Here is a 227,115-nt window from a genome sequence, read left to right as displayed (position 1 = left end):
GCAAGCAGCACGCCCGCGCCGCAGGTTTGCATGGCGCGCCCGCCATGTAGCAGACCAGCACCCCATGCCGGAATGCACTCCCAGCAAAGCTTTGCTGGAAAAGGTGGTCGGCAAACCCCGTCTAGAATCCGCCTATTTTTTAAGCGACCGAAAACCGCGTTACGCTAGAGTATACGCCGTTGGTTCTAGACACTTTTCCGCCATTGAGAGCACTCCTGCGCCACTACAGCGGGCGTGCTGGCTGGGCGCTTAAATAAGGGCTCTCGCGATTTGGCACTGGCTACGGCGGTTGGTCACTCAGTTCATAAGCCGCAGCAAACGTGTACCGATTCTGAAATTGCTAGAAACCCGCGCCGGTAGAATAACCAACGGTATTTCCGATAAACACCTGAACGGTTTCGTCCTCGTGTTCCCTGATATGGAGGGCCGTACCGTCCTCGTGCTCGATGCGGGTATACCTCTTCCACTAGCCACGTGATGCATATTGGCTAACACCAACTGACCTCCCGCAGCCTTCGTTGACAGTTGTCCACGATGTTGCAACGTATCGCAACCCCCAGTGCGGGTGATCCTGTGAGCTTGCAATCATCCACGTCGGCTTGCAATCCATCGACACCGGCTCACATTATTTGCGACCAGCCGATTGCAAGCCCCGCAGATAGATGTGGACGATCATGCGCCCTCCTACATAACATGATTATTCAGATTTTCCGCTGAATAGTCGATTCGGAGAGCCCATGCTTCAATGCACCTTTAGATTGAGCGGTAAGCCAATGAGTAAGTTCGAGATTGGCGCCCTGAAATTTGATGCTTTTTCGGGCCAAGGCAGTCATATCAATGAAGCATCCCTGTCATGCACACCGAACTATGGCGCAATTCCCGTCGGCAGATACTATATTTTTGATAGAAAGTCAGGCGGGACAGTAGGCCCTCTGATGGACTGGTTAAACCTGAATGGCAATAACAAGAGTGAGTGGTTTTCCCTTTATGCGATCGATGGGAGTATTGATGATGACCACGTTATTTGCGACGGTATCCTGCGTGGTAATTTCAGACTGCACCCCAAAGGCCGAGTAGGAAAAAGCGAAGGTTGCGTGACGATTGAGAATCTTGGTGACTGGCATCGGATCCGTGCAATTCTCACTGATACACCCAAGCTGGCTGTTCCTGGGTCGCAGCTCAAAGCGTACGGGGAGCTGACCGTGAAATGAAAAGGGTTCTGGTTTGCATAGCGATTGCTGCATGTCTGGTGGTTGCCATTTTCGCCAACGCATACTGGTGGGCCACACATCCAGACACCCCCTTGAATTTTTCAAATCCGGTCTGGAACTTCCTGCTTCTGAAATTCAAGTGCAAAACCGCATCTGACGAAGTTGATCTGGCATTCTTCATTTCATCAGCTGGCACCGTGTTTGCGTTCGTGGCAGCTATCCTGATCTACCGCCGGTGCATCGCCCGATACCGACAAAGGCTTGACGACTAACTGCAGGAGCTTGCAATCGGCTGGTTGCGCCGGTGTCGGTGGATTGCAAGCTCAGTCGCAGTTAATCTGAGCCGGGAGCTGCATCAGGACAGTTCGCGACGAAGGCTTGATCGTGGGCGATGATCTGCCGTTTCGTCGCCTCCGTATCGTCAGCACTTGCCGTGATGAACTTCACCCACTCGCAACCTTTGTCGACGATTTTCGTTGGAACGATCGGCGCCGACGGTAGCTGAACAGGCTGCTGGATAGCGCACCCTGACAGAACCGCCGCGAGAAGCACCCGTACGATTTTCATGATTGCTGGTCCTTTCTGAGCGCGCCGAGCTTGTCGAGCTCGGCCGAGCTCACCGGGCGCGAGCGCGGCCGCCTCCTTGTCAGCCTTCGCGCGATTAGCCATCGCCTGTTCCCCTGCCTGCGCCGCCGCAGCGTTGGCACGCCGTACACCAGGAGCGGATTGAATTCGATGTGGCGCCGCGCGAAGGCGCAGGCCGAAGTGACGCTCGACGTGCAGTTCAAGGACATCCGGGCCATCGGCGCGACCGACGCGGCGAAACGCGGCGAGCACCGCGAAGCGATCCAGACGCGCCTCGCGCACACGAGCGCGCAGACGACGGAGATCTACATCAAGGAGGCGATTCCAGAGACGTCAAGCATCGATCTGGATCTTCCGTGGGGGAGCAAAGTTCTAGACATTGTCTAGAATAGCGTCTAGAACGTGCTCAAAACTTGAGCGGCGAGCGCAAATGAAAAAACCCGCACAGCGCCCCGCCGCCGCGAATTGCGGCTGCCGAATTGCGGCTGCCGAATTGCGGCTGCCGAATTGCAGCTACCGAATTGCAGCTACTCTACGCCGCTTCGAGCGCCCACTCCACGTGCTCGCGCACGATGTCGGAAGGATCGCCGGCACGCGCCCGCAATGCCGCGACGATCTCCGCGCGCGCCTTTTCGCCGAGACTCTGCGGCGCCGCGCGCAACGCGTTGCCCATCCCCACCGCGAGATTGCGCAGCCAGCTCTCGTAGCCGATGCGGCGAATCGCACTGCCCTGCATGCGCGTATCGAATTCGTCCGCGCTCCATGCGAACAGCTCGGTGAGCGACGCGCGATCGAGCCCGTGCCGCACGTCGAAATCGGCGACCGGCGCGGCCTGCGCGAACTTGTTCCACGGACACACGAGCTGGCAATCGTCGCAGCCATAGACACGATTGCCGATCAGCGGACGCAGGTCGAGGGGAATCCGGCCCTTCAGTTCGATCGTCAGATACGAGATGCAGCGGCGCGCATCGACCTTGTAAGGTGCGACGATCGCGCCGGTCGGGCACGCATCGAGGCAACGCGAGCAACTGCCGCAATGCGAGCCCGGCGTTTCGGGCGCGACCTCGGGCGAGGTTTCGGCATCGGTCGGCAGCGCGACGTCGACGTAGATTTCGCCGAGAAAAAACAGCGAGCCCGCGTCACGTTGTAACAGCAACGTATGCTTGCCGCGCCAGCCGATGCCCGCCTTCTGCGCCAGCTCGACTTCGAGCACCGGCGCCGAATCGGTGAACACGCGATAGCCGAACGGCCCGATTGCCGCTTCGATTCTATCGGCCAATTGTTGCAGGCGTTGACGCATCACCTTGTGATAGTCGCGGCCGCGCGCATAGACCGACACCACCGCCGCCGACGGGTCCGCGAGCCGCGCATGCTCGGCCGCGCGCCAGTTGCCCGGGCGCACGGCGTCTTGCGGCGAGCTTTCGGAAGCGTGTTCATGCGCACCCCCACGCGCACCTTCCGACACACCTTCCAGCGCACGTTCAGAGGCCTCGCCACTGAGCGTCGAGGCGGGCAGATAAGCGATGCGCGCGGTAATCACACGTCGCGTTCCGGCCACAAGCTCGGCCGGCCTCGCGCGTTTCATGCCGTGTTTCGCCATATAATCCATCTCGCCGTGGCACCCTGCTTCCAGCCACGCTGCAAGCGGCGCTTCAGCGGCGGAAAGATCGGTGTCGCTGATGCCGATCGCCCCGAAACCGAGCTCGCGGCCCCACGTCTTGATGTCGAACGCGAGCGCATGCAGCGCCGCCGCATCGAGCGCATGCGCGACCGGCCCGGCATCGACCGATGCGGGCTCGCATGAAACAGGGGACGTCGAACTTCGGTTCATCACGCCATTTTACGAGAATGCCTGCCAATCCCGATCACGCGCACCTGCCATCCGCTCCCGTCCTGCTCGAACGCGCCTTCGCGCTCGCGGACGAAGCCGCCACGCACGCGTTCGGCGAGCGTTTCGCGCGGGCCATCGAAGGCGTGCGTGAAGCAGCGCAACGGCGGGTGCAGCAGGCACCGCTGTCGGCACGGGAGCCCGAAGCGGCAAACAACGCGGCAAGCAGCCAGGCATTCCACGGTCTGCAGGTGCAGCTCATCGGCGACCTCGGCGCAGGCAAAACCACGCTCGTGCGCGCGACCTTGCGCGGCCTCGGCCACACCGGCCGCGTGCGCAGTCCCACCTATACGCTCGTCGAACCCTATGTGCTCGAACGAACTCATGGGGAACTCGCGCTCTATCACTTCGATCTGTACAGATTCAGCGATCCGGCCGAATGGGCCGATGCAGGCTTTCGCGAATATTTCGACAGCGGCGCGGTCTGCCTCGTCGAATGGCCGCAACGCGCGGGCCCGCTGCTCGGCATCCCGGATCTCGTCTTCTCGCTTGCGCTCGACGGTGACGGAGACGCACGCGTACTCGTCGCACGGGCATATAGCGAATCAGGAAAGGCATGTCTCGAAAGATGTTGATCAAACCGTTCCACTCGATCGAATCCGCCGCGGGCGCCACGCATAACTGGCGACGCCGGCAGATTCTGCGGGCAGGCGCGTCCACGCTGGTGCTCGGCCTCGTCGCGCCGCGTCTCGCCTTCGCGAGCTCGGTGCTCGGCGTGCGCGTATGGCCCGCGCGCGACTACACGCGCGTGACGATCGAATCCGATCAGCCGCTGCAGAACACGCAGCAACTGCTGCAGGGACCGGACCGGCTCGTCGTCGATCTAAGCGGTCTCGATCTCGATCAGGCGCTCAAGGACCTCGTCTCCAAGATCACACCGAACGATCCGCAAATTTCGTCGGTGCGGGTCGGGCAATATCAGCCGCACGTCGTGCGTATGGTGTTCGATCTGAAGGGTTCGGTGAAGCCGCAGGTGTTCACCCTGCAACCGGTCGGCGCGTACAAGTACCGGCTCGTGTTCGATCTGTATCCGGCCGTCGCGCCCGATCCGCTGATGGACCTGCTCGCGCAGACCGAGCGCAAGCAGCAGGCCCTCAACGAGGAAAACAGCGCACCGCCCGCAGCGCTCGCCGGGCCCGGCACCACGCCGCCCGCCGACAACAGCGAGGCGTTCTTCGAGCGCTATGCGCAGAACGGCGGCGCGGGCACAAGCGCCGGCAATGGCGCCGCTGGCGTGCCGCATCCGCCCGCGCATGGCGCGACGCCGCCGTCCGCGCCGGTTATCGCCGGCCGGCAGGCAACGCCGGCCGCGCCTTCCGCACCGCCCACCGCGATCGCCCGCAACAAGGGGGGCAACACCAACGGCAGCAGCGCCGCCCACGGTCTCGGCAACGACAACGACACCCTTGGCGGCAGCGACGACACCTACGCGTTCAGCACGCCGAAATCGGGCCGCAGCAACACCGTGCGCCTGCTCACGGTTGCGATCGATCCGGGTCACGGCGGCGAGGACCCTGGCGCGATCGGCGGCGCGGGCACGTACGAGAAGCACATCGCGCTCGACATCGCGAAGAAGCTGCGCGCAAAGATCGACGCGCAGCCGAACATGCGCTCGATGATGACGCGCGACGCCGACTTCTTCGTGCCGCTCAACGTACGTGTGCAGAAGGCGCGCCGCGTCGGCGCGGACCTGTTCGTGTCGATCCACGCCGATGCGTTCACGACGCCCGAGGCGAAGGGCTCGTCGGTATTCGCGCTATCGGAGCATGGCGCGTCGAGCGCGGCCGCGCGCTGGATGGCGAACAAGGAAAACTCGTCGGACTCGATCGGCGGCATCAACGTCAAATCGGCCGATGCGACCGTGAACCGCGCGCTGTTCGATATGTCGACCACCGCGCAGATTCGCGACTCGATGCGCTACGGCAATTTCGTGCTGAAGGAAATCGGCGACATCAACAAGCTGCACAAGGGCTCGGTCGAGCAGGCCGGCTTCGCGGTGCTGAAGGCGCCGGACATTCCGTCGATCCTCGTCGAGACCGCGTTCATCAGCAACCCGGACGAAGAGCGGCGCCTGAACGACGACGCCTATCGCGACAGGATGGCCAACGCGATCCTGAGCGGCATCAAGCGCTATTTCGCGGCGAATCCGCCGCTCGCCAAGAGTCGCATGACGTAACGATGCGCGCGAGGGCGTGCTATCCGGTGTCACGCACGATGCAATAAAAAACGGCCATAAGGCCGTTTTTTATTGCTCGCCCGAAAACCGCGGTGCGCCGCCTGCGCCACGCCATACCGCTCGCACCGACACTCACCGCGCCGGCATCAGGCGCTGCGCGACCCAGCCGCCGAACACGTTCACCGCGAGCCCCGCCATCACGAGCAGCGCGCCGGCCACCTGGATCGCCGAGAGTTGCTCGCCAAGCAGCAACGACGCCGAGGCCAGCCCGACGATCGGCACCAGCAGCGAAAAAGGCGCGACCTGGCTCGCGGGATAGCGCGACAGCAGGCGGCTCCACAACCCGTAGCCGATCAACGTCGCGATAAACGCGAGATAGACGATCGCGAAGATCGACAACGCGCTGATGCCGCTCAGCGCGGCGGCGATTTCGCGCGGCCCCTCGAACACGAACGAGGCCGCGAAAAACGGCAGCGGCGGAATCAGGCTGCCCCACACGACGAGCCCGACCAGATCGACCTTGCCGACCTTCTTCGTGACGATGTTGCCGAGCGCCCACATGCCCGCCGCGCACAGCGTCAGCACGAAACCGGCGAGCGACATCGCGTGCCCGCCTTGCAGGCCGATGACCGCGAGACCCGCAGCCGCGATCAGCAGGCCCGCGACGTTCGGCAGACGCAGGCGTTCGTGCAGAAACAGCGCCGCGAAGATCAGCGTGAAGAACGCCTGCGCCTGCAGCACCAGCGAGGCGAGCCCGGCCGGCATGCCGACATACATCGCCGAGAACAGGAACGCAAACTGCCCGAACGAGATCGTCGCGCCGTAGGCGAACAGCCAGCGCCACGGCATCTGCGGCCGCCTGACGAAAAACACCGCCGGCACCGCCGCAAGCGTGAAGCGCAGCGCGCCGAGCAGCATCGGCGGCACGCCATGCAGGCCCACCTTGATGACGACGAAATTGACGCCCCATGCGATCACGACGATCAGCGCAAGCAGCAAGTCCCTAGGCGACATCCGCGTCTCCAATATGATGGTTCGATCCGGCAGTTTAGCGGAGCCGCACCGCACCGCGCGGCGGGATCGCGCGCCTCGCCCGCATGCGTGACGGCGCGCCGCGCGTCGTCATGTCGGCCATGCGCGGCGCGCAGTAGAATCGTCGGTTCAACCCCTTCTTCCACTCCTGCGCCGAGACCGCTCATGACTTCCTCGATCAAAGCCATCCTCAAACCGCATTTGCGCGACATCGGCAATCTGGCCGTGCGGCGCGTGCTGCCGGCGATGGCGGCGCGCCTCGTCGGCCCGTTCATCTTCTTCGATCACATGGGTCCCGCGACCCTCGAACCCGGCAGCGGTCTCGACATACGCCCGCATCCGCATATCGGTCTCGCGACCGTCACCTATCTGTTCGACGGCGCGATCATGCATCGCGACAGCCTCGGCTCCGAGCAGAAGATCGTGCCCGGCGACGTCAACTGGATGACGGCGGGCCGCGGCATCGTCCACTCGGAGCGCACGCCGGCCGAAGACCGCGCGCGCGGCCAGACGATGCACGGCATCCAGACCTGGGTCGCGCTGCCGCTCGCGGACGAAGAGATCGAGCCGTCGTTCGCGCACCACGCGGCCGCGACGCTGCCGGTCGTCGAGCGCAACGGCGTGACGCTGCGCGTGATCGCGGGCAACGCGTTCGGCGCGGTCTCGCCGGTCGCGACGTTCTCGGGCACGCTGTACGTGGCCGCCGACTTCACGCCGGGCAGCGCGTTCGCGCTCGAACCCGAGCACGAGGAGCGCGGCGTGTATCTGGTCGAAGGCGACCTCGAAATCGACGGCACGCCGCTCGAAGTGGGCCAGATGGCGGTGCTCGCGCTCGATGAAACGGTCACGCTCGCGAGCACGCACGGCGCGCGCGTAATGCTGCTCGGCGGCGAGAAGCTCGAAGGCGAACGCTTTATCGAGTGGAATTTCGTCGCGAGTTCGCGAGAGAAGATCGAGGCCGCCAAGCTCGCGTGGACGAATCAGGAAATGGGCCAAGTGCCCGGCGAAACCGAATGGATTCCGCTGCCGGCGCATAAGTGAAACAAGGCGGGGCGCCGATACACCGATAGGCCGATGCGCCAATGCACCCATGCGCGCGGGCCACAGCGCGGCACCGGCAGGCGCCCTGCACACACCACCAACCCGCGCAAGCCTGCACGGTCTCGCGTGGCGCGTCGTCGCCATGCAGGCCCGCATTGAATTCGCCCACATCGGCCCCACCTAGCCACAAACCGTTTTTATCGACGAGGACGCAATGGACACCACTCTCGCCACTTTCGAACAGGACGTTCTCGCAGCGTCGACTCTGGCCCCCGTGCTGGTCGATTTCTGGGCGCCGTGGTGCGGCCCCTGCAAGAGTCTCGGCCCGCTGCTGGAAAAGCTCGAAGCCGAGGCAGCCGGCAAATGGAAGCTCGTGAAGGTCAACGTGGACGAGAACCACGAACTGGCCGCGCACTTCCAGGTGCGCAGCATTCCGCACGTGATCGCATTCGCCGACGGCCAGCCGGTCGATCAGTTCGTCGGCGTGCTGCCGGAAGGACAGTTGCGCGAGTTCATCGAGCGGCTCGTGCCGCAAGGCGCGCCGGCCGCGCGCATCGAAGCGCAGACCGCGCTCGCCGAAGACCGCCGCGAAGACGCCTACGATCTGCTGCAAGCGGCGCTCGCGTACGACCCCGGTTTCGACGATGCGCGCATGGACCGCATCGAGCTGCTGCTCGAAGACAACCGCATCGACGAAGCGCGCAACGAAGTCGATCTGCTGTCGCCGAAAACGACCCAGGGCATCGACGCGCGCTTCAACGCGATCAAGACGCGGCTCGACGCGGTCGATGCCGCCGCGGACCTGCCGCCCACCGATGCGCTCGAAGCGCGCGTCGCCGGCAATCCCGACGATCTCGAAGCGCGCTTCGATCTCGCGAATGCGTTTATCGCGCACCGCAAATACGCGCAGGCGCTCGAACATCTGCTCGCGATCGTGCAGCGCGACCGCACGTTCCGCGACGACGTCGGCCGCAAGACGATGCTGTCGGTATTCGATCTGGCCGCGCATCAGCCGGAGCTGGTGTCGCAATGGCGGCGCAAGCTCAGCGCGTCGTTGTACTGATTAGCGCGCGACTGACGAGTGCCCGATGACCGGCGCGGTTGCGGTGAACGCCGCAACCGCGCCGGTCCGTACTGCATCGGCCTTCATCGCTTTCCATCAAACCGCAGCGCTCAAATAGCCGCCCGCGCCCTCGCCTGCTTCGCCAACTCGCGCAGCACATGCGCCGCCGCCGCAAACCCGAAGCTCGCGGTCACGCACACGCTCGACCCAAACCCCGCGCAATTCAGACCGACCGGCCCCGTGTGACCCGGCGACGTGCTCACGTGCTCGGCTTCCTCGTCGATATCGCAAACGGCCGCTTCCGGATAGATCAGCGGCTCGTCCGAATACACCGCGCTCACCTTGAACTTCGCCTTCGGCCCGCGCGGAAAGCCATGCTGTTTGCGCAACTGGCCGCGCACCTTCGACAGCAACGGGTCCTGGATCGTCAGCGCGAGATCGTCGATGCGGATACGCGTCGGATCGAGCTGGCCGCCCGCGCCGCCGACCGTGATCAACGCCTGCTGGCGCTCGACGCACCACGCGATCAGCGCGGTCTTCGTGCGCACGCTGTCGATCGCGTCGATCACGTAGTCGAAGCCGCCGCCGAGCGTCGCCGCGAAGTTGTCTGGCTCGACGAAGTCTTCGACGAGCCGCACGTCGCAATACGGATTGATCGCCGCGATGCGCTCGGCCATCGCCTCGACCTTCGGTTTGCCGTAGTTGCCGTCGAGCGCATGGATCTGCCGGTTCGTGTTGCTCTCGGCGACGTTGTCGAGATCGATCAGCGTCAGCGTGCCGAGCGCGCTGCGCGCCAGCGCCTCGGCAACCCACGAACCCACGCCGCCGATGCCGATCACCGCGACGTGGGCGCCCTCGAACGCGGCGAGCGCGTCGGCGCCGTACAGACGCGCGATGCCGCCGAAGCGGCGCGCGCGGTCGGCGGTTTCATTCGCATCGAGGCTGGTAGTAAGATCGGATTGCGCGGTGGTGCTGAACATGATGACGGGGCTCGAATACAAGGCATACACAGGCGGAACGGAAAGCGGCTTCGCGTTCGTGAAGCCGACGCGCGCGCAGCCCGTATTTTGCCTCAACGCCTTGCCCGAAGTTTCGCGTGACGTCCCGCTCCCCGAACGGGTCATGCGAAGGGGTTATACGAAAGGGTCATACGAAGAGGTCACGCGAGCAACGAAACACGGCCGGCCCGCGCCTCGCGCGACCGCTCGCGCAGGCAGGGCATGTGGCGTCTGACACGCTCGTCCGCTCGCGCGCAAAAAATTGGCGCCTTAGCTATACTTGCCTGACTGTAAGCGTTCGCATAAGAACATGATCTCACTCGCCGAGCTTCGAAAAAATTATTCGCTGGGCTCTCTGGACGTCGCCGACGTCGACCACGATCCGTTCCGTCAATTCGACGCGTGGTTCCAGCAGGCGATCGACGCCCAACTGCCCGAGCCGAATGCCATGACGCTGGCAACGGTCGACCCGCACGGCCGGCCATCGGCACGCATCGTGCTGATCAAGGGTGTCGACGAGCGAGGCTTCGTGTTCTTCACCAATTATGAGAGCCGCAAGGGCCGCGAGCTGAGCGCGAACCCTAACGCGAGCCTGCTGTTTCACTGGATCGAACTCGAGCGCCAGGTGCGCATCGAGGGCCGCGTCGTCAAAACGGACGCGGCAGACAGCGACGCCTATTTCGCGTCGCGTCCGCTCGGCTCGCGCATCGGCGCGTGGGCCTCAAATCAGAGTCAGGTGATTGAAAGCCGTTCGCAGCTCGAAGTACGTGAACGCGAAATCAGCCTGCAATATGGCGACAATCCTCCGCGGCCGCCGCACTGGGGCGGGTACCGTCTGGTGCCCGAGGCAATCGAATTCTGGCAGGGGCGGCCTTCGCGTCTGCACGATCGTCTGCTCTATACGCGCGCGGACGCAAGCGGTAGCTGGCAGATCGCCCGCCTGTCGCCCTGATCCGACGAATGATGCCGGCGGCGCCGCTTGCGTGGCGACGCGCGCCGGCCGGATTGCGTTGCGCGGCCCGCGGAATGCGCCGTGCCCTATCGCGATCCACACAAGCTTTGCTTTAAATCAACGAACACGGAGAGATCACATGTTCTGGGAGAAAAAGCTGGCGCAGTGGGTTGAAGACGTCAAAACCAAAGCGAATCTGCCTGCACGCCTCGTGCTGTGGGACGGTCAGCAGCATGACTTCGGGCGGTTCGCCGCGCCCCAGGTCACGCTGCACGTCAAGAGCGCGACCGCGCTGCCCTATCTGCTCGAACCGAGCCTCGACAATCTCGGCGAGGCGTACGTGAAGGGCAAGATCGACATCGAGGGCAAGCTGTCGGACATCATCAATATCGGCTATGAACTCGCGCGCAGCACCGTCACCAACGCGAGCAAGCTCGCGCGCGTGCGGCGCTACTTCAATCACTCGAAGGCGTCGGACAGGAAAGCGATCCAGTATCACTACGACGTCTCGAACGAGTTCTACAAGCTGTGGCTCGACGAGAACATGGTCTACTCGTGCGCGTACTTCGAGACCGGCACCGAAGACCTCGCGACCGCGCAGCTGAAGAAAATAGATCACATTCTGACCAAAATCCAGTTGCAGCCCGGCCAGCGTCTGCTCGATATCGGCTGCGGCTGGGGCGCGCTCGTGCTGCGCGCGGCGCAGAAGTTCGGCGCGAAATGCGTGGGCGTGACGCTCTCGCAAAACCAGTTCGACCTCGCCACCGCACGCGTGAAAGCGGCCGGCCTCGAAAACCAGATCGAGATTCGCCTGCAGGACTATCGCGATGTCCAGGGGCAGTTCGATCGCATCACGAGCGTCGGCATGTTCGAGCACGTCGGCCACAAGAATCTGCCGGGCTACTTCGAGAAGATGCGCGACCTGCTGGCCGACGACGGCATCGCGATGAACCACGGCATCACGTCGAGCGACGCCGACAGCGGCGAGACCTCGCTGGGCGGCGGCGAGTTCATCGACCGCTACGTGTTCCCGAACGGCGAACTGCCGCACATCAGCCTCGCGCTCGAATCGATGCAGCGCGGCGGCCTCGAACCGGTTGACGTCGAAAGCCTGCGCCGTCACTATGCGCACACGCTCGATCTGTGGGCGGAGAATTTCGAAGCGCATGCGGACGAAGCCCGCAAGCTCGTCGACGACGAGAAATTCCGCATCTGGCGCGTGTATCTGGCCGGCTGCGCGTATGCATTCGAAAACGACGACGTGTCGATCTTCCAGGTGGTGTGCCGTAAAGCCGGCCGCAGCGCGAAAAACCTGCCGTGGTCGCGCCGCTACATGTACGAAAAACCGCTGTGACCCGGCCATGACCGGTGGGCGCCGCGGCGGGCATGAAGCGTGAAGTGAGACGCCGCGGCGCAACCTGAACAGCAGGCCGGACATTGATGGACCAGAGCGGGACGAACGAAGTTGAAAAGCCGTTGAGCGGCAACGACGGCAAGCCGGACGATGCGGCTCGCGAAGCCGCGCAGTTCGATCTGTTCGGGATGCCGGTGGATGAACCGCAGGCTGCAGTATTGCCGGTGCAGAAAGGCGGCGTGCGTGGCGCCAGGCTGACGCGTACCGCCGCGGCTGAAGATGCCGCGCCCGCAGCCTCGCTCGACAACACCGGCATCGATGCCGATGCCGCCTCACTCGTCGCCGGCTCGTCCATAGCCATAGCGGCACCCGCCAGCCCAGCAGTGTCCGCCGCCCAACCCCGGCGCGCCCAGCGTGCGCAAGCTAGCGCCGCCTCGCTGTGGGAAGACGACACGCCCGACAACCCCGCCGCCGCGGCTGGTACGGCAGACGCACACACCTCAAACACCCCGCCCGCTCCCGCCGACACCCCGAAAAAACGCCGCAGCCGCGACGTGCTCGCCGCACCGCCCTCACCCGAACTGCTCGCGCTCGCGGCGCAATTGCCGCCGCAAGTCCGCCTCGGCACGTCGACGTGGTCGTTTCCGGGCTGGAGCGGCATCGTCTACGGCGACGACTACAGCAACAGCAAGCTCTCGCGCGAAGGCTTGAGCGCCTACGGCGCGCATCCGCTGCTGAAGACGGTCAGCATCGACCGCTCGTTCTACCAGGCGCTCACGGTCACCGAATACCTGCGCTATGCGCAGCAGGTACCCGAGCATTTCCGCTTCATCGTCAAGGCGCCGATGACGATCACCGACGCCACCGTGCGTGCCGAGCGCGGCGAGCCGGTGTCGCTGAACCCGTGCTTCCTGAACGCACAGATGGCGATCGACGACTTCGTCACGCCCTGTCTCGCGGGACTCGGCGCCAAGGCCGGCGCGCTCGTGTTCCAGTTCTCGCCGCTGCCGGACTCGATGCTCGCGCAGCCGGCGGTATTTATCGAGCGCCTCGCGGAATTTTTCAACGCGCTGCCGGGACTGCCCGACGGCAGTTGCTACGCGGTCGAAATTCGCGACGCGAGTCTGCTCACGCCGCGCTTCATCCGCATGCTGAAGGCGGCAGGCGTGCGCTATTGCGTCGGCATTCATGCGCGCATGCCCGACCCGCTGCGCCAGGCCGCCGCGCTCGCGCTGCTCGACGGCGAGCCGGCCGGTCCGCTGATCGTACGCTGGAGTCTGCATGGCGGCTTCAAATACGAGCAGGCGAAGGCGAAGTACGAGCCGTTCAACCGGCTCGTCGACGAAGACCCGGCGACGCGCGCGTCGCTCGCCGAGCTGGCCGCGCGTTATGCGCTGGCCGGCCAGCCGGTCGTGATTGCGGTCAATAACAAGGCGGAAGGATCGGCGCCGCTCAGTTGCGTGAAGCTGGCGGCGGAGATCGTCGAGGCCTGCGCGCGTCTCGCGCAGGCGCGTGAGGTGGATGGAGACGAAGCGCCGGCGCAACCCGCACGGGGCGCAAGCGAAGGCGAAGCCGGCGACGCGCGGAGTTGAACGATTTCACGCGGGCCACCGCCGTGGCTCCGTGTGAACGAACTCCGTTCATTCGCGCTGCAGACGGAAGAACTGAAGCTCCGTGCGGCTCCGTAACGCCCACCACGGCCCCAGACTCCGCGCCCCCAATCACCCCGCCTTGATCCGATGCGCGAACTTCTGCCGGAATTTCGCGACCTTCGGCGCCACCACAAACGAGCAATAGCCCTGATTCGGATGCTGCGCGAAATAGTTCTGGTGATACGCCTCGGCGGGCCAGTAGTTGCCGTCGAGCGGCACCACCTGGGTGACGATCTTGCCGTCGTAAATGCGCTCCTCGCCGATCTCGCGAATCGCCTGCAGCGCGGTTTCGCGCTGCGCATCGGAATGGGTGAAGATCGCCGAGCGGTACTGCGTGCCGACGTCGTTGCCCTGCCGGTTCAACTGCGTCGGATCGTGGATCGCGAAGAAGATGTCGAGAATCTCGCGATAGCTGATCTTCGCGGGATCGAAGTCGACCTTGACCACTTCCGCGTGGCCGGTCTCGCCGTCGCACACCTGCTCGTAGCTCGGCTGGCGCGTGTGACCGCCCGCATAGCCCGACTCGACCGCGTTGACGCCTTCGACGCCCAGATACACCGCTTCGAGGCACCAGAAACACCCGCCACCGAGCGTTGCCGTCTCGTTCATAACGTTCACCCCAGATCAGATACGGAAAAATGGACCGGTGGCCGGCGTTTTCGCCGCCGCCGAGTCCGGTATATAGGGCCGAAAACGCCGCGTAAAAGCCAGCCGAAGCGCGACGCCGCTCGCACGCCTGATTTGCGCACCCGGTCCGCGCCGGCCGCCATGCAATCGTGCCATTTATCGAGTATAGGAACGCCGGCGCTCGTCAGGGGGACAAGTCTGCGCCACGTTCACAGCAATCCTTGACGAACGACAAGCTTTTCGACGGCTCCGACGATCGTCCCGCCAGGATGCCCGGCAACGAACCCCGGTGCGCATTTTTACGCGAGTACACGCCGGTTTGACGACCCGCCGGCATCCGCGGCACGGCGCACGCGGCGATTGCAGTTAAAATTGGCGCAAATCGACGATTTTCACCATGACTTTCGAATCATTCGCTTCCAGCCGCACCGGCCTGCGCGTCAGTCAGGCTTTCACACGGCGCGTGCCGGGGGTTCTGCCCGAATGAAGCGCGCCAGCCCACCCAACTTCAACCAGGCCGCGTTCAAGCAGGCGCTCGGCCAGTTTGCGACCGGCGTCACCGTCATCACGACGCGCGCCGCGTCGGGCCAGTTGATCGGCATCACGGCCAGTTCGTTCAATTCGGTTTCGCTCGATCCGCCGCTCGTGCTATGGAGTCTCGCGACGCGTTCGGCCTCGATGCCGGTGTTTCGCGCCAATAGCCACTACGTGGTCAACGTGCTGGCCGCGTCGCAGCTCGATCTGTGCAAGCGCTTCGCGACCGTGAAGGGCGACCGCTTCGAAGGCGTGTCGCACGCGGCGGGCGACAGCGGCATGCCGGTGCTCGACGGCGCGCTCGCCTGGTTCGAATGCCATAACCGCAGCCGCTACGAGGAAGGCGACCACGTGATTTTCGTGGGCGAAGTGGAGCGCTGCGGCGTGCACGAAAACGCCGCCGAAATCCTGCCGCTCGTGTTCCAGAGCGGTCAGTTCCACGGCCTCAAATTGCTTTGAAACGTCCCGCCGCGCGCACCGCGCGGCGCCCCTGCCCGCTCAGCGCTCGTTGTGCGCAGCGCTATGCCCGCTGTTCTTTTTCACGAGCGAAACCGGCACGCCCGAATCTTCCTTGAGCGTCTCCAGCACGATGTTCGAGCGGATGTCCATCACGCCCGGCGCCTTGTACAGACGCTGCAGCACGAAATCCGAATAGTGCTTGAGGTTGTGCGCGAGCACCCGCAGCAGGTAATGGGTCTCGCCCGTCACGACGAACGCGCCGACCACTTCGGGCCAGTCGCGCACGGCCTCGGCGAAACGCTCGTGCCAGTTTTCCTGGTCGTTGCGCATCGACACCTGCACGAACGCCTCCAGTTCGAAACCGAGCACCTCGCGATTCAGGCACGCCCGGTAATGTTCGATGACGCCCTGCTCCTCGAGCAGACGCAGGCGCCGCAGACACGCCGACGGCGAGAGCGAGATGCGCTCCGCGAGGTCGAGATTGCTGATCCGTCCTTCCTGCTGAAGCACCGTCAAGATACGGCAATCGGTGGCGTCGAGCGAGATCGCGTTCATATTCGGTCTCCCTTTCCCGTTTGACTCAAATTATGTTCCAAGACACGGCTAAGAAGGAGATTTTTTCGCAATCACATTTCGCGGCTTGACCACTATCATTTAAAGATCGTCACCCGCCACAGAAACGGTCATGCCAACACTCTGGGACATCAGCCCCGCCGTCGATACCGCCACGCCCGTCTGGCCGGGCGACACGCCGGTCGGCATCGAGCGTGTGTGGCGCATGGAAGCGGGCTCGCCCGTCAACGTCGCGCGGCTCACGCTGTCGCCGCACACCGGCGCCCACACCGACGCGCCGCTGCACTACGACGCCGAGGGCGCCGCGATCGGCAACGTGCCGCTCGACGCGTATCTCGGTTTATGCAGAGTGATGGATTGCATCGGCGCATCGCCTGTTGTGACGCCACAACACCTGACCGGCTCGCTCGACGATCTGCCGCAGCGAGTCTTACTGCGCACTTACAGAAGCGCGCCGACCGCCGCCTGGGACAGCGCGTTCTGCGCGGTCGCGCCCGATACCGTCGATCTGCTTGCCGCACGCGGCGTCAAGCTGATCGGCATCGACACGCCGTCGCTCGATCCGCAGGAATCGAAGACGATGGACGCGCACCAGCGGATTCGCGCGCATCGCATGGCGATTCTCGAAGGCATCGTGCTCGACGCGGTCGAACCCGGCGACTACGAGCTGATCGCGCTGCCGCTCAAACTGACCACGCTCGACGCGAGCCCGGTGCGTGCGGTGCTGCGCGCGCTGCCCGGCTCGCGCTGAGGCACGCCGAACCCGCGACACGACCGGCTACACGGCCAGCTACACGACCTATCAACCGACGAACCCTCCCGCCCGGAACCAACGGACCACCATGAACCATCGTGACGAAGCCGTGGCGCTCGATAGCGCCGATCCCCTCGCCATGCTGCGCGACCAGTTCGCGCTGTCGCCGGCCACCATCTATCTCGACGGCAACTCGCTCGGCGTGCCGCCGGCCGCGGCCGCGCAACACGCGCAGACCGTGATCGGCGCGCAATGGACCGAGGGGCTGATCCGCAGCTGGAACAACGCCGGCTGGTTCGCGCTGCCGCGCCGGCTCGGCAACAAGCTCGCGCCGCTGATCGGCGCGGCGAGCGACGAGGTGGTCGTTACCGACACGATTTCGATCAACCTGTTCAAGCTGCTGTCGGCCGCGCTGCGGGTCGCCGATGCGCGCGATCCGCGGCGCCGCGTGATCGTCTCCGAGCGCTCGAATTTCCCGAGCGACCTGTACATCGCGCAGGGGCTCATCGAGCAGCTCGATCGCGGCTATGAGCTGCGCCTCGTCGACGATCCGTCCGAGCTGCCCGCCACGATCGGCGACGACACCGCGATCGCGATGATTACTCACGTGAACTACCGCACCGGCTACATGCACGACATGGCCGCGCTGACGAGACTGATTCACGACCGGGGCGCCCTCGCGCTGTGGGACCTCGCGCATTCGGCGGGTGCGGTGCCGGTCGATCTGAACGGCGTCGGCGCCGACTACGCGGTCGGCTGCACCTACAAGTACCTGAACGGCGGCCCCGGTTCGCCTGCCTTCGTGTGGGTGCCGCAGCGCCACCAGAACGCATTCGCGCAGCCGCTCTCGGGCTGGTGGGGGCATCGCGCGCCGTTCGAGATGAGCCCCACATATCGGCCGGATGACGGCGTGGGCCGCTATCTGTGCGGCACGCAGCCGATCGTCTCGATGGCGCTCGTCGAATGCGGACTCGACGTGTTCCTGCAAACCGACATGCAGGCGATCCGCAAGAAGTCGCTCGCGCTGACCGATCTGTTCATCGAACTGGTGGAGACCCGTTGCGGCGAGTTTCCGCTCGAACTCGTCACGCCGCGCGAACACGCGCGGCGCGGCTCGCATGCGAGCTTCGAACATCCGCACGGCTATGAGGTGATGCAGGCGCTGATCGCGCGCGGCGTGATCGGCGACTATCGCGAGCCGTATGTGCTGCGCTTCGGCTTCACGCCGCTGTACACGCGCTTCGTCGACGTCTGGGACGCCGTCGAGACGCTGCGCGACATACTCGTGCATGAAACCTGGCGGGCGCCGGAATTCGCCGCGCGCGGCGCCGTTACCTGAGGATCATGGAATGACCGATCACATGCACACGCCGGGCTTGCCCGAAGAGTCGCCCGCGCAAGGCTGTCCGTTCGGCCATGGGAAGACGGGCGCAACCGGCACGCCCGCCGCGAGTTCGGCGGGCTCCGCTGCGGCGGGGGCGGGTTCCACATCCACCACCGCCACCACATCCACCGCCTCTGCCACGCATTCCGCCAACCCTGGCTGGCACGACGCGCAGCTCGATTTCTCGGAATCGATGAGCTACGGCGACTATCTGTCGCTCGGCAAGGTGCTCGACGCGCAGCATCCGTTGTCGCCGGATCACAACGAGATGCTGTTCATCATCCAGCACCAGACCAGCGAACTGTGGATGAAGCTCGCGCTCTACGAACTGCACGCGGCATTGAAGGCCGTGCATCGCGACGAATTGCCGCCCGCCTTCAAGATGCTCGCGCGCGTGTCGCGGATCATGGAGCAGCTCGTGCAGGCCTGGAACGTTCTCGCGACGATGACGCCGTCCGAGTACACGGCCATGCGCCCTTATCTCGGCAGCTCGTCGGGCTTCCAGTCGTACCAGTACCGGCAGATCGAATTCCTGCTCGGCAACAAGAACGAGCAGATGCTGAAGCCGCACGCGCATCGCCCCGACATCCACGCCGAGGTGAAGGCCGCGCTCGAAACGCCGTCGTTCTACGACGAAGTCGTGCGGCTGCTCGCGCGCCGCGGCTTCGCGATCTCGCCCGCGCGGCTCGAACGCGACTGGACCCAGCCCACCGTGCACGATGCCTCGGTCGAGGCCGCATGGTTCGAGGTCTATCGCAATCCGTCCGAGCATTGGGATCTGTACGAGATGGCCGAAGAACTCGTCGATCTCGAAGACGCGTTCCGTCAGTGGCGCTTCCGGCACGTCACGACGGTCGAGCGCATCATCGGCTTCAAGCAGGGCACGGGCGGCACGAGCGGCGCGTCGTATCTGCGCAAGATGCTCGACGTCGTGCTGTTCCCCGAACTGTGGCACGTGCGCACGATGCTCTAACCCGACCGCTCGCTCCGGCGGCTCCGGCAAGCCCTGCGCGCAGCCTTCACCGCGCCGTATAGCCGCCGTCGATCGGCAGGCATACGCCGCTAATCATCGACGCCGCCTCGCTCAACAGAAACAGGATCGGCGCGGCGACTTCGGCGGATTCGGCAAAGCGCCGCAGCGGGATCGCCTGCAAGGCCGGATCGCGTTTGGCGGGATCGCTCCAGGCCAGCACCGCCATCGGCGTCAGCGTGACCGTGGGGTTCACGCTGTTCACGCGAATCCCGCTCGGCCCCAGCTCGACGCACAGCGCGCGCGTGGCCGCATCGAGCGCGGCCTTCGAGGCCGAATAGCTTAGATGATCCTCAAGCGCGACGAGCGCAGCCTGGCTCGATACGTTCACGATGCTGCCCGCGCGCTGCGCCGCGAGCATCGCGCGCGCGACGTGCTTCGCGACCAGCACCGCACCGCGCGTATTAACGGCCATCACGCGATCGAAGCTCGCGGCCGTGGTCTCCACCGCGCGTTCGAGCAACGCGATGCCCGCGCAATTCACAAGACCGTCGAACGGTTCGAGCGAGGCGAAGGCGTCCTCGATCGCGGCTTCGTCGCCGACGTCGAGCGCGAGAGGCTCGCAACCGGTTTCCTCGGCAAGCCGCGCGAGTTCGTCGACGTTGCGCGCCGCCGCGACAACCGACGCGCCGCTCGCGCACAAGGCTTCGACCGTGGCGCGGCCGATGCCGCTCGATGCGCCCGTCACGAGAATCGAGCGGCCGGAAAAATCGAAAGTAGCGTTCATGATGATTGCAAGCGATGCATGACCGGCTTCAAGGCCGGATAGAGGTCTACGTACACGCCGAAGCGCTGCTGATATAGCGCCATGCGCTGCGCGTCGGGCTGCGCGCGCTCGATCAGCGTGACCCAGCCGCCCTGCGCCGCTTCGCGCGACACGAGGCCCACGCCGACCGCCGCGAGCCGCGCGGCGCCCATCGCGGCTTCGACGTCCTGCTCGATCGTGTAGACCGGATAGCCGGTGATGTCGGCGATGATCTGCATCCACAGGTCCGAATGCGCGGCGCCGCCGACCACGATCAGTTTGTCGTCGAGCGATTGCGCGCCTTTGCGTCCCGCCTCGATGTTGTGCTTCAGCGCGAACGACACGCCTTCGAGCACCGCGCGATACAGATGCGCGCGCGTATGAAAGAGCGACAGTCCGACGAACGCGCCGCTCGCTTTCGCGTCCCACACCGGGCTGCGCTCGCCCATCAGATACGGCAGGAACAGCACGCCGTCGGCGCCGGCCGGCACCTGCGCGGCGGCTTCTTCGAGCAGCCGGTGCGGATCGCCATGCGGCGTCGCGCGCGCGGCCTCGATCTCCGCATGACAGAACTGCTCGCGATACCACGCGACCGACGCACCCGCCGTGATCGCGCCGCCGAATACATAGAGGTCCTGCTGGCCGTTGAAAACATGCGGCATGCTGACCAATCCGTGCCGCGCGTCGACCTGCTGGTTGATATAGCCCCAGCACATGCTCGTGCCGATCATCGCGACGTGCTGCCCCGCGCGCGTGACGCCGGCGGCGAACGTCGCCATGGCCGCATCCACGCCGCCCGCGACGATCGGCGTGCCCGCTTCGAGCCCGAGCTGCGCGGTCCATTGCGACAGCAGTCCGCCCACCACGTCCGACGATTCGACGAGGCGATCCGGCATCATCGTCGCGGGAATGCCGAGCATGTCGAGCGCTTCGTCCGACCAGTCGCGCCGCGCCATGTCGTAGACGCCGCCGATATTGCCGGCCGAACTGTGATCGACCGCGACCTCGCCGGTCAGCAGATAAATCACGTAAGCATTCGGCGGCAGGAAATAGCGCGTATGCGCCCATACGTCCGGCTCGTTTTCGCGCAGCCACAGCATCTTCGTGTAGCCGTAGTAGCTATCCACGCCATTGCCGGTGATCGTATAAAGCCGTTCGAGATCGACGTTCCCGCGCACCCAGTCGACCTGCGTGGTCGCGCGCCGGTCCATCCAGATCAGGCAGGGCGCGAGCGGCCGCATGTCGCTGTCGACCGGAATGCCCGAGCCGCCGTACAGGCTGCTCACGCACAGCGCCTTGATCGAACTCGCGGCGACGCCGGCCGCCTTCGCCTCGCTCACGCAAGCGGCCACGCATGCGACCACCGCCTTCAGCCACACCGCGGGCCACTGCTCGGCCCACAACGGTTTCGGCGTGTCGGGCTGATAGCCCGACGCATGCTGCGCGACGATCGCGCCGTGCTCGTCGACGAGCAGCGCCTTCGTGCTCTGCGTGCCGATATCGACGCCGATGACGTAGTTCATAAAGTCTCCGTTGATGGGCCGCGCGCCACGCTCAGGCGCGCGGCTTCAGCAGCACCTTGATCGAATCGAGCGAGTTCGCGATCTTGATCGCCTCGTCCCATTCTTCGAGCGAGAAGCCATGCGTGACGATGCCCTTCGACGTCACGAGCCCGCGCGCGAGCAGATCGATCGCGATCGGATAGCAGTACGGCCCGAGATGCGCGCCGCGCACGTCGAGCTCCTTGCGATCGCCGATCACCGACCAGTCGAGTGTCGTATCGGCACCGAACACCGAAAATTCGACGAAACGCCCAAGCTTGCGGATCAGGTCCATGCCCTGATTCACGCCGATCGGCGCGCCGGTCGTTTCAATATAGACGTCGCAGCCGTATCCGTCAGTGAGCGAATGGATGATCGCGAGCGCGTCGTCTTTCTTCGGATTGATCGTCACGTCCGCGCCGTATTCGCGCGCCAACGCCAGCCGCTCTTCGACGAGATCGATCACGACGAGCTTCTTCGGCGTCTTCAGATGCGCGACCTGGGTCATCATCAAACCGAGCGGCCCCGCGCCCGCGATCACGACCACGTCGTCGAGCTGCACGTCGCCGCGATTCACCGTGTGAATCGCGCAGGCCAGCGGCTCGATGATCGCGGCATCTTCGAGCGAGATGCCGTCAGGAATCTTGTGGACGATCGCGGTCGGCGGAATGCGCATGTACTCGGCCATGCCGCCGTCCGCGACCTCGCGCTGAAAGCCGAAGATGTTGTGCACTTCGCACATCCAGTACTGGCCGGATTTGCAATAGCGGCATTTGCCGCACGGCACGATCTGCTCGGCGATCACGCGCTCGCCCTTTTGCACACCAAAATGCTCGGCCGCGCCTTCGCCGAGTTCTTCGACATAGCCGAAGAATTCGTGACCCGGAATCACCGGCGCCTTGACCCACGGGCTCGGGCCGCCCCAGAACATCTTCGCGCCCGAGTGGCACTTGCAGTCGCTCGCGCAGATGCCGCACGCGGCGATGCGAATCACGAGTTCGTGCGCGCCGGCACGCGGCTTCCGTACCTGTTCGACGCGATAGTCTTTCGGTGCATGACAGACGATGGCGGTCATGTTCGGCTTGTCGGATTGAGTCGTCATTGCATGGTCCTGCGAAAAAGTGGGGAAAAGGAAGCGTTACTTTCTGCGGTCGCGGCTGATATAGATCGCGAGCAGAATGATTCCGCCCTTGATCACGTTCTGTACGTACGGATTCACGCCGACCATGTTCAGGCCGTTGTTCAGGACGCCGAGTAAAAGCGCGCCGATCAGCGTGCCGATAATCGAGCCGCGTCCGCCCGAGATCGACGTGCCGCCCATCACGACGGCGGCGATCGCGTCGAGTTCGAAGCCGACGCCCGCGTTCGGCTGGCCGCTCATCAAACGCGCGGTCAGCACGATCGAGGCGAACGCCGAGGTCAGGCCGGCGATCGTGTAGACGAGCAGCTTGACGCGCGCGACGCGCACGCCCGAGAGCCGCGTCGCCTGCTCGTTGCCGCCGATCGCATAGACGTAGCGGCCGAACGGCATGCGTTCGAGCAGCACCCAGGCGATCACGTAGATCACCGCCATGATGACGACCGGCGCCTGGATGCCGAGAATCTTGCCGCTGCCGAAGAAGCTGACCCAGTCGGGCAGGCCGTCGATCGGATAGCCGCCCGTGTAGATCAATGCGAGGCCGCGCGCGATACCCATCGTCGCGAGCGTGACGATGATCGGCGGCATGCCTGCGAACGCGACGAAGAAGCCGTTGGCCGCGCCGAAGCCGAGACCGACGGCGAGACCCACCACGAGCGCGGCCACCGCGTTCATGCCGGCCACCATAAGACCGGCCGCGAGCGTGCCGGAGAGCGCCATTACCGAACCGACCGACAGATCGATGCCGCCCGTCAGGATCACGCAGGTCATGCCGACCGCGATGATCGCGTTGATCGACACCTGGCGCAGCACGTTCTCGATGTTCGCGGCGGAGAGGAAGCTGTCGCTCGCGAACACCATGACGATGCAGACCACCAGCAGGCCGACGAACGGATAGAACAGCGTCGAGCGTTTCAGCGCGGCCCAGCTGAAGCGCGCGGGCGCGCCCGGCGTATTGCCCGCAACGGTCGAGGTCTCGGGCGAAGAGGAAGGATTAGGCGTGTTCATGAGCAGCTCCAAGCGAACCGGCGGTCGCATAGGTCATCACGGCATTCGAGTCGATCGCGTCGCCTTCGAGCATGGCTTCGATGCGCCCCTGCCGGAACACGGCGACGCGGTCGCACATGCCGACGATCTCCGGCAGTTCGGACGAGATCATGATGATCGAGTAGCCGCGCGCGGTCAGCTCGCGCATCAGCAGATAGATTTCGGCCTTTGCGCCGACGTCGATGCCGCGCGTCGGCTCGTCGAAGATCAGGATGTTGGTGTGGTGATTGAGCCAGCGCGCGATCACGACCTTCTGCTGATTGCCGCCCGAGAGCGTCGCGACTTCGGTATGCATGGTCGGCGCCTTCACGCCGACGCGCTTCATGATGTCGGCGGTCGCGCGCGCCTCGCTGCGCTGGTCGATAAAGAAACGCAGCGAGCGGTACTTGCCGAGGTTGTTGATCGAGATGTTCTGCCTGATCGAGAAGTCGGTGATGAGCCCTTCGGTCTTGCGGCTTTCGGGCAGGATGCCGACGCCCGCGCGCAACGCATCGGCCGGATCGGCGAGCTTCGCGGCCGCGCCGTTCACGCGAATCTCCTTCACGTAGGCCGGGTCCGCGCCGATCACCGCGAGCGCGGTCTCGGTGCGCCCCGAGCCGACCAGTCCCGCGAAGCCGAGTATCTCGCCCTCGCGCAGCGAGAAACTCAGCACCGGGCTGTCTTTCAGCAACTGCAAGCGCACGACGTCGAGCACGATCTTCGCATCGGCGCGCGGCGGCGGCTTCGGCGGAAAGCTGCTCTCGATGCGGCGCCCCACCATCATCTGCACGAGACGGCTCACGTCCGATTGCGCGACCTCGGTCATGCCGACGTACTGGCCGTCGCGCAGCACCGTGATGCGGTCGCACACTTCGAAAATCTCTTCGAGGTGGTGCGAGATGAAGATCATCGCCACGCCCTGCTGCTTCAGTTCGCGCATGATCGTGAACAGATGCGCGGCTTCGGCGGGTGTCAGCGTCGCGGTCGGTTCGTCGAGAATCAGGATGCGCGCCTCGAGCGACAGGGCCTTGCCGATTTCGACGAACTGCTGCTGCGCGACCGACAGTTCGCGAATCGGCACCGACAGATCGATCGCGACGCCGAGCCGCGCGAAAATCTGCGCGGCCGCGCGGCGCATCCTGCCGCGTTCGAGCATGCCGAAGCGGGTCCGCATTTCGCGGCCGAGAAAGATGTTCTCGACTGCATTCAGATACGGAATCAGGCTGAACTCCTGAAACACGATGCCGACACCGGCGGCCACCGCGTCGTGATAGTTCGCGAAGTGGCGCGCCGTGCCGTCGATCGTGATCGTGCCTTCGTCGGGCTGATAGATGCCACAGAGAATTTTCATCAGCGTCGATTTGCCCGCGCCGTTCTCGCCGAGCAGCGCATGAATCTCGCCGCGCGCGATCTCGAGGTGAATGCCTTGCAGCGCCTTCACGCCAGGAAAGCTTTTGCTGATGTTGTCGAGCTTGAGAATCGTGTCCATCGCGTGTTCCTCTGCCGCGCGCCGCCGCGCATGATGCTCGCGCGCGGCGGCTGCGGCCTGCATTACCAGCTGAAACCCTTCGCGTTGCTCTTGTCGATCAGCTTCACGTCGACCGGAATCGTCTTCGGCACATTGGCGCCCCACTTTCTCGCGAGCGCGATGCCGAGCGCGATGCGCACCTGATCGGCCGGGAATTGCGCGGACGTCGCGACGAATTTCGAATTCGGCTTCTGGATCGCGGCAATCGCTTCGGGCGCGCCATCGACGCTGGTCAGCTTGATGTCCTTGCCCGACGATTCGATCGCCGAGAGCGAGCCCATCGCGCCGCCGTCGTTGACGCTGAACACGCCCTTCAGATTCGGATGCGCCTGAATCATGTTCTCGGTCACGGTCAACGCGGTCGCGCGCTCCTGCTTGCCGTTCTGCGTATCGACGAGCTTCACGCCGGGCGACTTCGCGAGTGCCGCCTTGCAGCCGCGCACGCGTTCGAGAATCGGCACGACGGGAATGCCGTCGAGAATCGCCACTTCGCCGCTGCCGCCGATCGACTTCGCGAGGTAATCGCACGCCATCAGGCCCGCGTCGTAGTTCTTCGAGCCGACGAACGAATCGACCGGACCGTTCGCATTGGCATCGACCGCGACAACCACGACGCCCGCTTTCTTCGCCGAGGTCACGGCCGACTGGATGCCGGTCGAGTCGGTCGGATTGACGAGCAGGATGTCGATCTTCTTCTGCAGCATGTCTTCGACGTCGCTGACCTGCTTGCTCACGTCGTGATGCGCGTCGGTCACGACCACGGTCGCGCCGATCGACGCCGCCGCATCGTTCAGTGCCTTCTGCATCGTCACGAAGTACGGGTTATTCAGTTCCTGGAACGTCATGCCGATCTTGAGCGGCGCAGCCTGCGCGGTCTGCGCGGCCGACATCGCAACGAGCGAGAGGCCGGCTGCGAGCGCCGCGACGCGGCGTGCAAAAGTCATCGACGACGGCAACGATTTCGACTGGGATTTCGACTGAAAAGCAGCTTGCTTCATGGTTGTCTCCATTTTTTTGAAGTGAGCACGTCCTGCGCGCTGTGGGTTCGCACAGCGCGACGCGTGTTGAAAAACAGGTGGACTAAAACAGCGGACTACATAAGTAGGCTACATAAGCGGACTAAATGAACCAACTAGGTGAGCGGATACGCGGTGCCGTTTTTCGGCAGGCCCGGCGCGAGCACGATCGCCGGCGCGTTGTCGATACCCCGGCCGCACGCGGCCGCTTCCTCGGAGGCATCGCGGCTCGCGTCGTTCAGTTGCTGATAGCGGCGAAACGTCGACGGCGCCATGCCCTTCACCGCGAGAAACTGCCGGTTGAAATTCGACAGATTATTGAAGCCCGCCTTGAAGCAGATGTCGGTCACGCTCAGTTCGTCGTCGGTCAATAACTGGCACGCGAGATTGATGCGCATGCGGTTCACGTACTGCACGAACGGCAGCCCGGTATGGCGGCGGAAATAGCGCGAAAACGCGCTGACGCTCTGGCCCGCGAGCTGCGCGAGTTCCGATTCGCGTAACTCGTTCGCGAGGTTCTTGCCGATATACGCGAGCACGTGGTTGATGCGGGTCGCCGCGAAGCTGGTCGGATCGGCCTGATAGGCGGGGCTCGCGAGCGTCTCGCGGTCCTGCGCGTTCATCAGGATCTCGAGCATCGACATGAACAGCACGAGCCGGCGCAGGCCGCGCGCGGCGAGCAGTTCGAGAAAGAGCGGCTTGATCTGCGCCGAGGTCTGCGGGCCGTACGACAGGCCGCGGCGCGCCTCGGCAAGCAACGCCTCGACCTGGCGCCACTCCGGAAAGCTTTCGAGACAGTTCGACACGAATTCCTGGCCGAACTGCACGACCAGATTGCGCTGCGCGACGCTCTCGCCCTCGGGCACGTCGCTGACCCAGTTGTGCGGCAGGTTCGGGCCCATCAGCACGAGATTACCCGGCGCGAAGCTGCTGATGTGATCGCCGACGAACATCTTGCCGGTCGTCTCGACGATCAGATGAATCTCGTATTCGGGGTGAAAGTGCCAGCGCACCGTGCGATACGGATAGCCATGCGACCACGCCTTGAACGATTCGTCGCGACGGACGGCCACGACCTCTAGATCAGGTTGCACTGTCTGCCTCCATGAGAGCGGCCCATTCGAGGCACCGCCGATCTTGATCTTGTATAGCGAAAAGTACCCGCCAAACGCACGGGCGACCACTTGAAAAGAAACCGCAGACCGATACTTTTTTGCATTCGGGTTAGCCCCGAGGCCCAAAAAGTCAAATTTGATGCAATGCAATAGCGATGGCGCAGCGGTTTTTTCCAGCCGGCGATGCGGTCATGAACGAACGCACGGCATACCATGCCGCGCTGCGCCACGAAAACCCGTCGCCCTCGCCTTGACTTTCGTTTCGCCCGGTACGATCATTCGCTCACACACAGAGCAAATGCTCCCTATGCACGAAACGCGCGCACCGAGCGCCGCGGACAAGGCGTCGAGCATCCATCTTGCATGGAACCGGAGACATACATGAACAGCGGGCAAGGCAGCGGCGCGGCCGCACACGTGATCCTGCACATCGGCGCGGGATCGTTTCATCGCGCGCATCAGGCGTGGTATCTGCATCGGCTCAACGAAGCCAGGTTGCCGGACGAGCCGCGCTGGTCGCTCGCGGTCGGCAATATTCGCGGCGACATGAACGCGGTGCTCGACGCGCTCGCCGCGCAGAACGGCGTCTATACGCTCGAAACCGTCACGCCGCACGGCGAGCGCGCCTACGAGACGATCCGCTCGATCGAGCGCGTGCTGCCGTGGAGCGAAAGCCTCGGCGGGCTCATCGAAGCCGGTGCCGATCCGGCCTGCAAGATCATCGCGTTCACGGTGACCGAAGGCGGCTATTACCTCGACGAACACGACCGGCTCGACATCGCGAACCCCGATCTCGCCGCCGACCTCGCGGGCGGCCACACGACGATCTACGGCGCGCTCGCGGCGATTCTCGACGCGCGCATGAAGCGCGGCGCGGGCCCCGTCACGCTGCAAACCTGCGACAACCTGCGCAGCAACGGCGAGCGCTTTCATGCAGGCATGAGCGAGTTTCTCGCACGGCGCGGCGCGACCGAACTCGCGCAATGGTTCGACGGCCACACCTCGTGCCCGTGCTCGATGGTCGATCGCATCACGCCGCGCCCGACACCCGACGTGCGCGAACGCGTGCTGGCCGCGACCGGCGTCGACGACGCAAGCCCCGTGATGGGCGAGGCGTTTATCCAGTGGGTGATCGAGGACCGCTTCATCGCGGGGCGGCCCGCCTGGGAGAAGGTCGGCGCGGAACTCGTCGATTCGGTGCTGCCGTACGAGGAAGCGAAGATCCGCATTCTCAACGCGCCGCATAGCTGCATTGCGTGGGCGGGCACGCTGGTCGGCCTGAACTACATCCACGAAGGCACGCTCGACGCCGACATTCACCAGTTCGCCTACGACTACGTGACCGAGGACGTGATTCCGTGTCTCACGCCGAGTCCGCTCGATCTCGCGCGTTATCGCGACGTCGTGCTCGAACGCTTCAGCAATCCGCACATTCTCGACACCAACCAGCGCGTCGCCGCCGACGGTTTCTCGAAGCTGCCCGGCTTCATCGCGCCGACGCTCGCCGGGTGCTTCGCGCGCGGCGTCACGCCGGCCGCGACCGCGGTGCTGCCCGCGCTGTTCTTCCGCTTTCTCGAACGCTGGCACACGGGCAAGCTGCCCTACGCGTATCAGGACGGCGTGATGGACGAGAGCGTCGCGCACGGCTTCTTCACGGCCGCCGATCCGCTACGCGCATTCGCCGCCGACCGGCTGCTGTGGGGCCGCATGGCGCAGACGCCCGAACTCGAAGCGGCGCTCGCGGGCGCGCTCGTGCGCGTCGACGCATGGCTCGCGAAACGCGGCGCGGCATGAAGGTGGCCTGAACGCTGCATGAGCGCAGCGCGGCCCGCACGAGGCCGCGCGCACGCTTCCGCGCCGACCCCGACGCACGCGCTGCCAGGCTTAATGCCCATGACAGCGCGCGCGATGTGCGGCTAAAGTAGCGCATCCCCAACGACTCAGGTTTCGCGCCCATGTACCTCGGCATCGATCTCGGCACGTCCGAAGTGAAAGTTCTGCTGCTTGCGTCCGATGGACGCGTGATCGGCACCGCAGGCTCCCCGTTTACGGTTTCGCGTCCGCATCAGCGCTGGGCCGAGCAGAATCCCGCGGACTGGTGGGCCGGCACGCGCGCGGCGCTCGGGGCATTGCGCGCGCGCCATCCCGACGAATTCGCGCAGATTCGCGGCATCGGCCTGTCGGGCCAGATGCACGGCGCGGTGCTGCTCGATGCGCAGGACAACGTGCTGCGTCCCGCGATTCTCTGGAACGACATGCGCAGCGACAAGGAATGCGCGGAACTGACCGAGCGCGCGCCCGAGTTGCACAGCGTCGCGGGCAATCTCGCGATGCCCGGTTTCACCGCGCCGAAGCTGCTGTGGGTCGCGCGCCACGAGCCCGAAATCTTCGCTAAAACCGCCTGCGTGCTGCTGCCGAAGGATTACCTGCGTCTGCAACTGACGGGTGGCAAGGTGTCCGATCCGTCGGATGCGGCCGGCACCTTGTGGCTCGATGTCGCGAAGCGCGACTGGTCCGACTCGCTGCTCGCGGCCTGCAACATGACGCGCGCGCAGATGCCGGGCCTCGCCGAAGGCAGCGCGCCGTCGGGCACGCTGCGGCCCGAAGTGGCACGCGAATTCGGCCTGAGCGACGACCCCAACGAGGGCGTGATCGTCGCGGCCGGCGGCGGCGACAACGCGACGAGCGCGATCGGCATCGGCGCGACGCAACCGGGCGACGGCTTCGTCTCGCTCGGCACCTCGGGCGTGCTGTGCGTGGTCGGCGACAGCTTCCGGCCGAATCCGGCGTCCGCCGTGCATGCGTTCTGCCACGCGATTCCGGACCGCTGGCATCAGATGAGCGTGGTGCTGTCGGCGGCGAGCTGTCTGCGCTGGGTCTGCAAGCTCACCTCGACCGACGAACCGACGCTGCTCGCCGAAATCGAGGCGCTGCCCGCCGAGGCGCTCGCCACCGCGCCGCTGTTCCTGCCGTATCTGTCGGGCGAGCGCACGCCGCATAACGACCCCTACGCGCAAGGCGTGTTCTTCGGCATGAACCACGCGACCGACCGCGCGCTGCTCGGCTATGCGGTGCTCGAAGGCGTGACGCTCGCGCTGACCGACGGCCTCGACGCGCTGCGCGCGGCCGGCACCGAAGCGAAGGTGCTGTCGCTGCTCGGCGGCGGCGCGCGCAGCGACTACTGGGCCCAGCTGCTCGCCGACGCGCTCGACACCGCCACGGTCAAGCACGGCGGCGGCGAGACCGGCGCGGCGCTCGGCGCGGCCCGTCTCGGCTGGCTCGCCGCCGGCGGCGACCCGGCCACGGTGCTGACCAAGCCGCCCGTCGAAAAGCAGTTCACGCCGAATCCGCAGCGTCACGCGCAATTGCGCACGCGGCTCGACGCGTATCGCGCGCTCTACCGCCACGTGCGGCCGCTGTTCGATCCCGCGCGCGCGCCGCTCGCCTGAAGCGCTCCAGCCGGCCGGCATCCGCGCAGCAGCGGAGCCGGCCGCTTTCATCGGCACACTTCCAGCGAAACCCATCGTGCCCAAGTCCACCGAAAAACTCGATCTCGCCACACGCGCCGCCTGGCTTTACTACGTCGCCGGCAATACGCAGAACGAAATTGCCGAGAAGCTGCAGGTCTCGCGGCCGGTCGCGCAGCGGCTCGTCGCGTTCGCGGTCGAAAAGAACCTGATCCGCGTGCGCGTCGATCATCAACTGGCCGATTGCCTGTCGCTCGCCGATCAGTTGTCGAAGCGCTACGGGCTCGATCTCTGCGAGGTCGTACCGATCGACGGCGACACCTCCGAGGAAGTCGACCGCAAGCTCGCCGTGGCCGGTGCGCAGGTCATGGAGCGCTATCTGAACGCGGAAAAGCCGATGGTCGTCGCGGTCGGCAGCGGCCGCACGCTGAAGGCCGCGGTCGATCAGATCGCGCAGCTGGACCGTCCGCAGCACCGGCTCGTGTCGATGGTCGGGGCGATCGCCCAGGACGGCTCCTCGAACCGCTACGACGTCGCGCTGCGCATTTCCGAGAAGACCGGCGGCAAGCATTTCCTGCTGCCCGCGCCGCTGCTCGCCGACAGCGAGGCCGAGCGCGCGCAGTGGTGCAATCACCGGCTGTATCGGGTCGTCGAATCACTGTCCGCGCAAGCCGACGTCGCGTTCGTCGGCATCGGCAATATCGGCCTCAACTGCCCGTTGCACGAGGACGGCTTCATCACGTCGGCGGAAGTGAAGGAGTTGATGCAGAACCACGCGATCGCCGAAATGCTCGGCTTGCCGATCGATGCAGCCGGCGCGCACGTCGAATCGCCGACCGGCCGGCGCGTGACGAGCGTCGTGCTCGACGCGCCGCCGCGCCGCCCGACCATCGGCTTCGCGGGCGGCGAGCGCAAGCGCGAGGCGTTGATCGCGGTGCTCAAGGGGGGCTGGTTGTCGGGACTCGTCACCGACGAGTTGTGCGCGAGGGCCGCGCTGGAAGCGTCGAAGGCTTGAGGAAACGCCGGCGCGCGAGGCCGTTGCCTCGCGCGCCGGCTTGATCGACGCTTATTCGGTACTCGTTCGGCGCTCATTCGGCACCCACGCCTCGCGAGCACGCTTCGTCAGATGGCTGAGCGCGGCCACGCCCGGGCAGGTTCACCGCCCGTCACGCTCGAACCACGCGGCCTGATCGAGGCAGGCGGCGCGCATGCCGCCCGCCCCTGCCTTCACCCAATCGCGCAATCACGCGCTCACGCCGCCAGCACCTCGACGATCTTGCGCTGGAACGCCTTGCCTTCGCTGTCGAACAGGTGGCAATGCTCGGGCGTCGCGCCGAGCTTCAGCACGTTGCCCTTCGCATGCCGTTCGAGCGGCGGAATCCGCGCGATCAGGCCATCGGGCGCGACGTTCGACTCCGCGTACAGATACGCCGCGTCGCCGAGCGATTCGACCGTCATCGTGCGCGCGTCGATGCCGTCTTCGGTGCCGACATGCAGATGCTCGGGCCGGATGCCGACCGTCACCTTGTCGCCCTGCTTCGCCGTGCCCGGATCGACCGCGACGCGCTGCGTCTCGCCGGTTTCGTAGCGCACGGTCACGCCGTCGCTCGACACCGACTGCACGACGCCTTCCATGAAGTTCATTTTCGGCGAGCCGATAAAGCCCGCGACGAAGCGGTTCGCGGGCGCGTGATAGAGCATCGTCGGCGTGCCGACCTGTTCGAGATTGCCCGCCGACAGCACGACGATCTTGTCGGCCAGCGTCATCGCCTCGACCTGGTCGTGCGTCACGTAGATCATCGTCGTCTTCAGCTCGTCGTGCAGACGCGCGAATTCGAGGCGCATCTTCACGCGCAGCGCCGCGTCGAGATTCGACAGCGGTTCGTCGAACAGGAACACCTTGGGCTTGCGCGTGATCGCGCGGCCGATCGCGACGCGCTGGCGCTGGCCGCCCGACAACTGCTTCGGCTTGCGATCGAGCAGATGGTCGATATGCAGGATCTTCGCGGCATTGCGCACGGCCGCGTCGATCTCGGGCTTCTTCGCGCCCGCGAGCTTGAGGCCGAAGGCCATGTTGTCGTAGAGCGTCATGTGCGGATACAGCGCGTACGACTGGAACACCATCGCGATGCCGCGCTTGGCCGGCGGCACCTCGTTCATGCGCACGTTGTCGATATTCAGGTCGCCGCTCGTGATGTCTTCGAGGCCCGCGATCATCCGCATCAGGGTCGATTTGCCGCAACCGCTCGGCCCGACGAACACGACGAACTCGCCATCCGCGATGTCGAGGTTGATGTCGCGCATCACTTCGTTGTCGTCGTAGGCCTTTCTGATGTTGCGCAAAGTTAGGCTTGCCATGATGTGTCTCCGTGTAATGCTGTCCGTACTGCGTAACGCGTACCGCTGCCAGTCGTTAAATCAGGAAGTCCTGTCGTTGCTCAGGGCGCCGCCGCCGTCGCGCTCAAGGTCCATTGCGCGACGAGCTCGGGCAATTGCCGCATGTCGTCGAAGACGTGACGCGCGCCGGCCGCATGCAGGCGATCGATCTGCGCATCGCTCGCATGACCGCCGCCGACGAAGCCGAGCACCGTCATGCCCGCCGCCGTCGCCGCCGTCGCGCCGGTCACGCTGTCCTCGACGACGAGGCACGCACCCGGCGCGAGACCGACGCCGCGCGCCGCCGCGAGATAGACGTCGGGTGCGGGTTTCGGATTCGGCACCGAATCGGCGCAGAACAGGCGGTCGCCGAAGAAGCGCGCGAGACCCGTGCGCGCCAGCACCGTCTCGACATAGGGCCGGTAGCTGTTGCTCGCGCAGCCTTTGACGAGCGGCACCTGGGCGAGCGCCGCCTCGATGCCGTCGACAGCCGGCGCCTGCACGGCCGCCGCTTCGACCGGGCGGCGGATCGCGTCGATGTCGGCGGCGTCGAGCGTCCTGCCGAGCCGCGCCGCCGCGTCCCGCAGCACGCGCTCGATGCGCAGGCCGAGCAGCGGCAGCACGACCGCTTCGACATCGGCGCCGGGCCAGCGCGCTTCGAGTTCGCGCACGAGCATGCGCGCGGCCACGGCTTCGCTGTCGATCAGCACGCCGTCGCAATCGCAGATCAACGCGAATTGACGCATGCCGGCCGCCGCCGTGTCCACAGACGCGCCCGCGTCTTGTTGCGCACCTGCCGTCATTTGACCGCCCCGAACGTGAGACCGCGCACCAGCTGCTTCTGCGACAGCCAGCCGACGATCAGGATCGGCGCGACCGCGAGCAGCGATGCAGCGGAGAGCTTGGCCCAGAACAGGCCCTCGGGGCTCGAATACGAGGCGATGAACACGGTCAGCGGCGCCGCGTTCGAACTCGACAGATTGATGCTCCAGAACGCCTCGTTCCACGACAGGATCACGAGCAGCAGCGCGGTCGAGGCGAGCCCCGGCAGCGACATCGGCATCAGCAGATAGACGATCTCCTGCCACGTCGCCGCGCCGTCGATGCGTCCGGCTTCGAGAATGTCGCGCGGAATCTCGGCGAAGTACGTGAACGACATCCACACCGCGATCGGCAGATTGATCAGCGTGTAGACGATCACGAGACCCGACACCGTATCGAGCAGGCCGCTGTTTTTCCACAGCAGATAGATCGGCACCAGCACGCCGACCGACGGCATCATCTTGGTCGAGAGCATCCACAGCAGCACTTTCTGCGTGCGGCGCGTCGGGAAGAAGGCCATCGCATAAGCGGCCGGCACCGCGAGAATCAGGCACAGCAGCGTGACGCCGACCGAGATCAGCACCGAGTTCCACGCGAACGAGAAGTAGTTGCTGCGCGCGAACACCTCGCGGAAGCTGTCGAGCGTCGGCGTGAAAAACAGCGACGACGAATAGGCCTGCTGCTCGGTCTTGAACGCGGTGATCGTCATCCAGAAGATCGGGAAGAACAGCAGCAGCGCGACGAGCCAGGCGATCACGCCGGGAATGGCGCGGGTCACCGTCTCGAACGGCGATTTGGTCGGCACCGCGACCGGCTGCGTCGTCGAGGCAGACGTAGAGGCGGACGTAGAAGCAGCGTGGCTCATTTTTCGTACTCCCCTTTGAGGTTCTTCGCGAGCATCCGCACGAGGAAGAACGACACGATATTGGCCAGCACGACCGCGAGAATGCCGCCCGCCGAGGCGAGACCGACGTCGAACTGCTGCAGGCCCAGCGAGAAGATCAGGTACGACAGGTTGGTGGTCGCATTGCCCGGACCGCCGCCCGTGGTCGTATAGATTTCGGCGAAGATCGACAGCAGGAAGATCGTCTCCATCATCACCACGACCGCGATTGCGCGTCTCAGATGCGGCAGCGTGATGTAGAAGAACATCGAGAACGGACCCGCGCCGTCGATCTTCGCGGCTTCCTTCTGCTCCTGGTCGAGCGACTGGATCGCCGTGAACAGGATCAGGAACGCGAACGGCAGCCACTGCCACGCGACGATCATGATGACCGCGGTCAGCGGATAGTCGGCGAACCAGTCGACCGGCTGCATGCCGAGCGAGCGCATCGCTTGCGCGACGAGGCCGTACACCGGGTGCAGGATCATGTTCTTCCAGATCAGCGCGGAGACGGTCGGCATCACGAAGAACGGCGCGATCGCGAGCAGCCGCGCGACGCCCTGGCCGTAGAACTTGCGGTCGAACAGCACCGCCATCAGCACGCCGCCGCCCACCGTGATGACGAGCACCGAGACGATCAGCTCGATCGTGTGCACGATCGACGGGATGAACGACGGATCGGTCGCGAGATAGCGGTAATTGTCGAGGCCGGCGAAACCGCGCAGGTCCGGATTCAGCAGGTTGTAGCGCGAGAACGAGAACCAGATCGTCATCGCGAGCGGAATCGCCATCCACAGCACGAGTACGCCGACCGACGGCATCACGAGCCAGCGGGCCGAATTCGCCTTGCGGGCTTCGCGTTCTTTTTCGGACTGAGGAGGAGCTTGCATGAGGGGCAGGCGCAAAGGACGCATGATGGATCACCTGTTCGGTAATGCGCGGGGCGTTCGCCTGAACCGCGCGGACGTCATCGGCATCATGTGCGATGGCGTGCCACGTGAGCCTCGTAAGCCGCACGAAACGCGGCGCAGGCGAACGGCCCGCTGTACTGCGGGAGCCGGCCGACGTGGATCGGCCGGCGTGTGACGCAGCGATCGACGTGGGAGTGGGCCGCCGGACCGGTTGCCCGCGGCCACGCCCGCGCGAGTCGATGCGTTGCTTCGCGCGTTACTTCTGGTATCCGGCCTGCTTCACCGCGCGATCGGCGGCGGCATTGCCGGCCGCGAGCGCCTGATCGACCGTCATCTGACCGGCAATCGCGCCCGACACGCTCTGGCCGACCACCGTGCCGAACGACTGGAACTCGGGAATCCCGACGAACTGCACGCCGGTGTACGGCACGGGTTTGAGCGTCGGATGATCGGGGTCGGCCGTCTGGATCGCCTTCAGCACGAAGTCGCCGAACGGCGCGGCCTGCCGGTACTCGGGGCGCGCATAGGTGGACTGGCGCGTGCCCGGCGGCACCGAGGCCCAGCCTTCATCCTTCGCGACCAGCCCGATGTAGTCCTTCGAGGTCGCCCACGTAATGAACTTCTTCGCCGCGTCGGCCTGCTTCGACGACTTCGGAATCGCCAGCGCCCAGGCCCACAGCCAGTGCGAACCCTTCGGCGTGACCTCGACCGGCGCCGCGGCGAAGCCGACCTTGTCGGCGATCTGCGACTGCTGCTTGTTGTAGAGCATGCCGGCCGCGACGGTCGCGTCGATCCACATCGCGCACTTGCCCGAGGACATCAGCGTGAGGTTCTCGTTGAAGCCGTTCGAACTCGCTCCCGGCGGGCCGTCCTTCCTCAGCAGATCGACGTAGAACGTCATCGCCTTCTTCCATTCCGGCGAGGTCAGTTGCGCGTTCCACTTCTCGTCGAACCAGCGGCCACCGAACGTGTTCACGAGCGTGGTCGCATACGCCATGTTCTCGCCCCAGCCCGCCTTGCCGCGCAGGCAGATGCCGTACTGTTCCTTCGATTTGTCGGTGAGCTTGTCGGCGAATTGCGCGATCTGGTCGTAGGTCGGCTGATCGGGCATCTTCAGGCCGGCCTTGTCGAACAGGTCCTTGCGGTAATAGGTCATCGAGCTTTCGACGTAGAACGGCAGCGCATACAGCTGGCCGTTGGCGGAGAGACCGTCGCGCGCCGTCTTCACGACGTCGTCGAGGTCATAGCTCGCGGGCAGGTTCGTGAGCGGCGCGAGCCAGCCGCGCTTGCCCCACTGCGGCGTTTCGTATGCGCCGATCGTCATCACGTCGAACTGGCCGCTGCCGGTCGTGATGTCGGTCGTCGCGCGCTGGCGCAGCACGTTTTCCTCGAGGATCACCCAGTTCAGCTTGATGTCCGGATTCGCCTTTTCGAATGCGGGCGAGAGCTTCTTCAGCTCGATCATGTCCGGATTGTTCAGCGTGGCGATCGTGATGGTCGCCGCCGACGCGCTCAGCGCGAAGCAGGTCGCCGCGCCGGCACTCAGCGCCTTCAGCGCGGTTTTGAGAGCGGGTTTCATTGCTGTCTCCTTTTTGGGTACGTTCTGGGTACGTTATGTCGTGCTGCTTTGGTTTCGCGCGTTCGCTTTGCACGTTCGCTTTGCGCGTTCATTTCGCGCATTCGCTTCGCCAAGTGACGCGCCGCCGCGAGCGGGCAAGGTGCCCGCTCCCGGTCCGTTCCTCAACTCATCCAGTTGCCGCCGTCGACGTTCAGCGTTTGCGCGGTGATGTAGTCCGCATCGGCCGAGGCGAGAAACAGCGCGGCGCCGGTCAGGTCGTCGGGCAGGCCCATGCGGCCGAGCGGCACCGCCTCGCCGACGAGGCGCTTCTTCTCGCCGAGCGGCCGGTTTTCGTAGCGCGCGAACAGCGCGTCGACCTCGCTCCACATCGGCGTATCGACAACGCCGGGTGCGATGCCGTTCACATTGATCTGATGCGGCGCGAGCGCGAGCGCCGCCGACTGCGTATAGCTCAGCACCGCCGCCTTGGTCGCGCAGTAATGCGAGACGAGCGCCTCGCCGCGCCGGCCGGCCTGCGAGGACATATTGATGATCTTGCCGCCGTGGCCCTGCTCGACCATCCGGCTCGCCACCGCCTGCATCAGGAAGAACATGCCCTTCACGTTGACCGAAAAGAGCCGGTCGAACACGTCCCAGGATTCGTCGAGCAGCGGGCGCATGTCGAACAGCGCCGCGTTGTTGAAGAGAATGTCGATCTGGCCGAAGCGTTCGAGCGCGGCCGCCACGATGCGGGCGATGTCGTCGCGGCGCGTAACGTCGGCGCTTACGCAGAAGACGCGCTCGCCGTGCGCGGCGCGCAGCGCGGCGCCGAAACTGTCGGCGGGCTTCAGGTCGACGAGCACGCAGCGCGCGCCCTCGTCGAGATAGCGCCGGGCCACGGCCTCGCCGATGCCGCTTGCCGCGCCCGTCAGAATCGCCACTTTGTCCTGCAATCGTGCCGCCACGGCCTGTCTCCGGTTCGTTTTGCATTCCGCTGCGCAGTGAGCGAACGCTCATTGATCGAGCAATTGCTCCACTGGTGATCGAATGATCGGATACGGACCGGGTCATGTCAAGGCGCCTCGCCAGATTTCGATGGTGCAGCGCGGCAGGAGCGGCGGCGCGGCCGCCCACACGGCCTGACGACAAAAATCGCGATACGTTATATCATTTCGGCCTCATCGCACTCTTGCGCGGCGATCCGCAAGCGGTTGCCGCCCGAAGGCGTCGCCGCGTCTTCCCGCGTCTTCGTCACCGCCACGCCAGGTGGCTCATTCAACTCTCACGCAACAGGACACCACGATGAAACGAATCGGCTCGATGTTGACCGGGGCGCAGCGCGCGCTGAAGCTGTCGAAGTATCTGCTGGCGTCCGGGCTCGCCGCCGTCGCCGTCGGCCACGGCGCGTTCGCCGCCGAAGCTCGGGCCGGCGCGAAAATCCCGGTGGTCGCGGCGGAAAATTTCTACGGCGACGTGGTGCGGCAACTCGGCGGCGAGCGCGTCGACGTGACGAGCATCCTCAGCAATCCGGACCAGGACCCGCATCTGTTCGAAGCGAGCCCGGCCACCGCGCGCGCGTTGCAGCATGCGAGCCTTGTCGTCTACAACGGCGCCGATTACGATCCGTGGATGGCAAAATTGCTGGCCGCTTCGAAAGGCGCGCAGCGCACCGTGATCGTCGCGGCCGACCTCACTGGCAGGAAAGGCGGCGACAATCCGCACCTGTGGTACGACCCGGCGACGATGCCGAAAGTCGCGCGCGCGATCCACGACGCGCTCGGCGCGGCTGACCCGGCGCACAAGTCGGCGTACGATGCGAACCTCGCGAAGTTTCTCGATTCGCTGAAGCCGATCGACGCGAAGGTCGCCGAACTGCACGGCCGCTATGCGGGCCTGCCGGTCACGGCGACCGAGCCGGTGTTCGGCTACATGTCGGACGCGATCGGCCTCGGTATGCGCAACCAGCGCTTCCAGCTCGCCACGATGAACGACACCGAAGCAAGCGCGGCCGATATCGCCGCATTCGAACGCGACCTGCGCGACCAGCGCGTGCGCGTACTGATCTACAACAGCCAGGCCACCGAGGCGCTGACCCAACGCATGCTGAAGCTCGCGCAACAATCGAAGGTCCCGACGCTGAGCGTCACCGAAACGCTGCCGGCCGGCAAGACCTATCAGACGTGGATGCTCACGCAGCTCGACGCGCTCGGCAAGGCGCTCGCCGCGGGCGACACGAACGCGGCACAAGGCGCAAGCGCCAAAGGAACCACTCCATGACTTCGACTGGCCGCCATGCGCCAGCGGGTACGTCAACGGGCCCGTCGCCCGGAACACCCACCACCGCCGCCGGCGCCGTCCGGCGCGACACGCCCGTGCTCGAACTCGAGCGCGTGACGCTCGAACTCGGCGAACGCACGATCCTGCGCGACACCAGCTTCGTCGTAAACCAGGGCGAGTTCATCGGCGTGCTCGGGCCGAACGGCGCGGGCAAGACGACGCTGATGCGCGCGGTGCTCGGCCTCGTGCCGGCCGCGGTCGGCACGATTCGCGTGCTCGGGCAGGTGGTCGAGCGCGGCAATGCCTCGATCGGCTATATGCCGCAGACGCGCAGCGCCCTCGCGGGCCGCCGCGTGCGCGGGCGCGATTTCGTCGCGATGGCCGCCGACGGTCATCGCTGGGGCCTGCCGCATGCGGATGCGAAAACGCGCGCGGACGTCGATCGCGTGCTCGAACTGGTCGGCGCAACCGGCCTCGCCAAACGGCCGCTGTCGGAGCTGTCGGGCGGCGAGCGGCAGCGGCTGCTGCTCGCGCAGTGCCTGCTCGGCAACCCGAAGCTGCTGCTGCTCGACGAACCGTTGATCAGCCTCGATCCGCATCATCAGAAGAGCGTCGTCGAACTCGTGCGGCGCGTGCAGCAGGAGCTCGGCATCGCGGTGCTGTTCTCCGCGCACGAACTGAATCCGCTCCTGAACTCGATCGATCGCGTGCTGTATCTCGGCAGCGGCGTCGCGGCGCTCGGCACCGTCGACGAGGTCATTACGCGGCCGGTACTGTCGCGCCTCTATGGCTCGCCGATTGACGTGATGCGCGTTAATGGCCGCATCTTCGTGATGTCGGGCGGCGTCGAAGTCGAGAAGCACGATCACGAGCATGAACACGACGAGGACGGCGGACATTCGCACGCTCATTCTCACTCGCACGACCACGGCCACGGTCATGCGCACAAACCCTCGCACGGCCATTCGAACCCGCACGACTCACGCGACGGACACAAGCACGATGTTTGAATACGATTTCATGGTGAACGCATTCGCGGCGTCGGGGATCGTCGCGGTGCTGGCCGGCGTGGTCGGCTATTTCCTCGTGATGCGCGGACAGACCTTCGCCGGCCACGCGCTCTCGCACGTCGGCTTCACCGGCGCGACCGGCGCGGTGCTGATCGGCATCTCGCCGATCTGGGGGATGATCGGCTTCACGCTCGCGGCCGGTGTCGGCATGGGCGCGCTCGGCGAGCGGCTGGCGGGGCGCGACGTCGCGATCGGCGTGATTCTTTCGCTGTCGCTCGGTTTCGGCTTGCTGTTTCTGCACTTCTTCACCGCCTACGCGACCCAGGTCACGGCGCTGCTGTTCGGCAACGTGCTCGGCGTGAATGCGTCGACGCTCGGCGTGCTCGCGGCGCTCGGCGTGGTGAGCCTCGCGGCGCTCGCGGCCATCATGCGGCCGCTGCTGTTCGCCTCGCTGCAACCGGAACTGGCCGAAGCGAAGGGTGTGTCGCTGCGCCGCGTGTCGGTGCTGTTTCTCGCGATCGCCGCGCTGGCCGTGGCGGCCTGCACGCAGATCGTCGGCGTGCTGCTCGTGTTCACGCTGATGGTCGGCCCGGCCGCCGCCGCGCAGAATCTGAGCACGCGGCTCTCCACCGGGCTCGTGCTTGCTGCCGTGTTCGCGCTCGCGCAGGCATGGCTCGGCTTGACGCTCGCGTTCTATACCGACTGGCCGACGAGCTTCTGGATCACGGTGCTATCGGCGCTCGTGTATGGCGGGAGTTTGCTGAAGCGGCATTGAGCGGCGCTTACTCCGGTCACATAAGAAAACGGCGGCACGTGCATTTTCTGCACGTGCCGCCGCTCTTCATTTCACACCGTGTTTTATGGCATTTTCAGCCGAGCAACACCTTCGCGTGATGCTCAAGGTGATCTTCGATGAAGGTCGAGATGAAGTAGTAGCCGTGGTCATAACCCGCATGACGGCGCAACGTCAGCGGCTGACCCGCGGCCTTGCACGCGGCTTCGAACACGTCGGGATTCAGCTGCGTCGGCAGGAACTGATCCGCGAGGCCCTGATCGACGAGAATCCCTTGCGCGAACTTGTGCGATGCCTGCGCAACCAGTTCGCTCGCGTCGTACTGACGCCACGCTTCGCGGTCGTTGCCGAGATAGCCGCCGAACGCCTTTTCGCCCCATGGGCAACGCACCGGCGCCGCAATCGGCGCGAACGCCGACACCGACCGATAGAGGTCCGGATTGCGCAGCGCGAGCATCAACGCGCCGTGCCCGCCCATCGAGTGACCGAAGATGCCGAGGCGCGCGCCATCGACCAGCAACTCGCTCACGACCGTCTCGCGCAGTTCGTCGCGCACATACGAGTACATCCGGTAGTGCTTCGACCACGGCTCTGCAGTCGCGTCGACGTAAAAACCCGCGCCGACGCCGAAGTCCCATGCATCGCTCTCGCCCGGCACGTTCGCGCCGCGCGGGCTCGTGTCCGGCGCGATCAATGCGATGCCGTGCTGGGCCGCGAAGCGCTGCGCGCCGGCCTTGATCGGAAACGTTTCTTCCGTGCAGGTCAGTCCGGCCAGATAGAACAACGCCGGGACACGTCCCGCGTTCTCATGCAAGGCCTGCGGCGGCAGATAGACCGAGAAGCGCATCGGCAGACCGATCGTGCGCGACTCGTGCCGGTAGAAGCGCTGCTCGCCGCCATGAATGGCGTGCGACGAGAGTAGTTCGAGCATCGCGGCGCTCCTCGCTTAGTACAGCACGACCGAACGGATCGACTCGCCCTTCTTCATCAGGTCGAAGCCCTCGTTGATGCGTTCGAGCGGCAGACGGTGCGTGATGAGGTCGTCGATATTGATCTTGCCTTCCATGTACCAGTCGACGATTTTCGGCACGTCGGTGCGGCCACGCGCGCCGCCGAACGCCGAGCCCTTCCACTCGCGGCCCGTCACGAGCTGGAACGGCCGCGTGCTGATCTCCTCGCCGGCCGCCGCGACGCCGATGATGAACGACTGGCCCCAGCCCTTGTGCGTGCATTCGAGCGCCTGGCGCATCACCTTGGTATTGCCGATGCATTCGAACGAGTAGTCGGCGCCGCCGTCGGTCAGCTGCACGATGTGATCGACGACGTTCTCGACTTCGTTCGGGTTGATGAAGTGCGTCATGCCGAACTTCTTCGCCAGCTCGACGCGTCCCGGGTTCAGATCGACGCCGATGATCTTGTCCGCGCCGACCATCTTCGCGCCCTGGATCACATTGAGGCCGATGCCGCCGAGCCCGAACACGACCACGTTCGCGCCCGCCTCGACCTTCGCCGAATACACGACCGCGCCGACGCCGGTCGTCACGCCGCAGCCGATGTAGCAGATCTTGTCGAACGGCGCGTCCTCGCGCACCTTCGCGACCGCGATCTCCGGCACGACGATGTAGTTCGAGAACGTCGACGTCCCCATGTAGTGGAACAAAGGCTTGCCGTCGAGCGAGAAGCGCGAGGTCGCGTCGGGCATCAGGCCCTTGCCCTGCGTCGAGCGGATCGCCTGACACAGGTTGGTCTTGCGCGACAGACAGAACTTGCACTGGCGGCATTCGGGCGTGTAAAGCGGAATCACGTGATCGCCCTTCTTCAGCGTGCCGACGCCGGGGCCGACATCGACGATCACGCCCGCGCCTTCGTGGCCGAGAATCGCCGGGAAGATGCCTTCGGGGTCGGCGCCCGACAGCGTGTAGTAGTCGGTGTGGCAGATGCCCGTCGCCTTCACTTCGATCAGGACTTCACCGGCGCGCGGACCTTCGAGATCGACTTCCTCGATCGTCAACGGGGCGCCGGCTTTCCATGCGATTGCTGCTTTGGTCTTCATCGTCAATGCTCCTGTGGGTCCGTGAGTCGGTTTGATTGTGCGGAGCGCGTCGCGGATCGGGATGCCGCGGCGCGCGCGTGTTCTGGTTCGTGCGCTGCTTCGTGTTCGACTGCGTGTCCTGGTTCGTGAGCCGGGACCATGCTTGCGCTGCGGCCGGGCTCGTGCGAGCCGTTGCTTGCTGCTGTTTGCTTGCTGTTGCTTGCTGTTGCTTGCTGTTGCTTGCTGTTGCTTGCTGTTGCTTGCTGTTGCTTGCTGTTGCTTGCTGTTGCTTGCTGTTGCTTGCTGCCTGCACGGCTCGCGATTGGCGATGTCGCGTCCTGCGGCATCGCGTACCGGGCGGCGGCTTGGCGCGCGAAAAGCGTAATGGTATTGCAAAGTGTGGGGCGAGAGCATGCTCGGTGACTGCGCTTCGTGCGTTGCTTGTTGTCCGCGGTCGTTGCCAAGTGTGTTGCCGTAGTCGTTGCCGCGGTCGCTACCAGGTGTGTTGCCGTGCGTTTTGCAATATTCATTGCCGTGCTTGTTGCCTCGCCGTCCAGGATTCGTTGCAACGCCGTTGCAGCACCCATCGCCGTACTTTGCCATGCCAGTACACGTTGCCGCAGCATGGCCTCGTGCTCGCCGGGACGGCCGCCGCGTTCATCGCCGCTACCGCTACCGGGCTTCGCGCTGCGTCGTACCACCGAACCACGGCTCGACGCGGCCATACAGATCGACGAAGCGTGCATAGCGCTCCGCCAGCGCCGCATCGCCTCGCGGACCCGCCACGCGCGTCGCGCCGGGCGCGAGCGCGGCAAGATCGCGCGCATGCCAATGACCGCTCGCGAGGCCGCCGAGTATCGCGGCACCGCGCGGTGCCGCGTTCGGACAGTCGACCGCATGCAGCTCGACGCCGAGCGCATCGGCGAGCAGCTGACGCCAGCGTGGATCGACCGAGCCACCGCCCGCGAGCTTGAGCGCCGTGACCGTGGCCCCGCTCGAGCGAACCGCATCGAGCCCGGCGCGCAGCGAGAACGCAACGCCTTCGAACGCGGCGCGCATCATCGCGCCGCGCGTGTGTTCGAGCGAGAGGCCGAGCCAGCCGCCGCGCGCCTGCGGGTTGAGCCACGGCGTGCGCTCACCGGTCAGGTACGGAAGGAAGGTCAGGCCCGAAGATGCGCGGGATTCGCCGTGGGTTGCCGGGCGAGTTGTCCGGGTGGGGGCAGCGCTGAGGGCGGCGTTGCTGTCAGCGCCGAGGTCAGCGCCGGTGGGCGTGTCGGCACTCGCGCCGAAACTCGCGCTCGATACCGCGCTCATCGGCTCGCCGGGCGCCCCGCTGACGGACCCGGCGGATTTGCCGTTCGCGGCACCACCAGATACAGCGCCGGACACATCGGCAACGGCATCACCGAACGCCTCGCGATACGCATCCACCCACTCATACGACAGCCAGCCGCGCACACGCTCCAGCGCAATGCCGACGTTCTGCATCGCCGCCATCCGATACCAGTGATCGCTGGCCGCGCGATAGCGATGCAGCCCCTTCACCGCCACGGGCTCGCCGCTCGCGAGGACGGCGATCTGTCCGCCCGTGCCAGTGGTCAGCAGCGCATCGCCGTCCTGCGCGAGTCCGCTGCCGAGCGCCGCGCACGGCGTATCGGCGGCGCCGGTCGCGAGCACGATGCCGGCGCGCAAGCCGAGTGCCTGCGCGGCCCTCTGCGACAGCACACCGGCCGCCGCATACGACGGCGCGAGCGGCGCGAACCAGTCGCGCGGAATCCCGAGCCGCTCGAGCAGCGCCGCATCCCACACGCCGGCCGGACTGGCGAGCGCGGTCGCGCAAGCATCGGACGGATCGGTCGCGAACGCGCCGCCGAGCGCGACGCGCAGCCAGTCTTTCGGCTGCAACGCCCAACGCGTGCGGCGCGCGGTCTGCGGCTCATGCAGCACGATCCAGCGCAGCAGCGGACCGGCCATGCCAGGCGCGACCGGATTCGGCTGCGGCTCGGGCCACGCGTCGAGCAGATCGAGCGCGCGCGAGTCGGGCCATAGCAGCGCGGGACGCACGGGCTCGCCGTGCGCATCGAGCAGCACGACGCCGTGCATCTGGCCGGACAGGCCGATCGCCCGCACATCGTCGCGCAGATGCCGCGGCAGACGCGCCAGCGCCTCGACGAGCGCGCTCCACCACGTCTCTACCGCGATCTCGGCCCAGCCCGCGCGCGGCGTATCGAACGCATAAGCGACGCTCGACACCGCCTGCTCGCGGCCGTGTTCGTCGACGACTGCCGCTTTGAGGGAACCGGTGCCGAGGTCGATGCCGAGAAAACTCATGGGTGCGAGGACGTCGAAATAAGGATGAAGGAGGGACTGGAAGCGAAGCAGGAAACGCGGCTGGAAACATGACCAGAAGCGCGGCCGGAGGCGCGGCTGGAAGCGCAACTGGAAACAGCACCCCAAGCGCCGCAAAACACGCGGCCAGAAGCAACGTCCGGCGCACGGCCCGCAAGCACCGCAAACCCGCCAAACGCGGGTTAACCCCGCCATGCCGCGAACCATCTCAAAACAGGACTATGCTGCGAGCGAGATACACGTTATTGATTCTCACACATATCCCCGCGCGCGACGCATCCGTGCCGCGCGCCGGCGCACCCTGCCCGCACTCGCCGCCACACAGGGCCCGCCGCCGATCCGCCGGGGATGCAGCCACGATAAACCGCGTGCCGGCCTTCGATCCGGCTTTCAAACGAGGCCCGCGCATATCGTCACCGGGAATGCCGGAATAGCCGCGCGCGGTCTTGTAGCGGATTTTCGTCCCCGATACCTTGGAGTCATTCCAAAACAGATGGTGGAGACAGACGATATGCAAGCGAACACGGTTCACCCGTGCGACGAACACCTGCCCGCGGGCCAGTTGCTCACCCTCGGCATCCAGCACGTGCTGGTCATGTACGCCGGCGCAGTCGCGGTACCGCTCATCATCGGCGCGGCGCTCAAGCTGCCGAAAGACCAGATCGCGTTCCTGATCAGCGCCGACCTGTTCTCGTGCGGCATCGCCACGCTGATCCAGACGCTCGGGCTGTGGATCTTCGGCATCCGTCTGCCCGTCATCATGGGCTGCACGTTCGCGGCCGTCGGGCCGATGGTCGCAATCGGCACCAATCCCTCGCTCGGCATTCTCGACATCTTCGGCTCGACGATCGCGGCCGGCGTGATCGGCATTCTGGCCGCGCCGATGGTCGGCAAGCTGCTGCGCTTCTTCCCGCCGGTCGTGATCGGCGTCGTGATTTCGGTGATCGGCCTCTCGCTGATGGAAGTCGGCATCAACTGGGCGGCGGGCGGCGTCGGCAATCCCGACTACGGCAATCCGGTCTACCTTGGCCTGTCGCTGCTCGTGCTGACGCTGATCCTGCTCATCAACAAGTTTGCCCGGGGGTTCGTCGCCAATATCTCGGTGCTGCTCGGCATCGTCGCCGGCTTCGTGATCGCGCTGCTGCTCGGCCGCGTCAACATGGACGGCGTCACGCACGCACCGTGGGTCGGCTTCGTGATGCCGTTCCACTTCGGTCTGCCGCACTTCGACCCGCTCTCGATCGCGACGATGGTCACGGTCATGTTCGTCACGTTCATCGAATCGACGGGCATGTTCCTCGCGGTCGGCGACATGGTCAATCGTCCGGTCGATCAGAAGACGCTGGTGCGCGGCCTGCGCGTCGACGGGCTCGGCACGCTGATCGGCGGCATCTTCAACTCGTTCCCGCATACGTCGTTTTCGCAGAACGTCGGACTGATCGGCGTGACCGGCGTGAAGAGCCGCTTCGTCTGCGCGGTGGGCGGCGTGATCCTCGTGCTGCTCGGCCTGTTCCCGAAGATGGCGCAGGTGGTCGCCTCGGTGCCGGCGTTCGTGCTCGGCGGCGCGGGCATCGTGATGTTCGGCATGGTCGCGGCGAACGGCATCAAGGTGCTCTCGCGCGTCGACTTCGTGAAGAATCACCACAACCTGTTCATCGTCGCGGTCAGCATCGGCCTCGGGCTCGTGCCGGTCGTGTCGCCGCACTTCTTCTCGCAACTGCCGCCGGCGCTGTCGCCGCTGCTGCATAGCGGGATTCTGCTGGCGTCAGTGTCGGCGGTCGTGCTGAACCTGATCTTCAACGGCGTGAAGAGCGAGAAGAAGGCGCGCTGCGAGATCCGCCGCGCCGGACACGATCTCGACACGAGCGCGGGCAGCGAGCCGCCGCATAACGAGATGCTGCGGGCGGCGGATTTGCATTGAGCTTTGGTGGGTGCCGGCGGCGGGTTCGGGTTTGGATTTCGGTTTGGGTTCGCCGTGTCGTGGGTGAAGTCTTCGACGCAAGCGCAGGCGCAGGCGATGAATCGCGCCATGGCAGGACGCTGGGCACCGTGGATTGTGCTTTGAGCGTCGCCGAGCAAGTACCGGCCCCGCTCATCTACTGCCACCTGATTTGCCATCGCCTCGCTTGAAGCCCATTCGGCTTCTCGGCGCGACGGATACCGCACACAAACAGAAAAGCCACGGCACGCCGTGGCTTTTCTGTTTGCTGCGCCGCTTGCTTGCGCGAGCGGTGGGCGGTTCCCTCTACTTCGCCGGGCGCCGCCGCGCCAGCACGTTACCGACTGCCGACGCTCACCCCGCCGTCGCCGCCGAAGCTGCGACCGGCGCGCTCGCCGCACCGTAGTCGACCGGCGCGTCCGCGGGACGCGGCTGGTCGCCGGTGTGCTCGATCCAGCCGCCGCCGAGCGCCTGGTACAGCGTGACCAGGTTTTCGAGGCGCTGCATGCGCGCGGTAATCAGCGACTGCTGCGACGAATACAGATCGGTCTGCGCGGTCAGCACCGACAGATAGCTGTCGACGCCGTTCTTGTAGCGCAGGTTCGACAGATCGAGGCGACGCTGCTCGGCCGACGTATTGCGCTCGAGCGCCTGAATCTGCTGATCGTAGGTGCCGCGCGCCGCAAGCCCGTCCGCCACTTCGCGGAAGGCCGTCTGGATCGCCTTTTCATACGTGGCGATCTGCACGTTCTTCTCGATGTTGGCGAGATTGAGGTTGGCGATGTTCTGGCCACCCTCGAAGATCGGCAGCGTGATCGACGGCGCGAAGCTCCACGCCGCCGAGCCCGGCTTGAACAGCCCGCCGAGCGTCGGGCTCAGCGTGCCGAAGCTGCCGGTCAGCGAGACCTTCGGGAAGAACGCCGCGCGCGCCGCGCCGATATTCGCGTTGGCCGCGAGCAGGTTCTCCTCGGCCTCCATGATGTCGGGACGGCGCGTGAGCAGGTCGGACGGCAAGCCCGCCGGAATGTCCGTGAGCAGATTCTGGTCGTTCAGCTGCAAGCCCGGCGGCAGATCGGCCGGCAACGGCTCGCCGACCAGCAGCACGAGCGCGTTTTCAGCCTGCGCCCGCAAACGCGCCTGCGCCTGCAGATTGGCGCTCGCGGTCTCGACGACCGTTTGCGCCTGGCGCAGATCGAGTTCCGAACCCGTGCCGTTGTCGAACTGCAGCTTCGTGATGCGGTACGACTCCTGCGCGTTCGTCAGCGTGTCCTGCGTGACCTTCAGCAGATCGTCGAGTTCGAGCAGCGTCAGGTACTGGTTCGCGACCTGCGAGACCAGCGAAATTTCCGCGGCCTTGCGCGCCTGCGCCGTACCGAGATACGTCGCCAGCGCCTGGTCCTTGAGGCTCTGCACGCGCCCGAAGAAGTCGATTTCCCACGACGCATTCAGCCCCACCGAATACGTGTTGGAAATGGTCGGGCCGTTGGGCGAGATCAGCAGGTCGCGCGGCGTGCGCTGCCGGCTTTGCGACCCCGCGGCATTGAGCGTCGGGAACAGACCTGCGCGCACGATCCGGTACTGCGCGGCCGACGCCTGCATGTTCAGCACCGACACACGCAGATCACGGTTGTTCTTCAGCGCGATTTCGATGAGCCGCTGCAAGCGCTGATCGACGAAAAACTCGCGCCAGCCGATGTCGGCGGCGGCCTGGCCGTTCGCGCTGCGCGCGCCCGGAGCGCCGGGCTGCGTGTCGTACACGCCGCCCGTCGGGAAGGTCGCCGTGACGGGCGCGGCGGGGCGCTCGTAGTGCGGCGCCATCGTGCAACCCGCGGCGAGCAGCGCGACCGCCACTGCAATCAAAGAATGTTTTTGCATCTCAATGTCCATCCTTGCCCGAGTCATGGTCAGCCGACCCGCCTGCCGAACCGCCACCCTGCGGTTCATGCGGATGGTGCTGTTCGTAGTGGCGCAGCGCCTCGTCCGGGTCTTCCTTCTCGCCGCCGAACTTCGCGCGGATCACGACGAAGAACATCGGGATCATGAAGATCGCGAGGAAGGTCGCCGTCAACATACCGCCGATCACGCCGGTGCCGATCGCGTGCTGGCTGGCCGAGCCCGCGCCGTTACTGATCGCGAGCGGCAGCACGCCGAGAATGAACGCGAGCGAGGTCATCAGGATCGGGCGCAGCCGCAGACGCGCCGCTTCGAGCGCGGCCTCGATCGGCCCCATGCCTTCGCCCTGCTGCAGTTCGCGCGCGAATTCCACGATCAGAATCGCGTTCTTCGCCGACAGGCCGACCGTGGTCAACAGACCCACCTGGAAGAACACGTCGTTCTCGAGCCCGCGCAAGGTCGCGGCCAGCAGTGCGCCGATCACGCCGAGCGGCACCACCATGATCACCGAGAACGGGATCGACCAGCTTTCATACAGCGCCGCGAGACACAGGAACACGACGAGGATCGAGATGCCGTACAGGATCGGCGCCTGCGAACCGGACTGGCGTTCCTGCAGCGACAGCCCCGTCCACTCGTAGCCGACGCCGGGCGGCAGCTTCGTGACGAGCGCTTCCATCGCCGCCATGGCTTGACCGGTCGACTTGCCCGGTGCGGCCGCGCCCTGGATTTCCACCGACGAGATACCGTTGTAGCGCTCGAGCTTCGGCGAACCGAACGTCCACTCGGTGCTCGCGAAGGCCGAGAACGGCACCATCGTGCCGGCGTTGTTGCGCACGAACCAGGCATTCACGTCTTCCGGTTTCATGCGGAACGGCGCGTCGCCCTGCAGGTACACCTTCTTGATCCGGCCGTCGGTATCGAGGAAGTTGTTGACGTACTGCGACGCCCACGCGATCGAGAACGTCTGGTCGATCGCGGCGAGCGACACGCCAAGCGCGGCGGCCTTCTCGTGGTCGATGTTCACCTTGAACTGCGGCGTGTCGTTCAGGCCGTTCGGACGCACCTGCGCGAGCGTCGGGTCCTTCGCGGCGAGACCGAGCAGCATGTTGCGCGCTTCCATCAGCTTCGCGTGACCGATACCGGCGCGGTCCTGCAGCTGGAAGTCGAAGCCCGCTGCCGTGCCGAGTTCAGGAATCGACGGCGGATTGACCGGATACACGAGCGCGTTCTTGTAGCTGCTGAAGTGCATGAAGAGACGGCCCACGAGCGCCTGCACCTTCTGGTCCGCATGCTGGCGCTCGCCGTAGTCCCGCATCCGCACGAACACGAGACCCGCGTTCTGGCCGCGGCCGGCGAAGCTGAAGCCGTTCACCGTGAAGGTCGACTCGACGATTGCCTTCTCGTCGTTGAGCAGGTAGTCGGACACGTCCTTCAGCGCGCGCGCCGTGGTTTCCTGAGTCGAGCCGGTCGGCGTCTGCACGAGCACGAACATCGTGCCCTGGTCTTCATCAGGCAGGAACGACTTCGGCAGACGCACGAACAGCAGGCCGACCGCGAAGATCACCACCATGTAGATGATGAGCCAGCGGCCCGAGCGCTTGATCACGTGGTGCACGCCCGAGTGGTACTTGTCGCGGCTCGCGTTGAAGGTGCGGTTGAACCAGCCGAAGAAACCGGTGGCCTTTTCGTGATGCCCCTTCGGAATCGGCTTGAGGATCGTCGCGCACAGCGCCGGCGTCAGAATCAGCGCGACGAGCACGGACAGCACCATCGCCGCGACGATCGTCAGCGAGAACTGCCGGTAGATCGCGCCGACCGAGCCGCCCGAGAACGCCACCGGCACGAACACCGCCGACAGCACGAGCGCCACGCCGACGAGCGCGCCGGTGATCTGGTCCATCGCCTTGCGGGTTGCCTCGCGAGGCGATAAGCCCTCTTCCTGCATGACCCGCTCGACGTTTTCCACCACCACGATCGCGTCGTCCACCAGCAGGCCGATTGCGAGCACGAGGCCGAACATCGACAGCACGTTGATCGAGAAGCCGACCACGCTCATGATCGCGAACGTGCCGAGCAGCACCACCGGCACCGCGATCGTCGGGATCAGCGTGGCGCGCAGGTTCTGCAGGAACAGGTACATGACGAGGAACACCAGCACGATACCTTCGAGCAGCGTCTTGACCACTTCCTCGATCGACAGGCGCACGAACGGCGTCGTGTCGTACGGGTACTGGACGACGAGACCGTGCGGGAAGTACTTCGACAGTTCGGCGACCTTTGCCCGCACCGCTTTCGCAGTGGCGAGCGCGTTCGCGCCCGTAGCGAGCTGGATACCGAAGCCTGCCGTCGGCTGGCCGTTGTACTTGGTGTCGAAGTTGTAGTTTTCGCCGCCGAGCTCGATGTGCGACACGTCGCGCAGACGCACCTGCGAACCGTCCGGATTGACCTTCAGCAGGATGTTGCCGAACTGCTCGGGCGTATTGAGCAGCGTCGCCTCGGTGATCGTGGCCTGCAGCACCTGGCCCGGCACCGACGGCGTGCCGCCGAGCGCGCCGCCCGCGACCTGCACGTTCTGCGCCTGCAGCGCGGCCTGCACATCGACCGGCGTGAGCGAGAAGTTGTTCAGCTTGTTCGCGTCGAGCCAGATCCGCATCGCGTACTGCGAGCCGAACAGCGTCACCGTGCCGACCCCGTCGATACGGCTGACCGGGTCTTCGATGTTCGACGCCACGTAGTTCGCGAGGTCGTACTTGGACATGCTGCCGTCGGTCGAGACGAACGCCATCACCAGCAGGAAGCTGCTGCTCGACTTCGTGACCTTGGTGCCGAGCTGCTGCACCGCCTGCGGAAGCAGCGGCGTGGCGAGCTGCAGCTTGTTCTGCACCTGCACCTGCGCGATGTCAGGGTTGGTGCCGGCCGCGAACGTCAGCGTGATGGTTGCCGTGCCCGAGTCGTCCGAGGTCGACGCGAGGTACAGCAGGTGGTCGAGACCGCTCATCTGCTGCTCGATCACCTGCGTGACGGTGTTTTCCACCGTCTTTGCCGAGGCGCCCGGATACGTTGCGCTGATCTGGATGGACGGCGGCGCGATGGTCGGGTATTGCGCGATCGGCAGCGTGAACACCGACGCGATACCCGCGAGCATCAGGATGATGGCGATCACCCAGGCAAAAATCGGGCGATCGATAAAGAACTTTGCCATGAAGCGGGCTCCCTGTTATTACGCGCCCGATGCAGCGGAAGCGGGTTGAGCCGCGGGTTGCGCCGGTTGCGCGCCGCTGGCGGCCGGCGCGCCTTGCGCGGCCGCGCCGGAAGCCGCATCGCCGGGCAGTTGCGCCGGCACGGGCTTGACCTGCTGGCCGGGGCGCGCCTTGTCGGTGCCCTGGACGATCACGCGGTCGCCGGCCTTCAGGCCGTCTGCGATCACCCAGTACGCGCCGAACGTGCCCGAGGTGACGAGCGGACGCAGCTCGACCTTGTTGTCGGTATCGACGACGAGCGCGGTAGGCTGACCCTTCTGGTCGTGCGTGACGCCTATTTGCGGAACGATGAGCGCGTTCTGGTTCACGCCTTCCTCGATCTTCGCGCGCACGAACATGCCCGGCAGCAGCACGTGGTCCGCGTTCTTGAAGATGGCGCGCACCGTGACCGAGCCGGTGCTCTGGTCGACGGTGACGTCGGTGAACTGCAGCTTGCCCTTCTCCGGATAGACCCGGCCGTCTTCGAGCACGAGCGACACCTGGGCCGCGTCCGGGCCACTCGTCTTCAGACGCCCTTCCTGCACTTCGCGGCGCAGCTTCAGGCCGTCGAGGCTCGATTGCGTGAGGTCGACGTAGACAGGATCGAGCTGCTGGACCGTCGCCATCAGCGTGGCCTGGCTCGCCTGCACGTACGCGCCCGGCGTGACCTGCGACACGCCGATCTGGCCGGTCACGGGCGAGGTTACGTCGGTATAGCCGAGGTTGATCTGCGCGGTGTCGACCGCGGCCTTGCCGGCGGCGACATCGGCGGCGGCCTGGCCTTCGGCGGCAACCGCGTTGTCGTAGTCCTGCTTGCTGACCGCATTGGCGGCGACCAGCACCTTGTAGCGGTTGGCCTGCGCGGTGGTCGACACGAGGTTCGCCTGCGCCTTCGCGAGCGACGCCTTCGCGTTATTCAGCGAGGCGATGTACGGTGCCGGATCGATCTTGTAGAGGCGTTGACCCGCCTTGACCTGACTGCCTTCCGTGAACTCGCGGTGCAACACGATGCCGTCCACCCGTGCGCGGACTTGCGCGACGAGGAACGCACTGGTGCGGCCGGGGAGTTCGGTGACGACCGGCACGGTCGTCGGCTGGAGGGTGACGACGCCGACTTCGGGCGTCTGGGGCGGCGGGGCAGATTGTTTTGGTCCGCATGCCGCCAGCAAGATGGCAGCCGTCGCGGCACTGATTAAGCGGAATGGAACCCGTTCGACGCGCATGGAGCAACCTCTGTCAAAGACTGAGAAGAAAAAGTGCGCGCATCCCTACCCCGGGGACGACTGCGCACACATGCGTCTTGCGACGCTTGACCGGTAGCCCGTGAATGCGAACCGCGCCTGCAGGGGCACCTGTGTGAAATGTGCGAACCCGGGAATGCCGCACGGCGCCACGCTTTCCGGCACGGCGCAACAGCGTTCTGAAAGGCAACAGTGACGGATATTAACCGTTGATCCCGGCTTGGGCTATCCAATCGTGGGATGCTATTATATATACATTCACGAATGCATGTAAAAGTGCGTTTACTTCTCTTGCGGGCCGGGGACTTGCAAGTTCGCTTCGCTATTCGCTTAATAGTAGTCAGATTGTCATCGGGCTGACTTAAAACAGCCCGGGGAAACCCCGCAATCAGGGCAAGTCATTCCTAATATGGCCAGAAAAACCAAAGAAGAGGCATTGGAGACGCGCAACCGGATTCTCGACGCGGCCGAACTGGTCTTTTTCGAGAAAGGCGTATCGCGCACCTCGCTGGCTGATATCGCACAGGCCGCGGGCGTCACGCGCGGGGCGATCTACTGGCACTTCGCGCACAAGAGCGAGCTGTTCAACGAGATGTTCGACCGCGTGCTGCTGCCGCTCGACGAACTGAAGGCCGCCTCGCTCGACCCGAACGAAACCGATCCGCTCGGGCGTCTCGTGGAAGTCTGCATGGTCTGTCTGCGCGACACCGCCAACGACCCGCGCCGCCGCCGCGTGTTCGACATCCTGTTTCTGAAATGCGAGCTGGTCGAGGACATGGGGCCGATGATGGAGCGCTATCAGACCAATATGCGCGAAGGGCTGACGAAAATCGAAGGCGGTCTGCGCAACGCGATCTCCAAGGGACAGTTGCCCGAGGATCTCGACACGAAGCTCGCCGCGGCGATGGTCCATTCGTTCGTCGGCGGCGCGCTGCGCGACATGCTGTTCCTGCCCGACGCCACCGATTTCGGCACGCACGCGCAGCAGATGGTGGAAGGCATCTTCGACGCGCTGCGCCTGAGCCCCGCGTTGCGCAGAAAGGTGGCCTGAGCGGCCCGAGCCACCCGGTTTATGCGGCACGCAGATTCATGCGTACCGCCACCGCCGTCCGCGGGATTCAGGCAAGCGCCTTGCGCGCCCGCGCCGCCTGATTCGACACATAGATGTTGCTGCGCTCGAGCGGCACGCCGCCCTGTACCGCCGCGATCCACGCATCCGTGCTCGCCACCGCCGCGAAGCGCGACTGCAGCACCACGCTGAACACGCGATGAATCTCCTCCGCGCTCGCAAAACCCGCGCTGTTCTCGTACGGCACCGAGCCCGTCGCGTCGTGCAGGAATTCGACCGCGAGCCCGGCATGCACCGCGTGGTTGATCGTCGATGCGTCGCAATTGTGCGTCATGTAGCCGGTGACGGTTAGCGTGTCGATCTGACGGGAGACGAGCCAGTCGGCCAGATCGGTGCCGGCAAAGGCGCTCGGCAGCGACTTCTCGACATGGTGGTCGTGCGCGCGCGAGGTCACCACCGTGTGCAACTCCGCTCCCGCGCTGCCGCGCGCGAACAACGGCGAGGTCGCCGGCGCGATGTTCTGCACGACCACGACCGGCACGCCGGCGGCCCGCGCCGCGTCGATCGCCCGGCCGATATTGGCGAGCGACGTCTGCACATCCGGAAATTCGATCGGCAGCTCGCCGGTTACGTATTCGTTCTGCACGTCGATGACGATCAACGCGCGGCGCGGCGTGGTCATGGAAAAGCTCCTTGTTGAAAATGGGAAATCCGGAAACAGAAGTGGGCGCCGCGCGCTGCGACGTGGTTGGCTCGGCGCGGGGCGACGAAGCCCGCATTATCGGCCCACGATCGACACCTAGCGCCACGCCGGGGTTTCGTCGCAGCACCCGCGCGGGAGCCATCCGTACATTGAGCCCCCGGGCACGGCCCGAGGTATCAGTGCTCGCTGATCCAGCGCACGAGGTACAGCAGCAGCGCGACGAAGAAAATCATCCCGGCCCACGCCCAGTTCGGCACGGCGTGCTGTCCGGGCTCGTGCTGCGCGCCGCCATGCGGCCAGCTATGCGATGCGCTCGCCGCGCGGCCGGTCAGCGCACTGCCGTGATCGACGCGCGTGCGCCGCGCGATGCCGCCCAGCGCGATCGGGCGCAGAAACACGTGCTGCCGGCGCGCCGCCGCGCCGCGCGCGCGGTTCGGCCCCTTGCCGTGCTTGGCGCGCACGACGGCATCGAATTCGGTGAAAAAATCGTCGGCCAGCTGATGCAGCGCGTTTTCGAGCTGACGCGCAGGCAGCTCGGCGAGAGGACCCGACGACGTCGCCCAGATCGTGTAGTCGATCCGTGTGCCGCGCTCCCGGCCGCTGCCATGCGCACTCTCGTCCGCCCGCAAACGCACTTCGATCTGGCCGCGCAAGGCGCCGATGCCCTGGGCACGCGCCTTGAAGTTGATGGTGCGGCGTTGTGCCTCCGCCGGACCGGAATCCTGGCCGGCGACATGGGCGCGCGCGTCGTAATGCGCGCGCAACGGGCCGAGCGGCACCGTCATGGTCAGCGCGTACTCGCCGTGAGCGAGGCGCGTGAACGACTCGCAGTTGTCGAGGCTGGCACGCAACAGCGCGAGGTCCTGCAGCGCGTCCCAGACATCGGCCGGCGCAAGCGGAATCCGTAACGCATCGTTCAGTTCCATGACCACCTCCCCCGATAAACACGCGCCCGCCGGATCATGACGTCTGATCGATACGGTCGACGCGCGATGCGTAAAACGCCAGATACCCCTTGATTTGCTTCGCCTGCTCGAACGGCTCCTCGTAGCTCCATACCGCGTTTTCGACCAAGCCGTTTTCGGTGCGCAGATGGAAGTACGACGCGTCGCCCTTGAACGGACAGTGCGACGTATGCGTCGAGCGTTCGAGCCGCGCCATGTTCACATGCGCGCGCGGGAAATAGAACACGTCCGGCAAGCCGGTTTCGCAGAGCGTCAACGCGGCCTGCGTATCGGCCATCGTCACGCCACCGTGAATCACGCGCACCCGGTGGGGGTTGTCGCGAATCACGATGGTGTGGCCGCCGGAATTTCCTGCAGATGTCGACGCATCGCTCATGTCCATGCTCCGTGATGGTGTGGGCCGGTTGGGCGGAATGCTGCAAGGCGCTGCCGCATGAACGACAAAGCCACGGGACGTGCCCGTGGCTTCATTATCGGCCAAACTCCAGTCGCTTGCGCGGCCGTCCCCTGCCGCAAGGAACCGGCACCGCGCATCCGGTCGCGCCAACCCGCAGGCCGCGGCGCCGAGCGGACCGCTTACTTCGCGTTCACTTCACGCTCCAGACGAACGCCGCCTTGACGTTGCCCCGCGCCTGTACCGTCACCGCGCGTGTCTGCTCGCTGCCGCTGTACTTCGCGTGCACGGTATAGCGTCCGGGGTGCAGCCTGACCAGCATGAACGGGCCGCGCGACGTCGCACTCAGGACCTCGCCGCCATGCGCATCGACGATGCGAACGTGGACGTCGGCGAGAAATTCGCCGTTCGGGCCGGTAAAGCGCAGCGCCAGCGGCCACTGGCTTTGCGCCCGTTGCAGCGCCCGCGACTCGTCGAGACCGACACCGCCCGACACGTACGACACGTTGCCCTGCTGCTGGGTTTGCGGCATGCCGCCACCGTTGACGTTGCCGGCGCTCGTGTTGTCGGTAGTCGAGCCGCCGGTCACACCGCCTGCCTGCTGCGCGTACGCTCCGCCAGCCAGTCCGAGCGTGAGCGCCGCGCAGAGTGCAGCGGCTACGATCCTTCGCTGATTGCGTTGGGTTTTCATCGGTTCGCTCCTTGTTAAAGCCCTTGTCCGGTGTCCCTCGGTGGACCCGATCAAGGATCATGCAACCTGCGTGCCAACCGTCCGGTTGCGTCGACGGAAAAACGTCGCCCTTCGAGCGTTGGCGCGCGATACAAGCGCGTGCGGTTCGCCAAAGGGACGGGCGAAAAAAATGCCGGTTCGTTGCAGCAAATGCAAAGAACCGGCAATCGCTACCAAAACTCGGCACGGATCGGGCGGGACATGATCGAACCGCCCGGCTCGACGATCAGCCGAGATCGACGGGCACGAAGATCTGCGCGTTGTCGCGCTGAATCAGCAGCGCGATGCTGTTGCCCGCGCCCGAAATCATCTGCTTGAGCTGATCGACGTTCGTGACGGGCCGGCCGTTGACGGCGAGAATCACGTCGCCCGGCTGGATGCCCGCGCTCGCGGCCGCCCCACCCGCCTGCTGCACGAGCAGACCATGCGACACCGACGCGCTGCTCTTTTCTTCCGGCGTCAGCGCGCGTACCGCCACGCCGAGGCGACCTTGCAGCTGGGTCTGCTGATCGGCCTTGCCCGCGGACGCAAGCTTCGCATCCGAGAACGAACCGATCGTCACCTTCACGTCCTTGGTGGATTTGTCGCGCCACACCTTCAGGGTTGCCGAAGTGCCCGGGGCAATGCCCGCGATCTGTGCCGGCAGATCCGACGAGTCGTTGACGTCGTCGCCGTTCACCGAGAGGATCACGTCGCCCGGCTGCAAACCGGCCTTGGCCGCCGGACCGCCCGGATCGACCGAGCTGACGAGCGCGCCTTGCGGCTTCTGCATGCCGAACGAATTAGCGAGCGTCTGGTTCATGCCCTGCACCGCGACACCGAGACGACCGCGGCTCACATGGCCGGTCTTTACGAGATCGTCCTTGACCTTGATCGCCTCGTTGATCGGAATCGCAAACGACAGGCCCTGGAAGCCGCCGGTCTGCGAATAGATCATCGAGTTGATGCCGATCACTTCGCCCTGCAGGTTAAAGAGCGGGCCACCCGAATTGCCCGGGTTCACTGGCACGTCGGTCTGGATGAACGGCGTGTAGTTCTCGTTCGGCAGCGAGCGCGACTTCGCGCTGATGATGCCCGAGGTCACGGTATTGTCGAAACCGTACGGCGAGCCGATCGCGACCACCCACTGACCGACCTTGCTCTGACGCGGATCACCGATCTTCACGGTCGGCAGGTTGCTCGCGTCGATCTTCAGCACGGCGACGTCGGACTGCTTGTCGGCGCCGACCACCTTCGCCTTGAACTCGCGCTTGTCGGTGAGCTTCACGGTAACGACATTCGCGCCGTCGACCACGTGCGCATTGGTCAGGATGTAGCCGTCATTGCTGATGATGAAGCCGGAGCCGAGGCTCGCGCTCGGCTGGTCGGGTGCGTCGCCGCCATCGCCGCCTTGCATGCCCGGCATCCCGCCGAAGAAACGCTTGTAGAACTGATAGAACGGATCGTTCGGATCGATCGGCAACTGGTTGCCGCCGAAATTGCCACCGTTGTTGCCGCGCATCGCGGTCTGCTTGACCACGTGCTTCGCGCTGATGTTGACGACGGCCGGGCCGTAGGTTTCGACGAGGCCGGAGAAATCGGGGATGCCGGTCTTGGCGGCGGCTTCGGCGGGCATCATCGCAGCGGCCTGCGCGGGGGAGATGATCTGCGGTGCGGGCACATCGCGATGGCCCGCCACATAACCGGCTGACAGCGCGGCGGCGACAGCGACCGCAACGGCGCCGCGGGACAAGGTTTTCGCGTTCATCATGAGCTCCTGGCTGGAGAAAGTGACTTTGGATGTCGAGGAGCGTAAGGGGGATCGCTTAAAAGAGTCTTAAGCAGCGACAGATCGCGGGAACCTTATCGGCCGGGCTTGTCAGGCCATCGTGGCGGCCACGTTCCAGTGGCAAAAACGCGCTCGTCAGAAGCGCACGGTGACCTGCAAACCGCCGGCCGGCGCTTCGTCGAGCGACACTTGCGCATGCTGTTGCACGGCGATGCGGCGCACGATCGCAAGACCGAGGCCGCTGCCCGCCACATCGGTGCGCACGCGGTCCGCGCCGGCACCCGCGCGATAGAAGCGGTCGAACACGCGCTCGCGATCCGCGGGAGCGATGCCCGGTCCGCTATCGGCGATCCGCACGACCGGCCGCCCCCCCTCGACACGCAAGCTCACGTCGACCCGGCCGCCATGCGGCGTGTACTTGGTCGCGTTGTCGAGCAGATTGTTGAACATCACACGCAGCGCCTCGGCCTCGCCGGTCACGGTGGCGGCCTCGCTCGCCTCGATGCCGAGATCGACGCCGCGGTTCATCGCCAGCGGCGCATAGGTTGCGACGCAGTCCTGCAACAGTGCGCGCAGATCGAACGCTTCGACCACCGCCACGCCGTCGGGCTCGGCACGCGCAAGCGCGAGCAACTGCTCGGCGAGGCGAGTGGCACGCGTCACGCCAGCCTGCAGATCGGCGAGCGCCTCGCCGCGCGCGGTTTCGTCCCGCGCGCGCGCCACCAGTTGCGACTGAATCTGCACGGCGGCAAGCGGCGTGCGCAATTCGTGCGCGGCATCGGCGACGAACGCCTTCTGGATGTCGAGCGCGGTCGCCAGCCGTTCGAGCAGCCCGTTCAACGCGCGCACGAGCGGCTGCACCTCGAGCGGCAGACGCTGGTCCGGCAACGGCTCCAGTGCTTCCGGATGACGCGCGTCGAGCGCGCTCGTCACGCGCCGCAACGGCTTCAGCCCGCGTCCGACGATCACCCACACCGCGAGCCCGAGCAGCGGCAGCAGCACGATCAGCGGCCACAGCGTGCGCAGCGCCACGTTCGCGGCGAGCCGGTTGCGCACCGACAGCGGCTGCGCGAGCTGCACGACGTTGTCGCCGACGATCGCGCCATACACGCGCCATTCGCCGCGATCCGTGCTCTCGGTCGAAAAGCCGAGTTCGGCGCGCGGCGCGAGCGGCGCACGCGGGCGCGAGTAGTACATCAGCATGCCGTTGCGATTCCAGATTTGCAGCACGATGCCCTCGTCGCCGGTATCGCGCCCGAGCACCTGCGAAAACGGCTCGGCCGGCAGCGCGGCGGCAATCTGTTCGAGCTGGTAGTCGAACAGCTCGTTCGCCTCGGCAAGCGCCTGGCGGTAAATCAGCCATCCCGCGATGCCGACGCCGAGCAGCACGATCGCGATCAGCCAGATCAGCAGTTGACGGCGGATCGAGCGCATCGGCTCAGGCTTCCTTCGCGATCATGTAGCCGAGTCCGCGCACGTTGCGGATCAGTTCGGCACCGAGCTTCTTGCGCAACGCGTGGATGTAGACCTCGACGGTATTGCTGCCGATCTCCTCGCCCCAGCCGTACATCTTTTCTTCGAGCTGGCTTTTCGACAGCACCGCGCCCGGCCGCGCGAGCAACGCCTCGAGCAGGGCGAATTCGCGCGCCGACAAGGCGACCGGCGCGCCGTCGAGCGTGACCTGGTGCGCGGCCGGATCGAGGGTCAGCGTACCGTGGCGAATCGTCGAATCGCTGCGGCCGGAATGACGGCGGATCAGCGCGCGCATGCGTGCGCCGAGTTCGTCGAGATCGAAAGGTTTGACAAGGTAATCGTCGGCGCCGGCGTCGAGGCCCTTGACGCGGTCGGCGACCGCATCGCGCGCGGTGACGATCAGCACCGGCAGCGCATGGCCGCGCGTGCGCAGCGTACGCAGCACTTCGAGTCCATCGCGCTTGGGCAGGCCGAGGTCGAGCAGCGCCAGATCGTAAGGCTGGCTGGCTACCGCATGCAGCGCCGCTTCGCCGTCCTCGACCCAATCGACGGCAAAGCCTTCGCCGCGCAGCGCCTTGCGCACGCCCTCGGCGATCATCCGGTCATCTTCGACAAGCAGGATGCGCATGATTGTCCGTTCCGAAACGTTTGATGATGCCGCATTCTAGCGCCCGCCTCCAGGCTGCGCGCCGCCCCGCGCTTTTTTCACCGCAGCGGCATGGCATGTCACTACAATGGGCGCTTTGCGCCGCGCGGCGGCCGCACGGTTTCGAGCGGTCGCGCGCGACGTCTCGCGCAGGCCGGACGTATCGACCGGCTCCGGCGTTTGCACGGACCGCAAGGCCGCGCTGCTCCGCCCGCCCGTCATGCGACGGCCGGCGGGACACGCGGCGCGACACCGTCAGACAGGCCGGTCGCCGCAGCCGTGCTCCACCCGTGCGCGTGCCCTGAAATTTTGCCCGTTTTTGCCCGTTCGTTTGCTTCCTCGCCCGTTCATGACGCCTGCCTTTCTGTCTTCCGTCGCACGCCGTGTCGCGTCGCGGCCGCACCGCTCCCCCGCTTTCGCCACGCTCATGCCGAGCCGCCTCGTGGCGCGCCCGGCTGCCTGGCTTCTTGTCGCCGCGCTCGGCGCGGCCGCGCTGCCGCCGCACACGGCCGAGGCGCGCGTCAAGACCACGCATCCCGGCGTGAACGTCACCACGGTGCTGCCGCCGCAGGTGATGGCCGGCCTGCATCGCGCGCACGTGCCGCTGTCGTCGATCAGCGTAGTCGTCGAGAAAGTCGGCGACCGCACGCCGATCCTCGCGCTGAACGCCGGCAAGCCGATGCTGCCCGCCTCGACGATGAAGCTCGTCACCACTTACTCCGGCCTGTCGATTCTCGGCCCCGACTACCGCTGGCGCACGAGCGCGTACTCGGACGGCACGCTCGACGCGAGCGGCGTGCTGCACGGCAATCTGTACATCCAGGGCACTGGCGACCCGAAGCTCGTGCCCGAGGAACTGATCGATCTCGTGCAGAAGATCCACAAGGCGGGCATCACCGGCATCGACGGCGCGCTCGTGCTCGACAAGCGCTACTTCGATCCGTCGACGCGCGACCTGCCGCCGTTCGACGACGACACCACCGCGCCGTACAACGTCGGCCCCGATCCGCTGCTCTACGCGTTCAAGTCGCTGTCGTTCACACTGACGCCATCGGCGGACGGCACGGTGGCGATCGACGTGCTTCCCGCGCTCGCGCAGTTGCGCATCGACAACCAGCTGCACGCGACGAACGGCCCGTGCCGCGGCGAAGCGCCAACGCCGAGCGTCACGCCGCAGCCCGACGGCACGCTCGTCGCGTCGTTCACCGGCGACCTCTCGATGCGCTGCGACGCGCGCACGGTCAACGTTGCCGTGCTCGATCACTCGGCGTTCTTCGCGGGCGGCTTCCTCGCGCTGTGGCAGCAAACCGGCGGCACCCTCCACGGCGCGACGCGCGAAGGCGCGGTGCCGCTCGGCGCGAAGCTCGTCGCGACGCACGAAGGGCCGGTGCTGTCCGACATCGTTCGCGATATCAACAAGTTCAGCAACAACACGATGGCGCGCAACCTGTTCCTGACGATCGGCGCCGTCGAGGAGCACGCTCCCGCGACCCCGGCGAAATCCGTGCGCGCCGTCGAGGACTTCCTGCGCCGCGACAGCCTGAACACGGAGTACCTGACGCTCGAAAACGGCTCGGGCCTCTCGCGCGACGAGCACGTCACCGCGCTCATGCTCGCCGATCTGCTGCAGCGCGCCAACGCGAGTCCGGTCGCGCAGGTGTTCGTCGAATCGCTGCCGATCGCCGGCGTCGACGGCACGATGCGCAACCGCCTGACCAACCAGGGCGCGGGCGGCAACGCGCACATCAAGACCGGCACGCTGCGCGACGTGCGCGCGATCGCCGGCTACGTGGCATCGGCCGACGGCAACAGCTACATCGTGGTGAGCCTGATCAACGATCCGCATTCGGAAGCCGCGCGCGCCGCGCACGACGCGCTGCTCGAATGGGTCTACGACGGCCCCTCGCAAGGCTTCACGAAAGTCTCCGCGCCGCTCGAAGAACCGCGTGCAACACCCAGCAAAAAACCGCGCAAGCGCGCCGGCCACTGAGTATTCCTTCTAGCGACGCCGCACGCGGCGAGCGCCCTAACCGTGTACGCTGTCGGGCAGCATGCGGCGCGCGACAGCGCGCGCCTGCCGCACAGGCCGCGTGATCCACCTCAGGATCACGCGGCCCACACCAACGATAACGACACCACCCGTCGCGCACCGCGCGGCGCTCGGGGACCAGGAACGGAGACACGATGCAATTCGACGCCGAATTGCTGCTGCTCGCGATGGCGCCCGTCTTTCTCGCCTGCATCGGCTGGGAGGCGTGGCACGCGAGCCGTACGCGCCCGGCCGAGCGGCTCTACAGCTGGCGCGACACGCTGTGCAACGCCGCGCTCGCGATCATGCAACAGGCCGCCGACAAGCTCGCGTGGCTCGCGATCATCCCTGTCTACGCGTTTTTCTACGAGCATGACCGCCTTCATACCTGGCCGGCGAGCTGGATGTCGTTCGTCGTCCTGTTCGTCGCGCAGGACCTGCTCTATTACGTGTTTCACCGCTGCAGCCATCGCGTGCGCTGGCTGTGGGCCGCGCACGTCGTGCATCACTCGTCGGAGCGGATGAATTTTTCGACCGCGTTCCGCCAGAGCCTGATGTACCCGGTCGCCGGCATGTGGGTGTTCTGGATTCCGCTCGCGGTCCTCGGCTTCCCGCCGAAGCAGATCGTCGCGATCGTGCTCATCAATCTCGGCTTCCAGTTTTTCGTGCATACGCAGATGATCGGCAAGCTCGGCTGGCTCGAATACGTGTTCAATACGCCGTCGATCCACCGTGTGCATCACGCGCGCAACGCACGCTACATCGATCGCAACTACGCAGGCGTGCTGGTGATCTGGGACCGTCTGTTCGGCAGCTACGTCGACGAAGATCCGCACGAGGCTCCGCAGTACGGCATCGTCGAGCCGCTGCACACGCATAACCCGCTGAAGGCGGCGTTTCACGAATGGGCCTCGATGGCCGCCGATTTCGCGAGCGTGCGCGGCTGGCGCGACAAGTGGCGCGCACTGTTCGCGCCGCCCGCGTGGGCCGCCGCCTATCACGTGCGGCGGCAGGCGGCCGGCCCTACGGAGCCGGCCACGCCGAACGCCTATGCACAGACACGCGCTCACGCGCATCCGGGCACGGAATCGGGCAAGACGATGGGAACACGATAAATCGGGCAAGCGCCGATCGGTCCGGCTCGAACACGATTCAAATTCATACGGCCATGTTCCGGAAACCGTAGAAGATTCTGTAAGCTGTCGTCACGCCGCCGACGCGACGGACGCCGCCTGCAACACATGGCATAAGGGCCACACATACGAGGAGATGTCGTCAACATGAACCAAGCAGCTTCGAAGAAACAGCAATGGGTCCGCGTCACGCAGATCGCCGTGGCGAGCGCGGCATTCGCCGCCCTGGCGGCGTGCGGCGGCGGTGGCGACGACAACAGCAACGCGAGCAGCACGCCGCCGGGTGGCGTCAAGCTGCAGATCGTCTCGTTCGGCGACAGCCTCTCGGACGTCGGCACCTACGGGCCGTCCGTCCAGGCGAGCGTCGGCACGGGCGGCGGCCGCTTCACGACGAACCCGGGCGAAGTCTGGACGCAGAAGGTCGCCGAGTACTACGGCGACACGCTGAGCGCCGCCTACGTCGGCGGCTTCGGCCAGCCGCTCACCGCGAACGGCGGCCTCGGCTACGCGCAAGGCGGCTCGCGGGTCGATCTGCAGCCGGGCGAAGGCTACGCGCCGAACAACCTCGCCGCGACGACGGTGCCGATCACGGCCCAGGTCACCGAGTACCTGAGCGCGCACGGCAGCTTCAACGCGAACCAGCTCGTGCTGATGAACGGCGGCGCGAACGACATCTTCATCCAGGCGCAAGCGGTCTCGGATGCCGGCACGGCGGCGGCAACCCAGGTGCTCGAAAGCGGCGGCACCGCGGCCGACGCGCAGACGGCCGCCGCGACGGCCTCGCAGGCGGCAACGGTGAACGCGCTGCAGGCGATCGGCGTCGCGGCGGCCACGTTCGTCGGCACGGTGCAGAAGGTGATCGCATCCGGCGCGACGCATGTGGTGGTGTCGGACATCCCCGATATCGCGCAGACGCCGCAAGGTCTCCAGGCCGGCGCGCAAGGCCAGGCGCTCTTCAGCGCGCTGGTCCAGACCTATAACGGCGTGCTGCAGCAGCAGCTTGCGTCGAACAAGCAGGTCATCTACGTGAGCGCCTACGCGTGGCAGGACCAGACGATGGCGAACTATCAGTCGCTAGGCTTCACGGTTTCGAATACGGGTACCGCGTGTAACCTGACGTCGATGGCCACCAACGCAACCAATTACGCGACGAAGAATCCCGCTGTGCTCCTGCCGGGACAGACGGCCGCGGCGTTCGGCAGCGCATTCGCGTCGTCGCTGTTCTGCTCGCCGCAAACCTACACGGTGGCCGGCGCGGACCAGACCTATATGTTCGCGGACCTCGTGCACCCGACCACGCATCTGCATTTGCTGTTTGCGCAGCAGGTCGAGAAGCAGGTCGCGGCGAGCGGGCTTGGGAAGTAAAGGGGGATTCGGGCGCGGGGCTGGCGTGTTTGCCGCGCCATGAAGTCGAGCGTAGCGAACGATACGCTCAGCCCTGCGCCTCGAAAGCCGCCGCCGCGCGCCCGAGCCGGTCGTTGACCGCGATCCATTCGATCGTGTCGGGCAGCTTCTCGATCAGAATCCGCGTGACGTTCGCGCGATCGAGCGCCCGCAGCAGACCATACAGCTCGCGAGCGTAAGCATGCGGGTCTTCCGGCGCGGCGACGAAATGCACGCCTTCGGCGTCGGCCCAACGCCCGGCACGCGACGCCCGCGCGACCAGGGCCACGCGCTCGCCGGTCTCGCGCACCGCGAGCAGCGGCTCCAGCTCGCCGAACGGCAGCAGCGCGAGCGGCGTGCGCGGCGCGTAATGCGCCTTCAGCGTGCCGGACGCGCGCGGTGCCGTCGCATCGGAGCCATCGGGCAGACGCGGCGCTTCGCCAAGCACGTCGGCGATATCCTGCGGCGTGACGCGGCCCGGCCTCAGCAGCGCCGGAAAACCGCGCGACAGGTCGAGAATCGTCGACTCGATCCCGACATCCGACGCGCCGCCGTCGAGCACATGAATCGCGCTGCCGAATTCGTCGCGCACATGCTGCGCGGTGGTCGGGCTCACATGACCGAAGCGGTTCGCCGACGGCGCGGCCACTCCGCCATGCCCGCCGCGCAATGCGCTAAATGCCTCGAGTAAAGCCTGCGCCACCGGATGCGACGGACAGCGCAGCCCCACCGAATCCTGCCCGCCGCTGACCGCCGCGGGAATATGCGCGGCACGCTTGAGGATCAGCGTGAGCGGCCCCGGCCAGAACGCGTCGATCAGGCGCTGCGCCTCGCCCGGCAAATGCTCGACCCAGTAGTTCGGATCGCCCTGCGGCGCCAGATGCACGATGACCGGATGATTGGCGGGCCGCCCCTTCGCCGCGTAAATGCGCGCAACCGCGTCGGGGCTCTCGGCGTCGCCGCCGAGGCCGTACACGGTTTCGGTCGGGAACGCGACGAGCCCGCCCGCGTCGAGCAGCGCGGCCGCGTGCCCGATCTGCGCGGCGCTGACCGGCAACGCGCCGGCGGCGCTCGCGGAATCTTCGGCGGGTTTCTGTTGATCCGGCATGGCGCGCGCGTCAGTTCGTGATGATGCGCAGCAGCCGCGCGCAATCGCGCGCCGCCGTGCGGGCTTCTTCGAGCGTCGGCGCCGTAAAGTTCACGTGACCCATCTTGCGGCCGCAACGCGCCTCTTCCTTGCCGTACAGATGCAGGCGCGCGGCCGGCAGCGCGGCGACTTCCTGCCACGGCGGCGTGACCGCCGCGCGCTTCGGACCATCCGGGAACCACACGTCGCCGAGGATGTTCAGCATGACCGCCGGCGAATGCTGGCGCGTGTCGCCGAGCGGCATGCCGGTCATCGCGCGCACCTGCTGCTCGAACTGGCTCGTCGCGCAGGCGTCGACCGTGTAGTGGCCGGAGTTGTGCGGGCGCGGCGCCATTTCGTTGGCAACGAGCGAGCCGTCTTCGAGAATGAAGAACTCGACGCACAGCACGCCGACATAGCCGAGCTTCTCGGCGATCTGCAGCGCGGCCTGTTGCGCCTGCTGCACGAGTGCGGGCGAGGCGTCCGGCGCGGGCACGATGGTGTGCGACAGCACGCCGTCACGATGCGTGTTCTGAGCGAGCGGATAAACGACCGACGCCCCGCTCGCCGCGCGCGCGATCAGCGCCGATACCTCGAACTTCAGCGGCAGAAGCTTTTCGAGCACGCACGGCACGCCGCCGAGCGATGCATGTGCCTCGCGCACTTCCTCGGCGTTGCGCACGCGGACCTGGCCTTTGCCGTCGTAACCCAAGCGCGCCGTTTTCAGAATGCCGGGCAGCACGGCTTCGAGCTGCGCGTTGTCGAGCGCGGCAAGCGCATCCGACGATTCGATCACGACGTGCGGCGCCACCGTCACGCCCGACGACGCGATGAAGCGCTTCTCGGCGATCCGGTCCTGCGCGACGGCGACGCACCGCCCCGCCGGGCTCACGAAGGTGGTCTTCGCGAGAAAATCGAGGCTCGCGGCCGGCACGTTCTCGAATTCGGTCGACACCGCCGCGCACAGCCGCGCGAGTTCGGTCAGCGCCACTTCATCGTCGTAGGCCGCGCGCAGGTGGCGATCGGCGACCGCGCCGGCCGGACTGGTTTCGTCCGGATCGAGCACGGCGACGCGATAGCCCATCGCCTGGGCGGCAAAGCAGAACATGCGGCCGAGCTGGCCGCCACCGACCATGCCAAGCCATGCGCCGGGCAGAATCGGTGAAACCGGTGTGTTGTCTGGGTTCATCTTGGTGGTCGGTCGCGGCCGGATACGCCTTGCGCTCATGCGGCGAGCGGCGGGCATCCCGGCCGGGGGTCGGACAGGAGACGTCCTGGTCTTTAAAAACAACCGGCGCGCTTACAGCGCCGGCAATACCATCGCATGAGCCGCTTCGTTCTGGCGCACGCGGAATGCAGCGAGCTTGTCCGCATATTCGGCGCTGGTGCCGGACAAGAGCGACACCGCGAACAGCGCTGCGTTCGCGGCTCCCGCCTCGCCGATCGCAAACGTCGCGACCGGCACGCCCTTGGGCATCTGCACGATCGAATGCAGCGAATCGACGCCCTTCAGATACTTGCTCGCGACCGGCACGCCGAGCACCGGCACCGTGGTCTTGGCGGCCAGCATACCCGGCAGATGCGCCGCGCCGCCCGCGCCCGCGATGATCGCGCGGATGCCGCGCCCGCGCGCGCTTTCGGCATAGGCAAACATTTCGTCAGGCATGCGATGCGCGGACACGACCTTCGCTTCGTACGGCACGCCGAATTCCTGCAGGATCGCGACAGCGTTCTTCATGACTTCCCAGTCGGAACTGGAGCCCATCAGCACGCCGACGACCGGCGCGTCATGCGTATGGGCGGTTTGTGCTTCACTCATCTCTACGGCTTCCTTGCTTCCTTGTTTCCGGGCAATGCGCGCCTGACGCGGCGCGCGCAATCCGATCAGTCGAGCGTGTGCCCGGTCAGGCGCTCGAGCGCTTCCTGGTATTTCTCGCCCGTTTTCGCGACCACGTCGTCCGGCAGCTTCGGTGCCGGCGGCTCTTTCTTCCACGGCTGGGTTTCGAGCCAGTCGCGCACGAACTGCTTGTCGAACGACGGCGGGTTGGTGCCGACCTGGTACTCGTCCGCCGGCCAGAAGCGCGACGAATCGGCGGTCAGCGCCTCGTCCATCAGATACAGCTTGCCGTGGTTGTCCAGACCGAATTCGAACTTCGTGTCCGCGATGATGATGCCGCGCGTCGCGGCGTAATCGGCGGCTTCCTTGTACAGGCGGATCGAGATGTCGCGGATCGTAGCCGACAGTTCGGTGCCGATGCGGCGCTCCATCTCGTCGTAGGTGATGTTTTCGTCGTGGTGGCCCATCTCGGCCTTGGCGGCCGGCGTGAAGATCGGCTCGGGCAGCTTCTGCGCGTTCTGCAGGCCCGGCGGCAGTTGCACGCCGCACACCGAGCCGGTGGCCTGGTAATCCTTCCAGCCGCTGCCGGCCAGATAGCCGCGCACCACCGCTTCGACGAGAATCGGCTCCAGACGCTTGACGACCACCGCGCGGCCCTTCACCTGCTCGACTTCGTCCGGCGCGACCACCGACTCGGGCGCGACGCCCGTCAGGTGATTCGGCACCACGTGCTTGAGCTTCTCGAACCAGAAGTTCGCCATCGCGTTGAGCACGCGGCCCTTGTTCGGAATCGGCTCGCCCATGATGACGTCGAACGCCGACAGACGGTCGGTCGTGACGATCAGCAACTGGTCGTTGCCCACCGCATAGTTGTCGCGGACTTTACCGCGGCCGAGCAGCGGCAGCGAGCGGAGCGTGGATTCGTAGAGGGTAGACATCGTCGTGGTTCGCTAAAAGTGGGGCAAAAAGTGTGACCGGAACAAAAGGGAAACGCCGTTCCCCCGATGATGCGGGAACGGCGATCTAACGACAACCTGGCCAAACGGCCAGCAGGCCGGGCGAAAAGCCGGCCGGAACGACAGCTTAGCGGACGACTTGCGCGAGCTCGCCCGACTTGTACTTCTCCGCGATTTTATCAAGCGAGACCGGCTTGATCTTGCCGGCCTGGCCTTCGCAGCCGAATTGCGTGTAGCGGTCGATACAGACCTTCATCGCCGCTTCGCGCGCCGGCTTCAGGTAGTCGCGCGGATCGAACTTGCCCGGGTTGGTCGCCATGTAGCGGCGGATCGCGCCCGTGATCGCGAGACGCAGGTCGGTGTCGATGTTGACCTTGCGCACGCCGTGGCGAATGCCTTCCTGGATTTCCTCGACCGGCACGCCGTAGGTTTCCTTCATGTCGCCGCCGAATTCGCGAATCTCGGCCAGCAGTTCCTGCGGCACCGACGACGAGCCGTGCATCACGAGGTGCGTGTTCGGAATGCGCGCGTGAATTTCCTTGATGCGTGCGATCGAGAGAATGTCGCCCGTCGGCTTCTTGCTGAACTTGTAGGCGCCGTGCGAGGTGCCGATCGCGATCGCCAGCGCGTCGCACTGGGTCAGCTTGACGAAGTCGGCGGCCTGCTCCGGATCGGTCAGCAGCTGCTCGCGCGTCATCGTGCCTTCGGCGCCGTGGCCGTCTTCCTTGTCGCCCTTCATCGTTTCGAGCGAACCGAGCACGCCCAGCTCCGCTTCCACGGTAACGCCGATCGAGTGCGCCGCCTCGACGACCTTGCGCGACACCTCGACGTTGTACTCGTACGAGGCGACCGACTTGCCGTCGGCTTCGAGCGAGCCGTCCATCATCACGCTCGTGAAGCCGCTGCGAATCGCCGCCATGCACACCGCCGGCGACTGGCCGTGATCCTGGTGCATCACGACCGGGATGTGCGGATACGATTCGACCGCCGCTTCGATCAGGTGACGCAGGAACGGCTCGCCCGCGTACTTACGCGCGCCGGCCGATGCCTGCATGATGACCGGGGCGTTGACCTTGTCGGCCGCGGCCATGATCGCCTGCACCTGCTCCAGGTTGTTCACGTTGAACGCCGGCAGGCCGTAGCCGTTTTCGGCAGCATGGTCCAGCAGTTGACGCATTGATACGAGAGGCATGCTGTAACTCCTTAGATTGAAACGAATTCTTTTGTCGTCGGCATCTTTTGCGGCGATTCTATCGCGAAGCAGGCGGCGTTCCCGGGCTCGCAACGGCGTTTTGGTGCGCCGTCGCACACGAGCCATACGGATGCCGGGGTGCCGGCCTGCTTCGCTCAATCGGGCCTGTGCCGATCGAGCGGGTCCTACCCGATCAGTACGGTTCGCCAACCCGCACGATCTTCAACGTGTTGGTGCCGCCGGCCTGGCCCATCGGCTCGCCGACCGTCAGCACGACCATGTCGCCATGCGACGCATAGCCCTTGCGGACCACGGTTTCGAGCGCCTGCTGCAAGGCGGTGTCGCGGTCGGTGTTGGTGTCCAGATGCAGCGAGGTCACGTTGCGGTACAGCGCCATCGCCCGCTCGCTGCCGACGCGCGGCGTCAGCGCGAAAATCGGCACATGGGTCCAGTGGCGCGACATCCACAGCGCGGTCGAGCCCGACTCGGTCAGCGCGACGATCGCCTTCGCGCCGAGGTGATAGGCCGTAAATAACGCGCCCATCGCGATCGACTGGTCGATGCGCGTGAACGTGCGGTCGAGGAAGTCCTTGTCGAGTTCCGACTGCTCCGACTTCTCGGCTTCGAGACAGATCGCGGCCATCGTCTCGATGGTCTGCACCGGGTACTTGCCCGCCGCCGATTCCGCCGACAGCATCACCGCGTCGGTGCCGTCGAGCACCGCGTTCGCGACGTCCGACACTTCCGCGCGGGTCGGCACGGGTGCGTGGATCATCGACTCCATCATCTGCGTCGCGGTAATCACGAACTTGTTCGACTCGCGCGCCATGCGGATCATGCGCTTTTGCAGCGCCGGCACCGCGGCATTGCCGACTTCGACGGCCAGATCGCCGCGCGCGACCATGATGCCGTCCGACGCGTCGAGAATGCCCTGCAGCGCCGGAATCGCTTCGGCGCGCTCGATCTTCGCGATCATCTTCGGCTTGATGCCGTACGGCGCGCCAGCGATGCTCGAGAGCTGGCGGGCCATTTCCATGTCGGTGGCGTTCTTCGGAAACGACACCGCGATGAAATCGACGCCGAGCGACATCGCCGTGCGGATGTCTTCCATGTCTTTCGCGGTCAGCGCGGGCGCCGACAGCCCGCCGCCCTGGCGGTTGATGCCCTTGTTGTTCGACAGCTCGCCGCCGACCTTCACGATCGTGTGGATCTCGTTGCCGATCAGGCGCTGCACGTCCAGCACGATCAGGCCGTCGTTGAGCAGCAGCACGTCGCCCGGCTTCAGGTCGCGCGGCAGGTCCTTGTAGTCGAGGCCGACGCGCTCGTCGTTGCCGAGCTCGCAGTCGGCGTCGAGGATGAACGGATTGCCGACGACGAGCGTCGTGCGGCCGCTCTCGAACTTGCCGACGCGGATCTTCGGCCCCTGCAGGTCGGCCATGATGGCGACTTCACGGCCGGCCTGGCGGGCCGCCTCGCGCACGAATTCGGCGCGCTGGCGGTGGTCGTCGGCGGTGCCGTGCGAGAAATTGAGCCGCACGACATCCAGCCCCGCACGAATCATTTGCAGCAGGATTTCCGGTGTGCTGGAAGCCGGACCGATAGTAGCGACAATCTTGGTGGCGCGATGCATGAGTCTCCTCGTCTGGATGGGATCGCTGGAAAGAGCACTGGGGGGCTGCTGCGGAGTCGGCGCATCGAAAGATGCTGCGTGGGGTCGCGCGCCGGCTGTGACCGGGGTCGCTTTGTGGGGTAATACGGGTGATGCGGTATGCGTGACCGGCGCCTCGCGCGCCGGGGTGTGGCCGTGCTGCTTGCCGGAAGGCTGTGCCGGCGGGGTCGAATCTGTTTGAGTGGAGTCGGTGCGGGGCGTTGGCGGCTGCTCCGCGCCGGCGGCGAGGGCATGCTCCGCAACCGGCTCCGCGGCCGCTCCGGCAACTGGCTCCGGTTCAGTGGTCACTGGCGCTGCCGGCACCTCGCCAGCCACCTCCTGTTCCGCCGTTGCCCGCACAGCGGTCGCGCGTGCCACGCGCTCCCCTGCCGTCGCTGCCGCGTTACCGCGCGGCGCTTGCGCGCCTCGCGCCTTGGTCGACTTCGCCGATGGGGAGCGCGCCGCCACGTTAAGCCCGCGATTCCAGAACTTCGACCGCTGGCAGCTTCTTGCCCTCGAGGAATTCGAGGAACGCGCCGCCACCCGTCGAAATGTAGCTGACCTGGTCGTGGATGCCGTACTTGGCGATCGCCGCGAGCGTGTCGCCGCCGCCGGCGATCGAGAACGCCGCCGAACGCGCGATCGCGTCCGCGAGCGTCTTCGTGCCGTTGCCGAACTGGTCGAACTCGAACACGCCGACCGGGCCGTTCCACACGACCGTGCCGGCCTTTTCGAGCTGCGCGGCAAGCGCCTGCGCGGTCTGCGGACCGATGTCGAGGATCATGTCGTCGTCCTCTACGTCGGCGACGGCCTTCACTTCGGCCTTCGCGGTCGGCGAGAACGCCTTGGCCGTGACCACGTCGGTCGGGATCGGCACCGAGGCGCCGCGCGCCTTGGCCGCGTCGATGATCGCCTTCGCTTCGGCGACGAGATCGGCCTCGGCGAGCGACTTGCCGATCTTCAGGCCGGCCGCGAGCATGAACGTATTGGCGATGCCGCCGCCGACGATCAGCTGATCGACCTTCTCGGCGAGCGACTTCAGGATGGTCAGCTTGGTCGACACCTTCGAGCCCGCGACGATCGCGACGAGCGGACGCTTCGGTGCGCCGAGCGCCTTGCCGAGCGCTTCGAGTTCGGCGGCGAGCAGCGGACCCGCGCAGGCCACCGGCGCGTACTTCGCGATGCCGTGGGTGGTCGCTTCGGCGCGGTGCGCGGTGCCGAATGCGTCGTTCACGTAGATATCGCAGAGCTTCGCCATTTTCTGCGCGAGCTCGTCGGAATCCTTCTTTTCGCCCTTGTTGACGCGGCAGTTTTCGAGCAGCACGACCGAGCCCGGCGCCACGTCGACGCCGTTTTCGACCCAGTTGGCGACGAGCGGCACGTCGCGGCCGAGCAGTTCGGCGAGGCGCTTCGCGACCGGCGCGAGCGAGTCTTCGGGCTTGGAATCGCCTTCGGTCGGGCGGCCGAGGTGCGAGGTGACCATCACGGCGGCGCCGGCGGCGAGCGCGGCCTCGATGGCCGGCACGGAAGCGCGGATGCGGGTGTCTTCGGTGATGTTGCCTTGATCGTCCTGCGGCACGTTCAGATCGGCGCGGATGAACACACGTTGGCCGGACAGCTTGCCTTCGGCGATCAGGTCGGAGAGACGCAATACCTTGTTCATGGGCTTGAGTATGCGAGTGGATGAGAAGGCGGTGGCGGACTGCGCGCGGGGCGCTGCGCGGCGAACTCCAGCGCCGCGGCCCGGCGGCTCCGCGGGATTGGGCGCCGGCGGGATCGCCGCGGCACGGGCGCCTTGCTGCGGCGCGCTCAACCCGGAAAGCGGCATTTTAACTGATCCAAACGGCCTTCTGACCCGCGATGGCGCGAATCTCCCGTATTTGGCCGCGCCAGCGCCGATACCGCGCCGCAGCATCGGCGCCGCACCCCGTCACACGAGCAGCATGAGGACGCGCAGCAACGTGAACACGACCATCCCGGTGACGATCGTGCCGAGCATGGTGCGGCGCCACAGGAACCAGCCGAGACCGGCGAGCGTCGCGTAGAACTCGTGATTCGACGGCGCGAACGACAAACCCCCGGGGGTCGCCAGCACGTCGGGCAGCACCACGGCCGCGAGCGCCGCGGCGGGTGCGTAGCGCATCATGCGCTGCACGCGCGCCGGCAGCACCGTGCGCTCGCCGCCGATCAGGAACAGCGCGCGCGTGAGCGCGGTGACGAAGGTCATGCCGGCAATCGCGAGCCAGATCTGCGTCGAGGTCATGGGGCGTCTCCAGCGCGGTCGCGGATGCGGCGCAGGTCCGCCCGCTCGATCATGAGGTCGGCCGCGCTGCCGGCGACGATCGCCGCGATCACCGCGAGCGGCAGCGCGAGCCGGTACGGCAGGTCGAAAGCGAGCAGCGAGACGATGCCGGCGACCGCCACGGCGACCATCGTCGAGCGCGTCGCGATCGCCGACACCATGATCGGCAGCAGCGCGAGCGTGCCCGCGAGCGCGAGCCCCCAGTTATCGGGAATCAGGCTCGCGAGCAGGATGCCGACGATCGACGAGACCTGCCACGACAGCCAGCTCGACACGGCCATGCCCCAGAAATACGCCTCCTTGCCGGGCACGTAGCCGGTGGGAAAGCTCTTCTTCTGGAACAGCAGATAGATCACGTCGCCGTTGAAATAGCCGAGCAGGATGCGCCGCCACATCGGCAGATAGGAGAAGTGCGGCGCGAGGCCGGCGCTGAAGATCACGAAGCGGGTATTGACCATTGCCGCGGTCAGCAGCGCGGTCCAGACCGGCAGCTTCGCGGCGAGAAGCGGCAGCACCGCCAGTTGCGACGAACCGGCGTAGCACAGCAGCGACATCGTGAGCGCCTGCGGCAGCGTGAGCACGGACTTGCTCATCGCGATACCGGTGACGAGGCCCCACGAGAAAATCGCCATCAGCGTGGGGGTATAGTCGCGCGCGCCCTCACGGAAAGCGCGGCGATCGGTATCGGACAGTCGAGCGAGCATGAGGCGAAGGGCGCCGGCGCGAGGGACGCCGCCAGGAAGAACAGGTCGGCGCCAGGTTGCGAGCCCACCCGCTGGCGCATCCGGATTCGATTTATGCGTGCGCAGGATTATAGCGTCCGGGATACGCTCAAATGCCCGTTGTGTGTGCAAATGACGCTAAAATAGCGCTCCTGGCCATGCCTTGGCGCTCGCCGCCACACGCCGCCACACCTCATAACGCACCCGCTGGAGAATCGTATGTCAATGGCCGACCGCGACGGCAAGATCTGGATGGATGGCAAGCTCATCGACTGGCGCGATGCCAAGATCCACGTGCTCACCCACACGCTGCACTACGGCATGGGCGTATTCGAGGGCGTGCGCGCTTACAAGACGGCCGACGGCGCCACCGCGATCTTCCGCCTGCAGGAGCACACCAAGCGCCTGCTGAACTCGGCCAAGATTTTCCAGATGGACGTGCCGTTCGACCATGAAACGCTCGCCGCCGCGCAACGCGAAGTGGTCCGCGAGAACAAGCTCGAGTCGTGCTATCTGCGCCCGATCATCTGGGTCGGCTCGGAAAAGCTCGGCGTGTCGGCCAAGGGCAATACGATTCACGTCGCGATCGCCGCCTGGCCGTGGGGCGCGTACCTCGGCGAAGACGGCATGACCAAGGGCATCCGCGTGAAGACCTCGTCGTTCACGCGCCACCACGTGAACGTGTCGATGGTGCGCGCGAAGGCGTCGGGCTGGTATGTGAACTCGATTCTCGCGAACCAGGAAGCGATCGCCGACGGCTACGACGAAGCGCTGCTGCTCGACGTCGACGGCTACGTGTCGGAAGGCTCGGGCGAGAACTTCTTCCTCGTCAACAACGGCAAGCTGTACACGCCCGATCTGTCGTCGTGCCTCGACGGCATCACGCGCGACACCGTCATCACGCTCGCGCGCGACATGGGCCTGCAGGTCATCGAAAAGCGCATCACGCGCGACGAGGTCTATACCTGCGACGAAGCGTTCTTCACCGGCACCGCCGCCGAAGTCACGCCGATCCGCGAGCTCGACAACCGCACGATCGGCGCCGGCGCGCGCGGCCCGATCACCGAGAAGCTGCAAGCGGCCTTCTTCGACGTCGTGAACGGCAAGAATCCGAAGTACGCGCACTGGCTGACCCGAATCTGAGCGAAGTTCCAGGATGCGCTGCGCCGCTCGCCGGCGGCGCTCTGACCGCCCCCCGCATACAACGAGAATCTCATGAGCGAAATCAAGGAAATGCCGCTGGTCGAACTGTCGGCAAAGGACCTGCCGGCGTATTGTCCGAACCCGGCCATGCCGCGCTGGAGCGCGCATCCGCGCGTCTTCATCGACGTCACGCACGGCGAAGCGCGCTGCCCGTACTGCAGCACGCGCTACAAGCTGCGCGACGGCGAAGTAATCAGGGGCCACTAGGCACGGCTTATCGAGCGGCTTCGGCCGGCTTCAGCAGCGCGACGGTTTCACGACGACACCCGCGCCGCCGAAACCGGCACGAGCCCTTCATACGAGCCGATTACCCGCGCAGCCGCGCCGCGAGCCCGAACCGCCACCCCGGCGTGTCAGGGCAAACGGCTACATGCCGCGCGGTTTTCGGCTTTCCCCTTTTGACCCATCCGAACGCCACGCGCATTGCGCGCGCGGCGCTTCTTATCGATACCGGACACTCACTCTGATGCGTCGCGCGTTGGTTATCGCACCGAACTGGATCGGTGACGCATTGATGGCGCAGCCGCTGTTTGCGCGCCTCGTGAAATTGCATCCGCGCATCGTCATCGACGCGGTCGCGCCCACCTGGGTCGCGCCCGTGCTCGAACGCATGCCGGAAATCCGCGACGTTTACGCCACCGACCTCGCGCACGGCAAGCTGCAGATGCTGCGCCGCTGGCAGTTGTCGAGCGACTTGCGCGATGTCGGCTACGACGCGGCCTACGTGCTGCCGAACTCGTTCAAGTCGGCGCTGATTCCGTGGCTGGCGGGCATCCCGCTGCGCATCGGCTATAGCGGCGAGAGCCGCTACGGCGTGCTCAACGTGCGCCACGCGAATCCGCGCAAGGACGAGCGCCCGCCAATGGTCGGCCATTACGCGGCCCTCGCCTACGCGCCCGGCGCCAAGGTTCCCGAGGACCTGCCGATGCCGCGCCTCGACGCGGACCTGAACGAGGCGTCGCGCGTCTCGGCGCGCTTCAATCTCGATACGCGCGTGCCGCTGCTCGTGTTCTGCCCGGGTGCCGAATACGGTGCCGCGAAGCGCTGGCCGACCGAGCACTTCGCCGCGCTCGCGCAAATGGTCGGCCAGTCGTTCCCGTACACGCAGATCGTCGCGCTCGGTTCGCCAAAAGATGCGCCGCTCGCCCAGGCGATCGCCGAGAAAGCCCCGAACGTGCGCAACCTGTGCGGCCAGACCGCGCTCGGCGAAGCTTGCGCGCTGATCTCGCGAGCCAACGCGGTCGTCACCAACGACTCCGGTCTCATGCACGTGGCCGCCGCGCTGCGCCGCCCGCTCGTGGCCGTGTACGGCTCGACCGATCCGCGCCACACGCCGCCCTTGTCCGAGCTCGCGAAGGTACAATGGCTCCATCTCGAATGCAGCCCCTGTTTTGAGCGCGAGTGTCCGCTCGGCCATCTGAACTGCCTGAAACAGTTGAGCGCCGAGCAGGTGTTCGGCGATTTGCGCGGCATGCTGCTCGCGCAGCGCTGAGCCGACTGATACTTGCACGCAACACCGCACGCCCCCGAGTGCGTCGCGTCATGTTCGCGCCTTGCGGCGCGGGCAAGCTGGCGCCGGGGAGCGATGGTCCGGCGCGCCGGACCATCCCGCTGACCGCCGATCCTCAACCGCGCGCCGCGCACAAGAGACTGACGAGCCATGCCACGTTTTGCCCATATCTTCGAAGCCGCCGCCGATACCCTGAACGCCTACTATCAGGCCGTCGCCGAGGTCAATATCGACAGCTTGATGGGCTTGTGGATCGACGAGGAGTTCGTGAGCTGCATCTGCGCGGACGGCTCGCACCTGCATGGGCTCGACAGTATCCGCGCCGGCTTGCAGACCCAGCTCGAAGCGGCGCCGGTGTTGATCGAGCCGCTCGACATCCGCGTCTACGACAGCCTCGGCACCGTGGTCTATGCGATTGCCGAGGCGCATCGCCCGGCTGGCCCGACCGCCACGCCCGCGATGGTTTTCACCACTTACGTGATGGTTCACGAGCGCGGCGAATGGCGCATCGCGCACATTCACGCGAGCCCGATGCCGAACGAAACCGCGAGCCAGTTCGCCACGAAGATGCGGCACGGGCAAGGTCCGCTGCATTGAGCGCGCGGCGCCACTTCGGATCGACGCTTTCCGTTTTCATGCAGGCATGAGTTCGACGCACGACAAATCCGCTTCCCCCGTCCCGGCTTCCACGAAGGTCGCGGCGGCCGTCGAGGCGAGCGTCGAACTGCTGTACCGCGCGCCGCTCTGGCTGCCGAACCGGCATGCGCAAACCATCGTCCCTTCGCTGTTCGCGCGCCGCCCCGCGGTGTCGTTTCGCCGCGAGCGCTGGGACACGCCCGACGGCGATTTCATCGATCTCGACTGGGTCGCGCACGACAGCCCGCCCGCCGATACCGCGCCGCTCTTCGTGCTGTTTCACGGCCTCGAAGGCAGTTCGGGCTCGCATTACGCGGCCACGCTGATGGCGGCCGCGCGCGAATATGGCTGGCACGGCGTGGTGCCGCACTTTCGCAGCTGTAGCGGCCCGCTGAATCGTCTGCCGCGCTTCTACCATCTCGCCGACAGCGCCGAGGTCGACTGGGTCCTGCGCCGACTGCGCGCCGCGCATCGCGGGCCGGTCGTCGCGGCGGGCGTGTCGCTCGGCGGCAACGTGCTGCTGCGCTGGCTCGGCGAGCAGCGCGAGGACGCGGCGAGAGTGGTATCGGCGGCCGCCGCGATTTCGACGCCGATCGACGTGCATGCGGGCGGCCGCGCCTTGTCGCAGGGCTTCGGCCTCGTCTACACGCGCAGCTTCCTGAAAACGCTCAAGCAGAAGGCCAGCCAGAAGCTCGAACAGTTTCCGGGGCTGTTCGATCGCGACGCGATGCTCGCAAGCCGCACGATGTACGAATTCGACAACGTCGTGACCGCGCCGCTGCACGGCTTTCGCGATACTGACGACTACTGGAGCCGCGCAACCACGCGCCCGCTGCTGCCGCACATCGAGGTGCCGACGCTCGTGCTCAACGCGCGCAACGATCCGTTCCTGCCGGCCGAGGCGCTGCCGTCGCGGCACGAGGTGTCGGCGGCGGTCGAACTCTATCAACCCGAACACGGCGGCCACGCGGGTTTCATGACCGGGCCGTTCCCGGGCCGCATCGACTGGCTCTCGCGGCGCGTGTTCGGCTATCTGGAGCGTCACGTCGATCATGGATGACATCGTCAAACAGGCTCTCGCCAAATGGCCGAACGTGCCGAGCTGCACCGGCTGGCTCATGCTCGACCGGCGCGGCAACTGGCGCATGCGCGACGAAGCGGCCCAGGCAAGCGGCTCGCCGGGCGTGGCGATCCGTCATGAAGCGCTGCTCGGCTTCATCAACCGCAACTACGAGGCCGACGAGCGCGGCCAGTGGTTTTTCCAGAACGGGCCGCAGCGTGTGTACGTCGAGCTTGCGTATACGCCGTGGGTGGTGAGGTTGTCCGCGGCAGCCGATGGCTCACTCGCGTTGCACGACCAGGGCGGCGGTGCGTTCGAACCAGCGGCGGTATTCGTCGATGAAGACGGCGGCGTTCTGTTCGCCGATCGCTCGGAGCCGGCACGGATCGCGACGCTGCACGATCACGACCTGGAACTCTTCTCCGATCACGCGACGCTCGCCGGCGACGATACGCTGAGCGGCGAATTCCATTGGAACGATCAGGTCGCGTTGCCGCTGCAAAGCGTGCGGCGCGATGAAGTGGCGGCGCGGTTCGGGTTCGTCGCGAGTCCAGCGGCGGGGGTTTGAGGTGCGGGTTTGAGGCACTGATCTGAGGCACGCGCCGAGGCAGGCTTCTGTCGGCCGAGCCCGGCATCGGAGCCTGACTGACCAGACTGACGCTTCCCCACGAACCACCGTCAGTCACCGTTCTTCGTCTCGCAGAAGGCGCTTCGCTTCATGCGCGCCGACGGCAAGCTCACACCCCTTCCCCCTTCTCGTCGAGCCGTTCTTCCTTGTAGCGGTTCTCCATCTCGTGCAGACGCGCGTCGACGGTCGCGAGATCGTAATAGCCGATCGTCTTCAGATCGCGCGCGTCCTTCAATTGCCGGATCGCCGACGGCCATGCCCCCTCCAGCGCAAACTTCTCCGCCATCGCGCGATGCTGGGTCAACACGTCGCCACTGCCCGCGCCGGCCTGCGCGAGATAGAGCCACCACGCGGGCTGATCGGGATGCGCCGCCGTCTCCCGCTTCGCGAGCGCCTGCGCCTCGGCGAAACGCCGCAAGGTCAGCAGCGTGCGGATATGCATGTCGATCGCGGCATTCGACTGCGGCCAGCGCTTCTGCGCGAAATCGGCGAGCCGTACGGCTTCGTCGTCGTGACCGGCGCGCCGCGCGATGTCGGCCGCGAGCACGTCGAGGCTCGGCGAGCTGCGCTCGGGTTCGCCCTCGGCGCGCTCGCTCGCCGTGAACGTCGCGCGCGCGTTGGCGAGCGCCGCCGTGGCGTCGTCGTCACGCTCCAGCAGCATCTGCCCATACGCGATGCCGTACCAGTTCGCGGCGACGTTGAGCGCCGTGCGCTCGTCGATTTCCGAGTGCAGCCGCGAGATTTCATCGGCGTAATCGCTGCGCGAGTGGCCTTGCAGGAGACGCGCGCGCGCCCGCACAAAGCCGTATTCGGGGTCCTGATGCGGCTGCCGGTACGGCGCGCGGCGCGCGCGATCTTCCATGTCGGCGATCCGCTCGCCCGTCAGCGGATGCGTACGCGCATAGGCCGGCATGCCGTTGTCGTTCATCGCCGCGCGCTCGAGCCGGTGGAAGAACGTCGGCATCGCATACGGGTCGTAGCCGGAGCCCGCGAGCAGCAGAAAGCCGACGCGGTCCGCTTCCTGCTCGGCCGAACGCGAGAAGCGCAACTGGCTGTCGACCGCGTACGCCTCGCCGCCGAGCGCGATCGCGCTGCCGAGATCGCCGCTGTGCGCGAGCACGCCCGCCAGCACGCCGAACAGCATGCCGGCGAGCGCCGCGTAGGTACTGCGCTCGCCGTTCGAGATCATCCGCGAGATATGGCGTTGCAGGACGTGCCCCATCTCGTGACCGAGCACCGAGGCGAGTTCGGATTCGGTCTGCGTCGCCACGATCAGCCCCGTGTTCACGCCGATGAAGCCGCCCGGCAGCGAAAACGCGTTGATCTGCGCGTCGCGCACCGCGAACAGATCGAAGTCCGGACGATAGCCGCCGATGTACAGCGCGTTGGCCGCCGCCGCGAGCTTGCCCGAGACCGAGTTGAGGTAGTCGCGCACGAGCCAGTCTTCGAGATAGTCGGGATCGCGTCGCAGCTCGCGCATCACGCGCTCGCCGAGCTTGCGCTCGGCCTGCGGCGTCAGCGAACCGGCGCCGCCGCTGCCGAGATCGGGCAACTGCTGCGCGGCGATCGGCGCGCGCCAGCCGTTGCTGCCGGCGCGGCCCGTGTTGGCGCTGTTGCGGTTGTTGCCGCTATTGCCGCTGTTGCCGTTCGAGAAGCGGCTTTGCGCGCCGCCATATGTGCCGAACACGCCTGGCGCGATGTCCTGCGGCAGGATCGGATCGGCGTAGCTATCGGCCGGACCGCTGACGAGCGGCGCTTCGCTGGATTGCGGGTTGAGCGCGATACCGGACGCGGTATTCGACGTGATGCTCGACGGGATGGCCGGGGGAGTGTTTGATGGGCTGCTCGCTGTGTTGCTTGATGGGCCACCTGAAGCACTTCTCGATGCACTGTTCGATGCGATGCCCGAGGTGCTACCCAATGCGCCGGCTGAAGCGCTGCTCGCCTGCGCGAACGCGCCCGGCGGCACGGCCAGCGCGATCGACAGCAACGCAGCGAGAAACCGTTTTGGACGCATCGAGGAGCCGGTCTGACGAAGTCGAAAAGCGACGCGCGCGGCCCAGACTAAGATAGCGGACATGAGGACGGCGCGGGGCAGCACTCAGCGCAATTGTAATCAGTCGTGGCGGCGCTTCAGGGGCGATCCGGTCGCCGCGCCGCGCAACGGGCGCACTGCTATGATAGGCGCCCTCTGAAGGAGCCAACCATGCCTGAACTCACTCATTTCAATGCGGCCGGCGAGGCGCATATGGTGGACGTCGGCGGCAAGCAGGAAACGAAGCGCATCGCGATCGCGCGGGGTTCGATCCGCATGCTGCCGGAAACGTTCGCGCTGATCCGCGACGGCAACGCCAGGAAGGGCGATGTAATCGGCATTGCGCGCATCGCGGCGATCCAGGGCTCGAAGCGCACCGCCGATCTGATTCCGCTATGCCATCCGCTCGCGCTGACTCGCGTGAAAGCCGACTTCGAACTCGACGAAACGCTGCCTGGCGTGCATTGCACGGTTCAGGCGGAAACGCTCGGACGAACGGGCGTCGAGATGGAAGCGCTGACGGCCGTGCAGGTCGGGCTTCTGACCGTGTACGACATGTGCAAGGCCGTCGATCGCGGCATGACCATCACGGATGTGAGGGTGATGGAAAAGCATGGCGGCAAATCGGGGGATTGGGTCGCGCAGGATTGAGCGCGTATTTCATCGGGCTCGATCCGACACCGCGCCCGGCGACCACCAGGATAAGGACATGACCATCGACAAACTGCGCGAGCAATTACTGGCCTTCCGCGACGCTCGCGACTGGCAGCAGTTTCACACGCTGCGCAACCTGATCGTCTCCACGAGCATCGAGGCCGGCGAGTTGCTGGAAACGATCCAGTGGAAGACCGATGCGGACATCGAAGCATTGCTCCGCGATCCGACGCAAATGAAGAACCTGCGGCACGAATGCGCCGACGTGCTCATGTACCTGCTGCTGGTTGCCGATGCCGCCGGCTTCGATCTCGTCGAAGCGGCGGCGGAAAAGCTCGAACTGAACGAAGAGCGCTATCCCGCCGACAAGGCGAAAGGCAGGTCCACGAAATATTCGGAGCTCTGACGGGCGGAAGCTTTCGCGCATGAAGCGAATCGCGCAAGCTTCCATGAACGCCCTTAACCCTAACCTTAACCGAACGAGCGATGCGAGGAGCCCTCTGCAAAAAAGGCCGATACAGACCGTGCGCCGCCGTCAATCGTCGCTATCGTCGTCATCCTGCGCCGCGTCGGCCGACGGCTTGCCGTAGCGCTTGACCAGTTCTTCCCGGAAACCGGCGAGCGACTTCTGCTCGTCGACCAGTTCGTACAGATAGCCCAACTGCGCCGGCCAGTCCTTCAGCTCCTCGGCAAAAATTCTCAGGCGTTCGACCGTGTCGAGCGCCGCCGCGGTATCGCCGCTCAAGGCCTGCAATACCGCGTAACGACGCAGCACCGTTTCGCCCGGCAGCAGCGCGATCGCCCGCCGGTGCATCTCGAGCTTGTGTTGCAGGTTCGCGGAATTCATCGGCTGCAATGTCGCGAGGCCGTATTCGCCCCACGAGCCGAACAGGAACGACGGATCGGCGCCGTACTGCTCGGCCGGACGCGCGCCGTAATACAGCACCTCGGCGCGCGCATAGTCGCGATAGACCGGATACAGCGAAGCCAGCCCGCCGAACACGACCACCGCAAACACGCCCAGCGACACGCGCTCGGGAACGATGCGTAGCGGCCGCGTTTCGAGCAGGCCGAATACGAACATGGCGGGCAGCAGGAAGAACATGTATTGCTGCGGATATTCGACGAGCGCGTGCATCGTCAGCACGCCGATCAGCGCAACGCCGAACACGCGCGCCGCGCTCTGCGGCGCGCGCACGACGCGCGCGAGCCACGCGACGAGACCGAGCAGCACGATCGCGAGACCGATCAAGCCGGTCTTCGCGAGCAGATCGATAAAGATGTCGTGCGAGTTGTTGGCGATTTCGACGCCGCCCAACGTCTTCACGAGTTCGAACTGGTAGTTCGGGAATTCGCCCCAGCCGACGCCGAGCAGCGGATGCGCCTTGAACATCGTCCAGCCGTATTTCCATAGCGCGAGGCGCGGCGCGATCTGGCCGGCGTCCTGGAAGCGCTCGGCCGCCGACTGCCCGAGTTCGAGGTGATAGCGCACGTTGGCCCAGCGGATCAGCGCATTGACCACGAAGAACAGCACCGCGAGCACGATCGGAATCAGCCACTCGCGGTTGCCGCGGCGCAGGCGCGGCTCGTTGCGCATCTGCGCGAACGCCATCCAGAAACCGGCAACGACGATCACGCCCATTTGCAGCCACGGACCGCGCGAGACGGTCAGCGCGAGTCCGGCCGAGAAAATCGTCGACACGAGCAACCAGACCGGCACGGCGATGCGCCGCGTCTGCACGAGATACAGCGCGCCCGCCATCGCGAACGAGATATAGGTGGCGAGGTGGTTCGCCTGCGCCATGTTGCCGAACGGCCGGCGCTCGACGGTCACGTTATAGGCGACCACGAGCGGCGCCACGCGCGTCTCGAGATGGAACAGCTGGATCACCTGGCTGAACACCGCAAACAGGCCGCCCGCGATCAACGCCCCGGCCGCCCAGCGCAACGCGGTTTCATCGAGCTTCGCGCGCGCGAAGCCGTAGCCCGCATGCACGGCCATGAACGCGGCGAGCAGGAAGCCGGCGCCGAGCCAGTTCATCGACGGCTGTGCGACCGGCAGCACGAACGTCTGCACGACCAGCACGAGACCGAACAGCAGCGGCACCAGCGCGACCGCCGGCGACGCGAACGTCACGCGCGGCCTTGCGCTCGCGACGAGCAGCACGACCGCGGCGCCCATCAGCAGATACAGCGCGAACGCGGTGAATTCGGCGTAGAAGGTCGGGATCGGATACGTATGGTTGGAAACCGCATAAGGCAGCACCAACGCGAGAGCCAATAGGACGAGAGACAGGTAACGCGCGAAAGGGGTGGGCATCGAATCAACGGTGGGCGTCGGCAACCGGCGCACTATACAAAAAATTCCTTGCGCTGTGCGCCGGCCCGGCCGAAATAGCCCAAAAATCAGCGTTTTACGTGGCGTCCCTGTTGCGGCGCGGAGTCAGCCGACCGCTCAGGAGCGGCATTCCGGCGGCGCCAGATTCGCCGCGAGCGTCGGCGCGTCGACCGGCGCGGGTCCCGCGCCCGGTGCCGGCAACGACGACGCCGCCTTGCCGCCCGCAAAACACTCCCATGTGAGCGCACCGCTCTGCACCGCGTCCTTGTTCAAGGCGACGCGCGCGGTCGGTGCGTCAGCGTGTTCGAACCGGCCGGCGCGACGCGCGTCGTGAACGCGATCGTGATCTGGCCGGTGTCGTCGTCGATCTGAATGGACTCGACATTGCGCGTGGCGGGCGGCGACGCATAACCGCCGCTGAACGCATTGCCGCTCGCGGCGTTTTCGGCCACCGCGAGCCGCGCCGAGGACGCGAGCGACAAGCCCTCGCCGACCCGGCTGCGCGCCAGATAGTCCTGATACGCGGGAATCGCATAGGCCGCGATCACGCCGACGATCGCGAGCACGATCATCAGCTCGATCAGCGTGAAGCCGACGCCCCAGCGATCGCGGATGCGCGCGAGCCGCGCGGGCCAGTTCGGGCGCCAGCGCACGCAGCGGGAGAGGCACGAGGAACGCGCGGCCTGGGCTTGGGAATAAGGGGGATACGGCAAGGTAAAGATCATTGGCAGACCTCCTGATACGAAAAACGCCTGCCCGCGAATCGGGAACAGGCGTTTCAATCGTAGCGAGCCAGGCGCGCGGTTCACAGTCAGCCAGATGGCTAATGTTGCGCCGACGTGCCGACGTGTTAGCCGCCCGGCACACTCGAACCCGCCCGGCGCATCTCCTCGCCCGGCGCCCCCGTCAAAGCGCGGCGCGCCTCGCGTTGCGGCGCTTCAGCAGAGACCCGACGATCACGACGAACAGCGCCCCCGCGACGCTCGTCCCGTATTCGGCGGCGGGCGTGTCGAGGATCGGCCAGCGGTCGCCGGCCGGGTCGTTGACCATCAGGCCGCCCGCGATCCAGCCGAGCAATGCCGCGCCGAACAGCACGATGAACGGAAAGCGGTCGAGCAGCTTGAGAATCAGCTGACTGCCCCACACGATCAGCGGAATGCTCACCACGAGGCCGAAAATCACGAGCGCAAGACGATGCTCGTGCGCGGCCGACTCGGCCGCACCCGCGATGGCGATCACGTTGTCGAGGCTCATCACCGCGTCCGCGACGACGATGGTTTTGATCGCCGAGATTAGCTTGTCGGCAGGCTTGACGTTCTCATGCACATCGTGCGCGGGCACGAGCAGACGCACGCCGATCCACAGCAGCAGCAGACCGCCCGCGAACTTCAGCAGCGGCACGTCGAGCAGCACGACCGCGAACGCGATCAGCACGACGCGCAGCACGATCGCGCCGGCGGTCCCCCACAGCACGCCGCGCACGCGCTGCGACGGCGGCAGATTGCGGCAGGCCAGCGCGATCACGACCGCGTTGTCGCCGCCGAGCAGAATGTCGATGACGATGATCTGGAAAACCGCGCCCCAGTTGAGCGTCGAGAAGAATTCGAGCATGAGAGACCGGATAGGAAAAAACCGCCTAGCGGACGGAAACTCGGCATGCGCGCGGACAAAAAAAAGCGGAGGAGTCTGCACTCCCCCGCTTTTCGGGACCGCCCGCTCACGAAAGGACCTCGTAAGCGTATCAAAGGCGTGCCGCGACGGCACGCACATTTCTTCGATTTACAGCATCGCCTTCAGAAGACGCGCCATTTCCGACGGGTTCTTCGTGACCTTGATACCGCAAGCGTCCATGATTTCCAGCTTCGCTTCGGCGGTGTCCGCACCGCCCGAGATCAGCGCGCCGGCGTGGCCCATGCGCTTGCCCGGAGGCGCCGTGACGCCGGCGATGAAGCCGACCACCGGCTTCTTCATGTTGTCCTTGATCCAGTGCGCGGCGTTCGCCTCGTCCGGACCGCCGATTTCGCCGATCATGATGACGGCGTCCGTATCCGGATCGTCGTTGAACATCTTCATGACGTCGATGTGCTTCAGACCGTTGATCGGGTCGCCGCCGATACCGACTGCCGACGACTGGCCGAGGCCGATCGCGGTCAGCTGGCCGACTGCTTCGTACGTCAGCGTGCCCGAACGCGACACGACGCCGATGCGGCCCTTGCGGTGGATGTGACCCGGCATGATGCCGATCTTCAGTTCGTCCGGCGTGATCGTGCCCGGGCAGTTCGGTCCGAGCAGCAGCGTCTTGCGGTTTTCCGCGCGCATGCGGGCCTTGAGCTCGATCATGTCACGGACAGGAATGCCTTCCGTAATGCAGATTGCGAGGTCGAGGTCGGCTTCGACCGCTTCCCAGATCGCCGCGGCAGCACCTGCCGGCGGCACGTAGATCACCGACACGGTCGCGCCCGTTTCGGCCTTGGCTTCGGCGACGCTCGCGTAGATGGGAATGCCTTCGAAGTCTTCGCCGGCGCGCTTCGGGTTCACGCCCGCGACATACGCTTCGCGGCCGTTTGCATACTCACGGCAAGCACGCGTGTGGAACTGACCGGTCTTGCCGGTGATGCCCTGCGTGATGACCTTGGTGTCTTTGTTGATCAGAATCGACATGTATTAACCTCTGTTCGTTTGGCGTCGCGCCGTGGCGCCGCAAGGCGTCGTGAAGCCCGCCCGCGTCGCTCGCGCGCCGCCATTCGTAGTCTGGTATGCGCTGTGGCCGGCTTACGCCTTGCCCGCAGCAGCCGCGACGACCTTCTGAGCCGCCTCTTCCATGCTGTCGGCCGAGATGATCGGCAGACCGGATTCGGCGAGCATCTTCTTGCCCAGGTCTTCGTTCGTGCCCTTCATGCGGACCACGAGCGGCACCTTCAGCGACACGGCCTTCGACGCCGCGATCACGCCTTCCGCGATCACGTCGCAGCGCATGATGCCGCCGAAGATGTTGACCAGAATCGCGGTCAGGTTCGGGTTCTTCAGCATGATCTTGAACGCTTCGGTGACCTTCTCGGTCGTCGCGCCACCGCCGACGTCGAGGAAGTTCGCCGGTTCGCCGCCGAACAGCTTGATGGTGTCCATCGTTGCCATGGCGAGGCCAGCGCCGTTCACGAGGCAGCCGATGTTGCCGTCGAGCGAGATGTATGCGAGGTCGAACTTCGACGCTTCGATTTCAGCCGGATCTTCTTCGTCCAGATCGCGGTAAGCGACGATTTCCGGGTGACGGAACAGCGCGTTCGAGTCGAAGTTGAACTTCGCGTCGAGTGCGATGACCTTGCCGTCGCCGGTCAGGATCAGCGGGTTGATTTCGGCGAGCGATGCATCGGTTTCCCAGAATGCCTTGTACAGGCCTTGCAGGATCGCGCGAGCTTGCGGGATCGAAGCGTCGGGCACGCCGATCTTCTTCGCGAGGTCGTCGGCTTCCGCATCCTTCAGGCCGGTCGACGGATCGACGGCAACCTTGTGGATCAGCTCGGGCGTCTTTTCCGCGACTTCTTCGACGTCCATGCCGCCTTCGCTCGATGCCATCACGACGATCTTCTGCGAAACGCGATCGATCACGAGACCGACATACAGTTCCTTCTTGATGTCAGCGCCTTCTTCGATCAGCAGGCGGTTCACCTTCTGGCCTTCCGGGCCGGTCTGGTGCGTGACGAGCTGCATGCCGAGGATCTGTTCCGAATACTCGCGAACCTGTTCCAGCGACTTGGCGACCTTCACGCCGCCGCCCTTGCCACGGCCACCCGCGTGGATCTGAGCCTTGACGACCCACACCGGGCCGCCCAGCTCCTGCGCGGCCTTGACCGCATCATCCACCGAGAAGACCGGCTTGCCGCGCGGTACCGCGACGCCGAATTTCCGCAGGATTTCCTTACCCTGGTACTCGTGAATCTTCATGCGTGATTCCCTTCAGTCTGAGAGTTGGATTGAACTTCGTTTCCGCTGCCGCCGTTCATGCCGGACGCGCTGCCGCGTTGTGCCTCGCGGCCCGCCGCATCGCCTGACGAGGCCGCGCGCTGCTCCGGGCGCGGCGCGTGGCCATACCAGCGCGGATAAAACCGTTGCACCGCTTCGCCGTCGAAACGCAGCGCGTGGCAGCGTCCCAGCTGGAATGGCGGTTTGTCGTTGGAATGCTCGCCCGTGCTATCAGGCGATTCGTCTCCTGAACCCGTGTTCGCGCCCGATGCGCTGTCAGCGGTGTTCCACACGTCGCCGGCAAACGCCTGAATCGCGGCGGTCGGCAAGACCGCGCACAACTCGGTGAGATGCGTGCAGCCAGCCGTGCCGGCCAGCAAACGGGCAGCATCGCGACGGAAGTTGTGGAGCAGATTGAGCCCGATGAGGGCGCGATAGGCGGAATTGCTGGCCTGGCACGAGCTCGGATAGGGCACCCAGTCGGACGACGCTTCGGCGTCGACGACGTTGAGCTTGCGATCGATCGTGATGCGAAGCCAGAGCTCATGGATCGGCTGACCATTGGGCCGGACACCCGACGCAAGCTGCACATCGCGCGGCTTTTTGTCGGTCAGGCACGCTTCCACGTCCCACAGGCCATCTGCTCGCTCGTAAGCTTCCGCTCTGATTGCGCGACGATGACGCAACTGACGGGACACTGGCGGGGAGAGCGACATGCGGGAAGGAAAGGCCGGATTGGAAAACCTACGGATTTTAGCATAACGGGTATTTGGGACAGTCCCGATTGCGTCCCCGCCCGCTGGGCTGTAGCGCGGAAAACGCTGCCCCGCCTGTCTTTTTGGCGTGCCGCCCGCGTGGCGCTTCCTGGTTTTCCGCTCGCTGTGCGGCTAGTCGCCGTCCCACATCTCGTCGATGCCTTTGAGGATCTTGCCGATCGTCGCGCCGGAAAAGCCGCGCGAGGCGAGAAAGCGCGCCTGCTTCGCGCGCTCGGCCGGTGTACCCGGCAGTTCGCCGAATTTCTTGCTCCAGACGGCCCGTGCACGGGCGAGTTCGGTGTCGCGCAGTTGCGCGGTCGCCTCTTCGACAAGCGCGGGATTGAGCGCATGCTGCTTCAGTTCGCCGAGGATGCGGCTCGTGCCCAGTCGGGACGAGCGCCGGTGAATCAGGCTTTCCGCGAAACGCGAGTCGGATAGCCAATTCTCGGCTTCGAGCGAGTCGAGCACCGTGTCGAGCGAATCGGTTTCCTCGACGTAGGGTTTCAGCTTGCGCGCAAGTTCGGCGCGGCTATATTCGCGGCGCGACAGATAGCCGAGCGCACGCGCTTTCAGCGAACGGGCCGGGCGTTGGGATTTTCTGCTGCCGTCTTCGTCGGACTGCCCCGGCTTCGCTTCACCGGGTTGGCGGCGTGAGCGGGTGTAGGTGTCTTCGGAGAGGGGTTGGGAATCCGGCCCGGAGAAATCGGGGCTGGACGCCGCAGAGGAAACTCGAGACCGAGTACGCTGCGGGCCGCGACCCGCAGCGTGATCGTGGGCGTCGAAGGATTCGAACGGATCGGAGGGATCGCCCTGCTCGGGCGATCCCTCCGCTGCATCGCGCGGGCCGTCCGGGTAACGCCCGGAGTCGGAGCTGGAACCTGAACCGGACAGCGGCCGGCCTTTGCGTATCACCTGATGCTTACTCTTCTTCGTCCGCGGCTTACTCTTCTTCGTCCGCGACTTCAGCGTCCGCGCCGGTCACGGCATCTGCCATCGCGGTGACGCCCAGCGATTCGCGGATACGGTTTTCGATTTCGCGCGCGATGTCCGGATTTTCGCGCAGGAATTCACGCGCGTTGTCCTTGCCCTGGCCGATCCGTTCGCCGTTGTAGCTGTACCATGCGCCAGCCTTATCGACGATCTTGGCCTGCACGCCGAGGTCGATGATTTCGCCCTGACGCGAGATGCCCTCGCCGTACAGAATGTCGAAAATCGCTTCGCGGAACGGCGGCGACACCTTGTTCTTGACGACCTTCACGCGCGTTTCGTTGCCGATCACTTCGTCGTTCTTCTTGATCGAACCGATACGGCGAATGTCCAGACGCACCGACGCGTAGAACTTCAGCGCGTTGCCGCCCGTGGTGGTTTCCGGGTTGCCGAACATCACGCCGATCTTCATGCGGATCTGGTTGATGAAGATCACGAGGCAGTTCGTGCGCTTGATCGTGCCGGTCAGCTTGCGCAGCGCCTGCGACATCAGACGCGCTTGCAGACCCGGCAGCGAGTCGCCCATTTCGCCTTCGATTTCCGCCTTCGGCACCAGTGCCGCGACCGAGTCGATCACGATCATGTCGATCGAGCCCGAGCGCACGAGCGCGTCGGCGATTTCGAGCGCCTGTTCGCCGGTGTCCGGCTGCGAGACCAGCAGATCGGCCACGTTCACGCCGAGCTTGCCCGCGTACTGGATGTCGAGCGCGTGTTCCGCGTCGATGAACGCCGCGGTGCCGCCAAGCTTCTGCATTTCGGCGATGACCTGCAGCGTCAGCGTGGTTTTACCGGACGACTCCGGACCGTAGATTTCGACCACGCGGCCACGCGGCAAACCGCCGACGCCCAGTGCGATGTCGAGGCCGAGCGACCCGGTGGAGACCACCTGGATGTCTTCGACTGCCTCACCTGCGCCGAGCCGCATGACCGACCCTTTGCCGAACTGCTTTTCGATCTGCGCGAGCGCGGCGGCAAGTGCCTTGCTCTTTTCAGCAGTCAGTCCAGCCGAGCCTTTCTTGCTTTCTTCCATGAATCGTCCTTTGCTATGATGAACGGCGTCTGAGGCAGGTGTGCGCCCAGGTTCCAGCCGGATTCGATACAAATTCGGCACGGTCCTGAGAACGGCACACGAAACGCAGCCACTGTATAAAAAAACAGTAGTTTTGGCAAGCGCGATTGTCATGCGAACGCGCATTTTTACTGTCGCACTACCTCAACTACCCACAATGATGTTCGGAGACCGCTGCGCGCCGGGGCGTCCCCCACGGTGCCGGCAAAGCCAGGCTGGCGCATCATGCGAATTCTGATAGCCGAAGACGACAGCATACTCGCGGACGGTCTGCTTCGATCACTCCGCCAATCGGCCTATGCCGTCGATCACGTCAAAAGCGGCGTGGAAGCCGATACGGCGTTGTCAATGCAGTCGTTCGACCTATTGATCCTCGATCTGGGCCTGCCGCGCATGTCCGGCCTCGAGGTGCTGCGCCGCCTGCGCGCGCGCAATTCGAACCTGCCCGTGCTGATCCTGACCGCCGCCGACAGCGTCGACGAACGCGTCAAGGGGCTCGATCTCGGCGCCGACGACTACATGGCCAAACCCTTCGCGCTCAACGAACTCGAAGCACGCGTGCGGGCGCTCACGCGGCGCGGCGCGGGCGGCGGCCCGACGGTCGTGCGGCATGGCTCGCTGTCGTTCGACCAGGTCGGCCGGAGCGCCTATGTGAACGAGCAGGTCATCGATCTGTCGGCGCGCGAACTCGGCCTGCTCGAAGTGCTGCTGCAACGAATCGGCCGGCTCGTCTCGAAGGAACAGCTCGTCGACCATCTGTGCGAATGGGGCGAGGAAGTCAGCAACAACGCGATCGAGGTCTACGTGCACCGGCTGCGCAAGAAGATCGAGCCGAGCGGCGTGCGCATCATCACCGTGCGCGGGCTCGGCTACTGCCTGGAAAAAGCGGCGCCGCCCGCGAACGCGAGTCCGGAAAGCGCGGGCGCCGGCGCAAGCCCGCCCCCCGGCACAGCCGCGGCGTCCACGGGCGCCCCCCTCGCCGGACCCGGCCCGTCCAGTTCGCCGGCATCGGCGGGATCGGCCGCGATGCCGGCGAGCCACCACTACAAATAGAGGCCCGCGATGTCCGCACGCGCTGACCGTGCCCCGGCGCACGCGGCGGACCTCGACGAGGCGCGCGACGCGCGCTACGCCAACCCGTTCGCCCCGCCCGACGAAACCGAAGCCGCCGCCGAGGCGCGCCCGCGCTCGCTGTTCGGCGAAATTCTCGACTGGATGCTCGCGCCGCTGCTGCTGCTCTGGCCGATGAGCCTCGCGGTCACCTATCTGGTCGCCAAGTCGATCGCGAACGGCCCGTTCGACCGCGCGCTCGAAACCGACGCCTACGTGCTCGCGCGCCAGATCCATCCGGTCAACGGCGTCGCGGAGCTGTCGCTGCCCGACTCGACGCGCGATTTCCTGCGCGCGGACAACGTCGACAGCGTGTTCTACCAGGTGCTCGGCACGCGCGGCGAACTGGTCGCGGGCGAGCGCGACATGCCGCTGCCGCACGAAGAAGACCGGCCGCAACCGGGCATCGTCGAATTCCGCGACGACGTGCTGCGCGGCAACGACATCCGCGTCGCCTACACGACCGTCGAGTTTCCGCAGACGCGCGACGCGCAGCCCGTGCTCGTGCAGGTCGCCGAAACGCTCGACAAGCGCAGCCAGCTCGCCAACGACATCATCAAGGGCGTGATCCTGCCGCAATTCGTGATCCTGCCGCTCGCGATCCTGCTCGTGTGGTTCGGCCTGTCGCGCGGGCTCGCGCCACTGCATGCGCTGCAGGCGCACATCCGCGCGCGGCGCCCGGACGACCTGTCGCCACTCGAAGCGCAGCGCGCGCCGCCCGAAATCGAGCCGCTCGTCACCTCGTTCAACGATCTGCTCACGCGCCTCGAACAGAACATGGAGTTGCAGAAGCGCTTCATCGCCGACGCTGCGCATCAGATGAAAACGCCGCTCGCCGGCCTGCGCACCCAGGCCGAGCTGGCGCTGCGGCAGAACGCGTCGGCCGAGGTGCATCGCTCGCTCGAACAGATCGCGACCAGTTCCGAGCACGCCGCGCGGCTCGTCACGCAATTGCTCGCGCTCGCACGCGCGGAAAACCGCCGCTCGGGACAGATCTTCACGCCGGTCGAACTCGGCGAACTCGCGCGCAGCGCGGTGCGCGAATGGGTGCAGCCCGCGCTCGCCAAGGAGATGGACCTTGGCTACGAGGCGCCCGACGAGCCGGTCGAAGTGGCCGGCAATCCGGTGATGCTGCGCGAACTGCTGTCGAACCTGATCGACAACGCGATCCGCTATACGCCGGCGGGCGGGCGCATTACCGTGCGCGTGCGCAACGACGCGGCCGCGCGGCTCGTGCATCTCGAAGTCGAGGACACCGGCCTCGGCATTCCGGCCGCCGAACGCTCGCGCGTGGTCGAGCGCTTCTACCGGATTCTCGGCCGCGAGGGCGACGGCAGCGGCCTCGGGCTCGCGATCGTGCGCGAGATCGCGGCGATGCACGGCGGCGAGATGACCATCGACGACAACGTCTACCAGGAGTCGCCGCGACTCGCGGGAACGCTCGTGCGCATCAGCTTGCAGGTGCCCGAACGGGGGCGGGACTTACCCTAACGCGGCCTGACGTCAGGTATCGCACATCCGCAATTTTGAGATACACGCTCGACAATTAGGCACAATTAAGCGTGTCTTGTGCGACATTGAACGCATGTTGACGGTTCGTTCGCCGATTTATCAGGGACATCCCCTGCCCGGCCGCCGCGTCAGTAGGCCGTAAGTTTCCACTCCAATAATCGGTTGCACGGGAACGCCTGAGCCGGCGATCCGTGTGCATATCAATATGGGAGACGACCTATGGCTACCGTTGGCGGGCAAATCTCGCACGTGCCGATGACGCGCGATGAGAAGCGGGTGATCTTCGCATCGTCGCTGGGCACGGTTTTCGAGTGGTACGATTTTTATCTGGCCGGCTCGCTCGCGGCCTTCATCAGCAAGAGCTTTTTCTCCGGCGTCAATCCGACCGCGGGGTTCATCTTCACGCTGCTGAGCTTCGCGGCAGGCTTCGCGGTGCGGCCGTTCGGCGCGATCGTGTTCGGGCGTCTCGGCGACATGGTCGGGCGCAAGTACACGTTCCTCGTCACGATCATCATCATGGGCCTGTCGACGTTCCTCGTCGGCTTCCTGCCCGGCTATGCGTCGATCGGCATCGCTTCGCCGGTGATCTTCATCGCGATGCGGCTGCTACAGGGCCTCGCGCTCGGCGGCGAATACGGCGGCGCCGCGACCTACGTCGCCGAACATGCACCGGCGAACCGGCGCGGCTTCTACACGGCGTGGATCCAGACCACCGCCACGCTCGGCCTGTTCCTGTCGCTGCTCGTGATTCTCGGCGTGCGCACGTTCATGGGCGAAGACGCGTTCGGCACATGGGGCTGGCGTATTCCGTTCATCGTGTCGATCCTGCTGCTCGCGGTGTCGGTGTGGATTCGCCTGCAACTGCACGAGTCGCCGGTGTTCGAGCGCATCAAGGCCGAGGGCAAGACCTCGAAGGCGCCGCTCTCCGAGGCGTTCGGCCAGTGGAAGAACCTGAAGGTCGTGATTCTCGCGCTGCTCGGCTTGACGGCCGGCCAGGCTGTGGTCTGGTACACGGGCCAGTTCTACACGCTGTTCTTCCTCACTCAGACGCTGAAGGTCGACGGCACCAGCGCCAACATCATGATCGCGCTCGCGCTCCTGATCGGCACGCCGTTCTTCCTGTTCTTCGGCTCGCTGTCGGACAGGATCGGCCGCAAGCCGATCATCATGGCCGGCCTGCTGATCGCCGCGCTGACGTACTTCCCGCTCTTCAAGGCGCTCACGCACTACACGAACCCGGCGCTCGAAGCGGCGACGGCGAAGTCGCCGATCGTCGTGATCGCCGATCCGGCCGAGTGCTCGTTCCAGTTCAACCCGGTGGGCACGGCGAAGTTCGTGACCTCGTGCGACATCGCGAAGGGCGCGCTCTCGCGGGCCGGCCTGAACTATGACAACGTCGCGGCGCCGGCCGGCACGATCGCGCAGATCCGCGTGGGCGACACCGTCGTCAACACGTTCGACGGCCACGCGCCCGACGCGAAGGAGCAAACCAAGCTGTTCGAGACGACGCTCGCCGCGACGCTGAAGGCCGCCGGCTATCCGCCGAAGGCCAACCCCGCGCAGATCAACTGGCCGATGAGCATCGTGATCCTGACGATCCTCGTGATCTACGTGACGATGGTGTACGGGCCGATCGCGGCGATGCTGGTGGAGATGTTCCCGACGCGCATCCGCTATACGTCGATGTCGCTGCCGTATCACATCGGCAACGGCTGGTTCGGCGGCTTCCTGCCGGCGACCGCGTTCGCGATCGTGGCGGCGAAGGGCAACATCTACTCGGGGCTCTGGTATCCGATCGTGATCGCGGTGGTCACCTTCGTGATCGGCATGCTGTTCGTGCGCGAGACCAAGGACTCGGATATTTATGCGAAGGATTGAGGGGGTGTCTGGGGACTGTGCTCAGGTAGTAGTCCGGGCTGTCTGAAAAAGTTGTGGGCCGGGGGTTGACAGCTTCCGGCTGCGTCAGCATAATCTCGCTTCTTTCGGCGAATTAGCTCAGTCGGTTAGAGCGACGGAATCATAATCCGCAGGTCCGGGGTTCGAGTCCCTGATTCGCCACCAGTATCAAAAAAGCCCTGATTTTTCAGGGCTTTTTTCTTTTCAGCGATACGCTGGGGGGTCCAAAGCGGTGGTCCACTCTTACTGAGTGAACCCATGCGCCTAGCGTCGCACCTTCGCCGTTCTCGACACGGCGTTTATTCGTTTCGCCTCGTCCTGCCCTCCCCGCTTCAAGCCGCCCTCGGCCAGGGGGAAATCAAACGCTCCCTGGCCACGAAGAACCCGGCCACCGCCCGCCTCTTAGCCTACGCGCTGTCGGCTAAACTCATCCCCATCATTGATCAAGCGAGGCGGCTGGTGGCATTCGATCCCGACAACATCGACGCGCAGGCGATTCGCCGTCTCATCGTCGAGGGCCTGCGCATCGAGCCAAATGGCGTCGTTTCGGCGGATCGGCTCGAAACCACGCCAGGCCGCGAGGCCGAAGAGCTGCGCGAGTTCGCGGCCATGGCCGAGCGGATGCACGCGAGGAACCGGCAACGCATGGCGGGCGAGCCGAGCGCGGCGCAGCTCGCAGAGCGCGACGAGCTGGCGGCGGCGATCGGGCTCGCGCCACGAGCGCCCGTGGCTGTGGATGTGCCGCAGAAGCTCGACGAAGCGATCGCCGCATGGCTCTCGCACCTCGGGGCGTTAGCGGGCTCGACGAGAAAGGCTTACGCGACCGCACTCGCCGGGCTCGCCCGCGCGATCGGCGGCCCGGACACGATGGTCCACGCGATTTCTCGCGGCCAGTGCATCCGCTACGCGGAGGGGCTGCTCGCACCAGGGGCCAACGGCAAGCCTCTGAACCCGAAGACCGTCCGCTCGCAGATCAACGCGTCCGAGCTGTTTCTCAGGTGGGCGGTCGGCAATGGCCGGCATCCCGGCCCGAATCCGCTTGAAGGGGTTGCCCGGCCCTCGCCGACGCGAAGCGACGAGGGCGGCGCAGAGGCGTTCACGCTTGACGAGCTGCGGCTGATCTTCGAACCAGAGCGATACAACCGGGCCAAGAGGCCGCATCAGTTTTGGGCGCCCCTGATCGCCCTGTTCACCGGGGCGCGAGCAAACGAGATCGCGCAGCTTCGCTTGTCGGACCTTGAAGAGGTCGACGGCCTGCCGTGCATTCGGATCGACCACGATCCGCGCGGCGACAATCCGACGCGCACCAAGAACGCGGACTCTGTGCGAACGATCCCGATGCACCCGGAGCTGATTCGCCTGGGACTGCTTGCTTATGCGAAGGACGTCAAGGACTCGGGCGGCGCGCGCCTATTCCCGCACTTGCCCATGGATTCGCTCGGCAAGCGGGAGAAATACATCAGTCGCGACTTCAACGAGAAGCATCTTCCGGATGTCGGCGTCCATCAGCCGCGCCGCAAAGTGTTCCACAGCTTCCGCGACACGGCCGAGACGGCGTTGCACGCCAGCGGCGCGAACCCGGTGCAGATTGACGAATGGATCGGCCACAAGGCCGAGGGGATGGGCGCCTCGCGCTACAAAGCGAAGTTCACGCCCGCGCAGCTCGCCGAGCTGGTGTTGCCAAGGCTCCAATATCCCGGGCTCGACCTGGACGGTTTGCGCTACTCGCCGGGACGATGGAACGATTGGCTGGCGAAGAATTTGCGGCCATGAAAGGCGGCACGGTTTGCGCGTCGACGAGTTAAGCAAACTCGAACTTTCACACTGACGCCACTCGCAATCGCTTTCGCGCCCGGGCCGTCTCCGCCCCGGGCCGCGACCTGTCAATGGTCCACGGTTCGCGGCAGACGCGAGGCTCTGCTTATCGGAAATCGCACAACGTTCGTGGCTGGCGTCTCAATCGCTTCCGCCTGGCTCGAAAGAAGCTCACGAAGAAGCGCAGGCTCGACACGCATCTGACGCGCGATGTCTTCCTGTGAAATGCCAAAGGACTCGCGCAACACCTCAACGCTGTCCACAACCAGCTCCGGTTGCTCTGGCTGCATCTTCACGTCCTCCACCTCGACTCTCGCTTCGCCGTGCCGTGTCAAACCGATAACGCCGCTCCTGTATTGCTCATCAGAAAAGACACCCAGTTGTCTTCCTCGGTAAAGTGCCGCCGCTTTCGAAACGCCCCATCTCATCTTGATCTCGGACAACGCTGCCCAGTTCAACCGGCTACCGCGCAGCGCAGCGCGGCACTCGGGGGCGAAATACCGACCGGGCATGAGAAACGAACTGGCAAAACGATTTGCCTGGGACTCCGTCATTTTGTCGCCCGTCTGCACACCAACGTGCAAAAAGAAGTGCCCCACTTCGTGCGCGATACCGAAGCGCGTTCGGCAAGCCGACCTCCCCTCCGGATTCACGCCGATAACCGGCCTGCGGGTGGCGAACGAGATCGCGTCGATCTCCGAGGCCAACCCGTTCAGCGGAACCACGACAGCTCCCGCGTTCTCCGCAACGCGGGTCATGTTCTGGATTGGGCCGAGCCCGAGGTCCCAATGAGCGCGAGCGCGCTCGGCCGCGCGCTCAATCGAATCCGCCGACGAGCCATCGCCCTCGTCGAAGTTGTATTGCGGCAGATCAAGATGCTCTTCGAGCGCGTTAACCATTCGCTTCAACAGCTCGCCCTTCGCTCGCGCCACTTGCCGCAGCGCGACCTTTGTCGTGAGTTGCTTGCGAAAATGACACTGCTCGTCGGCAATCGGCATGGGGTCCGGCTCCATGAAGAACTCGGGCAGGACTTTCAGCTCGGAGCAGAAGGCGTCGACGAGCGCGGTTGTCGGCGCGTCGACGCCCGCCTCGATGCGGCTAAGAAACTGCTTTGAGCGTTCAATCCGCTCGCCCAGCTCTTGCAGGGACAACCCGTGAAATAGACGCGCCGTGCGCAGGTTGGACCCGATGAACATCATGACGTGACAGCGGCGTCTTCGTCGCCTGCGTCGGAGCGCTTCGGAGCGACACGCGGCTTGCCCATCTCCTTGGGCGGCGGCGTCTCGGCGGCGACAGCATGCAGCGCGCGAGCAGTGTCGGACACCCACTTGCACTTCACCACGCCCGCAGAGTCTTCGCCCAAGAAGACGACGCGCGGGTCATCCGCCTCGGCGTAGCCGCCGTCAAGCACAAAGCAGAACTTGCAGGGAACGCCGCTTTCAACTTCACCAAAGAAGCCCTGCTGAATCGGCGTGGCGTCGAGAACCGCCGGCTTCGTCGGGTTGGTCGGATCGTCAGCGGCGAAACGGCAAGGAATGCCGCCGATTGTGAAGACCAGATCATTGCCGCCATGGCGCAGATCCAACCAGTCGTGTTCGCCCGACAGCGCCGTCGATTTGAGCCGGTTGCGTTGGCGGCCAAAACGAGTGCAGCCCCGCGTGTAGCCGTCGTCGTAATCACTTTGCAGCGCCGTGGCGGTCGAGAAGTGCTCAGCGATGAGAATGGACGCAATGACAGACAAACGATCGGCGCTCAGCGCCGGGTGAAACGCTTCGGGAAGAGGAAGGGACATTTAGGCGCCGTTTCTTGAATGTGCATATCGGGAAGAACGTCAACCGGATTTTTGTGCAAATTCTCGAAAACGTCAACGGAAATTTTGAAGGCGCCCGAACCGTCGTCGTGTCGAGACCGCCAACACGCGCTCGGATTCGCTTTGTTGCTGCTGGCCAACCTTCATCGATTCCCGGGTCAAGGGCGAGCGCGAGCGCTCGGCGCAGCACACCCTTGACGCGTGACCGCTGCGGAGAATGGCGAATGGTTGTGGGCGACGCTTCTGCGCCCGCAATCATGGAAAGCCGCTTTTGACTCCGGGGAGCGCTCCCGCGTCAAAGCTTCGAGCGTTGCCGCGTCTTGGCCGGCGCTGACGGCAGAGATTCGGACAAAACGCGATGTTCAAGCTCCGCGCGCAGCCTTTCCACCTGTTCGCGCAAATCTTCGCGCTCGCGGGCAATCGCCGCGAACTCCGACAGCATCCTGAGCGCCGACCGGCGCGCCTCCGGCGACAAATCGGCGATCAGCTCGGCGATTTCCGCGCCGTCTTCGCCTGATTTTCCCCGGTATTCCCCGAAGAGCGCGGAAATGGGGCAATGAAACAGCTCGGCGAATTGCCCGAGCCTGAACAACGTCGGGGCGATGCTGCCCGTCTCTATGCGCGAGACCGTCTCTTTTTCGAGACCCAGCAGGTCGCCGACGCGCGCCTGGGTGTATCCCGCAGCCTTTCTTTGGGCGGCAATGGCCGCCCCCACTCTTTTGGCGAGTTCTTCGCCGACGCCCTCGCCTTTCATGGCTTCCTCCCCGCTTGCTGCAAAAAAACGACGTTTCGCGTCATTCTCGCTACGCGGGACGTTCATAAATTGACGTCTGGAGTTACGATATAGACGCCTTGGATCAATTTAAGGCTGGCGGACGCTCGCGTCGGCCGTTTTGAGCAACGATTAGCGAGAACAACATGAAGAGAACAATCATCGCGGCCCTGGCCGCGGGGGGTCTTGCCGCCTGCGGCGGCGGGGGTGGCTCGCCGGGCGGCAACGCGTCGACGGGGGCCGGCTCAGGCAGCTCCACGAACGCGTCGACTGTCGCGCTCCTTTCGGCTCCGGGCGCTTCGGCCTCTGGCGTTTTCTCCGCCACCGGCGACACCGCGACCGACGCGCTCGGCTACATCAACAACATGCGCGCACAGGTCGGCCTTGCCGCGCTGACGTCGCAATCGGGCGTCGCGCAAGCGGCGGCCAACCACTCGCTCTGGGAGCAAGACAACAACACGGTGGGACACGTCGAGACTTCTGGTCAGACTGGCTACACGGGCGCGACGCCCAGCGACCGCGTGAACTTGTATTACTCGACCAGCTCGGTCGGCGAAGTCACCGCTGGCTTCTCCGGCCCCTTCGCAAGCTCGACGGAAGCGATCGAAGCACTTTTCGACGCGCCCTTCCATCGCGCTGTGATGTTGTTCGACTCGGTCCATGCGGGAGCGGGTGTCGCGAACGCGACGAGCTCGGCCCAGCTCTCGACCCTCACGGTCGACTTCGCCGACTATAAGCAGGTCATCGCGGATAACCAACTGGTCGCCTGGCCGTATAGCGGCATGACGGGCGTGAACACGGGGTGGTTCGCGAACGAAAGCCCGAACCCGGTCGCGGCGCAGCCGGCGTTGGAAAGCACGGTGGTCGGCTACCCGGTGACGCTCACGGGCGGCGACAACGCGGCGTTCTCGAACGTGTCGTTCACGATCACGGATGCCTCGGGCGCGAACGTGCCGTGCATTGAGACAGACAGCTCGAACAACTCCGACGCGACGCGCGAGGCCATGTGCGTGCCGACCGCGAGGCTTGCCAAGAGCACGACCTACACGGCCAAAGTCTCGGGCACGCTGACGAACACCTCGCTTGCCGCGACCTCGTTCTCCGTGAGCTGGCAATTCACGACCGCAGCGACAGACAACACGCCTATCGGCGCGCCGACATCCGCCAGCACGCAGAGCGCTAGCGGCGCTCGCGCGTTCGAGCAAATCACGCCCCCCCGCGTCATCCTCAATTGAGAGCTTCCATGAACCAAAGAATTCAACGAAACAAAATTGCCGTCGTCCTCGCGCTCGCCACGTCGGCGCTTTTGTCCGCTTGCAGCGGCTCGCCGAGCGAAGACGACGTTCGCGCCGCACTGGAAAAACAGGTCGACGTGGGGCGTCAACAAGCGGAGCAAATCGCGGGCAAGAACTCGTTCGTCGACCAACAAGTGGCCGAGCAGAAGAAAGCCGTCGCCGACGTGAAGTTGATCGGCTGCAAGGCCGATGGCGACAAGGCCTATGTGTGCGACATCCAGGGGAAAGTCGGCGCGGCTCGTATCCGAATGCTCAAAGGTTCGGACGGCTGGCTCGCCGCCGACGCGGACAAGGGCTAACGCGATCGCCCTCCAACCTGTTGATCTATCCGTCGAAGCGCGCGGTTGCCACCGCGCCGACCTTCGCGACCAACCAACGCTAAAACGATCATGGACCTTTCATCAATCGCGGCCTCCGCAGCGATCGCCGCGTCAGCCGCGAGCTTACCCGCGCCTGTCACGCAGCCCGCCCTGCCGGCGCAAGCTGATGCACCCGTCTACATCGTCGGCGAGCAATGGACCTTCCGCTACACCAACGATCTTGAATCGACAAAAAACTCAACGTTCGCGCAAACCGTCTCGCGCGTGGAGGGCGGACGCACAGAGATCAATGGCGGATCGATCGTTCTCGACGCGGGCGGCAACAACGTCAAAACAGCCACCGGCACGTTCGAACCGAGCGACGGAAAACTTCAATTTCCGATGTCGGTCGGCAAGACTTGGTCGTCTTCGAGCGTCTATCGATCCGGCTCTTGGGCGTCTGACGTCGAGCGCCAAGCCAAGGTCGTCGGCGTCGAACAAGTCGAAACGCCAGCCGGCGTGTTCGCCGCGTTCAAGATCGAAATGACCGCAAGTTGGTCAGGCACAGAAGGCAATCGCGGCGAGGGCACGGCCCGCGAGACAGACTGGTATGCGCCATCGGTTGGGCGAGTGATCAAGATGGACTACTTTGACCGACCCTCGCACGGCGCGCCGACACCAACGCACGTCGAATTGCTCAAATTCTCCAAGCCTCAATAGATTCCTTCAAAGATAGTCCCCTTTCGCTGGTGTGTCTGAAAATCGCGCGCGCCAGCGCTTTTTTATCGGAGCAAATATGCAAAACCAAAAACTCGTCAGCGAGCAAGTTCAAGAAAAGCGCGGCTTGGCCTTCGCAAAATTTTTCGGAGTGCTTGGATTTTCGATGTTCATGCTGATTCCGCTTATCAACGCGATCATTGGCTTGTTCATCGTCATTTTTTTTGTGATGAAAATCATCGCCGCAAGCGCGCAACGCACAAAAGATCTTTTTTGGGTGTTCGTCGGGGCGGCTGTGTGCATGTTCGGCTTCTTCCTTCCCGCACTTTGCGATGGGCCGACGTCAGCGGGCATGAAAATGGGCTTCTTCTTAGAGTTCGTGCTGAACATTTGCGTCGCGATCTTTATTGTCAGTGGCAAGCTCTCGCATTTGATCAAACCCGCCGGACAGGCCTGAGTCAGCAAAACCAGCCACGATTGCCTCGGACGGGCTCATGCCCGATTGGCCGCGAAAGCGGCCTTTTTTAATCTCGAATCGACCTGTTGTTCCGCGCTCGTGGCGCGAGCGCTTCAAGCAAGCCACTCTGCGTCCAGGCTCACAAAGTTCGCGGACGCAGCGACCCGCACGCCGCCGAGCCGCTCTCGCCCAACGCCTCGCCGATCGCGCCGCCCTCCTTCTCGGCCAACGCGCAGCGCAACACCTGGCGAATCGGCTCTGCGTTTTCGTCGCTGCGCTCCAACGCCAAGTCGAAGGCCGACTTCCCCTCCTTGTCGACGGCCAGCGGATCAGACAATGGAGCGAGAAGCTCCACGGCCTCGGGCCAACCACCGCTCGCGGCCAAGTGCAATGCCGTTTTCCCACGCCTATCCTTCTTCCCGGCATCGGAGGCCGGCAGGAGCGCTTTGAGGCACTCGACCGCCCCGGCGTTCGCTTCTTTGGCGGCCCACATCAAAGCCGTCCGGCCATCACTGTCCATCGCGTTCGGCTCGGACGTGGGCAACAACAGTCGCACGCACTCGACGCTTCCCGTTTGCGCGGCCAAGATCAGCGGCGTTCGCCCCCAATCGTCTCGCAATGTCGGGGCCAACCGGCGCTGGCGGCTGCCGCCCGGCCTGGATTCAATGGCCGCCAACAGCAGCTCGACTCCCTCTGCCCAGCCCATGCCCGACGCGATCATCAACGCGGTTGCTCTGTCTCGGCTCCGGCGGGTTGGGTCCACGCCGGGCAGCAGCAGCTTCACGCACTCGACCTTCCGCGACGCGGTCGCCAACATCAACGTCGTCCAGCCGTGCGCGTCGACCGACGCGACGCCAGCCCCGCGCGCGAGCAGATCGCGCATGGATTTCGCGCTCCCTTTGCGAGCGGCTTCACGCAGCTCGTCGTCGAGCCGCTCCAAGTGTTCGATCGCCGGCCCCTTCACTGCGCAGCCTCCCCAAGCTGTGTTTTCCCCGCACACCCTCGCTTTCCGATTTGCTCCCCGCCTCGCCGAACGTCGACAACCTCTCGACCCGCCGGCTGCGCGCGAGCGCCTTGCTCGACGGGCACGCCGCCACGCGACCGCGCCTTTTCTGGCGAGAGCAGGCATCCTTGATCGGGCCAAACGCGTCGCGGGTCAAGCCTTGCGAGCCAAGCTCCGACGAGCGGCCGCAAGCCGCGCCGCGACGCGAAGGAGCGCGCGCCGCGCGCGAAGAAACGCGTCGACAACCGCGCGGGGCAGCCGTGCCAACTTGCGCCTCCACCAAGCCTCTCGGACTTCCTCGATCCACGCGAGGCCGCGCGGATCGTCTTCGCCCCGCGCCTCCCTCAGGCTCGCTTGAAGCCATTCGCCATCGGGGTCCGCCGCTTCGCGAACATCCCCTGATTTGCTCGCGCCAAGCGCGAGCGCCTTCTGCTCGTTCAATTTCCGTTTGCTTTTTCGTCGCTTCGTGGCTCTCATGTCGTCCCCTTGTGATGATTTCTCTTGGACCGCTTGCGGCGCTGGGCCGCCCCCCGTCAGCGCGACGGCTGCGCCTTGGCATTCGCCGAGCCGCCATCGTCGCCGTCGCCCTCGTCTCCGCTTTTGTCGCCGCCTCCGTTTTCGCCAAGCTCAGGAAAATCGGTCGCAAGCAGGTTGGCGATCGTTGGATCCATCGCGGCTTGTCCGCCGGTCGCGGAAGAGGCGCCAAGTTCTGCCGGCGCGCTCATGGCGCGGGCGGCGCTTGGCGGCGCGGCGCGAGGCGCATTTGCCTCGGTATCAGACGCTTTCGCCATGTCCGGCTCGCTCGGCGCGCTCGCCGGCTTCGCGGGCGCGACGCCGATCCCGAGCGTCCAAGGCGCAGGGGCATGAGCCCGCCGCGCGCGGCGAAGTCGGACGATCGGATAGAAAAGCTCGTGCGCGTCGCCGTCAGCGACAACAAGGAGCTTGACGCCTTTGCCATCCCGCGTCGGACCGAGCCGCGACGCAAGCTCCGAGGGCGAGTAAAGCGGAACACTTTCGCGAGAGAACGAAACCGTCTCGGAGCGCTTTGCGCTGTCGATCGAGACCGACACATTCCTTCGCTCGTGTTCGCGCGAGCCGAGGTTTTTGCAGAGTTGCTCGGCTGTCTCGCCAGGGGACATCTGCCCGACGACCAGAGTCCCGCACATCGACGTCAACGCGCGCACGAGCAGCAGACCGTGGACCTCTTCCAACTGAGCAAAATCTTGGCAAGCGACAACGCAGCGCACTCCGCGCGAGCGGCCGACCTCGAACAGCGCGCGAATCGGAATCTTCCCGGCTTGTGGCAGCTCATCCGCGATGAACCAGAGCTTGCGCGACGGGTCGTCGCGCATCTCCACGCTGTTCACTCGCGCCGCGACGGTTCCCACGACAGCCTCAACGTAGCTTTTCGTGAGGTCGGCATAGCTGCCGTGCCCCTGGACAATGATTTGCCGCCAGCGCGACTTGCCATCGGCCCATCGCCGAAAGCTGATCCGGCGCTCCGGAGGCGTCGCGCCCCAAGCGCTCGCGAGGTCGACAATCGGCGCGCAAAACGACGCCAAGTTAATGAGAATCCCTTGCGTCGTGATCGACGCCTTCTCGACCGCGCGCACGGCTTCGGGATGCCAGCGCCTCATGATCGCCAGAAGCTCAGGCTGCGAGAGGAAAAGCAGCCGGGCGAGATGCGCCCATCCCCATTCGCGCCCTCGCGTCGCCCGCAGATAAACCAGCAAGCCGACAAGCAGTTGGCGAGCAGCGTTCGCCCACATCGGGTCTGAGCTTTCGCGGATCATCGCGGCGGCGAAACGGCGCATGTCCTGCAGGTTGCGCAGGTCGCGCGCGAGGTCCCACGCCAGCGAGCGAGCGTCCCAAGGAGCCAGGATGGCGGGCCGGACGAAAGCCTCCGTGAACTCCCCCTTCGGGTCGAAGATCAGCGCTTGGTCGCCCGACTCGACGACGCGCCTGAGCAATGGCCGAAGAAACGTCGACTTGCCCGAGCCGACGCCGCCAACGATCAGCGTGTGGCGCGTCCACCTGTCCGCCGGCCACGGCACGCCGGGCGCGATCGGATGGTCTGGCTGGCGTTTGGCCTGCGCCGCGACCTTCGCCCGCAGTTTGCTCGCCGCTGCCCGGCGCTCATGCCGGGACGGGCCGCGAAGGAACGCAAGGCCGTCGCGCGGGGCCAAGCCGCGGCGAGCCGTCAGCGCGGCGGGCGCGCACGCCGCGAGCGCGGCGACAACGACACGCCACTCGACCGCGAGGCGCCCCGTCGGCGCGAGTCCGCTCCAACGCGCGGCGCAAGCCCTCGCGCCGTCCGCGAACAAGCCAGGGGGAAGCTGGTTGGCCGCCAGCTTGGCCCAACAGAGCGCGTGCGCGCCCAGCGAGCCCGAGGGCGCCGGCAGCCCTGGCAAGTCCCTCCACAACGCCGCCAGCGCGAGCGCCCCGACCGCGGCCCCCTCCACCGCGGCCAACCTCAACCAAGCCGCCCAATCCGTTCGTTTGACGCTTGGCGCGTTCGCGCCCGCCCCGTGTCTAGGCCCTTGTCCCATGCGCGGCTCCCATGCCTCGAAAGCCTCCAAATCCTCCAATCGCGCCGCAATCCGGGGCGTCGGCGACGAATGTCGACGGACGGCAACCATGCCGTTCGTCTGGACAAACCTGGGAAAACCCCAATCGGCGGATTTAGGGTCAGCTTTCCGCGTCGCGGAAGGCACTCACCCAAGTCGACCCAGGAGGCGTATGACTACTCACGCGACAACACAACAAATCATCGATGCATTCAAACAACTCACCCCGAGACAGCGCAAAGGCCTCCGCTTCGCGGGAGACAGGCTCTCGGAAGCCATGGGGTCCGACGGCGGCTGCGATCTCCTGCAAGAGGCGCTCTTGCGCATGCTCGACGGCAGGCGCAAATGGCCGCTCCGCATCCGGTTCGACTTCTATGTCTATCGGGTGATGGACAGCATCGCGCACAGCGAGCGCAAGCTGCACAGGCACGAACTGGGGCTCTCGTCCTCGTTCGACCATTGCGACACGGCTGGCGGCTGGCGATGCCCCGGCCCGACGCCGGAGCAAGCGGCAATCGCCGCGGAGGAGCTCCGGCTCGCGGCGCGCGCGGCGCTTCGCGCTCGCCTCTCCCTCGGGAGCGATCTCGACCGCGCGGTGCTCGACGCCTTGCTCGACGGCGAAACGCCGGCCGAAATTCGCGCGGCTTTGCGGCTTGCGCCACGCGATTACGAGCTCGCCAGGCAGCGCGTGATGGCTCGCCTTCGCGCCGTTGGGTTGGCGGAAGGCATCGCCCCTGCCGCTCCTGCGAAGCCCAAGCCGAAAGCGAAGGGCGATGACGACGAAGCCGGCTCGCCGCCTCCGGCCAAGCCCTCGCCGCGACGGCGCAGATAGCGCCGCGCGCAACGCCCCGCCAGAATTCGGCGGGGCGTTTTCGTTTGTCTCCGACTTACGACCGTCGCCGACCCGACCACACGGGACCGTTGGGAAAGACGCCCGCGCGCAAAAATGGCGACGGCCTCGCAGCCATCGCCATTCGCGGTTCGCTTGCGCGTCAATCGACGAGATCAAGCAAGTCTTCGCGTCCGAAATTGACGTATCCGTTGAACGTCGACATGTCCGAGTGGCCGACCGCGCGCATCACCTTGTATGGTTTGTCTGGGTTAAGAAGCAACAATCGCGTCGCGCCTTCGTGGCGCAGGTCATGGAAGCGGAAGTCGACAAGTCCCGCCCGCCTGGAATGGACAGCAAAGCGTTGGGAGACGTGGTTCGGGTTCCCTAGCGCGACGAACATCGGCTGAGCGCCATCTGGCTGCAATCTCCGGAGCACGCGCAAAATTCGTCGCGCTTTTTCGCTCAGCGGCACCTCGCGACTCTTTTTGGTCTTGGTGTGTCCAGCGGGCATCAGCCAAACCCCCTTGTCTTTCCCTTCCTTGTCCTTGAAGAAATGGAACTCGTCCCATTTGGCGAACATCAACTCTTGCAGGCGCGCAGCCGTCTCGATCGCCAGCAACACAAGCAGGCACAAAAAGCGCCCTTCTTCGTTTCTCTGGCGGCAGAGATGCTGGATGAGCGCGCGCTCCTCCTTCGGAGCCAGCCGGCGATGGCGGGGAATGTCGTAGCCTTCGGGAAAGAGTTGCGAGAAGTGAGGAAACACCGGAGGCTGGACGTCAAGCTGCGCGGCGCGCCAACTGATCGCCAGCGACATCAAGCACAAGTGGGAAAAGATGCTGTTGTGGGAAAACGGGGCGCCGCGTTTCGACGGCAATTCCCGCATTTTGTTGATGTATTCGTCGATCCAGCGCAGCCGAACGTCCCCGACTTTGTGGCCGGACACATGCTTGGCGACAGTGGGCGCGAACCCCGGGTGGCGCTTGCTCGCCCACTTGCTTTTCGCGAACTCGGCGACGATATCGCCGAGGTCCTCGGCCAGCAAATCCGGGGGCAGGGCAGGCTCGGCCGCCTTCGCGACGAGCGCTCGCAGTTCGTGGTCGACGCCCTCGCCGAAATCACGAGCCGCCTGCCACGTTCCGAAGGTTTTGCTGACGGTCTTTTGGCCTGGAACACGAATGGTCGCCTGCCATTGGCATTGACCGTTTTTTTTGACTCTCTTTGAAAGGCTAAGCATGGTTTGGTCTCCCTTTGTGGATGAAATGCCCCCTCGACAATCCTCTAAAAAAAGGGGGATTCAGGACGCCTCACGCGATGCTGCAAATCTTTGTGAATTGAAAATTGCAGCAGCGTTTGGCGCCGACCGTTTACTCTCGAAAAAAGTCTTTGTGCGCAATAGCTTGGAATTGCTAAATCAACATCGAACCGTATGGCGCGTTGCTGAACGCCAGTGGGTTTTTTGGTATCTAATACTTAAACCCGCCTCTTTATAGTCGAATTTGAATTGGAATCGAAAGGCTACAAACCTTTAGTCTGAAAAAGACCCCAAAAATTGGCCTCAAAAGCCTTTGCTGCGACTTGCCATTGCAGCAAAAACAGTTATTAGCTGCCGACGAACGGTTCAATAAATGATGAGAAAAGGGGCCTTGGGCTTCGAGGCGAGTCTCGATCCGCGCGCGCTCGAAACTGCCGGCGGTCGGCGAACGGGGAAGCAAACCATCGAACGCCGCTCCGGCGGAGGATATGGGGGTTTAGCGTGTCCTCGGAGGGCAAATGGAGCGAAAGGTCGAAGCAGACGAGCAAGCCGCAGCGCCCATGGAGCGGATGAAAAGAAGGATGACGGCCGATGAGGCCAAGAAGTCCCTCGCGCAACAATACCGAATCGAGTCGGCGTTTGTCCGCGTGGCGCAGTTGTCAAAGATCCTTGGCATCGCCGCGCCGACGATTTACACGGCGATGCGCGAAGGCCGCTTCTTTCTTCCGCATCGCATGCTTTGCTCGATGCCCGCCGTGCGCCTGGACGACCTCGCCGAGTGGTATAGCTCACAAGAGCAACCGTCGCCGAAGGTCCGACGCCAAGCGGACGAGGAGTCCCCTGAATCCATCGAGCAGGCTCGGCAGAACAGCGAAGCGCGCGATGAGATCATCGCGCGGGTTTTGGCGAGGGTGACAGCCAAACACGCCGCCAGCGGCCACGGCGCCAAGGCGAGCCAAACCGCGGCCTCCGGGGCGCGGGAAACAAAACGGCGCCCTCGCCCTCGTTGACGTTCGATCAGAGGCTCGATCGACCGAATGCTTTCCCTCACGAAAATCAACTCGGCGAAGAATCAGAAGCGCAGCGCAAAGAGCGGCGACGGCTACCTTTTCTATATCCGGAGCCCCTCAACGCGCGAGCGCAGCGACTTCGTCGAGTATCTCCGCAGCTCGCTCGGCCAGCCCGCCCCGTTCTGGGCGGGCGACGGCGCGCGGCTGCTCGGCCTCGGCGACACTCCCGAGCCGGAGCACGTCGAGCGCCTGGCCCACGGCTTCCACCCGCTCACGGGCGAGCCCCTGGTCCAAGGCGCGGGCGACCGTCATGTCATGGGCTTGGACATGACTCTCTCTGCCCCGAAGGACGTGTCGGCCGCGTTCGCCGCGGCTGACGCGAAGACGCAGCGAGAAATCATCGCGTGCTTGCAAGAGGCCGCCCGCGCCGCTCTGCGCTACGCCGAATCGGGGGCGCTCACTCGACACGAGAAAGGCGGACGCGTGCAGCGCGAGGCGGACGCGACGCTAGCCGCGTGCCACACCCACTTTGCCAGCCGATCGCTCGATCCGCAGCTCCACTGCTGAACGTAGGAAAACGTCAGAATTCGAAAGAATGGAGCGCGCTCGAACTGCGCCCGCAATTTGAGCGCAAGCTCGCCACGGGCGCGATGTTTCGCGCGGAGCTGGCGTGGCGCATGCGCGAGCTTGGCTTCGCCGTGGTGGCTGACGGGCCGTATTTCAATCTTGCCGGCATTTCCGACGCGCAGCGCGAGGCGCTCTCGACGCGCAGCCGGCAAATTCGCGAACACCTCGACAAGCATGCCGCGGGAAACCATGGCGCGGCGGCGAAAAGCGTCGCGGCGCTCAACACGCGCGCTGGGAAAGCCGAGCCTCCCTTGCCCGAGCTGCTCGCGCTCTTCAAAGAGCAAGCCGCGAGCGTGGGCCTCGACGCGTCAGCCGTGGCAAGAATGCGGGCGTCCCCGCGGATCGATCCAACCGCGGAGCTTTCCGCCGACTCGCTTTCGTCGCAGCAACCGTTCATGCTCGATCACGGCGAGCTTCTCGACGAGCTGACGTCCAGCCAATCTTGCTTCACGCCACAAGAGGCCCTTGCCCACATTTGCGCGATGGCGATGGGGCGATGGTCGTCGGCCGAATGTCTTGCGGAGCTTGGCAGTTTTCTTCAAACGGACCAGGTTGTCGCGCTCGGCGCGACCGAGCAAAACACTCCGGTCTTCACTTCCCGCGCAACCCAGGAGCTCGAAACGCTCGCGACCGATCGCGTTCGTCGCGGCGCGGACAACACGCGGCATCAAATCGACGAGCGTCTTGTCGAGGCTCGCTTTGACGCTTTGGAACGTGAGCTTAGCGCGAGGCTCAACGCTCCTGTCTCGCTCGCTCAGCAGCGCGCCGCCGCTCTTCACGTCGCCTCTCGAACGGGCGACCACGCCTTTGTCGAAGGGTGGGCAGGCGCTGGAAAAACCACGCTTCTAAAAGCCCTCGGCGAAGCCTACGTCGAGGCGGGATTCAAGCTGGTCGGATGCGCGCAATCGGCAGCCGCAGCGCAAAACCTGGCCCGCGAAACGGGCATCGAGTCGCGCACGATCGCGAGTTTGCTCCTCGCTCTGCGCAACGGCCGAGCAAAGCTCAGCGAGCGCTCCGTTTTGTTGCTCGATGAAGCGGGAATGGTCGGCTCTCGCGAATTCGCGATGCTTCAAGACGCCGCCATCGCGGCCGGGGCTAAATTCGTCAGTGTCGGCGACTCGAAGCAGTTGCAGCCAATCGCCGCGGGCGGAATTTTCCGCGCTCTGGTCAACATTCACGGCGCGGCGGAAATCTCCGCCATTCAGCGACAACGCACGGACTTCGGCCCCCTTCTTGACTGGCTCGACAGGCAAGCCGAGCGAGGCGCGGGGATAACGCCACAGCAAGCCACAGCCGTTCGCGAACTGCCCGAGAGCGAACGTCTTGCCGCCGCCGAGGCGATCTGTCAGGGCAGCAAGAAATTGCGCGCGGCGTTCGAACGGTGGCGCGCGAAGTATGACCACGAGTGGCTGCGCTTGGCTGTCGAGCAGCTCGCCATGGGCGAGGCGCTGCCCGCGCTTAGGCTAATCGACTCTCGCGGGCGCCTCATGCTCTTGGAGGGCCAGGAGTCCGCCTGGGCCGCGATGGTCGACGCATGGAGCGCGGACAAAACTCCGCTAGCGTCGAAAGCAATGATCGCCGGCACTCGCGCCGAAGTCGCGGAGCTCAATCGACGAGCGCGCGAGCGTTTGGTCGACGCCAGCGCGGTGCTCGATCACGCCGGGGCGGAAATCATGATTCGCCATCGAGACGGCGCGACGGAAACCAAGCGCTTCGCCGCGGGCGACCGAATCGTTTTCACGCAAAATGACCGGGAGATCGGCGTCGCGAACGGCGTTGCCGGCACAGTCAAGAAGATCGACAAGGTTCGCGGAGATTTCTCGCTTGTCGTCGAGCTCGACGCTCCAAATCTGCATGGCGATCGTCGGGTCGTCGTCCCGGCGTCTTTTGCGTGCTTCGATCTTGGCTACTGCCTGACCAATCACAAAATCCAGAGCAAGACCTATGACGCGGCGTATGCGCTGGCGAGCCCGATGGCGGATCGCGAATGGATCTACGTCGCCGCGAGCCGCTCTCGCTTCGCGACGACAATCTTCGTCGATGCCTCGATGATCGGCGCGGCCGATCCGGAGTCTCACCTCGCCAACCGCGAGCAGTTGACGCGCGAGCAGCAAATCGAGGCGCTCGCGCGCGGCATGAGCCGCAGCCACGCCAAAGGCACAACTCTCGACTATCGAGACGCGAACGGCCGCGAGCCGGCAAATCACGCCACAAACCCGACGCGCGCCGAACAGGCAAAAGCCTCCGCAGGCGCTAGCCGCGACGCGCGTCCTTCGGCTTCAAAAAGCAGGCGGGGCCAGCGCGGCGCCCAACGAGAGAAAGTCAGCGAAAGCGATCGGCGCGCCGCCACGGCCTTTTGCGAGGCTCTCTCGATTGGCAAGCAAACCATCGCAATGCGACAAGAGCCGCGCCGATAAACGCGATGCCGCCCCTCTGGCGATCTCGCCTTCGCGGCCAAGCCGGACCAATCGCAGCGTCAGCGCAAGCGCAGACAGCCAAATTTTTGATCGGGCAACTCTCGGAAACAGAGGAGAAAAAGAATATGGCCTTCGCCGCGTTTGACGGACCGGAATGGAAACGAAGCCACGTTGGCGTTCGCCTGACTCAGCGCAGGAAGGCGCGATTGATCGCCCTCGCGCGCGAGTTGCCTCCGGAGGCGACACCGACCGACGCCATCGACAGAGCGCTCGACATCGCCCATGCCTGGCTGATTTCTCGCGGACGTGAGGAAGAAGAAGCGTTCGGCGCTTCGGACATCGCCGCCTCGCTTAACCGACTTGACGCCGGCCTCGCCGCGGCGACGGCGTTGCTCGACAACAAACTGACGCTGGTGGCCGACAGGCTCGCGGCGACGCGCCCCCTCCTCGAAGAAGCGGCGGCCGGAGCCAGACGACTGCATCGGCTTGCCGACGCCGCGCAAGCCAATGACGAATCCGATCTTGATGTTGACGACGGCGAGGATCGTGCCGAGCCGCTTTCGATCGGAGATTGGCTCAGCGCCGAAGCACGACGCGCCGGCCGCCAAATCCTGAAGTCGGCGTTGGTTCGCGCCGAATGGTCGGCCGCAAGGAAAGTTTCTCGCGGGCGGTTGTCCGTCGATTTCTCGTGCCGGCTGCTGGCAATCGACGGCGAGCACGTCCGAAATCTGGCCTCGCCGATCTCTCTCGCGCGAATGGATTTGGTCGACTCGCGCAGCGCGTTGGCGAGCGTCAGCGCGATCAACCCGGTTTGCTTTTTGTGCGAACCGCGCCCCGTGGAAGCATGGCTTGTTCGCGTTCATTCAGTCCAGGCCGAGGGAAAAATTGGCGAAATGATCGCCTCGTTTGAAGCGTGAAGCTGGGCGCCCTGAGCGCTTTTTTGCGCGCTTGAAAAGCGTGCAACGAATGTGGCACCGAAGGGTGCGTCAGGTGTATAAGAAAAAATTGAGATCAAAAACGGCGACGAGTCAACAAAACAGCCCTCGCCCCGCGTTCCGCTCTTGCGCTCATCAGGCCAAGGCGCGCCAAAGACTCGCGCCAACAAGCTCAATCACCCGAGGCGTTGTCGAAACCGATGTCCGTCGTGTCAACGATGAATTCTCGCGACTCCCACTCTTCGCCGCGAAATTTTGTCCGCACATTCACCTGGATCTCGGAGGGCGCATACACCACGCCATCTTCAACCGTGATCTTTCCACTGCCCATGAGGTCCGTGGCCCGCGCAAGCCCTCTCTTAATCCCGCGCTCATACCATTCGAGCGCCTTCGCCTTCATCGCATCGGGAATCTCGTCGAGCAGCAACTCGAAGTCTTGGCTTGGCCGGCGAGTGTGCACAGGCTCACGATCCAGCGCCCTGGACAGTCCGTTCACAACTTTTCTGTATGTGGCTGGCGCCGCCCCTGACGAGTCCCCTTGGATCGGCTGACCTTTAAGCGCTTCCCTGAACACTTTCGACATGCGATCCCCCGTGAAAGGATTTTGATGTTTATGGACAAATGCTAGCAGGGAAACCGAGCGAGCGCGCCCAAAGGGAGTCGCCCTGGTTGTGTTTGATACCGCGTGAACGCTACGCCGCGCGCTCCTGCTCGGGAGGCTCAACGCGATACCCGGCGTGAATCAGAACCCGTGCGCACAAAGCGATGAAGCCATCGACGGACAGATCGTTTTTTGCGTCGTTCGTGCGCCACGCGCATACCTTGAACGCCGCCGCGCTTGCCGACGCCTCGACGTGGTCCACCGTGGGCAACAACGCGAAGCCCGCTTTGTAATGATGCCGGCCCTCTTGGGATTCGGCGTTCGCGTATTTGCTGATGAGCGTCCAGTCGAGCTCTTCGCCTGTGTAGTCGTCGCGCCCGCCACTCGCGACAACCGCTTCGTGAATCGCCTGGCGATAAGCGGCTCCCGTTGCCTCATTCGCAAAACGCTTGCGGTCCCGGCGCACATGAGCAACGGCCTTGCGAGCAAGCCAGCGGAAATAGACTTGTTCCGACACTACGCCATCCAGAAAATGAGGCAACTGATGCTTGCGCTGCGACATGGCTCTTCCCCGTTCAATATCCGCCCCGATCAACACGATGGCCCCCTGCTACGTGCCAGCCAGCCGCCTGGTCCCATCGCCGACGAAACGCTCAAAGAGCGTATTTGTCGCTGCGGTTCTTAAACGCCGGCTTCGTCCCTTCGAGGATGTGAATCACCTTTTCGAGCATCCTCGGGTTCTCGATGCCCCCGGCCTCATAAGTGAAGCTGTGCTCGGTCTTGTTGCACTCCGCGTAAATGATCTGCTCGGCGTCGCACACCACGGCCAAGTTGGGATTGTGGGTGACGATGATGACTTGGCGCCGTTCCTTGGCTGCTTTGATGCATTTGACCAGGATCTTGTAGATCGTCTGGTTGTCGAGATTCTCCTCCGGCTGGTCGATGACGATGGGGATGTCGTCCTTGTCCACGAGCAGGTAAAAGACGAGCAGCAAGAGACCGCGCTCCCCCGGCGACAATTGCCCGATTTCCTGCTGCGCGTAAGTCAGCGAATATCGCGGCGACAGGTAGTCGAGTCCATAGAGGTAATCGAGCACCTCTCTTGGCCCGGCCGTGCGTCGAACTTGGTCGGCCAGCCTCGTCGACCGCCCTGCGTCGTCTCTGCGATCGTGGCGAAGCAAATCGTCGAGCCTTTCTGCAAAAGCGATCGTGCCGTCCGCCGTTGAGAAGTCTGCTTCGCTCAGAAGCTCCCGCATCCGTTGGTCGCTGTCCTCGATCCCGTAAAACGATCCTCGCGCCTGGCGATTGATGCTCGCGAAGAAGCGCTCCTGAAAACCCGACTCGTCGATCCGAACTTGGAAGTCGAGAGGAAGGGGCATGTCCATCTGCTGCGCCGATTGAACAAAGGACTGAACCGGTTCGTATAGCCGACGGTATTCATTGACGGCCTCCACGATCAACGCATGAACCTGCTTGGCCTTCTCGACCCGGCTCGCGCGCAAATCAGAAAGCCGCCCCGGCAATGCGGCGAGCCTCTCGATCTCCGCTTCCAGCCAGCCAATGCTATTTGCCTTGTCCTTCCCGCCGATCAGTTCGGTTTTCGCCTTTTCCCACGCTGCGAGCGCTTCCTTGTATTGGATGAACAGGCGCTGCCTCTCGCCGAGCTTCGTCTTCGTCGCCTCGATGGACGCCTTGACGGTCTCGCGTCGCTTGATGAGGCCGCCCGCCTCTTCGCTCAGAAGCGCCCCGTCAACGCTGAGAATCTCCGTGGCCGCCGCCGCGCCAACTTCATTGACGGGAGCAAGGTTGATTTGCAATGAAACAAGCTGATCGGGGCGAATTTCCGCGCCCAATTCGCCCAGCAAAGGGGCCAACTCTTGGAGAAACTGGTCGTGAGCTTTCTTGTGATTGTCGACCGCTTGCGAGATTCGCTTCGCCAGCGCCTGCCGCTTGACAGCCGCCCCCTTGCGATCGCGAAGCTCCGCCTCCTCCTTGTCTACGGCCGCCGCTTGCGCTTCGAGCTGCTGGATCAACTCGGCCGCTTGCTCCGATTCGCGCTGCGCTTCCGGTGAGGCGCCCGGGTCTGCGACCTCGACGGGTTTGCCTGCGTCAAGCGCCGCCAGTTCAGAGCGCTTCGCCTCAAGCTGCTTCTCCAGCCCCGTCCGGAACTCAGCCGTCATCCGATCCTCGGTGGCCAGAATATCGGCATTGATCCTCGAAATCTCTTTGATGATGGCTTGCCTCGCGGCATTGATTTCCGCGACCTTGAAGTCGATCAACGCATCCATTGATGGTTGGTCAAGCCGGTCCTCTTCGGGGACATGGGAGAAGATGATTTTTCGAAGCTCGCTGTCGAACGTGGATGAGCCGCCCTCGCCGAGCTCGTTGCACAGCGTTTCGAGATACAGTTGCGGCAAATATTTGACTCGCTCGACGCTTGTCGGCGAAGGGTCCTCGTCAAGCTGTCGCGGCGACTCCGTGCCGTCCCGCCAGACAATCGTGGCCGTGAAGTGCTGCGCCAGCTTCCCTTTGGGATTCCGAAAGCGCAGCTCGTTCAAGAACGAAAAACCCGCCCTGTTTCTCGCGTCGACCATGTTTTTCGTGTCGCCCGCCAGCGCAATGATGTCGGACAGAGCGCTTTTGCCGCTTCCCTTGTTGCCGATGATCGCCACCAAGTCACCGTTGAGAGGCATGTCCACGTCGAACCATGGTTCTCGCAACGCAGAGCCAGGCTTCTTCTTCACGCGAATGGACGAAATGTATTTCGTCCTGTTTCGTTCGACCAGTTGCCGCTTCGGCGGATTGTCGCCGATATAGACGCGGTTCGAAAACTCGCGTATCGCTTGGACCAGGCCCGCGAATGTGGCGTCCGCCTTGATCCACGTGAAGCAGTTGCCGATGCGGTCCTTGTCCTTCTCCGTGCTCAACCAATGGGCGTCCGAACAGTCCAAAAGCAAGGCATTCACGTTCGCGTCAGCCAAGCTTTTGCGCGCCTTTTCATAAGCCGCCGGGCTCTCCGCCGCAGTGAAGACGAGATCCGCCTCGTTAATGACGGTTCTCTTGTCTGCGATCGTGTGGTCGCTCCAACGCAGGCTGTCCCATTCGGTTTTGCCGATGGCAAGCAAATGGCTACGCTCGAAGTATGGTGTGTTGAGCGCCTCCTTGACCTTCTCCATGCTGACGTTCAACGAATTGAAGCCCTCCGTCAGCGGGTCGTCATAACCAGACTTTTGGCCGTCGGGTGCCGCGGCAATGATGGCTTCGCCGAGCGCGCGCAGATTTTCGCGCGTGATCACACCGCCCCATCTCGCCCCCTGGCTGCTCGCTTCCGGCGTCAGCGTGTAGTGCCGCGTGATCGCGCTGAGGAACTGATCCCGAATAAGCGCGGGCTCGACTTCGTCGAAAATAACGTGCAGGTTTATTCGGCTCCAATTCGACTCGGAGAATCCGTCTTTCGTCCGTTGAACGATGCCGCCGAACTTGTCGAGCCGGAGTTCAACGACCGGCAGAATCAGGTCAAGGTTCTTGAGCCGACCGTGTTCCCGCTTCGCCCGCAAGACCCTTTCGTAGCCATCGACAAACACGTAGTCGTTGATGCCCACCACCTTGAACTCGGGCGGCAAGGCCTCGAGATCAGAGATGAACGCCTCCCACGCAGCGTCGGCACCGCCGCCAGGGTAGTGGTGAACGATGGACGCCGGTGTGTGGACGTGCAAATCCCACTTCTTCCACGTCGATCCATTTTTTTCGTTGGACATGCGGTCTCCGCGCTGTTGGCTTGTTGTCGCGCTCTCTCATTTCCGCGGCACAAACGCCGCGCCTCGGAACGCAAACTATATCGCCGGAACCGCTCGGAAGGTAGGCCCAAATCGGTCGCGCGGGAGAGCGCAAAGCGCCAAGCCATGCGGCGTGGCAAGACTTCTGCGGTTGCACGCAAAACGGAACTCGATCGCCAGCCACTCGCGTCGGCGCGCCGCTGTCGCGAGTCAACTCGGCGAGCGTCAGGGGTCTCAAGTGGTGCGCGCCTTGGCCTTGATCCAACGCCCGAGGCACAGATCGGCGGCTTTCCGCACATCGCCAACGATTGCCGACCTCTCCTCCGAGTCGCGGATCGAGTGCGCTTTATGACTGAGCTCTGCGATCCGCTGGTGCGCGGCATTTGTCGCTTCGTAGCGTGGCAGCGTCATGTGCTTAAAGATGTCGCCGACCTGAATGTCAACGTTGTGAGCCTCCACATATTGGCCCACGATGGTTGAGTTCAGCATGCCGCACAGATAGTGGGCCTCCATCTCGTCGTCCAGCGCCACAAAAAACACCTTGTGGTCCGGGACGAAAGGCCTCGTTCCCACGAGCGGAACTCGCCCGCTTCCGGCCACCGCTGCACAGAAGTTGCCGGGCATCTCCGCCCAAATCACTTTCCAAGGCGCGAACGTATAGTCGCCAACGTTGTAAATGGTGAAATTGGGCGCTTTAGCCGGCCGCATCCGCGATTTCCACGTTGACCGCTGCTCCAATACGTCTTTGAACGAATTGAGGTATCGGCGTGTCGCGGGCAATTCAAGAACGCGCTCCCCCGCCGCATCGAAGTCGGACTTCTTGATGCCGACGTTCGGGACCAGCGTGTAGAGGTGAAGGTCGGGCTTCAGATAGCACGGCTCGAAATCCGAGGCGCCCTTTACTAGCGGAAACAGCCAATCTGGCTCTATCCACGCCCGCTTGGCGACACCAATGTCCTTGCGGCCAGAGCTCGGCTGCGTTTCGATCTGAACAAGATGATCCGCCTTGTTTTGATCGATGACAGGAACGAAGTAGACACCGTTGAGATCGGTGGTGATCCCCTTGTGCCCCTCCACCCATTCGCAAGGACGGGCAATCTGGCTGATTTCCAAAAACCTGCCGATCGGCAGCACTGCCCACGGCGAGCCCACGCCCCCAACCGGCGTCGCCTCCCAGGTGTCACGCTCGACCCGCTCCAACACCTCGTCCAGAGCAAGCTCCGGCGGTATCCGCCGCGTATAGCCCTCGGCAGCGTCCCATACCTTGTATGGCACCGGATAGGAAGGGCCGGTCTTTCCTTTTTGAAACAAAGCAATCGCCGTTTTGTTGGCGGCGTTGGGAAACGGCTTCAGCGCCTTAAGATCTTCGACCTCGATCGGCGAGAGATGGGAGCCGCGGTCAATGCGGAAATTCCGGAAGCCGGCGGACGACGGATTCTGAAAAAGAATCTGAGTGATAACGAACGCCATGCGGCCACCCATCTTTAGCCATTTGTCGCCGGTCGTGTAAGTGATCATCGCCGAGATGTCGAGCTCGTTGCCGCCATGGTGCCCTGTCTCGGAAAAGATGTCGTATCGCTCGCACGTGGGCTTAACGCGCTCCCGATAGGTTTCTGGAAGCCGAGACCATCGCACCCAAGGCGGGTTTCCGACGATGGCGTCAAAGTGGCCCGCCGTTGCCGACCAAAAGAAGTTTCGGACAATGCGAAACCAAATGCCGTTCCACTTCTGCTTATGCAGGTTCAAAACCTGTTCGTATGTTGTGCGCAAAGGCTCTGACCAAGCTTGCGCTTCGGCCCTGCTCAGCAACTTGGCGCGCACCAAGGCGGCGGACATGATCGAATATTCATGGCTCAGCTCGACGTGCTCGCCCATGAGGTCAAACACAGAATCGAGCCTGGGCCGGTTGAATGCAAGCGTCGCGGGCAGGTGAATGTCCAGGCTAGCTCTGCGGCTGCCAATTCGATATTGCACCACGTCTGCATCGCCCTCTGGATCCGCCGCGGGCGAGTAAATCGCATCCGCCAACAGAATGGGCAGCTCCACCCGCCGGCCGCGAGCGGAAGACAACAGATCCGCGATTTCCATCAGGAAATTCACGCGAGCGGTTTGAACCGCCAACGGGTTGAGGTCGAAACCCCAAACCTCGTCGAGCACGGCGTCGACCGTCGCCCTGTCGTCCAACCCCTTCCGGGCGGCCTCGGCGCGCTTGCGCCGGATCACCTCGACGAGGAAAGAGCCGGATCCGCATGTCGGATCGAGAAATCTCGGCCCGATCCACGCCGAGGGGGCAATCTTCGCGACGGTCAGCTCAACCAGCCAATCAGGCGTGTAGAACTCGCCCAGGCTCTTGCGCAGCGTCTCGGGCACAAGCCCCTGATAGAAATCACGCAACGCGTCTCGCTGTCGCCCGAGACGATCGGTCCGATAAAGCGCGAGCTTGCCGATCAGGGCGCGAAGCGCGGGAATCAAATCTCGCGCGTCTTCCGGCGTTCCGGCCGCATCGATATACCAACTGAAAATCGCTTCCTCGACGAAACCAGCGAGCCCCGCCGTCTCGAACAACTGACCCCGCTCGATTTGCAGCCGAAGCTGGTCGATCAGTTGCGCGTCATCCATTAACGCAGAAAATGCTTCCGCCGGACCGGCGATCGTCGTGAGCCCGTGCGCGGATACGATTTCCGCCGCGAGCAGCTTGATGATAAGAGAGTTGTAGGTGTGGATGACAAACAAGCGCGCAGACATCGAATGACGCTCGGCGCCCCGCCATGTGAAGCGCAACACCTTCTCGATCGTCTCAATCTGGAAGCCCGAAAGATCCGCCACCTGTCCGTAGAGCGCCCGCCATTCCTCAAACAACATCGAAATCTTGCTTACTTCGGGCGCGTCTATGGCGCCCTGAAGCGCATGGGAGAGGGCTTGCATGACGGCGCACGCGGCCTCTGACGCATGCCCGAAGTCATCAAGCAAGCTTTCCGCCACAACAGGGCGACGAAAATTATTTCGACATGCCTCGATTACCATCCCCACGGAAACAACGGAGAACGGCAAAAGATAGTTGTGTCGAATCGCTCCCCCCACAACCTGGGCAAAGCACAAATGCTCCCCGTCGATGGCGATGCCGATGAAGTCCTCCGGCGGAACTCCGGTTTCCTCGGCCGCCTTCAGGATGTAAGGAAGCAGGCGCTTATCCATCGCATTTTGGAAACTCGCGCTCTTGTCGCTGCCGTTGAAGAGGCCAGGCGCTTTGAACTCAATGACCACGTTATTGAGGCTGAGGTCTCGCCGAGCGCGCTCGGCGTCGAAGATTACGTCGAGCGCGGACTCGAGCGCGGATATCCACGCTGCGCGAACCTCCTCCTCTCCATGCCACCTCCTGCGACGGCGATCAATATGGTTGTAGGCTTTTATGGCGATGGCGTCTGCGGTCATCTCATGCGGAATGGGTAGTTGCGGAGGCGTCCGGCGCGCCCCGGCCCTCCCGTGCACCTCAATGGCGCGGGGACAGCGCGCTCGGCGCATGATCGTCGGGTCCGGCAGCGCCTGAACGCGAGCGATTATAGAGGCATCGGCCGTTGCGGACGAGGCTGGAGAAGCCTCGCAGGGGAAGCGCCGACTCGCTTCGGACCGTGCATGAAAGGCAACAGGCCTCATCAGACACCCTGAGGGCGGGAAACGGCAGGCGCTGCATTTGGGTTGAGTTTCCCCAATCAAAATCTATTTTCAATAGAATACATATATTGAGAGATGGTTGAGAGAATAGCCAAGAGATGAGGGGCAGGTGGGATCGCCGGCCATCTCCGCGCCAGACGATCGGTCAACCTCTTGGGGGCACGTGCCCTTGGCAACCTCCATCAGTCGTGGGAGAATGGCTAAGTCATTGAGATCCCGCAGTTTTTTGATTTCCCATCTGTTTGTGCACCGAGAGCCCGACATGAGCGCCCCAACTGTGGACATCCACGCCGTTGTCGACTACATCATCGTCAAGCTCGACGAGGGAGAGGTGTCGCTCAATGTTTTGAAGCTGCAAAAGCTGCTTTTCTACGTGCAAGCGTGGCATCTCGCATTCAACGACGCGCCGTTTTTCCGGGGCAAGTTCCAAGCATGGATCCACGGGCCAGTGAATCGCCAGATATATGATCGCTTCAAGGACACGCACAGCCTGTATGCCACCGTTCGGCGCAGCGACGTGCCGGATGCGAATGCTGCAGAACTGCTTTCCGAGCGGGCCTGTGCGCATATTGACGAAGTCCTAGAGGCGTATGGGGATTTGTCCGGCACGCAGCTTGAGGCGATGACTCACTCCGAACAGCCGTGGCTGGCGGCGCGCGCCGGCCTCCGTTGGTCGGAGCGAGGTGAAAGGGTCATCGACGAAAATCTAATGGCCGACTTTTACCGGAAACAGCTCGACGAAGTCGAATAATCGAGGCGCACGCAAATGGCTCGCCTCGGCAAGGTGGTCGAGAAACGCTCTGCTCAGATTGAGGTCGACTCAACGCAGGCCGAGCAACTCAAAAAGAAACTAAAGCGCGCGCCCACCGCTGGAACTCGATGGAGTTTTTCGTTCACATTCTTCCGGGAAATCGAAAAATTCGGGCTTAGCGCGGGCGACGTTCCGCAGACGTGGCTTCTCTCCGTTCTCGAGCGCTTCAAGGAACTCGGTAGCCAAGAAGTTGACGAGATTCTGAGCGATCACGTAAAACGAGATTACTACCGATTCCACCCGATCGATTGGAACGCGAGAAACATTCCGGTCAAGCGCAAAGAATTGGACTGGATTGCAGAAGACTATCGGGACAACGAGGAGGAGTTCCCGCTCGCGCAGTTTATGGTCTCAATGGGCCGAGGGCGGATCATCGGTTTTTTTGATGAGAAAAACGTGTTCCAGGTTGTGCTGCTGGATCCGCTTCACAACATGCAGCCGTCCTCTCGCTTCCATTACTTAGTCGATCCGTGCTCCCCGCTTGGGTGTGAGTTCACGAGACTGCACAACAGCATCTCCGATGTTGTAAGGAAGGCGGACCACTCATGCGGTTGTGGGGTCGCGAGCGCCGTGGGAACCTTGTTAAAAGACAACGGCTCGCTTGAGAAATATTCCGTTTTGCCGATTCGTATTGACGACCCGTCGATAATTGATGAAGCCGAGGAAATGGTCTCCTCGGGAGCGGCGGAGAGCTATGCGGATATCTTCCTCGAGGGGCTTTGCTCGGTGGTGAGTCGCGCCCCCAATGCGCCGCCCCAACCGCCCGCGGATGCCCCTTCTCCGGCAGACGTGCAGCCATAAGGCCGGCATGCCCAGACAGCCTTTGCGCTAGACCAGCGACCGCTGGCTCACTTTTATGCGGCAGGTCATCCCTAGCTAGTAGCATTTGCGTTTGAGGGCGCTTGGAGCGTCGTGGCAGGCGGGGGCGTCCCAACGACTTTCTTGGCGTGCGATTGCGGGAAGCTCGGGAACGAAAATATATTACATTTTACTTTCGTTGCAACGATTTTTCGGGCCGACAGATGGTCCTCAATGCGCAGAAGGTCGGTGTATAGTGACTTTCTGTGGGCAAACCCAACAAAGGGGAACAAAGTGACGGTTATTCGATTTCTGGCGGAAACTCCGAGCACTCTTCGTGACGTTCGACATCGGGAGCAGGGCGAGCCGTCAGGAGGTGTCGCCACCAAGCAGGCAGCAGCGAACACGGCGGATCAAGAGCCATTTGAATGCTCATCCACCGATCGGGAGCTTTCGGACCACCAATTGCAGGCTCTATGGGGCGCCTATCCGGAATGGGATTCGCTCGAAATCGTCGACCCATCCTGAACCTGAAGGATGACGCAGACTGATGAGTGAGCAAAGAATAACGATTTGGTCCCCGCAAGCGGGGATAATAGTCCGCTGCCCCTTCCCTCTAGAAGAAGACCCAACAGTTCCAGGGCCTGAAAAAAGGTTGGTTTATATCTCTTCAGTCCGAAAGGCACGGCCGAATAAATTGGAAGAATATGTGGTGCTGGCATGCTATGGATCAGCGAACCAAACCACCGGGCTTACTACGCAAAAGCGAATTACCCCTTACCAATTCGAAGTAAGCAATCAGTTGGAATTTGGCGCCGCTAGACTCAAAGAACCCACGCGATTTAACTTGGCTAGGAGCGCGCCGCTGCCTTGGACCACCAAATGGTTTTCGGCTACCCCGGATTTTGGAACCCTTTCATCAGCCACAAAGGCCGCAGCGGACAAGGCAATGATTGAGGCTGAAACTTACCTCAAAAAAAATCCACTAAAGAAATTTGGCTACAAACCAGAATACGAAAAAACCAAACGCGGTGGCAGAACGATAATGACGCTGATCGATCCCCCTGATGAATGGGGAGACTAGGTCAGCATTTTTTCGCCCAGATGAAAGTCCGCGCGCAATATCGGGCGCGGACGGAGAGGTCAAAGCGCTGTTTTGAGTCGAGTGAAACCAAGCGCCTGAAGTCCAACCTCCGTCGGTTCCCACATGTCTCACTGCGTTTGCGATGTCCCATCAGGGAAACAACGGCGCTAGAATTGGGGGTCCAAACCAGTGGACCACCGATTTCAGGCCCAGAAGCCCCGCAGAGCCAGGCGGGGCGGGCGTTTCAGGAAGTTGACCTTTTCTCCCTGATTCGCCACCAGTTGCAAGAAAAAGCCGCTGCTTCTCACGAAGCAGCGGCTTTTTTGTTCTGGAACGCCGGGAATGCGCCCGAACAGGGGCATTACGCATCTAAAGCCCAAACGTTTTAGATGCGAGCGATTTTCCGGGAGCGGATGCTATCGCGCGCCGGCGGCTACCGTGTAGTACCGAGTCGTTCCCGCCACGCTGCAATGTGTCATAGCAACAGGAGGTCAGACCGAACGGGAGCAAACCCCGGCTATCCTGCTGGCCAGCCCCATTCCGCGGCGGTTGATCCTCGCCGCGCAGGCTGCGTCTCTGATGGAATTGGGAGCGCTCGTGCGGCTTCGATATGGTGGCCCGCGCCAGCAGTTTCGGCGTGACAAGGCCGGTTACAGGGATGCAGTCTGCTACCTCTACGGCTAAGCGCACACGCAGCATCTACCGCCTCACGGCAAAGGAATCGCAAATCACGCGACCGGTAAAGATCAAGTCGTACTCCATACCAAGCAAACATCGTGCGCAGAGGTTCACTCCTTCGCGCAAATCCTGTGCGCACCTGTGAAGGCTGTAGGTAGCAGCTCGCGCAAATAAAATAAGCATCGAAAGCGAACGATGCCAGTGAGCGGCGCAGAACAACGTGTTACGCGCGCAGCAGCCCTGCGTATCCGGGGAGTTGAAAACGCAAATAGATTGCGTAACCCATGTGCATCAAAACGCAAACGGAGACGGTCATCCACAGCCCATAAACCGTAGTTGACATACAGCGAAAGTCCTTACAGCAGGATAGGCTTGCGCCGGTTTTGGGCGCCGACGCAACATGGAAGCGCCGGCCGGCTGTCAGCGGATTCTCACGACTGATTCGGTTCAAGTGGTAAAAGGCGCGCTCCGAGAATAGCTTCTGCAGACCTTCCCGCAGCAACGGTGCTGGTAGCATCCTTGATGGCATCGACGTCTCTGCTCGGAGGTAGGCCGAACATTCGCCGGTATTCCCGCGTGAATTGCTGGACGCTTTCATAGCCCACGGAAAACGCCGCGCCGCTGGCCGACACACCTTCCGACGCCATCAGCCTGCGAGCTTCGATCAGGCGCAATTGCTTCTGGAATTGCAACGGGGACAACGAGGTCGCCGCCCGGAAATGCTGGTAGAACGACGATGGACTCATGCGGGCCTCGGACGCCAGCCGCTCGATCGGCAGCGGCTGCGCGAACTCGCTGCGCAGCAGGGCGACAGCACGTGCCACGCGCTGGGTGTGGCTCTCCGGCCAGCCCAAGTGACGGATCGCGGCGCCGTGTTTTCCGACCAGCAGCCAGTAGTGCATTTCCCGCACGAGCTGGGCCTGCAGAACGGGCAGCGCCGCGGGGCGTTCGATCAGCCGCATCAGGCGCAGCGCTGCATCGGCCACCTCTGAGTCGGATGGCTCAACCCGCACGGGCGACCCTTGGGCCGCGGGCCCCAGTTTCATCTCCACGGCAAGTTCGGCGATAGCCGTCAGATCCAGATCCAGCACCAGCGAGAAGTACGGCTCGGCGGCGCTGGCGCGCGTGACCTGGCTTACCGTCGGCACGTCGGCCGTAATCAGCAGCGAATCGCCGGCGCTGAAGTCGAACGTTTTCGTACCCATCGTGACCCGCTTGCCTCCATGCAACACCAGGCAGGCCAGCGGCCGGGAAATCGCATAGTCGATCCCGCTCGGCTGGGTCGCCCGGATGGTGGTCAGGGCCGGGATGGGAGTTTGGGCCACGCCTGTCGGGCCAGTATAGGCACTCGCGTAGCGGCGCACCGCGTCGAGCAGGGTGTCGTTCATATCGTCGTGCTACGAGCGTTTTTTACCTCGGCATCCTAGCGCGTTTCAGGCGGCGCGAAATCCACCTTCGGAGGAAAAGGCCAAGAACTCGGCGATTCAGGCAAAGGTAATCCACGTTCCGCGCGACAAAATGAACGCCTTCTTACACGTTACCAAGGAGTCGTTCATGAGCAGGATTTCTGTCGTCACGGGTTCCAGCCGCGGCCTCGGCCGCAATACCGCCCTGGCCATCGCCAGTCGGGGCGGCGACGTCATCATTACCTATCACAGTCGCGAAGCAGAAGCCAAGGCCGTGGTCGCCGAGATCGAGAAGCTCGGTCGCAAGGCGGTAGCCCTTCAACTGGACGCCGACGACGCCACCACTTTCGCGGCCTTCGCAGAACGGCTGAGGACCGCGTTGCACCAGACCTGGCAGCGCGACAGCTTCGACCATCTCGTCAACAACGCCGGACATGGCGACGTGGCGCCGATTGCCGAGATGAGCGAGGACGCGTTCGACAAACTGGTCAATGTGCACTTCAAGGGCGTGTTCTTCCTCACGCAGAAGCTGCTGCCCCTGCTCGCTGACGGGGGGCGCATTGTGAACCTGTCCACTGGTCTGACCCGAGTGTCTGCCGAAGGCTGGTCGGCTTATGCCTCGGTCAAGGGTGCAATTGAGGTACTGACCGTATATATGGCCAAGGAACTGGGTCGCCGCAAAATCTCGGTCAATGCGGTGGCGCCGGGCGCGATCGAGACTGATTTCTTCAACGGCGCCGTGCGTGATACCCCGGAATTCAACAAGTTCTTCGCGGACATGACGGCTTTGGGTCGCGTCGGTGTGCCTGACGACATCGGGCCGATGATCGCCAGCCTCTTGTCCGAGGACAACCGCTGGGTCAACGCACAGCGCATCGAAGTGTCGGGCGGTCAAGGCATCTGAGCCAGAATGCCGGACACCTACGAGTTTCATCAACAGCGAGCTTTATAAATTGGCGGATGCGCCGCATCTGGCCGACGTCTTTGTCCCAAGGCCGGCTTACACGCTTATGTTGTTACGACCTGTTTCTATCGAAGGAGCGGACCGCCGTGCCTCTGATCCATGTTCATTACCCGACCGGTACGCTGGCTACCGAGGCGCGCAACGCGCTGGCCGAAGAATTGACGCATGTCTCCGCTTCAATCTCTTCGTTTTCAGCCGACCGCTTCGATATCATCATACGAAGCGGTTAAAGTGAAGCCCTACCGAAACTTCGTCAGCTTGCAATGAGCGCTTTTATTCGCGAAGGCGATACGACAGATCACGGTGGCAGAGTGTTCGCCTAACAGCCAGGTCGAAAGCAAATCCGTCGCCCGTTTGGGAGACATGGTCTCGTGCCCCAAGTGCGGGGGCGTCTACCCGATCGTCCAAATCCTGCCGCGCGGGATGACCATGCATGGAAAGCCGCCGGCCTTTGAAGGCGACAAAACGGCTTGCGGCGCCACGCTGATCGCGTCCCAATCGGTCGCGACGGCTCAGCCCACCAGCGGGGCGAGCGGCCAAGCGGGAGCAATCGCCAACCACGAGGCAACAGGCGACGGAGCCGGGCCGTATCGAGGCCGGTTCCAGGTGCTGGACGAAACGACCGGCAAGCCAATCGCCAACCACCCCTACACACTTCACACCACCGACGGCCAAACTCTTTCCGGACAGACCGACGCAAGCGGATACACGCAATGGCACGAAGCCGACGCCCCCGCGTCGCTACGGTTCTCGTCGGAGTCGACGCAGTCAGCAGGCGTTGAGGATGGTGCATGAGCGGCCCCGGCTACGGGACCGGCTCTGGAGCTGGAGGCTTGACGAGCGGCGGCCAAACGACGCCGGTTCAACTGCGGCCGGCGTTTCCCGACCCGATCGACAAAAAGGTCATCTGCAAAGCCATTTGCGTGTGCAGTCGCGAGCCGGACACCGGGTCCACCGGGCAAAGCCTCAGGCAGCAGTGCGTGTCGCGGAACCTGCGCGACGTTGACCGATCGATGGACTGGCAGAGCCCCTACAAATCCGAGGTGAACTACGACATGACGCAGACGCCACCCGCGCCAATCATGCGCTCAGCGTCACCGACCGAGGCACACCCCTACCTGCCGGGCTGGATCGCCAAATACTGGCCGGGGGGCCTGGACGCGTATCCCACTGGCTCCAACACCGTGCGCCGACCAGACATCGTTATCGTCAAGGACGGCTCGCTCCCGCCGACCCAAGACAACATTAAGGGCGTGATAGAGATCAAGTTTCCGCCGCAAACCAAAGATCCCGAACAGGACGACGACTACGCGCGGATCGCCGGCTCCCCCAGCAAGGTCGCGACGATGGGGCCGGGAGACTGCGACTGCTCGGGGGACGACAACGGCGAAAGTCCCGTTCGTGCGCTCTCCGAAGCGCTTTCCGGGCTCGGCCGTTCGTTGCGCCAGATGATGGGGCAAGGCCCCTCGTCGCTACCGGGCATGGGCGGATTGCCAATGCCGCCCACACCAATTCCCGTTCCATAATTCAGATTTGCCGGCATCGAACGACCATGGACAAGAACTTTCTCGATTGGGCCAAAGCCAACCAGGGCAAGGCGCTGGTGCAAAACGCGCTGTTGGAGCCTCGCTACGCCCACGAGGGCATTGGCGCCGCAGTCGTCGTCCGCGCTTCGCTTTACTTCGAGCGAGCGTTCGACACTGCCGTCCGCGAGGCGCTCGTCGATTGCTTCGAAGACTATTGCGCGTCACCGGGCTGCAAGCTGACGTTCCTGTGGCATAACGGGAAGACCGCGCAAACGTTCGCCAAGGCCAAGCCCATGAGAGCTATCGCCGCGAGTCTCGGCCCGGAAGATCGCTTCGACTTCTGCTACGTCGGCGGAGAGCGCGCGTCGGACGCGAGCCTGTTCGAGTTCGAGATCACCGGCCTGCGCCAATGGCAAGAGAAGATGGGCACACGAGGGCTCAACTCCCTGGCGTTCTCCTGGCCAATCGTCGCGGTTCAGGAGAACCCGGACGCCTTCGCCAAGCTGTTCTTCGACGCGGCCACGCGCGTGAGCGCGGTCCATGGCCAGGCAGGATGCGCGGTCAATCTGTCGCCCACCGAAGCCGAGCCGAACGAGCCAACAGAATATTGGATTTCGCAACTCATGCCAGGCCTCGACGTGGGCAGGCCGGAGTTCAACTCCGTCCGCGACCTGAAAGGGAAAATCAAAACCGTCAACTGGCTGACCGCAATCAGCAAGCCGATGCTCGCGGAGACCGGCGGAGTCGCGGCGTTGCGCTCCGAGTTACCGCCGAGCTGGTTCTCGATCGGTGATTACGGTGCAGGAATCGCCATTCGCGCTGGTGTTCTGCCCGAATCAGGCATCTCGGACAGCGAGGACAAACCTCCAGTTCCGCCCCCCGCCTACGTGGTCCTCGACCATGCGCTGCGCGCAATACGAGCTCAGGAGATGGATGTTCTTCAACGCGGCACCGTCAACGCGGGGGCACCGGTCTACAACACGCGCCAATCCACCGCCGCCTGGCTGCGCCGTTTCGAAACAGACGAAAACGGCCTGCTCGCCGCGAAAGCCGCGCTGCTCGACACGCCGCCCCTCGCGCCTTCCAACACACTGCCGAATCCGCTTTGACGCGGCTCGCCGCTCTCTTCGCCTTCCGCCGGGTCAAAGGCAAGCGCCCACGCCCGGCGTAGCGCACCCTTGAGACACGACGACCGCGAAAAATGGCACAGGCTTCACGAAGCCGCAACGCATAGCGCGACCGCACGCTCAAACTCAAATCACCGCTATCTCGTTGTTCACCGACGCCCTTGAACGGGCGCCGGTGACGTGCCGTTTCGCTTGAGAATCATGCAGTGGACGGCGCAAAGCCGAGTCATCACCCCGGCGACTTGCCACTCCCCCACCGCCCGAATCAAGTGCACGCGCTGACGCACATCAGTGCACGCCGTCCCCGCCCCAGGGCAAAAGCGCCGCCTTCGCCGCACCAGGTCCTCGACTCAGCCGCGACATCGCCCCTGGCACGCTTCCCGCTTTAAAGAGCGCGCAAGGAGCCGGCGCAACCTCCGGTTCGACAAACAATCTGGCAATGGACGGCTAGGGTTCCGGCCTGCTTCGCGCAGGTGCTGGTCCGAGAGCTGTCGACCTCAGGCGAGGTTACACGGCGGGACAAAAGCCCGGGAGAGAACGCGATGTTTGCGCTGCTCCCTGCCGTCGCTAACCGTCCCATCCGAGGTCAACCCATGTTCAAGCTCGTGCGCTGTCTTGGCATTGCCGCCGTCTCCCTCGCCACACTCGCCTCCGGTTCCGCGTTCGCCGCGGGCCGCAACGACTTCAAGGTCTGCTGGACCATCTACGCCGGCTGGATGCCGTGGGGCCAGGCGAAAACCCAGGGCATCGTGTCCAGATGGGCCAAAAAATACGGCATCAATGTCGACGTCGTGCAGCTGAACGACTACGTCGAATCCATCAATCAGTACACGGCCGGCAAGTTCGACGGCTGCGCGATGACCAACATGGACGCGCTGACGATTCCCGCGGCCGGCGGCGTGGATTCGACGGCCCTGATCGTCAGCGACTATTCGAACGGCAACGACGGCGTGCTGATGAAGGGCAAGGGCAAACAGATCGCCGACCTGAAGGGACAGCAGGTCAACCTCGTGCAGTTCTCCGTTTCTCATTACCTGCTCGCGCGCGCGCTCGAAAGCGCGCATATGAGCGAGCGCGACCTCAAGGTCGTGAACACGTCGGACGCCGATATCTCCGGCGCCTTCGCAACCCCTTCGGTTCGCAACACGGTCACCTGGAACCCGATGCTCGCCGATCTGAAGGCACAGCCGAACGTCAGCGAAGTCTTCGACTCCAGCAAGGTTCCCGGCGAAATAATGGACATGATGGTCGTCAACACGAAGACGCTGCAGGAGAACCCCGCGCTCGGCAAGGCGCTGACCGGCGCCTGGTTCGAAATGGTCGCGCTGATGCACACCGACTCCGCGGCCAGCACCTCGGCGCTGACCTCGATGGCCAAGGCCTCGGGCACCGATCTCGCCAACTTCAAGGGCCAGTTGTCGACGACCGCCCTCTTCTATTCGCCGCAAGCCGCGCTCGCCTTCGTCACGAACCCCGACATGCCGAAGATCATGACGCGCGTCGCGCAGTTCTCGTTCGATCATGGCCTGCTCGGACAGGACGCGAAGAGCGCGGATGCGGTCGGCATGGCGTTCGACAAGGGCGTCGTCGTCGGCAACCGGAACAACGTCAAGCTGCGCTTCGATCCGACCTACGTTGCGATGGCGGCGGCGGGCAAGCTCTGAGAGGGGCGTTCAGGGTTCCTTATCAGAGCTCCCGCTTCAGGTTCCTATCCGAGGTTCCTATCCGAGGTTCCTATCCGAGGTTCCTATCCGAGGTTCCTATCCGAGGTTCCTATCCGAGGTTCCTATCCGAGGCACCTATCCCAGGCTCCCACTCCAGTCACTCCACCAGGCGTTCACCATGCGACTCATCAATCGACATCCGAGCCGGATCGGCGGCTTGATGCTGCTCCTGCTGCCGTTCGCCGTGCTGTTCGCGGTCTACTTCACCGGCTCCTCGATGCGGCTCTCGCTCAATCCCGATGACAAGCTGCTGCCAAGCGCGACGCAAATGAGCGATGCGGTGAAATCGGCCGCCTTCACCGAGGACAAACGCACCGGCGAATACCTGCTGTGGGCCGACACGCTGTCGAGCCTGCGGCGGCTCGGCATCGGCCTCGCCGTGAGTGCCGTGATCGCGCTCGTCGCCGCCATCGCGACCGGCTCGTTTCCGCTCGTCGGCGCGACGCTCTCGCCATTCATCACCGTCGTCTCGATGGTGCCGCCGCTCGCGGTGCTGCCGATCCTGTTCATCGTGTTCGGACTCGACGAGTTGTCGAAGGTCGTGCTGATCGTGGTCGGCATCACGCCGGTCATCATTCGCGACCTGCATGCCCGCGCCCGCGAGATTCCGGTCGAGCTGTGGGTCAAGGCTCAAACGCTGGGAGCCACGAGCTGGACCGTGATTCTGCGTCTGGTGCTGCCGCAATTGCTGCCGCGCCTGCTGGTGGCGACGCGTCTGTCGCTCGGCGCGGCGTGGCTCTTTCTGATCGCCGCCGAAGCGATCGCGTCGACCGACGGCCTCGGCTACCGCATCTTCCTCGTGCGCCGCTATCTGGCGATGGACCTGATCCTGCCGTACGTCGCGTGGATCACGCTGCTCGCCTGGCTCACCGACGAACTGCTGCGCCGGCTCACGCAATGGTGCTTCCCGTGGTACGGAGGCGCGCGATGATCGAAGTCCGCAACGTCTGGAAAGAGTACGGCGACCAGGTCGTGCTGGAGCGTCTGAATCTGACCGTCAAGGAAGGCGAGTTCTGTTCGATGGTCGGCGCGTCCGGCTGCGGCAAGTCGACGTTTCTGCGGCTGCTGCTCGGTCAGGAACGCGCGACGCGCGGCACGATCCTGCTCGACGGCAAGCCGCTGCCGGCCGAGCCCGACCGGCATCGCGGCGTCGTGTTTCAACGCTACTCGGTGTTCGACCACCTGAGCGTGCTGCGCAACGTGATGCTGGCGCTCGAACTTCCGCACGCGCAGCTCACCGGCCGGCTGTTCGGCTCCCGCCGGCGCGCGGCGCGCGACGAGGCGGCGGCGATGCTCGAACGCGTGGGCCTCGGCGCGGCGCTCGACAAGTTTCCGCAGCAACTCTCGGGCGGCATGCAGCAACGTCTCGCCATCGCGCAGGCGCTGATCACGAAGCCGCGCGTGCTGCTGCTCGACGAACCGTTCGGCGCGCTCGACCCCGGCATCCGCAAGGACATGCACGTACTGCTCTCCGACCTGTGGCGCGAATCGAAGCCCACGATCTTCATGGTCACACACGACCTCAAGGAAGGCTTCACGCTGGGCAGCCGCGTGCTGGTTTTCGACAAGGTGCGCGTCGATCCGCAGGCGCCCGGCGCCTACGGCGCGCGCATCACCTACAACATTCCGCTCGACCGCAGCCGCGCCAGCGCGTCGGCCGTGCATCTCGCCGAGGCGGCCGTGCGAGGCGCCTCCGGCATCGAGCTGGTCTCCGACTGAAGGACACTCCGTTATGAATCCAGGTACGACATTGCTGCTCGAAGAAACCGTCCCCGGCGGCGCTCACACGTCGCTCGTCGTGAAGCGCGGGCAGTCGCTGCGCGTGACCGATCTGCGCGGCGGCGCAAACGTCAGCGTGATGATGGTCAACGCGACGGAAAAGAGCGAACGGCTCAATCTGCCCGATTCGCTGAAGTGCCAGCACACGGCGAAGCTCACGGCCGGGCACTGCCTCTACTCCGACATGGGCCGCGTGCTCGCGGCGATCGTCGCGGATACCTGCGGCTGGCACGACAGCATCGGCGGCGTATCGAACGCCGCCGAGGTTCTCGAACGATACGGCGCAGGCCGCTACGAGGAACTGCGCAACGCGTTCTATCGCAACGGCACCGACAACCTGCTCGTCGAAATGGGCAAGTGGGGCCTCGGCATCGAGGACCTGCTGATGACGCTCAACCTCTTCAGCCGCGTCGATGTCGCTGACGACGGCGCACTCGAATTCGTGCCCGGCAACTCGAAGGCCGGCGACTACGTCGAGCTGTACGCGCCGATGCATACGCTCGTCGTGCTCACCGCGATCCAGCATCCGCTCGACCCGAACCGCGAGTACGCGCCCAGGCCCGTGAAGCTCGCATTGCGCGACGCGTCCCCCGAGGTCGCCGAAATCTGCCGCAGCGCCTGCGAGGAAAACGTACGCGGCTTTATCAACACCGAACGCTTCTTTCTTTGAGCGGAGACCCGGCACATGACTCATACGCTTACGAACGGCGCGCTGACCGTCAGCGACAAACATCCCGACCACGCGGCCTACCGAGCGACACTCGCGGCGGGCGAGCCGTGGCTGCACGAGCTGAAGGCGGGGCAAACGCTGCGCATCGTCGATCTCGAAGGCAACCAGGCGGTCGACACGCTGTTCTACCGCCTCGCCGATCCGCGCGAGCGCTTCGACCCGCAACGCACGTTGCGCCGGCAAAAGCGCCTCTATCTGACGGCGGGCTCGGTGCTGTATTCGAACCTCGGCAATCCGATGCTGACGATCGTCGCCGACACGTGCGGCCGTCATGACACGCTCGGCGGCGCCTGCGCGCAGGAGAGCAACACGGTGCGCTACGCGCTGGAGAAGCGCTACATGCACAGCTGCCGCGACAACTTCCTGCGCGCTTGCGCTCACGACGGGCGGCTCGCGAAGCGGGACCTCGGCGCGAACGTCAACTTCTTCATGAACGTGCCGGTGACGGCCACGGGCGGGCTCACGTTCGAAGACGGCATTTCCGCGCCGGGCAAGTACGTCGAGTTGCGCGTGGAGATGGACGTCATCGTGCTGATCTCCAACTGCCCACAGCTGAACAATCCGTGCAACGCCTACAACCCGACGCCCGCGGAGCTGCTGATATGGAACTGAAACGCATCCGCGAGTGGCTTTTTCTCATCATGCTGGTTCGCTCGGGGCGCTATTTCACTCACACCCACCCCCTCACGCGCGCCGAACCGGCCCGGACAGATCGCTGACGCGACTTCGGCCGTGGACGACCACGGCCGGCTATTCCCACGGCGGGACGGCCCGCCTCCGAATCAAGACACCTGCCATGTTCGAGAAGATTCTGATCGCCAATCGCGGCGCTATTGCGTGCCGCATTCTCAGGACGTTGCGCGAACTCGACGTCACCGGCGTCGCCATCTATGCGGAAGCCGACCGGGCGAGCCGCCACGTCAGCGAAGCGCCCATCGCGCACGCGCTGGGCGAAGGCCCCGCCGCGACGACCTATCTCGACGTGGAGAAAATCCTCGGGATCGCGCGTCGCGAAGGCGTGCAGGCGATCCATCCCGGCTACGGGTTTCTGTCGGAAAACGCGGCGTTCGGCGAAGCCTGCGAAGCGGCCGGCATCGCCTTCATCGGACCGACGCCCGCTCAGCTGCGCGCCTTCGGCCTCAAGCATACGGCTCGCGAAATCGCAGCCACGCAAGGCGTGCCGATGCTCGAAGGCACCGGGCTCCTCGCCGACCTGCCGGCGGCGCTCGCCGCCGCGCAAACCATCGGCTATCCGGTGATGCTGAAAAGCACCGCGGGCGGCGGCGGCATCGGCATGCGCGTGTGCTGGAGCGCCGCTGAACTCGGCGCCCATTTCGAGGCGGTCAAGCGCCTCGGCGAAAACAACTTCAGCGATGCCGGCGTGTTTCTGGAGAAGTACATCGAGCGGGCGCGGCATCTCGAAGTGCAGGTATTCGGCGACGGCCAGGGCGAGGCGCTTGCGCTCGGCGTGCGCGATTGCTCGGTGCAGCGGCGCAACCAGAAGGTGCTCGAAGAGACCCCCGCGCCCTGCCTGCCCGACGGCATTCCGGCTGCCTTGTGCGAGGCCGCGGTCAAGCTCGCGAAAGCGGTCGGCTATCGTTCCGCCGGCACGGTCGAGTTCGTCTACGACAGCGCCGCCGAACAGTTCTACTTCCTCGAAGTCAACACGCGCCTGCAGGTCGAGCACGGCGTGACCGAGCAGGTCTGGGGCGTCGATCTCGTGCGCTGGATGATCGAACTCGCGGCCGGCACGCTCGCGCCGCTACGGCAACTCGCGGCGGGCCTGACGCCGCGCGGGCATGCGATCCAGGCCCGGCTCTATGCGGAAGATCCGGGCCGCGATTTCAAGCCGAGTCCGGGCCTGCTGACCGACGTCGCGTTTCCGCACGCGGACGGCCGCGCGCTGCGCATCGACACGTGGATCGAAGCTGGTTGCGACGTGCCGCCGTATTTCGACCCGATGCTCGCGAAGGTGATCGCCTGGGCGCCGACGCGCGACGAGGCGCGCCACGCGCTCGACGGCGCGCTGCGCGACACGCGCCTCTACGGTGTCGAGACGAATCGCGACTATCTGCGCCAGATTCTGTGCGCGAGGCCGTTTGCGTCCGGCGAGCCGTGGACCCGCTGTCTCGAAGGACTCAGATACCAGGCGAGCACGGTCGAAGTCGTCAGCGGCGGCACGCAGACGACCGTGCAGGACTATCCTGGCCGCCAGGGCTACTGGGCCGTCGGCATCCCGCCTTCGGGACCGATGGACGACCGAGCGATGCGGCTCGGCAATCGCCTGCTCGGCAACGCGGCCGATGCCGCCGCGCTCGAAATCACCATGAGCGGGCCGACCCTGCGCTTTAACACCGACGCCGTGATCGCCATCACGGGCGCGCCGATTCCGGTGCTGGTCGACGACGTCGCGCAGCCGCTCAACACGAGCCTCCACGTGCGGGCCGGCGCGACGCTCGCGCTCGGCACGATCCGCGGCGCGGGCGCGCGCGCTTATCTATGCGTGCGCGGCGGCTTCGATGTCGCGCTCTACCTCGGCAGCCGCAGCACGTTCACGCTCGGCCAGTTCGGCGGACATGGCGGGCGCGCGATCCGCGCGGGCGACGTGCTGCACCTCTATCCGCTCGACGACGCGCGGGCCGGCGCCGCGCTCGCCGACGTGCCGACGCTCGACAGCGTGCGCACGCTGCGCGTGATTTACGGTCCGCATGGCGCGCCCGAATACTTCAGCGCCCGGTATATCGAGCAGTTGCTCGAGACCGAGTGGGAGATTCACTTCAACTCCAGCCGCACCGGCGTGCGCCTGATCGGACCGAAACCCGAGTGGGCGCGCGAAGACGGCGGCGAGGCCGGACTGCATCCGTCGAACATTCACGACAATCCGTACGCGATCGGCGCCGTCGACTTCACCGGCGACATGCCCGTGATTCTCGGCCCCGACGGCCCGAGCCTCGGCGGCTTCGTGTGCCCGGTGACGATCATCGAGGCGGACCTGTGGCAGATCGGCCAGCTCAAGGCCGGCGACAGGATTCGCTTCGTGCCCGTCGAAGTCGAGGCGGCGCGTGACGCGGCGCGCGAGCGGCTGCGCGAACTGGAGACGCTCGACATTCAGCGAGGTGCGCCGGGCGGGAGAAAAGCAGCGCTGACCTCGCCCATCGTTCTCGATACCGGCGCGGATCGCGAACGGCTCGTCGCGCGCGTTTCCGGTGACACGCATCTGCTGCTCGAAATCGGCCCGGCGGAACTCGACCTCGTGGCGCGCTTCCGCGGACATGCGCTGATGCAGTCCCTCGAAGCCAAGGCGCTCGCCGGCGTCATCGACCTCACGCCGGGCATCCGTTCGCTGCAGATTCACTACCGTCCGGAACAATTGCCGCTCGCCCGGCTGCTGCAGATCGTCGCGCAGGCATGGGGCGAGGTGCTGTTGCACAAGGACCTGCGCGTGCCGTCGCGCATCGTGCACCTGCCGCTCTCGTGGGACGACCCCGCCTGCCGGCTCGCGATCGAAAAATATATGACCACGGTGCGCAAGGATGCGCCGTGGTGTCCGAGCAACCTCGAATTCATTCGCCGCATCAACGATCTCGACTCGATCGACGCGGTCCGGCGGATCGTCTTCGAGGCGAGCTATCTCGTGATGGGACTCGGCGACGTGTACCTCGGCGCGCCGGTCGCGACGCCGCTCGATCCGCGCCACCGGCTCGTGACGACGAAATACAACCCAGCGCGCACGTGGACCGCGGAGAATTCGGTCGGCATCGGCGGCGCGTATCTGTGCGTGTATGGCATGGAAGGGCCGGGCGGCTATCAATTCGTCGGCCGCACGTTGCAGATGTGGAACCGCTATCGCAACGATGCGGACTTCGCCGGCCAGCATTACCTGCTGCGCTTCTTCGACCAGATCCGCTTCTACGAAGTCCCGGCCGACGAACTGCTGCGCATCCGCGCGGATTTTCCGCTCGGACGTTATCCGCTGCGGATCGAGGAGTCCGAACTTTCCCTGCCGGACTACCAGGCGTTTCTCGCCGACGAATCCGCCAGCATCGCGCAGTTCCGCGCGCGGCAACAGGCGGCCTTCCAGGCCGAGCGCGAGCGCTGGCGCGCAGCGGGCGCCAGCGAAGACACGCTCGAAACGCCGCCCGCCGAAGACGCTCAACTGGCGCCGCTCAAGGACGGCGAAATCGCGGTGGACAGCGAGATTGCCGGCAGCCTCTGGCAAGTCAAGGTGAAACCCGGCGATGCGGTCGATGCGGGCGACGTGCTGCTCGTCATCGAGTCGATGAAGATGGAAATCTCGGTGTGCGCGCCGTGCGCCGGAACCGTCGGCGAAATCTACGTGGCGCCGGGCTCGCCCGTGCGCGCGGGGCAACGCGTGGCCGTCGTCGAACGTCACTAGATTCCAGGACAGAAAACCATGCCACCACTCCCGTCACGCTCCTCGTTCGATCTGCGCATCCCGGCACTTCGCGCCGCCTACCGCGCGGGCACGCTCACGCCGCGCCAGCTCGTCGCGGAACTGCTCGGCAAGGCCGCGGCGCTGAATCCCGAGTTCCGTCTTTTCATCCATCTTCTGACCGACGAGGAAGTCGCGCCCTATCTCGATCGGCTCGACGCTCAGGACGCCGCGAGCCTGCCGCTCTACGGCATTCCGTTCGCGATCAAGGACAACATCGACCTCGCCGCCGTTCCGACGACAGCCGCGTGCCCGGCCTTCGCGTACACGCCGGCGGAATCGGCGAGCGTGGTCGCCCGCTTGATCGAGCTGGGCGCGATACCGCTCGGCAAGACCAATCTCGATCAGTTCGCGACCGGCCTCAACGGTACGCGCTCGCCGTACGGCACGTGCCGCAATAGCGTGCATCCCGACTATCCGTCGGGCGGTTCGAGCGCGGGCTCGGCGCTGGCGGTCGCGCTCGGCGTCGCCAGTTTCGCGCTCGGCACCGACACGGCCGGTTCGGGCCGCGTGCCCGCCGCGCTGAACAATCTCGTCGGACTCAAACCGACGAGAGGCATCCTGTCCACCGCGGGTGTGGTGCCCGCGTGCCGCACGCTCGATTGCGTCACGTTCTTCACCGCCACGGCCGGGGAAGCGAGCGAGCTGCTGGCACTGACCTCGCACACCGATGCCCACGACGCGTACAGCCGCAGCAATCCGCAATGGAACACGGCACGCGCGTTCGGCACGCCCGCGGCGTTCCGCTTCGGCGTGCCGGCGCAACTCGAATTCGCGGACTGCACTGAAAGCCCCGAACTGTTCGCGACGGCGCGCGCGTTGCTCGAAGCGGCGGGCGGCGAGGCCGTCGAAATCGACTCCGCGCCGTTCGTCGAAGCCGCCAATCTGCTCTATCAAGGTCCGTGGGTCGCCGAGCGCTACAGCGTCGCGGGCGAGCTGATGACGACGACGCCCGACGCCGTGCTGCCGGTGATTCGCGACGTGCTGGCGAAAGCGCCGAGGGCCAGCGCGGTCGAGCTATTTCGTGCGCAATACCGGCTGCAGGCATTGAAGGCGGTCTGCGATGCCTCGCTCGAGTCGCTCGACTTCGTGCTGACGCCGACGTATCCACGGCCCGTGACGCTCGACGAACTGGCGCGCGACCCGATCGGCCCGAACTCGCTGCTCGGCTACTACACGAACTTCATGAATCTGCTCGACTACGCCGCCGTCGCGACGCCGACCGGTTTCATGAAGAACGGTCTGCCGTGGGGCGTGACCGTTTTTGGCCGCCCATTCACCGATCAGTATCTGTTGAGCGTGACCGATCTGTTGCAGCGAAGGAGCGGCACGCCATGCATCGGAGGCCGAACGATCGCGCCGCGCGAGCCCGGCGAACGGCGCACGGCGACGCACGACCGGATGCGGATCGCGGTCTGCGGTGCGCATATGCAAGGCTTGCCGCTCAATCGCGATCTGCTGGCCCGGGGCGCACGGCTCGTGCAAGCCACCGATACCGCCGGGCACTACCGGCTGGCGGCGCTGCCCGCGTCGGCGGACGGCACGCGCCGCCCGGGCATGTGGCGTGTCACGGAGGGCGGCGCAAGCATCGCGGTCGAGGTGTGGGAGATGCCTGCCGCGGAGTTCGGCTCGTTCATCGCGACCATTGCGTCGCCCCTCGTTCTGGGCAAGGTCGAACTCGTCGACGGATCGTGGGTGAGCGGCTTTCTGTGCGAGCCCTATGGCGTGCAGTCGGGCACCGATATCTCCGGGTTCGGCGGATGGCGAGCCTGGCTGGCGAGAAAGGACGGCGTCAGCGCCTGATCGAGGGAGAACGCAAAGGCAGAGGCGTCGCGAAGAGCGAGCGATGAACGGGCCGGTGACGAGGCGCTGAAACGCCCCCGGGTTTGTTGCGCACGCCCACTCTTGAGAGAATGGCAGCTCGCGCAAGCCTGACAAGTTTTCCCCGGCGATGCCAAAGCACCGCGCGTCCGGGTTCCAGGAGCTTGCAGGCTTCCTTGCAGAATCGCAACTTCGAGGAGGTTCCCTGATGACGTTTCGCACCGCCGCGCTCGCCGCTACCGCGGCTTCCCTCGCGCTCGTCTGCGCCGGCGCAACGCTCGCTGCCCGGGCGCAGACGCCGGCCGACAGCCAGTGGCGCGCGAGCCCCATGACGCTCGCGACGCTGCTGCAGGACGGCTACAGGATCGCCGCGGTCGTCAACGACACGCGCGGCAACGGCGGCCCGGCCGACACGATCTTCGTGCAGCGCGATCAGAGCGCGTTCAAATGCATCGACCCGCAGCAGTCCGATGCAAAAACCAGGCAGGCCGAGACGCCGGCCTGTTACGAACTGGTGCCGCCGGGCGGCGCCGCACCGGCTTCCGAGTCGAAATAACGCCGGTGATGCAATGGCGGGGTGAGCTCAGCGATCGACGATCCGGCTCAGATTGCCGCGCACCCGCTGCAACAGCGCAATCAGTTGTGCCGCCTCGGCATCGCTGAAACCGTTGAGCGCTTCGAGCGCGACCTCGTCGCCGACCTTGCGCGCCTTGCCGAGCGTGCCCTCGGCCTTCGGCGTCATGCGCACCTGGCGCTCGCGGCGATCCTGCGGATTCGCGCTCCGCTCGATCCAGCCGCCCTCTTCCATCCGGTCGAGCAGACGGCCGGCCGAGATCGGCGCGACTTCGAGCAGGTCCGCGAGCCGCGCCTGGTTGATGTCGCCGTAGTGGCCGAGATAGGCCAGCACACGACACTGCGCGCGCGTGAGATCGACCGACGATTTCGCGAGGTCGTCGAAACGCTTGCCCGCGAGGCGGCCGACGTCGGAAATCAGAAAGCCGAAGCGCTCTTCGAGTTGGGTTTTCATGCGCGGATTATACGGAAGCCCCCCGGTTTGCCGCACGCCGGCACGCACGCGAGCGCGCCAGGCTCAGCACAACTCCCGATAGCGCAAACCCGTTCCGCCGATATAATAAGCATGCTTATTATATTGACCTGCCCCCTCTTTCATGTCCTCAGCTTCCACGCCGGCGAGCGCCACCGCGCCGCTCAACCGGCCGATGATCACGATCTCGATCATGCTCGCGACGCTGATCCAGACGCTCGACAGCACGATCGCCAACGTGGCGCTGCCGCATATGCAAGGCACGCTGTCCGCGTCGCAGGACGAGATCACGTGGGTGCTGACGTCCTACATCGTCGCCGCCGCGATCGCCACGCCGCTGACCGGCTGGCTCTCGGACCGGCTCAGCGTGAAGCGCCTGCTGCTGATCGCGATCGCCGGCTTCACCGTCAGTTCGGCGCTATGCGGGCTGTCGGAAACGCTGCCGCAAATCGTGCTGTCGCGTCTGCTGCAAGGCGTTTTCGGCGCCTCGCTCGTGCCGCTCTCGCAATCGATCCTGCTCGACATCAACCCGCGCGAAAAGCAGGGCCAAGCGATGGCCGTGTGGGGCATGGGCGTGATGGTCGGGCCGATTCTCGGTCCGACGCTCGGCGGCTGGCTCACCGACAGCTACAACTGGCGCTGGGTGTTCTTCATCAACGTGCCGATCGGCGCGTTCGCACTGTTCGGCGTCGCGACCTTCCTGCCGACGCGCGAGCCGAAGCACGACGTGAAGTTCGACGCGTTCGGCTTCATCACGCTCGGTCTCGCGATCGGTGCCTTGCAGGCCATGCTCGATCGCGGCGAACAGCTCGACTGGTTTTCGTCGACCGAGATCGTGATCGAGGCGCTCGTCGCGGCAATCAGCTTCGCGTTCTTTCTCGTGCACACGGCGACGGTCGGCAAGCATTCGTTCTTCAAGTACCAGTTGCTGAAGGACCCGAACTTCGCGACCGGCACGTTCTTCATCTTCGTGATCGGCGCGGTCATGTATGCGACGCGCGCGCTGCTGCCGCCGATGCTGCAAAACCTGATGGGCTATCCGGTCGCGACCACGGGCCTCGTCACGGCGCCGAGCGGCGCCGGCACGATGGTCGCGATGCTGATCGCGGGGCGCCTGCTCAAGCGCGTCGATGCGCGGCTTCTGCTGCTCTCGGGCTTCCTGATCTCGGCGTTCGCGCTCTGGCAGATGATGCAGTACACGATCGTGCTGTCGGCATCGGACATCGTGTGGCCCGGCGTGATCCAGGGCTTCGGGCTCGGCCTCGTGTTCGTGCCGCTCTCCGCGCTGACGTTCTCGACGCTATCGCCGGAACTGCGCGCCGACGGCACCGCGACCTACAGCCTGATGCGCAACATCGGCAGCAGTATCGGCATCTCGATCGTGCAGACGCTGATGACGCGCAACACGCAGATCTCGCACGCGGACCTCGCGGCGAACATCACCGCGTTCAATCCGGCGATCCAGCCGATGCTCGGCAGCGGCTCGAACTACGACATCGCGGCGCTCAACGCGTCGATCACGCAGCAGGCGTCGATGGTCGCGTATCTGAACGACTTCAAGCTGATGTTCATGGCAACGCTGCTGGTGATTCCGCTCTTGCTGCTGATCCGGCCGTCGCACAAGGCGCCCGATGCATCGGTGGCGCATGCGGCGATGGATTGACCACTCACCCGGCTCACCCAACTCACCCGCCTCACCCTTCGATCCGCCCGCGCGTCACGCCGAGCAACGACGCCATCGCCGCGCGCGCGCATTGCGCATTGCGTGCGCGGATCGCCTCGAACACCGCTGTATGCTCGGCGAGCGACGCATTGAACACGTCAGCGCGTTTCGCATTGAGCCGCAGCTGCGCCTCGAGCGTGCGCTCGATCAGCGCGCCGAGCGGAATCAGCAATTCGTTGCTGCATGCGCTTAGCACGCATAGATGAAACTGCAGGTCCGCGCGCACCCATGCGTCGACGTTGCGCGCCGCCACCATCGCTGCATGCGCGGCCTCGAGCGCGGGCAGCGTGTCGTCCGTATGCGAGGCGGCCGCGAGGCTCGCCGCATACGGTTCGATCATCTCGCGCATTTCCTGTAGCTTGAGCGCGAATGCCATCGGCTCGGCGACGCGCGAGTACCAGTCGAGCAGATCGGCATCGAGCAGATTCCACGCCGACTTCGGCCGCACCCGCGTGCCGACGCGCGGCCGCGATTCGATCAGCCCTTTCGACGTCAGCGTGCGCAGCGCCTCGCGCAGCACCGTGCGGCTCACGCCGAAGCGCTCCATCAACTCGGCCTCGCGCGGCAGGATCGAATCGGGCGCGTAATCGCCGCGCAGAATCGCGGTCGCGAGCAGTTGGGCGACTCGCCCGTGCAGGTCGTGCTGAATGGTTTTCTCCTCGCGCGGGTCGGTCTGTCGCTGGTGAGTCGCTGATCGGTCGCTGGTCTCGTGCCGCCACGCGGCGACGGCCATGGTTCCAGTCTGACCACTATGTGACAAATAATACTATTAATAGTACTTTAAAGTGCTTTTGTTGTAGCATCGGGTTTCCGAAATTTTTCCGCCAGCGCAGGCCGCGAGGAGACACGCACCATGAAAATCACCAAACTCGAAACCTTCATCGTCCCGCCGCGCTGGTGCTTCCTGAAGATCGAGACCGACGAGGGCATCGTCGGCTGGGGCGAGCCGGTGGTCGAGGGCCGCGCGCATACGGTGGCCGCCGCGGTCGAGGAACTGTCCGACTATCTGATCGGCAAGGACCCGCTGCTGATCGAGGACCACTGGCAGGTGATGTACCGCGCGGGCTTCTATCGCGGCGGCCCGATCACGATGAGCGCGATCGCGGGCGTCGACCAGGCGTTGTGGGACATCAAGGGCAAGCATCATGGCGTGCCGGTGCATGCGCTGCTCGGCGGCCAGGTGCGCGAGCGCATCAAGGTGTACTCGTGGATCGGCGGCGACCGCCCGAGCGACGTCGCCAACAACGCGCGCGCGGTGGTCGAGCGCGGCTTCAAGGCCGTCAAGATGAACGGCTCGGAAGAGCTGCAGATCATCGACACCTTCGACAACGTGCAAGGCGTGATCAACAACGTCGCGGCGGTGCGCGAGGCGGTCGGACCGAACGTCGGCATCGGCGTGGACTTCCACGGCCGCGTCCATAAGCCGATGGCGAAGGTGCTCGCGAAGGAGCTCGATCCGTACAAGCTGCTCTTCATCGAGGAGCCGGTGCTCTCGGAGAACGCCGAGGCGCTGCGCGACATCGTCAATCAGACCAACACGCCGATCGCGCTCGGCGAGCGTCTGTATTCGCGCTGGGACTTCAAGCACATCCTCTCGGGCGGCTACGTCGACATCATCCAGCCGGACGCGTCGCACGCGGGCGGCATCACCGAATGCCGCAAGATCGCCGCGATGGCCGAGGCCTACGACGTCGCGCTCGCGCTGCATTGCCCGCTCGGCCCGATCGCGCTCGCCACCTGCCTGCAGATCGACGCGGTCAGCTACAACGCGTTCATCCAGGAACAGAGCCTCGGCATTCACTACAACCAGGGCAACGACCTGCTCGACTACATCAAAAACCCGGAGGTCTTCAGGTACGAAGACGGTTTCGTGTCGATTCCGCAGGGCCCGGGACTCGGCATCGAGGTCAACGAGGAGAAGGTGCGCGAGATGGCGAAGGTCGGTCATCGCTGGCGCAATCCGGTGTGGCGTCACGCGGACGGCAGCGTCGCCGAATGGTGATTCCGCGCCCCTGAGCGGATGAAGCGGCACGCCGCCGGCGGGCAGCGTGCCGGCATCGGTGTGCCTTGGGGTGCACCTGGGGTAAGCGCCAGGCTACGCATCCCATGCGGCCCGGCGGCGGCTGTTGCGCGCCGTCCGATAGACGCGACCGCGCCCTGCCGGTTCGTCGCCCCCGCCCGCCGCCGATAACAAAATCATCAAGAGGCTGACCCTCGTGGAGACAACCCACACCCAAATGCAAGCGACCGGCAAGCGCCATCGCCTGCTCGCGATGCTGTTCGTCACCGTCGTCATCACCTATCTCGACCGCAGCAATCTGTCGATCGCCGCGACCGCGATCGGCCAGGACCTGCAACTCGATCCCGCCCAGATGGGCCTCGTGTTCTCGGCCTTCGGCTGGTCGTATGCGCTGCTGCAGATTCCCGGCGGCATCCTCGTGGACCGCACGCGGCCTCGCCTGCTGCTCGCGCTGATCATCGGACTATGGTCGCTCGCGACGCTGCTGCAGGGCTTCGCCAGCGCGTTCGCGGTGCTGCTGTCGCTGCGCGTATTGCTGGGCGCGCTCGAAGCGCCCGCCTATCCGACGCTCAATCGCGTCGTCACCACATGGTTTCCCGATAACGAACGGGCCCGCGCCATCGCGAGCTACACGTCCGGCCAGTACGTCGGGCTCGCGTTCCTGACGCCGGTGCTCGTGCTCACGCAGCAGCACTTCGGCTGGCAGGGCGTGTTCTTTCTGACGGGCGCGCTCGGCATCGGCTGGGCGCTGGTCTGGTACGCGCTGTATCGCGAGCCGTCCGAGGCCAGCGGCATCAACGCGGCCGAACTCGACGTCATCCGCGCGGGCGGCGGCCTCGTCGAACTCGGCAGCGCGCCGCGCGCCCGCGCCCGCTATACCGCCGCCGACTGGCGCGCCGTGCTCGGCAACCGCAAGCTGTGGGGCGTGTACATCGGCCAGATCGCGGTGACCTCGACGCTGTGGTTCTTCCTCACCTGGTTTCCGACCTACCTCGTCAAGTACCGGCACATGGACTTCCTGAAGGCCGGCTTCATGGCGGCCGTGCCGTTTCTCGCGGCGTTCGTCGGCATTCTCGCCTCGGGCCTGCTGTCGGACTGGATGATGCGGCGCGGCGTGTCGGCCACGGTCGCGCGCAAGGTGCCGATCGTCACGGGCCTCCTGCTGTCGACGGCAATCGTCGGCGCGAACTACGTCGACACGCCCGCGATGGTGATCCTCTTCATGGCGATCGCGTTCTTCGGCAGCGGCTTTTCGTCGATCACGTGGGTGCTGGTGTCGTCGATGGCGAAGAAGGAGCTGCTCGGCCTGACCGGCGGCATGTTCAACCTGATGGGCAATCTGTCGTCGATCTGCGTGCCGGTGGTGATCGGCTTCATCGTCAAAAACAGCGACTTCAAGCCCGCGCTGATGTTCATGAGCGCGGTCGGCGTGGTCGGCGCGCTGTCGTATCTGTTCCTCGTCGGCAAGATCGAGCGCATCCGCTGAACGCTTCGCCGACGCCCCGCCCGCGTGTTACGGCCACGTGACGCGCGGGCCGTCGCAGTAACGTAACATCCCGGACCGAAACGCCTCGAACCGGCGTTTCACGACCGCTCCCGGATTTCGCCCTCTCCCCGCAAAGCCTTACCCGGCAAGGCTTGCGCGTCATTGGTTCGGTATCGGACATACGCATGGCCCGCTCCTTGCTCAAATGCATGCAAACGACACATGCTACGGGGAACAACGTGGGCGAATTCCTTCCTGACTATCTGATCCGCGAACAGGCGGCGGTCGGCGCGCTGGTCGCGTTCGGCGTGCTGCGGGTCATCGGCGCGATGTTCGCGTACGAGCGCGGCTGGAGCATCGCGGTGGTCGCGAAGTGCTTTATCGGCGCGGCGGTGCTGTACTGCCTGCCGCAGATATTCGATCTGCTCACGCAGATGGTCGGCTCGCGCGCGGCCGGCGCCGAACTCGAAGGCAAGGCCGCGGGCTGTGCGATCGCGCTGTTCTGCGCGCCGATCCTCGCCCATCGGCTCGGCTTCGAGTAAGCGAGGCTCGCGATGCGGCTCATCAAGAGAAACGCCAAACCGGTGTACAGCCCGGGCGACGTGCTGAAACTGAAGTCCGGCGGCCGTCCGATGACGGCAACCTGGAGCGGCCCGGTCGTGTTCGCGCCGGGCAACTGGCTGATCTGCCAGTGGTTCAGCGACGCGGGCGAGCTTCAGCAGGAGATGTTTCCGGAGGAGACCCTGGAGCGGGCGCACGACGCAGTGCACGACGAAGCGCTCGTGGCCTGAAGAGAGCAGGAGCGGATCGGCTGGTCGATGCCAGCCGATCGTGTGTATTGCGCCGCACGCGCCCTACTGCCGTGCGGCGCTTTTTTTTGCTTTTTTTAATTTCCCGGCGACTCCGGCCCGCTGCCCTGGACCGCTATCGGGTGGAGTCCTTCCAGGCAGGGCGGAAACCTACTTCGGCCCCATTGCTTCGAAAGAAGCCGGATATCGGCTGCCCGAGATGTTCTCGGGAGAGAACGTCGCTTCGAGCCGTGCGCACTCCGCTTCGGTCAACGCAAGGCTCGCGGCATCGACATTCTGTTCCAGATTCGCGATGCGCTTTGCGCCGGGAATCGGCACGATGTCGCGCCCTTGAGCCAGTACCCAGGCGAGGGCGACTTGCGCAGCGCTTGCGCCTTTCGCCGCGGCGATGTCCTCGATCACCGTCACCAACTGGCGATTGGCCTCGATATGGCCGGGCTGGAAGCGCGGCAAGCTGTGGCGGAAGTCACCCGATTCCAGCGTGGTGGTGGCCGGCATTTTTCCGGTCAGGAAGCCGCGGCCCAGCGGGCTGAACGGCACGAAGGCAATGCCCAGTTCGCGGCAGGTGTCGAGCACGCCGTTTGTTTCGACATCGCGAGTCCAGAGCGAGTATTCGCTCTGCAAAGCCGTGATCGGGTGAATGGCATGCGCCCGCCGCAGCGTCTCGGCGGAGACCTCGGAAAGACCGATGGCGCGCACCTTGCCTTCGGCCACCAGCTCGGCCATGGCGCCGACACTCTCCTCGACCGGCACGGCCGGATCGACGCGATGCAGATAATAAAGGTCGATGACATCGGTATCGAGGCGCTTCAGCGAGGCTTCCGCGACCGCGCGGGCGTTTTCGGGACGTCCGTCCGTTCCGGTGATTTCGCCGAAATCGCTGCGCTCCCGGTTGTAGACGAAGCCGAATTTCGTCGCGATGACCACGCGCTCACGGTAAGGCCTGAGCGCCTTGCCCAGCAGAATCTCGTTGCGATGAGGTCCATAAACCTCGGCGGTATCGAAGAAGCTCACGCCCAGCTCGACGGCGCGCTGCAGCGTCCGGATCGAGCTGGCTTCGTCCTGCGCGCCATAAGACTGGCTCAGCCCCATGCAGCCCAAACCGATGGGCGAAACTTCGATTTTTCCTAACTTGCGATGTTCCATAGCGCACTCCTTTGTGAATTAACGCGGAATGGAAGCATGGTAGTTGGAGCGAATGATGCTGATAACCCGTGTAAAGCAGTTTGTGTTGATCTAAAATTTCGAACAATGGATCGAACACAGCTTTCCCAACTCGTCGTTTTCGTGACCGTTGCCAGGACTGGCAGTTTTCGGGCAGCGGCGGATCAGCTCGGCATCGCGCCTTCAGCGGTCAGCCACGCGGTCTCCACGCTGGAGGACACGCTCGGCCTGAGGTTGCTGGCGCGCACCACGCGCTCGACACGCCCGACCGAGGAAGGGGAACGTCTCCTTGCCCGGGTCGCCGGCCCCCTTGCCGAAATCGAAACGGGATTCACCGAGGTCACGGAAGGGGCCGTTGCGCCCGCCGGCCCATTGCGGATCACGATGCCGTTTCTCGCGGTCCAGGAAGTCATCATGCGACGCCTGCCGGCGTTTACGGCGCGCTATCCCGCGATCGAACTCGACATTCGCGTTTCGGATATTTTTGAAGACATCGTCGAAAAGGGTTGCGACGCGGGGATCAGGCTCGGGGAGAGCCTCGCGGCCGACATGATCGCGGTACGCGCGGACGGGCCACGGCGCGGCATGATTGTCGCTTCCCCCGCCTACTTCGAGCGACATCCCAGGCCCCGGCATCCACGCGATCTGAGCGCACACAACTGCATCCGCCGCCGGTTCGAAAGCGGACGCCTATACCGTTGGGAACTGGAGCATGACGGGCATGCGGTTAGTGTCGAGGTCAAGGGCAGCGTGATCCTGCCGCAGCAGGAATTGATGAGGCAGGCCGCCCTCGACGGAGTGGGACTGGCGTTTCTGTTTGAGGAAGCCGTCGCGGCCGACGTACGCGAAGGGCGGCTGATCTCCGTCATGGAAGAATGGTGTCCGCCTTTCGATGGCTTTTATATTTATTACCCTTCCCGGCGACAGATGCGCCCGGCATTGCGCGCCTTCGTCGAATTCTTCCGCTATTCCGCGTAAGGCCTGGCTATTTCCAGCCTGAGCATGTGCCGGCCACGATCAACGTGCGTTGTCCGACACGCTCCGCAAGCGGCCCGGCACAGCGGAACCCGAACGCGCAGGCGAGACCGAAGACCGTCGCGGAGTCGGCCCTCGCCGGCGAGCTTGTCCCGAAAGCAATGCCGATCTGCCCGAGCATCGGCAGAACGGCATCCATCTGACCCACGCTCAGCCGAGCGCCGCAAACGCCGGCACGCTATGCGACAGCGCCGCCGCCACGACGAACACGCCGATCATCACGAGCGCTTCGAGATACAGCACGTTGACGAACGTGTGCGCGTCCATCGTCGACGCGGTGCGGCGCAGGCGCGGCAGCGCCGACAGCCGGTTCAGCCCGCCCAACACGAGCGCGAGCGCGACCAGCACGAGCTTGAGCGTCAGCACATGGCCCCACGTGCTCGACAGGATCGCGTCGAGCGAGCCCCCCGAACCGCGCACCGCGTTGAAAACGCCCGACAGCAGCACGAGCGCCACCGCGACGATCGACACGTTCGACACCTGCGCCGCCGTGCGGATCAGCATGCCGCGCGCGGTCGACGCGCCGAGCGCCGGCAGCACCGCAAGTCCCGAGGCCATCGCGAGGCCGCCCCAGACGCTCGTCGCCAGCACGTGCAGCGTCTGCATGCCGATCGCCGCCGACAGCACGCCGGCATCGGCCGCATGACCGAGCGACGCCTTGCCCGCCGCGACCGCCAGCACCGCGAGCCACAGCAGCGTATTGCGCAGCGGGCCCGTGCCGTGGCTCAGCGCGGTGCCGAGCAGCACCAGCGCGCCACAGAACGCGACGCTCCAGCCACGGCCGACGTGCGTCTGCGCGAGCACGGTCGGCACCACGCCAAACGCCGCGGGCAGCGCGACGCCGCTCATCGACGCCGTCTGGTACAGCAGCCAGCCGAGGTCGGCGAGCACCAGCACGATGGCGGCCGCGCGCATCGAACGCTGCGCGCGCAGCCAGCCGGGGCGCGCCGGGGACGTGCCCTGCCGCGCGTCGCGTGCGAGCCACGCCGCCAGCAGCGCCGAACCGACGGCGAACGCAAACGACACATTCATGAGCGCGGCCATTGCGACCTGCCCGATCCACAGTCCGTCGAAGCTCATTTGACGTTGAACGCGAAGTCGCCTTGGGTACGATGGCCGTCCGTCGCCACCGCGATCCAGTGCACCGCGTAGCGGCCCGCGCCCAGCGGCGGGAGCGCCAGACGCATGACCCGCGCATCCTGTCCGTCGACCGCGGAAGCCGTTGTGGCGGCGGGCTTGCCGCTCGCATCGGCGAGCGTGATCCTGCTGAAGGCCGGCTCGAGCGGCTCGGTGAAATGGATCGTGACGTCGCCGGGCGCGGCGACCTCGGCGTTCGCCGCCGGCACGCTCGAGACCAGATGGGCGTGCGCGAACGCCGTGGACGACACCGCCAGCGCGAGCGCGCCGGACATCAACGCACGCAGCGCCGGAACGGAAAAATCGAATAGCTTCATGTAAGACCGATAGCTGAGGGGAACAAACGATGATTGGGTGGAATGGCGGGCGCGAGAGCGCGCGTCGCCTGGACGGCGCGGCCGGCGGACCCGCAAGTGTACGCTTCGATGGCGCGCGCGGGCATCGGTTCAACCGGCTTCGCCAAATGCCATGTGGCCGGAGCACGAGCCGACCCGCGCCACGCGACATACTGTCGCATGGCAGTCACACCAACGAAGGCCTTGAGTGCGTCAAATAGTCACCATCACCCTTCGATGATAGAATGCTGCGTCGCCGCAGCGACGGCTGTCCTTCACACCGAGCCGCCCGAAGTTCGGTCAGGTCCCCGATTCTGATGGAGTTACGCGTGTCTTCAAGACGCCTCTTCCGCCCGTTGCTTGCCCTTCTGCTGATCGGCTCCGCGGGTGTCTATAGCGCTGCGAAAGCGCAGACTCAACCGAAGGCCCCCGACACGATGGAAGCGCGCGTGCAAGGTTGCACGGCCTGCCACGGCTCGCACGGTCAAGGTACCGACAACGACTACTTCCCGCGCCTCGCGGGCAAGCCGGCGAACTATCTGTTCAACCAGCTACAGAATTTCCGTGAAGGGCGCCGCAAGTATCCGCCCATGAACTACCTCGTCACGTATCTCTCCGACGACTATCTCCACCAGATCGCCACGTTCTTCTCGCAGCAGCGTCCGCCCTATCCGCCACCGGCCAAGCCGACCGTGTCGGCGACGACGCTCCAGCGCGGCGAGCAGATCGTGCTGCACGGCGACGCATCGAAGCAGGTGCCCGCCTGCGCGGCCTGCCACGGCAAGGCGCTCACCGGCATGGAACCGGCGATCCCGGGTCTCGTCGGCCTGCACGCCGACTACATCAGCGCGCAGCTCGGCGCCTGGCGTTCGGGCTCGCGCCACGCCATCGCGCCCGACTGCATGCACACGGTCGCCACGCGTCTGTCCGACGACGACGTGAACGCCGTCGCGGCCTGGCTGTCGATGCAAAAGGCTCCGCAAAACCCCGTGCCGGCTCCGGCCCGCTCCTTGAAGACTCCGCTTGCCTGCGGCAGCGAACCGCAATAAGGCGCCGGGAGAGACACTCAAATGAAACGCAAGTCTTTGTTCGCCCTCTCGGCAGTCGTCGTGGCTGCGGCTGCCGCACTCGTTCCCGTCCTCTGGTCGGGTGGCGACAACCTGCATAACGGCTCGGCCGTGGCGGCCACGCCCACCGACCAGGCCGAACTGATCAAGAAGGGCGAGTACCTCGCCCGCGCCGGCGACTGTATCGCCTGCCACACGGTGCGCGGCGGCAAGCCGTTCGCCGGCGGCCTGCCGATGGCGACGCCGTTCGGCACGATGTTCACGCCGAACATCACGCCGGACGACCAGTACGGCATCGGCAAGTGGACCCAGGACGACTTCTATCGCGCGATGCACACGGGCCGCTCGAAGGACGGCAGCCTGCTCTATCCGGGCTTCCCGTTCACGAGCTACACGAAGGTCACGCGCGCCGACGCGGACGCGATCTACGCGTACCTGCGCTCGGTCGCGCCGGTCAACGTGCCGAGCCGTCCGCACGAACTGAAATTCCCGTTCAACCAGCGCAACATGCTGATCGGCTGGCGCACGCTGTTCTTCCGTGAAGGCGAGTTCAAGCCGGACCCGACCAAGTCGGTCGAGTGGAACCGCGGCGCGTATCTGGTCGAAGGCCTCGGCCACTGCGGCATGTGCCACACCTCGATCAACGCGATGGGCGGCCCGGTCAATTCGGCGGCGTTCGCGGGCGGTCTGATTCCGCTGCAGAACTGGTATGCGCCGTCGCTGACGTCGAACAAGGAAGCCGGCCTCGGCGACTGGGACCTGCAGGACATCGCCAGCCTGCTGAAGACCGGTGTGTCGAACCGCGGCGCGGTGTTCGGTCCGATGGCCGAAGTGGTGCACAACAGCCTGCAGTATCTGTCGACCGAAGATATCAACGCGATGGCGACGTACCTGAAGACGATTCCGCAGAAGAGCGACGCACCGGAACCGCTGCAGCTCGAAACCTCGGAAAAGTTCGGTGGCGAACTGTTGAAGCAAGGCCAGAAGATCTACGTTGACAACTGCGCGAAGTGCCACGCGGAAAATGGTCTCGGCCAGCCGCCGGCGTTCCCGCCGCTCGCGAACAACCCGTCGATCCAGATGCCATCGGCAGTCAACCCGATCCGCATGGTGCTGAACGGCGGTTATCCGCCGAGCACGGAAGCGAACCCGCATCCGTATGGCATGCCGCCGTTTGCGCAGGCGCTGTCGAATCAGGAAGTCGCGGCCGTCGTGACGTACATCCGTATGTCCTGGGGCAACCACGGCACCGCCGTGTCGCCGCAGCAGGTGGCCGATCTGCGTTCGGCGCCGCTCGACTAAGCAGCGTTCGTCGCACCCCGGGCGCGGCCTGCGAAACTCGCGGCCGCGCCCTTCGTTTTTCAGGACCGGTATCATGTGGGCGCATTTGCGGTTGTGTCTGCCCTCGTGAAACCGCATGGGAGAAAAGAGTCGTGCCTGTCGGTGAGCGTTTCAACAGCATTACCCATCTCGTCGGCGCCGTGCTGTCGGTGGTGGGGCTGGCGGCGCTCGTCACGATGGGCGTGCTCGCCGACGACGCGTACAAGGTGGTCAGCTTCAGCGTGTACGGTGCGATGCTGTTCGTGCTGTATGCGATCTCGACGCTCTATCACAGCGTAAGCCATCCGCGTCTGAAGGCGATTCTGCAGAAATGCGATCATTCGGCGATCTACCTGCTGATCGCCGGCAGCTACACCCCTTTCACGCTCGTCACGTTGCGCGGGCCGTGGGGCTGGTCGCTATTCGGGGTAAGCTGGGGGCTTGCCGCTCTCGGCATCGTGCAGGAACTGACGCTCGGGCGCCGTACCCGCAGCGTGTCGATGGTGTTGTACGTGTTGATGGGATGGCTCGCGCTCGTAGCCGTCCGCCCGCTGGTGCAGGCGTTGCCGGCCGCGGGGACCGCATGGCTCGTGGCCGGCGGCGTCATCTATAGCGCCGGTATCTATTTCTTCATCAACGACGAGCGCATCCGCCACGGACATGGTATCTGGCACCTGTTCGTACTGGCGGGCAGTCTGTGTCAATTCGTCAGTGTCGCGCGCTATGTCGCATGACACTCCACGGCGACGAATTGCAACTTAAGGCCAGTCGACGTGTCTGCATAGCGCGTCGAAACATTCGGCACATCTTTGAACGTGCCGCCGATTTCTCCGCGAACGGAACCGGGCTTCGGCCTCGCACACGCCTTGCCGGCGGGTTCATGCCGCATGGGTTCCCATTGGCGCCGTTCGCGAAACTGCATTGCAAAGAGCTTTTATGTCTTTTGATTCCCTCGGCTTGTCCGAACCGCTGGTCCGCGCTGTCAACGAACTCGGCTATACCAGCCCGACCCCGATCCAGACCCAGGCGATCCCCGCCGTGCTCAACGGCGGCGATCTGCTCGCCGGCGCGCAAACCGGCACCGGCAAGACCGCCGGCTTCACGCTGCCGATCCTGCAGCGTCTGCAATCGATGCCGCCGGCCGCCGGCGGCAAGCGCGTGATCCGCGCGCTGATCCTCACGCCGACGCGCGAACTCGCCGCTCAGGTCGAAGAAAGCGTGCGCGCGTACGGCAAATACCTGAAGCTGAAGTCGACCGTGATGTTCGGCGGCGTCGGCATCAATCCGCAGATCGATGCGTTGAAGCGCGGCGTCGATATCGTCGTCGCGACGCCGGGCCGTCTGCTCGATCACATGCAGCAGAAGACCATCGACCTGTCGCATCTCGAGATTCTCGTGCTCGACGAAGCGGACCGCATGCTCGACATGGGCTTCATCCACGACATCAAGCGCGTGCTCGCGAAGCTGCCGCCGAAGCGCCAGAACCTGCTGTTCTCGGCCACCTTCTCCGACGAGATCAAGGCACTCGCCGACAGCCTGCTCGACTCGCCGGCGCTGATCGAAGTCGCGCGCCGCAATACGACGGCCGAAACGGTCGCGCAGAAGATTCACCCGGTCGATCGCGACCGCAAGCGCGACCTGCTCACGCATCTGATCCGTCAGCACAACTGGTTCCAGGTGCTCGTGTTCACGCGCACCAAGCACGGCGCGAACCGCCTTGCCGAGCAGTTGACGAAGGACGGCATCAGCGCGCTCGCGATTCACGGCAACAAGAGCCAGTCGGCGCGCACGCGCGCGCTCGCCGAGTTCAAGGACGGCACGCTGCAGGTGCTGGTCGCGACCGACATCGCCGCACGCGGCATCGATATCGATCAGCTGCCGCACGTGGTCAACTTCGATCTGCCGAACGTGCCGGAAGATTACGTGCACCGCATCGGCCGCACGGGCCGCGCGGGCGCGACGGGCGAGGCGGTGTCGCTCGTATGCGTCGATGAATTGCAGTTGCTGAAGGACATCGAGAAGCTCATCAAGCGTCCGGTGCCGCAGGAAGTGATCGCCGGATTCGAGCCGGACCCGAACGCGAAGCCCGAGCCGATTCAGCGTCGTAGCCAGGGCGGTGGCGGCCGCTCACCGCGTCAGGGGCAAGGCGCCGGACGGCGCGAAGGTGGCAACGCGAATGCGGCTGCAGGCGCCAATGCGCGCTCGGCATCCGCTGCGGCTTCGGCAAAACCGGGGCAAGGTTCGGGGCAACGCTCGGGACAGCGCGCGTCGAATGGTCAGCCGTCGCCGCGCCCGCAAGGCGCGAAGCCAGCCGGCAACGGCGGCCAGCCGCGACGCGACGCGCAACGTCACGACGACCGGCCGCGCGCGGCTGCGCATGACGGTGCGGCCGCACATCACGCGCCGCGCAAACCGCAAGGCAATCGCTCGCACAACAGCAACCCGGGCGCGTTGCTCGGCGGCGGCGCGAAGCCGCGCAACGATGCACCGCGTGGCGCCCAGCCGCCGCGCAATGGTGAGCGCGGCCGCTGAGCCTCCGGGCCGTTGAGCCTCTGTCGAAGCTCGTGGGATTCCGCGGCCTTTGAAGCCGTCGTTTCGCCAGCCGTCAGCGCCTCGGTGAGCGACTAACGGCGAGGACTAACAGCGCGGACCAACGGCTTGAACTAACAGCTTGAACTAACGGCGGGTCGCGGCAGCGGCCCGTTTCAAATGCTCGACCTGCTTCTCCCACCGGTCGAGCACTTCCCTTCCGCCCCCTTCCAGTTCGAACGTGATGCCGCCCGTGAGGCGCGCATAACGCACGCTCTGCGCTTCCCCTGTGTCGATCGAACCGAGCAGATAGACGAGGCCGCTGTCGTCGCCGACCGCGCTCGCCAGCGGTGCGACACGCAACTGCACCTGATAGAACGCCGCGTCGCAGACAAAGCTGAGCGTCGCGCGGCCGCTTTGCGCGATTGCGCGCGTCGCTCGCGCCTGCGGCCATAACGCGATGCACAGCGTGCGCGCATCGGGCGCATAGAGTTCGCCGACGCTCAGCAAGGACGTGCGCACGTGGCCGTTCGCATCGACGGTGAGCAGCGAAGCGGTAAAGCCGCTCTTGCCGCCGATCGACGAACCATCGAACAACGCGCGCACGGCGTCGGGCCATTCATCGAACACATTCTGTTCGAGCGGACGCGCGGGCGCCGGGGTAGATGCGGAAGAATCGCTCATGCGGTCGGTCAGGTTGAAATGGACAAGGCTCCATCATGCCGCGAATGCTGCGAATACCGCGAAAAGAACGAGGCCCGCGTGAGCGAGCCTCGCCTCGTCGCCGCGCCGAGTTCGTCGCCAGATCATCGCGAGGTCAGCGCACGGTTATTAACGCAACGTCAGCGCAAAAACCGGCGCGCCGCCGGATCAGCGGAAGAACACGTGCTGCGTGATCTTCGCGAGCGGATAATGCACGCCCGGCTGAATGCGTGCCGGCAGATCGAGCGGCTTGAGCAGCATCTTCACGCACATGTCGGCCGACAGATTGCGCCGCACCAGGGTGTTGATGCGCGCCGCACGCTCGCGGTTATACGCGGAATCGTGCACGCGCTCAGGATAGCGGATCGCAAACACATGCCGCAGCGCGATCTCCGAATCCTCGTTCTTGATCTCCATCACGCGGCGCATCAGCGCACCGAGCACCGCGAGACGACCATTGCCTTCGATCCTGTTGTACTTCTTGAAATACTTGAAAAAGTGCTTGTAATGCCGGACTTCGTCGGTGCGGATGTTGTCGGTGATCTGCTTGAGCACCGGCTCGTCCGAGCATTCGTTGATCGCGCGATACAGCGTCGCCGTGCCGGTTTCGACCACGCAACGCGCGACCATTTCGAGCGCGCGGGTCTTTTCGAAATCCTCGACCGAGCAGGTCAGCGAGTATTCGGCCATGAAGTTGCGAAACGCGGTGTCCCAGTCGAATTCGGGCCACACGTAGCCGATATAGGTCTTCAGCGAGCGGCCATGCTGCATTTCCTCGGGCTCCCACTCGTTGTTGAGCCAGGCCGAGACTTCGGGATCGTCGTTGAAGAAGGTACTGAGATTACTGGTGTAGAGGTCGGTGCCGCTTTCGATAAACGAAGCCGCGCACAGCAGCAACAGCAGGTCTTCGTTCGCGGAGGCCTTCTGCCGGTCGATGCGGGTAAGGTCGATGTCCTCGATCCGCCAGGGCATGACATGGTTCAGCTCTGTGTGCATCGTGTCTTGCTCCGAATGCCGTACCGACTCGTGGAGCCTGCTCGCAACCGCCCCGCGCTCGCCGTGATGCCGTGTCGGATACAACGCCGTGAATTAGAGTTGGGCTCTTGTACTCTGCATGTTAGCCGGTGTTAAGCGACTATGCAGCGCCCCATGAAGAGTACTCTGCACAGACCATGCCGCACCGCCGCAGTTCCGCTTCGCAGATAGGCGAAATATTCCAGCAGGTTAAAGCGGCGGGCGGGGAGCGAAAAAAAACCGGCTCGACGAGCCGGCTTCGAGGAGTTGGCTTTCGGCACATTTCAGTCCGCATACGAAAGCCGAAGGATCGGTCCAACCGGCAAAGGCTGGCGCGCCGCGGCATCGATGGCGGCCGCGCGCCTGCCGGTTGCGGCGTGTTGCGGCGTGTTGCGGCGCACTCAGGCGGGCAGCACGCCGGCCTGAGCCGGACGCATGCGGCGCATGCGCAGCGCCACGATGATGAGCGACACCCCCGACAACACCGCCGCGAGCAGCACGTAGTAGCTCGGCGCGAGCTTGTCGCCGGTCAGATGAATGAAGGTCTCGACGATGGTCGGCGCAAAGCCGCCGAAGATCGTCACGCCGATGCTGTAACCGATCGAAAGCCCCGTCGAACGAACCTGGGTCGGGAAAATCTCCGACATCAACGCGGGCATCGGCCCCGAATAGGCGGCCTTGAAAATACCGGCGACGCCTTGCAGCAACAGCAGCCAGCCGATCGTCGGATGAAACTGCAGCCACGCGAACATCGGATAGATCAGCAGCCCCATCAGGATCGACGTGGTCAGCATGATGCGAATCCGGCCGATGCGATCGGACAGCGCGCCCATGACCGGCGAAAAGATGAACTGCATGCCGCCGTTCAGCACGACCACGCCGAACGACGCGGCCGCCGCCATATGCAACTGCTTGACCGCATAAAGCGGCATATAAAGCTGCAACACGTACACGCCGACCGTCGATTGAGCAACGATGCCGATCGCGAGCAACAGGTTGACCCACTGATTCGCGAACGACGCATCCTTGCTCGTATCGACGGCCTTGCGTTCGCCGGCCGCCTCGCGAGCTTCACGTTCCGCTTCTCGCTCTTCACGCAGCGCGAGAAATTCGGGCGTCTCGTCGAGATGCGAGCGGATGTAATAGCCCACCGGACCGACCAGCAAGCCGAACACGAACGGCACGCGCCAGCCCCAGCTATTGAGGTGTTCGGCCGGCAGCCAGGCGGTCAGCAGCGAGCCGAAGGTGGCCGCGGCAATCGCCGCGAGGCCTTGGCTCGCGAACTGCCAGCTCGCGTAATAGCCGCGCCGCGACGCGCTGTGCTCGACCATGAAGGCCGTCGCGCTGCCGAATTCGCCGCCCACCGCGAAGCCCTGCACGAGCCGCGCGAGCAGCACCAGCAACGGCGCCGCGAGTCCGATCGACGAAAACGGCGGCATCACCGCCATCGTGAAGGTGCCGACCATCATCAAGGCGATGGCGAGCGTGAGCGCCGCCTTGCGGCCCTTGCGATCGCCGTACAGGCCGAGCACGACCGCGCCGAGCGGGCGCATCAGGAACGAGATGCCGAACGTGGCGATGGCCAGCAGCGTCGAGAGCCACTCGTCGTGCAACGGGAAGAACTGTTTCGCGATGATCGTCGCGAAGTAGCCGTAGACGAGGAAGTCGAACCACTCGAGCGCGTTGCCGATCGACGACGAAAATACGATACGCCGCACCATGGCCTTCGAAAGCGGCGCGGGCGATACATGAGGGGATGCGCTCGCGGAACGCGATGCGGGATGGTTCATGGGGGTCTCCTGCCGGTCTGATACGTGATACGTGATTCCGGGGTGCGTGCGGCGCCGCTTGCACGAGCATACCCACGCCTGCGCGAGCGGCACAGCGCTCACACGGCCCATGCCGTTCAGCGGCGACGCGCCCGGCATGGACGGGCGCGGCGTACGAAGCGCCGCGCATCCTGTCGAAGCGGTTCCCGAATCCGGCTTCGAGCCACGGCGCCGCAGCTCGAAGCCCTTGCTTCAGAAACCTGCGGCGAGCCCGTCGCGCCGGCTGTCGCTGGCCGCGACATAGCCGCGCTCCGGCTCGTTGCGATCGAGCTTCCAGATGAACTGGCCGGAGCCGAAGTCCATATACGGATCGTCGACCGACTTGAGCGTGTGGCCGAGCTTCTGCAAACCCTCGGTCGTCTTCGGATCGAGCGTCGACTCGATGTCGACCGTGAAGTCACGGTTGACCTTCCAGCGCGGCGCATCGCACGCGGCCTGCGGCTGCTGGCCGTAGTCGAGCATGCGCACCACCGTTTGCAGATGGCCCTGCGGCTGCATGTCGCCGCCCATCACGCCGAAACTCATCACCGCTTCCTGCTGGCCGTTCACCTGCTGCGTGAGGAACGCCGGGATGATCGTATGGAACGGCCGCTTGCCGCCCTCGACGACGTTCGGCGATTTCGGGTCCATCGAGAAGCCGCAGCCGCGGTTCTGCAGCGCGATGCCGGTGTCCGGCACGACGATGCCCGAGCCGAAACCCATGTAGTTCGACTGGATGAAGCTGACCATCATGCCGTTCTCGTCCGCGGCCGACATGTAGATCGTGCCGCCCGCCTTCGGCATGCCGAAGTCGAAATGCGTCGCGCGCTTCGGATCGATCAGCTTCGCGCGCGAAGTCAGGTAGGCGTCGTCGAGCATCTGCTCCGGCGTGACGTCCATCGAACGCGGGTCGGCCACGTAGCGATACAGGTCGGCGAACGCGAGCTTCATCGCTTCGATCTGCAGATGCTGCGACTCGACGCTGTCTACCTTCAGCGATTTCACGTCGAACTTTTCGAGGATGCCGAGTGCCACCAGCGCGGCGATGCCCTGCCCGTTCGGCGGAATCTCGTGCACGGTGTAGCCGCGATAGTCCTTGCCGATCGGCTCGACCCAGTCCGCGCGGTAGTTGCGCAGATCGTCGGCGGTCAGCGCGGCACCGCCCTCGCGCGCGAACGCGGCGATGCGCTCGGCGATCTCGCCTTCGTAGTACGCGCGCGGGCCCTGCTCGGCGAGCAGGCGCAGCGTCTTCGCGTGACCGGGCAGGCGCACCAGTTCGCTGACTTCAGGCGCGCGGCCGTGCGGCATGAAGGTCTGCGCGAAGCCGGGCAGGTCCTTCAGCTCCGGCACGGCGGCCGCCCACTTGTAGGCGACGATGCTCGCCACCGCGTGACCGCGCTCGGCGATCTCGATGGCCGGCTCCATCAGGTCTGCGAACGGCAGCTTGCCGAACTTCTGGTGCAGCGCTTCCCAGCCGGCGATCACGCCCGGCACCGTGACCGCGTCCCAGCCGCGCTTGGGCTGCTTCGCGAGGCAGTTCACCTCGCCGTATTTGCGCTTGAAGTAATCGACGTTCCACGCGGCCGGCGACACGCCCGAGGCGTTCAGGCCGTGCAGCTTCTTGCCGTCCCACACGAGCGCGAACGCATCGCCGCCGAGGCCGCACGACACCGGCTCGACCACCGTGATCGCGGCGGCGGCGGCAATCGCCGCGTCGACGGCATTGCCCCCCTTCCACAGCATGCGCAGCCCGGCCTGCGCGGCGAGCGGATGAGAGGTCGACACGATGTTGCGTGCGAATACGGGCAAACGTTGCGTCGGATAGGGGTTGTGCCAGTTACTGAAGCCAGTCATGTCGAACACTCTCGAAAGCGCGGCCCGGCGCGAAAAGTCGCTGGGCCTCATGGGAAAGGTTGTAAAGCAGGTAAAACGGGGAACTCCGGATTGCAGCGCGAACGGGCCCAAAAAACAAATTCATTTATCAAATGAATAAATGCGTAATTCGCCTGAATGGGTGCTCGAAGCCGGTGCCGAGCTTCAGCAGCGCGCCCATGCGGATTGCGCGGGTTGGCGGACAACAGGCCCGATGGTCTTACAATAGCCGCACCCCGCCCACGGGCGGCCGGCCTCGACCACGCGCCGGCCACGCCGCCACCCCATCCACGATACGCGACACATGACACGAGACCCCCGCCTGACTCTCAACGCCCGGCAACAGGAATTGCTGGAGTGGGTGCAACGCGACGGCTTCGTCACCGTGGACGACCTCGCGAGTCATTTCAACGTGACACCGCAGACGATCCGCCGCGACGTGAACTGGCTCGCCGACATGAACCTGCTGCGCCGCTATCACGGCGGAGCGAGCCTGCCGACCAGCTCCGAGAACGTCTCGTACACGGCGCGCCAGCGCATGTTCCACGAGGAGAAACGGCGCATCGCGACGCTAGTGGCCACTCACATTCCCGATCAGGCATCGCTCTTCATCAATCTCGGCACGACCACCGAAGAAATCGCGCGCGCGCTCAACCGGCATCGCGGCTTGCGCGTGATTACGAACAATCTGAACGTCGCTAGCATGATGAGCGGCTATCCCGATTGCGAGGTGCTCGTGACGGGCGGCATCGTGCGGCCGTGGGACAAGGGCATCGTCGGCGAGCTGGCGATCGACTTCATCCGCCAGTTCAAGGTCGATTTCGCGATCATCGGTACGTCGAGCATCGAAACCGACGGCACGCTGCGCGACTTCGACACGCGCGAAGTGCGCGTCGCCGAGGCGATCATCGAGCACGCGCGCACCGTGTTCCTCGCCGCCGACCACTCCAAATTCGGCCGCCCGGCGCTGGTTCGCCAGGGACATCTCGACCAGATCGACGCGCTGTTCACCGACGCCGCCCCGCCCGCGGACATGGCCGAGACGCTCACCGCCGCCAACTGCCAGGTCTATATCGCCGGGTAAGGTCCGCTCGCGCTAGGCGTTCTCCGCCATGCTGCGGCGCACGCAAAACTTCGAGTGAAATCAAGAATCTGGCGGCTCTCGCCGACCGCCTCCCGGTGGCCCAATTGTCAAAGGGAAAATTTACGGGGGCCGGGTTGGTGTTTCACAGGTGGTTGACTACACTCCAGTTCCCCGGCCTTCGTTGCGCGCTTCGCGCGGCGTCGGCTATTGAATCTGTCGTATAAGCCGTACTTCCCGCCCTGATCCTTTTAGCGGACTCGACCGGCCGTGCCGGTTGCCTGCAAGGCTGTCCGCGATTGCCTGACATGGAGAGAACGATGCTGAGTCCGCATGAATTCGCCACGTTGTTGCTCGTCAAGGACGCCCCCAACCAGGTCGATATGGACCGTGAAGAACTCGATGCATTGCTCGAACGCCAACTGGTGCAACTCGAACGCCTCGCATCGGGCAACGAACGGTGGCGCGTGACGGAAACCGGCAACAACGCATTGCGGGCCATCAAGCGGTCTTCCTGAGACATTTTCCGCCAGCGCTTTTCCGCCCATTTTTTGCACGACGGCCACGGAGCGCGCCGCCTTCGGGTTCGTTCGCACCGGCATTGCACTGGCGCGTCGTTCGATGAGCATGACAGCGGGCCGCTTCGCGGCCCTTTCTTGTGTGCGAATCCTTTACACAGTAAATTGACGCGACGGACTTCCGACCCTCGCGCATGCCCAAGACGCTCTCCCCCGAAGACATCCAGCAGTTTCGCGAAGCGATGCGACGTGTTGCCGAAAGCGCGTTCGCGACACGCGGCGCGCAGGGCGTGACGATGCGCGAGCTGGCAAAGGAGCTCGGCTGCAGCGCCATGACCCCCTACCGCTACTTCCGCGACAAGAACGAAATTCTCGCGATGGTCCGCGCCGCCGCGTTCAATCGCTTCGCGGCGCGTCTCGAAGCGGCGGCGCAAAGCATCCCCGCAGACGCCCCCGCCGCCGATCACTCGGCGGTCAGCGAAGCCTACGTCGCGTTCGCGCTCGACGAGCCGCACGCGTATCGCCTGATGTTCGACCAGGTGCCGCAGCAAGGCGCTTACCCCGAACTGACCGCCGCGTCGCAGCGCGCATGGCGGCTGCTCGGCGCGCATTTCGAGCAGCTCGTCGCGGCGGGAATTCTGGAAGGCGATCCGCAACTGATCGGCTACGCGTACTGGACAAGCCTGCACGGCTTCACGATGCTCGCGCTCGCCGGTCAGCTACCGTTGCCGGCGGCACGGCAAGCCGATTCGGCCGCCGCGACAAGTCAACCAGCGGACGAACCTTCGCGCGAAGCGGTATTCGCACAGATTCTGCGCATGCTATGGCGCGGCGCCCTGCCTCAACACACGTGAGCAGGTAAGCACGTGAGCTCGCGAGCAGTTGGCCCGCGCCTCAACCGTTGCGCAGTGTCGGATCGACCGCCGCGCGCCAGCTGATCGCCTTCGCGCGCTGCTCCGCAAAGAACTGGACCCACTGATTGCGCACCTTCGGGTCGCCGCTCATCTCCTCGCTCGCGTGGCGCTGCGCGATGGACGCCTGGAACGCGCAGAAATCGTCCTTCGAGAGCCGGCCGCGCCGGTTCGCGACGTACGCATCGAAAAACGTCGTATAGACGGACTGGGCGTCGCTGCCGTAATCGACCGTTTGCGGCGAGCACATCTGCTGCAACGCCTCGAACGAGGGCGCGCCCCTCGTTCCCTCCAGGCTCGGCGAACTCACGCACCCCGCCAGAAGCGCCGCGGCGCCGATCATGAAAAGTCCACGCATTCAAATCACCTCAAAGTGGCTGCTGTCGAGAGTATCTTCCGTGGCCGAGCGTTGCGCCACTCCTCCGGCCATCCGGCCAGGTCTCGATCGGATAAACGAACTTTACTTTTTCGAATATGTTCATTAAAGTTCGAAAACGAACATCATTGGTTCGATTAGTTTTCCAACCTCCTTTCAAGATTCGACCTAGAGGACTCAGCGGTGGCGCAAGGCTCGAAATACGATTTGCTCGTCGTGGGCGGCGGGATCAACGGTGCCGGCATCGCGCGCGACGCGGCCGGGCGCGGCCTGTCGGTGCTGCTGTGCGAACAGGACGATCTGGCCGCGCATACGTCGTCGGCGAGTACGAAGCTGATTCACGGCGGCCTGCGCTACCTCGAATACCGCGAGTTCGGGCTCGTGCGCAAGGCGTTGCAGGAGCGCGAAACGCTGCTGCGCGCGGCGCCGCACATCATGTGGCCGCTGCGCTTCGTGATGCCGCACATGCCCGATCTGCGCCCAGCGTGGCTGATCCGCGCGGGCCTGTTCCTCTACGACCATCTGGCGAAGCGCGAACTGCTGCCCGGCTCGCGCGGCATCGCGATGCACAAACACCCGGCCGGCGCGCCGCTCGTCGATTCGATCAAGCGCGGTTTCGTGTATTCGGACGGCTGGGTCAACGACGCGCGCCTCGTCGTGCTGAACGCGCTCGATGCGCACGAGCGCGGCGCGACCATCCTCACGCGCACGAAGCTCGTCAGCGCGGTGCGCGCGGGCGGCGAATGGCACGCGCAGCTACAGCGCGCGGACGGCACGACGCTCGACGTGCGCGCGGCGGCCGTCGCCAACGCGGCGGGCCCGTGGGTCGGCGAACTGCTGAAGGGCGCGCTCGGCCGCCCCGCGTCGCATAGCGTGAGGCTCGTCAAGGGCAGCCACATCGTCACGCGGCGGCTGTTCGAGCACGATCACGCGTACATCTTCCAGAACCCGGACAAGCGGATCATCTTCGCGATCCCGTACGAACACGACTACACGCTGATCGGCACGACCGACCTCGAATATCGCGGCGACCCGTCGCAGGTCGCGATCGACGCCCACGAAACGCAGTACCTTTGCGATTCGATCAACCGCTATTTCAAGCAGAAAATCTCGCCGGCCGACGTGCGCTGGACCTACTCGGGCGTGCGCCCGCTGCTTGAGGACGAAAACGCGGACAACCCCTCGGCGGTCACGCGCGACTACTCGCTCGAACTCGACGCACCGGCGGACGAAGCGCCGCTGCTGTCGGTGTTCGGCGGCAAGATCACGACGTTTCGCAAGCTCGCCGAGCAGGCCGTCGATACGCTCGCGCAAGCCCTGCAGCACGAGGTGCCCGCGTGGACCGTCGGCGCGTCGCTGCCCGGCGGCGATATCGCACAGGCGAACTTCAACCGCTTCCTCGGCGAGTTCAGCCGCACCCATGCGTGGCTGCCGGCGGCGCTCGCGCATCGCCTCGCGCGCGCATACGGCACGCGCGCGAATCGCGTGCTCGGCGACGCCCGCGCGCTCGCCGATCTCGGCCGCGAATTCGCGCCGGGTCTTTACGAAGCCGAGCTGAGCTATCTGCGCGATGTCGAATGGGCGCGCAGCGCGCAGGACGTGCTGTGGCGACGCTCGAAACTCGGGCTGCACGTCGCGCCGGGCACGCTCGACCAGGTCACGCGCGACATCGACGCGTGGTTCGCGAGCGAACCCGTGCAGCAAAGCGCGTAAGACAACAGGCATGTGAGACACAGGCGGCACGCACGGCGAGAACCCAGGCCAGCTGGACGAGACCGTCACGCGCCATCACACTACTGCAACACACGATTGCAGCGCGCTCGCGACGACACGCCGCAACCTGGCCGCTCCGATCGCCGGCCGGCAACCCGGCGATCCGCCATACCCATGGAGAAGAGACAATGCAGGATCAGTACGTCCTCGCGCTTGACCAAGGCACCACCAGCTCGCGCGCGATGCTGTTCGACCGGCGCGGCAATGTCGTGTCGATCGCGCAGAAAGAATTCCGGCAGATCTATCCGCATCCGGGCTGGGTCGAGCACGATCCGCAGGAAATCTGGTCGACCCAAGCCGGCGTCGCAGCCGAGGCCGTCACGCGCGCGGGCCTGAACGGCGCGTCGATCGCGGCGATCGGCATCACCAACCAGCGCGAAACCACCATCGTGTGGGATCGCCAGACCGGCCAGCCGATCTACAACGCGATCGTCTGGCAGGACCACCGCGCCGCCGACTTCTGCGACGCACTGAAGGCCCAGGGGCTCGAACCGAGCGTGCGCGCGAAAACCGGTCTGCCGATCGACTCGTACTTCTCGGCGACGAAAATCCGCTGGATTCTCGACAACGTCGAAGGCGCGCGCGAAAAAGCACGCCAGGGCCGGCTCGCGTTCGGCACCGTCGACAGCTGGCTCGTGTGGAATTTCACGAAGGGCGCGCTGCACATCACCGACGTGACCAACGCGTCGCGCACGATGCTCTTCAACATCCACACGCTGCAGTGGGACGACGAACTGCTCGCCGCGCTCGACATTCCGCGCAGCATGCTGCCCGAGGTGCGGCCGTCGTCACAGGTGTACGGGCCGACCGTGACCACGGTGTTCGCCTCGAATATTCCGCTCGCGGGCATCGCCGGCGACCAGCAGGCCGCGCTGTTCGGGCAGATGTGCACCGAGTCGGGCATGGTCAAGAACACCTACGGCACCGGCTGCTTTCTGATGATGAACACCGGCGGCAAGCCGATCGAATCGCAGAACAATCTCGTCACGACGCTCGCCTGGCAGATCGGCGAGCGGATCGACTACGCGCTCGAAGGCAGCATCTTCATCGGCGGCGCGGTCGTGCAGTGGCTGCGCGACGGCCTCGGCATCATCAGGAACGCGGCGGAGATCGAAACGCTCGCGCGCGGCGTGCCGCATTGCGACGGCGTGTACCTCGTGCCCGCCTTCGCCGGCCTCGGCGCGCCGCACTGGAACGCGCATGCGCGCGGCACGCTGTTCGGCGTGACGCGCGGCACGACGTCCGCGCATATCGCACGCGCGGCGCTCGATTCGATCGCCTATCAATCGCTCGACGTGCTGAAGGCGATGGAAGCCGACGCGGGCATCCGCATCGGCGAACTGCGCGTGGACGGCGGCGCCTGCGCGAACAATCTGCTGATGCAATTTCAGGCCGACATTCTCGGCGTCGACGCGGTGCGCCCGAAGGTGCCGGAAACGACCGCGCTCGGCGCGGCCTATCTGGCCGGTCTCGCGGTCGGCTACTGGAAAGATGTCGACGAACTGCAAAGCCAGTGGAAGCTCGAACACCGCTTCACGCCCGCGCTGCCGCATGCCGAGGTCAAGGCGTGCCTCGACGGCTGGCAGCGCGCGATCCGCGCGGCGAAGGCATGGGCCGATACGCCATAAGCCATGAGCCACGAACCGCGCCGGAAAGCACGTATCATGGCGCTGTCCATCCCGACGCGCAGGCAGGCGAGAACGCCGGCCGCGCGCTTTCCGCTTATCGTTCTTCAGGCATGATCGACCACCTCATCTGTGACTGCGACGGCGTGCTCGTCGACAGCGAAGTCATCGCCGATCGCGTGATGTTCGAAACGCTGACGGCCTCGTTTCCCGGCATCGACTTCGAGCCCGTCGTCAAAACGGCGTTCGGGCAGCAAACCTCGCGCTTTCTCGAAGGCATCGAGCAATCGTTCGACGTCAGACTGCCCGCGAACTTCCTCGACACGATCGAGCACAACATCGAGCTTGCGCTGGCCGCGTCGCTGGGTCCGATCCACGGCGTGCGCGACGCGCTGCAACGCGTGACGCTGCCGGCCGCGGTCGTGTCGAACAGCCGCATGACGCGCGTGAGCGCCTCGGTGCGGCGCGCGGGTCTGCAGCAGATTTTCGGCGAACGGGTTTTCAGCGCCGAGCAGGTCGAGCGGCCCAAGCCCTATCCCGACGTGTATCTGTTCGCGGCAAAAACGCTCGGTGTCGAGCCGGCGCGCTGCCTCGTCGTCGAAGACAGCGTCGCGGGTCTGAATGCGGCACGCGCGGCAGGCATGAAAACGATCGCGTTCGTCGGCGCGAGCCATATTCCCGACGGCTACGCGGACGCGCTGCGCTCGATGGGCATGACGCGCATCATGAAGCACATGGACGAACTGCCTGGGCTGGTCGCGGCGGGCATGCGCGGCGAGTTTGGCGACGTGCAGTCGTAGTATCGATCGACAACGCGCCGCCCCCTTCAGGCCTCGAGCACCGCCCCCTCACGCACCTGCGCGAGCGCCTCGCGAAACTCGACGAGTTCGGCGATCGTCAGCATCGGCAAATCGTGTTGCGCGGCAAAGCGCTCGACGTCCGCGCCGCGCGTCATCGTGCCGTCGGCGTTCATCAACTCGCACAGCACGCCGGCCGGCTTCAGGCCCGCGAGAATCGCGAGATCGACCGTGCCCTCGGTATGGCCGCGCCGCGCGAGCACGCCGCCGGGCATCGCCCGCAGCGGGAACACGTGGCCCGGACGCACGATGTCGGCGGGCTTCGCCGTATCGGCAATCGCGGCGCGGATCGTCGTCACGCGATCCTGCGCCGACACGCCCGTGCTCACACCCTCGCGCGCCTCGATCGACACCGTGAACGCGGTGCCGTGACGGCTTTCGTTGTTGACGGCCATCGGCGGCAATTCGAGCGCGCGGATTGTGTCGTCGGGCAGGCACAGGCAGACGATGCCGCTGCATTCGCGGATCAGGAGCGCCATCGTTTGGACCGACAGACGCTCGGCCGCGACGATCAGATCGGCTTCGTTCTCGCGGTCGTGGTCGTCCTGCAGAACGACGGCGCGGCCCTCGCGCAGCGCCTGCAAGGCGGCGGCGATACGCGGCGGAACGGTTTCGGTGGCGAGCAGCGGGAGATCGGCGAAAGCATCTTCGGCAATCGTCGACGGAGCGGGAAAAGTAGCAAAGGACATGGTTGAAACGCTCATCGCAAAAGTTGGGCGAAAAACGTTTCAGGGCATTGCAAACAGACTCGAACGCGCCGCCGGGCGCCGCACGAAGGCGGCGCTCGTCCACCGGCGCCACCAGAACGACCAGCGGCAGCGCGGAGCGCACATGACTCTATCTGCACATCTTCTTCCATCCGGACTGTGACCGTCGGCTCTGGCTTCTCACCAGATCTGCTGACCCCGCCGCGGCCTTCGATACGCTGAAGACCGCTCGATGCGGGCGCTCGCGGGCTCGCCGACTCGCGCTTTCGCGCTGACGGCTTACCGCCGGTGGGGAATTGCACCCCGCCCTGAAGACGCACTGATTGCCGGTTCGACCGGCCGGCGAAGCATACAACAGGCGCACCGGAACTGCAGCTCGCCCCACAAAGACCCTACTGGCGGCGTTGGACCTGCAGCGACGCGCTGACTGCGCGCCGATCTGCGCCCGAACCTCGCGCGCCGTCGATCCTCAACCCGGCACGCCTTCGCGCGCGGCCTCCTCACGCGCCGCGCCCACGGCCGGCACGTCCCAGCGCGGCGGCGTCTCCGCCCGCAGCGTCACGCGAAACGCGCGCGCCTCGGTGTCGCCGGGATTGCGCAGGCTGTGCGGCTGATCGGCATCGAAGACGATCGCATCGCCGGTCGCGAGCAGTTGGCGTTGATCGTGCACGCTGACTTCGAGCGTGCCGTCGCTGACGACGAGGTTGACGGTCGTGCCCGGCGCGCGCGGCGTGCCCGTCTCGGTGTGCAGCGGCGCGATGCGCAGCTCGTGAAATTCGGCGGCGCCCGGCTCGGTATCGGGATACAGCGGCCGCGCCGAGTAGCGCCCGTTCGCGCTGACGACTCGCGCCGAGCGCTCGGCCGGCAGATGCTCGAAGCCGTTCGTCGCGTGGCGCCGCAGAAACGCCGCGACCGAGACCTTCAGCGCCGCCGCCACCTTGCACAGCACCTTGATCGACGGCACGCTGCGCGCCGATTCGATCTGCGCGAGCATGGCGCGCGACACGCCGGACGCGCGCGCTAGCGCATCGAGCGAAAGCTGGCGCTCGGCGCGCAGGCGGGCCAGATTCACGCCGACCAGTTGCTCGAGCGCATCGAACGGTTCGGCTGCGCGCGGCACCGCGTCGGCATCGGCCGGGCGATCGCGAACCAGTGCAAGCGGAGAATGCATAGTGGCCTCCAGAGCGCCGCCGGGCGGCGCAAAAGCATTGAGTGGAAGCAAGATAGCATCGCGCTGTGCCGCGCCCAACGAAGTTATCTTCACACTGTTATCAGCATTGCAGAGGCAAGCCGTTCACGCACGCTGCGCGACCGCGCGCACCGGCGCATCCATGCGCGCGGCGAACCACGTGAGCAGCAGCGCCGCCACGCTGACCGCCGCCGCGACCCACGGCAAGGTATCGAGGGCATGGCCGTGAGCGATCACGAGGCCGCCGAGCCACGCGCCTGCCGCATTGCCGACGTTGAACGCGCCGATGTTCAGCGTCGAGGCGAGATTCGGCGCGGCGGCCGCCTTCTCGACCACGCGCATCTGCAACGGCGGCACCGTCGCGAACGCGGCAATGCCCCACACGAACACCGTGACCGCCGCGGCGACCTGCGAATGGCTGGTGCGCGCGAAGACCGCCATGACCACCGCGAGCGCGGCGAGAATGCCCATCAGCGAGGGCATCAGCGCGCGGTCCGCGAGCTTGCCGCCGACCACGTTGCCGACCGTCAGGCCCGCGCCGAACAGCACGAGAATCAGCGTCACGGCGCGCGGCGAGAAGCCGCTCACCTGTTCGAGGATCGGCGCGATATAGGTGAACACGACGAACACGCCGCCGAAGCCGAGCACCGTCATCGCGAGCGCGGTCCAGACCTGCGGGTCCCTCAGCACGCGCACTTCGTGGCCGAGGCCGGCCGGGCCGCTGTCGTGCCGGTTCGGCACGAGCGCCGCGATGCCCGCGAGCGACAGCACGCCGAGTCCGCTAACGATCCAGAACGTCGCGCGCCAGCCGAACTGCTGGCCGACGAAGGTGCCGAACGGCACGCCGAGCACGTTCGCGAGCGTGAGGCCCGTGAACATCAGCGCGATCGCGCTGGCGCGCTTCTCGGCCGGCACAAGCGAGGCCGCGACCACCGCGCCGATGCCGAAGAACGAGCCGTGCGCGAACGAGGTCACGACGCGCGCGACCATCAGCACCGAATAATCGGGCGCGACCGCGCACAGCACGTTGCCGACGATGAACACGCCCATCAGCAGTTGCAGCGCCAGCTTGCGCGACATCTTGCTCGTGACCACCGCGAGCAGCGGCGCGCCGACCGCGACGCCGAGCGCGTAGCCGCTCACGAGCAGCCCCGCCGACGGAATCGACACGGCGAGATCGCGCGCCACCTCGGGCAACAGGCCCATGATGACGAATTCGGTCGTGCCGATCGCGAATGCGCTGATCGCCAGCGCGAGTAAGGGAATGGGCATGGAGGTGCTCCGGATAAGAGGGAAATTCAGTCAAGGCCGCATTGTCCGGGCAGGGAGCCGATTTGATAATTGGCGTAGCATTTGAAACATTTTCAAATCGTGCTTGAAAATCAGCAATGGACAATCTCGGCGACATCCGCCTCTTCGTCGAAGCGGCGCAGCAGGGCAGCCTGTCGGCGGCGGGCCGCAGAATGGGCCTCACGCCCGCCGCGGCAAGCGCGCGCCTCGCCAGGCTCGAAAGCCATCTGAAGGCGCGGCTCTTCGAGCGCACCACGCGCCAGTTGCGGCTCACCGACGAGGGGCGGCTCTATCTGAACTGCTGCCGCGAGGCGCTGCAATCGCTCGACGACGCCGAAGCGGCCTTGCAGGAAGGGCAAGGCGTCGTGCGCGGCAAGGTGCGCATCTCGACGACCTCCGACTTCGGCCGCAACCTGCTGCTGCACTGGCTCGACGAATTCAACGCGCGATATCCGGACGTGAAGTTCGCGCTGACGCTGTCGGATTCGCTGTCGAATCTCGTGCAGGAAGACATCGATCTCGCGATCCGCTTCGGCGTGCCGCAGGACAGCTCGCTGGTCGCCCGCAAGCTCGCGCCGAACCGGCGCGTGCTGTGCGCGTCGCCGGCATACATCGCGCGCAAGGGCGAGCCGAAGGACCCGCAAGACCTCGCCCGTTTCGATTGCATCGTGCTCGGCACCGCGTCCGGGCCGGCGAACGAGTGGCGCTTCACGCGCGGCGACGCAGTGCAGCACTACACGGTGCCGCTCGACGCCGCGCGCGAGACCAACGACGGCGCGGTCGCCCGCGAATGGGCGCTGCGCGGCTACGGCATCGCGATCAAATCGATGTGGGACGTGGAAGCGGACCTGCGCGCCGACGGACTGAAGGTGCTGTTGCCCGAGTGGCGCTATCCGGACGCGCCGCTGCACGCGCTCTATCACCGCAACCGCTTCATGGCGCCGCGCGTGCGCGCGCTGCTCGATTTTCTCGCCGAGCGTTTCGCGCTCGTGTCGGACGAACTGGAAAGCCTGCTGGGCCTGCCGCCGGAACGCTCGGCCGGCGGCCAAACCCGTGCTCCCTGAAGGGCTATAATAGTGAGTTACGTTGCGGCGGCGCTTGCGCATCAGCTTGCGCGCCCGAACGCGTGGCCCGGCGCACCGCGCAACCCTCTCCACCCTTTATGACGCCCCCAGGTTAACCACTGCGACCGGCGAAATTCGATGACCAAGAAAGTTTATGTAAAGACCTTTGGCTGCCAGATGAACGAGTACGACTCCGACAAGATGGTCGACGTGCTCGGTGCCGCTGAAGGACTCGTCAAGACCGACACGCCGGAAGACGCCGACGTGATCCTGTTCAACACCTGCTCGGTGCGCGAAAAAGCGCAGGAAAAAGTCTTCTCCGACCTCGGCCGCGTGCGCGAGCTGAAGGACGCGAATCCAGATCTGATTATCGGCGTAGGCGGCTGCGTGGCGAGCCAGGAAGGCGCGTCGATCGTCGCGCGCGCGCCGTACGTCGACATCGTGTTCGGGCCGCAAACGCTGCACCGCCTGCCGCAAATGATCGACGAGCGCCGCGTGAGCGGGCGCGCCCAGGTCGATATTTCGTTCCCCGAAATCGAGAAGTTCGACCACCTGCCGCCGGCGCGCGTCGAAGGCCCGAGCGCGTTCGTGTCGATCATGGAAGGCTGCAGCAAGTACTGCAGCTACTGCGTCGTGCCCTACACGCGCGGTGAGGAAGTGTCGCGTCCGCTCGACGACGTGCTGACCGAAATCGCCGGTCTCGCCGACCAGGGCGTGCGCGAAGTCACGCTGCTCGGCCAGAACGTCAACGCATACCGTGGCGCGCTGACCGTGGGCTCAAGCGAGATCGCCGACTTCGCGACGCTGATCGAATACGTCGCGGACCTCCCCGGCATCGAACGGATTCGCTACACCACCTCGCATCCGAAGGAATTCACGCAGCGCCTGATCGACACCTACGCGAAGGTGCCGAAGCTCGTGAGCCACCTGCATCTGCCGGTGCAGCACGGCTCCGACCGCATCCTGATGGCGATGAAGCGCGGCTACACCGTGCTCGAATACAAGTCCGTGATCCGCAAGCTGCGTGCGATCCGCCCGGACCTGTCGCTGTCGACGGACATGATCGTCGGCTTCCCCGGCGAGACCGAGGAAGACTTCGCGAAGATGATGGCGCTCGTCGACGAGATGAAGTACGACACGAGCTTCTCGTTCATCTACAGCCCGCGTCCCGGCACGCCGGCCGCGAACCTGCACGACGACACGCCGCGCGAGGTGAAGCTCAAACGCCTGCAACATCTGCAGGCGACCATCGAAGAGAACGTGCAGCACATCAGCGACGCGATGGTCGGCAAGGTCGAGCGCATTCTGGTCGAGCGCCCCGCGCGCAAGGACCCGAACGAGCTCGCGGGCCGCACCGAGAACAACCGCGTCGTCAATTTCCCGGCGCCGGTCGCCTCGCACGCACGGTTGATCGGCCAGATGGTCGACGTGAAGATCGTGCACGCGTACCCGCACTCGCTGCGCGGCGAACTCGTGATGGTTCACGACGACCGCGCCGCCGTGACGCACTAAGCGCACCAAGCACACTGACCGACATTCCGAGTACCGCAACCGACAGGATCGACTCACCGCCTTGAAGACCACTCAGCAGCATCTGGAATTCACCGCGCCGCGCGAAGACAACGCGCGGCTCGCCAACCTCTGCGGACCGCTCGACGAAAATCTGCGGCAGATCGAGCAGGCGCTCGACGTGACCTTGCAGCGCCGCGGCCATCGCATCACGATTCGCGGACGCGGCGCAAAGCTCGCGCTCACGGCGCTCGAAAACTTCTACAACAGCGCGCGCGAGCCTTTGTCGGTCGACGACATCCAGCTCGCGCTCGTCGAAGTGCGCCATCCGGCGCGCCATCGGCCGAACGGCAACGGCGGCACCAATGGCGACGACGCGGCCGATCCGCGCTTCGCCGGCAACCCCGATCATCCGTTCGACCAGCCCGCCGATCTCGACGCGAGCGACGACGACTTCCAGGAATACGGTCCGAAGCTCTACACGCGGCGCGCGGACCTGCGCGGCCGCACGCCGGCGCAGCGCGAGTATCTGAAGCAGATCGTCTCGCACGACGTCACGTTCGGCGTCGGCCCGGCCGGCACCGGCAAGACCTACCTCGCGGTGGCCTGCGCGGTCGACGCGCTCGAGCGCGACCAGGTCAAGCGCATCGTGCTGACGCGCCCGGCCGTCGAGGCGGGCGAGCGGCTCGGCTTCTTGCCGGGCGATCTGGCGCAGAAGGTCGATCCGTACCTGCGTCCGCTCTACGATGCGCTCTACGACCTGCTCGGCTTCGACAAGACCGCGAAGATGTTCGAGCGGCAGATGATCGAAATCGCACCGCTCGCGTACATGCGCGGCCGCACGCTGAACCACGCGTTCATCATCCTCGACGAGGCGCAGAACACCACGCCCGAGCAGATGAAGATGTTCCTCACGCGGATCGGCTTCGGCTCGAAGGCCGTCGTCACCGGCGACACGACCCAGATCGACCTGCCGCGCGGCCACAAGAGCGGCCTGATCGAGGCGCAGCAGGTGCTCTCGGAGGTGCGCGGCATCGCGCTCACGCGCTTCACGAGCGCGGATGTGGTGCGCCATCCGCTGGTCGCGCGCATTGTGGAGGCGTACGATGCGCATGCGCAGAAATCGGCGGCTCCGTTGGATTCGCGCTGAAGCGCGGCACTTGCGCGGGATAGGCGGCGTGGCTGACCGGACCGCGTAAGCCGCGCCGCCGAGCGGCGCCACCGGAGCGACGCGCTCTGCTCGAAGCCGCTGCCATCGCGAACGCCACGAACGCCACGAACGCCACGAACGCCACGAACGCCACGAACGCCACGAACGCCACGAACGCCACGAACGCCACGAACGCCACCAAGAGCGTAACGCCCCACGCAACCGCCAGCGCAACAACGAACGCCGCAGGAAACACCACAACAAACGCGAAGCCCCGACCCGAGACCGCATGAGCCGCTCCCCGAAACTGACGTTGAACCTGCAATTTCCCGCCGCCAAAGCCTGGCCGGAACACAAGGCGCTGCTGCCGCGCGCGAGCGTCGCGAGCTGGATCAAGGCGGCGCTCTTCGCGGACGGCGAACTGACCGTGCGTTTCGTCGACGTCGAGGAAGGCCGCACGCTGAACCGCACCTATCGCGGCAAGGACTACGCGACCAATGTGCTGACCTTCGCCTACGCCGAATCGGAAGACGATCCGGTCACGGGCGATCTGATCCTGTGCTGCCCGGTAGTTGAAAAGGAAGCCACCGAGCAGGGCAAGCCGCTCGTCGCGCACTATGCGCATCTGCTCGTGCACGGTACGCTGCATGCCCAGGGCTACGACCACGAAGTCGAGGAAGAAGCCGAGGAAATGGAAGCGATCGAAACCGAAATCCTCGGTAAGCTCGGGTTTCCGGACCCTTACCGATAGGCTTCTGCGACTCCCGCCCCTTCCCCACGCCATCCACGACCCAACCCTACCGTGAGCACCTCGTCCCCCGAAGCCGATATCCCCGTGCGCTGCCCGGACTACCCGCCGATGCTCGGCGAGTCGCGGCTGCTGACGGACGAGGAACTGCGCGCGTCGCTCGAATCGACGCTGCGCGGCTGGGACCGCCAAAGCGACCTGTGGCTGTTCGGCTATGGCTCGCTGATCTGGAACCCGGGCCTGCCGACCGTCGAAGCGCTGCGCTCGAAGGTGCACGGCTATCACCGCGGGCTCTACCTATGGTCGCGCGTGAATCGCGGCACGCCCGAGCAGCCGGGCCTCGTGCTCGCGCTCGATCGCGGCGGCTCGTGCACTGGCGTGGCATTCCGGCTCGCCGCCGCCGGCTCGATGCCGCATCTCGAAGCGCTGTGGCGCCGCGAAATGCCGATGGGCTCGTACCGCCCCGCCTGGCTGCCCTGCGTACTCGCGGACGGCCGGCGCGTCGACGCGCTCGCCTTCGTGATGCGGCGCGACGCACCGAGCTACACCGGCAAGCTGCGCGACGACATCGTCCGGACCGTGCTCGGTTGCGCGTGCGGCCGCTACGGCACGACGCTCGACTACGTGAGCCGCACGGTCCATGCGCTGCGCGAAAGCGGCATGCCCGACCGCGCGCTCGAAGCGCTGCTCACACGCTGTCAGGCGCGAGAGGTCGATGAAATGCCGCAGCCGGCCACGCCCGAGCGCGCGGCGACGGGACGGTAAGACTGAAAGAGCCGAAGCCGGAAGCGCCGGCCGGCCCTAGGCACGGCTCGCCCGCGGCGGCGCCGCGAGCCATCCCGCCCGCTCTCGCCCGTCCCCGTGCGCGAGTTACTTTTTTGCCGGCAAGCGCTTTTCGACACGTAATCGGTTAGGATGAGCCCATGCCCCGCCCTCGCGGCGCGGCCGCTTCACCCGGCTTCAAATCAGCGCCAGGCCCGGCGGGACACGGTTTCGCCATGCGCCTGGTGTATCCTTAATGCTCTGCAACAGCGCGCCCAGTCTCGCCGGGCGCACTACCATGAACGACACGTATCCCAGTCGACGCCATACCGGACGCACCCTCGACAAACCGCAGGAAAAGCGCTCGCTGCTCGAGCGCCTGACCGATTTCATCTCGCCCGAGCCCGACTCGCGCGCCGAACTTCTGGAAATTCTGCAGGACGCGCACGAGCGCAACCTGATCGACGCCGACTCGCTGTCGATGATCGAAGGCGTGTTCCAGGTGTCGGAACTGTGCGCACGCGACATCATGGTGCCGCGAGCGCAAATGGACGCGATCAACATCGCGGACAACCCATCCGAATTCATCCCGTTCGTGCTGGAAAAGGCGCACTCGCGCTATCCGGTCTACGAGGGCAATCGCGACAACATCATCGGCGTGCTGCTCGCGAAAGACCTGCTGCGCTACTACGCCGAAGAAGAATTCGACGTGCGCGGCATGCTGCGCCCGGCCGTGTTCATCCCCGAGTCGAAGCGCCTGAACGTGCTGCTGCACGACTTTCGCGTGAACCGCAACCACCTCGCGGTGGTCGTCGACGAATACGGCGGCGTGGCGGGCCTCATCACGATCGAAGACGTGCTGGAGCAGATCGTCGGCGACATCGAGGACGAATACGATTTCGACGAGGAAAGCGGCAACATCATCGCCTCGCCGGACGGGCGCTTCCGCGTGCGCGCGCTGACCGAGATCGAGCAGTTCAACGAGACCTTCGGCACGCACTATTCGGACGAGGAAGTCGATACGATCGGCGGGCTCGTTACGCATCACTTCGGCCGCGTGCCGCATCGCGGCGAAAAAGTCCGCCTCGACGATCTGATCTTCGAGATCCTGCGCGGCGACGCGCGCCAGGTCCACATGCTGCTGGTGCGCCGCGACCCGCTCGCGGGCCAGCGCGAACGCGAGGCGCAGCACGTGCAGACCTGAGCGGCCGGCGCGCCGTGCCGTTTCGCCGGCGCGCCCGTTCGCGAAATTTTGGCGTGCCGCCTTGCAGGTTTCCTTGCACGCTTTTTTGACTCCTCAACTTCCGACGCCGACCACGCAATAATGGCCGACCCGATCACTTCCCGCCCGCGCCACGACGTGAGCGCCCCCGCCGCCGACACGCGCAGCCGCGCCCTGCCGCGCTGGCACTATCTCGTGGCGCTCGCCGCGGGTGCCGCCAATACGCTATCGTTCGCGCCGACGCCGCACGGCGGCTGGCTGCAGCTCGCGATCTTCGTGTTCTTTTTCGCGTGGCTCACACGAAGCACCGGCTGGAAAAGCGCCGCGCTGACGGGCTGGGCGTTCGGCTTCGGCAATTTCGTGACCGGCGTGTGGTGGCTCTACGTGAGCATGCACGACTACGGCGGCATGCCCGCGCCGCTGGCCGGCACGGCGCTCGCGCTGTTCTCGCTGTACCTGGCCCTCTATCCGGCGCTGGCCGCAGGCGTCTGGTCGTTCTGCGCGGGCCACGCCCGCAACGGCGCGGCCGACGACCGCCAGCCGTTCTCGCCGACCTGGCACGGCGCGCTCGCCTTCGCGAGCGCGTGGGCCATCGGCGAATGGCTGCGCGGCACCGTGTTCACCGGCTTTCCGTGGCTCGCCACCGGCTATGCGCAGGTGGACGGCCCGTTCGCCGGATTCGCGCCGGTGGCCGGCGTGTACGGCGTCGGCTGGATGGTCGCGCTGAGCGCCGCGCTGATCGTGCAGGCGCTGCTGGCGTCGATCTCGGCGGGTTCCGCACGCGAACCGCGCAACGCAGGCGCCGCACCGGGCGCCGCCGCGAGCGGCCCTGCCGCGCCGCGCCGCGTGTCGTCGATCGCCGCACCCGCCAGCGCCGCGCTGGCGCTGATCGTGATCGGCCTGCTGCTGCCGCTCGTGCCGTGGACGACGCCCGCCAACGCGCCGTTGAGCGTGCGTCTGCTGCAAGGCAACGTCAAGCAGGAGATGAAGTTCGAGGAAGCCGGCATGCGCGCGGCGATCGATCAGTATCAGCAGATGATTACCGCGCAGCCGGCCGATCTGATCGTCACGCCGGAAACCGCGATTCCCGTGCTCGCGCAGCAGTTGCCGACACCGTTCGCGGCCGCGATCCGCGAGTTCTCGGACTCGACCGGCAGCGCGATCCTGTTCGGCGCGCTCGGCGGCACGATCACGCCCGAAGGCCGGGTGGTCGACTACACCAACAGCCTGTTCGGCGTCACGCCGGGCTCGCGCGACATTTATCGCTACGACAAGCACCACCTCGTGCCGTTCGGCGAGTTCGTGCCGTGGGGCTTCCGCTGGTTCGTCAACCTGATGCGCATTCCGCTCGGCGATTTCTTCCGTGGCGCGCCGGTGCAGAAGCCGTTCATGGTGCATAACCAGCCGGTCGCGGCCGACATCTGCTACGAGGACATCTTCGGCGAGGAGATCGCGCGCACGCTGCGCGAAAACTCGACGCCGGCCGGCGTGCTCGTCAATTCGACCAACCTCGCGTGGTTCGGCGACACGATCGCGCTCGACCAGCATCTGCAGATCGCGCGCATGCGCGCACTCGAAACCGGCCGGCCGATGCTGCGCGCGACCAACACCGGCATGACCGCCGCGATCGACGCGAACGGCCGCGTGATCGGACGCCTCGCGCCCTACACGGTCGGCTCGCTCGACGTGAAGGTGCAAGGCACCTCGGGCAACACACCTTACGTGACGAGCGGCAACAACACGGTGCTGGCGGTGTCGGTGCTGCTGCTCGCATTCGGTTTCGCGTTCGGACCCGGCATCGCGCGGTGCCGTGAGGACCGCCGCAAAGACGCGCGCTAACCGCACCCGCCAAAAAAAATGCGCCTGACCCCGTCAGGCGCATTTTTTCATCAAAGGGACAAATTCCGGTTCAGGCCGGCCGGCGCCCGGCGCTTCGCCCGTAGGCCGCGTTCACCGGACGCGCTCCGTTCAGTCCTTCGGCGCCGTATCGATAAACGACTGCCGCAGCGACAGCTTCTGGAAATGCTTGTCCAGATTCGGATGCGCTTCGCGCCAGTTCAGGTGCGGCATGCGGAAGTCGAGATAGCCGAGCGCGCAGCCCACCGCGATATCGGCGAGCATGTAGTGATTGCTCGCGCACCACGGCTTGCTGCCGAGCCCCTGCGACATCGCCATCAGACCCTCGTCGATCTTGCGCTGCTGGCGCGCGACCCACGCGTCGACGCGCTGTTCGGGCGCGCGCTGCGTGCTTTCGAGACGGATCAGCACGGCCGCGTCGAGCACGCCGTCGGCGAGCGCTTCCCAGCAGCGCACTTCGACGCGCTCGCGCCCCGACGGCGGAATCAGCTTGCCGACCGGCGAGAGCGTATCGACGTATTCGCAGATCACGCGCGAGTCGAACACCGCTTCGCCGTCTTCCATCACGAGGCACGGCACCTTGCCGATGGGATTGAACGTGTGAATCCGGGTATCCGGCGCCCAGACGTTCTCGGGCACCAGTTCATAGTCGATCTTCTTGTCGGCGAGCACGATTCGCGCTTTGCGCACGAACGGGCTGGCGAGCGAACCGATGAGTTTCATCATGACCATCTGCCTTTTTCTGAATCCGGCGAAAGTATAAGTGGTCCAGGGGCATCACGAACGTACCGGCCGCATCTTCGCGAGCCGCGCGCGGACCCGCTGTGGGCGGATTGCAACATGCCCGCGGCGGCGATGCCGCCAGGCTGCGTGCCAATCCGCGCAAAACGGCGGCGCCGGCGTGCGCGACACCGAAAGCACAACGGGACGGAGCGCTACAATCGCACGATGAACCAGCCGACCGAACCCACCATCGCCATCGACGTCTACCGCACGCGCCGCGAGCGCGTTCTCGCCGCGCTACGCGCCGCGGGCGGCGGCGTCGCCATCGTCCCGACCGCGCCGGAAGCGCTGCGCAACCGCGACGCCGACTACCCGTACCGTCACGACAGCTACTTCTATTACCTGACCGGCTTCGCCGAGCCCGAGGCGCTGCTCGTGCTCGACGCGAGCGCCGCCCCCGGCGCGCCCGCCTCGATCCTGTTCTGCCGCGAGAAGAACGTCGAGCGCGAGACGTGGGAAGGCTTCCGCTTCGGCCCCGAGGGTGCGCGCGAAGCGTTCGGCTTCGACGCCGCATTCCCGTTCGGCGAACTCGACGCGCAGGTGCCGCGCATCCTCGCCGACAAACCGGCGCTGCATTACGCGCTCGGCCGTTCGGCGCGGCTCGACGAACAGGTGCGCGGCTGGCTCGACGCAGTGCGCGCGCAAGGCCGCGGCGGCGTCGCCGCGCCCGCCGCCGCGCGCGATCTGCTGCCGCTGCTCGACGAAATGCGGCTTATCAAGGACGACCACGAACTCGCGATCATGCGCCGCGCCGGGCAGATTTCGGCCGCCGCGCATCGGCGCGCGATGGCCGCGTGCCGGCCCGGCATCCGCGAATACGCACTCGAGGCCGAGTTGCTCTACACGTTCCGCAAGTTCGGCGCGCAGGCGCCGGCCTATACCTCGATCGTCGCGGCGGGCGCGAACGCCTGCGTGCTGCACTACCCGGCCGGCAACGCGATCGCGCGCGACGGCGACCTGATCCTTATCGACGCGGCCTGCGAGCTCGACGGCTACGCGTCCGACATCACGCGCACGTTCCCGGCGAGCGGCCGCTTCACGCCGGCGCAGCGCGAACTGTACGACATCGTGCTGGCCGCGCAGCAGGCCGCCATCGATGCGACGCGCGCCGGCGTCACCTTCGACGATCCGCACCAGGCCGCGCTGCGCGTGCTGTCGCAGGGGCTGCTCGACACCGGCATCGTGCCGCGCGAGAAGTTCGCCTCGCTCGACGACGTGCTCGCCGAGCGCGCCTACGCGCCGTTCTACATGCACCGCACCGGCCACTGGCTCGGCATGGACGTGCACGACTGCGGCGACTACCGCGAGCGCGGCGCGCCGCGCGACGAGGCGGGCGCGCTGCCGTGGCGCACGCTGCAGGCATCGATGACGCTGACGATCGAGCCGGGCCTGTACATCCGGCCGGCCGAGGGCGTGCCCGAGCGCTACTGGAACATCGGCATCCGCATCGAGGACGATGCGATCGTGACGCCCACCGGTTGCGAACTGATGACGCGCGACGTCCCGGTTGCCGCCGACGAGATCGAGGCGCTGATGCGGGAAGCGCGCCGCGCAGGAAGCGACGCATGAAGCGCCCCATGAAACGACGCATGCAGCCAGGACCTGACCGGCGATGAACGAAGCCTCTCCCTCGGCGGTGATCCTGAAGCCCGCCTCGCGCCAGCAGGCGTTCGACTTCGACGTGACGATCGTCGGCGCCGGGCCGGTCGGTCTCGCGCTCGCCGGCTGGCTCGCGCGCCGCAGCGTGGCACGCGAACTGAGGCTCGCGCTCGTCGATGCGCGCGAGCCCGAGGACTCGATTGCCGATCCGCGCGCAATCGCGGTCTCGCACGGCAGCCGGATGATCCTCGAACCGCTGCGCTGGCCCGCCGACGCCACCGCGATCGAGCGCATCCACGTGTCGCAGCGCGGTCACTTCGGCCGCACGCTGATCGATCATCGCGAGCACGGCCTGCCCGCGCTCGGCTACGTGCTGCGCTACGGCTCGATCGTGCACGGCCTCGCCGACGCCGTGCACGCAACACGGGTCCACTGGTTTCGCTCGACCTCGGCCGGTGCGCCGACCCAGGAATCCGACGGCGTCACGCTGCCGATCGAAACCGCCGGTGTCGCGCGGCAGTTGCGCACGCGGATTCTCGTGAACGCCGAGGGCGGCCTGTTCGGCGATCAGAAAACCGCGCGAAAGGCGGCCCGCGACACGAGCCGCGATGCCGAGGAAGAAGAGGCCGGCGAGCGCACCGCCAGCCCCACCGACGCCGCCGCCGATAAACGCGGCGTCGCCAGAAGTGTGGATAAAAGCGCCAACGGCATCGGCTCGCGCGACTACGGCCAAACCGCGCTGGTCGGCACGGTCACCGTGTCCACGCCGCAGCCGCACGTCGCGTGGGAGCGCTTCACCGCGCAAGGTCCGATCGCGCTGCTGCCGATGGGCGGCGTGCGCGGCGCCGACTACGCGCTCGTCTGGTGCTGCTCGCCCGAGGAAGCCGCGCGCCGCGCGCAGCTCTCCGACGCCGAGTTCCTGGGCGAACTCGACGCCGCGTTCGGCGACCGCATGGGCCGCTTCACGCAGATCCGCGGACGCGCGTCGTTCCCGCTCGGGCTCAACGCCGTCGATACGCTCGTGAACGGCCACATCGTCGCAATCGGCAATGCAGCGCAGACGCTGCATCCGGTGGCAGGCCAGGGCCTCAACCTCGGCCTGCGCGATGCGCACGCGCTCGCCGACGCGCTCTCGGCGGAAGGCCCGACCCCGCTTGCGCTCGCGACGTTCGCGCAACGCCGCGCACTCGACCGGCGCATGACGATCGGCGCGACCGACACGCTCGCGCGTCTTTTCACCGTCGACTTCCCGCCACTCGCGATCATGCGCGGCCTTGCGCTGACCGCGCTCGAATTCGTGCCGCCGGTCAAAACCGCGCTCGCCCGCCAGATGATGTTCGGCCAGCGCCGTTAGACGCGCGGTAAATTCGCCCGGCCGTGGCGTTTGCGCGGCATTTGCGTGCCGTTTGCGCCGCGCTCGGGCGGGCTATCGTGCGCACTGCGCGATTCTATGAATCGTCCCACTTTCATAGAAGATTTAATGGGTTACGACACGCAGATGGCGAGTCCCGGCAACCCGTTAACGCTAAAATGGCGGTTTTCCCTCGCATTTCGCATTGCATCGGCGGCCATGATTGTCAAATCCCGGCCGTCGCCAGCGCGCTCACGTCATGCCCACTCTCGGCTCCCACAATCTGCGTAACAACCTGTTCGTCGCTCCCATGGCCGGCGTAACCGACCGCCCGTTCCGCCAGCTGTGCAAACGGCTCGGCGCGGGTTACGCGGTGTCGGAAATGGTGGCGTCGAACGCGCAGCTGTGGAAAAGCGAGAAGACGATGCGCCGCGCCAACCACGAAGGCGAGGTCGAGCCGATCGCCGTGCAGATCGCCGGCGCGGACCCGGTCATGATGGCCGAGGCCGCCCGCTACAACGTCGCGAACGGCGCGCAGATCATCGACATCAACATGGGCTGCCCGGCCAAGAAGGTCTGCAACGTCGCGGCCGGCTCGGCGCTGCTGCAGAACGAGCCGCTCGTGCAACGCATCGTCGAGGCGGTGGTGAACGCGGTCGGCGTCGGGCCCGACGCGGTGCCCGTCACGCTGAAAATCCGCACCGGCTGGAATCGCGAGAACAAAAACGCGCTGAACGTCGCACGTCTCGCGCAAGCGGCCGGCATCTCGATGCTGACCGTGCACGGCCGCACGCGCGCCGACCTGTACCACGGCGACGCCGAATACGAAACGATCGCCGCGGTGAAAGCGGCGGTCGGCATTCCGGTCGTCGCGAACGGCGACATCACCTCGCCGCACAAGGCGCGCGAGGTGCTCGCCGCAACCGGCGCGGACGCGATTATGATCGGGCGCGCCGCGCAGGGCCGTCCGTGGCTGTTCCGCGAGATCGGGCATTTCCTGCTGACGGGCGAGCTGCTGCCGCCACCGCGCATCGACGAAATCCAGCAGGTGATGAACGAGCATCTCGAAGATCACTATGCGTTTTACGGGGAATTTACCGGTGTGCGCACTGCGCGCAAGCACATCGGCTGGTACACTCGCGGCCTTTCCGGCGCCAACCTGTTCCGGCATCGCATGAATACGCTGGACACCACGCGCGAACAACTCCTCGCTGTCAACGAGTTCTTCGACGCGCAAAAGGCGATCTCAGACCGCCTCGTCTACGTCGACGAATCGACCGGCAACCCCGGGCTCGACAGCAAGGACGAGGACCACACCGACCGACTAGCAGCATGAGCAAGAACAACATCGAACAATCCGTCCGCGACAGCCTGGACGTGTACTTCCAGGATCTCGACGGCTCCAATCCGCACGACGTCTACGACATGGTCATCTCATGCGTGGAAAAACCCTTGCTCGAAGTGGTGCTCGAGCAGGCCGGCGGCAACCAGTCGCTGGCCGCCGAGTATCTCGGCATCAACCGCAATACGCTGCGCAAGAAGCTGCAACAACACGGTTTGCTGTAGCGCGTTGTAGTTTCTGCGCCCTGCCACGTTTCCCTTCGGCTTTTCGTCTTCATCATGATCAAGCAAGCGCTCATCTCCGTTTCCGATAAATCCGGCATCGTCGATTTCGCAAAATCGCTGTCGGACCTCGGCATCAAGATCCTGTCGACCGGCGGCACCGCGAAACTGCTCGCGGACGCGGGCCTGTCCGTTACCGAAGTCGCCGACTACACGGGCTTCCCGGAAATGCTCGACGGGCGCGTAAAAACGCTGCATCCGAAGGTACACGGCGGCATCCTCGCGCGCCGCGATCTGCCCGAGCACATGGCCGCGCTCGAGAAGCACGACATTCCGACCATCGACCTGCTGGTCGTAAACCTGTACCCGTTTGTGCAGACCGTCTCGAAGGAAGAGTGCTCGCTCGAAGACGCGATCGAGAACATCGACATCGGCGGCCCGACCATGCTGCGCTCGGCCGCGAAGAATCACCGCGACGTGACCGTGGTGGTCAATCCGGCCGACTACGCGGTCGTGCTCGACGAAATGCGCGCGAACGGCAACACGGTGTCGTACAGGACGAATTTCCGCCTCGCGACCAAGGTGTACGCGCACACCGCGCAGTACGACGGCGCGATCACGAACTACCTGACGAGCCTGACCGACGAGTTGCAGCACGCGTCGCGCAATACGTACCCGGCTACCTTCAACATGGCGTACGAGAAGGTGCAGGATCTGCGCTACGGCGAGAACCCGCACCAGAGCGCGGCGTTCTACCGCGACCTCGCCGTGCCGGCCGGCGCGCTCGCGAACTACAACCAGCTGCAAGGCAAGGAACTCTCGTACAACAACATCGCCGACTCCGACGCGGCGTGGGAATGCGTGAAGACCTTCGACGTGCCGGCCTGCGTGATCGTCAAGCACGCGAATCCGTGCGGCGTCGCGGTCGGCGCGAACGCGCACGAAGCGTACTCGAAGGCGTTCCAGACCGATCCGACCTCGGCGTTCGGCGGCATCATCGCGTTCAACCGCGAAGTCGACGAAGCGGCCGCGCAAGCGGTCGCGAAGCAGTTCGTCGAAGTGCTGATCGCGCCGTCGTTCAGCGCCGAAGCGCGCCAGGTGTTCGCGGCGAAGCAGAACGTGCGTTTGCTCGAAATCGCGCTCGGCGACGGTCATAACGCGTTCGATCTGAAGCGCGTCGGCGGCGGCCTGCTCGTGCAGTCGCTCGACTCGAAGAACGTGCAGCCGCGCGAGGTGCGTGTGGTCACCAAGCGCCATCCGACGCCGAAGGAAATGGATGACCTGCTGTTCGCCTGGCGCGTCGCGAAGTACGTGAAGTCGAACGCGATCGTGTTCTGCGCGAACGGCATGACGCTCGGCGTCGGCGCGGGCCAGATGAGCCGCGTGGATTCGGCGCGTATCGCCAGCATCAAGGCGCAGAATGCCAATCTGACGCTGGCCGGCTCGGCGGTCGCATCGGACGCGTTCTTCCCGTTCCGCGACGGTCTCGACGTGGTCGTCGCCGCGGGCGCAACCTGCGTGATCCAGCCGGGCGGCTCGGTGCGCGACGACGAAGTGGTTAGCGCCGCCGACGAGCACAACATCGCGATGGTGCTGACGGGCGTGCGTCACTTCCGTCATTGACAGGCGGTTGGCGGCGAATCGCTGCTTCGCCGTAATACGGTGAGGCGGCGGTTGCCGCGCGTGTGATGTCTGTACTGTCGAAAAAACGGCCCGGCGGGTGTTCCTGCCGGGCCGTTTGCTTTGGTGCGATCGATCCTGCACGGCCGATTCAATGCCGCGCGCTCTTGCGACGCGTCCAATGGCGCGGCGTCCAGGCTGGCCTCACTGTGTTGCCTCGCTGTGTTGCATCGCCGTCACCGTTTTATTCCGTCCGCGACACCACCCACAAACCGCCACGCGCCGCGTTCGTTGTAGTATCGCAGGCACCTGGTTTTTATCGCATGTGCGGCACCTCATGAGAATTCTCGGCATCGACCCCGGTCTGCGCGTGACCGGCTTCGGCGTGATCGACCAACACGGCCACACACTGAGCTACGTCGCGAGCGGCGTCATCAAGACGGCCGACGCCGATCTGCCCTCGCGCCTCGGCACCATCTTCGACGGCATTTCGACGCTGATCCGCCAGCATTCGCCCGATCAGGCGGCGATCGAAAAAGTCTTCGTCAACGTCAATCCGCAGTCGACGCTGCTGCTCGGTCAGGCACGGGGCGCGGCGATCTGCGGGCTCGTCGCGGGCGGCGTGCCGGTCGCCGAATACACAGCCCTGCAACTGAAGCAGGCCGTGGTCGGCTACGGCCGCGCGACCAAGGAGCAGATGCAGCAGATGGTCGTGCGTCTGCTGAACCTCACGGGCGTGCCGGGCACCGACGCCGCCGACGCGCTCGGCATGGCGATCTGCCATGCGCACGGCGGCTCGACGCTGGGCACGCTCGGCGGCATCGCGCCTTCGCTGGCGAAGAAAGGGCTGCGAGTACGGCGCGGGCGCCTCGTGGGCTAGCGCAGGCGCGGTTTGCGGCGCAGCCTCCCGCAATTCCCCATCGCGCCGCCGGTCCGCTACGCTACACTCGCCCTTTCCCACACGACTCTAAAAATCGAATCCGCCATGATCGGTCGCATTGCCGGCGTTCTGCTGGAAAAAAACCCGCCGCATCTGCTCGTCGACTGCAACGGCGTCGGCTATGAAGTGGACGTGCCGATGAGCACGTTCTACAACCTGCCGTCGACCGGCGAACGCATCGTGCTGCTCACGCAGATGATCGTGCGCGAGGACGCGCATCTGCTGTACGGCTTCGGCACCGCGCAGGAACGCTCGACCTTCCGCGAACTGCTGAAAATTTCCGGCATCGGCGCACGCATGGCGCTCGCGGTGCTGTCGGGCATGAGCGTGTCCGAACTCGCGCAGACCGTGACGATGCAGGACGCGGCGCGCCTTACGCGCGTGCCCGGTATCGGCAAGAAGACCGCCGAGCGGCTGCTGCTCGAACTGAAGGGCAAGCTCGGCGCCGACCTCGGCGCAATGGCGGGCGCCGCATCGGCATCCGATCATGCCTCCGACATCCTCAACGCGCTGCTCGCGCTCGGCTACTCCGAGAAGGAAGCGCTCGCGGCGATCAAGAACGTGCCGGCCGGCACCGGCGTTTCCGAGGGCATCAAGCTCGCGCTGAAGGCGCTCTCGAAGGGCTGATGCCCGGGTCGCGCGCGGTACAGCGCGCGGTACAATGAGCGCATGATCGAAACCGACAAACTCGCCGCCGAGCGCATCATTGCGGCCACGCCCGCCTCGCCGAACGAAGAAGCGTTCGAGCGGGCGTTGCGCCCGCGCCAGCTCGAAGAATATGTCGGGCAGGAGAAGGTACGCGGCCAGCTCGAAATTTTCATCGAGGCCGCGAGACGCCGTTCCGAATCGCTCGACCACGTGCTGCTGTTTGGCCCGCCGGGCCTCGGCAAGACCACGCTCGCGCACATCATTGCGCGCGAAATGGGCGTCAATCTGCGGCAAACGTCGGGGCCGGTGCTCGAACGCGCGGGCGATCTCGCTGCGCTGCTCACGAATCTCGAAGCCAACGACGTGCTGTTCATCGACGAAATCCACCGGCTCTCGCCGGTCGTCGAGGAAATCCTGTACCCCGCGCTCGAGGATTATCAGATCGACATCATGATCGGCGAAGGGCCGGCCGCGCGCAGCGTCAAGCTCGACCTGCAGCCGTTCACGCTGGTCGGCGCGACCACGCGCGCGGGCATGCTGACCAATCCGCTGCGCGACCGCTTCGGCATTGTCGCGCGGCTCGAGTTCTACAACGCCGAGGAACTGGCGCGCATCGTCACGCGGTCGGCCGCGCTGCTCAACGCGCAGATCCATCCGGACGGCGCGTTCGAAATCGCCCGCCGCGCGCGCGGCACGCCGCGTATCGCGAACCGCCTGCTGCGCCGCGTGCGCGACTTCGCCGAAGTGAAGGCCGACGGCAACATCACCGCGCAGGTGGCCGACGCCGCGCTCAGCATGCTCGACGTCGACGCGGTCGGCTTCGACCTGATGGACCGCAAGCTGCTCGAAGCGATCCTGCACAAGTTCGACGGCGGCCCGGTCGGCGTCGATAACCTGGCGGCGGCGATCGGCGAGGAGCGCGACACGATCGAAGACGTGCTCGAACCCTATCTGATCCAGCAGGGCTTCCTGCAACGCACGCCGCGCGGCCGTGTCGCCACGCTGCTGACCTACCGGCACTTCGGGCTCGCCGCGCCGGATGCGTCGAGTGCGCTGCCGGGCCTGTGGAACTCGGCGAACTGAATCGCCGGGTCAGCCGGCTCAGCCGATACCGCCGCAAGCGAGGCCGCTCAGGATGTCCGACCAGACGCAACCGCCCGGCGCCTCAGGCGACCACTCGGGTGACACCTCAGGTAACAAATCCGGTGGCAACGCCGGCAGCGGTGCTGGCAACCAGCCCGCCGGCGCACCGGGCAATCCCATCGTCAACCCGGCCGGCGAACCCTCCGGCAACTTCGCGCAGCGGCTCACCCACCGCCTGCGCTCGAAACTCGCCTCGGGCGTCACGCATCTGACGACCGGCAGCGGCCCGGTGCTCGACTACTCCTCGCCGCCGGGCGATCCCGGCCTCTTCGGGCCCGACGCCATCTGCTGGAAAGTCCACGCCGACTTCACGTCGATGATGACGGGCGGCATCAGCGCGTTGCTGCTCCAGGCGCTGCACCCGCTCGCGCTCGCGGGCGTATGGGATCACTCGACGTTTCGCACCGACATTCTCGGGCGCCTGCGCCGCACGGCGACCTTCATCGCCGGCACGACTTTCGGCAGCCGGCGCGACGCGCTCGCGCTGATCGAACGCGTGAGGCGCATCCATCTCGACGTGAGCGGTGTCGCGCCGGACGGTCAGGCGTACCAGGCGAGCGAACCCGCGCTGCTGACGTGGGTGCATGTCGCCGAAGTATCGAGCTTCATGACCGCGCATTTGCGCTACGTGAATCCGATGCTGTCCGTCGCGGCACAGGATCAATACTTCGCGGAAACCGCGCGCATCGCCGAAATGCTCGGCGCCACCGAGATTCCGCGCTCGCGCGCCGAGATCGAGGCGTATCTGCTCGCGATGCAGCCCGCGCTCGTCGCAAGCGAACGCACGCGCGAAGTCGTGAGGATTCTGATGAACGCGCCGGCACCGAGTTTCGCGATGCGGCCCGCCGGGGCGCTGATGCTCAACGCCGGCGTCGATCTGCTGCCGGACTGGGCGCAGGACATGCTCGGCTTCGCTCGTTATGCGGCGCTGCGCAGAACGCTCGCGCGGCCCGGCGTGCGGCTCGTTGCGCCGGTGATCCGCTGGGCGTTGGTCAATGGGGTGTCGAAGCGGGCGCGCCGGCGCGCGGCCGCGGCGCCAGAGCCGGTTTGAGATGGGCCGGCGGACGATCGCACTCGCGCACGCGATACAGCGCGCGGCACTGAGGTGCTGAGGTGCTGAGGTGCTGAGGCGCTGAGGCGCTGAGGCGCTGAGGCGCCAAGATACGCCTCCGCCTCGTCACCGTCATGCGCGCCCGGCTTACCGGCCCGGCTCCGGTGCCTTCCTGAAGCCGTCGTCGGCGGCGCTCGCCGGTTCGAGATGCGCGACGTCTCCCCACGACACGATCGTCGCGTGACCGTCGGCGAAATCCACGATGTTCACGCTCGTGTTCAGCAGCGCGTAATCGCGCGGCGCGTCGAGCGGCAAACCCGTTGCCAAGCGGCGCACGCAGTCGAGCACGCCGCCATGCGCGACACAGGCGATCCGGCCGCCCGGATGCGCCGCGACAAGCGGCTCGATCGCATGCACGACACGGTGGTAGAACACGCGCTGCGACTCCCCTTCGGGCGGGGTGAAGCCGGGATCGCGCGTTTGCCACTGCGCGTATTCGTCGGGAAAGCGCAGCGCGATCTCGTCGCTGTCGTGGCCCTGGAACGCGCCGTACGAACGCTCTCGCAAGCCCTCGCGCAACTGTAGCGGCAGGCCGAGCGCCTCGGCGATCGGCTGGGCGGTCTGCTGCGCGCGTTGCAGATCGCTCGCATAGATCGCGTCGAGCCGCGCACCCTGCTGCGCCTCCTGCGCGATACGCCGCGCGAGACGTTGCGCCTGCGCGAACCCCGTCGTCGCGAGCGGAATGTCGATGTGACCTTGAATGCGCTTGATGCGGTTCCAGTCGGTCTCGCCGTGCCGGATAAACAGAATCTGCGTCGTCATGAGAAGGAAGTGGGCGCCGTTCGCCGGTTATGCCGAACGGCTATTGTCGCAAAAAGCGACGGCCGCGCCTGAGTTGCGGTGGCTGCGCGCCGGAACACGCTTCGATCGAGCAGGCCCGCAAACGGCGCGCATGGGCGCGCGCTGAAACCCACTTATGCGTGGGTCTGCAGCCAGAACGTGACCGGCCCGTCGTTGACGAGCGACACCTGCATGTTCGCGCCGAACTCGCCGGTCTCGACCACCGGATGCTTCGCGCGCGCGGCCGCGACGAAGTAATCGAACAGGCGCTTGCCTTCGTCGGGCGCCGCCGCGGGCGTGAAGCTCGGGCGCAGGCCGCTGTTGGTATCGGCCGCGAGCGTGAACTGCGACACGAGCAGCAAACCGCCCGCGCGGCCCGCGCCGTCGACATTCTGCACGGAGAGATTCATCTTGCCGGCCGCGTCACTGAATACGCGATAGCCGAGCACCCTGGCCAGCAGCTTGTCGGCTGCCGCCTCGGTGTCGCCGCGCTCGGCGCAGACAAGCGCGAGCAGACCCGCGTCGATCGCGCCGGTCACGCGCTCGCTTTCACCGTCCACGACGCGTACTTCGGCGCGCCGCACGCGCTGGATCAGCGCGATCATCGGCGCGGCTCCGGGCGCGGGCTGCGCGTCGTCACGACAAGCGAGCGGCGTTGCGCGTGCACTGCGCGATTACGCTGTGAGCGTCACGCGTGCGAAGCGGCGCTTGCCGACCTGCACGACATACTCGCCCGCCTCGACCTTCAGGCCCTTGTCGGACACCGTCGCGCCATCGATCTTCACGCCGCCCTGCTCGATGTTGCGCAGCGCTTCGCTCGTCGACGGCACGAGGTTGGCCTGCTTCAGCAACTGGCCGATCGCAAGCGGTGCGCCCGCGAGCGTCACCGCCGGGATATCGTCGGGCACGCCGCCCTTCGCGCGATGATTAAAGTCCTCGAGCGCGCGCTCGGCATCGGCCTGCGAATGGAAGCGCGCGACGATTTCCTGGCCGAGCAGCACCTTGAAGTCGCGCGGATTGCGACCCGCTTCGATCTCTTTCCGGAAGCCGGCGATCTCGTCCATCGGACGGAACGACAGCAGTTCGAAGTAACGCCACATCAGCGTGTCGGAAATGCTCATGAGCTTGCCGAACATATCGGTCGGCTTTTCGCTGATGCCGATGTAGTTGTTCTTCGACTTCGACATCTTCTCGACGCCGTCGAGCCCTTCGAGCAGCGGCATCGTCAGGATGCACTGCTGCTCCTGGCCGTACTGCTTCTGCAGCTCGCGGCCGACCAGCAGGTTGAATTTCTGGTCCGTGCCACCGAGTTCGAGGTCCGCATTCAGCGCGACGGAGTCGTAGCCCTGCATCAGCGGATAGAGGAATTCGTGGATCGAGATCGGCACACCGCCCTGGAAGCGCTTCGTGAAGTCTTCGCGTTCGAGAATACGCGCGACCGTGTAGCGCGACGCGAGCTTGATCATGCCGTCGGCGCCGAGCGGCATCGACCATTCGCTGTTGTAACGGATTTCGGTCTTGTCGCGGTCGAGCACGAGCGCGGCCTGCTCGAAATAGGTCTTCGCATTCGATTCGATCTGCTCGCGCGTGAGCGGCGGGCGCGTCGCGTTGCGGCCGGACGGGTCGCCGATCAGCGAGGTGAAATCGCCGATCAGGAAAATCACCGTGTGGCCGAGGTCCTGCAACTGGCGCATCTTGTTGAGCACGACCGTGTGGCCGATGTGGATGTCGGGCGCGGTCGGATCGAGCCCCAGCTTGATGCGCAACGGCTTACCAGTCGCCGCGCTCCGCGCGAGCTTTTGCGCGAATTCGTCTTCGATCAGCAGTTCGTCGACGCCGCGCTTGGTGACGGCGAGCGCATGGCGGACTTCGTCCGTGAGCGGAAGGGCAGTAGCGGAATTGGGCTTGGTGGACTCGGTGCTCATGCTGGAAACGTGAAGTCGCGAAAAAGCAGGATTGTCCCATAGATGCGCGCCGCCGCGCCCACCGACACGCCTCGGACGGCCTGGCAAGCGGCAATTTTTCGCTCGACGTGTGCCCGGCGCAGGGGAGCGACGCAAGCGTGATGCACGCGTGGCGGTCGCGTGCTGCCCGTGCGATGTCTGTACCGGTGCTGATATTCAGCCGCGCGAGCGTCGATAATCTGCTACAACGAATCGCAATGAACATCGAGAGGAGCAGCGACGTGGCGCGAGACCCCGCAGACGGCATCTATTTCGGATTGATGTCGGGTACGAGCATGGACGGTGTGGACGGCGTGGCCGTCCGGTTTGCCGACGGAAAGCCGCCGGAAGTGTTGGCCGAGGCCTTCGTCGGCTTCTCGGCCGGGATGCGCGAGGCGCTCTTCGCACTCCAGCAGCCCGGCGACAACGAGATCGAGCGCGAAGCGCTGGCCGCCAACGCGCTCGCGACGCGCTACACCGTGTGCTGCCACGAACTGCTGCGCGGCAGCCACCTGTCGGCCGAGGAAGTCCGCGCGATCGGCGTGCACGGGCAAACCGTGCGGCATCGGCCGGAAAAAGGCTACACGCGGCAAATCAACAATCCGGCGCTGCTCGCGGAGATGACGCATATCGACGTGATCGCGGATTTCCGCAGCCGCGACGTCGCCGCCGGCGGCCAAGGCGCGCCGCTCGTGCCGGCTTTTCACGCGACGGTGTTCGGCGCGAAAAACGAGACGCGGGTGGTCTGCAACCTCGGTGGCATCAGCAATATCACGATACTGAACGCGACCGGCAGCGTGCGCGGCTTCGATTGCGGCCCCGCCAACGCGTTGCTCGACGCATGGGCCGAACGCCATCTCGGCAAGCCATTTGACGAAAACGGCCATTTTGCGGCGAGCGGCGAGGTCGATCGCAAGCTATTGAACGCGCTGCTCGACGAGCCGTTCTTCTCGGAGCAGCCGCCGAAAAGCACCGGCCGCGACCTGTTCAATACCGCTTGGCTCGACGCGAAACTCGCGCCGTTCGTCGGACTCGATCCAGCCGACGTGCAGGCGACGCTGGTCGCGCTGACCGCGGTGACGGTGGCGCGCGAAATCGAGCGGCATGCGTCCGATGTCCGCGCGGTGTACGTGTGCGGCGGCGGCGCACGCAATCCGGAGATACTGAAGGCATTGCAGCAGGCGCTCGAAGACAGCGGCGTGAGCGGCGTACCGGTGATGACGACCGACGCGCTCGGCGTGCCGCCGAGCCAGGTCGAGCCGCTCGCCTTCGCATGGCTCGCGATGCGCTGCGTCGCGCGGCTGCCGGGTAATCTGCCGGGCGTCACGGGAGCCTCGGACGAGCGTGTGTTGGGCGCGATCTATCCGCGCTGAAGATGATCGGGTAAAGCGGGTCCGCGGGGCACGATCGCGCGGCGCGACAGGCGGGCAATAAAAAAACGGGGCCTATGCAGGCCCCGTTTTCCGTACGAGCTAAGACTTGAAACGGCGTGTCGCCGTGCTCAGACCGAGAACGACGAACCGCAACCGCAGGTGGTGGTCGCGTTCGGGTTCTTGATGACGAACTGCGCGCCGTTGATGTCGTCCTTGTAGTCGATCTCGGCGCCAACCAGGTACTGGTAGCTCATCGAGTCGATCAGCAGCTGGACGCCGCTCTTGTTCATCACGGTGTCGTCTTCGTTGATGGCTTCGTCGAACGTAAAACCATATTGAAAGCCCGAGCAGCCGCCGCCCTGCACGAACACGCGCAGCTTGAGCTCCGGATTGCCTTCTTCTTCGATCAGTTGCTTGACCTTGTCAGCCGCTGCGTCGGTGAAGACGAAGGGGGCGGGCATCTCGGTCACGGGGGTATCGGTGACTGCGTTCATTCGAACTCTCCAAAAAGCTTTAGCCGCTATTGTAGGGCTGATCTGAATATCGTGCTGAAGCCCACAAAATCAATGGGTTCTTCCGTTGCAGCCGTCGGACAGTGCGTTGGCCGTCAGCCTGGACGGGCACAACAACGCCACTGCGGCTACCGCCGCCGTGGCGGCCGATTCGCCGCGTCATCGAACGGGAGCTCGCCCGCGGCCCTGAACCCCGACAAAACCATAAAAAAAGCCGCCTTCGCATGAAGCGTTGGCGGCTTTTGCTGCAAACCGGCTGAGGAGCCGGCTTGCACCCGAAGCGATTAACGCTTCGAGAATTGCTTGCGGCGACGTGCCTTGTGGAAGCCGACCTTCTTACGTTCGACTTCACGAGCGTCACGCGTAACGAAGCCAGCCTTCGACAGTTCCGGCTTCAGCGTTGCGTCGTAGTCCATCAGCGCGCGGGTGATGCCGTGGCGAACCGCACCGGCTTGACCCGTTTCACCGCCGCCCGTCACGTTGACCTTGATGTCGAACGTGGTGCCGTGGTTCGTGAGTTCCAGCGGCTGGCGCACGATCATCAGCGACGTTTCGCGCGAGAAGTAGTCGGCGATGGGCTTGCCGTTCACAACGATATCGCCCTTGCCTGCCTTGATGAACACGCGTGCGACGGCGCTCTTGCGGCGGCCCGTGCCGTAATTCCAGTTACCGATCATGTGGGCTCCCCTTAGATCTCGAGCGCCTTCGGCTGTTGTGCCGAATGCGGATGCGTTGCGTCAGCGTAGACCTTCAGCTTCTTGATCATCGCGTAGCCGAGCGGGCCCTTCGGCAGCATGCCCTTGACCGCCTTCTCGAGCGCGCGGCCCGGGAAGCGTTCCTGCATCTTGCCGAACGTCGTTTCATAGATACCGCCCGGGTAGCCCGAGTGACGGTAGTACTTCTTGTCGGTAACCTTGTTGCCCGTGACCTTCAGCTTGCCAGCGTTGATAACGATGATGAAATCACCGGTGTCGACGTGGGGAGTGAATTCAGGCTTGTGCTTGCCGCGAAGACGGTGTGCCACTTCGCTGGCGACACGCCCGAGAACCTTATCCGTCGCGTCAATCACGTACCATTCGCGCGTCACCTCATGGGCTTTTGCGGAAAACGTCTTCATGATCGATCCAAAAAAATTGCTGCGCCCAATGTGTTTTTTTCCTGCTTGTAGTGTGCGCATCGAGGCGCGTGCAGGCTCTCCCTGGTTCTTCCTCCGCGGGCGCGGATGCGGAAAAGCCCTGAATTATAAAGGAATTTGCACGGCCAAGTCAAAACTTGCGATAGGCGTGCCGCCGTGGGGTCCCCAATGGGGTCTCAAGCGGGGATCCAGCTGGGCGAAAAAAAACCCGAACGAGCGGTTCGGGTTTAATCCACCAAAGGAGGAGGTGGAGGAGACAGCGGAAGTTGCAGAACTGCTGCAACGATGGGGAAATTATATGAGCCGCCCTTGTGCAACGCAAGAATATTTGCATTGTGAGATGAGTTTTCATAATTCGAAAAATTACCAGATCAATCTGAAATCGAAAAATGTCCTTTGGGATCAAGCCTCAAAGCTTTGGATATCCAGACCGCATCGGGCATCGCCTAGAGTAAAACCCCTAAACCGGCCCGGATATTCCCGGATTCCGCATGGATGCGGCGGCGCAGCATCCACATAGCCATGGCGCATAACCCGAACTGGGCCAGGCTCTGCGCGGATTGTCAAACACCGGGCTACAATGCCGTCTCGATATAGCTATGCGCGGTGGAGTGACAGCATGGAATGCAAAGTAAGCTGGATGGGGCAAGACGGGATGGCATTCGCGGCCGAGACGGGCAGCGGCCATCTGGTCGCGATGGACGGCGCGCCTGAAGGCGGCGGCCGCAACCTCGCGCCGCGTCCGATGGAAATGGTTTTGCTCGGCACGGGCGGCTGCACCGCCTACGACGTCGTGATGATCCTCAAGAAGAGCCGCCAGGAAATCGCCGGCTGCTCGGTGACGCTGAAGGCCGAACGCGCAAGCGAAGACCCGAAGGTGTTCACGAAGATCCACTTCCACTTCACCGTGACCGGCAAGAATCTGAACCCGGCCACCGTCGAACGCGCGATCAACCTGTCGCACGACAAATACTGCTCGGCGTCGATCATGATCGCGAAAACCGCCGAACTCACGCACTCGTTCGACATCGTCGCAAACTGAGCGTATCGGCACGCCGCAACCGGCGCGCCAAATGAAAATGCCGGCGTCCCCACGGACGCCGGCATTTTTTGTTGAGTGGCAAAGCAGGCCGATAAGCCGGATTCTGTGCACGTGTAGCGCCCGAAGACACGACGCGCGTGGCAGCCATTCCTCTAGGCGCGCCATTGCTGACGCGCTCAAGCTTCCTACCCGCAGACGAGATGGGGGCCCCATCCTGCATCTCGAAGATGCGCGCCTGCCTACTTGGAATTGCTCCGGGTGGAGGTTACCGTGCCGGTCTGCCTTGCGACAGCCGCGGTGCGCTCTTACCGCACCGTTTCACCCTTACCTGATCCCGGCTTGCGCCGGGCCATCGGCGGTTTGCTTTCTGTTGCCCTGTTCCGCGTGTCGCCACGGATGGCCGTTAGCCATCACCCTGCCCTGTGGAGTCCGGACTTTCCTCGCCCTCGTCGGCCAAAACCGCCGAGGCCGCGACTGCCTGGCCTGCTTTGCTGGCACGGATTTTAACATCGAACGGCGCGGCCGCCCGCGCGCGGCTGCGGCAACCGGCAAGTCAGGCGGCCCGCTCGAATGGCGGAACACTCGCCGGCGCCAGCCACGCGTCTAGCGCTTGCGGCGCCCCGAGCGGAATACGGAGGCGTCGTCGTAAAACGCGGGCGCTTCGTTCCCGGACCACCAGCCCGGAATGCCGAGCACCGGCAGCGGCGCGAACAGGCGGCTCGTCAACGCTTCGGTGCCGAGCAACGCCGCACTGACCGCTTCGTCGAGCCACGCGTCGCGCGCGGCGGCGTCCCACTCGAAGTACCCGGCCGGCACGTCGACGATCCATGCATGGCCTGTACAACCCTTGAATGGCGCGATCAGTTTTTCCAGCAGCGCATGGCCGAAGCAGCGCACTTCGCAGCGACGGCCCCACGCGTCGCGCCGGCCCACCAGCAGCGTTTGCCAGTCGAAGCCGCGCAGCGCGGCGCTCAAAGCGGGATCGGCGCAGGCGAACAGCAGCGCGTTTTCGTCGAAGAGGGTCAGCATGTCGCGCACGCCGCCGCGCGTCGGACCGACGCCGAGTGCGTCGATCGCCGCCGACTGCCGCGCGTTCAACGCCGCCTTGATGCGCGGAAACGCGAACCACATCGAGCCGTTGAAGAAGTCGTGCAGATTGTGGCGCGTCGGCACGCAGCCGGTCGCGGCGATATGCGCCTCGTACGCAGCGCCCGGCGGCAGATCGTCCTGCGCGATGAACGCGAGGCGCTGGCCGCGGCCGGTGGTCTGCCGCATCTGTGCGGCATCGGCATTCATCACGGCGAGCAGGTCCGCATAGCCGGTCAGCGCGGCTTGCTGCCAGCGCCGGCCGCGCGCGGCGAATTGCGCCAACCAGGGCCTCGACCAGTCGATGGCGGCAAAGCCTGGCGGCGGCGCTTCGGGTGCCATTGCCTGCCCGGCTACAGGAGAGGCTTTCGCGGCCTTCTCATGCGCGGCTTCCTGCCCGGCTTTGTGCGCAACTGCGTGCCCGGACTTCGGCGCTGATTCAGATGCCCCTTCGAACCTGGGTTCATGCGCTGCTCTGGGCGCAGCGTCACGCCCTACTGCGGGAGCGGCTTTCAGCGCCATTTCATGCGCAACGCCAGGCACTGCATCAGACGTCACCGCATCCACGATCCGCGGGCCAACCTCGCGCCCCGCCCCACGCTCGTGCATCTAGCCCGACCTCAAACCAGCCGCCAGCCGATCGACTCGCCGCCGCGCAGCGGCACGACCGGCGTGTCGCCGGCCGGCAACTCGGCCGGCAGCGTCCATTCCTCGCGACGCAGCGTGACCTTCTCCGTGTTGCGCGGCAGGCCGTAGAAATCCGCGCCGTAAAAGCTCGCAAAGCCTTCGAGCCTGTCGAGCGCGCCCGCCTTGTCGAAGGCTTCGGTATAGAGTTCGAGCGCGTGCAGCGCCGTGTAGCAGCCCGCACAGCCGCACGCGTGTTCCTTCAGCCCCTTCGCATGCGGCGCGCTGTCGGTGCCGAGGAAGAAGCGCGGATTGCCCGACGTCGCCGCCTCGACGAGCGCGACGCGATGCGTCTCGCGCTTCAGCACCGGCAGGCAGTAGTAATGCGGACGAATGCCTCCCTGGAAAATCGCGTTGCGGTTGTACAGCAGATGGTGCGCCGTGATCGTCGCGCCCAGCAGTTCCGGCGCCTCGCCGGCTTCGCGGATGTAGTCGACCGCGTCCTTCGTCGTGATGTGCTCGAACACGACCTTCAGCGCCGGAAACGCACGGCGCAGCGGCATCATCACGCGGTCGATGAAAACCTTCTCGCGATCGAACAGGTCGATCTCCGAATCCGTCACCTCGCCGTGCACGAGCAGCGGCATGCCGGTTTCCTGCATCGCTTCGAGCGTCTTCGCGCACTTCATGAGGTCGGTGACGCCCGCGTCCGAGTTGGTCGTCGCGCCTGCCGGGTAGAGCTTCACGCCATGCACGAAGCCGCTTTCGCGCGCGCGGCGGATTTCGTCGGGCGGAGTGTTGTCGGTCAGGTACAGCGTCATCAGCGGCTCGAACTTCGCCCCGTCGGGCAGCGCGGCGACGATGCGCTCGCGGTACGCCGCGGCCATCGCCGTGGTCGTGACCGGCGGCTTCAGGTTCGGCATGATGATCGCGCGGCCGAACTGGCGCGCGGTGTCAGGCAGCACGGCCGCGAGCATCGCGCCGTCGCGCACGTGCAGGTGCCAGTCGTCCGGGCGGACGAGCGTGATGGAAGCAGGGGAAACGTTGGAAGCGGTCATGGCAAGAAGGGGGGAACGAGACTTCACGCGCACAGCCGATCGACCCGGTCAAACCGCCCTGTTGCGGCCCGAACACACGTCAATTTTGCTATTTGGCGGCTTCGCCTCGGTGATATGCTTGGGAATCGTCATTGTAACGGCTCGTCCCGTTCCCAGGCTCACCGCAACATGTGTCAACTTCTCGGAATGAACTGCGCCGCGCCCACGGACGTCACGTTCTCCTTTACCGGCTTCGCGGCGCGCGGCGGCGTCACCGATCATCACGCCGACGGCTGGGGTATCGCCTTCTTCGAAGACAAAGCCTGCCGCCTGTTCATCGACCATCAATCGTCGGCCACCTCGCCGATCGCCGAGATGGTCAAGCGCTACCCGATCAAATCGAAAAACACGATCGCGCATATCCGCAAGGCGACGCAAGGGCACATCCTGCTCGAAAACTGCCACCCGTTCATGCGCGAACTGTGGGGACGTCACTGGATCTTCGCGCATAACGGCGACCTGCAAGACTATGCGCCGCAGTTGACGGGCCTGTATCAGCCGGTCGGCACGACCGACAGCGAACTCGCGTTCTGCGCGCTGCTGCAAGGTCTGCGCAAGACTTTCCCGGGCGCGCAGCCGCCGCTCGAGGAACTGTTCGCGGCGCTCGAGACGCTCACGCGCGACGTCACGCAGTACGGCGTGTTCAACTTCCTGATGTCGAACGGCCAGGCGTTGTTCGCGCATTGCTCGACGCATCTGCACTACATCGTGCGGCGCTGGCCGTTTTCGACCGCGCATCTGGTCGACGCCGACGTCTCGATCGACTTCGCCAAGTACACGACGCCGGAAGACCGCGTCGCGGTGATCGCGACCAAGCCGCTCACCGACAACGAAGTGTGGACCGCGTTCGAGCCGGGCGATCTGCTGATGTTCCAGCATGGCGAGGTGATCGGCCGCGCCAACATTCCGGTGCCGGCCTCGGTGCGCGAAAAGCTGCGCAATCCCGCGCTCGACGCCTCGGCTTCGGCAACCACGCTCGCGGCATCGAACAACGTGCGCACGGCTGTCGCGCCGGCGGAAAGCGACACTGATCTCGAAGCCGCCGACGATGCGGCGGCGTTCGAATCGTAAGCCGCTGCCGCCAACCAAACCGCCAAAGCGAACCAGCGCCGGTCTGGCAGCAAGCAGCCGCAACAAAAAAGCCGCTCCCTGGAGCGGCTTTTTTGCGTTGCGACCCGGCGCCTGCGGACCACCCCACTCGACCCGCGAGCGAACCCGCGATCTCAGTGCAGAATCTTCGCGAGAAAGTCCTTGGCCCGATCCGACTTCGGGTTCGCGAAGAAGTCTTCCTTGCGGTCGTCTTCGACGATCAAGCCCTTGTCCATGAAGATCACGCGATGCGCGACCTTCTTCGCGAAGCCCATTTCGTGCGTCACGCACATCATGGTCATGCCTTCCTGCGCGAGTTCGACCATCACGTCGAGCACTTCGTTGATCATCTCCGGATCGAGCGCCGAGGTCGGTTCGTCGAACAGCATCGCGATCGGGTCCATGGAAAGCGCGCGCGCAATCGCCACCCGCTGCTGCTGACCGCCCGACAGTTGCCCCGGATACTTGTCCGCATGCGCGCGCAGGCCCACGCGTTCGAGCAGCTTGAGACCCTTCGCGGTCGCTTCGTCGTTCGAGCGGCCGAGCACCTTGATCTGCGCGAGCGTGAGGTTCTGCACGATCGACAGATGCGGGAACAGCTCGAAGTGCTGGAACACCATGCCGACCTTCGAGCGCAGCTTCGACAGATTGGTCTTCTTATCGGTCAGCGACTGGCCGTTGATGACGATCTCGCCCTTCTGGAACGGTTCGAGCCCGTTGACGGTCTTGATCAGCGTGGACTTGCCCGAACCGGACGGTCCGCACACCACGACCACTTCACCCTTGTTGACTTCCGTCGTGCAGTCGGTCAGCACCTGGAACTGGCCGTACCACTTCGAAACATTCTTGATAGAGATCATCTTGCGACCTTTTTCTGAAGACCTTTGACAAGGCTCGACGCGATCACGCAGATCACGAAATAAACCGCGCCCGCGAACAGTACCATCTCGACATTTGTGCCGTCACGATCGCCGATATTCGTGGCGGTACGGAAGAAGTCGGCGAGGCTGATCACGTAGACGAGCGACGTATCCTGAAACAGCACGATGCCCTGCGTGAGCAGCAGCGGCACCATCGCGCGAAACGCCTGCGGCAGCACGACGAGGCGCATCGCCTGCCCGTAGGTCATGCCGAGCGCGAACGACGCGTTGACCTGGCCGCGCGGCACCGCCTGAATGCCGGCGCGGATGATCTCCGAGTAGTACGCGGCCTCGAACAGCGAGAACGCGACCATTGCCGAGGCGAGCCGGATGTCGATGTCGGCCGACAGCCCGAGCACGCTTTGCAGCACCTGCGGCACGATCAGGAAGAACCACAGCAGGACCATCACGAGCGGGATCGAACGGAAGATCGTCACGTAGAGCTTTGCGAACCATTCGAGCGGCTTGAACGACGACAGCCGGAACATCGCGAGAATGGTGCCCCAGACGATGCCGAACACGATCGCGATCAGCGTGATCTCGAGCGTGACGATGGCGCCGGTCCATAGCGTAGGCAGTGCGCCCGGAATACCGCTCCAGTCGAAATGATGCATCACTTGCCTCCGATATAGCCGGGCAGCCGGGTTTTCGCTTCGACCCAGCGCATCAGTTGCATCACGATCAGGTTGATCAGCATGTACGCGACCGTGACCGCGATGAACGACTCATACGTTTGCGAGGTGTAGTCGACGAGCTGACGCGCCTGGGCGGACAGATCGAGCAGGCCGATCGTCGAGGCGACCGCGGAGTTCTTGAAGATGTTCAGAAACTCCGAGGTGAGCGGCGGCACGATGATGCGATACGCGACCGGCAGCAGCACGTAGCGATACGTTTGCCATTGCGTGAAGCCCACCGCGAGACCGGCCGCGCGCTGGCCGCGCGGCAGCGCGTTGATGCCCGAGCGCACCTGCTCGCACACGCGCGCGGCAGTGAAGAGCCCGAGACACAGAATGGAAGACGAAAAGAACTGCGCGGCCGGCGGCAGTTGCTTGAACCAGTTACCAATCGACGCCGGCAGCAACTCCGGTATCACAAGATACCAGATGAAAAACTGCACGATCAGCGGAATGTTGCGGAAAATCGCGACGTACACGGTGCCGATGCCCGACGCCCATTTGTTCGGCACCGTGCGCAGCACACCGAACAACGACCCGACGAGCAGCGCGATGACCCATGCCGACAGCGACACGGTAACCGTCACCCACAGCCCCGACAGCAGCCAGCCCAGGTAGGTGGTCGGCTCGCCCGTGGAGACGGGACTCAGCAGAATGCCCCAGTTCCAGTGATATGACATGACCAAGACTCCGGCAAAAAGAAACGGAAGAAGCTCGTGGCCCCTTCCGTTCCGTTCAGCGTTTCGAAAGTGTCGAAAAGCAGCTAAGGTTTAATCGATTGCCTTGTCGTTCGGGTTCTTGAACAGCGCCTTCATGTCGTCGCTCATCGGGAAGTTCAGGTTCAGGCCCTTCGGCGGAATCGGCGATTCGAACCAGCGCTTGTAGATCTGTTCGCCTTCGCTCGAGGTCTGTACCTTCGCAATGGCGTCGTCGGCGACCTTCTTGAAGTCGGCGTCGTTCTTGCGCAGCATGCAGCCATACGCTTCACGCGATTGCGGCGTACCGACGATCACGAAATCGCCCGGGTTGCTCGACTTCGCGCGCTCGCCGGCGAGCAGCGCGTCGTCCATCATGAACGCGGCGGCGCGGCCCGTGGAGAGCGTCAGGAACGACTCGCCGTGGTCCTTCGCGCTGATGATGTTCATGCCCATGTTCTTGTCCTGGTTCATCTTGCGCAGCATGCGCTCGGACGTGGTGCCGGCGGTCGTCACGACCGTCTTGCCCTTCAGGTCGGCGAAGTCTTTAATGCCGGAGTCTTTCTTCGTCATCAGGCGCGTGCCGATCACGAAGATCGTGTTCGTGAAGGCGGCTTGCTGCTGACGTTCGAGGTTATTCGTAGTGGAGCCGCATTCGATGTCGACCGTGCCGTTCTGCACGAGCGGGATGCGGTTTTGCGACGTGATCGGAACGAGCTTCACCTTCAGGTTCGGCATGTTCAGCTTCTGCTTGACGGCCTCGACCACTTTCAGCGCGTAATCCTGCGAATAGCCGATCACGTTCTGCTTGTCGTCGTAATAGGAGAACGGAATCGACGATTCGCGATGGCCCAGCGAAATGACGCCCGTGTCCTTGATCTTCTTCAGCGTGCCCGAATCTTGCGCCTGCGCGCCGACCGTGAACAGTCCGAGAGTCGCGAGCAGCAACGCAGCTTTTTTAACTTTCATCTTGAGTCTCCTTGGCAAGAACCGCAGCCAGTTTAGCAAAGTAATTTTTCTGAAAGTATTGCTATAAACCATGCTGTTGCGCGCACGCCGCGACGCTTGCGCGACGGCGGCGCAACCTGCTTTCTGTGGATAGGAAAAGACGGGCGGCATCGATACGATGCCGCCCGCCGGTCAAACACGCAGTCTTGTGAACCGCGTTTCAGACACCCATGCGCGACGCCCGCGCCACCCGGCCCGAGGCCGGGCCGCACGAGCGCCACTCGAAGCGCTCGATCAGGGGTACAGGCCGCGCATTTCGCGCGCCTGCAGAATCCGCTTACATGCGACGATAAACGCCGCGGTCCGCACCGAGACCTTCTGCTCGCTCGCCACCTGCCACACCGCGGCAAAGGCCTCGCGCATCACGCGTTCGAGACGCTCGTTGATCTCGCCCTCGGTCCAGAAGAAGCTCGAGAAATCCTGCACCCATTCGAAGTACGAAACGGTCACGCCGCCCGCGTTCGCGACCACGTCCGGAATCACGAGGATGCCGCGATCGTGCAGGATGTCGTCGGCCGCCGTCGTGGTCGGGCCGTTCGCGCCTTCGACGATGATGCGCGTCTTGATCTTGCCGGCGTTCTTTTCGGTGATCTGATTTTCCAGCGCCGCCGGAATCAGGATGTCCGATTCGACGGTCCAGAACTCTTCGTTCGCGATCGCATCCGCTTCGGCGAAACCGCCCACGCCCCCCGTCTTCGCGACGTGATCGAGCAGCGCGACCGCGTCGATGCCGGTGGACTTGTACAGCGAGCCGGTGTGGTCCTGCACCGCGACGACCTTCGCGCCCGCTTCCTGGAACAGACGCGCGGCGATCCCGCCGACGTTGCCGAAGCCCTGCACCGCGATGCGCGCGCCCTCGACGTCGAAGCCGATGCGGCGAGCCGCTTCGCAGCCGACCACGAACACGCCGCGGCCGGTCGCCTCGCGGCGGCCGAGCGAGCCGCCGAGCGTGATCGGCTTGCCGGTCACGACGCCGGTGGCCGTTTGGCCCTGGTTCATCGAGTAAGTGTCCATCATCCACGCCATGATCTGCTCGTTCGTATTCACGTCCGGCGCGGGGATGTCGGTATTCGGTCCGATGATGATGCCGATCTCGCTCGTGTAGCGGCGCGTCACGCGTTCGAGTTCGCCGCGCGACAGCGTGCGCGGATCGACGCGGATACCGCCCTTCGCGCCGCCGTACGGCACGTTCACCGCCGCGTTCTTGACCGACATCCACGCGGACAGCGCCATCACTTCGGAGAGCGTCACGTCCTGGTGATAACGCACGCCGCCCTTGCCCGGACCGCGCGACACGTTGTGCTGCACGCGATAGCCTTCGAAGTGCGCGACGGTGCCGTTATCGAGTTCGATGGGCACGTCGACGATCAGGATGCGCTTCGGGCGCTTCAGGGTTTCGAGCCAGCGGGACAGCGGGCCGAGATACGGCGCGACGCGGTCGACCTGGCGTAGGTAGTTGCCCCAGGGGCCGAGGTCTTCGCTATTGAGGTAGGACGGAACGGCTTGCGCCGTGACTGCGGATTGTGCGGCTTGTTGCTGGGATGACATGAACGCTCCGGGCGTTGATCGAATACCGGCATTGTGAAAAAACGCCGCATCGAAATCCAATGCCGTTTCCTCATCCCATTATGTTTTTTTTGCATAACGTTCGGAAAGCCGCATATTCACGTCGTCGGCAAGCCAATCGGCGGACCGGTGCGACGCGCTTTCAGGCTGCGCCCTGCTTCAGTTCTTCCGTCACGACATCCCATAGCTGCCGCACGAGAATCTGCCGCGCATCGTCGCTTTTTGCCGCGAGCTTGTCGCGATACAGGCGAATCTCCATGCTCAGCGTGAGCTGCCCTTCGGGCGTGCCGCGCGTCGCGCGATCGAGACGGATCAGCTTGCCCTCGGCGACCGCGTCTTCCACCGCGCTATGCGGCAGGAAGGCAATGCCGTGAGCGGCGAGCGCCATCGCCTTGAGCCCCTCGGCCATGTCGGTTTCGTAGAGCCGGTCCAGATGGAGGCGCTCGGGCGCGTTCGCGAGAATCACCTCGGTCATGCGTCCGAGATACGCATTGGGCGTATACGACAGATACGGCGTGGGCGCGTCGGCCGTGCCCGGCAGCGTATGCCGCGGGCGGCCCGCGCGGCCCGGCGCCGAAAACGGGCTGATCGGCTCGTGGCCGAGCGTCAGCATGTCGTAGCGGCCCGGATCGAGCGCGACCGGATGGCTCGGGTGGTGGTAGCCCATCATCAGATCGCAGCCGCCCTCGACGAGCGAAAGCGCCGCGTCGTGCACGTTGAGCGCACGCAGCCGCGTGTGGATCGGGCCCATCTGCGCCTCGATGCGCTGCAGCCAGCGCGGGAAGTACGTGAGCGAAAGCGTGTGCGGCACCGCGAATTCGATCGTCGCCTGCGGCGTCGCCGTGTGGCCGCGCAACAGCGCGCGCGCTTCGTGGAACTGCGAGAGCATCGCGAGCGCCTGCTCGTTGAACACCTGGCCGGCCGCCGTAAGCCGCGTCGGATAAACCGAGCGGTCGATCAGCTCCGTGCCGAGCCACGCTTCGAGCGCCTGGATGCGGCGCGAGAAAGCCGGCTGCGTGACGTGGCGCAATTCGGCCGAGCGGCTGAAGCTACGCGTTTCCGCGAGCGAAATGAAATCTTCGAGCCATTTCAGTTCCATGCGATTGCGCCGCCGGCGTAAGAGAAGAAGTCTGCATTCTAGCGGCGCGCCACATGCGCGAGGCACGGTGCCGCAACGCAAACCGCCGGCCCTGCGATGGGCCGGCGCATGCAGTTCGCCCGCGCCTGCCGCATCGAGGGCTCGCGCCGAAGCTCGGTGGCCCGCCCGGCACGGCCAGGCCGCGAAGCTCGGGCACCGCGCCTCACAGTGGTAAAATGCGCGGTTCCCGCCGTTTCCGATCCGCTCGCTGAGCGCTTAGCTCCTCATCATGTCCGACACCCGCCCCGACACCCTGTTCGCGCTGAACGCGCTCTCCCCTCTTGACGGCCGCTACGCGTCGAAAACCGAAGCCCTGCGCGACTGGCTCTCGGAAGCCGCCTTCATGCGCAATCGCGTGACGGTCGAAATCCACTGGCTGATCGCGCTGTCGCGCGCCGGCTTCGCCGAAGTGCCGCGCTTCTCCGACGCGTCCGAGCAGTTCCTGCTGCAACTGGCCGAGCGCTTCACCGCGCACGACGCCGCGCGCATCAAGGAAATCGAGCGCGTCACGAACCACGACGTGAAGGCCGTCGAGTACTGGCTCAAGGAATCGGTCAAGGGTCAGGAAGAACTGGAGCGCGCGAGCGAGTTCATCCACTTCGCCTGCACGTCGGAAGATATCAACAACACCTCGCACGGCCTGATGCTCGCCGGCGCGCGCGAACACGTAATCCTGCCGGCGCTGCGCTCGGTACACGAGCGCCTCATCGCGCTCGCGCATGCGCACGCCGCCCAGCCGATGCTCTCGCGCACGCACGGCCAGCCGGCCAGCCCGACCACGCTCGGCAAGGAAATCGCCAACGTCGCGGCGCGTCTCGCACGCGCGATCGAGCGCATCGCGAAAGTCGAACTGCTCGGCAAGATGAACGGCGCGGTCGGCAACTTCAACGCGCACCTGTCCGCGTATCCGGAATTCGACTGGGAAGCGTTCTCGAAGGACGTCGTCGAAAACCGCCTGAAGCTCACGTTCAACCCGTACACGATCCAGATCGAGCCGCACGACTACATGGCCGAACTGTTCGACGCGATCTCGCGCGCCAACACGATCCTGCTCGACCTCGACCGCGACGTGTGGGGCTACATCTCGGTCGGCTACTTCAAGCAGCGCACGAAAGCCGGCGAAATCGGCTCGTCGACGATGCCGCACAAGGTCAATCCGATCGACTTCGAAAACTCCGAAGGCAACCTCGGCCTCGCCAACGCAACGCTGCGCCATCTCGCCGACAAGCTGCCGGTGTCGCGCTGGCAGCGCGACTTGACCGACTCGACGGTGCTGCGCAACATCGGCGTCGCGTTCGGCTATTCGCTGCTCGCCTACGACTCGCTGATCCGCGGCCTCGACAAGCTCGAAGTGAACGCGCAGCGTCTGAACGAAGACCTCGACAACTGCTGGGAAGTGCTGGCCGAGCCGGTGCAGACCGTGATGCGCCGCTACGGCATCGAGAATCCGTACGAACAGCTGAAGGAACTCACGCGCGGCAAGGGCATTACGCGCGAAGCGCTGCAGGCGTTCGTCAGCGGCCTCGCGATTCCGCAGGACGCGAAGGACCGTCTGCTCTCGATGACGCCGGGCTCGTACATCGGCAAGGCCGTCGAACTGGCGAAGCGGATCGGCTGATTCTGGTCTGCTTGCTTATGCAGGTCGTGCCTCGCGGCGGTGTCGCGGCGAGGAGTAAAAAAAGCCGCTCGGATGAGCGGCTTTTTTTCGTCCGGCGCTTGGTAGCCAGCGCTCGGTAGCCGGCATATGGGCGTCCGGTATTTCAGCATCCGGCATGCAGCGCCGGAACACACCCCAAAGTCAACGGCTCAGCGCTCGTCGACCTGCCTGAGCACTTCGTCGACGATCTGCTCCGGCGTCAGATCGATGCTGACCGTGATCGCTTCATCGGCACCGGGTTCTTCGAGCGTATCGAGCTGGCTTTGCAGCAGCGACGGATCGAAGAAGTGCCCGGTGCGATGCCCCAGACGCTCCGCGAGCACCTCGCGCGAGCCCTTGAGGTAGACGAAGCAGACGTCCTTGTCGCCGGCGCGCAGCACGTCGCGATACGAGCGCTTCAGCGACGAGCACGTGAACACCGCCGTCTCGCCCGCCTGCTGCTTTTCCTCGATCGCGGCGCGAATCGTCTTCAGCCACGGCCAGCGGTCTTCGTCGGAGAGCGGGATGCCGTGGTGCATTTTCTCCTTGTTGGCGGCGCTGTGAAACGCATCGCCGTCGGTGAACGTGCAATGCAGACGCTCCGCGAGCATTTCGCCGATCTTCGACTTGCCGGCGCCCGACACGCCCATTGCGATCAGAATCATTTGAAGCTCCTTACAGGACCGCCGCCAGCGCGAAGGTCAGGCCCAGCCCCATCACCGAGATGATGGTTTCGAGGAGCGACCATGTCTTGAAGGTCTGCCCCACCGTCATGCCGAAATATTCCTTGATCAGCCAGAAGCCGCCATCGTTCACGTGCGAGAAGATCAGCGAGCCCGAGCCGGTCGCGAGCACCATCAGCTCCGGCTTCACCTGCACGCCGCCGGCCAACGCGATCGGCGCGACGATGCCGCAAGCGGTCGTCATCGCGACGGTGGCCGAACCGGTCGCGAGACGGATCATCGCCGCGACGAGCCAGCCGAACATCAGCGGCGACAGATGAATCGCGGTCGCCACATTGGTGATTTCCTTCGAAATGCCGCTATCCATCAGCACGCGGCCAAAACCGCCGCCCGCACCGACGATCAGCGTAATGCCCGCGATCGGCGCGAGACACTCGCCGCAGAACTTCTGAATCTGGTCGCGCGTAAAGCCGCGGCTCGCGCCGAAGGTCCAGAAGCTGACCAGCACGGCCGTCAGCAGCGCAACGTCGGTGTTGCCGAAGAAGCGCAGCAGATCGTTCGGCAACGTCTTCGGCTCGAAGACGAGATCGGCCCAGCTGCCGACCAGCATCAGCACCACCGGCAACAGGATCGTGACCAGCGTGATGCCGAAGCCCGGCAGTTCGCGTTTCGGTGCGTCGGCTTGCGCGCCGTTGCCGCCATTCGCGGCGCTGCCGAGGAACTGCGCGGCCAGCGCGTTTTCCTTCGGCAACTGGATATGGCGGCTCACCAGCAGCGCGAACAGCGGACCGGCGACGATCGCGCACGGAATGCCGACGATCAGACCGTAGGCAATCGTCTTGCCGATGTCGGCGTGATAGGCCTGCACGGCGAGCAGCGCGGCCGGGTGCGGCGGAATCAGGCCGTGCACGACGGACAGGCCCGCGACCATCGGCAGGCCGACCAGCAGCAGCGATTTATTGGTGCGCCGTGCGACGTTGAACGCGATCGGAATCAGCAGCACGAAGCCGACCTCGAAGAACACCGGCAAGCCGACGATGATCGCGACAACCATCATCGCCCAGTGAATGTGCTTCTCGCCGAACCAGTTGATCAGCGTGGTCGCGATGCGCTCGGCGCCGCCCGATTCGGCCATCATCTTGCCGAGCATCGTGCCGAGGCCGACCACGATGGCGATGTGCCCGAGCGTATTGCCGTTACCGGTTTCGAATGACTTGACGATGGTCTGCATCGGCATGCCGGACACGAGGCCGAGCAGCAGCGAGACGATGATGAGGACAAGAAACGGATAGACCTTGAAGCGCGTGATCATCAAGATCAGCAAGGCGATGGCGATCACCGCGTAGACCAGCAGCATGCTGCCGTGGACAGCTTCCATGAAGCTTCTCCTTTCGTTATTGATTCTGAGTGCGGAACACGGCCAGCACGTCGTCTCACGTCAACCTGCGCGATGCCTGAAAACCCGGCTGGCCGCGCGGACGCTGAATTTTACTGTTTGTTTCCCGAGCGCGCGCGTAAATCCGGGCCGCCCGTCATGTAAAAAAAGAGCCTCGGCGCGACAGCCTGGTGCGGCTGTATCGACAAGACTCCTGGTATCGGGCCCGCTTCAGGCAGCCACTCCGGCAGCCGATGCGTTGTCGCCGGGCTTAGCGCGCCGGCGCGGCCAACTGGCTCGCGGCACGCGCGAGACGCGTGACCTCGTCCCAGTTCTGCGCGGCGAGCGCGGCCTTCGGCGTGAGCCACGAACCGCCGACGCAAACCACGTTCAGCAGCGACAGGAAATGCGGCGCAGTCTCGGGCGTAATGCCGCCGGTCGGGCAGAACTTCAGCGTCGGGAACGGGCCGTGGAATGCCTGCAGCATCGGCACGCCGCCCGCCTGCTGCGCGGGGAAGAACTTGACGATCTCGTAGCCGAGCTCCAGCGCGGCAATGATGTCCGACGGCGTCATGACGCCCGGCAGCAGCGGCAGACCGGCATCCTGCGCGGCCTGGTGCATGTCCTTCGTCAGACCCGGCGACACGCCGAACTGCGCACCCGCCTTCTTCGCCTGCGCGCAATGCTCGGGCTTCGTGATCGTGCCGACGCCGACCACGATGTCCTCGGCCAGCTGGCTCGCGCGCTTGATCGCTTCGAGCCCTGCTGCGGTGCGCAACGTGATTTCGAGCACCTTCACGCCGCCCGCATGCAATGCGCGCGACACGTGTTCGCCCTGCTCGACCGAGTCGAACGCGAGCACCGGAATCACCGGGCCGAGGCGCACGATATCGCTTACTGTTTTCGCCGTCATTGTCAGACTCCTTGTTTCTGTCGCACCGCGCTGGCTTACGCGGCGTTCGTGTGTTTGTCGTGGTGCCGATGACTGTGCTGGTGGCCGTGCGCGTGATCCGGGTGAGCGCCGGGCTCGCCGACCATCGCGCCGAACACCGATGCGCCCTGCTCCGCCGGCGCCGCCGCCGAGCGGAACACGCCGAACAGCTCGCGGCCGAAGCCCACTTCGTTGTCCGCCTGATGCTTCGGTTCGGCGCACTCGCGCGCAGCCCATTCGGCCGCGTCGATCTCGATGTCGAGCACGCCGGCTTCGGCGTCAATCACCAGCATATCGCCCGTGCGAACCTTGCCGATCGGGCCTTGCAGCAACGCTTCCGGCGACAGGTGGATCACCGCCGGCACCTTGCCCGACGCACCCGACATGCGGCCGTCGGTCACCAGCGCGACATGGAAACCCTGATCCTGCAACACACCGAGCAGCGGCGTCAAACGGTGCAGTTCCGGCATGCCGTTTGCCCGCGCGCCCTGGAAGCGCACCACGGCGATGAAATCGCGCTTCAACTCGCCGTTGTCGAAAGCCGCCTGCACTGCTTCCTGCGAATCGAACACGATCGCCGGCGCCTTCACCTTGCGATGCTGCGCCGCGACCGCCGAAATCTTGATGACGCCGCGGCCCAGCTTGCCCTGCATCAGACGCAGGCCGCCGTCCGCCTGGAACGGTTCCGCGATGCCGCGCAGCACGGCCGTATCGGCGCTCGCCTCGGCGCCCGCGACCCATTGCAGCTTGCCGTCGATCAGCTTCGGCTCCTCGGTGTAGCGCTTGAGCCCCTTGCCCACCACGGTGTTGACGTCTTCATGCAGCAGACCGCCTTCGAGCAGATTGCGCACGAGGAACGCGACGCCGCCGGCCGCGTGGAAGTGGTTCACGTCGGCCTTGCCGTTCGGATAGATTTTCGCGAGCAGCGGCACCGCTTGCGAGAGCGCGTCGAAGTCGTCCCAGTCGATCACGATGCCGGCCGCGCGCGCAATCGCGACGAGGTGCAGCGTGTGATTGGTCGAGCCGCCCGTCGCCAGCAGCGCGACGATGCCGTTGACGATCGCCTTCTCGTCGACCACGTGGCCGATCGGCATGTAGTGGCCGCGCTCGACCGTCAGATCGAGCACGCGGCGCGCGGCCTGCGCGGTCAGCGCGTCGCGCAGCGGCGTGTGCGGATGCACGAAGGCCGAGCCCGGCAGATGCAGGCCCATCACTTCCATCAGCATCTGGTTGCTGTTCGCGGTGCCGTAGAACGTGCAGGTGCCGTGGCTGTGATACGCGGCCGCTTCGGCTTCGAGCAACGCCTCGCGGCCGCACTGGCCGGTCGCATACAGCTGGCGCGTCTTCGCTTTGTCGTCGTTGGAGAGGCCGCTCGCCATCGGGCCGGCCGGCACGAAGATCGTCGGCAGATGGCCGAATTGCAGCGCGCCGATCAGAAGGCCCGGCACGATCTTGTCGCAGATGCCGAGGCACAGCGCCGCATCGAACATGTTGTGCGTGAGCGCGACGGCCGTGCTCATCGCGATCACTTCGCGCGAAAAGAGCGACAGCTCCATGCCCGCGTTGCCCTGCGTGATGCCGTCGCACATCGCCGGCACGCCGCCCGCGAATTGCGCGACACCGCCGTTTTCGCGCGCGGCCTGCTTGATGATGTCCGGGTAGTTTTTGTACGGCGCGTGGGCCGACAGCATCTCGTTGTACGACGAAACGATGCCGAGGTTCGGCTCGCGAATCTGCTTGATGACGAGCTTGTCGTTGCCTTCGAGCCCCGCGAAACCGTGCGCGAGGTTCGCACACGAGAGCGCGCCGCGCGCCGGGAACTTGCCCTGCGCATGATGGATGCGGGCCAGATACGCCTCGCGGGTGGGCTTGCTGCGCTCGATCACGCGCTGCGTGACCTTCAACAATTGCGAATGCGGGGAAACCATCTGAGCTCCTTCGTCGCTGGCGGCGGGCGGTATCGCGGGGTAGGGATCGGCAAGTCGTGTGTGCTGCTCTCGAACGACGCCATCTTAGTAGAAAAACTACACGATCGCAACGGAGAGCGCTGTTGCATCGCCACATCGTAAAACACGGCGCATCGCCCTACTGGCGGCCTATCGGTGCTTTTCGATTCAAACCCAGGGAATACACTTAGACGCCAATATGTAGTTTTTGTACTTTCCTTTTGTGCGCTATCGGCCAATCGGCTATAGTCCACGGATTCTTCAGCATAGTGCGAGTTGTCCGATGATGCTGTCTCAGGTGGAAGAGATGCGCGACCAGTTGCGCCCGTCCGAGCGCAAGCTGGCCGATTACGTGATCGAGGCGCCGCGCGAGGTGCTCGATCTGTCGATGACCGAAGTAGCCGCACGCGCGGGCGTGAGCCAGCCGACCATCGCGCGGTTCTGTCATGCGCTCGGCTTTTCGGGGTTTCGCGAATTCAAGATCCGGCTCGCGCAGGGCATCGCGGCCGAAGTACCGGCCGTCTATCGCGACGTGCGGCCCGACGAACCGACGCCGGGCGTCGCCGCGAAGGTGCTCGACCGGACCATCGGCGCGCTGATCCAGGTGCGCAACAACCTCTCGTCGGACAGCGTCGCGGCGGCGATCGACCTGCTCGCGCGCGCGCACCGCATCGAGTTCTACGGCGCGGGCGGCTCGGGCATCGCCGCGCTCGACGTGCAGCACAAGTTCTTCCGGCTCGGCATGCCGAGCGTCGCGTATTCGGACCCGCATACGTTTCTGATGTCCTCGGCGCTGCTGGGCGCGGGCGACGTCGTGGTCGCGATCTCGAACACGGGCCGCACGCGCGACATCATCGACGCCGCGAAGGCCGCGCTCAACGCGGGCGCGAAGGTGATCGCGATCACGCACGGCAACTCGCCGCTCGCGCGGCTCGCGACGGTGGGCCTGTTTGCGAACGTCGACGAAGACACCGACATCTTTTCGCCGATGACCTCGCGCGTGTCGCATCTCGCGATCGGCGACATTCTCGCGGTCGGCGTCGCGTTGAGCCGTGGGCCGGAACTCGTGGAAAAGCTCGCGCAGACGAAAGAGGTAATTCATCGGCGGCGGGTGGATTCGCAGGGGTGATGCGCGGCGGCAAAGTGCTCGGCCGCCAATAAAACGAAGGGCGGTGTGCCGTTCAACCGGCACACCGCCCTTTTGTCTTTTCCCACTTTTTCTCGCGCTTTTCCTACTGTTTTCCCTGCCGCTTTCCCGCGCGACGGCCGAGGCGCCGTCGACCGCTCAGAACGGCTTGATCACCACCAGCGCGACCGCCGCGAGCATGCCGAGCACCGGCAGTTCGTTGAACATCCGATACCACTTGTCCGAGCGGCGGTTCTCGCCGCGCTCGAACCGGCGCAGCAGCACGCCGCAATACGCGTGGTAGACGACGAGCAGCACGACCACGCCGACCTTCGCGTGAATCCAGCCCTGCCCGCTGCCGATGCCGATCACGAGCCACAACCACAGCCCGCACGCGAGCGCCGGCACCGCGATGAAGGTCATGAAGCGGAACAGCTTGCGCGCCATCAACAGAAGACGCGCCGTTGCCGCGGGTTCGGTTTCCATCGCCAGATTGACGAAGATGCGCGGCAGATAGAACAGGCCGGCAAACCAGGAAGCAATCAATACGATGTGAAACGTCTTTACCCAGAGCATCGGCGGGTCCTTATAGTCCTTGTGGTCGGTCGTAGGGTCGTTAGTGTCGTTAGGGGCGTTGTTCGCGGCGCGTCGATTCGTGCGGCCTCGGTCTTACTGACGGCCCTCGCCGTGACCGAGCACCACGTACTTCAGCGAGGTCAGCCCGTCGAGCCCGACCGGGCCGCGCGCATGCAGCTTGTCGTTCGAGATGCCGATCTCGGCACCGAGGCCGAACTCGAAGCCGTCCGCGAAACGCGTCGATGCGTTGACCATCACGCTCGCCGAATCGACTTCGCGCAGGAAGCGCATCGCGCGGTCGTGGTCTTCGGTGACGATCGCGTCGGTGTGCTGCGAGCTATAGGTGTTGATGTGCTCGATCGCCGCGTCGAGGTTGTCGACGATCTTGATCGCGAGCACCGGCGCGAGGTATTCGGTGCGCCAGTCTTCCTCGGTCGCCTCGACGAGCGGACCGACGCCCGCATCGGCCAGCACCGCGCGCGCCGCCGCGTCGACGCGCAGTTCCACGTCCTTGTCGCGATACAACTGCCCAAGCGGCGGCAGCACTTCGGCGGCGATGCCGCGCGCGACCAGCAGCGTTTCCATCGTGTTGCAGGTGCCGTAGCGGTGCGTCTTCGCGTTATCGCAGACGTTGAGCGCCTTGGCGAGATCGGCGCGGTCGTCGACGTAGACGTGGCAGATGCCGTCGAGGTGCTTGATCATCGGCACGCGCGCTTCGTTGATGAGCCGCTCGATCAGGCTCTTGCCGCCACGCGGCACGATCACGTCGACATAGCCGGTCATCGTGATGAGCTTGCCGACCGCCGCGCGGTCCGAGGTCGCGACCACCTGCACCGCGTCCTGCGGCAAGCCGGCTGCTTGGAGCCCCTCGCCGATCAGCTTCGCGAGCGCGGTATTGCATTCGAGCGCTTCCGAGCCGCCGCGCAAAATCGTCGCGTTGCCGGACTTCAGGCATAGCGCCGCCGCATCGATCGTCACGTTCGGGCGCGATTCGTAGATGATGCCGATCACGCCGAGCGGCACGCGCATCTGGCCGACCTGGATGCCGCTCGGCCGGTACTTGAGATTGCTGATCTCGCCGATCGGGTCGGCCAGCGCCGCGACCTGGCGCAGACCCTCGACCATCGTCTTCAGCGCCTTGTCCGACAGCGTCAGACGGTCGATGAACGCCGCATCGTGCCCCTTGTCGCGCGCCCGTTCGAGGTCGCGCGCATTCGCCTGCTTGAGCAGCGCGGCATCGCGTTCGATGGCCTCGGCGATGGCCGCGAGCGCGGCGTTCTTCGCGGCGGTCGAAGCTCGCGCCATCGCGCGTGATGCCTGGCGCGCGCGCTGGCCGAGGTCGGTCATGTACTGGTCGATATCCATGGTCATTCTCGTGATGCCTCGCACGTCGAGGTGCGGTGGTCGGACAGAATTAGCGAAAGATCAAACGATTGTAAGTCGGGCACCGGGGCTTTGCTTGCACGCGGACGGCCGGTGCGCTGCGATGCCGCGGGTTTGTCGTCGCGTTGCATTGCCGTTGCTATGGCGTCGGGTGTAGCGGACGAAGCGCGACGATCCGTATGCAAAAGTATGCGAAAAGCGGCTGGCGGCTACCATGCGCTTGTCGGCGTCTGCACGGCGTCGACCCCATGCGCAACCACCGCATCCCGGCCGAGGCTCGCGCGCCTCAGCCGCGTCAGACTGGCCGCCGTGCCGACGCCGCCGGCGTGCGAGGCCGTGGCGGCGGCACGGGCGCCGCCTCTGACGGCCTGGGCGCGGCGACCGTCATCGCGAGTTCGAACAGGCCATCCCACGGATCGGGCGGCGGATCGTCGCGATGCTTGCCCCGCGTGCCGCCCGACAAGCCCTTCACCTGGCGGTCGAGCTTCGCCGCCAGCGCAAGCGCCTTTTCGAGCGCCGCCTCGCTGACGCGCGAGAGCGCCGGCCCGATCAGCCGCTCGCGCGGTCCCCACACGCGGTTCTCGCGCGTGAGCATCGCGAGCGGCTTGCCGGCCGCGACGCCGCGCTTGATCCGCAGCAGCGTGCGCACTTCCTCGACGACGGCCCACAGCACGAGCACCGCCGCCTCACCCTCGCCGCGCAGCCCGTCGAGCATGCGCGCGAGCCGGCCGACGTCGCCCGCGAGCATCGCCTCGTTGAGCTTGAACACGTCGTAACGCGCGACGTTGAGCACGGCGTCCTGCACCTGATCGAAGCTCAGCGTACCGCTCGGATACAACAGCCCGAGCTTCTGGATTTCCTGATGTGCGGCAAGCAGGTTGCCCTCGACGCGCTCGGCGATGAACGCGAGCGCGCGCCGCCCCTCTTCGCCAGCCGCGACGCGCTGCCCCTGCGCCGCGAGCCGCTGGCCGACCCAGTTCGGCAATTGCGCGCGCTCGACCGGATCGATCTTCAGCGCGACGCCCGCCTCGGCGAGCGCGGTGAACCATGCGGACTTCTGCGTGGCCGCATCGAGGCGCGGCAGCGTAATCATCGTCAGCACGTCGTCGTTGACGGCGGCCGCGAGCGCCTTCAGCGCGTCGGCGCCTTCCTTGCCCGGCTTGCCCGACGGAATGCGCAACTCGACCAGTTGCCGGTCGCCGAACAGCGACATCGACTGGCTCGCGCCGAGCAGCGAACTCCAGTCGAAGCCTCGCTCGACCGTGAACACCGAGCGGTCGGTAAAGCCCGCCGCGCGCGCCGCCGCGCGAATCCGGTCGCTCGCTTCCTGCGCGAGCAGATGCTCGTCGCCGTACACGACGTACAGGCCGGCGAGTCCTTTGGCGAGATGCGTTTCGAGCGCGTCAGGTCGCAGTTGCATGGCGGGCGGTGAGCGGAATGGATGAAGTACGGTCGATCACGAACGGCGCGCCGCTCACAGCGGCGGCGGCGGCAGCGGCGCGCGCGGCGCGACGGCTGGCACGGCCTCGGCCGGCGTCGGATGCAGCGAGCGCACCACGCCGAGACGGCGGATCAACTGATCGATCGCGTCGTTCTCCATGTCGGTGAACAGAATGTCGGACTCGGCGGACTTCGCCTGCGAGAACTGGTCGCTATAGGTCATCGCGCGATTCAAGGCGATCACACTGCCCGGAATCAGGATCGTGCCGTCCTTGCCGACCAGCGTGTACCCCATCTGCAGATTCAGCTGATACTCGGCGACGACACCGAGCGTGTTCAGCGTCAGCGTGCTGATGTTGCGGTTCTGCGAGATTTGCAGGATTGCGTCGGCGTTGGCGGGCGAATTGACCACCACCGTGTCGCTGCCGCCCTGGACCATGCGCGTGAGCCGCGCGGCGGCGGCCGGCGTCGCGCCGGCCACATAGAGACGCTTGAACGCGTAGTCCTGCTGGCCGCGCAACTGGAAGCCGCAGGCCGACAACATCATTACGCTGCAAGCGAGCGTCAAAAACGATCTGCGAGTCACATTCGCTCCCGGTTCGCTGTGGATTCGCGGGTCGGATACACGCCGCCAAACGGGCGGCGCGCATCTGCCGGCATGAGATCGTGGCCCGTCAAACGACCACGTTCACGAGACGGCCCGGCACCACGATGATCTTCTTCGGCGCCTTGCCTTCGCTAAACTTCGCGACCATTTCGTGCGCGGCCGCCTGCTGCTCGATCGCTTCGCGCGACGCGTCCTTCGCGACCGTCAGCGCGCCGCGCACCTTGCCGTTCACCTGCAGCACGAGTTCGATCTCGGCCTGCTCCAGCGCCTTCTCGTCGACCTTCGGCCACGGCGCATCAAGCAGCGTGCCGAAGGCGTCGGCGTAACCGAGTTCCTGCCAGAGCTGGAACGTCAGGTGCGGCACGACCGGGTACAGCACGCGCAGCATCACGCCGTAGGTTTCGCGCAGCACGGCCGGCTGCGCGCCCTTCGCGCCGTCGAGCGCGTTGAGCATCTTCATCGCGGCCGACACCACCGTGTTGTACTGCAGGCGCTGATAGTCGAAGTCGGCCTGCTTCAGCACGCTGTAGATCTCGCGGCGCAGCGCCTTGCCGGCGTCGTTCAGTTGCGCGGCGTCGAGCGGGCCGCCCGCGCGCAGCGCGGCTTCGTTCGCATGACCGAAGTTCCATACGCGGCGCAGGAAGCGGCTCGCGCCTTCGACGCCCGAGCCCGACCATTCGAGCTGCTGCTCGGGCGGTGCCGCGAACATCACGAACAGACGCGCGGTGTCCGCGCCATGCTGATCGATCAGCATCTGCGGGTCGACGCCGTTATTCTTCGACTTCGACATCTTCTCGACGCCGCCGAGCACGACCGGCTGGCCGTCCGCATTGAGCACCGCGCCGACCGGGCGGCCCTTGTCGTCGAACGACACGGTCACGTCAGCCGGGTTGTACCAGGTCTTCTTGCCCGCGTCGTTTTCGCGGTAGTAGGTTTCGTTGAGCACCATGCCCTGGGTGAGCAGGTTCTTCGCCGGCTCGCCGAACTTCACGAGACCGAGGTCGCGCATCACCTTCGCCCAGAAGCGCGAGTACAGCAGGTGCAGGATCGCGTGCTCGATGCCGCCGATGTATTGATCCATCGGCGCCCAGTAATCGGTACGCTCGTCGACCATCGTCTTCGCGTCCGGCGACGCGTAGCGGTAGAAGTACCACGACGAGTCGACGAAGGTGTCCATCGTGTCGGTTTCGCGCCTGGCCGCGCCGCCGCACTTCGGGCACGTGCAGTTCACGAACGCTTCGGACTTCGCGAGCGGGTTGCCCGTGCCGTCCGGCACGAGGTCTTCCGGCAGCACGACGGGCAGGTCCTGTTCCGGCACCGGCACGTCGCCGCACGTCGGGCAGTGGATGATCGGAATCGGCGTGCCCCAGTAACGCTGGCGCGACACGCCCCAGTCGCGCAGACGCCACGTAATCTGCTTGTCGCCAAGGCCGAGTGCCTTGAGGTCGGCGGCGATGCGGTCCACCGCTGCGTCGTACGCGAGGCCGTCGTACTTGCCGCTGTTCACGAGCGTGCCGGTCTTCTCGCCGTACCACTCGGCCCAGGCATCGGTCGAGAACGCCTTGCCTTCGACCGCCACCACCTGTTTGACCGGCAGACCGTATTTCTTCACGAACGCGAAATCGCGCTCGTCGTGCGCCGGCACGCCCATCACCGCGCCTTCGCCGTAGCTCATCAGCACGTAGTTGCCGACCCACACCTCGACCTGCTCCTGCGTCAGCGGATGCGTGACGTAGAAGCCGGTGGCCATGCCCTTCTTTTCCATCGTCGCGACGTCGGCTTCGGCAACGCCGCCGCGCTTGCATTCGTCGATGAACGCCTGCAGTTCCGGCTTGTCCTGCGCGAGGCGCGTGGCAAGCGGATGCTCGGCGGCGACCGCGCAGAACGTGACGCCCATGATCGTGTCGGCACGCGTCGTGAACACGCGCAGCAGCTTCTGTTCGCCGTCGATTTCGTACGGGAAGCCGAAGTTCACGCCGAAACTCTTGCCGATCCAGTTCTGCTGCATGATCTTCACGCGCTCGGGCCAGCCGAGGCCTTCGAGGTCGTTCAGCAGCTCATCGGCGTACTGCGTGATACGCATGTAGTACATCGGGATTTCGCGCTTTTCGACGAGCGCGCCCGAGCGCCAGCCGCGCCCGTCGATCACCTGCTCGTTGGCGAGCACGGTCTGGTCGACCGGGTCCCAGTTGACGGTGCCGGTTTTCTTGTACGCGATGCCCTTTTCGAGCATCTTCAGGAACAGCCACTGGTTCCACTTGTAGTAGTCGGGGCTGCAGGTCGCGACTTCGCGCGACCAGTCGATCGCGAGGCCCATCGATTGCATCTGCTTCTTCATGTAAGCGATGTTGTCGTAGGTCCATTGCGCGGGCGGCACGTTGTTGGCCATCGCCGCGTTTTCGGCGGGCATGCCGAACGCGTCCCAGCCCATCGGCATCAGCACGTTGTAGCCGTTCATCCGCAGATAACGGTACATCACGTCGTTGATCGTGTAATTGCGCACGTGCCCCATATGCAGCTTGCCCGACGGATACGGCAGCATCGAGACGCAGTAGAACTTGGGCTTGTCGGTGGTTTCCGTCGTCTTGTAGGCGTCGATGGCGCGCCATTGTCCTTGCGCGGCGGCTTCGACGTCGGAGGGAACGTATTTTTCGTGCATGGTGTGATGGGATCGCTGGGTTCGGTGCTTTCGCACCGGCCTGGTGCTCTGCTGGATGGAACTGGATGGAATCGCGTCGTTTCCCCTTCGCGGGGAAAGGGCTGATTATACCGTTCGCGGACGGGCGCGCCGCGCGGCATGGCGCACGGGTCGGCGGGCGTGAGCCGGGTATGAGCCGGGCGTGGGGCATCCGCATCGCGAGCACCGCGCCGGCGCAAAAGATTCATGCGGGTCCGGCGGGGTTCGGATTGCCGCGCGCACCGACGCAAACGCGGCATGGCCGGCGGTGCAAGAGCACGCGGGCAGCGGCCTTCGCCTCGGGCGCGAAGCGCCGGACCTTGAACGCCAGGTCAGACGTCACGTTGGGCGTCATATCGAACGCCGCAGCTCGTCAACGTTGCGCGGCGGGCGGCGGCGGATCGGTCACGAAGCCGATGCGTTCGAGCCCCGCCTGTTGCGCGGCGCCCATGACTTGCGCGATCACTTCGTAGCGCGTCGAGCGCTCGGCGCGTAGCTGGATTTCCGGCTGCTCGGTCTGCTTGCCGGCCTCGGCGAATTGCGCACGCATCTGCGCGAGCGTGATCGGCTGGCTGTTCCAGTACAGCCGGCCGGCGGCGTCGATCGAAAGGGAAATGGTTTGCGGGGTCTGACGCGCGGGCGCCGCCGCGACCTTCGGCAGATCGAGCCGGATCGCATGCGAAAACAGCGGCGCGGTGATGATGAAAATCACGAGCAGCACGAGCATGACGTCAATCAGCGGCGTCATGTTGATCTCGGCCATCGGCGCGGCCGCCTGCTTTTTCTCGAGTCCGCCGAATGCCATATCGCCTCCTTGTGCTTCCTTGCGTCTGGGCCTGTCTGGGCCTGTCCGCAGGCTTGCCCGAACGCAGAAGCGGGTACGCGCTTCCTCGATCCTTCGAGAGCCGCGATGCGCTGCGGCCCGCCGCGCGTCAGCGGTGCGCTTCGTGCGCCGCCTGCTGCGCGCGCACTGGCGGCGGCACGTGCTCGGACGACGCGCACACGTAGACGTGCAGATCGTGCGCGAAGCCGTCGAGTTCCTCGGACAACTGCCGCGCGAGACGCCCGAGCACGTTGTACGCCAGCACGGCTGGAATCGCGACGACGAGACCGAACGCGGTCATGATCAGCGCTTCGCCAACCGGCCCGGCGACGTTTTCGATCTGCGCCTGGCCGCTCGCCGCAATGCTGCCGAGCGCGTGATAGATGCCCCACACAGTGCCGAGCAGGCCGACGAACGGCGCCGTGCTGCCGACCGACGCCAGCAGCACCTGGCCGAATTCTAGCCGCCGCTGCGACGCGTTGAGCGCCTGGCGCAGCGCCCGCAATACCCGTTCGCTACGCTCGACGCGCGCGAGCAGCGCGCCCGGAATGTCGACTTCGGCCGCATGCAGTGCCGCTTCGGCGAGCGGCGCGAACACGCGCTCGCGATCCACGCGGCGCAGCGTGGCGACGCCCTCGGACAATGTCGGCGCCTGCCAGAACTGTGCGATCGCCCGCGTGGCCTGGCGTTTCGCGCGCGTCAGGAACCAGCTCTTGACGAGCAGAAAGCACCAGCTCGCGATCGACATGGCCAGCAGCACGTAGGCGACGCCATGCGTGATCGCGTCGCTCGTCTGCAGGTAATGGATGATGCCGCTGCCGCCTGCCATCTGACCTCGCCGTAGGAAAGTGACTTCAGGAGCGCGCTCGAAGCCGCGCGCCGGCGTGCGCCACGCGCCCGCTGAGCGCACTCAACGCAGGCCAAGCACGTCCTGCATGTCGAAGAAGCCGGTTGCGTGGCCTTCGAGGAACCGTACAGCACGAAGCGCGCCTTGAGCATACGACAACCGGCTCGCCGATTTGTGCGTGATCTCGATGCGCTCGCCGATGCCGGCGAACAGCACCGTATGATCGCCGACGATGTCGCCACCGCGAATCGCCGAGAAGCCGATCGTGGACGGATCGCGCTCGCCGGTCACGCCTTCGCGACCGTAGACCGCGCATTCGTCGAGATTGCGGCCGAGCGCGTCGGCGATCACTTCGCCCATCGTCAGCGCGGTGCCGGACGGCGCATCGACCTTGTGACGATGATGCGCCTCGATGATCTCGATGTCGTAGCCGGTCGCGAACTGGCGTGCCGCGTATTCGAGCAGCTTCAGCGTGACGTTCACGCCGACGCTCATGTTCGACGCGAACACGACGCCGATCTTCTCCGACGCCGCGCGCAACTGTGCTTTCTGCTCGTTATCGAAGCCGGTCGTGCCGATCACCATTTTCACGTTGTGGCGCTGCGCGGCTTCGAGGTGGCGCAACGTGGCGTCCGGGCGCGTGAAGTCGATCAGATAGTCGGATTCGGCGAAGACGCGCTCGATGTCGTCGGTGAGCAGCACGCCGGTCTGCTTGCCGAGGAACGCGCCGGCGTCCTGCCCGGCCTGCGCGGAGTCCGCGCGGCACAGCGCACCGGACAGCGTCGCACCGGCATCGTTAAGGACTGTTTCGATGAGCATGCGGCCCATACGGCCCGATGCGCCAGCAATGGCAATTTTCATGACGATGAGGGTTCGTAAAAAGACACGGGCAGACACCACCCGCAGACACGCCGCGGCAATGCGGGCGAAAGCGGCGGCAGGCTGCGGAATCGGACAGCACGGCGAGGCGCCGCGCCTCGCGGGACAAGCGGAGAAATCCGGCGGGCGCCACGCGCGGCGCGCAGCCCGCCTTACAACACGGACAGTCTGATTACTCGCCCGTTCCCGAATTCGACGAGGAACCGGTGAGCGGTGCGTTCAGCGTCGGGCCGCCGCTACCCTGCGAGCCGGTCGGGCCCGCCGGGTGTGCCTTGTGGGGGCGAAAGCGGCGGCAGGCTGCGGAATCGGACAGCACGGCGAGGCGCCGCGCCTCGCGGGACAAGCGGAGAAATCCGGCGGGCGCCACGCGCGGCGCGCAGCCCGCCTTACAACACGGACAGTCTGATTACTCGCCCGTTCCCGAATTCGACGAGGAACCGGTGAGCGGTGCGTTCAGCGTCGGGCCGCCGCTACCCTGCGAGCCGGTCGGGCCCGCCGGGTGTGCCTTGTGGGGGCGAAAGCGGCGGCAGGCTGCGGAATCGGACAGCACGGCGAGGCGCCGCGCCTCGCGGGACAAGCGGAGAAATCCGGCGGGCGCCACGCGCGGCGCGCAGCCCGCCTTACAACACGGACAGTCTG

General features: G+C 65.1%; 203 protein-coding genes, 1 tRNA gene, 1 other RNA gene, 4 pseudogenes and 2 riboswitches. Of the genes and pseudogenes, 104 read left to right on the top strand and 105 right to left on the bottom strand.

Features of this window, described 5'->3' with window-relative positions; genetic code table 11:
* The first annotated feature begins 773 nt into the window (after window positions 1-773).
* Window positions 774-1,211, top strand: coding sequence for a DUF2778 domain-containing protein (locus F3J19_RS11510; protein ID WP_240158891.1), 438 nt, complete (start codon window positions 774-776; stop codon window positions 1,209-1,211).
* Entirely contained in the window at window positions 1,208-1,483 is a 276-nt protein-coding gene (locus F3J19_RS11505) for a hypothetical protein (RefSeq protein ID WP_167041000.1), read from the top strand. Before F3J19_RS11510 ends, F3J19_RS11505 begins: the two co-directional genes overlap by 4 nt.
* A 61-nt stretch (window positions 1,484-1,544) precedes the next feature.
* Here F3J19_RS11505 and F3J19_RS11500 read toward each other — a convergent pair whose 3' ends face one another.
* The gene (locus tag F3J19_RS11500) at window positions 1,545-1,778 is read right to left on the bottom strand and encodes a hypothetical protein (RefSeq protein WP_167040998.1); all 234 of its coding nucleotides are present in this window, start codon (window positions 1,776-1,778) and stop codon (window positions 1,545-1,547) included.
* A gap of 30 nt (window positions 1,779-1,808) precedes the next feature.
* Here F3J19_RS11500 and F3J19_RS11495 point away from each other — a divergent pair, with 30 nt between their 5' ends.
* Complete coding sequence (locus F3J19_RS11495) at window positions 1,809-2,183, top strand: tyrosine-type recombinase/integrase (protein ID WP_167040995.1); 375 nt, start codon at window positions 1,809-1,811, stop codon at window positions 2,181-2,183.
* A 145-nt stretch (window positions 2,184-2,328) separates the two neighbouring features.
* Here F3J19_RS11495 and queG read toward each other — a convergent pair whose 3' ends face one another.
* The gene (queG, locus tag F3J19_RS11490; RefSeq protein ID WP_167040993.1) at window positions 2,329-3,627 is read right to left on the bottom strand and encodes a tRNA epoxyqueuosine(34) reductase QueG; all 1,299 of its coding nucleotides are present in this window, start codon (window positions 3,625-3,627) and stop codon (window positions 2,329-2,331) included.
* Between the two features lie 17 nt (window positions 3,628-3,644).
* On the opposite strand from queG, the gene tsaE reads away from it, so the two are divergent.
* Both tsaE and F3J19_RS11480 read left to right on the top strand, forming a co-directional pair.
* Entirely contained in the window at window positions 3,645-4,259 is a 615-nt protein-coding gene (gene tsaE, locus F3J19_RS11485) for a tRNA (adenosine(37)-N6)-threonylcarbamoyltransferase complex ATPase subunit type 1 TsaE (RefSeq protein ID WP_167040990.1), read from the top strand.
* Complete coding sequence (locus F3J19_RS11480) at window positions 4,241-5,860, top strand: N-acetylmuramoyl-L-alanine amidase (RefSeq protein ID WP_167040988.1); 1,620 nt, start codon at window positions 4,241-4,243, stop codon at window positions 5,858-5,860. The genes tsaE and F3J19_RS11480 overlap by 19 nt, the downstream gene beginning before the upstream one ends.
* A 132-nt stretch (window positions 5,861-5,992) precedes the next feature.
* Here the strand turns inward: F3J19_RS11480 and F3J19_RS11475 are convergent, their stop codons facing one another.
* Window positions 5,993-6,874: an EamA family transporter gene (locus F3J19_RS11475; RefSeq protein WP_167040986.1), complete on the bottom strand. Its 882-nt coding sequence runs from the start codon at window positions 6,872-6,874 to the stop codon at window positions 5,993-5,995.
* Between the two features lie 183 nt (window positions 6,875-7,057).
* On the opposite strand from F3J19_RS11475, the gene F3J19_RS11470 reads away from it, so the two are divergent.
* Together F3J19_RS11470 and trxA are read left to right on the top strand one after the other, a co-directional pair.
* A complete protein-coding gene (locus tag F3J19_RS11470) occupies window positions 7,058-7,933 on the top strand; it encodes a pirin family protein (RefSeq protein ID WP_167040984.1) in 876 nt (291 codons plus the stop codon).
* A 214-nt stretch (window positions 7,934-8,147) separates the two neighbouring features.
* Window positions 8,148-8,996, top strand: coding sequence for a thioredoxin (trxA, locus tag F3J19_RS11465; RefSeq protein WP_167040981.1), 849 nt, complete (start codon window positions 8,148-8,150; stop codon window positions 8,994-8,996).
* 110 nt (window positions 8,997-9,106) lie between these two features.
* On the opposite strand, the gene tcdA is transcribed toward trxA, so the two are convergent.
* Window positions 9,107-9,976 (bottom strand): tRNA cyclic N6-threonylcarbamoyladenosine(37) synthase TcdA, encoded by an 870-nt coding sequence (gene tcdA / locus F3J19_RS11460; protein WP_167040978.1) that lies wholly within the window; start codon window positions 9,974-9,976, stop codon window positions 9,107-9,109.
* A gap of 328 nt (window positions 9,977-10,304) precedes the next feature.
* Between tcdA and pdxH the strand changes: the two genes are divergently transcribed.
* The 3 genes from pdxH to F3J19_RS11445 all read left to right on the top strand — a co-directional run bounded on the left by pdxH (window position 10,305) and on the right by F3J19_RS11445 (window position 13,892).
* The gene (pdxH, locus tag F3J19_RS11455; protein ID WP_167040975.1) at window positions 10,305-10,946 is read left to right on the top strand and encodes a pyridoxamine 5'-phosphate oxidase; all 642 of its coding nucleotides are present in this window, start codon (window positions 10,305-10,307) and stop codon (window positions 10,944-10,946) included.
* 139 nt (window positions 10,947-11,085) lie between these two features.
* Window positions 11,086-12,300 carry a cyclopropane-fatty-acyl-phospholipid synthase family protein gene (locus F3J19_RS11450; protein ID WP_167040972.1) on the top strand — a complete coding sequence of 405 codons (1,215 nt, stop codon included), beginning with the start codon at window positions 11,086-11,088 and terminating at the stop codon, window positions 12,298-12,300.
* 86 nt (window positions 12,301-12,386) lie between these two features.
* Window positions 12,387-13,892 (top strand): DUF72 domain-containing protein, encoded by a 1,506-nt coding sequence (locus F3J19_RS11445; RefSeq protein ID WP_167040969.1) that lies wholly within the window; start codon window positions 12,387-12,389, stop codon window positions 13,890-13,892.
* 129 nt (window positions 13,893-14,021) lie between these two features.
* On the opposite strand, the gene msrA is transcribed toward F3J19_RS11445, so the two are convergent.
* On the bottom strand, window positions 14,022-14,561 hold the full coding sequence (gene msrA / locus F3J19_RS11440; RefSeq protein WP_167040966.1) for a peptide-methionine (S)-S-oxide reductase MsrA: 540 nt from the start codon (window positions 14,559-14,561) through the stop codon (window positions 14,022-14,024).
* A gap of 501 nt (window positions 14,562-15,062) precedes the next feature.
* Between msrA and F3J19_RS11435 the strand changes: the two genes are divergently transcribed.
* Window positions 15,063-15,572, top strand: a complete 510-nt coding sequence (locus F3J19_RS11435) for a flavin reductase family protein (protein WP_167040963.1) — start codon at window positions 15,063-15,065, stop codon at window positions 15,570-15,572.
* Between the two features lie 39 nt (window positions 15,573-15,611).
* Here F3J19_RS11435 and F3J19_RS11430 read toward each other — a convergent pair whose 3' ends face one another.
* Window positions 15,612-16,127, bottom strand: coding sequence for an Lrp/AsnC family transcriptional regulator (locus tag F3J19_RS11430; RefSeq protein WP_167040960.1), 516 nt, complete (start codon window positions 16,125-16,127; stop codon window positions 15,612-15,614).
* A gap of 130 nt (window positions 16,128-16,257) precedes the next feature.
* On the opposite strand from F3J19_RS11430, the gene kynB reads away from it, so the two are divergent.
* The 3 genes from kynB to kynA all read left to right on the top strand — a co-directional run bounded on the left by kynB (window position 16,258) and on the right by kynA (window position 19,256).
* A complete protein-coding gene (kynB, locus tag F3J19_RS11425) occupies window positions 16,258-16,896 on the top strand; it encodes an arylformamidase (RefSeq protein ID WP_167040957.1) in 639 nt (212 codons plus the stop codon).
* Between the two features lie 91 nt (window positions 16,897-16,987).
* A complete protein-coding gene (gene kynU, locus F3J19_RS11420) occupies window positions 16,988-18,238 on the top strand; it encodes a kynureninase (RefSeq protein ID WP_167040954.1) in 1,251 nt (416 codons plus the stop codon).
* Window positions 18,239-18,248: 10 nt separating this feature from the next.
* The gene (gene kynA, locus F3J19_RS11415; protein ID WP_167040949.1) at window positions 18,249-19,256 is read left to right on the top strand and encodes a tryptophan 2,3-dioxygenase; all 1,008 of its coding nucleotides are present in this window, start codon (window positions 18,249-18,251) and stop codon (window positions 19,254-19,256) included.
* A gap of 46 nt (window positions 19,257-19,302) precedes the next feature.
* Here the strand turns inward: kynA and F3J19_RS11410 are convergent, their stop codons facing one another.
* The 7 genes from F3J19_RS11410 to F3J19_RS11380 all read right to left on the bottom strand — a co-directional run bounded on the left by F3J19_RS11410 (window position 19,303) and on the right by F3J19_RS11380 (window position 27,401).
* Window positions 19,303-20,040: an SDR family oxidoreductase gene (locus F3J19_RS11410; protein WP_167040946.1), complete on the bottom strand. Its 738-nt coding sequence runs from the start codon at window positions 20,038-20,040 to the stop codon at window positions 19,303-19,305.
* Entirely contained in the window at window positions 20,037-21,581 is a 1,545-nt protein-coding gene (locus F3J19_RS11405; protein ID WP_167040943.1) for an FGGY-family carbohydrate kinase, read from the bottom strand. The genes F3J19_RS11410 and F3J19_RS11405 overlap by 4 nt, the downstream gene beginning before the upstream one ends.
* A gap of 31 nt (window positions 21,582-21,612) precedes the next feature.
* Entirely contained in the window at window positions 21,613-22,701 is a 1,089-nt protein-coding gene (locus tag F3J19_RS11400; protein WP_167040940.1) for an alcohol dehydrogenase catalytic domain-containing protein, read from the bottom strand.
* Between the two features lie 36 nt (window positions 22,702-22,737).
* Window positions 22,738-23,745: an ABC transporter permease gene (locus F3J19_RS11395; protein ID WP_167040937.1), complete on the bottom strand. Its 1,008-nt coding sequence runs from the start codon at window positions 23,743-23,745 to the stop codon at window positions 22,738-22,740.
* Entirely contained in the window at window positions 23,732-25,252 is a 1,521-nt protein-coding gene (locus F3J19_RS11390) for a sugar ABC transporter ATP-binding protein (protein WP_167040934.1), read from the bottom strand. Before F3J19_RS11390 ends, F3J19_RS11395 begins: the two co-directional genes overlap by 14 nt.
* 62 nt (window positions 25,253-25,314) lie before the next feature.
* Window positions 25,315-26,235 (bottom strand): substrate-binding domain-containing protein, encoded by a 921-nt coding sequence (locus tag F3J19_RS11385; RefSeq protein WP_205192780.1) that lies wholly within the window; start codon window positions 26,233-26,235, stop codon window positions 25,315-25,317.
* Window positions 26,236-26,423: 188 nt separating this feature from the next.
* Window positions 26,424-27,401 (bottom strand): AraC family transcriptional regulator, encoded by a 978-nt coding sequence (locus F3J19_RS11380; RefSeq protein ID WP_167040927.1) that lies wholly within the window; start codon window positions 27,399-27,401, stop codon window positions 26,424-26,426.
* 402 nt (window positions 27,402-27,803) lie between these two features.
* Here F3J19_RS11380 and dalD point away from each other — a divergent pair, with 402 nt between their 5' ends.
* From dalD to F3J19_RS11365, 3 genes are all read left to right on the top strand, one after another.
* The gene (dalD, locus tag F3J19_RS11375; RefSeq protein ID WP_167040924.1) at window positions 27,804-29,216 is read left to right on the top strand and encodes a D-arabinitol 4-dehydrogenase; all 1,413 of its coding nucleotides are present in this window, start codon (window positions 27,804-27,806) and stop codon (window positions 29,214-29,216) included.
* Between the two features lie 161 nt (window positions 29,217-29,377).
* A complete protein-coding gene (gene xylB / locus F3J19_RS11370) occupies window positions 29,378-30,871 on the top strand; it encodes a xylulokinase (protein WP_167040921.1) in 1,494 nt (497 codons plus the stop codon).
* Between the two features lie 76 nt (window positions 30,872-30,947).
* Window positions 30,948-31,904: a sugar-binding transcriptional regulator gene (locus tag F3J19_RS11365; RefSeq protein WP_167040918.1), complete on the top strand. Its 957-nt coding sequence runs from the start codon at window positions 30,948-30,950 to the stop codon at window positions 31,902-31,904.
* A gap of 236 nt (window positions 31,905-32,140) precedes the next feature.
* On the opposite strand, the gene ugpC is transcribed toward F3J19_RS11365, so the two are convergent.
* The 6 genes from ugpC to F3J19_RS11335 all read right to left on the bottom strand — a co-directional run bounded on the left by ugpC (window position 32,141) and on the right by F3J19_RS11335 (window position 38,404).
* Window positions 32,141-33,247 (bottom strand): sn-glycerol-3-phosphate ABC transporter ATP-binding protein UgpC, encoded by a 1,107-nt coding sequence (ugpC, locus tag F3J19_RS11360; protein WP_167040915.1) that lies wholly within the window; start codon window positions 33,245-33,247, stop codon window positions 32,141-32,143.
* Window positions 33,248-33,327: 80 nt separating this feature from the next.
* On the bottom strand, window positions 33,328-34,011 hold the full coding sequence (locus tag F3J19_RS11355; RefSeq protein ID WP_240158889.1) for an HAD family phosphatase: 684 nt from the start codon (window positions 34,009-34,011) through the stop codon (window positions 33,328-33,330).
* Between the two features lie 53 nt (window positions 34,012-34,064).
* Complete coding sequence (locus tag F3J19_RS11350; RefSeq protein WP_167040909.1) at window positions 34,065-34,952, bottom strand: carbohydrate ABC transporter permease; 888 nt, start codon at window positions 34,950-34,952, stop codon at window positions 34,065-34,067.
* Entirely contained in the window at window positions 34,949-35,884 is a 936-nt protein-coding gene (locus F3J19_RS11345) for a sugar ABC transporter permease (protein WP_167040906.1), read from the bottom strand. The genes F3J19_RS11350 and F3J19_RS11345 overlap by 4 nt, the downstream gene beginning before the upstream one ends.
* Window positions 35,885-36,137: 253 nt before the next feature.
* Entirely contained in the window at window positions 36,138-37,460 is a 1,323-nt protein-coding gene (locus F3J19_RS11340; protein WP_167040903.1) for a sugar ABC transporter substrate-binding protein, read from the bottom strand.
* Window positions 37,461-37,621: 161 nt separating this feature from the next.
* On the bottom strand, window positions 37,622-38,404 hold the full coding sequence (locus F3J19_RS11335; protein ID WP_167040900.1) for an L-iditol 2-dehydrogenase: 783 nt from the start codon (window positions 38,402-38,404) through the stop codon (window positions 37,622-37,624).
* A gap of 337 nt (window positions 38,405-38,741) precedes the next feature.
* Here F3J19_RS11335 and F3J19_RS11330 point away from each other — a divergent pair, with 337 nt between their 5' ends.
* Genes F3J19_RS11330 through F3J19_RS11320 form a run of 3 tightly spaced genes read left to right on the top strand, consistent with a single transcriptional unit; the run spans window position 38,742 to window position 41,501 of the window.
* Window positions 38,742-39,716, top strand: a complete 975-nt coding sequence (locus tag F3J19_RS11330; RefSeq protein WP_167040898.1) for a metal ABC transporter solute-binding protein — start codon at window positions 38,742-38,744, stop codon at window positions 39,714-39,716.
* Entirely contained in the window at window positions 39,713-40,726 is a 1,014-nt protein-coding gene (locus F3J19_RS11325; protein WP_205192751.1) for an ABC transporter ATP-binding protein, read from the top strand. The genes F3J19_RS11330 and F3J19_RS11325 overlap by 4 nt, the downstream gene beginning before the upstream one ends.
* Window positions 40,719-41,501: a metal ABC transporter permease gene (locus F3J19_RS11320; RefSeq protein ID WP_167040895.1), complete on the top strand. Its 783-nt coding sequence runs from the start codon at window positions 40,719-40,721 to the stop codon at window positions 41,499-41,501. Before F3J19_RS11325 ends, F3J19_RS11320 begins: the two co-directional genes overlap by 8 nt.
* A 94-nt stretch (window positions 41,502-41,595) precedes the next feature.
* Here F3J19_RS11320 and fghA read toward each other — a convergent pair whose 3' ends face one another.
* From fghA to F3J19_RS11305, 3 genes are all read right to left on the bottom strand, one after another.
* The gene (gene fghA / locus F3J19_RS11315; RefSeq protein WP_167040891.1) at window positions 41,596-42,450 is read right to left on the bottom strand and encodes an S-formylglutathione hydrolase; all 855 of its coding nucleotides are present in this window, start codon (window positions 42,448-42,450) and stop codon (window positions 41,596-41,598) included.
* A 15-nt stretch (window positions 42,451-42,465) separates the two neighbouring features.
* Complete coding sequence (locus tag F3J19_RS11310; RefSeq protein ID WP_028197996.1) at window positions 42,466-43,572, bottom strand: S-(hydroxymethyl)glutathione dehydrogenase/class III alcohol dehydrogenase; 1,107 nt, start codon at window positions 43,570-43,572, stop codon at window positions 42,466-42,468.
* A gap of 651 nt (window positions 43,573-44,223) precedes the next feature.
* Window positions 44,224-45,882, bottom strand: a complete 1,659-nt coding sequence (locus F3J19_RS11305; RefSeq protein WP_167040888.1) for an FGGY family carbohydrate kinase — start codon at window positions 45,880-45,882, stop codon at window positions 44,224-44,226.
* 529 nt (window positions 45,883-46,411) lie between these two features.
* Between F3J19_RS11305 and F3J19_RS11300 the strand changes: the two genes are divergently transcribed.
* Window positions 46,412-47,821, top strand: coding sequence for a nucleobase:cation symporter-2 family protein (locus F3J19_RS11300; protein WP_167040886.1), 1,410 nt, complete (start codon window positions 46,412-46,414; stop codon window positions 47,819-47,821).
* A 372-nt stretch (window positions 47,822-48,193) separates the two neighbouring features.
* On the opposite strand, the gene F3J19_RS11295 is transcribed toward F3J19_RS11300, so the two are convergent.
* From F3J19_RS11295 to F3J19_RS11285, 3 genes are read right to left on the bottom strand one after another with little or no spacing between them, the layout of a single operon-like run.
* On the bottom strand, window positions 48,194-49,714 hold the full coding sequence (locus F3J19_RS11295; protein ID WP_167040883.1) for an efflux transporter outer membrane subunit: 1,521 nt from the start codon (window positions 49,712-49,714) through the stop codon (window positions 48,194-48,196).
* Window position 49,715: 1 nt separating this feature from the next.
* Window positions 49,716-52,937 (bottom strand): efflux RND transporter permease subunit, encoded by a 3,222-nt coding sequence (locus F3J19_RS11290; protein ID WP_167040880.1) that lies wholly within the window; start codon window positions 52,935-52,937, stop codon window positions 49,716-49,718.
* 18 nt (window positions 52,938-52,955) lie between these two features.
* Complete coding sequence (locus F3J19_RS11285; RefSeq protein ID WP_167040877.1) at window positions 52,956-54,197, bottom strand: efflux RND transporter periplasmic adaptor subunit; 1,242 nt, start codon at window positions 54,195-54,197, stop codon at window positions 52,956-52,958.
* 427 nt (window positions 54,198-54,624) lie between these two features.
* Here F3J19_RS11285 and F3J19_RS11280 point away from each other — a divergent pair, with 427 nt between their 5' ends.
* On the top strand, window positions 54,625-55,266 hold the full coding sequence (locus tag F3J19_RS11280; protein ID WP_167040874.1) for a TetR family transcriptional regulator: 642 nt from the start codon (window positions 54,625-54,627) through the stop codon (window positions 55,264-55,266).
* 67 nt (window positions 55,267-55,333) lie between these two features.
* On the opposite strand, the gene F3J19_RS11275 is transcribed toward F3J19_RS11280, so the two are convergent.
* From F3J19_RS11275 to F3J19_RS11245, 7 genes are all read right to left on the bottom strand, one after another.
* Window positions 55,334-55,966 carry a cysteine hydrolase family protein gene (locus F3J19_RS11275; RefSeq protein ID WP_167040871.1) on the bottom strand — a complete coding sequence of 211 codons (633 nt, stop codon included), beginning with the start codon at window positions 55,964-55,966 and terminating at the stop codon, window positions 55,334-55,336.
* A gap of 197 nt (window positions 55,967-56,163) precedes the next feature.
* On the bottom strand, window positions 56,164-56,913 hold the full coding sequence (locus F3J19_RS11270; protein ID WP_167040868.1) for an SRPBCC domain-containing protein: 750 nt from the start codon (window positions 56,911-56,913) through the stop codon (window positions 56,164-56,166).
* A gap of 34 nt (window positions 56,914-56,947) precedes the next feature.
* Window positions 56,948-57,328: a DUF427 domain-containing protein gene (locus F3J19_RS11265; protein WP_167040865.1), complete on the bottom strand. Its 381-nt coding sequence runs from the start codon at window positions 57,326-57,328 to the stop codon at window positions 56,948-56,950.
* Between the two features lie 211 nt (window positions 57,329-57,539).
* Entirely contained in the window at window positions 57,540-58,037 is a 498-nt protein-coding gene (locus F3J19_RS11260; protein WP_167040862.1) for a carboxypeptidase-like regulatory domain-containing protein, read from the bottom strand.
* A gap of 265 nt (window positions 58,038-58,302) precedes the next feature.
* Window positions 58,303-59,823, bottom strand: a complete 1,521-nt coding sequence (locus tag F3J19_RS11255; RefSeq protein WP_167041248.1) for a DegQ family serine endoprotease — start codon at window positions 59,821-59,823, stop codon at window positions 58,303-58,305.
* A 156-nt stretch (window positions 59,824-59,979) separates the two neighbouring features.
* The gene (locus F3J19_RS11250; RefSeq protein WP_167040859.1) at window positions 59,980-61,278 is read right to left on the bottom strand and encodes an ATP-binding protein; all 1,299 of its coding nucleotides are present in this window, start codon (window positions 61,276-61,278) and stop codon (window positions 59,980-59,982) included.
* Window positions 61,279-61,282: 4 nt separating this feature from the next.
* Window positions 61,283-61,945, bottom strand: a complete 663-nt coding sequence (locus tag F3J19_RS11245; protein WP_167040856.1) for a response regulator — start codon at window positions 61,943-61,945, stop codon at window positions 61,283-61,285.
* Between the two features lie 367 nt (window positions 61,946-62,312).
* On the opposite strand from F3J19_RS11245, the gene dacB reads away from it, so the two are divergent.
* The 3 genes from dacB to F3J19_RS11230 all read left to right on the top strand — a co-directional run bounded on the left by dacB (window position 62,313) and on the right by F3J19_RS11230 (window position 66,490).
* Window positions 62,313-63,953 (top strand): D-alanyl-D-alanine carboxypeptidase/D-alanyl-D-alanine-endopeptidase, encoded by a 1,641-nt coding sequence (dacB, locus tag F3J19_RS11240; RefSeq protein WP_167040853.1) that lies wholly within the window; start codon window positions 62,313-62,315, stop codon window positions 63,951-63,953.
* A gap of 194 nt (window positions 63,954-64,147) precedes the next feature.
* A complete protein-coding gene (locus F3J19_RS11235) occupies window positions 64,148-65,107 on the top strand; it encodes a sterol desaturase family protein (RefSeq protein WP_167040850.1) in 960 nt (319 codons plus the stop codon).
* A 165-nt stretch (window positions 65,108-65,272) separates the two neighbouring features.
* Window positions 65,273-66,490, top strand: a complete 1,218-nt coding sequence (locus F3J19_RS11230) for an SGNH/GDSL hydrolase family protein (protein WP_167040847.1) — start codon at window positions 65,273-65,275, stop codon at window positions 66,488-66,490.
* Window positions 66,491-66,557: 67 nt separating this feature from the next.
* On the opposite strand, the gene F3J19_RS11225 is transcribed toward F3J19_RS11230, so the two are convergent.
* The 9 genes from F3J19_RS11225 to F3J19_RS11185 all read right to left on the bottom strand — a co-directional run bounded on the left by F3J19_RS11225 (window position 66,558) and on the right by F3J19_RS11185 (window position 76,273).
* Window positions 66,558-67,616 (bottom strand): L-threonylcarbamoyladenylate synthase, encoded by a 1,059-nt coding sequence (locus F3J19_RS11225; protein ID WP_167040844.1) that lies wholly within the window; start codon window positions 67,614-67,616, stop codon window positions 66,558-66,560.
* A gap of 10 nt (window positions 67,617-67,626) precedes the next feature.
* Window positions 67,627-68,823, bottom strand: a complete 1,197-nt coding sequence (locus tag F3J19_RS11220; protein ID WP_167040841.1) for a 5-(carboxyamino)imidazole ribonucleotide synthase — start codon at window positions 68,821-68,823, stop codon at window positions 67,627-67,629.
* Between the two features lie 111 nt (window positions 68,824-68,934).
* Window positions 68,935-69,453, bottom strand: coding sequence for a 5-(carboxyamino)imidazole ribonucleotide mutase (purE, locus tag F3J19_RS11215; RefSeq protein ID WP_167040838.1), 519 nt, complete (start codon window positions 69,451-69,453; stop codon window positions 68,935-68,937).
* 65 nt (window positions 69,454-69,518) lie between these two features.
* Window positions 69,519-70,409, bottom strand: coding sequence for a phosphoribosylaminoimidazolesuccinocarboxamide synthase (locus tag F3J19_RS11210; RefSeq protein ID WP_167040835.1), 891 nt, complete (start codon window positions 70,407-70,409; stop codon window positions 69,519-69,521).
* Window positions 70,410-70,554: 145 nt separating this feature from the next.
* The gene (gene fba, locus F3J19_RS11205) at window positions 70,555-71,619 is read right to left on the bottom strand and encodes a class II fructose-bisphosphate aldolase (RefSeq protein WP_167040832.1); all 1,065 of its coding nucleotides are present in this window, start codon (window positions 71,617-71,619) and stop codon (window positions 70,555-70,557) included.
* A gap of 193 nt (window positions 71,620-71,812) precedes the next feature.
* On the bottom strand, window positions 71,813-73,249 hold the full coding sequence (gene pyk, locus F3J19_RS11200) for a pyruvate kinase (protein WP_167040829.1): 1,437 nt from the start codon (window positions 73,247-73,249) through the stop codon (window positions 71,813-71,815).
* Between the two features lie 487 nt (window positions 73,250-73,736).
* Window positions 73,737-74,930 carry a phosphoglycerate kinase gene (locus tag F3J19_RS11195; protein WP_167040826.1) on the bottom strand — a complete coding sequence of 398 codons (1,194 nt, stop codon included), beginning with the start codon at window positions 74,928-74,930 and terminating at the stop codon, window positions 73,737-73,739.
* Window positions 74,931-75,197: 267 nt separating this feature from the next.
* Window positions 75,198-75,530 carry an AzlD domain-containing protein gene (locus F3J19_RS11190; RefSeq protein ID WP_167040823.1) on the bottom strand — a complete coding sequence of 111 codons (333 nt, stop codon included), beginning with the start codon at window positions 75,528-75,530 and terminating at the stop codon, window positions 75,198-75,200.
* On the bottom strand, window positions 75,527-76,273 hold the full coding sequence (locus F3J19_RS11185; RefSeq protein ID WP_167040820.1) for an AzlC family ABC transporter permease: 747 nt from the start codon (window positions 76,271-76,273) through the stop codon (window positions 75,527-75,529). The genes F3J19_RS11190 and F3J19_RS11185 overlap by 4 nt, the downstream gene beginning before the upstream one ends.
* Window positions 76,274-76,510: 237 nt before the next feature.
* Here F3J19_RS11185 and F3J19_RS11180 point away from each other — a divergent pair, with 237 nt between their 5' ends.
* The 6 genes from F3J19_RS11180 (at window position 76,511) to F3J19_RS11155 (ending at window position 81,268) form a co-directional block, all read left to right on the top strand.
* Window positions 76,511-77,434 (top strand): branched-chain amino acid transaminase, encoded by a 924-nt coding sequence (locus F3J19_RS11180; protein ID WP_167040817.1) that lies wholly within the window; start codon window positions 76,511-76,513, stop codon window positions 77,432-77,434.
* A 72-nt stretch (window positions 77,435-77,506) separates the two neighbouring features.
* Window positions 77,507-77,701: a zinc-finger domain-containing protein gene (locus tag F3J19_RS11175; protein ID WP_167040814.1), complete on the top strand. Its 195-nt coding sequence runs from the start codon at window positions 77,507-77,509 to the stop codon at window positions 77,699-77,701.
* Between the two features lie 259 nt (window positions 77,702-77,960).
* Window positions 77,961-78,986, top strand: a complete 1,026-nt coding sequence (gene waaF, locus F3J19_RS11170) for a lipopolysaccharide heptosyltransferase II (protein WP_167040811.1) — start codon at window positions 77,961-77,963, stop codon at window positions 78,984-78,986.
* Window positions 78,987-79,154: 168 nt separating this feature from the next.
* Window positions 79,155-79,601, top strand: coding sequence for a nuclear transport factor 2 family protein (locus F3J19_RS11165; protein WP_167040808.1), 447 nt, complete (start codon window positions 79,155-79,157; stop codon window positions 79,599-79,601).
* A gap of 46 nt (window positions 79,602-79,647) precedes the next feature.
* Entirely contained in the window at window positions 79,648-80,700 is a 1,053-nt protein-coding gene (locus tag F3J19_RS11160; protein WP_167040805.1) for a hydrolase, read from the top strand.
* The gene (locus F3J19_RS11155; RefSeq protein WP_167040802.1) at window positions 80,693-81,268 is read left to right on the top strand and encodes a DUF2946 family protein; all 576 of its coding nucleotides are present in this window, start codon (window positions 80,693-80,695) and stop codon (window positions 81,266-81,268) included. Before F3J19_RS11160 ends, F3J19_RS11155 begins: the two co-directional genes overlap by 8 nt.
* Window positions 81,269-81,437: 169 nt before the next feature.
* On the opposite strand, the gene F3J19_RS11150 is transcribed toward F3J19_RS11155, so the two are convergent.
* Window positions 81,438-83,135 carry a M48 family metalloprotease gene (locus tag F3J19_RS11150; protein ID WP_345891024.1) on the bottom strand — a complete coding sequence of 566 codons (1,698 nt, stop codon included), beginning with the start codon at window positions 83,133-83,135 and terminating at the stop codon, window positions 81,438-81,440.
* Here F3J19_RS11150 and F3J19_RS33065 point away from each other — a divergent pair.
* The 3 genes from F3J19_RS33065 to F3J19_RS11140 all read left to right on the top strand — a co-directional run bounded on the left by F3J19_RS33065 (window position 83,101) and on the right by F3J19_RS11140 (window position 84,423).
* Window positions 83,101-83,361, top strand: a complete 261-nt coding sequence (locus F3J19_RS33065; RefSeq protein WP_345891025.1) for a hypothetical protein — start codon at window positions 83,101-83,103, stop codon at window positions 83,359-83,361. The genes F3J19_RS11150 and F3J19_RS33065 overlap by 35 nt on opposite strands.
* 173 nt (window positions 83,362-83,534) lie before the next feature.
* Window positions 83,535-84,014 (top strand): cyclic pyranopterin monophosphate synthase MoaC, encoded by a 480-nt coding sequence (gene moaC, locus F3J19_RS11145; protein ID WP_167040796.1) that lies wholly within the window; start codon window positions 83,535-83,537, stop codon window positions 84,012-84,014.
* A 58-nt stretch (window positions 84,015-84,072) separates the two neighbouring features.
* Window positions 84,073-84,423 carry a nucleotide pyrophosphohydrolase gene (locus F3J19_RS11140; RefSeq protein WP_167040792.1) on the top strand — a complete coding sequence of 117 codons (351 nt, stop codon included), beginning with the start codon at window positions 84,073-84,075 and terminating at the stop codon, window positions 84,421-84,423.
* A 129-nt stretch (window positions 84,424-84,552) separates the two neighbouring features.
* On the opposite strand, the gene F3J19_RS11135 is transcribed toward F3J19_RS11140, so the two are convergent.
* The 8 genes and pseudogenes from F3J19_RS11135 to recA all read right to left on the bottom strand — a co-directional run bounded on the left by F3J19_RS11135 (window position 84,553) and on the right by recA (window position 93,087).
* On the bottom strand, window positions 84,553-86,337 hold the full coding sequence (locus tag F3J19_RS11135) for a Wzy polymerase domain-containing protein (RefSeq protein ID WP_167040790.1): 1,785 nt from the start codon (window positions 86,335-86,337) through the stop codon (window positions 84,553-84,555).
* Window positions 86,338-86,472: 135 nt separating this feature from the next.
* Window positions 86,473-87,080, bottom strand: a pseudogene (locus F3J19_RS11130) (pilin).
* A gap of 181 nt (window positions 87,081-87,261) precedes the next feature.
* Window positions 87,262-87,966 (bottom strand): TerC family protein, encoded by a 705-nt coding sequence (locus F3J19_RS11125; protein WP_167040787.1) that lies wholly within the window; start codon window positions 87,964-87,966, stop codon window positions 87,262-87,264.
* A gap of 168 nt (window positions 87,967-88,134) precedes the next feature.
* Window positions 88,135-89,016: a succinate--CoA ligase subunit alpha gene (sucD, locus tag F3J19_RS11120; protein ID WP_167040784.1), complete on the bottom strand. Its 882-nt coding sequence runs from the start codon at window positions 89,014-89,016 to the stop codon at window positions 88,135-88,137.
* Window positions 89,017-89,127: 111 nt separating this feature from the next.
* Window positions 89,128-90,297, bottom strand: a complete 1,170-nt coding sequence (gene sucC / locus F3J19_RS11115; RefSeq protein ID WP_167040782.1) for an ADP-forming succinate--CoA ligase subunit beta — start codon at window positions 90,295-90,297, stop codon at window positions 89,128-89,130.
* Complete coding sequence (locus tag F3J19_RS11110; RefSeq protein ID WP_167040779.1) at window positions 90,294-91,031, bottom strand: DUF2889 domain-containing protein; 738 nt, start codon at window positions 91,029-91,031, stop codon at window positions 90,294-90,296. The genes sucC and F3J19_RS11110 overlap by 4 nt, the downstream gene beginning before the upstream one ends.
* 171 nt (window positions 91,032-91,202) lie before the next feature.
* Entirely contained in the window at window positions 91,203-91,982 is a 780-nt protein-coding gene (gene recX, locus F3J19_RS11105) for a recombination regulator RecX (RefSeq protein ID WP_167040776.1), read from the bottom strand.
* A 28-nt stretch (window positions 91,983-92,010) separates the two neighbouring features.
* Window positions 92,011-93,087, bottom strand: a complete 1,077-nt coding sequence (gene recA / locus F3J19_RS11100) for a recombinase RecA (protein ID WP_013090445.1) — start codon at window positions 93,085-93,087, stop codon at window positions 92,011-92,013.
* Between the two features lie 264 nt (window positions 93,088-93,351).
* On the opposite strand from recA, the gene F3J19_RS11095 reads away from it, so the two are divergent.
* The 5 genes from F3J19_RS11095 to F3J19_RS11075 all read left to right on the top strand — a co-directional run bounded on the left by F3J19_RS11095 (window position 93,352) and on the right by F3J19_RS11075 (window position 99,417).
* On the top strand, window positions 93,352-94,179 hold the full coding sequence (locus F3J19_RS11095) for a response regulator transcription factor (protein ID WP_167040773.1): 828 nt from the start codon (window positions 93,352-93,354) through the stop codon (window positions 94,177-94,179).
* 9 nt (window positions 94,180-94,188) lie between these two features.
* Entirely contained in the window at window positions 94,189-95,727 is a 1,539-nt protein-coding gene (locus tag F3J19_RS11090; protein WP_167040770.1) for a sensor histidine kinase, read from the top strand.
* A 240-nt stretch (window positions 95,728-95,967) separates the two neighbouring features.
* Entirely contained in the window at window positions 95,968-97,626 is a 1,659-nt protein-coding gene (locus F3J19_RS11085) for an MFS transporter (RefSeq protein WP_167040767.1), read from the top strand.
* Window positions 97,627-97,732: 106 nt separating this feature from the next.
* A tRNA-Met gene (locus F3J19_RS11080) sits at window positions 97,733-97,809 on the top strand.
* Window positions 97,810-97,902: 93 nt separating this feature from the next.
* Entirely contained in the window at window positions 97,903-99,417 is a 1,515-nt protein-coding gene (locus F3J19_RS11075; RefSeq protein WP_167040764.1) for a site-specific integrase, read from the top strand.
* Window positions 99,418-99,527: 110 nt separating this feature from the next.
* Here the strand turns inward: F3J19_RS11075 and F3J19_RS11070 are convergent, their stop codons facing one another.
* The 3 genes from F3J19_RS11070 to F3J19_RS11060 all read right to left on the bottom strand — a co-directional run bounded on the left by F3J19_RS11070 (window position 99,528) and on the right by F3J19_RS11060 (window position 102,089).
* The gene (locus F3J19_RS11070; RefSeq protein WP_167040761.1) at window positions 99,528-100,658 is read right to left on the bottom strand and encodes an XRE family transcriptional regulator; all 1,131 of its coding nucleotides are present in this window, start codon (window positions 100,656-100,658) and stop codon (window positions 99,528-99,530) included.
* Window positions 100,655-101,251, bottom strand: coding sequence for a hypothetical protein (locus F3J19_RS11065; protein WP_167040758.1), 597 nt, complete (start codon window positions 101,249-101,251; stop codon window positions 100,655-100,657). Before F3J19_RS11065 ends, F3J19_RS11070 begins: the two co-directional genes overlap by 4 nt.
* A gap of 313 nt (window positions 101,252-101,564) precedes the next feature.
* Window positions 101,565-102,089 (bottom strand): helix-turn-helix domain-containing protein, encoded by a 525-nt coding sequence (locus F3J19_RS11060; RefSeq protein WP_240158888.1) that lies wholly within the window; start codon window positions 102,087-102,089, stop codon window positions 101,565-101,567.
* A 98-nt stretch (window positions 102,090-102,187) separates the two neighbouring features.
* Here F3J19_RS11060 and F3J19_RS11055 point away from each other — a divergent pair, with 98 nt between their 5' ends.
* From F3J19_RS11055 to F3J19_RS11040, 4 genes are all read left to right on the top strand, one after another.
* On the top strand, window positions 102,188-103,276 hold the full coding sequence (locus F3J19_RS11055; RefSeq protein WP_167040755.1) for a CAP domain-containing protein: 1,089 nt from the start codon (window positions 102,188-102,190) through the stop codon (window positions 103,274-103,276).
* Window positions 103,277-103,284: 8 nt separating this feature from the next.
* Window positions 103,285-103,635 carry a hypothetical protein gene (locus F3J19_RS11050; RefSeq protein WP_167040752.1) on the top strand — a complete coding sequence of 117 codons (351 nt, stop codon included), beginning with the start codon at window positions 103,285-103,287 and terminating at the stop codon, window positions 103,633-103,635.
* A 90-nt stretch (window positions 103,636-103,725) separates the two neighbouring features.
* Window positions 103,726-104,355 carry a hypothetical protein gene (locus F3J19_RS11045; RefSeq protein ID WP_167040749.1) on the top strand — a complete coding sequence of 210 codons (630 nt, stop codon included), beginning with the start codon at window positions 103,726-103,728 and terminating at the stop codon, window positions 104,353-104,355.
* 76 nt (window positions 104,356-104,431) lie between these two features.
* Window positions 104,432-104,809 (top strand): hypothetical protein, encoded by a 378-nt coding sequence (locus F3J19_RS11040; RefSeq protein WP_028224484.1) that lies wholly within the window; start codon window positions 104,432-104,434, stop codon window positions 104,807-104,809.
* 139 nt (window positions 104,810-104,948) lie between these two features.
* On the opposite strand, the gene F3J19_RS11035 is transcribed toward F3J19_RS11040, so the two are convergent.
* From F3J19_RS11035 to F3J19_RS11025, 3 genes are all read right to left on the bottom strand, one after another.
* On the bottom strand, window positions 104,949-105,749 hold the full coding sequence (locus F3J19_RS11035) for an ankyrin repeat domain-containing protein (protein WP_167040747.1): 801 nt from the start codon (window positions 105,747-105,749) through the stop codon (window positions 104,949-104,951).
* A gap of 216 nt (window positions 105,750-105,965) precedes the next feature.
* Window positions 105,966-106,253, bottom strand: coding sequence for a hypothetical protein (locus F3J19_RS11030; RefSeq protein ID WP_167040745.1), 288 nt, complete (start codon window positions 106,251-106,253; stop codon window positions 105,966-105,968).
* 92 nt (window positions 106,254-106,345) lie between these two features.
* Entirely contained in the window at window positions 106,346-108,223 is a 1,878-nt protein-coding gene (locus F3J19_RS11025; protein WP_240158887.1) for a type IV secretion system DNA-binding domain-containing protein, read from the bottom strand.
* Window positions 108,224-108,551: 328 nt separating this feature from the next.
* Here F3J19_RS11025 and F3J19_RS11020 point away from each other — a divergent pair, with 328 nt between their 5' ends.
* Complete coding sequence (locus tag F3J19_RS11020; RefSeq protein ID WP_167040743.1) at window positions 108,552-109,211, top strand: hypothetical protein; 660 nt, start codon at window positions 108,552-108,554, stop codon at window positions 109,209-109,211.
* Window positions 109,212-109,371: 160 nt separating this feature from the next.
* On the opposite strand, the gene F3J19_RS11015 is transcribed toward F3J19_RS11020, so the two are convergent.
* A complete protein-coding gene (locus tag F3J19_RS11015; RefSeq protein ID WP_167040741.1) occupies window positions 109,372-110,445 on the bottom strand; it encodes a site-specific integrase in 1,074 nt (357 codons plus the stop codon).
* On the opposite strand from F3J19_RS11015, the gene F3J19_RS11010 reads away from it, so the two are divergent.
* The 5 genes and pseudogenes from F3J19_RS11010 (at window position 110,444) to F3J19_RS10995 (ending at window position 115,434) form a co-directional block, all read left to right on the top strand.
* Window positions 110,444-110,701 (top strand): hypothetical protein, encoded by a 258-nt coding sequence (locus F3J19_RS11010; RefSeq protein WP_167040739.1) that lies wholly within the window; start codon window positions 110,444-110,446, stop codon window positions 110,699-110,701. The genes F3J19_RS11015 and F3J19_RS11010 overlap by 2 nt on opposite strands.
* 280 nt (window positions 110,702-110,981) lie before the next feature.
* A complete protein-coding gene (locus F3J19_RS11005) occupies window positions 110,982-111,473 on the top strand; it encodes a hypothetical protein (protein ID WP_167040737.1) in 492 nt (163 codons plus the stop codon).
* A gap of 27 nt (window positions 111,474-111,500) precedes the next feature.
* Window positions 111,501-112,333, top strand: a pseudogene (gene mobF, locus F3J19_RS32600) (MobF family relaxase); the annotation flags it as partial.
* 90 nt (window positions 112,334-112,423) lie between these two features.
* Window positions 112,424-114,517, top strand: coding sequence for an AAA family ATPase (locus F3J19_RS32595; protein ID WP_345891023.1), 2,094 nt, complete (start codon window positions 112,424-112,426; stop codon window positions 114,515-114,517).
* 125 nt (window positions 114,518-114,642) lie between these two features.
* Window positions 114,643-115,434: a hypothetical protein gene (locus F3J19_RS10995; RefSeq protein ID WP_167040735.1), complete on the top strand. Its 792-nt coding sequence runs from the start codon at window positions 114,643-114,645 to the stop codon at window positions 115,432-115,434.
* Window positions 115,435-115,624: 190 nt separating this feature from the next.
* Here F3J19_RS10995 and F3J19_RS10990 read toward each other — a convergent pair whose 3' ends face one another.
* From F3J19_RS10990 to F3J19_RS10975, 4 genes are all read right to left on the bottom strand, one after another.
* Complete coding sequence (locus F3J19_RS10990) at window positions 115,625-116,035, bottom strand: hypothetical protein (protein ID WP_167040733.1); 411 nt, start codon at window positions 116,033-116,035, stop codon at window positions 115,625-115,627.
* A 109-nt stretch (window positions 116,036-116,144) separates the two neighbouring features.
* The gene (locus tag F3J19_RS10985; protein ID WP_345891021.1) at window positions 116,145-116,651 is read right to left on the bottom strand and encodes a hypothetical protein; all 507 of its coding nucleotides are present in this window, start codon (window positions 116,649-116,651) and stop codon (window positions 116,145-116,147) included.
* A gap of 55 nt (window positions 116,652-116,706) precedes the next feature.
* Entirely contained in the window at window positions 116,707-119,811 is a 3,105-nt protein-coding gene (locus F3J19_RS10980) for a TrlF family AAA-like ATPase (protein ID WP_167040730.1), read from the bottom strand.
* Between the two features lie 252 nt (window positions 119,812-120,063).
* Window positions 120,064-123,261, bottom strand: coding sequence for an N-6 DNA methylase (locus F3J19_RS10975; protein WP_167040727.1), 3,198 nt, complete (start codon window positions 123,259-123,261; stop codon window positions 120,064-120,066).
* A 502-nt stretch (window positions 123,262-123,763) separates the two neighbouring features.
* Between F3J19_RS10975 and F3J19_RS10970 the strand changes: the two genes are divergently transcribed.
* The 3 genes from F3J19_RS10970 to F3J19_RS10960 all read left to right on the top strand — a co-directional run bounded on the left by F3J19_RS10970 (window position 123,764) and on the right by F3J19_RS10960 (window position 126,194).
* On the top strand, window positions 123,764-124,252 hold the full coding sequence (locus F3J19_RS10970) for a type II toxin-antitoxin system antitoxin SocA domain-containing protein (protein ID WP_167040724.1): 489 nt from the start codon (window positions 123,764-123,766) through the stop codon (window positions 124,250-124,252).
* Between the two features lie 15 nt (window positions 124,253-124,267).
* Window positions 124,268-125,113: a hypothetical protein gene (locus tag F3J19_RS10965; RefSeq protein ID WP_167040721.1), complete on the top strand. Its 846-nt coding sequence runs from the start codon at window positions 124,268-124,270 to the stop codon at window positions 125,111-125,113.
* Window positions 125,114-125,660: 547 nt separating this feature from the next.
* Window positions 125,661-126,194, top strand: a complete 534-nt coding sequence (locus F3J19_RS10960) for a hypothetical protein (RefSeq protein WP_167040718.1) — start codon at window positions 125,661-125,663, stop codon at window positions 126,192-126,194.
* Between the two features lie 1,109 nt (window positions 126,195-127,303).
* Here the strand turns inward: F3J19_RS10960 and F3J19_RS10955 are convergent.
* Window positions 127,304-128,260: an AraC family transcriptional regulator gene (locus F3J19_RS10955; protein WP_167040715.1), complete on the bottom strand. Its 957-nt coding sequence runs from the start codon at window positions 128,258-128,260 to the stop codon at window positions 127,304-127,306.
* A gap of 166 nt (window positions 128,261-128,426) precedes the next feature.
* On the opposite strand from F3J19_RS10955, the gene F3J19_RS10950 reads away from it, so the two are divergent.
* The 13 genes and pseudogenes from F3J19_RS10950 (at window position 128,427) to F3J19_RS10890 (ending at window position 142,958) form a co-directional block, all read left to right on the top strand.
* Window positions 128,427-129,182, top strand: a complete 756-nt coding sequence (locus F3J19_RS10950; RefSeq protein ID WP_167040712.1) for an SDR family oxidoreductase — start codon at window positions 128,427-128,429, stop codon at window positions 129,180-129,182.
* 146 nt (window positions 129,183-129,328) lie between these two features.
* Window positions 129,329-129,472 carry a hypothetical protein gene (locus F3J19_RS10945; RefSeq protein ID WP_167040709.1) on the top strand — a complete coding sequence of 48 codons (144 nt, stop codon included), beginning with the start codon at window positions 129,329-129,331 and terminating at the stop codon, window positions 129,470-129,472.
* 33 nt (window positions 129,473-129,505) lie between these two features.
* Window positions 129,506-130,037 (top strand): annotated as a pseudogene (locus F3J19_RS10940) (PAAR domain-containing protein).
* Window positions 130,034-130,768 carry a VRR-NUC domain-containing protein gene (locus F3J19_RS10935; RefSeq protein WP_167040706.1) on the top strand — a complete coding sequence of 245 codons (735 nt, stop codon included), beginning with the start codon at window positions 130,034-130,036 and terminating at the stop codon, window positions 130,766-130,768. Before F3J19_RS10940 ends, F3J19_RS10935 begins: the two are co-directional and overlap by 4 nt.
* A 26-nt stretch (window positions 130,769-130,794) precedes the next feature.
* Entirely contained in the window at window positions 130,795-131,877 is a 1,083-nt protein-coding gene (locus F3J19_RS10930; protein ID WP_167040703.1) for a type VI immunity family protein, read from the top strand.
* 454 nt (window positions 131,878-132,331) lie between these two features.
* Window positions 132,332-132,431: riboswitch (guanidine-I (ykkC/yxkD leader) on the top strand.
* Window positions 132,432-132,488: 57 nt separating this feature from the next.
* A complete protein-coding gene (locus tag F3J19_RS10925) occupies window positions 132,489-133,559 on the top strand; it encodes a putative urea ABC transporter substrate-binding protein (RefSeq protein ID WP_167040700.1) in 1,071 nt (356 codons plus the stop codon).
* 178 nt (window positions 133,560-133,737) lie between these two features.
* Window positions 133,738-134,550: an ABC transporter permease subunit gene (locus F3J19_RS10920; protein WP_167040697.1), complete on the top strand. Its 813-nt coding sequence runs from the start codon at window positions 133,738-133,740 to the stop codon at window positions 134,548-134,550.
* The gene (locus F3J19_RS10915; protein WP_167040694.1) at window positions 134,547-135,338 is read left to right on the top strand and encodes an ABC transporter ATP-binding protein; all 792 of its coding nucleotides are present in this window, start codon (window positions 134,547-134,549) and stop codon (window positions 135,336-135,338) included. The genes F3J19_RS10920 and F3J19_RS10915 overlap by 4 nt, the downstream gene beginning before the upstream one ends.
* A 13-nt stretch (window positions 135,339-135,351) precedes the next feature.
* The gene (locus F3J19_RS10910; RefSeq protein ID WP_167040691.1) at window positions 135,352-136,068 is read left to right on the top strand and encodes an urea amidolyase associated protein UAAP1; all 717 of its coding nucleotides are present in this window, start codon (window positions 135,352-135,354) and stop codon (window positions 136,066-136,068) included.
* 15 nt (window positions 136,069-136,083) lie between these two features.
* Window positions 136,084-136,740: an urea amidolyase associated protein UAAP2 gene (locus tag F3J19_RS10905; protein WP_167040688.1), complete on the top strand. Its 657-nt coding sequence runs from the start codon at window positions 136,084-136,086 to the stop codon at window positions 136,738-136,740.
* A gap of 184 nt (window positions 136,741-136,924) precedes the next feature.
* On the top strand, window positions 136,925-140,524 hold the full coding sequence (gene uca, locus F3J19_RS10900; protein ID WP_167040685.1) for an urea carboxylase: 3,600 nt from the start codon (window positions 136,925-136,927) through the stop codon (window positions 140,522-140,524).
* Window positions 140,525-140,542: 18 nt separating this feature from the next.
* Window positions 140,543-142,384, top strand: a complete 1,842-nt coding sequence (gene atzF / locus F3J19_RS10895) for an allophanate hydrolase (protein ID WP_167040682.1) — start codon at window positions 140,543-140,545, stop codon at window positions 142,382-142,384.
* 226 nt (window positions 142,385-142,610) lie between these two features.
* The gene (locus F3J19_RS10890) at window positions 142,611-142,958 is read left to right on the top strand and encodes a hypothetical protein (RefSeq protein ID WP_167040679.1); all 348 of its coding nucleotides are present in this window, start codon (window positions 142,611-142,613) and stop codon (window positions 142,956-142,958) included.
* A 27-nt stretch (window positions 142,959-142,985) separates the two neighbouring features.
* Here F3J19_RS10890 and F3J19_RS10885 read toward each other — a convergent pair whose 3' ends face one another.
* Window positions 142,986-143,429 (bottom strand): MarR family transcriptional regulator, encoded by a 444-nt coding sequence (locus F3J19_RS10885; RefSeq protein WP_167040676.1) that lies wholly within the window; start codon window positions 143,427-143,429, stop codon window positions 142,986-142,988.
* 142 nt (window positions 143,430-143,571) lie between these two features.
* Here F3J19_RS10885 and F3J19_RS10880 point away from each other — a divergent pair, with 142 nt between their 5' ends.
* A complete protein-coding gene (locus tag F3J19_RS10880) occupies window positions 143,572-145,110 on the top strand; it encodes a DHA2 family efflux MFS transporter permease subunit (protein WP_167040673.1) in 1,539 nt (512 codons plus the stop codon).
* Window positions 145,111-145,141: 31 nt separating this feature from the next.
* On the opposite strand, the gene F3J19_RS10875 is transcribed toward F3J19_RS10880, so the two are convergent.
* The gene (locus F3J19_RS10875; RefSeq protein ID WP_240158886.1) at window positions 145,142-145,903 is read right to left on the bottom strand and encodes a FadR/GntR family transcriptional regulator; all 762 of its coding nucleotides are present in this window, start codon (window positions 145,901-145,903) and stop codon (window positions 145,142-145,144) included.
* Between the two features lie 120 nt (window positions 145,904-146,023).
* Between F3J19_RS10875 and dgoD the strand changes: the two genes are divergently transcribed.
* The 4 genes from dgoD to F3J19_RS10855 all read left to right on the top strand — a co-directional run bounded on the left by dgoD (window position 146,024) and on the right by F3J19_RS10855 (window position 149,467).
* Window positions 146,024-147,172, top strand: coding sequence for a galactonate dehydratase (dgoD, locus tag F3J19_RS10870; RefSeq protein ID WP_167040670.1), 1,149 nt, complete (start codon window positions 146,024-146,026; stop codon window positions 147,170-147,172).
* Window positions 147,173-147,407: 235 nt separating this feature from the next.
* Window positions 147,408-148,676 carry an MFS transporter gene (locus F3J19_RS10865; protein ID WP_167040667.1) on the top strand — a complete coding sequence of 423 codons (1,269 nt, stop codon included), beginning with the start codon at window positions 147,408-147,410 and terminating at the stop codon, window positions 148,674-148,676.
* Window positions 148,677-148,915: 239 nt separating this feature from the next.
* Window positions 148,916-149,218 carry a hypothetical protein gene (locus F3J19_RS10860; RefSeq protein WP_167041233.1) on the top strand — a complete coding sequence of 101 codons (303 nt, stop codon included), beginning with the start codon at window positions 148,916-148,918 and terminating at the stop codon, window positions 149,216-149,218.
* A gap of 12 nt (window positions 149,219-149,230) precedes the next feature.
* On the top strand, window positions 149,231-149,467 hold the full coding sequence (locus tag F3J19_RS10855; RefSeq protein WP_167040664.1) for a YodC family protein: 237 nt from the start codon (window positions 149,231-149,233) through the stop codon (window positions 149,465-149,467).
* A gap of 168 nt (window positions 149,468-149,635) precedes the next feature.
* On the opposite strand, the gene F3J19_RS10850 is transcribed toward F3J19_RS10855, so the two are convergent.
* Window positions 149,636-150,631, bottom strand: a complete 996-nt coding sequence (locus F3J19_RS10850; protein ID WP_167040661.1) for an aldo/keto reductase — start codon at window positions 150,629-150,631, stop codon at window positions 149,636-149,638.
* Between the two features lie 105 nt (window positions 150,632-150,736).
* Between F3J19_RS10850 and F3J19_RS10845 the strand changes: the two genes are divergently transcribed.
* Entirely contained in the window at window positions 150,737-151,627 is an 891-nt protein-coding gene (locus F3J19_RS10845; protein ID WP_167040658.1) for a LysR family transcriptional regulator, read from the top strand.
* A 207-nt stretch (window positions 151,628-151,834) separates the two neighbouring features.
* Here F3J19_RS10845 and F3J19_RS10840 read toward each other — a convergent pair whose 3' ends face one another.
* Complete coding sequence (locus F3J19_RS10840) at window positions 151,835-152,764, bottom strand: CopD family protein (protein ID WP_167040655.1); 930 nt, start codon at window positions 152,762-152,764, stop codon at window positions 151,835-151,837.
* Window positions 152,761-153,138 (bottom strand): copper homeostasis periplasmic binding protein CopC, encoded by a 378-nt coding sequence (copC, locus tag F3J19_RS10835; RefSeq protein WP_167040652.1) that lies wholly within the window; start codon window positions 153,136-153,138, stop codon window positions 152,761-152,763. The genes F3J19_RS10840 and copC overlap by 4 nt, the downstream gene beginning before the upstream one ends.
* A 335-nt stretch (window positions 153,139-153,473) precedes the next feature.
* Here copC and F3J19_RS10830 point away from each other — a divergent pair, with 335 nt between their 5' ends.
* From F3J19_RS10830 to F3J19_RS10815, 4 genes are all read left to right on the top strand, one after another.
* Window positions 153,474-154,205 (top strand): c-type cytochrome, encoded by a 732-nt coding sequence (locus tag F3J19_RS10830; protein ID WP_167040649.1) that lies wholly within the window; start codon window positions 153,474-153,476, stop codon window positions 154,203-154,205.
* A gap of 21 nt (window positions 154,206-154,226) precedes the next feature.
* On the top strand, window positions 154,227-155,525 hold the full coding sequence (locus tag F3J19_RS10825) for a cytochrome c (RefSeq protein WP_167040646.1): 1,299 nt from the start codon (window positions 154,227-154,229) through the stop codon (window positions 155,523-155,525).
* Window positions 155,526-155,656: 131 nt separating this feature from the next.
* Entirely contained in the window at window positions 155,657-156,277 is a 621-nt protein-coding gene (locus F3J19_RS10820; protein WP_167040643.1) for a hemolysin III family protein, read from the top strand.
* Window positions 156,278-156,479: 202 nt separating this feature from the next.
* Window positions 156,480-158,075, top strand: a complete 1,596-nt coding sequence (locus F3J19_RS10815) for a DEAD/DEAH box helicase (protein ID WP_167040640.1) — start codon at window positions 156,480-156,482, stop codon at window positions 158,073-158,075.
* Window positions 158,076-158,219: 144 nt separating this feature from the next.
* Here F3J19_RS10815 and F3J19_RS10810 read toward each other — a convergent pair whose 3' ends face one another.
* From F3J19_RS10810 to ggt, 4 genes are all read right to left on the bottom strand, one after another.
* Window positions 158,220-158,756, bottom strand: a complete 537-nt coding sequence (locus F3J19_RS10810) for a hypothetical protein (RefSeq protein WP_167040637.1) — start codon at window positions 158,754-158,756, stop codon at window positions 158,220-158,222.
* Window positions 158,757-158,942: 186 nt separating this feature from the next.
* Window positions 158,943-159,770, bottom strand: a complete 828-nt coding sequence (locus F3J19_RS10805; protein ID WP_167040634.1) for a ferritin-like domain-containing protein — start codon at window positions 159,768-159,770, stop codon at window positions 158,943-158,945.
* Window positions 159,771-160,189: 419 nt separating this feature from the next.
* Window positions 160,190-161,578, bottom strand: coding sequence for an MFS transporter (locus tag F3J19_RS10800; RefSeq protein ID WP_167040631.1), 1,389 nt, complete (start codon window positions 161,576-161,578; stop codon window positions 160,190-160,192).
* A gap of 231 nt (window positions 161,579-161,809) precedes the next feature.
* Window positions 161,810-163,450 carry a gamma-glutamyltransferase gene (gene ggt / locus F3J19_RS10795; protein ID WP_167040628.1) on the bottom strand — a complete coding sequence of 547 codons (1,641 nt, stop codon included), beginning with the start codon at window positions 163,448-163,450 and terminating at the stop codon, window positions 161,810-161,812.
* Between the two features lie 322 nt (window positions 163,451-163,772).
* Here ggt and F3J19_RS10790 point away from each other — a divergent pair, with 322 nt between their 5' ends.
* The 3 genes from F3J19_RS10790 (at window position 163,773) to F3J19_RS10780 (ending at window position 165,921) form a co-directional block, all read left to right on the top strand.
* A complete protein-coding gene (locus tag F3J19_RS10790) occupies window positions 163,773-164,552 on the top strand; it encodes a DeoR/GlpR family DNA-binding transcription regulator (RefSeq protein ID WP_167040625.1) in 780 nt (259 codons plus the stop codon).
* A gap of 317 nt (window positions 164,553-164,869) precedes the next feature.
* Window positions 164,870-165,067 carry a hypothetical protein gene (locus F3J19_RS10785; protein ID WP_167040622.1) on the top strand — a complete coding sequence of 66 codons (198 nt, stop codon included), beginning with the start codon at window positions 164,870-164,872 and terminating at the stop codon, window positions 165,065-165,067.
* A gap of 194 nt (window positions 165,068-165,261) precedes the next feature.
* Entirely contained in the window at window positions 165,262-165,921 is a 660-nt protein-coding gene (locus tag F3J19_RS10780; protein WP_167040619.1) for a TetR/AcrR family transcriptional regulator, read from the top strand.
* 40 nt (window positions 165,922-165,961) lie between these two features.
* Here F3J19_RS10780 and F3J19_RS10775 read toward each other — a convergent pair whose 3' ends face one another.
* On the bottom strand, window positions 165,962-166,336 hold the full coding sequence (locus F3J19_RS10775; protein WP_205192747.1) for a hypothetical protein: 375 nt from the start codon (window positions 166,334-166,336) through the stop codon (window positions 165,962-165,964).
* A gap of 201 nt (window positions 166,337-166,537) precedes the next feature.
* Here F3J19_RS10775 and glpD point away from each other — a divergent pair, with 201 nt between their 5' ends.
* The 3 genes from glpD to F3J19_RS10760 all read left to right on the top strand — a co-directional run bounded on the left by glpD (window position 166,538) and on the right by F3J19_RS10760 (window position 170,552).
* On the top strand, window positions 166,538-168,067 hold the full coding sequence (glpD, locus tag F3J19_RS10770; protein ID WP_167040617.1) for a glycerol-3-phosphate dehydrogenase: 1,530 nt from the start codon (window positions 166,538-166,540) through the stop codon (window positions 168,065-168,067).
* Window positions 168,068-168,255: 188 nt separating this feature from the next.
* Window positions 168,256-169,755, top strand: a complete 1,500-nt coding sequence (glpK, locus tag F3J19_RS10765; RefSeq protein ID WP_167040614.1) for a glycerol kinase GlpK — start codon at window positions 168,256-168,258, stop codon at window positions 169,753-169,755.
* A 110-nt stretch (window positions 169,756-169,865) separates the two neighbouring features.
* Window positions 169,866-170,552, top strand: coding sequence for an HAD family hydrolase (locus F3J19_RS10760; RefSeq protein ID WP_167040611.1), 687 nt, complete (start codon window positions 169,866-169,868; stop codon window positions 170,550-170,552).
* 26 nt (window positions 170,553-170,578) lie between these two features.
* On the opposite strand, the gene ribB is transcribed toward F3J19_RS10760, so the two are convergent.
* A complete protein-coding gene (ribB, locus tag F3J19_RS10755) occupies window positions 170,579-171,298 on the bottom strand; it encodes a 3,4-dihydroxy-2-butanone-4-phosphate synthase (RefSeq protein ID WP_205192745.1) in 720 nt (239 codons plus the stop codon).
* On the opposite strand from ribB, the gene F3J19_RS10750 reads away from it, so the two are divergent.
* Entirely contained in the window at window positions 171,297-171,479 is a 183-nt protein-coding gene (locus F3J19_RS10750; RefSeq protein ID WP_167040486.1) for a hypothetical protein, read from the top strand. The genes ribB and F3J19_RS10750 overlap by 2 nt on opposite strands.
* A riboswitch (FMN riboswitch) is annotated at window positions 171,453-171,636 on the bottom strand. It overlaps the preceding gene by 27 nt.
* Window positions 171,637-171,785: 149 nt before the next feature.
* On the opposite strand, the gene F3J19_RS10745 is transcribed toward F3J19_RS10750, so the two are convergent.
* Together F3J19_RS10745 and F3J19_RS10740 are read right to left on the bottom strand one after the other, a co-directional pair.
* The gene (locus tag F3J19_RS10745) at window positions 171,786-172,487 is read right to left on the bottom strand and encodes an XRE family transcriptional regulator (protein WP_167040605.1); all 702 of its coding nucleotides are present in this window, start codon (window positions 172,485-172,487) and stop codon (window positions 171,786-171,788) included.
* A gap of 123 nt (window positions 172,488-172,610) precedes the next feature.
* Window positions 172,611-173,777: an MFS transporter gene (locus tag F3J19_RS10740; protein WP_167040602.1), complete on the bottom strand. Its 1,167-nt coding sequence runs from the start codon at window positions 173,775-173,777 to the stop codon at window positions 172,611-172,613.
* A 116-nt stretch (window positions 173,778-173,893) separates the two neighbouring features.
* On the opposite strand from F3J19_RS10740, the gene F3J19_RS10735 reads away from it, so the two are divergent.
* From F3J19_RS10735 to lnt, 7 genes are all read left to right on the top strand, one after another.
* Complete coding sequence (locus F3J19_RS10735) at window positions 173,894-174,859, top strand: LysR family transcriptional regulator (protein WP_167040599.1); 966 nt, start codon at window positions 173,894-173,896, stop codon at window positions 174,857-174,859.
* A 138-nt stretch (window positions 174,860-174,997) separates the two neighbouring features.
* Window positions 174,998-176,371 (top strand): tRNA (N6-isopentenyl adenosine(37)-C2)-methylthiotransferase MiaB, encoded by a 1,374-nt coding sequence (gene miaB / locus F3J19_RS10730; RefSeq protein WP_167040596.1) that lies wholly within the window; start codon window positions 174,998-175,000, stop codon window positions 176,369-176,371.
* Between the two features lie 61 nt (window positions 176,372-176,432).
* Window positions 176,433-177,518 carry a PhoH family protein gene (locus F3J19_RS10725; protein ID WP_167040593.1) on the top strand — a complete coding sequence of 362 codons (1,086 nt, stop codon included), beginning with the start codon at window positions 176,433-176,435 and terminating at the stop codon, window positions 177,516-177,518.
* A gap of 289 nt (window positions 177,519-177,807) precedes the next feature.
* Window positions 177,808-178,269: an rRNA maturation RNase YbeY gene (gene ybeY / locus F3J19_RS10720; protein ID WP_167040590.1), complete on the top strand. Its 462-nt coding sequence runs from the start codon at window positions 177,808-177,810 to the stop codon at window positions 178,267-178,269.
* Window positions 178,270-178,320: 51 nt separating this feature from the next.
* The gene (locus F3J19_RS10715; protein WP_167040588.1) at window positions 178,321-179,031 is read left to right on the top strand and encodes a gamma-glutamylcyclotransferase; all 711 of its coding nucleotides are present in this window, start codon (window positions 178,321-178,323) and stop codon (window positions 179,029-179,031) included.
* Window positions 179,032-179,326: 295 nt separating this feature from the next.
* Complete coding sequence (locus tag F3J19_RS10710) at window positions 179,327-180,232, top strand: transporter associated domain-containing protein (protein ID WP_167040585.1); 906 nt, start codon at window positions 179,327-179,329, stop codon at window positions 180,230-180,232.
* A 120-nt stretch (window positions 180,233-180,352) separates the two neighbouring features.
* Window positions 180,353-182,089: an apolipoprotein N-acyltransferase gene (gene lnt, locus F3J19_RS10705; RefSeq protein WP_167040582.1), complete on the top strand. Its 1,737-nt coding sequence runs from the start codon at window positions 180,353-180,355 to the stop codon at window positions 182,087-182,089.
* A 129-nt stretch (window positions 182,090-182,218) separates the two neighbouring features.
* Here the strand turns inward: lnt and F3J19_RS10700 are convergent, their stop codons facing one another.
* Window positions 182,219-182,839: a glutathione S-transferase N-terminal domain-containing protein gene (locus tag F3J19_RS10700; protein ID WP_167040580.1), complete on the bottom strand. Its 621-nt coding sequence runs from the start codon at window positions 182,837-182,839 to the stop codon at window positions 182,219-182,221.
* Between the two features lie 216 nt (window positions 182,840-183,055).
* On the opposite strand from F3J19_RS10700, the gene F3J19_RS10695 reads away from it, so the two are divergent.
* From F3J19_RS10695 to F3J19_RS10655, 9 genes are all read left to right on the top strand, one after another.
* On the top strand, window positions 183,056-184,459 hold the full coding sequence (locus tag F3J19_RS10695; RefSeq protein ID WP_167040576.1) for an aminopeptidase P N-terminal domain-containing protein: 1,404 nt from the start codon (window positions 183,056-183,058) through the stop codon (window positions 184,457-184,459).
* 43 nt (window positions 184,460-184,502) lie between these two features.
* The gene (locus F3J19_RS10690) at window positions 184,503-185,843 is read left to right on the top strand and encodes a UbiH/UbiF/VisC/COQ6 family ubiquinone biosynthesis hydroxylase (protein WP_167040573.1); all 1,341 of its coding nucleotides are present in this window, start codon (window positions 184,503-184,505) and stop codon (window positions 185,841-185,843) included.
* A gap of 256 nt (window positions 185,844-186,099) precedes the next feature.
* Window positions 186,100-187,176 (top strand): tRNA dihydrouridine synthase DusB, encoded by a 1,077-nt coding sequence (gene dusB, locus F3J19_RS10685; protein ID WP_167040570.1) that lies wholly within the window; start codon window positions 186,100-186,102, stop codon window positions 187,174-187,176.
* The gene (locus tag F3J19_RS10680) at window positions 187,173-187,406 is read left to right on the top strand and encodes a Fis family transcriptional regulator (RefSeq protein WP_008919619.1); all 234 of its coding nucleotides are present in this window, start codon (window positions 187,173-187,175) and stop codon (window positions 187,404-187,406) included. Before dusB ends, F3J19_RS10680 begins: the two co-directional genes overlap by 4 nt.
* Window positions 187,407-187,460: 54 nt before the next feature.
* Complete coding sequence (purH, locus tag F3J19_RS10675; RefSeq protein WP_167040567.1) at window positions 187,461-189,026, top strand: bifunctional phosphoribosylaminoimidazolecarboxamide formyltransferase/IMP cyclohydrolase; 1,566 nt, start codon at window positions 187,461-187,463, stop codon at window positions 189,024-189,026.
* A gap of 334 nt (window positions 189,027-189,360) precedes the next feature.
* Complete coding sequence (ruvC, locus tag F3J19_RS10670; protein WP_167040564.1) at window positions 189,361-189,903, top strand: crossover junction endodeoxyribonuclease RuvC; 543 nt, start codon at window positions 189,361-189,363, stop codon at window positions 189,901-189,903.
* Window positions 189,904-190,008: 105 nt separating this feature from the next.
* Window positions 190,009-190,590 carry a Holliday junction branch migration protein RuvA gene (ruvA, locus tag F3J19_RS10665; protein ID WP_167040561.1) on the top strand — a complete coding sequence of 194 codons (582 nt, stop codon included), beginning with the start codon at window positions 190,009-190,011 and terminating at the stop codon, window positions 190,588-190,590.
* A 42-nt stretch (window positions 190,591-190,632) separates the two neighbouring features.
* Window positions 190,633-191,694, top strand: coding sequence for a Holliday junction branch migration DNA helicase RuvB (ruvB, locus tag F3J19_RS10660; RefSeq protein WP_167040559.1), 1,062 nt, complete (start codon window positions 190,633-190,635; stop codon window positions 191,692-191,694).
* 52 nt (window positions 191,695-191,746) lie between these two features.
* On the top strand, window positions 191,747-192,805 hold the full coding sequence (locus F3J19_RS10655) for an oxygenase MpaB family protein (protein WP_167040557.1): 1,059 nt from the start codon (window positions 191,747-191,749) through the stop codon (window positions 192,803-192,805).
* Between the two features lie 147 nt (window positions 192,806-192,952).
* On the opposite strand, the gene F3J19_RS10650 is transcribed toward F3J19_RS10655, so the two are convergent.
* The 3 genes from F3J19_RS10650 to tyrS form a co-directional block, all read right to left on the bottom strand.
* Complete coding sequence (locus F3J19_RS10650; protein WP_167040555.1) at window positions 192,953-193,627, bottom strand: histidine phosphatase family protein; 675 nt, start codon at window positions 193,625-193,627, stop codon at window positions 192,953-192,955.
* A 152-nt stretch (window positions 193,628-193,779) separates the two neighbouring features.
* Window positions 193,780-194,250 carry a D-aminoacyl-tRNA deacylase gene (gene dtd, locus F3J19_RS10645; protein ID WP_167040553.1) on the bottom strand — a complete coding sequence of 157 codons (471 nt, stop codon included), beginning with the start codon at window positions 194,248-194,250 and terminating at the stop codon, window positions 193,780-193,782.
* Between the two features lie 69 nt (window positions 194,251-194,319).
* Window positions 194,320-195,570: a tyrosine--tRNA ligase gene (gene tyrS, locus F3J19_RS10640; RefSeq protein ID WP_167040551.1), complete on the bottom strand. Its 1,251-nt coding sequence runs from the start codon at window positions 195,568-195,570 to the stop codon at window positions 194,320-194,322.
* 260 nt (window positions 195,571-195,830) lie between these two features.
* On the opposite strand from tyrS, the gene F3J19_RS10635 reads away from it, so the two are divergent.
* A complete protein-coding gene (locus F3J19_RS10635; protein ID WP_345891022.1) occupies window positions 195,831-196,961 on the top strand; it encodes an anhydro-N-acetylmuramic acid kinase in 1,131 nt (376 codons plus the stop codon).
* A gap of 128 nt (window positions 196,962-197,089) precedes the next feature.
* Here F3J19_RS10635 and erpA read toward each other — a convergent pair whose 3' ends face one another.
* The 3 genes from erpA to rplM form a co-directional block, all read right to left on the bottom strand.
* Window positions 197,090-197,455, bottom strand: coding sequence for an iron-sulfur cluster insertion protein ErpA (erpA, locus tag F3J19_RS10630; RefSeq protein WP_075302778.1), 366 nt, complete (start codon window positions 197,453-197,455; stop codon window positions 197,090-197,092).
* 302 nt (window positions 197,456-197,757) lie between these two features.
* Window positions 197,758-198,150, bottom strand: coding sequence for a 30S ribosomal protein S9 (rpsI, locus tag F3J19_RS10625; protein WP_008919630.1), 393 nt, complete (start codon window positions 198,148-198,150; stop codon window positions 197,758-197,760).
* A gap of 11 nt (window positions 198,151-198,161) precedes the next feature.
* Window positions 198,162-198,590 carry a 50S ribosomal protein L13 gene (gene rplM, locus F3J19_RS10620; protein WP_013090508.1) on the bottom strand — a complete coding sequence of 143 codons (429 nt, stop codon included), beginning with the start codon at window positions 198,588-198,590 and terminating at the stop codon, window positions 198,162-198,164.
* On the opposite strand from rplM, the gene F3J19_RS10615 reads away from it, so the two are divergent.
* Both F3J19_RS10615 and F3J19_RS10610 read left to right on the top strand, forming a co-directional pair.
* Window positions 198,589-199,128 (top strand): hypothetical protein, encoded by a 540-nt coding sequence (locus tag F3J19_RS10615; RefSeq protein WP_167040547.1) that lies wholly within the window; start codon window positions 198,589-198,591, stop codon window positions 199,126-199,128. The two genes, rplM and F3J19_RS10615, sit on opposite strands and share 2 nt — an antisense overlap.
* Window positions 199,129-199,227: 99 nt before the next feature.
* Window positions 199,228-199,650 carry an OsmC family protein gene (locus F3J19_RS10610; protein WP_025602559.1) on the top strand — a complete coding sequence of 141 codons (423 nt, stop codon included), beginning with the start codon at window positions 199,228-199,230 and terminating at the stop codon, window positions 199,648-199,650.
* A 76-nt stretch (window positions 199,651-199,726) separates the two neighbouring features.
* On the opposite strand, the gene rnpB is transcribed toward F3J19_RS10610, so the two are convergent.
* From rnpB to pyrC, 3 genes are all read right to left on the bottom strand, one after another.
* An RNA gene (gene rnpB / locus F3J19_RS10605) (RNase P RNA component class A) lies at window positions 199,727-200,140 on the bottom strand.
* Window positions 200,141-200,253: 113 nt separating this feature from the next.
* Window positions 200,254-201,078 carry a DUF3025 domain-containing protein gene (locus tag F3J19_RS10600; protein WP_167040545.1) on the bottom strand — a complete coding sequence of 275 codons (825 nt, stop codon included), beginning with the start codon at window positions 201,076-201,078 and terminating at the stop codon, window positions 200,254-200,256.
* A gap of 278 nt (window positions 201,079-201,356) precedes the next feature.
* Window positions 201,357-202,418, bottom strand: a complete 1,062-nt coding sequence (pyrC, locus tag F3J19_RS10595; RefSeq protein ID WP_167040543.1) for a dihydroorotase — start codon at window positions 202,416-202,418, stop codon at window positions 201,357-201,359.
* A gap of 168 nt (window positions 202,419-202,586) precedes the next feature.
* Here pyrC and F3J19_RS10590 point away from each other — a divergent pair, with 168 nt between their 5' ends.
* On the top strand, window positions 202,587-203,528 hold the full coding sequence (locus F3J19_RS10590) for a class II glutamine amidotransferase (RefSeq protein ID WP_167040541.1): 942 nt from the start codon (window positions 202,587-202,589) through the stop codon (window positions 203,526-203,528).
* A gap of 152 nt (window positions 203,529-203,680) precedes the next feature.
* Here the strand turns inward: F3J19_RS10590 and F3J19_RS10585 are convergent, their stop codons facing one another.
* The 6 genes from F3J19_RS10585 to F3J19_RS10560 all read right to left on the bottom strand — a co-directional run bounded on the left by F3J19_RS10585 (window position 203,681) and on the right by F3J19_RS10560 (window position 209,508).
* Complete coding sequence (locus F3J19_RS10585; RefSeq protein ID WP_167040538.1) at window positions 203,681-204,406, bottom strand: amino acid ABC transporter ATP-binding protein; 726 nt, start codon at window positions 204,404-204,406, stop codon at window positions 203,681-203,683.
* Window positions 204,403-205,080, bottom strand: a complete 678-nt coding sequence (gene gltK / locus F3J19_RS10580; RefSeq protein WP_167040536.1) for a glutamate/aspartate ABC transporter permease GltK — start codon at window positions 205,078-205,080, stop codon at window positions 204,403-204,405. Before gltK ends, F3J19_RS10585 begins: the two co-directional genes overlap by 4 nt.
* Window positions 205,080-205,820: an amino acid ABC transporter permease gene (locus F3J19_RS10575; protein WP_167040534.1), complete on the bottom strand. Its 741-nt coding sequence runs from the start codon at window positions 205,818-205,820 to the stop codon at window positions 205,080-205,082. The genes gltK and F3J19_RS10575 overlap by 1 nt, the downstream gene beginning before the upstream one ends.
* A gap of 90 nt (window positions 205,821-205,910) precedes the next feature.
* Window positions 205,911-206,804, bottom strand: a complete 894-nt coding sequence (locus F3J19_RS10570; protein WP_167040532.1) for a glutamate/aspartate ABC transporter substrate-binding protein — start codon at window positions 206,802-206,804, stop codon at window positions 205,911-205,913.
* 273 nt (window positions 206,805-207,077) lie between these two features.
* Complete coding sequence (locus F3J19_RS10565; RefSeq protein WP_167040530.1) at window positions 207,078-208,391, bottom strand: Glu/Leu/Phe/Val dehydrogenase; 1,314 nt, start codon at window positions 208,389-208,391, stop codon at window positions 207,078-207,080.
* Window positions 208,392-208,551: 160 nt separating this feature from the next.
* Window positions 208,552-209,508, bottom strand: coding sequence for a LysR family transcriptional regulator (locus F3J19_RS10560; RefSeq protein ID WP_167040529.1), 957 nt, complete (start codon window positions 209,506-209,508; stop codon window positions 208,552-208,554).
* A 268-nt stretch (window positions 209,509-209,776) separates the two neighbouring features.
* On the opposite strand from F3J19_RS10560, the gene purB reads away from it, so the two are divergent.
* The gene (gene purB, locus F3J19_RS10555; protein WP_167040527.1) at window positions 209,777-211,165 is read left to right on the top strand and encodes an adenylosuccinate lyase; all 1,389 of its coding nucleotides are present in this window, start codon (window positions 209,777-209,779) and stop codon (window positions 211,163-211,165) included.
* Window positions 211,166-211,353: 188 nt separating this feature from the next.
* Here purB and F3J19_RS10550 read toward each other — a convergent pair whose 3' ends face one another.
* From F3J19_RS10550 to edd, 4 genes are all read right to left on the bottom strand, one after another.
* The gene (locus F3J19_RS10550; RefSeq protein WP_167040525.1) at window positions 211,354-211,848 is read right to left on the bottom strand and encodes a gluconokinase; all 495 of its coding nucleotides are present in this window, start codon (window positions 211,846-211,848) and stop codon (window positions 211,354-211,356) included.
* A gap of 10 nt (window positions 211,849-211,858) precedes the next feature.
* Window positions 211,859-213,244, bottom strand: coding sequence for a GntP family permease (locus F3J19_RS10545; protein WP_167040522.1), 1,386 nt, complete (start codon window positions 213,242-213,244; stop codon window positions 211,859-211,861).
* Between the two features lie 268 nt (window positions 213,245-213,512).
* Complete coding sequence (gene eda / locus F3J19_RS10540; RefSeq protein WP_167040519.1) at window positions 213,513-214,154, bottom strand: bifunctional 4-hydroxy-2-oxoglutarate aldolase/2-dehydro-3-deoxy-phosphogluconate aldolase; 642 nt, start codon at window positions 214,152-214,154, stop codon at window positions 213,513-213,515.
* Window positions 214,155-214,189: 35 nt separating this feature from the next.
* Entirely contained in the window at window positions 214,190-216,100 is a 1,911-nt protein-coding gene (edd, locus tag F3J19_RS10535; RefSeq protein WP_167040516.1) for a phosphogluconate dehydratase, read from the bottom strand.
* A 301-nt stretch (window positions 216,101-216,401) separates the two neighbouring features.
* Between edd and F3J19_RS10530 the strand changes: the two genes are divergently transcribed.
* Complete coding sequence (locus F3J19_RS10530) at window positions 216,402-217,247, top strand: MurR/RpiR family transcriptional regulator (RefSeq protein WP_167040513.1); 846 nt, start codon at window positions 216,402-216,404, stop codon at window positions 217,245-217,247.
* Between the two features lie 156 nt (window positions 217,248-217,403).
* Here F3J19_RS10530 and F3J19_RS10525 read toward each other — a convergent pair whose 3' ends face one another.
* From F3J19_RS10525 to F3J19_RS10480, 10 genes and pseudogenes are all read right to left on the bottom strand, one after another.
* Window positions 217,404-217,820, bottom strand: coding sequence for a CopD family protein (locus tag F3J19_RS10525; RefSeq protein ID WP_167040510.1), 417 nt, complete (start codon window positions 217,818-217,820; stop codon window positions 217,404-217,406).
* A gap of 93 nt (window positions 217,821-217,913) precedes the next feature.
* A complete protein-coding gene (locus F3J19_RS10520) occupies window positions 217,914-219,185 on the bottom strand; it encodes a glutamate-5-semialdehyde dehydrogenase (RefSeq protein WP_167040505.1) in 1,272 nt (423 codons plus the stop codon).
* A gap of 313 nt (window positions 219,186-219,498) precedes the next feature.
* Window positions 219,499-220,623 carry a DNA polymerase III subunit delta gene (gene holA / locus F3J19_RS10515; RefSeq protein WP_167040502.1) on the bottom strand — a complete coding sequence of 375 codons (1,125 nt, stop codon included), beginning with the start codon at window positions 220,621-220,623 and terminating at the stop codon, window positions 219,499-219,501.
* Window positions 220,624-220,677: 54 nt separating this feature from the next.
* Window positions 220,678-221,229, bottom strand: coding sequence for an LPS assembly lipoprotein LptE (gene lptE / locus F3J19_RS10510; RefSeq protein WP_345891020.1), 552 nt, complete (start codon window positions 221,227-221,229; stop codon window positions 220,678-220,680).
* Between the two features lie 88 nt (window positions 221,230-221,317).
* Window positions 221,318-223,909, bottom strand: coding sequence for a leucine--tRNA ligase (leuS, locus tag F3J19_RS10505; RefSeq protein ID WP_167040496.1), 2,592 nt, complete (start codon window positions 223,907-223,909; stop codon window positions 221,318-221,320).
* A gap of 391 nt (window positions 223,910-224,300) precedes the next feature.
* Window positions 224,301-224,732 (bottom strand): biopolymer transporter ExbD, encoded by a 432-nt coding sequence (locus tag F3J19_RS10500; RefSeq protein WP_167040494.1) that lies wholly within the window; start codon window positions 224,730-224,732, stop codon window positions 224,301-224,303.
* A gap of 127 nt (window positions 224,733-224,859) precedes the next feature.
* Window positions 224,860-225,579 (bottom strand): MotA/TolQ/ExbB proton channel family protein, encoded by a 720-nt coding sequence (locus F3J19_RS10495; protein WP_167040492.1) that lies wholly within the window; start codon window positions 225,577-225,579, stop codon window positions 224,860-224,862.
* Between the two features lie 81 nt (window positions 225,580-225,660).
* Window positions 225,661-226,458: a 4-hydroxy-tetrahydrodipicolinate reductase gene (gene dapB / locus F3J19_RS10490; protein WP_167040490.1), complete on the bottom strand. Its 798-nt coding sequence runs from the start codon at window positions 226,456-226,458 to the stop codon at window positions 225,661-225,663.
* Between the two features lie 190 nt (window positions 226,459-226,648).
* The gene (locus tag F3J19_RS10485) at window positions 226,649-226,819 is read right to left on the bottom strand and encodes a hypothetical protein (protein ID WP_167040488.1); all 171 of its coding nucleotides are present in this window, start codon (window positions 226,817-226,819) and stop codon (window positions 226,649-226,651) included.
* A 63-nt stretch (window positions 226,820-226,882) separates the two neighbouring features.
* Window positions 226,883-227,115: pseudogene (locus F3J19_RS10480) on the bottom strand (hypothetical protein); the annotation flags it as partial.

The sequence above is a fragment of the Burkholderia sp. Ax-1724 genome (assembly GCF_011752995.1).
Classification (GTDB): Bacteria; Pseudomonadota; Gammaproteobacteria; order Burkholderiales; family Burkholderiaceae; genus Paraburkholderia.
The sequence above is the reverse complement of the archived record's forward strand: the minus strand, read 5'-3'. Positions and strand labels throughout refer to the sequence as shown.

Excerpts from the sequence above, each read along its gene's own strand:
- F3J19_RS10915 (WP_167040694.1), top strand. The coding sequence starts at position 134,547 with ATGATCGAAGTCCGCAACGTCTGGAAAGAGTACGGCGACCAGGTCGTG.
- xylB (WP_167040921.1), top strand. The coding sequence starts at position 29,378 with ATGTACCTCGGCATCGATCTCGGCACGTCCGAAGTGAAAGTTCTGCTG.
- F3J19_RS11040 (WP_028224484.1), top strand. The coding sequence starts at position 104,432 with ATGCAAAACCAAAAACTCGTCAGCGAGCAAGTTCAAGAAAAGCGCGGC.
- F3J19_RS11290 (WP_167040880.1), bottom strand. The coding sequence starts at position 52,937 with ATGGCAAAGTTCTTTATCGATCGCCCGATTTTTGCCTGGGTGATCGCC.
- ggt (WP_167040628.1), bottom strand. The coding sequence starts at position 163,450 with ATGACTGGCTTCAGTAACTGGCACAACCCCTATCCGACGCAACGTTTG.
- erpA (WP_075302778.1), bottom strand. The coding sequence starts at position 197,455 with ATGAACGCAGTCACCGATACCCCCGTGACCGAGATGCCCGCCCCCTTC.
- F3J19_RS10550 (WP_167040525.1), bottom strand. The coding sequence starts at position 211,848 with ATGATTCTGATCGCAATGGGCGTGTCGGGCGCCGGCAAGTCGAAGATC.
- F3J19_RS11050 (WP_167040752.1), top strand. The coding sequence starts at position 103,285 with ATGAACCAAAGAATTCAACGAAACAAAATTGCCGTCGTCCTCGCGCTC.
- F3J19_RS11010 (WP_167040739.1), top strand. The coding sequence starts at position 110,444 with ATGGTTTGGTCTCCCTTTGTGGATGAAATGCCCCCTCGACAATCCTCT.
- F3J19_RS10740 (WP_167040602.1), bottom strand. The coding sequence starts at position 173,777 with ATGCCCATTCCCTTACTCGCGCTGGCGATCAGCGCATTCGCGATCGGC.
- F3J19_RS11060 (WP_240158888.1), bottom strand. The coding sequence starts at position 102,089 with ATGAACGTCCCGCGTAGCGAGAATGACGCGAAACGTCGTTTTTTTGCA.
- F3J19_RS10885 (WP_167040676.1), bottom strand. The coding sequence starts at position 143,429 with ATGAAAACCCAACTCGAAGAGCGCTTCGGCTTTCTGATTTCCGACGTC.
- F3J19_RS11470 (WP_167040984.1), top strand. The coding sequence starts at position 7,058 with ATGACTTCCTCGATCAAAGCCATCCTCAAACCGCATTTGCGCGACATC.
- F3J19_RS10700 (WP_167040580.1), bottom strand. The coding sequence starts at position 182,839 with ATGGTCATGATGAAACTCATCGGTTCGCTCGCCAGCCCGTTCGTGCGC.
- F3J19_RS11410 (WP_167040946.1), bottom strand. The coding sequence starts at position 20,040 with ATGAACGCTACTTTCGATTTTTCCGGCCGCTCGATTCTCGTGACGGGC.
- F3J19_RS11055 (WP_167040755.1), top strand. The coding sequence starts at position 102,188 with ATGAAGAGAACAATCATCGCGGCCCTGGCCGCGGGGGGTCTTGCCGCC.
- F3J19_RS11225 (WP_167040844.1), bottom strand. The coding sequence starts at position 67,616 with ATGCCGGATCAACAGAAACCCGCCGAAGATTCCGCGAGCGCCGCCGGC.
- dgoD (WP_167040670.1), top strand. The coding sequence starts at position 146,024 with ATGAAAATCACCAAACTCGAAACCTTCATCGTCCCGCCGCGCTGGTGC.
- purH (WP_167040567.1), top strand. The coding sequence starts at position 187,461 with ATGATCAAGCAAGCGCTCATCTCCGTTTCCGATAAATCCGGCATCGTC.
- ruvA (WP_167040561.1), top strand. The coding sequence starts at position 190,009 with ATGATCGGTCGCATTGCCGGCGTTCTGCTGGAAAAAAACCCGCCGCAT.
- atzF (WP_167040682.1), top strand. The coding sequence starts at position 140,543 with ATGCCACCACTCCCGTCACGCTCCTCGTTCGATCTGCGCATCCCGGCA.
- F3J19_RS11435 (WP_167040963.1), top strand. The coding sequence starts at position 15,063 with ATGAAGCGCGCCAGCCCACCCAACTTCAACCAGGCCGCGTTCAAGCAG.
- F3J19_RS11340 (WP_167040903.1), bottom strand. The coding sequence starts at position 37,460 with ATGAAACCCGCTCTCAAAACCGCGCTGAAGGCGCTGAGTGCCGGCGCG.
- eda (WP_167040519.1), bottom strand. The coding sequence starts at position 214,154 with ATGACGGCGAAAACAGTAAGCGATATCGTGCGCCTCGGCCCGGTGATT.
- F3J19_RS11355 (WP_240158889.1), bottom strand. The coding sequence starts at position 34,011 with ATGCGTCAATTCGCGTTGATCTGCGATTGCGACGGCGTGCTGATCGAC.
- F3J19_RS10800 (WP_167040631.1), bottom strand. The coding sequence starts at position 161,578 with ATGAACCATCCCGCATCGCGTTCCGCGAGCGCATCCCCTCATGTATCG.
- ruvB (WP_167040559.1), top strand. The coding sequence starts at position 190,633 with ATGATCGAAACCGACAAACTCGCCGCCGAGCGCATCATTGCGGCCACG.
- F3J19_RS11135 (WP_167040790.1), bottom strand. The coding sequence starts at position 86,337 with ATGCCCACCCCTTTCGCGCGTTACCTGTCTCTCGTCCTATTGGCTCTC.
- F3J19_RS10690 (WP_167040573.1), top strand. The coding sequence starts at position 184,503 with ATGAACGAAGCCTCTCCCTCGGCGGTGATCCTGAAGCCCGCCTCGCGC.
- F3J19_RS11180 (WP_167040817.1), top strand. The coding sequence starts at position 76,511 with ATGTCAATGGCCGACCGCGACGGCAAGATCTGGATGGATGGCAAGCTC.
- F3J19_RS10650 (WP_167040555.1), bottom strand. The coding sequence starts at position 193,627 with ATGACGACGCAGATTCTGTTTATCCGGCACGGCGAGACCGACTGGAAC.
- dtd (WP_167040553.1), bottom strand. The coding sequence starts at position 194,250 with ATGATCGCGCTGATCCAGCGCGTGCGGCGCGCCGAAGTACGCGTCGTG.
- ruvC (WP_167040564.1), top strand. The coding sequence starts at position 189,361 with ATGAGAATTCTCGGCATCGACCCCGGTCTGCGCGTGACCGGCTTCGGC.
- F3J19_RS11185 (WP_167040820.1), bottom strand. The coding sequence starts at position 76,273 with ATGCTCGCTCGACTGTCCGATACCGATCGCCGCGCTTTCCGTGAGGGC.
- F3J19_RS11505 (WP_167041000.1), top strand. The coding sequence starts at position 1,208 with ATGAAAAGGGTTCTGGTTTGCATAGCGATTGCTGCATGTCTGGTGGTT.
- F3J19_RS11320 (WP_167040895.1), top strand. The coding sequence starts at position 40,719 with ATGTTTGAATACGATTTCATGGTGAACGCATTCGCGGCGTCGGGGATC.
- F3J19_RS11270 (WP_167040868.1), bottom strand. The coding sequence starts at position 56,913 with ATGGAACTGAACGATGCGTTACGGATTCCGCTTGCGCCGGCCGATGTC.
- purB (WP_167040527.1), top strand. The coding sequence starts at position 209,777 with ATGTCCGACACCCGCCCCGACACCCTGTTCGCGCTGAACGCGCTCTCC.
- F3J19_RS10565 (WP_167040530.1), bottom strand. The coding sequence starts at position 208,391 with ATGTCATCCCAGCAACAAGCCGCACAATCCGCAGTCACGGCGCAAGCC.
- F3J19_RS11445 (WP_167040969.1), top strand. The coding sequence starts at position 12,387 with ATGGACCAGAGCGGGACGAACGAAGTTGAAAAGCCGTTGAGCGGCAAC.
- kynB (WP_167040957.1), top strand. The coding sequence starts at position 16,258 with ATGCCAACACTCTGGGACATCAGCCCCGCCGTCGATACCGCCACGCCC.
- F3J19_RS11480 (WP_167040988.1), top strand. The coding sequence starts at position 4,241 with ATGTCTCGAAAGATGTTGATCAAACCGTTCCACTCGATCGAATCCGCC.
- F3J19_RS10955 (WP_167040715.1), bottom strand. The coding sequence starts at position 128,260 with ATGAACGACACCCTGCTCGACGCGGTGCGCCGCTACGCGAGTGCCTAT.
- F3J19_RS10780 (WP_167040619.1), top strand. The coding sequence starts at position 165,262 with ATGCCCAAGACGCTCTCCCCCGAAGACATCCAGCAGTTTCGCGAAGCG.
- F3J19_RS11070 (WP_167040761.1), bottom strand. The coding sequence starts at position 100,658 with ATGATGTTCATCGGGTCCAACCTGCGCACGGCGCGTCTATTTCACGGG.
- rplM (WP_013090508.1), bottom strand. The coding sequence starts at position 198,590 with ATGAAGACGTTTTCCGCAAAAGCCCATGAGGTGACGCGCGAATGGTAC.
- edd (WP_167040516.1), bottom strand. The coding sequence starts at position 216,100 with ATGGTTTCCCCGCATTCGCAATTGTTGAAGGTCACGCAGCGCGTGATC.
- F3J19_RS10935 (WP_167040706.1), top strand. The coding sequence starts at position 130,034 with ATGAGCGGCCCCGGCTACGGGACCGGCTCTGGAGCTGGAGGCTTGACG.
- F3J19_RS11090 (WP_167040770.1), top strand. The coding sequence starts at position 94,189 with ATGTCCGCACGCGCTGACCGTGCCCCGGCGCACGCGGCGGACCTCGAC.
- F3J19_RS11350 (WP_167040909.1), bottom strand. The coding sequence starts at position 34,952 with ATGAGCCACGCTGCTTCTACGTCCGCCTCTACGTCTGCCTCGACGACG.
- F3J19_RS10975 (WP_167040727.1), bottom strand. The coding sequence starts at position 123,261 with ATGACCGCAGACGCCATCGCCATAAAAGCCTACAACCATATTGATCGC.
- F3J19_RS11385 (WP_205192780.1), bottom strand. The coding sequence starts at position 26,235 with ATGACTTTTGCACGCCGCGTCGCGGCGCTCGCAGCCGGCCTCTCGCTC.
- moaC (WP_167040796.1), top strand. The coding sequence starts at position 83,535 with ATGCCTGAACTCACTCATTTCAATGCGGCCGGCGAGGCGCATATGGTG.
- F3J19_RS10655 (WP_167040557.1), top strand. The coding sequence starts at position 191,747 with ATGTCCGACCAGACGCAACCGCCCGGCGCCTCAGGCGACCACTCGGGT.
- F3J19_RS11110 (WP_167040779.1), bottom strand. The coding sequence starts at position 91,031 with ATGTCGCTCTCCCCGCCAGTGTCCCGTCAGTTGCGTCATCGTCGCGCA.
- F3J19_RS11230 (WP_167040847.1), top strand. The coding sequence starts at position 65,273 with ATGAACCAAGCAGCTTCGAAGAAACAGCAATGGGTCCGCGTCACGCAG.
- dusB (WP_167040570.1), top strand. The coding sequence starts at position 186,100 with ATGCCCACTCTCGGCTCCCACAATCTGCGTAACAACCTGTTCGTCGCT.
- queG (WP_167040993.1), bottom strand. The coding sequence starts at position 3,627 with ATGAACCGAAGTTCGACGTCCCCTGTTTCATGCGAGCCCGCATCGGTC.
- F3J19_RS11330 (WP_167040898.1), top strand. The coding sequence starts at position 38,742 with ATGAAACGAATCGGCTCGATGTTGACCGGGGCGCAGCGCGCGCTGAAG.
- F3J19_RS10970 (WP_167040724.1), top strand. The coding sequence starts at position 123,764 with ATGAGCGCCCCAACTGTGGACATCCACGCCGTTGTCGACTACATCATC.
- F3J19_RS10600 (WP_167040545.1), bottom strand. The coding sequence starts at position 201,078 with ATGGCACCCGAAGCGCCGCCGCCAGGCTTTGCCGCCATCGACTGGTCG.
- F3J19_RS10575 (WP_167040534.1), bottom strand. The coding sequence starts at position 205,820 with ATGTCATATCACTGGAACTGGGGCATTCTGCTGAGTCCCGTCTCCACG.
- sucD (WP_167040784.1), bottom strand. The coding sequence starts at position 89,016 with ATGTCGATTCTGATCAACAAAGACACCAAGGTCATCACGCAGGGCATC.
- F3J19_RS10735 (WP_167040599.1), top strand. The coding sequence starts at position 173,894 with ATGGACAATCTCGGCGACATCCGCCTCTTCGTCGAAGCGGCGCAGCAG.
- F3J19_RS11085 (WP_167040767.1), top strand. The coding sequence starts at position 95,968 with ATGGCTACCGTTGGCGGGCAAATCTCGCACGTGCCGATGACGCGCGAT.
- rpsI (WP_008919630.1), bottom strand. The coding sequence starts at position 198,150 with ATGATCGGTAACTGGAATTACGGCACGGGCCGCCGCAAGAGCGCCGTC.
- dapB (WP_167040490.1), bottom strand. The coding sequence starts at position 226,458 with ATGAAAATTGCCATTGCTGGCGCATCGGGCCGTATGGGCCGCATGCTC.
- F3J19_RS10545 (WP_167040522.1), bottom strand. The coding sequence starts at position 213,244 with ATGGAAGCTGTCCACGGCAGCATGCTGCTGGTCTACGCGGTGATCGCC.
- uca (WP_167040685.1), top strand. The coding sequence starts at position 136,925 with ATGTTCGAGAAGATTCTGATCGCCAATCGCGGCGCTATTGCGTGCCGC.
- F3J19_RS10525 (WP_167040510.1), bottom strand. The coding sequence starts at position 217,820 with ATGCTCTGGGTAAAGACGTTTCACATCGTATTGATTGCTTCCTGGTTT.
- gltK (WP_167040536.1), bottom strand. The coding sequence starts at position 205,080 with ATGCATCATTTCGACTGGAGCGGTATTCCGGGCGCACTGCCTACGCTA.
- F3J19_RS10925 (WP_167040700.1), top strand. The coding sequence starts at position 132,489 with ATGTTCAAGCTCGTGCGCTGTCTTGGCATTGCCGCCGTCTCCCTCGCC.
- F3J19_RS10710 (WP_167040585.1), top strand. The coding sequence starts at position 179,327 with ATGAACGACACGTATCCCAGTCGACGCCATACCGGACGCACCCTCGAC.
- F3J19_RS11065 (WP_167040758.1), bottom strand. The coding sequence starts at position 101,251 with ATGTCCCTTCCTCTTCCCGAAGCGTTTCACCCGGCGCTGAGCGCCGAT.
- F3J19_RS10790 (WP_167040625.1), top strand. The coding sequence starts at position 163,773 with ATGACACGAGACCCCCGCCTGACTCTCAACGCCCGGCAACAGGAATTG.
- miaB (WP_167040596.1), top strand. The coding sequence starts at position 174,998 with ATGACCAAGAAAGTTTATGTAAAGACCTTTGGCTGCCAGATGAACGAG.
- F3J19_RS10920 (WP_167040697.1), top strand. The coding sequence starts at position 133,738 with ATGCGACTCATCAATCGACATCCGAGCCGGATCGGCGGCTTGATGCTG.
- F3J19_RS10965 (WP_167040721.1), top strand. The coding sequence starts at position 124,268 with ATGGCTCGCCTCGGCAAGGTGGTCGAGAAACGCTCTGCTCAGATTGAG.
- F3J19_RS11255 (WP_167041248.1), bottom strand. The coding sequence starts at position 59,823 with ATGAACGCGAAAACCTTGTCCCGCGGCGCCGTTGCGGTCGCTGTCGCC.
- fba (WP_167040832.1), bottom strand. The coding sequence starts at position 71,619 with ATGCCTCTCGTATCAATGCGTCAACTGCTGGACCATGCTGCCGAAAAC.
- leuS (WP_167040496.1), bottom strand. The coding sequence starts at position 223,909 with ATGCACGAAAAATACGTTCCCTCCGACGTCGAAGCCGCCGCGCAAGGA.
- F3J19_RS11310 (WP_028197996.1), bottom strand. The coding sequence starts at position 43,572 with ATGAAGACCAAAGCAGCAATCGCATGGAAAGCCGGCGCCCCGTTGACG.
- F3J19_RS11285 (WP_167040877.1), bottom strand. The coding sequence starts at position 54,197 with ATGCGCGTCGAACGGGTTCCATTCCGCTTAATCAGTGCCGCGACGGCT.
- F3J19_RS10880 (WP_167040673.1), top strand. The coding sequence starts at position 143,572 with ATGTCCTCAGCTTCCACGCCGGCGAGCGCCACCGCGCCGCTCAACCGG.
- F3J19_RS11345 (WP_167040906.1), bottom strand. The coding sequence starts at position 35,884 with ATGCGTCCTTTGCGCCTGCCCCTCATGCAAGCTCCTCCTCAGTCCGAA.
- F3J19_RS11175 (WP_167040814.1), top strand. The coding sequence starts at position 77,507 with ATGAGCGAAATCAAGGAAATGCCGCTGGTCGAACTGTCGGCAAAGGAC.
- F3J19_RS11005 (WP_167040737.1), top strand. The coding sequence starts at position 110,982 with ATGGAGCGAAAGGTCGAAGCAGACGAGCAAGCCGCAGCGCCCATGGAG.
- purE (WP_167040838.1), bottom strand. The coding sequence starts at position 69,453 with ATGAGTGAAGCACAAACCGCCCATACGCATGACGCGCCGGTCGTCGGC.
- F3J19_RS10990 (WP_167040733.1), bottom strand. The coding sequence starts at position 116,035 with ATGTCGAAAGTGTTCAGGGAAGCGCTTAAAGGTCAGCCGATCCAAGGG.
- F3J19_RS10855 (WP_167040664.1), top strand. The coding sequence starts at position 149,231 with ATGCGGCTCATCAAGAGAAACGCCAAACCGGTGTACAGCCCGGGCGAC.
- F3J19_RS10775 (WP_205192747.1), bottom strand. The coding sequence starts at position 166,336 with ATGCGTGGACTTTTCATGATCGGCGCCGCGGCGCTTCTGGCGGGGTGC.
- F3J19_RS11125 (WP_167040787.1), bottom strand. The coding sequence starts at position 87,966 with ATGCTCGAATTCTTCTCGACGCTCAACTGGGGCGCGGTTTTCCAGATC.
- F3J19_RS11390 (WP_167040934.1), bottom strand. The coding sequence starts at position 25,252 with ATGGACACGATTCTCAAGCTCGACAACATCAGCAAAAGCTTTCCTGGC.
- tsaE (WP_167040990.1), top strand. The coding sequence starts at position 3,645 with ATGCCTGCCAATCCCGATCACGCGCACCTGCCATCCGCTCCCGTCCTG.
- F3J19_RS10950 (WP_167040712.1), top strand. The coding sequence starts at position 128,427 with ATGAGCAGGATTTCTGTCGTCACGGGTTCCAGCCGCGGCCTCGGCCGC.
- F3J19_RS10905 (WP_167040688.1), top strand. The coding sequence starts at position 136,084 with ATGACTCATACGCTTACGAACGGCGCGCTGACCGTCAGCGACAAACAT.
- F3J19_RS11475 (WP_167040986.1), bottom strand. The coding sequence starts at position 6,874 with ATGTCGCCTAGGGACTTGCTGCTTGCGCTGATCGTCGTGATCGCATGG.
- F3J19_RS10750 (WP_167040486.1), top strand. The coding sequence starts at position 171,297 with ATGGTTGAAACGCTCATCGCAAAAGTTGGGCGAAAAACGTTTCAGGGC.
- F3J19_RS10825 (WP_167040646.1), top strand. The coding sequence starts at position 154,227 with ATGAAACGCAAGTCTTTGTTCGCCCTCTCGGCAGTCGTCGTGGCTGCG.
- F3J19_RS11275 (WP_167040871.1), bottom strand. The coding sequence starts at position 55,966 with ATGACCACGCCGCGCCGCGCGTTGATCGTCATCGACGTGCAGAACGAA.
- F3J19_RS11305 (WP_167040888.1), bottom strand. The coding sequence starts at position 45,882 with ATGAGTTTTCTCGGCATCGACCTCGGCACCGGTTCCCTCAAAGCGGCA.
- dacB (WP_167040853.1), top strand. The coding sequence starts at position 62,313 with ATGACGCCTGCCTTTCTGTCTTCCGTCGCACGCCGTGTCGCGTCGCGG.
- F3J19_RS11245 (WP_167040856.1), bottom strand. The coding sequence starts at position 61,945 with ATGCGCATCCTGCTTGTCGAAGATGACCGGATGATCGCCGAGGGCGTG.
- F3J19_RS11075 (WP_167040764.1), top strand. The coding sequence starts at position 97,903 with ATGCGCCTAGCGTCGCACCTTCGCCGTTCTCGACACGGCGTTTATTCG.
- F3J19_RS11210 (WP_167040835.1), bottom strand. The coding sequence starts at position 70,409 with ATGTCTACCCTCTACGAATCCACGCTCCGCTCGCTGCCGCTGCTCGGC.
- F3J19_RS11220 (WP_167040841.1), bottom strand. The coding sequence starts at position 68,823 with ATGAACCCAGACAACACACCGGTTTCACCGATTCTGCCCGGCGCATGG.
- F3J19_RS10995 (WP_167040735.1), top strand. The coding sequence starts at position 114,643 with ATGGCCTTCGCCGCGTTTGACGGACCGGAATGGAAACGAAGCCACGTT.
- F3J19_RS10680 (WP_008919619.1), top strand. The coding sequence starts at position 187,173 with ATGAGCAAGAACAACATCGAACAATCCGTCCGCGACAGCCTGGACGTG.
- lnt (WP_167040582.1), top strand. The coding sequence starts at position 180,353 with ATGGCCGACCCGATCACTTCCCGCCCGCGCCACGACGTGAGCGCCCCC.
- F3J19_RS11395 (WP_167040937.1), bottom strand. The coding sequence starts at position 23,745 with ATGAACACGCCTAATCCTTCCTCTTCGCCCGAGACCTCGACCGTTGCG.
- F3J19_RS11295 (WP_167040883.1), bottom strand. The coding sequence starts at position 49,714 with ATGCAAAAACATTCTTTGATTGCAGTGGCGGTCGCGCTGCTCGCCGCG.
- waaF (WP_167040811.1), top strand. The coding sequence starts at position 77,961 with ATGCGTCGCGCGTTGGTTATCGCACCGAACTGGATCGGTGACGCATTG.
- F3J19_RS10980 (WP_167040730.1), bottom strand. The coding sequence starts at position 119,811 with ATGTCCAACGAAAAAAATGGATCGACGTGGAAGAAGTGGGATTTGCAC.
- F3J19_RS11155 (WP_167040802.1), top strand. The coding sequence starts at position 80,693 with ATGGATGACATCGTCAAACAGGCTCTCGCCAAATGGCCGAACGTGCCG.
- F3J19_RS11235 (WP_167040850.1), top strand. The coding sequence starts at position 64,148 with ATGCAATTCGACGCCGAATTGCTGCTGCTCGCGATGGCGCCCGTCTTT.
- recA (WP_013090445.1), bottom strand. The coding sequence starts at position 93,087 with ATGGAAGAAAGCAAGAAAGGCTCGGCTGGACTGACTGCTGAAAAGAGC.
- F3J19_RS10560 (WP_167040529.1), bottom strand. The coding sequence starts at position 209,508 with ATGGAACTGAAATGGCTCGAAGATTTCATTTCGCTCGCGGAAACGCGT.
- kynA (WP_167040949.1), top strand. The coding sequence starts at position 18,249 with ATGACCGATCACATGCACACGCCGGGCTTGCCCGAAGAGTCGCCCGCG.
- F3J19_RS10840 (WP_167040655.1), bottom strand. The coding sequence starts at position 152,764 with ATGAGCTTCGACGGACTGTGGATCGGGCAGGTCGCAATGGCCGCGCTC.
- F3J19_RS11265 (WP_167040865.1), bottom strand. The coding sequence starts at position 57,328 with ATGAGCGATGCGTCGACATCTGCAGGAAATTCCGGCGGCCACACCATC.
- msrA (WP_167040966.1), bottom strand. The coding sequence starts at position 14,561 with ATGAACGAGACGGCAACGCTCGGTGGCGGGTGTTTCTGGTGCCTCGAA.
- F3J19_RS11260 (WP_167040862.1), bottom strand. The coding sequence starts at position 58,037 with ATGAAAACCCAACGCAATCAGCGAAGGATCGTAGCCGCTGCACTCTGC.
- F3J19_RS10850 (WP_167040661.1), bottom strand. The coding sequence starts at position 150,631 with ATGGAACATCGCAAGTTAGGAAAAATCGAAGTTTCGCCCATCGGTTTG.
- ribB (WP_205192745.1), bottom strand. The coding sequence starts at position 171,298 with ATGTCCTTTGCTACTTTTCCCGCTCCGTCGACGATTGCCGAAGATGCT.
- fghA (WP_167040891.1), bottom strand. The coding sequence starts at position 42,450 with ATGCTCGAACTACTCTCGTCGCACGCCATTCATGGCGGCGAGCAGCGC.
- ybeY (WP_167040590.1), top strand. The coding sequence starts at position 177,808 with ATGAGCCGCTCCCCGAAACTGACGTTGAACCTGCAATTTCCCGCCGCC.
- F3J19_RS10570 (WP_167040532.1), bottom strand. The coding sequence starts at position 206,804 with ATGAAAGTTAAAAAAGCTGCGTTGCTGCTCGCGACTCTCGGACTGTTC.
- F3J19_RS10930 (WP_167040703.1), top strand. The coding sequence starts at position 130,795 with ATGGACAAGAACTTTCTCGATTGGGCCAAAGCCAACCAGGGCAAGGCG.
- ugpC (WP_167040915.1), bottom strand. The coding sequence starts at position 33,247 with ATGGCAAGCCTAACTTTGCGCAACATCAGAAAGGCCTACGACGACAAC.
- F3J19_RS10495 (WP_167040492.1), bottom strand. The coding sequence starts at position 225,579 with ATGGCAGGCGGCAGCGGCATCATCCATTACCTGCAGACGAGCGACGCG.
- glpK (WP_167040614.1), top strand. The coding sequence starts at position 168,256 with ATGCAGGATCAGTACGTCCTCGCGCTTGACCAAGGCACCACCAGCTCG.
- F3J19_RS11020 (WP_167040743.1), top strand. The coding sequence starts at position 108,552 with ATGACTACTCACGCGACAACACAACAAATCATCGATGCATTCAAACAA.
- F3J19_RS11140 (WP_167040792.1), top strand. The coding sequence starts at position 84,073 with ATGACCATCGACAAACTGCGCGAGCAATTACTGGCCTTCCGCGACGCT.
- F3J19_RS10865 (WP_167040667.1), top strand. The coding sequence starts at position 147,408 with ATGCAAGCGACCGGCAAGCGCCATCGCCTGCTCGCGATGCTGTTCGTC.
- F3J19_RS11160 (WP_167040805.1), top strand. The coding sequence starts at position 79,648 with ATGAGTTCGACGCACGACAAATCCGCTTCCCCCGTCCCGGCTTCCACG.
- F3J19_RS10760 (WP_167040611.1), top strand. The coding sequence starts at position 169,866 with ATGATCGACCACCTCATCTGTGACTGCGACGGCGTGCTCGTCGACAGC.
- F3J19_RS10845 (WP_167040658.1), top strand. The coding sequence starts at position 150,737 with ATGGATCGAACACAGCTTTCCCAACTCGTCGTTTTCGTGACCGTTGCC.
- F3J19_RS11250 (WP_167040859.1), bottom strand. The coding sequence starts at position 61,278 with ATGCGCTCGATCCGCCGTCAACTGCTGATCTGGCTGATCGCGATCGTG.
- dalD (WP_167040924.1), top strand. The coding sequence starts at position 27,804 with ATGAACAGCGGGCAAGGCAGCGGCGCGGCCGCACACGTGATCCTGCAC.
- trxA (WP_167040981.1), top strand. The coding sequence starts at position 8,148 with ATGGACACCACTCTCGCCACTTTCGAACAGGACGTTCTCGCAGCGTCG.
- F3J19_RS10830 (WP_167040649.1), top strand. The coding sequence starts at position 153,474 with ATGGAGTTACGCGTGTCTTCAAGACGCCTCTTCCGCCCGTTGCTTGCC.
- copC (WP_167040652.1), bottom strand. The coding sequence starts at position 153,138 with ATGAAGCTATTCGATTTTTCCGTTCCGGCGCTGCGTGCGTTGATGTCC.
- sucC (WP_167040782.1), bottom strand. The coding sequence starts at position 90,297 with ATGAAGATTCACGAGTACCAGGGTAAGGAAATCCTGCGGAAATTCGGC.
- F3J19_RS10960 (WP_167040718.1), top strand. The coding sequence starts at position 125,661 with ATGAGTGAGCAAAGAATAACGATTTGGTCCCCGCAAGCGGGGATAATA.
- F3J19_RS10805 (WP_167040634.1), bottom strand. The coding sequence starts at position 159,770 with ATGCACACAGAGCTGAACCATGTCATGCCCTGGCGGATCGAGGACATC.
- F3J19_RS11015 (WP_167040741.1), bottom strand. The coding sequence starts at position 110,445 with ATGCTTAGCCTTTCAAAGAGAGTCAAAAAAAACGGTCAATGCCAATGG.
- F3J19_RS11430 (WP_167040960.1), bottom strand. The coding sequence starts at position 16,127 with ATGAACGCGATCTCGCTCGACGCCACCGATTGCCGTATCTTGACGGTG.
- F3J19_RS10785 (WP_167040622.1), top strand. The coding sequence starts at position 164,870 with ATGCTGAGTCCGCATGAATTCGCCACGTTGTTGCTCGTCAAGGACGCC.
- F3J19_RS11450 (WP_167040972.1), top strand. The coding sequence starts at position 11,086 with ATGTTCTGGGAGAAAAAGCTGGCGCAGTGGGTTGAAGACGTCAAAACC.
- F3J19_RS10590 (WP_167040541.1), top strand. The coding sequence starts at position 202,587 with ATGTGTCAACTTCTCGGAATGAACTGCGCCGCGCCCACGGACGTCACG.
- F3J19_RS11195 (WP_167040826.1), bottom strand. The coding sequence starts at position 74,930 with ATGAACAAGGTATTGCGTCTCTCCGACCTGATCGCCGAAGGCAAGCTG.
- F3J19_RS10695 (WP_167040576.1), top strand. The coding sequence starts at position 183,056 with ATGAACCAGCCGACCGAACCCACCATCGCCATCGACGTCTACCGCACG.
- tyrS (WP_167040551.1), bottom strand. The coding sequence starts at position 195,570 with ATGAGCACCGAGTCCACCAAGCCCAATTCCGCTACTGCCCTTCCGCTC.
- F3J19_RS10875 (WP_240158886.1), bottom strand. The coding sequence starts at position 145,903 with ATGGCCGTCGCCGCGTGGCGGCACGAGACCAGCGACCGATCAGCGACT.
- F3J19_RS10530 (WP_167040513.1), top strand. The coding sequence starts at position 216,402 with ATGATGCTGTCTCAGGTGGAAGAGATGCGCGACCAGTTGCGCCCGTCC.
- F3J19_RS11325 (WP_205192751.1), top strand. The coding sequence starts at position 39,713 with ATGACTTCGACTGGCCGCCATGCGCCAGCGGGTACGTCAACGGGCCCG.
- F3J19_RS10610 (WP_025602559.1), top strand. The coding sequence starts at position 199,228 with ATGGAATGCAAAGTAAGCTGGATGGGGCAAGACGGGATGGCATTCGCG.
- F3J19_RS10815 (WP_167040640.1), top strand. The coding sequence starts at position 156,480 with ATGTCTTTTGATTCCCTCGGCTTGTCCGAACCGCTGGTCCGCGCTGTC.
- F3J19_RS11280 (WP_167040874.1), top strand. The coding sequence starts at position 54,625 with ATGGCCAGAAAAACCAAAGAAGAGGCATTGGAGACGCGCAACCGGATT.
- F3J19_RS11095 (WP_167040773.1), top strand. The coding sequence starts at position 93,352 with ATGCGAATTCTGATAGCCGAAGACGACAGCATACTCGCGGACGGTCTG.
- F3J19_RS10615 (WP_167040547.1), top strand. The coding sequence starts at position 198,589 with ATGATCGATCCAAAAAAATTGCTGCGCCCAATGTGTTTTTTTCCTGCT.
- F3J19_RS11400 (WP_167040940.1), bottom strand. The coding sequence starts at position 22,701 with ATGACGACTCAATCCGACAAGCCGAACATGACCGCCATCGTCTGTCAT.
- F3J19_RS11500 (WP_167040998.1), bottom strand. The coding sequence starts at position 1,778 with ATGAAAATCGTACGGGTGCTTCTCGCGGCGGTTCTGTCAGGGTGCGCT.
- F3J19_RS10585 (WP_167040538.1), bottom strand. The coding sequence starts at position 204,406 with ATGATCTCTATCAAGAATGTTTCGAAGTGGTACGGCCAGTTCCAGGTG.
- F3J19_RS10910 (WP_167040691.1), top strand. The coding sequence starts at position 135,352 with ATGAATCCAGGTACGACATTGCTGCTCGAAGAAACCGTCCCCGGCGGC.
- F3J19_RS11165 (WP_167040808.1), top strand. The coding sequence starts at position 79,155 with ATGCCACGTTTTGCCCATATCTTCGAAGCCGCCGCCGATACCCTGAAC.
- F3J19_RS11510 (WP_240158891.1), top strand. The coding sequence starts at position 774 with ATGAGTAAGTTCGAGATTGGCGCCCTGAAATTTGATGCTTTTTCGGGC.
- tcdA (WP_167040978.1), bottom strand. The coding sequence starts at position 9,976 with ATGTTCAGCACCACCGCGCAATCCGATCTTACTACCAGCCTCGATGCG.
- F3J19_RS10810 (WP_167040637.1), bottom strand. The coding sequence starts at position 158,756 with ATGAGCGATTCTTCCGCATCTACCCCGGCGCCCGCGCGTCCGCTCGAA.
- F3J19_RS11300 (WP_167040886.1), top strand. The coding sequence starts at position 46,412 with ATGCAAGCGAACACGGTTCACCCGTGCGACGAACACCTGCCCGCGGGC.
- kynU (WP_167040954.1), top strand. The coding sequence starts at position 16,988 with ATGAACCATCGTGACGAAGCCGTGGCGCTCGATAGCGCCGATCCCCTC.
- F3J19_RS10520 (WP_167040505.1), bottom strand. The coding sequence starts at position 219,185 with ATGGATATCGACCAGTACATGACCGACCTCGGCCAGCGCGCGCGCCAG.
- pyk (WP_167040829.1), bottom strand. The coding sequence starts at position 73,249 with ATGCATCGCGCCACCAAGATTGTCGCTACTATCGGTCCGGCTTCCAGC.
- F3J19_RS10745 (WP_167040605.1), bottom strand. The coding sequence starts at position 172,487 with ATGCATTCTCCGCTTGCACTGGTTCGCGATCGCCCGGCCGATGCCGAC.
- holA (WP_167040502.1), bottom strand. The coding sequence starts at position 220,623 with ATGCAACTGCGACCTGACGCGCTCGAAACGCATCTCGCCAAAGGACTC.
- F3J19_RS11190 (WP_167040823.1), bottom strand. The coding sequence starts at position 75,530 with ATGACCTCGACGCAGATCTGGCTCGCGATTGCCGGCATGACCTTCGTC.
- F3J19_RS32595 (WP_345891023.1), top strand. The coding sequence starts at position 112,424 with ATGCGGGCGTCCCCGCGGATCGATCCAACCGCGGAGCTTTCCGCCGAC.
- F3J19_RS11045 (WP_167040749.1), top strand. The coding sequence starts at position 103,726 with ATGGACCTTTCATCAATCGCGGCCTCCGCAGCGATCGCCGCGTCAGCC.
- F3J19_RS11405 (WP_167040943.1), bottom strand. The coding sequence starts at position 21,581 with ATGAACTACGTCATCGGCGTCGATATCGGCACGCAGAGCACGAAGGCG.
- pdxH (WP_167040975.1), top strand. The coding sequence starts at position 10,305 with ATGATCTCACTCGCCGAGCTTCGAAAAAATTATTCGCTGGGCTCTCTG.
- F3J19_RS10500 (WP_167040494.1), bottom strand. The coding sequence starts at position 224,732 with ATGGCATTCGGCGGACTCGAGAAAAAGCAGGCGGCCGCGCCGATGGCC.
- F3J19_RS10890 (WP_167040679.1), top strand. The coding sequence starts at position 142,611 with ATGACGTTTCGCACCGCCGCGCTCGCCGCTACCGCGGCTTCCCTCGCG.
- pyrC (WP_167040543.1), bottom strand. The coding sequence starts at position 202,418 with ATGACCGCTTCCAACGTTTCCCCTGCTTCCATCACGCTCGTCCGCCCG.